186 protein-coding genes, 1 tRNA gene, 2 pseudogenes and 1 riboswitch (2 of these 190 cut by a window edge) are annotated in these 230,686 nt (G+C 70.3%); of the genes and pseudogenes, 105 read left to right on the forward strand and 84 right to left on the reverse strand.

Annotation, left to right across the window (positions count from 1 at the left end; all coding sequences use genetic code 11):
• Positions 1–578: the final stretch of a sensor histidine kinase gene (locus tag OG948_RS23705; RefSeq protein WP_406300326.1), read on the forward strand. The gene continues 892 nt to the left of window position 1, outside the view; only the last 578 of its 1,470 coding nucleotides appear in the window; the start codon falls outside the window, past its left edge; the stop codon is at positions 576–578.
• A 205-nt stretch (positions 579–783) separates the two neighbouring features.
• Here the strand turns inward: OG948_RS23705 and OG948_RS23710 are convergent, their stop codons facing one another.
• Complete coding sequence (locus OG948_RS23710; protein WP_020557388.1) at positions 784–1,038, reverse strand: WhiB family transcriptional regulator; 255 nt, start codon at positions 1,036–1,038, stop codon at positions 784–786.
• A 315-nt stretch (positions 1,039–1,353) separates the two neighbouring features.
• Positions 1,354–2,283 (reverse strand): diacylglycerol/lipid kinase family protein, encoded by a 930-nt coding sequence (locus tag OG948_RS23715; RefSeq protein ID WP_406298406.1) that lies wholly within the window; start codon positions 2,281–2,283, stop codon positions 1,354–1,356.
• A gap of 74 nt (positions 2,284–2,357) precedes the next feature.
• On the opposite strand from OG948_RS23715, the gene OG948_RS23720 reads away from it, so the two are divergent.
• A complete protein-coding gene (locus OG948_RS23720; RefSeq protein WP_406298407.1) occupies positions 2,358–2,792 on the forward strand; it encodes a hypothetical protein in 435 nt (144 codons plus the stop codon).
• Positions 2,793–3,067: 275 nt separating this feature from the next.
• Here OG948_RS23720 and OG948_RS23725 read toward each other — a convergent pair whose 3' ends face one another.
• The 3 genes from OG948_RS23725 to OG948_RS23735 all read right to left on the reverse strand — a co-directional run bounded on the left by OG948_RS23725 (position 3,068) and on the right by OG948_RS23735 (position 5,327).
• A complete protein-coding gene (locus OG948_RS23725) occupies positions 3,068–3,961 on the reverse strand; it encodes an RNA polymerase sigma factor SigF (RefSeq protein WP_406300327.1) in 894 nt (297 codons plus the stop codon).
• Between the two features lie 92 nt (positions 3,962–4,053).
• On the reverse strand, positions 4,054–4,497 hold the full coding sequence (locus OG948_RS23730; RefSeq protein ID WP_395866188.1) for an anti-sigma regulatory factor: 444 nt from the start codon (positions 4,495–4,497) through the stop codon (positions 4,054–4,056).
• Between the two features lie 263 nt (positions 4,498–4,760).
• The gene (locus OG948_RS23735; protein ID WP_395866186.1) at positions 4,761–5,327 is read right to left on the reverse strand and encodes a CGNR zinc finger domain-containing protein; all 567 of its coding nucleotides are present in this window, start codon (positions 5,325–5,327) and stop codon (positions 4,761–4,763) included.
• A gap of 373 nt (positions 5,328–5,700) precedes the next feature.
• Here OG948_RS23735 and OG948_RS23740 point away from each other — a divergent pair, with 373 nt between their 5' ends.
• The 3 genes from OG948_RS23740 (at position 5,701) to OG948_RS23750 (ending at position 9,635) form a co-directional block, all read left to right on the forward strand.
• Entirely contained in the window at positions 5,701–6,894 is a 1,194-nt protein-coding gene (locus tag OG948_RS23740; RefSeq protein ID WP_406298408.1) for an NADP-dependent malic enzyme, read from the forward strand.
• A 139-nt stretch (positions 6,895–7,033) separates the two neighbouring features.
• Complete coding sequence (locus OG948_RS23745; RefSeq protein ID WP_406298409.1) at positions 7,034–7,996, forward strand: zinc-binding dehydrogenase; 963 nt, start codon at positions 7,034–7,036, stop codon at positions 7,994–7,996.
• A 49-nt stretch (positions 7,997–8,045) separates the two neighbouring features.
• On the forward strand, positions 8,046–9,635 hold the full coding sequence (locus OG948_RS23750) for an ABC transporter substrate-binding protein (protein ID WP_406298410.1): 1,590 nt from the start codon (positions 8,046–8,048) through the stop codon (positions 9,633–9,635).
• A gap of 307 nt (positions 9,636–9,942) precedes the next feature.
• Here OG948_RS23750 and OG948_RS23755 read toward each other — a convergent pair whose 3' ends face one another.
• Both OG948_RS23755 and OG948_RS23760 read right to left on the reverse strand, forming a co-directional pair.
• Positions 9,943–10,746 carry a helix-turn-helix transcriptional regulator gene (locus OG948_RS23755; protein ID WP_406298411.1) on the reverse strand — a complete coding sequence of 268 codons (804 nt, stop codon included), beginning with the start codon at positions 10,744–10,746 and terminating at the stop codon, positions 9,943–9,945.
• Positions 10,743–11,609, reverse strand: a complete 867-nt coding sequence (locus OG948_RS23760; protein WP_406298412.1) for a DUF4097 family beta strand repeat-containing protein — start codon at positions 11,607–11,609, stop codon at positions 10,743–10,745. The genes OG948_RS23755 and OG948_RS23760 overlap by 4 nt, the downstream gene beginning before the upstream one ends.
• Before the next feature lie 217 nt (positions 11,610–11,826).
• On the opposite strand from OG948_RS23760, the gene OG948_RS23765 reads away from it, so the two are divergent.
• Positions 11,827–12,711, forward strand: coding sequence for a DUF4184 family protein (locus tag OG948_RS23765; protein ID WP_406298413.1), 885 nt, complete (start codon positions 11,827–11,829; stop codon positions 12,709–12,711).
• Positions 12,712–12,781: 70 nt separating this feature from the next.
• On the opposite strand, the gene OG948_RS23770 is transcribed toward OG948_RS23765, so the two are convergent.
• The 4 genes from OG948_RS23770 to OG948_RS23785 all read right to left on the reverse strand — a co-directional run bounded on the left by OG948_RS23770 (position 12,782) and on the right by OG948_RS23785 (position 18,953).
• On the reverse strand, positions 12,782–12,964 hold the full coding sequence (locus OG948_RS23770) for a DUF6104 family protein (RefSeq protein WP_020557400.1): 183 nt from the start codon (positions 12,962–12,964) through the stop codon (positions 12,782–12,784).
• 138 nt (positions 12,965–13,102) lie between these two features.
• The gene (locus OG948_RS23775; protein WP_406298414.1) at positions 13,103–16,933 is read right to left on the reverse strand and encodes a multifunctional oxoglutarate decarboxylase/oxoglutarate dehydrogenase thiamine pyrophosphate-binding subunit/dihydrolipoyllysine-residue succinyltransferase subunit; all 3,831 of its coding nucleotides are present in this window, start codon (positions 16,931–16,933) and stop codon (positions 13,103–13,105) included.
• Positions 16,934–17,172: 239 nt separating this feature from the next.
• The gene (locus OG948_RS23780; protein WP_406298415.1) at positions 17,173–18,294 is read right to left on the reverse strand and encodes an ATP-binding protein; all 1,122 of its coding nucleotides are present in this window, start codon (positions 18,292–18,294) and stop codon (positions 17,173–17,175) included.
• Positions 18,243–18,953, reverse strand: a complete 711-nt coding sequence (locus tag OG948_RS23785; protein ID WP_395866170.1) for a response regulator transcription factor — start codon at positions 18,951–18,953, stop codon at positions 18,243–18,245. The genes OG948_RS23780 and OG948_RS23785 overlap by 52 nt, the downstream gene beginning before the upstream one ends.
• A 307-nt stretch (positions 18,954–19,260) precedes the next feature.
• Between OG948_RS23785 and OG948_RS23790 the strand changes: the two genes are divergently transcribed.
• From OG948_RS23790 to OG948_RS23830, 9 genes are all read left to right on the forward strand, one after another.
• Positions 19,261–20,172, forward strand: coding sequence for a phosphatase PAP2 family protein (locus OG948_RS23790; protein WP_406298416.1), 912 nt, complete (start codon positions 19,261–19,263; stop codon positions 20,170–20,172).
• Between the two features lie 176 nt (positions 20,173–20,348).
• The gene (locus tag OG948_RS23795; RefSeq protein ID WP_406298417.1) at positions 20,349–21,857 is read left to right on the forward strand and encodes an MFS transporter; all 1,509 of its coding nucleotides are present in this window, start codon (positions 20,349–20,351) and stop codon (positions 21,855–21,857) included.
• Between the two features lie 382 nt (positions 21,858–22,239).
• A complete protein-coding gene (locus OG948_RS23800) occupies positions 22,240–23,031 on the forward strand; it encodes an enoyl-CoA hydratase/isomerase family protein (protein ID WP_406298418.1) in 792 nt (263 codons plus the stop codon).
• Positions 23,032–24,051: 1,020 nt separating this feature from the next.
• Complete coding sequence (locus OG948_RS23805) at positions 24,052–25,236, forward strand: PucR family transcriptional regulator (RefSeq protein ID WP_406298419.1); 1,185 nt, start codon at positions 24,052–24,054, stop codon at positions 25,234–25,236.
• A 215-nt stretch (positions 25,237–25,451) separates the two neighbouring features.
• Positions 25,452–26,264 carry an ABC transporter ATP-binding protein gene (locus OG948_RS23810; protein ID WP_406298420.1) on the forward strand — a complete coding sequence of 271 codons (813 nt, stop codon included), beginning with the start codon at positions 25,452–25,454 and terminating at the stop codon, positions 26,262–26,264.
• Entirely contained in the window at positions 26,261–27,130 is an 870-nt protein-coding gene (locus OG948_RS23815) for an ABC transporter ATP-binding protein (protein WP_406298421.1), read from the forward strand. Before OG948_RS23810 ends, OG948_RS23815 begins: the two co-directional genes overlap by 4 nt.
• Positions 27,127–28,017, forward strand: coding sequence for a branched-chain amino acid ABC transporter permease (locus OG948_RS23820; RefSeq protein WP_395866156.1), 891 nt, complete (start codon positions 27,127–27,129; stop codon positions 28,015–28,017). Before OG948_RS23815 ends, OG948_RS23820 begins: the two co-directional genes overlap by 4 nt.
• 37 nt (positions 28,018–28,054) lie before the next feature.
• Positions 28,055–29,221 carry a branched-chain amino acid ABC transporter permease gene (locus OG948_RS23825; protein WP_406300328.1) on the forward strand — a complete coding sequence of 389 codons (1,167 nt, stop codon included), beginning with the start codon at positions 28,055–28,057 and terminating at the stop codon, positions 29,219–29,221.
• Positions 29,222–29,225: 4 nt separating this feature from the next.
• Positions 29,226–30,488 carry an ABC transporter substrate-binding protein gene (locus OG948_RS23830; RefSeq protein ID WP_406298422.1) on the forward strand — a complete coding sequence of 421 codons (1,263 nt, stop codon included), beginning with the start codon at positions 29,226–29,228 and terminating at the stop codon, positions 30,486–30,488.
• A 53-nt stretch (positions 30,489–30,541) separates the two neighbouring features.
• On the opposite strand, the gene OG948_RS23835 is transcribed toward OG948_RS23830, so the two are convergent.
• The gene (locus OG948_RS23835) at positions 30,542–31,117 is read right to left on the reverse strand and encodes a hypothetical protein (RefSeq protein WP_406298423.1); all 576 of its coding nucleotides are present in this window, start codon (positions 31,115–31,117) and stop codon (positions 30,542–30,544) included.
• A gap of 140 nt (positions 31,118–31,257) precedes the next feature.
• On the opposite strand from OG948_RS23835, the gene OG948_RS23840 reads away from it, so the two are divergent.
• From OG948_RS23840 to OG948_RS23850, 3 genes are all read left to right on the forward strand, one after another.
• Positions 31,258–31,716, forward strand: a complete 459-nt coding sequence (locus OG948_RS23840; protein ID WP_395866150.1) for a MarR family winged helix-turn-helix transcriptional regulator — start codon at positions 31,258–31,260, stop codon at positions 31,714–31,716.
• A gap of 67 nt (positions 31,717–31,783) precedes the next feature.
• Positions 31,784–33,076, forward strand: coding sequence for an acyl-CoA dehydrogenase family protein (locus OG948_RS23845; protein WP_406298424.1), 1,293 nt, complete (start codon positions 31,784–31,786; stop codon positions 33,074–33,076).
• Positions 33,073–34,128 carry a phosphotransferase family protein gene (locus tag OG948_RS23850; protein WP_406298425.1) on the forward strand — a complete coding sequence of 352 codons (1,056 nt, stop codon included), beginning with the start codon at positions 33,073–33,075 and terminating at the stop codon, positions 34,126–34,128. The genes OG948_RS23845 and OG948_RS23850 overlap by 4 nt, the downstream gene beginning before the upstream one ends.
• 304 nt (positions 34,129–34,432) lie before the next feature.
• Here the strand turns inward: OG948_RS23850 and OG948_RS23855 are convergent, their stop codons facing one another.
• The 4 genes from OG948_RS23855 to OG948_RS23870 all read right to left on the reverse strand — a co-directional run bounded on the left by OG948_RS23855 (position 34,433) and on the right by OG948_RS23870 (position 39,139).
• On the reverse strand, positions 34,433–35,692 hold the full coding sequence (locus OG948_RS23855) for an ABC transporter substrate-binding protein (protein ID WP_406298426.1): 1,260 nt from the start codon (positions 35,690–35,692) through the stop codon (positions 34,433–34,435).
• Positions 35,689–37,074 (reverse strand): hypothetical protein, encoded by a 1,386-nt coding sequence (locus tag OG948_RS23860; RefSeq protein WP_406298427.1) that lies wholly within the window; start codon positions 37,072–37,074, stop codon positions 35,689–35,691. The genes OG948_RS23855 and OG948_RS23860 overlap by 4 nt, the downstream gene beginning before the upstream one ends.
• A 572-nt stretch (positions 37,075–37,646) precedes the next feature.
• Entirely contained in the window at positions 37,647–38,402 is a 756-nt protein-coding gene (locus OG948_RS23865) for an SDR family NAD(P)-dependent oxidoreductase (RefSeq protein ID WP_406298428.1), read from the reverse strand.
• Positions 38,399–39,139 carry an SDR family oxidoreductase gene (locus OG948_RS23870; RefSeq protein WP_406298429.1) on the reverse strand — a complete coding sequence of 247 codons (741 nt, stop codon included), beginning with the start codon at positions 39,137–39,139 and terminating at the stop codon, positions 38,399–38,401. The genes OG948_RS23865 and OG948_RS23870 overlap by 4 nt, the downstream gene beginning before the upstream one ends.
• A 404-nt stretch (positions 39,140–39,543) precedes the next feature.
• Between OG948_RS23870 and OG948_RS23875 the strand changes: the two genes are divergently transcribed.
• From OG948_RS23875 to OG948_RS23895, 5 genes are all read left to right on the forward strand, one after another.
• Entirely contained in the window at positions 39,544–41,307 is a 1,764-nt protein-coding gene (locus tag OG948_RS23875) for a hypothetical protein (protein ID WP_406298430.1), read from the forward strand.
• A gap of 167 nt (positions 41,308–41,474) precedes the next feature.
• Entirely contained in the window at positions 41,475–43,235 is a 1,761-nt protein-coding gene (locus OG948_RS23880; RefSeq protein ID WP_406298431.1) for a hypothetical protein, read from the forward strand.
• Positions 43,236–43,301: 66 nt separating this feature from the next.
• Positions 43,302–43,859: a putative glycolipid-binding domain-containing protein gene (locus OG948_RS23885; protein ID WP_406298432.1), complete on the forward strand. Its 558-nt coding sequence runs from the start codon at positions 43,302–43,304 to the stop codon at positions 43,857–43,859.
• A gap of 157 nt (positions 43,860–44,016) precedes the next feature.
• On the forward strand, positions 44,017–44,847 hold the full coding sequence (locus OG948_RS23890) for a sirohydrochlorin chelatase (protein ID WP_406298433.1): 831 nt from the start codon (positions 44,017–44,019) through the stop codon (positions 44,845–44,847).
• 310 nt (positions 44,848–45,157) lie between these two features.
• A complete protein-coding gene (locus OG948_RS23895) occupies positions 45,158–46,366 on the forward strand; it encodes a CapA family protein (protein ID WP_406298434.1) in 1,209 nt (402 codons plus the stop codon).
• A 46-nt stretch (positions 46,367–46,412) separates the two neighbouring features.
• Here the strand turns inward: OG948_RS23895 and OG948_RS23900 are convergent, their stop codons facing one another.
• Positions 46,413–47,051, reverse strand: a complete 639-nt coding sequence (locus tag OG948_RS23900; RefSeq protein WP_406298435.1) for a transcriptional regulator — start codon at positions 47,049–47,051, stop codon at positions 46,413–46,415.
• A 273-nt stretch (positions 47,052–47,324) separates the two neighbouring features.
• Here OG948_RS23900 and OG948_RS23905 point away from each other — a divergent pair, with 273 nt between their 5' ends.
• Entirely contained in the window at positions 47,325–47,969 is a 645-nt protein-coding gene (locus OG948_RS23905; RefSeq protein WP_395866125.1) for a Crp/Fnr family transcriptional regulator, read from the forward strand.
• Positions 47,970–48,078: 109 nt separating this feature from the next.
• Positions 48,079–48,777: a hypothetical protein gene (locus OG948_RS23910; protein WP_406298436.1), complete on the forward strand. Its 699-nt coding sequence runs from the start codon at positions 48,079–48,081 to the stop codon at positions 48,775–48,777.
• A gap of 222 nt (positions 48,778–48,999) precedes the next feature.
• Here OG948_RS23910 and OG948_RS23915 read toward each other — a convergent pair whose 3' ends face one another.
• Positions 49,000–49,677 carry a fasciclin domain-containing protein gene (locus OG948_RS23915; RefSeq protein WP_406298437.1) on the reverse strand — a complete coding sequence of 226 codons (678 nt, stop codon included), beginning with the start codon at positions 49,675–49,677 and terminating at the stop codon, positions 49,000–49,002.
• Between the two features lie 129 nt (positions 49,678–49,806).
• Positions 49,807–51,345, reverse strand: coding sequence for a molybdopterin-dependent oxidoreductase (locus tag OG948_RS23920; RefSeq protein ID WP_406298438.1), 1,539 nt, complete (start codon positions 51,343–51,345; stop codon positions 49,807–49,809).
• 577 nt (positions 51,346–51,922) lie between these two features.
• Here OG948_RS23920 and OG948_RS23925 point away from each other — a divergent pair.
• The 3 genes from OG948_RS23925 (at position 51,923) to OG948_RS23935 (ending at position 53,984) form a co-directional block, all read left to right on the forward strand.
• Entirely contained in the window at positions 51,923–52,507 is a 585-nt protein-coding gene (locus tag OG948_RS23925) for a sigma-70 family RNA polymerase sigma factor (protein WP_406298439.1), read from the forward strand.
• Complete coding sequence (locus OG948_RS23930; RefSeq protein WP_406298440.1) at positions 52,504–53,256, forward strand: anti-sigma factor domain-containing protein; 753 nt, start codon at positions 52,504–52,506, stop codon at positions 53,254–53,256. The genes OG948_RS23925 and OG948_RS23930 overlap by 4 nt, the downstream gene beginning before the upstream one ends.
• Before the next feature lie 194 nt (positions 53,257–53,450).
• On the forward strand, positions 53,451–53,984 hold the full coding sequence (locus OG948_RS23935) for a hypothetical protein (protein WP_406298441.1): 534 nt from the start codon (positions 53,451–53,453) through the stop codon (positions 53,982–53,984).
• A gap of 145 nt (positions 53,985–54,129) precedes the next feature.
• On the opposite strand, the gene recQ is transcribed toward OG948_RS23935, so the two are convergent.
• From recQ to OG948_RS23950, 3 genes are all read right to left on the reverse strand, one after another.
• Positions 54,130–56,217 (reverse strand): DNA helicase RecQ, encoded by a 2,088-nt coding sequence (gene recQ / locus OG948_RS23940; protein ID WP_406298442.1) that lies wholly within the window; start codon positions 56,215–56,217, stop codon positions 54,130–54,132.
• 188 nt (positions 56,218–56,405) lie between these two features.
• Positions 56,406–57,923, reverse strand: a complete 1,518-nt coding sequence (locus OG948_RS23945) for an aldehyde dehydrogenase (NADP(+)) (RefSeq protein ID WP_406298443.1) — start codon at positions 57,921–57,923, stop codon at positions 56,406–56,408.
• A 178-nt stretch (positions 57,924–58,101) separates the two neighbouring features.
• The gene (locus tag OG948_RS23950; protein WP_406298444.1) at positions 58,102–59,157 is read right to left on the reverse strand and encodes a LacI family DNA-binding transcriptional regulator; all 1,056 of its coding nucleotides are present in this window, start codon (positions 59,155–59,157) and stop codon (positions 58,102–58,104) included.
• Positions 59,158–59,325: 168 nt separating this feature from the next.
• On the opposite strand from OG948_RS23950, the gene OG948_RS23955 reads away from it, so the two are divergent.
• The 10 genes from OG948_RS23955 (at position 59,326) to OG948_RS24000 (ending at position 70,395) form a co-directional block, all read left to right on the forward strand.
• Positions 59,326–60,945, forward strand: coding sequence for an ABC transporter substrate-binding protein (locus OG948_RS23955; RefSeq protein ID WP_406298445.1), 1,620 nt, complete (start codon positions 59,326–59,328; stop codon positions 60,943–60,945).
• The gene (locus OG948_RS23960; protein ID WP_406298446.1) at positions 60,945–61,895 is read left to right on the forward strand and encodes an ABC transporter permease; all 951 of its coding nucleotides are present in this window, start codon (positions 60,945–60,947) and stop codon (positions 61,893–61,895) included. Before OG948_RS23955 ends, OG948_RS23960 begins: the two co-directional genes overlap by 1 nt.
• Entirely contained in the window at positions 61,892–62,851 is a 960-nt protein-coding gene (locus OG948_RS23965) for an ABC transporter permease (RefSeq protein WP_406298447.1), read from the forward strand. Before OG948_RS23960 ends, OG948_RS23965 begins: the two co-directional genes overlap by 4 nt.
• A 4-nt stretch (positions 62,852–62,855) precedes the next feature.
• Positions 62,856–63,821, forward strand: coding sequence for an ABC transporter ATP-binding protein (locus tag OG948_RS23970; protein WP_406298448.1), 966 nt, complete (start codon positions 62,856–62,858; stop codon positions 63,819–63,821).
• Entirely contained in the window at positions 63,818–64,663 is an 846-nt protein-coding gene (locus OG948_RS23975; RefSeq protein WP_406298449.1) for an ABC transporter ATP-binding protein, read from the forward strand. The genes OG948_RS23970 and OG948_RS23975 overlap by 4 nt, the downstream gene beginning before the upstream one ends.
• Positions 64,664–64,800: 137 nt before the next feature.
• On the forward strand, positions 64,801–66,279 hold the full coding sequence (locus OG948_RS23980) for an amidase (protein WP_406298450.1): 1,479 nt from the start codon (positions 64,801–64,803) through the stop codon (positions 66,277–66,279).
• 205 nt (positions 66,280–66,484) lie between these two features.
• A complete protein-coding gene (locus OG948_RS23985; RefSeq protein WP_406298451.1) occupies positions 66,485–68,143 on the forward strand; it encodes an amidohydrolase in 1,659 nt (552 codons plus the stop codon).
• Positions 68,140–69,420 carry a flavin monoamine oxidase family protein gene (locus OG948_RS23990; RefSeq protein ID WP_406298452.1) on the forward strand — a complete coding sequence of 427 codons (1,281 nt, stop codon included), beginning with the start codon at positions 68,140–68,142 and terminating at the stop codon, positions 69,418–69,420. The genes OG948_RS23985 and OG948_RS23990 overlap by 4 nt, the downstream gene beginning before the upstream one ends.
• An 89-nt stretch (positions 69,421–69,509) precedes the next feature.
• Positions 69,510–70,022 carry a MarR family winged helix-turn-helix transcriptional regulator gene (locus OG948_RS23995; protein WP_406298453.1) on the forward strand — a complete coding sequence of 171 codons (513 nt, stop codon included), beginning with the start codon at positions 69,510–69,512 and terminating at the stop codon, positions 70,020–70,022.
• Positions 70,023–70,056: 34 nt separating this feature from the next.
• Positions 70,057–70,395: an SWIM zinc finger domain-containing protein gene (locus tag OG948_RS24000; RefSeq protein ID WP_406298454.1), complete on the forward strand. Its 339-nt coding sequence runs from the start codon at positions 70,057–70,059 to the stop codon at positions 70,393–70,395.
• Between the two features lie 11 nt (positions 70,396–70,406).
• Here the strand turns inward: OG948_RS24000 and tnpA are convergent, their stop codons facing one another.
• The gene (gene tnpA / locus OG948_RS24005; protein ID WP_406298455.1) at positions 70,407–70,823 is read right to left on the reverse strand and encodes an IS200/IS605 family transposase; all 417 of its coding nucleotides are present in this window, start codon (positions 70,821–70,823) and stop codon (positions 70,407–70,409) included.
• A gap of 25 nt (positions 70,824–70,848) precedes the next feature.
• Between tnpA and OG948_RS24010 the strand changes: the two genes are divergently transcribed.
• Complete coding sequence (locus OG948_RS24010; RefSeq protein WP_406298456.1) at positions 70,849–72,081, forward strand: RNA-guided endonuclease InsQ/TnpB family protein; 1,233 nt, start codon at positions 70,849–70,851, stop codon at positions 72,079–72,081.
• A 10-nt stretch (positions 72,082–72,091) separates the two neighbouring features.
• Entirely contained in the window at positions 72,092–73,153 is a 1,062-nt protein-coding gene (locus tag OG948_RS24015; protein WP_406298457.1) for a hypothetical protein, read from the forward strand.
• 159 nt (positions 73,154–73,312) lie between these two features.
• Here OG948_RS24015 and OG948_RS24020 read toward each other — a convergent pair whose 3' ends face one another.
• Positions 73,313–73,789, reverse strand: a complete 477-nt coding sequence (locus OG948_RS24020; protein ID WP_406298458.1) for an ATP-binding protein — start codon at positions 73,787–73,789, stop codon at positions 73,313–73,315.
• A gap of 175 nt (positions 73,790–73,964) precedes the next feature.
• Here OG948_RS24020 and OG948_RS24025 point away from each other — a divergent pair, with 175 nt between their 5' ends.
• Positions 73,965–74,822, forward strand: a complete 858-nt coding sequence (locus tag OG948_RS24025) for a helix-turn-helix domain-containing protein (protein ID WP_406300329.1) — start codon at positions 73,965–73,967, stop codon at positions 74,820–74,822.
• Positions 74,819–75,022, forward strand: a complete 204-nt coding sequence (locus OG948_RS24030) for a DUF397 domain-containing protein (RefSeq protein ID WP_406298459.1) — start codon at positions 74,819–74,821, stop codon at positions 75,020–75,022. The genes OG948_RS24025 and OG948_RS24030 overlap by 4 nt, the downstream gene beginning before the upstream one ends.
• A 21-nt stretch (positions 75,023–75,043) precedes the next feature.
• Here OG948_RS24030 and OG948_RS24035 read toward each other — a convergent pair whose 3' ends face one another.
• The 7 genes from OG948_RS24035 to OG948_RS24065 form a co-directional block, all read right to left on the reverse strand.
• Positions 75,044–77,173 carry a DEAD/DEAH box helicase gene (locus OG948_RS24035; RefSeq protein ID WP_406298460.1) on the reverse strand — a complete coding sequence of 710 codons (2,130 nt, stop codon included), beginning with the start codon at positions 77,171–77,173 and terminating at the stop codon, positions 75,044–75,046.
• Entirely contained in the window at positions 77,170–78,510 is a 1,341-nt protein-coding gene (gene brxD, locus OG948_RS24040) for a BREX system ATP-binding protein BrxD (protein ID WP_406298461.1), read from the reverse strand. The genes OG948_RS24035 and brxD overlap by 4 nt, the downstream gene beginning before the upstream one ends.
• A complete protein-coding gene (gene pglZ / locus OG948_RS24045; protein ID WP_406298462.1) occupies positions 78,507–81,254 on the reverse strand; it encodes a BREX-2 system phosphatase PglZ in 2,748 nt (915 codons plus the stop codon). Before pglZ ends, brxD begins: the two co-directional genes overlap by 4 nt.
• Entirely contained in the window at positions 81,254–85,141 is a 3,888-nt protein-coding gene (locus OG948_RS24050; protein WP_406298463.1) for a PglY protein, read from the reverse strand. Before OG948_RS24050 ends, pglZ begins: the two co-directional genes overlap by 1 nt.
• Positions 85,141–88,854 carry a BREX-2 system adenine-specific DNA-methyltransferase PglX gene (gene pglX, locus OG948_RS24055; protein ID WP_406298464.1) on the reverse strand — a complete coding sequence of 1,238 codons (3,714 nt, stop codon included), beginning with the start codon at positions 88,852–88,854 and terminating at the stop codon, positions 85,141–85,143. Before pglX ends, OG948_RS24050 begins: the two co-directional genes overlap by 1 nt.
• 49 nt (positions 88,855–88,903) lie before the next feature.
• Complete coding sequence (gene pglW / locus OG948_RS24060; protein ID WP_406298465.1) at positions 88,904–93,361, reverse strand: BREX system serine/threonine kinase PglW; 4,458 nt, start codon at positions 93,359–93,361, stop codon at positions 88,904–88,906.
• Positions 93,362–93,489: 128 nt separating this feature from the next.
• Positions 93,490–93,561, reverse strand: a tRNA-Arg gene (locus OG948_RS24065).
• A gap of 132 nt (positions 93,562–93,693) precedes the next feature.
• Between OG948_RS24065 and OG948_RS24070 the strand changes: the two genes are divergently transcribed.
• The 25 genes from OG948_RS24070 to OG948_RS24190 all read left to right on the forward strand — a co-directional run bounded on the left by OG948_RS24070 (position 93,694) and on the right by OG948_RS24190 (position 120,175).
• Positions 93,694–94,182: a response regulator transcription factor gene (locus tag OG948_RS24070; protein ID WP_406298466.1), complete on the forward strand. Its 489-nt coding sequence runs from the start codon at positions 93,694–93,696 to the stop codon at positions 94,180–94,182.
• A gap of 52 nt (positions 94,183–94,234) precedes the next feature.
• Complete coding sequence (gene argS / locus OG948_RS24075) at positions 94,235–95,887, forward strand: arginine--tRNA ligase (RefSeq protein WP_406298467.1); 1,653 nt, start codon at positions 94,235–94,237, stop codon at positions 95,885–95,887.
• 140 nt (positions 95,888–96,027) lie between these two features.
• On the forward strand, positions 96,028–97,416 hold the full coding sequence (lysA, locus tag OG948_RS24080; protein WP_406298468.1) for a diaminopimelate decarboxylase: 1,389 nt from the start codon (positions 96,028–96,030) through the stop codon (positions 97,414–97,416).
• A gap of 422 nt (positions 97,417–97,838) precedes the next feature.
• Entirely contained in the window at positions 97,839–99,131 is a 1,293-nt protein-coding gene (locus tag OG948_RS24085) for a homoserine dehydrogenase (RefSeq protein ID WP_406298469.1), read from the forward strand.
• Positions 99,132–99,138: 7 nt separating this feature from the next.
• Positions 99,139–100,221, forward strand: a complete 1,083-nt coding sequence (thrC, locus tag OG948_RS24090; RefSeq protein ID WP_406298470.1) for a threonine synthase — start codon at positions 99,139–99,141, stop codon at positions 100,219–100,221.
• A gap of 366 nt (positions 100,222–100,587) precedes the next feature.
• Positions 100,588–101,502, forward strand: a complete 915-nt coding sequence (thrB, locus tag OG948_RS24095) for a homoserine kinase (RefSeq protein WP_406298471.1) — start codon at positions 100,588–100,590, stop codon at positions 101,500–101,502.
• A 573-nt stretch (positions 101,503–102,075) separates the two neighbouring features.
• Complete coding sequence (gene rho / locus OG948_RS24100; RefSeq protein ID WP_406298472.1) at positions 102,076–104,175, forward strand: transcription termination factor Rho; 2,100 nt, start codon at positions 102,076–102,078, stop codon at positions 104,173–104,175.
• Between the two features lie 217 nt (positions 104,176–104,392).
• The gene (gene rpmE, locus OG948_RS24105) at positions 104,393–104,617 is read left to right on the forward strand and encodes a 50S ribosomal protein L31 (RefSeq protein WP_355543038.1); all 225 of its coding nucleotides are present in this window, start codon (positions 104,393–104,395) and stop codon (positions 104,615–104,617) included.
• 155 nt (positions 104,618–104,772) lie between these two features.
• Positions 104,773–105,840: a peptide chain release factor 1 gene (gene prfA, locus OG948_RS24110; protein ID WP_406298473.1), complete on the forward strand. Its 1,068-nt coding sequence runs from the start codon at positions 104,773–104,775 to the stop codon at positions 105,838–105,840.
• A 10-nt stretch (positions 105,841–105,850) separates the two neighbouring features.
• Entirely contained in the window at positions 105,851–106,696 is an 846-nt protein-coding gene (gene prmC / locus OG948_RS24115; protein WP_406298474.1) for a peptide chain release factor N(5)-glutamine methyltransferase, read from the forward strand.
• 199 nt (positions 106,697–106,895) lie between these two features.
• The gene (locus OG948_RS24120; RefSeq protein ID WP_406298475.1) at positions 106,896–107,543 is read left to right on the forward strand and encodes an L-threonylcarbamoyladenylate synthase; all 648 of its coding nucleotides are present in this window, start codon (positions 106,896–106,898) and stop codon (positions 107,541–107,543) included.
• A complete protein-coding gene (locus OG948_RS24125; protein WP_395866000.1) occupies positions 107,540–108,190 on the forward strand; it encodes a low molecular weight phosphatase family protein in 651 nt (216 codons plus the stop codon). The genes OG948_RS24120 and OG948_RS24125 overlap by 4 nt, the downstream gene beginning before the upstream one ends.
• A 184-nt stretch (positions 108,191–108,374) precedes the next feature.
• A complete protein-coding gene (gene glyA / locus OG948_RS24130) occupies positions 108,375–109,658 on the forward strand; it encodes a serine hydroxymethyltransferase (RefSeq protein ID WP_406298476.1) in 1,284 nt (427 codons plus the stop codon).
• Positions 109,659–109,868: 210 nt separating this feature from the next.
• Positions 109,869–111,224: an MraY family glycosyltransferase gene (locus OG948_RS24135; RefSeq protein WP_406298477.1), complete on the forward strand. Its 1,356-nt coding sequence runs from the start codon at positions 109,869–109,871 to the stop codon at positions 111,222–111,224.
• Between the two features lie 234 nt (positions 111,225–111,458).
• Positions 111,459–111,824 carry a hypothetical protein gene (locus tag OG948_RS24140; protein ID WP_406298478.1) on the forward strand — a complete coding sequence of 122 codons (366 nt, stop codon included), beginning with the start codon at positions 111,459–111,461 and terminating at the stop codon, positions 111,822–111,824.
• Positions 111,825–111,957: 133 nt separating this feature from the next.
• Positions 111,958–112,140, forward strand: coding sequence for an AtpZ/AtpI family protein (locus tag OG948_RS24145; protein ID WP_395865992.1), 183 nt, complete (start codon positions 111,958–111,960; stop codon positions 112,138–112,140).
• A gap of 87 nt (positions 112,141–112,227) precedes the next feature.
• Positions 112,228–113,043 (forward strand): F0F1 ATP synthase subunit A, encoded by an 816-nt coding sequence (gene atpB, locus OG948_RS24150; protein WP_406298479.1) that lies wholly within the window; start codon positions 112,228–112,230, stop codon positions 113,041–113,043.
• A gap of 78 nt (positions 113,044–113,121) precedes the next feature.
• Positions 113,122–113,355, forward strand: coding sequence for an ATP synthase F0 subunit C (gene atpE / locus OG948_RS24155; RefSeq protein ID WP_201260819.1), 234 nt, complete (start codon positions 113,122–113,124; stop codon positions 113,353–113,355).
• Positions 113,356–113,387: 32 nt separating this feature from the next.
• Entirely contained in the window at positions 113,388–113,945 is a 558-nt protein-coding gene (locus tag OG948_RS24160; protein ID WP_395865986.1) for a F0F1 ATP synthase subunit B, read from the forward strand.
• Positions 113,945–114,760: a F0F1 ATP synthase subunit delta gene (locus tag OG948_RS24165; RefSeq protein WP_406298480.1), complete on the forward strand. Its 816-nt coding sequence runs from the start codon at positions 113,945–113,947 to the stop codon at positions 114,758–114,760. Before OG948_RS24160 ends, OG948_RS24165 begins: the two co-directional genes overlap by 1 nt.
• A 147-nt stretch (positions 114,761–114,907) precedes the next feature.
• Positions 114,908–116,551, forward strand: coding sequence for a F0F1 ATP synthase subunit alpha (gene atpA, locus OG948_RS24170; protein WP_406298481.1), 1,644 nt, complete (start codon positions 114,908–114,910; stop codon positions 116,549–116,551).
• A gap of 20 nt (positions 116,552–116,571) precedes the next feature.
• Positions 116,572–117,480, forward strand: a complete 909-nt coding sequence (locus OG948_RS24175; protein ID WP_406298482.1) for a F0F1 ATP synthase subunit gamma — start codon at positions 116,572–116,574, stop codon at positions 117,478–117,480.
• A 5-nt stretch (positions 117,481–117,485) separates the two neighbouring features.
• Positions 117,486–118,934, forward strand: coding sequence for a F0F1 ATP synthase subunit beta (gene atpD, locus OG948_RS24180; protein ID WP_406298483.1), 1,449 nt, complete (start codon positions 117,486–117,488; stop codon positions 118,932–118,934).
• Between the two features lie 206 nt (positions 118,935–119,140).
• Positions 119,141–119,515 carry a F0F1 ATP synthase subunit epsilon gene (locus OG948_RS24185; RefSeq protein WP_020549140.1) on the forward strand — a complete coding sequence of 125 codons (375 nt, stop codon included), beginning with the start codon at positions 119,141–119,143 and terminating at the stop codon, positions 119,513–119,515.
• Between the two features lie 84 nt (positions 119,516–119,599).
• Positions 119,600–120,175, forward strand: coding sequence for a DUF2550 domain-containing protein (locus OG948_RS24190; RefSeq protein WP_406298484.1), 576 nt, complete (start codon positions 119,600–119,602; stop codon positions 120,173–120,175).
• Positions 120,176–120,464: 289 nt separating this feature from the next.
• Here the strand turns inward: OG948_RS24190 and OG948_RS24195 are convergent, their stop codons facing one another.
• A complete protein-coding gene (locus OG948_RS24195; protein WP_395865974.1) occupies positions 120,465–121,037 on the reverse strand; it encodes a cob(I)yrinic acid a,c-diamide adenosyltransferase in 573 nt (190 codons plus the stop codon).
• Positions 121,038–121,151: 114 nt separating this feature from the next.
• On the opposite strand from OG948_RS24195, the gene murA reads away from it, so the two are divergent.
• From murA to OG948_RS24215, 4 genes are all read left to right on the forward strand, one after another.
• Complete coding sequence (gene murA, locus OG948_RS24200; protein ID WP_395865972.1) at positions 121,152–122,432, forward strand: UDP-N-acetylglucosamine 1-carboxyvinyltransferase; 1,281 nt, start codon at positions 121,152–121,154, stop codon at positions 122,430–122,432.
• 112 nt (positions 122,433–122,544) lie between these two features.
• Positions 122,545–123,393, forward strand: coding sequence for a 3-hydroxyacyl-CoA dehydrogenase family protein (locus OG948_RS24205; protein ID WP_395865970.1), 849 nt, complete (start codon positions 122,545–122,547; stop codon positions 123,391–123,393).
• Positions 123,394–123,683: 290 nt separating this feature from the next.
• Positions 123,684–123,989, forward strand: a complete 306-nt coding sequence (locus OG948_RS24210; RefSeq protein ID WP_406298485.1) for an STAS domain-containing protein — start codon at positions 123,684–123,686, stop codon at positions 123,987–123,989.
• A gap of 351 nt (positions 123,990–124,340) precedes the next feature.
• The gene (locus OG948_RS24215; protein ID WP_406300330.1) at positions 124,341–126,326 is read left to right on the forward strand and encodes a protein meaA; all 1,986 of its coding nucleotides are present in this window, start codon (positions 124,341–124,343) and stop codon (positions 126,324–126,326) included.
• A 370-nt stretch (positions 126,327–126,696) separates the two neighbouring features.
• Here the strand turns inward: OG948_RS24215 and OG948_RS24220 are convergent, their stop codons facing one another.
• Entirely contained in the window at positions 126,697–129,756 is a 3,060-nt protein-coding gene (locus OG948_RS24220) for a LamG-like jellyroll fold domain-containing protein (RefSeq protein WP_406298486.1), read from the reverse strand.
• A 515-nt stretch (positions 129,757–130,271) separates the two neighbouring features.
• On the opposite strand from OG948_RS24220, the gene OG948_RS24225 reads away from it, so the two are divergent.
• Complete coding sequence (locus tag OG948_RS24225) at positions 130,272–132,617, forward strand: hypothetical protein (protein ID WP_406298487.1); 2,346 nt, start codon at positions 130,272–130,274, stop codon at positions 132,615–132,617.
• A gap of 60 nt (positions 132,618–132,677) precedes the next feature.
• Here the strand turns inward: OG948_RS24225 and OG948_RS24230 are convergent, their stop codons facing one another.
• Positions 132,678–133,685 carry an LLM class flavin-dependent oxidoreductase gene (locus OG948_RS24230; protein ID WP_406298488.1) on the reverse strand — a complete coding sequence of 336 codons (1,008 nt, stop codon included), beginning with the start codon at positions 133,683–133,685 and terminating at the stop codon, positions 132,678–132,680.
• Between the two features lie 375 nt (positions 133,686–134,060).
• Here OG948_RS24230 and OG948_RS24235 point away from each other — a divergent pair, with 375 nt between their 5' ends.
• Both OG948_RS24235 and OG948_RS24240 read left to right on the forward strand, forming a co-directional pair.
• Complete coding sequence (locus tag OG948_RS24235; protein WP_406298489.1) at positions 134,061–135,836, forward strand: 3-hydroxyacyl-CoA dehydrogenase family protein; 1,776 nt, start codon at positions 134,061–134,063, stop codon at positions 135,834–135,836.
• Between the two features lie 178 nt (positions 135,837–136,014).
• Entirely contained in the window at positions 136,015–136,314 is a 300-nt protein-coding gene (locus OG948_RS24240; protein WP_406298490.1) for a hypothetical protein, read from the forward strand.
• On the opposite strand, the gene OG948_RS24245 is transcribed toward OG948_RS24240, so the two are convergent.
• The 4 genes and pseudogenes from OG948_RS24245 to OG948_RS24260 all read right to left on the reverse strand — a co-directional run bounded on the left by OG948_RS24245 (position 136,298) and on the right by OG948_RS24260 (position 140,538).
• Positions 136,298–136,750 carry a hypothetical protein gene (locus OG948_RS24245; protein WP_406298491.1) on the reverse strand — a complete coding sequence of 151 codons (453 nt, stop codon included), beginning with the start codon at positions 136,748–136,750 and terminating at the stop codon, positions 136,298–136,300. The genes OG948_RS24240 and OG948_RS24245 overlap by 17 nt on opposite strands.
• A gap of 123 nt (positions 136,751–136,873) precedes the next feature.
• Positions 136,874–138,352 (reverse strand): annotated as a pseudogene (locus tag OG948_RS24250) (aldehyde dehydrogenase family protein).
• Between the two features lie 8 nt (positions 138,353–138,360).
• Positions 138,361–139,902, reverse strand: coding sequence for a long-chain-fatty-acid--CoA ligase (locus OG948_RS24255; protein WP_406298492.1), 1,542 nt, complete (start codon positions 139,900–139,902; stop codon positions 138,361–138,363).
• Between the two features lie 243 nt (positions 139,903–140,145).
• Positions 140,146–140,538, reverse strand: coding sequence for an SCO5389 family protein (locus OG948_RS24260; RefSeq protein ID WP_406298493.1), 393 nt, complete (start codon positions 140,536–140,538; stop codon positions 140,146–140,148).
• A gap of 397 nt (positions 140,539–140,935) precedes the next feature.
• Here OG948_RS24260 and nucS point away from each other — a divergent pair, with 397 nt between their 5' ends.
• Entirely contained in the window at positions 140,936–141,595 is a 660-nt protein-coding gene (gene nucS / locus OG948_RS24265) for an endonuclease NucS (RefSeq protein WP_395865952.1), read from the forward strand.
• A gap of 159 nt (positions 141,596–141,754) precedes the next feature.
• Here the strand turns inward: nucS and OG948_RS24270 are convergent, their stop codons facing one another.
• The 12 genes from OG948_RS24270 to mce form a co-directional block, all read right to left on the reverse strand.
• Entirely contained in the window at positions 141,755–142,186 is a 432-nt protein-coding gene (locus OG948_RS24270) for a hypothetical protein (protein WP_406298494.1), read from the reverse strand.
• Positions 142,183–142,776: a GTP-binding protein gene (locus OG948_RS24275; protein WP_395866498.1), complete on the reverse strand. Its 594-nt coding sequence runs from the start codon at positions 142,774–142,776 to the stop codon at positions 142,183–142,185. The genes OG948_RS24270 and OG948_RS24275 overlap by 4 nt, the downstream gene beginning before the upstream one ends.
• A gap of 40 nt (positions 142,777–142,816) precedes the next feature.
• Complete coding sequence (locus OG948_RS24280; protein ID WP_395865948.1) at positions 142,817–143,221, reverse strand: DUF742 domain-containing protein; 405 nt, start codon at positions 143,219–143,221, stop codon at positions 142,817–142,819.
• Positions 143,211–143,666 carry a roadblock/LC7 domain-containing protein gene (locus OG948_RS24285; protein WP_395865946.1) on the reverse strand — a complete coding sequence of 152 codons (456 nt, stop codon included), beginning with the start codon at positions 143,664–143,666 and terminating at the stop codon, positions 143,211–143,213. Before OG948_RS24285 ends, OG948_RS24280 begins: the two co-directional genes overlap by 11 nt.
• Positions 143,663–145,642, reverse strand: a complete 1,980-nt coding sequence (locus tag OG948_RS24290; RefSeq protein WP_406298495.1) for an ATP-binding protein — start codon at positions 145,640–145,642, stop codon at positions 143,663–143,665. The genes OG948_RS24285 and OG948_RS24290 overlap by 4 nt, the downstream gene beginning before the upstream one ends.
• 219 nt (positions 145,643–145,861) lie before the next feature.
• Entirely contained in the window at positions 145,862–146,806 is a 945-nt protein-coding gene (locus OG948_RS24295) for an ABC transporter permease (protein WP_406298496.1), read from the reverse strand.
• A gap of 3 nt (positions 146,807–146,809) precedes the next feature.
• Positions 146,810–147,925: an ABC transporter ATP-binding protein gene (locus OG948_RS24300; protein ID WP_406298497.1), complete on the reverse strand. Its 1,116-nt coding sequence runs from the start codon at positions 147,923–147,925 to the stop codon at positions 146,810–146,812.
• 160 nt (positions 147,926–148,085) lie between these two features.
• A complete protein-coding gene (locus tag OG948_RS24305) occupies positions 148,086–149,552 on the reverse strand; it encodes an AI-2E family transporter (RefSeq protein WP_406298498.1) in 1,467 nt (488 codons plus the stop codon).
• 163 nt (positions 149,553–149,715) lie between these two features.
• On the reverse strand, positions 149,716–150,657 hold the full coding sequence (locus OG948_RS24310; protein WP_020555437.1) for a cellulose-binding protein: 942 nt from the start codon (positions 150,655–150,657) through the stop codon (positions 149,716–149,718).
• A 109-nt stretch (positions 150,658–150,766) separates the two neighbouring features.
• A complete protein-coding gene (locus OG948_RS24315; RefSeq protein ID WP_406298499.1) occupies positions 150,767–155,392 on the reverse strand; it encodes a hypothetical protein in 4,626 nt (1,541 codons plus the stop codon).
• Between the two features lie 139 nt (positions 155,393–155,531).
• The gene (gene ccrA, locus OG948_RS24320; RefSeq protein ID WP_406298500.1) at positions 155,532–156,869 is read right to left on the reverse strand and encodes a crotonyl-CoA carboxylase/reductase; all 1,338 of its coding nucleotides are present in this window, start codon (positions 156,867–156,869) and stop codon (positions 155,532–155,534) included.
• Between the two features lie 253 nt (positions 156,870–157,122).
• Complete coding sequence (mce, locus tag OG948_RS24325; RefSeq protein WP_395873469.1) at positions 157,123–157,563, reverse strand: methylmalonyl-CoA epimerase; 441 nt, start codon at positions 157,561–157,563, stop codon at positions 157,123–157,125.
• Positions 157,564–157,824: 261 nt separating this feature from the next.
• On the opposite strand from mce, the gene OG948_RS24330 reads away from it, so the two are divergent.
• Both OG948_RS24330 and meaB read left to right on the forward strand, forming a co-directional pair.
• Positions 157,825–159,012 (forward strand): acetyl-CoA C-acetyltransferase, encoded by a 1,188-nt coding sequence (locus tag OG948_RS24330; protein ID WP_406298501.1) that lies wholly within the window; start codon positions 157,825–157,827, stop codon positions 159,010–159,012.
• A 200-nt stretch (positions 159,013–159,212) separates the two neighbouring features.
• Complete coding sequence (meaB, locus tag OG948_RS24335; protein WP_406298502.1) at positions 159,213–160,163, forward strand: methylmalonyl Co-A mutase-associated GTPase MeaB; 951 nt, start codon at positions 159,213–159,215, stop codon at positions 160,161–160,163.
• Between the two features lie 284 nt (positions 160,164–160,447).
• Here meaB and OG948_RS24340 read toward each other — a convergent pair whose 3' ends face one another.
• The gene (locus tag OG948_RS24340) at positions 160,448–160,948 is read right to left on the reverse strand and encodes a MarR family winged helix-turn-helix transcriptional regulator (protein WP_406298503.1); all 501 of its coding nucleotides are present in this window, start codon (positions 160,946–160,948) and stop codon (positions 160,448–160,450) included.
• A gap of 172 nt (positions 160,949–161,120) precedes the next feature.
• Between OG948_RS24340 and OG948_RS24345 the strand changes: the two are divergent.
• The 4 genes and pseudogenes from OG948_RS24345 to OG948_RS24360 form a co-directional block, all read left to right on the forward strand.
• Positions 161,121–161,618: pseudogene (locus tag OG948_RS24345) on the forward strand (MarR family winged helix-turn-helix transcriptional regulator); the annotation flags it as partial.
• Between the two features lie 223 nt (positions 161,619–161,841).
• A complete protein-coding gene (locus OG948_RS24350; RefSeq protein ID WP_406298504.1) occupies positions 161,842–162,168 on the forward strand; it encodes a DUF3817 domain-containing protein in 327 nt (108 codons plus the stop codon).
• A gap of 86 nt (positions 162,169–162,254) precedes the next feature.
• Entirely contained in the window at positions 162,255–162,572 is a 318-nt protein-coding gene (locus OG948_RS24355) for a DUF3817 domain-containing protein (protein WP_406298505.1), read from the forward strand.
• A gap of 136 nt (positions 162,573–162,708) precedes the next feature.
• Entirely contained in the window at positions 162,709–164,433 is a 1,725-nt protein-coding gene (locus OG948_RS24360) for a methylmalonyl-CoA mutase (protein WP_406298506.1), read from the forward strand.
• A gap of 150 nt (positions 164,434–164,583) precedes the next feature.
• Here the strand turns inward: OG948_RS24360 and OG948_RS24365 are convergent, their stop codons facing one another.
• Entirely contained in the window at positions 164,584–165,225 is a 642-nt protein-coding gene (locus OG948_RS24365; protein ID WP_406298507.1) for a TetR/AcrR family transcriptional regulator, read from the reverse strand.
• Between the two features lie 292 nt (positions 165,226–165,517).
• Here OG948_RS24365 and OG948_RS24370 point away from each other — a divergent pair, with 292 nt between their 5' ends.
• The 3 genes from OG948_RS24370 (at position 165,518) to OG948_RS24380 (ending at position 169,410) form a co-directional block, all read left to right on the forward strand.
• Positions 165,518–166,471, forward strand: coding sequence for a tetratricopeptide repeat protein (locus OG948_RS24370; protein ID WP_406298508.1), 954 nt, complete (start codon positions 165,518–165,520; stop codon positions 166,469–166,471).
• 457 nt (positions 166,472–166,928) lie between these two features.
• A complete protein-coding gene (locus OG948_RS24375; RefSeq protein WP_406298509.1) occupies positions 166,929–167,564 on the forward strand; it encodes a DUF6230 family protein in 636 nt (211 codons plus the stop codon).
• Between the two features lie 76 nt (positions 167,565–167,640).
• Entirely contained in the window at positions 167,641–169,410 is a 1,770-nt protein-coding gene (locus tag OG948_RS24380) for a DUF6114 domain-containing protein (protein ID WP_406298510.1), read from the forward strand.
• Positions 169,411–169,474: 64 nt separating this feature from the next.
• Here OG948_RS24380 and glgB read toward each other — a convergent pair whose 3' ends face one another.
• Genes glgB through OG948_RS24400 form a run of 4 tightly spaced genes read right to left on the reverse strand, consistent with a single transcriptional unit; the run spans position 169,475 to position 177,239 of the window.
• A complete protein-coding gene (gene glgB / locus OG948_RS24385) occupies positions 169,475–171,754 on the reverse strand; it encodes a 1,4-alpha-glucan branching protein GlgB (RefSeq protein ID WP_406298511.1) in 2,280 nt (759 codons plus the stop codon).
• Positions 171,755–171,802: 48 nt separating this feature from the next.
• Positions 171,803–173,254 carry a maltokinase N-terminal cap-like domain-containing protein gene (locus OG948_RS24390; RefSeq protein WP_395873447.1) on the reverse strand — a complete coding sequence of 484 codons (1,452 nt, stop codon included), beginning with the start codon at positions 173,252–173,254 and terminating at the stop codon, positions 171,803–171,805.
• On the reverse strand, positions 173,251–174,945 hold the full coding sequence (treS, locus tag OG948_RS24395) for a maltose alpha-D-glucosyltransferase (protein WP_406298512.1): 1,695 nt from the start codon (positions 174,943–174,945) through the stop codon (positions 173,251–173,253). Before treS ends, OG948_RS24390 begins: the two co-directional genes overlap by 4 nt.
• Positions 174,942–177,239, reverse strand: coding sequence for a maltotransferase domain-containing protein (locus tag OG948_RS24400; RefSeq protein WP_406298513.1), 2,298 nt, complete (start codon positions 177,237–177,239; stop codon positions 174,942–174,944). The genes treS and OG948_RS24400 overlap by 4 nt, the downstream gene beginning before the upstream one ends.
• A 419-nt stretch (positions 177,240–177,658) precedes the next feature.
• Here OG948_RS24400 and glgP point away from each other — a divergent pair, with 419 nt between their 5' ends.
• Positions 177,659–180,271, forward strand: coding sequence for an alpha-glucan family phosphorylase (gene glgP, locus OG948_RS24405; RefSeq protein ID WP_406298514.1), 2,613 nt, complete (start codon positions 177,659–177,661; stop codon positions 180,269–180,271).
• An 84-nt stretch (positions 180,272–180,355) separates the two neighbouring features.
• Here glgP and OG948_RS24410 read toward each other — a convergent pair whose 3' ends face one another.
• Positions 180,356–182,677 (reverse strand): MMPL family transporter, encoded by a 2,322-nt coding sequence (locus OG948_RS24410; protein ID WP_406298515.1) that lies wholly within the window; start codon positions 182,675–182,677, stop codon positions 180,356–180,358.
• A gap of 262 nt (positions 182,678–182,939) precedes the next feature.
• Between OG948_RS24410 and OG948_RS24415 the strand changes: the two genes are divergently transcribed.
• The gene (locus OG948_RS24415) at positions 182,940–184,238 is read left to right on the forward strand and encodes a sensor histidine kinase (RefSeq protein ID WP_406298516.1); all 1,299 of its coding nucleotides are present in this window, start codon (positions 182,940–182,942) and stop codon (positions 184,236–184,238) included.
• Positions 184,195–184,875, forward strand: coding sequence for a response regulator (locus OG948_RS24420; RefSeq protein WP_406298517.1), 681 nt, complete (start codon positions 184,195–184,197; stop codon positions 184,873–184,875). The genes OG948_RS24415 and OG948_RS24420 overlap by 44 nt, the downstream gene beginning before the upstream one ends.
• 153 nt (positions 184,876–185,028) lie before the next feature.
• On the opposite strand, the gene OG948_RS24425 is transcribed toward OG948_RS24420, so the two are convergent.
• From OG948_RS24425 to OG948_RS24435, 3 genes are all read right to left on the reverse strand, one after another.
• Positions 185,029–185,802 carry an enoyl-CoA hydratase/isomerase family protein gene (locus tag OG948_RS24425; protein ID WP_402230667.1) on the reverse strand — a complete coding sequence of 258 codons (774 nt, stop codon included), beginning with the start codon at positions 185,800–185,802 and terminating at the stop codon, positions 185,029–185,031.
• 153 nt (positions 185,803–185,955) lie between these two features.
• Complete coding sequence (locus tag OG948_RS24430; RefSeq protein WP_406298518.1) at positions 185,956–187,173, reverse strand: Ig-like domain-containing protein; 1,218 nt, start codon at positions 187,171–187,173, stop codon at positions 185,956–185,958.
• Between the two features lie 253 nt (positions 187,174–187,426).
• Positions 187,427–187,879 carry an NAD(P)H-binding protein gene (locus OG948_RS24435; protein ID WP_406298519.1) on the reverse strand — a complete coding sequence of 151 codons (453 nt, stop codon included), beginning with the start codon at positions 187,877–187,879 and terminating at the stop codon, positions 187,427–187,429.
• A gap of 446 nt (positions 187,880–188,325) precedes the next feature.
• Between OG948_RS24435 and OG948_RS24440 the strand changes: the two genes are divergently transcribed.
• The 3 genes from OG948_RS24440 to OG948_RS24450 all read left to right on the forward strand — a co-directional run bounded on the left by OG948_RS24440 (position 188,326) and on the right by OG948_RS24450 (position 191,979).
• Complete coding sequence (locus tag OG948_RS24440) at positions 188,326–188,673, forward strand: hypothetical protein (protein WP_406298520.1); 348 nt, start codon at positions 188,326–188,328, stop codon at positions 188,671–188,673.
• 144 nt (positions 188,674–188,817) lie between these two features.
• Complete coding sequence (gene glgX / locus OG948_RS24445) at positions 188,818–191,064, forward strand: glycogen debranching protein GlgX (protein WP_406298521.1); 2,247 nt, start codon at positions 188,818–188,820, stop codon at positions 191,062–191,064.
• 135 nt (positions 191,065–191,199) lie between these two features.
• Positions 191,200–191,979, forward strand: a complete 780-nt coding sequence (locus tag OG948_RS24450) for a tyrosine-protein phosphatase (protein ID WP_406298522.1) — start codon at positions 191,200–191,202, stop codon at positions 191,977–191,979.
• Between the two features lie 78 nt (positions 191,980–192,057).
• Here OG948_RS24450 and OG948_RS24455 read toward each other — a convergent pair whose 3' ends face one another.
• The 7 genes from OG948_RS24455 to gcvT all read right to left on the reverse strand — a co-directional run bounded on the left by OG948_RS24455 (position 192,058) and on the right by gcvT (position 198,487).
• Entirely contained in the window at positions 192,058–193,251 is a 1,194-nt protein-coding gene (locus OG948_RS24455; RefSeq protein ID WP_406298523.1) for a hypothetical protein, read from the reverse strand.
• A 43-nt stretch (positions 193,252–193,294) separates the two neighbouring features.
• Positions 193,295–193,870 (reverse strand): Uma2 family endonuclease, encoded by a 576-nt coding sequence (locus OG948_RS24460; protein WP_406298524.1) that lies wholly within the window; start codon positions 193,868–193,870, stop codon positions 193,295–193,297.
• 80 nt (positions 193,871–193,950) lie between these two features.
• Complete coding sequence (locus OG948_RS24465) at positions 193,951–194,553, reverse strand: hypothetical protein (RefSeq protein ID WP_406298525.1); 603 nt, start codon at positions 194,551–194,553, stop codon at positions 193,951–193,953.
• A 419-nt stretch (positions 194,554–194,972) separates the two neighbouring features.
• On the reverse strand, positions 194,973–195,386 hold the full coding sequence (locus tag OG948_RS24470) for a hypothetical protein (protein WP_406298526.1): 414 nt from the start codon (positions 195,384–195,386) through the stop codon (positions 194,973–194,975).
• A gap of 240 nt (positions 195,387–195,626) precedes the next feature.
• Positions 195,627–196,931 (reverse strand): serine hydroxymethyltransferase, encoded by a 1,305-nt coding sequence (glyA, locus tag OG948_RS24475; protein WP_406298527.1) that lies wholly within the window; start codon positions 196,929–196,931, stop codon positions 195,627–195,629.
• Positions 196,928–197,302, reverse strand: a complete 375-nt coding sequence (gcvH, locus tag OG948_RS24480; protein WP_395873430.1) for a glycine cleavage system protein GcvH — start codon at positions 197,300–197,302, stop codon at positions 196,928–196,930. Before gcvH ends, glyA (OG948_RS24475) begins: the two co-directional genes overlap by 4 nt.
• An 84-nt stretch (positions 197,303–197,386) precedes the next feature.
• Positions 197,387–198,487, reverse strand: a complete 1,101-nt coding sequence (gene gcvT / locus OG948_RS24485; protein ID WP_406298528.1) for a glycine cleavage system aminomethyltransferase GcvT — start codon at positions 198,485–198,487, stop codon at positions 197,387–197,389.
• 292 nt (positions 198,488–198,779) lie between these two features.
• Positions 198,780–198,873, reverse strand: a riboswitch (glycine riboswitch).
• Between the two features lie 174 nt (positions 198,874–199,047).
• Between gcvT and OG948_RS24490 the strand changes: the two genes are divergently transcribed.
• The 12 genes from OG948_RS24490 (at position 199,048) to OG948_RS24545 (ending at position 213,444) form a co-directional block, all read left to right on the forward strand.
• Positions 199,048–199,779 carry an AAA family ATPase gene (locus tag OG948_RS24490; RefSeq protein WP_406298529.1) on the forward strand — a complete coding sequence of 244 codons (732 nt, stop codon included), beginning with the start codon at positions 199,048–199,050 and terminating at the stop codon, positions 199,777–199,779.
• A gap of 29 nt (positions 199,780–199,808) precedes the next feature.
• Positions 199,809–200,525, forward strand: a complete 717-nt coding sequence (locus tag OG948_RS24495; protein WP_406298530.1) for an enhanced serine sensitivity protein SseB — start codon at positions 199,809–199,811, stop codon at positions 200,523–200,525.
• Positions 200,526–200,604: 79 nt separating this feature from the next.
• Positions 200,605–201,333, forward strand: coding sequence for an enhanced serine sensitivity protein SseB C-terminal domain-containing protein (locus OG948_RS24500; RefSeq protein ID WP_406298531.1), 729 nt, complete (start codon positions 200,605–200,607; stop codon positions 201,331–201,333).
• 308 nt (positions 201,334–201,641) lie between these two features.
• A complete protein-coding gene (locus OG948_RS24505; RefSeq protein WP_395873425.1) occupies positions 201,642–202,637 on the forward strand; it encodes an ABC transporter permease in 996 nt (331 codons plus the stop codon).
• A 37-nt stretch (positions 202,638–202,674) separates the two neighbouring features.
• Positions 202,675–204,441, forward strand: coding sequence for an ABC transporter substrate-binding protein (locus OG948_RS24510; protein WP_406298532.1), 1,767 nt, complete (start codon positions 202,675–202,677; stop codon positions 204,439–204,441).
• A 102-nt stretch (positions 204,442–204,543) separates the two neighbouring features.
• Complete coding sequence (locus tag OG948_RS24515; protein WP_395873423.1) at positions 204,544–205,551, forward strand: ABC transporter permease; 1,008 nt, start codon at positions 204,544–204,546, stop codon at positions 205,549–205,551.
• Positions 205,551–206,651: an ABC transporter ATP-binding protein gene (locus tag OG948_RS24520; protein WP_406298533.1), complete on the forward strand. Its 1,101-nt coding sequence runs from the start codon at positions 205,551–205,553 to the stop codon at positions 206,649–206,651. The genes OG948_RS24515 and OG948_RS24520 overlap by 1 nt, the downstream gene beginning before the upstream one ends.
• A gap of 44 nt (positions 206,652–206,695) precedes the next feature.
• Positions 206,696–208,078, forward strand: coding sequence for an ABC transporter ATP-binding protein (locus OG948_RS24525; protein WP_406298534.1), 1,383 nt, complete (start codon positions 206,696–206,698; stop codon positions 208,076–208,078).
• 36 nt (positions 208,079–208,114) lie between these two features.
• Positions 208,115–208,789, forward strand: a complete 675-nt coding sequence (locus tag OG948_RS24530; protein ID WP_406298535.1) for a trimeric intracellular cation channel family protein — start codon at positions 208,115–208,117, stop codon at positions 208,787–208,789.
• A 503-nt stretch (positions 208,790–209,292) separates the two neighbouring features.
• Positions 209,293–210,480 (forward strand): cysteine desulfurase family protein, encoded by a 1,188-nt coding sequence (locus OG948_RS24535; RefSeq protein ID WP_406298536.1) that lies wholly within the window; start codon positions 209,293–209,295, stop codon positions 210,478–210,480.
• A gap of 229 nt (positions 210,481–210,709) precedes the next feature.
• Complete coding sequence (gene mnmA / locus OG948_RS24540; RefSeq protein ID WP_406298537.1) at positions 210,710–211,822, forward strand: tRNA 2-thiouridine(34) synthase MnmA; 1,113 nt, start codon at positions 210,710–210,712, stop codon at positions 211,820–211,822.
• An 821-nt stretch (positions 211,823–212,643) separates the two neighbouring features.
• Entirely contained in the window at positions 212,644–213,444 is an 801-nt protein-coding gene (locus tag OG948_RS24545) for a DUF6585 family protein (protein WP_406298538.1), read from the forward strand.
• 69 nt (positions 213,445–213,513) lie between these two features.
• Here OG948_RS24545 and OG948_RS24550 read toward each other — a convergent pair whose 3' ends face one another.
• Entirely contained in the window at positions 213,514–214,704 is a 1,191-nt protein-coding gene (locus OG948_RS24550) for an amidohydrolase family protein (protein WP_406298539.1), read from the reverse strand.
• A 219-nt stretch (positions 214,705–214,923) separates the two neighbouring features.
• A complete protein-coding gene (locus tag OG948_RS24555) occupies positions 214,924–215,148 on the reverse strand; it encodes a hypothetical protein (protein WP_406298540.1) in 225 nt (74 codons plus the stop codon).
• Positions 215,149–215,277: 129 nt separating this feature from the next.
• Here OG948_RS24555 and OG948_RS24560 point away from each other — a divergent pair, with 129 nt between their 5' ends.
• The 3 genes from OG948_RS24560 to OG948_RS24570 all read left to right on the forward strand — a co-directional run bounded on the left by OG948_RS24560 (position 215,278) and on the right by OG948_RS24570 (position 217,169).
• Positions 215,278–216,093: a Scr1 family TA system antitoxin-like transcriptional regulator gene (locus OG948_RS24560; RefSeq protein WP_406298541.1), complete on the forward strand. Its 816-nt coding sequence runs from the start codon at positions 215,278–215,280 to the stop codon at positions 216,091–216,093.
• Positions 216,094–216,097: 4 nt separating this feature from the next.
• Positions 216,098–216,292 (forward strand): DUF397 domain-containing protein, encoded by a 195-nt coding sequence (locus OG948_RS24565; RefSeq protein ID WP_406298542.1) that lies wholly within the window; start codon positions 216,098–216,100, stop codon positions 216,290–216,292.
• Positions 216,293–216,809: 517 nt separating this feature from the next.
• Positions 216,810–217,169 carry a VOC family protein gene (locus tag OG948_RS24570; RefSeq protein WP_406298543.1) on the forward strand — a complete coding sequence of 120 codons (360 nt, stop codon included), beginning with the start codon at positions 216,810–216,812 and terminating at the stop codon, positions 217,167–217,169.
• Between the two features lie 281 nt (positions 217,170–217,450).
• On the opposite strand, the gene OG948_RS24575 is transcribed toward OG948_RS24570, so the two are convergent.
• From OG948_RS24575 to ligA, 15 genes are all read right to left on the reverse strand, one after another.
• The gene (locus OG948_RS24575; protein ID WP_406298544.1) at positions 217,451–217,843 is read right to left on the reverse strand and encodes a hypothetical protein; all 393 of its coding nucleotides are present in this window, start codon (positions 217,841–217,843) and stop codon (positions 217,451–217,453) included.
• Positions 217,844–218,026: 183 nt separating this feature from the next.
• On the reverse strand, positions 218,027–218,206 hold the full coding sequence (locus OG948_RS24580) for a hypothetical protein (protein ID WP_406298545.1): 180 nt from the start codon (positions 218,204–218,206) through the stop codon (positions 218,027–218,029).
• Positions 218,207–218,236: 30 nt separating this feature from the next.
• Positions 218,237–218,437 carry a DUF397 domain-containing protein gene (locus OG948_RS24585; protein WP_406298546.1) on the reverse strand — a complete coding sequence of 67 codons (201 nt, stop codon included), beginning with the start codon at positions 218,435–218,437 and terminating at the stop codon, positions 218,237–218,239.
• 100 nt (positions 218,438–218,537) lie between these two features.
• Positions 218,538–218,828, reverse strand: a complete 291-nt coding sequence (locus OG948_RS24590) for a hypothetical protein (RefSeq protein ID WP_406298547.1) — start codon at positions 218,826–218,828, stop codon at positions 218,538–218,540.
• Positions 218,829–219,092: 264 nt separating this feature from the next.
• A complete protein-coding gene (locus OG948_RS24595) occupies positions 219,093–219,863 on the reverse strand; it encodes a GntR family transcriptional regulator (protein WP_406298548.1) in 771 nt (256 codons plus the stop codon).
• Positions 219,864–219,920: 57 nt separating this feature from the next.
• Positions 219,921–220,340, reverse strand: coding sequence for a TIGR03668 family PPOX class F420-dependent oxidoreductase (locus OG948_RS24600; protein WP_406298549.1), 420 nt, complete (start codon positions 220,338–220,340; stop codon positions 219,921–219,923).
• A 451-nt stretch (positions 220,341–220,791) separates the two neighbouring features.
• A complete protein-coding gene (locus tag OG948_RS24605; protein WP_406298550.1) occupies positions 220,792–221,067 on the reverse strand; it encodes a hypothetical protein in 276 nt (91 codons plus the stop codon).
• A gap of 626 nt (positions 221,068–221,693) precedes the next feature.
• Positions 221,694–222,191: a hypothetical protein gene (locus OG948_RS24610; protein ID WP_406298551.1), complete on the reverse strand. Its 498-nt coding sequence runs from the start codon at positions 222,189–222,191 to the stop codon at positions 221,694–221,696.
• Positions 222,188–222,442: a hypothetical protein gene (locus OG948_RS24615; RefSeq protein WP_406298552.1), complete on the reverse strand. Its 255-nt coding sequence runs from the start codon at positions 222,440–222,442 to the stop codon at positions 222,188–222,190. Before OG948_RS24615 ends, OG948_RS24610 begins: the two co-directional genes overlap by 4 nt.
• Positions 222,443–223,771: 1,329 nt before the next feature.
• Positions 223,772–225,451, reverse strand: a complete 1,680-nt coding sequence (locus OG948_RS24620; protein ID WP_406298553.1) for a recombinase family protein — start codon at positions 225,449–225,451, stop codon at positions 223,772–223,774.
• A 492-nt stretch (positions 225,452–225,943) separates the two neighbouring features.
• On the reverse strand, positions 225,944–226,654 hold the full coding sequence (locus tag OG948_RS24625; RefSeq protein ID WP_406298554.1) for a hypothetical protein: 711 nt from the start codon (positions 226,652–226,654) through the stop codon (positions 225,944–225,946).
• Positions 226,651–227,184, reverse strand: coding sequence for a SigE family RNA polymerase sigma factor (locus tag OG948_RS24630; protein ID WP_406298555.1), 534 nt, complete (start codon positions 227,182–227,184; stop codon positions 226,651–226,653). The genes OG948_RS24625 and OG948_RS24630 overlap by 4 nt, the downstream gene beginning before the upstream one ends.
• 141 nt (positions 227,185–227,325) lie before the next feature.
• Positions 227,326–227,937 carry a hypothetical protein gene (locus OG948_RS24635; protein WP_406298556.1) on the reverse strand — a complete coding sequence of 204 codons (612 nt, stop codon included), beginning with the start codon at positions 227,935–227,937 and terminating at the stop codon, positions 227,326–227,328.
• A gap of 216 nt (positions 227,938–228,153) precedes the next feature.
• On the reverse strand, positions 228,154–230,262 hold the full coding sequence (locus OG948_RS24640) for a putative bifunctional diguanylate cyclase/phosphodiesterase (RefSeq protein WP_406298557.1): 2,109 nt from the start codon (positions 230,260–230,262) through the stop codon (positions 228,154–228,156).
• 132 nt (positions 230,263–230,394) lie between these two features.
• Positions 230,395–230,686: the end of an NAD-dependent DNA ligase LigA gene (ligA, locus tag OG948_RS24645; RefSeq protein ID WP_406298558.1), read on the reverse strand. 1,970 nt of this gene lie beyond the right edge of the window; only the last 292 of its 2,262 coding nucleotides appear in the window; its start codon lies off the right edge, out of view; it ends in the stop codon at positions 230,395–230,397.

A 230,686-nucleotide genomic window follows, 5' to 3' on the forward strand; every position in this document is an offset into this window, starting at 1 on the left:
TCCAGACGGTGGCCGCGCTGCTGCGGCTCCAGGCCCGGCGGATGGACGCGCCGCAGGCCCGGGCCGCGCTGGAGGAGGCGGTCCGCCGGGTCGGCTCGATCGCGATCGTGCACGAGACGTTGTCCCAGACGCTGGACGAGCGGGTGGACTTCGACGAGATCGCCGACCGGGTGTTGTCCATGGTCACCGAGGTGGCCGCGTCCTCGGTGCGGGTCCGCACCGCCCGGCACGGCAACTTCGGCGAACTGATCGCGGAGACCGCGACGCCGCTGGCGATGGTGCTGACCGAGCTGTTGCAGAACGCCCTGGAGCACGCGTTCGAGGATCCCGGTTTCACCGACCGGTCCGGCACGCTGGAGGTGCACGCCGAACGCCGCGCGGAACGCCTGCTGATCACCGTCACCGACGACGGGATCGGCCTGCCGGCCGACTTCGATCCGCAGGTCTCCGGCAACCTGGGCCTGCAGATCGTGCGCACCCTGGTCGGCAGCGAACTCGCGGGCCGTTTCGACATGGTGCCCAATCCGGCCGGCGGCACGATCGTCACGCTGGACCTACAGATCCGCCAACGCCGCTGAGCTCCCCGGCGCCGAGTTCGCCGGCGCCGGCGAGGCACCGACGCCGCGGTCACCCACCGACAAGATCGCGCCGCGCCGAGGAACACCCGAACCCGGGAAAGCAGTTGCCCCGCCCTGGTCCGATCGGACCCTGGCGGGGCAACTGCGGGCAATGCTTTGGTGTTCCGGTGATTGAGTCTCCGGAGTGTTCAGCCTGTCGTACTGATCAGGCGGAGGCGCGTGCGCGGTTGCGGGCGGCGCGGCGCTTGAGAGCGCGACGCTCGTCCTCGCTCAGACCGCCCCACACACCCGCGTCCTGACCGGACTCGAGAGCCCAGCCCAGGCACTGCTCCATCACGGGGCAACGGCGGCAGACCGCCTTCGCCTCCTCGATCTGAAGCAGAGCGGGACCGGTGTTGCCGATCGGGAAGAACAGCTCCGGGTCTTCGTCACGGCAGGCAGCAACGTGGCGCCAGTCCATGCGGTCCAACTCCTCGTGGGTCAGCGGGGGCTTCCGGCCCCGCTGTGGCTTGTGAATGTGAACGCTTTCACGAACCCCCCGACAAGCAAGGGGCCGACGAAGTCGGTCCCCAGGTTTGGCAGTGGATTCGGGCGGTGAAGATGACCTTTCGGCCACGTCCCTGCCGCCTCGTAGAGCCTTACAAACCTCGGCCGCCGATACAACCCCCTTGGGCCAGGATTTTTTAAATCATCGGTGTCGACTAGGTCACACCACTACATCGAAGGGATTAACCCGGGGTGAGCGTTCGAGTGAAAGGTCAAAAGGCCCTTCCACTCACACAATCACACGCAGTGCACGGGGAACCCCCCGGAAGGTCACACTCCGATGTTCTCCCAGATGGTCCCCATCGACCTGAAGGGAAACAGGTTCTTCAGTCCGAAGAGTGAACGCATCGCAGTCGTGCAGGGACACGACGTGACGCCCATGTGGAGCATTACCCGTGGAGCCCAGCATCTGGGCCAGATGGCGCAATGTGGGCAGTGTTGACATCCGGGTGAGCGCGAAGAGGTCCAATCCGGTGTCATATGACGCTTGTGGACAAGGATTCAGCGGCCGGTCGCGCAAAAACGTCCACGGCACCGTGTTCTGCACTATCCCCAGGCAGATTCCCTCGATCGGGTCCCGGCCCGGCACCTCCAGCGTCAGCGGCCCGTGCTTGCGGGTGTCCCGCCCGCCGTAGAACCGGCGCAGCGCGGACCGTACGTACAGTCCGGGCGTCGCCCGCCGTCCGCCGGCCCGGCGCTTCTCCACCCGGCCTACCACCTCGGCGTCGAAACCCAGGCCCGCGCAGAACAGGAACCAGCGCTCGTCGGCCAGGCCCAGACCGATCTCCCGGCTGCGGCCGGCGCGCAGCGCCTCCAGCAGGAAACCGGTCGCCTCGACCGGATCGTTGGGCATGCCGAGCGAACGGGCGAAGACGTTGGTGCTGCCGCCCGGGACCACCGCGACCGCGGGCAACGAGGGGGCCGGCCCGGCCACGAGCAGGCCGTTGGCCACCTCGTTGACCGTGCCGTCGCCGCCCAGCGCGATCACCAGGTCCAGACCGTCGTCGGCCGCCTGCCGGGCCAGTTCCGCCGCGTGGCCCCGGTGCTCGGTGCTCACCACGTCGAGCTTGAGGTCGCCGGCGAGCGCGTGCGCCAGGACGTCCCTGGTTCGCTCACTGGTGGTCGTGGCCTTGGGGTTCACGACGAGAAGGGCGCGCATACCCTCCAGCGTATCTACCGGCGGGTAGGGCTCCCATGGGCCGGACGGGCGCACGCCCCGGTTACAGTCGTGTGGTGACCGAGAGCCCTTCCGCCCAGGACCAGTCGGACCCCGCCGGGGCCCTCCCCCTCACTTGGCGCATCTGCACCGCAGTGGTCGGCGTCGAGGCGTTCGCACTCCTCGGGTACTCCCTTTATCTGACCTTCCGGAGCGAGTTCGGCCATCCGACCAACGCGTCCGAGGGCGTCGCGATCGGCATCTACCTGCTGATCCTCGCCGCCGGGATAGTCGCCGCGTTCGTGGGCATGCTGCGCGGCCGACGCTGGAGCCGATCGCCGGCGATCACCGCCAACCTGATCGTGGTCGGCATGGGTTGGTATCTGATCAAGGCCGACCAACTGGTGATCGGCATCCTGACCATGATCGCGGGCGTGGTCACCATCGGCGCACTCGCGACACCCGGCATGTACCACGCGCTCGAAGCACGCCACCAGGCCCGCCGAGCCTGAACCCCCGCCGGCCCACCCCCCCCGGCGCGTCAGCGCCCCCGACCCACCCCCACCCCGGTGATCGACGCGCGAAGCGCGGAGAGCGGCGGAGCCGCAAGTGTGGACGGTGTGGCCCGGAGCGAAGCGGAGGGACACACCGTCCCGAGCGAGGCGCCGCTTTTTTCTCGGAGGAGCTTGCGGGGGAGAGAAAAAAGCGGTGCCTCGCGAGCCGGCGACGAAGTCGCCCAAATAACGGGTGCCTCGCGAGCCGGCGACGAAGTCGCCCAACAAAGCAACTACTCCTCGACGAGCAGGCGCTCGCGCAGCTGCGCGAGGGTGCGCGCGAGCAGCCGCGAGACGTGCATCTGCGAGATGCCGACCTCCTGCGCGATCTGGGACTGCGTCATGTTGCCGAAGAAGCGCAGCAGCAGGATCTTCTTCTCGCGCGGCGGCAACTGCTCCAGGAGCGGCTTGAGCGACTCGCGGTATTCGACGCCTTCGAGCGCGTCGTCCTCGGCGCCCAACGTGTCGGCGACGGCCGGGGAATCGTCGTCGGTGTCCGGTACGTCCAGGGACAGTGTGCTGTAGGCGTTGGCCGACTCGAGGCCCTCGAGCACCTCCTCCTCGGAGATCCCGAGTTGCACGGCGAGCTCGGCGACCGTGGGGGAGCGACCGTTGCGCTGGGAGAGCTCGGCGGTGGCCGAGGTCAGCGCGAGCCGCAGTTCCTGGAGCCGGCGCGGCACCCGCACCGCCCAGCCCTTGTCCCGGAAGTGCCGCTTGATCTCGCCGACGATGGTCGGGGTCGCGTACGTGGAGAACTCCACCCCGCGATCCGAGTCGAATCGGTCCACCGACTTGATCAGGCCGATGGTGGCCACCTGGATCAGGTCGTCCAACGGCTCGCCGCGATTGCGGAACCGGCGGGCGAGGTGCTCCACCAGCGGCAGATGCATCTCCACCAGCCGATCGCGCACCGCGGCCCGCGCGGGCGGATCCGATTCGAGCACCGCGAGTTGCGCGAACAGCCCGCGCGCGATCTCCCGGTCGTGGGCGTGGCGTTCGGAACCGGCGCGCCGCCGGTTCGGCACCGCCGGACCCGTGGATCCGGCGGATCCGGCAGGTCGAGCCGGTCCGTCCGGCCCCGCCGCCTCGACGCCACCGTCCATCGTCATGCTCGCGTCGCTCACCATGCCCTCACCCTCCCCTCGGCCGCGCCCGGCGGCCTCGTCGGGTGAGGCCGCGCTCGGCTGCGGTTCGTTGGCCGCGCCTTCAACACCACTGCTCACGTCTGCTCCGGCCCGCCACCGCGCTTCTTGTGCAGGCTGATGCTGACCACCTTGTCCTGGTCCACCGTCGCGTCCACCTCGCCGGCGAGTGCCGACAGGACGGTCCAGGCGAACGTGTCGCGCGCGGGTGTTCTGCCGTCGGTGGTCGGCGCGGACACGGTGACGTGCAGCGCGTCGCCCACCAGGTTGAACACGCAGGAGAGGACTCCGCCGGCCACCGCCTGGTCGAGCAGCATCGCGCACGCCTCGTCGACCGCGATGCGCAGATCCTCGATCTCGTCCAGAGTGAAGTCGAGCCGGGCCGCGAGGCCCGCCGTCGCGGTGCGCAGGACGGAGAGATAGGCACCTTCGGCAGGCAGTCGGACCTCGACGAAGTCCCGCTGTCCGGTGCCGGCTTCGTCCGCCGTGTGTGCGGATCGCTGGGACACCCTCACCTCCAAGGTGCTGCTGTGGGTGGCCGCCGCCGCGGGCGGTCACCACCGATGTCGGGGGAACCCCAGCGACGCTACCGCGCCGGCCGACAACTGTCGTCACCGATGCGGGAACGGGTGCGGGAACGACCGAGGCTGCTGTGTACACGACCGTACGTCACGATATGTGATTTGACGAGTACGTAGTGTACCGGAGTTTGGTAATTTCGCACCGCGAGATCACGCCGTCCATGTACATGTGCCACAGTCCGCGACTCGCCAACCCGCAAATGTCAGGTATGTCGGTCGGGCTCGGGCTCGCGGGCCCGGCGTCTGGCCCGATACAGCGCGACGTTCGTGCGCGAGGTGCAGCGGTCCGAGCAGTGCCTGCGGGAGCGGTTTGCGGACAGGTCCAGGAACACGTTCCGGCACGGGGGCGCCTGGCACACGCCCAGGCGGTCGATGCCGTGCGCGGTGAGCTGTACCGCCAGGCCCATGCCGGCTATCGCGGCGAAGCCCTCGGCCGCGCCCACCGCGTCGCCCGCCAGATGCAGGTGCCACGCGCTCGCGTCGTGGCCGGTCAGGCGCGGATGTACGGGGAACTCGGCGAGCAGGCCGTTGAGGGTGGCGACCGCGTCCGCCTCGCGTCCGGCGGCGGCGTCCACGAAGACCGCGCGCAGGCGGGTGCGGACCGAACGCAGCCGGGTCACGTCGGCGTCGGTCACCCGTGGCGGGATCCGCCGAACGGGTGCGATCAGCGCGAGCACGTCCTCAGGGGAGCGCAGCAGGTCCTCGCCGCGCGCCGGTTGTTCGGTGTTGACCAGGCGGACCGCGTGCTCGGCGTAGGAGGAGAGATCCAACGACTGCCCTTCGGTCGCGGTCGCCGCCTTCGCTCCGGGCGCGTGCTTTCCGCGCGCTGTCGCGCCCGAGGTTCGCACGGGTCGACGGGGTCGGATGTGGCGGCGGTTACTGTCAGCCTACTGCGCGTGGCGCTAGCGTCTTGGCCAGTTGCGAGAAGGGGTCTGACGCGCCATCACAAACAGGTGGTAATCGGTTCATCGCCCCGGCGCTCCGCCATTCGGGGGGTATGCCAAAATCGGCGTCACGGGTGACCCCCGTAACCTCAGCCGGATCATGTGCGCTGCACGAAGCGCCGATGTCGCTGAGGCATGCAGCCTGCGATCGCGCTCCGAGAGCTGCACTTCTACTGACAATGTCTACAAAGGGGTCACTGTGGCAGCGGAGATCATCCCCACGGACAGCACGGCGACGGACGAACTCGATCCGGTCTTCGCCCTGCACCGGGGCGGGAAAATGGAAGTTCGCTCGACCGTCCCGGTGCGCAATCGGGACGATCTGTCCCTCGCCTACACGCCCGGTGTGGCACGTGTGTGCACGGCCATCGCCGAGAACCCGGAACTCGTCCACGACTACACGTGGGTGTCCAACACGGTCGCCGTGGTCACCGACGGCACCGCGGTGCTCGGCCTGGGCGACATCGGTCCCGCCGCGTCCCTGCCGGTGATGGAGGGCAAGGCGATCCTGTTCAAGGAGTTCGCCGGCATCGACGCCGTGCCGCTCGCGCTCTCCTGCACCGACGTGGACGAGCTGGTGGACACCATCGCCCGGCTCGCGCCGTCCTTCGGCGGCATCAACCTGGAGGACATCAGCGCGCCGCGCTGCTTCGAGGTGGAGCGCCGGCTCCAGGAGCGGCTGGACATCCCGGTCTTCCACGACGACCAGCACGGCACGGCGATCGTCGCGCTGGCCGCGCTGCGCAACGCGGCCACGGTGACCGGGCGCCGGCTCTCCGACCTGCGCGCGGTCATCTCCGGCGCGGGTGCGGCGGGCATCGCGATCGCCAAGATCCTGATCGAGGCGGGCATCGGCGACCTGTGCGTGGTGGACAGCCGGGGCATCGTGCACGAGGGGCGGGACGACCTCACGCAGATCAAGCGGATGATCGCCGAGCTGACCAACAAGGCCAAGCTCAAGGGCGGCATCGAGGAGGCCATGCGCGGCGCCGACGTCTTCCTCGGGGTGTCCGCGGGCAAGGTGCCCGAGGAGGTCGTGGCGACCATGGCGCCGCAGGCGATCATCTTCGCGATGGCCAACCCGAACCCGGAGATCGACCCGGACCTGGCGCACAAGTACGCGGCCGTGGTGGCCACCGGGCGCAGCGACTACCCGAACCAGATCAACAACGTGCTCGCCTTCCCGGGCGTGTTCGCCGGCGCCCTGTCGGTGCGTGCCAAGCGCATCACCGAGGGGATGAAGGTGGCCGCCGCCGAGGCGCTGGCCGCGGTCGTCGCCGACGAGCTCTCGCCCGACAAGGTGATCCCGTCGCCGTTCGACGAGCGGGTGGCGCCGGCGGTGACCAAGGCCGTGGCCGAGGCCGCCCGGCAGGACGGCGTCGCGCGTATCTGAGCCGCGGTCCGTGGATCGGTGATCGTCCGACGGCTCCTCGCCGACCGTCCGACGACGCGATCGCATCCACGGCGACCCGTGGACGTGTGCGGTCCGCCCGACCGGGCGGACCGCACACGTCGTCAGTAGGGTGCCTCCCATGTTTGCCGTGAGCGCCGTGAGCATCGATGCCCAGGACCCCCTGTCCGGCCTCCGGCTCGGGGAGCACCCCGAGCCCGGCCACGACGGCGGGCTGCCGCCGGGGTGGACGACCGTGACCGTCAAGGCCGCGTCGCTCAACCACCACGACCTGTGGACCCTCAAGGGCGTGGGCATCACCGAGGACCGACTGCCGATGATCCTGGGCTGCGACGCGGCCGGGATCGACGAGGACGGCAACGAGGTCGTCGTGCACTCGGTGATCGGCGGCCCGGGCACCGACGAGCCCCGCTCCATCCTGACCGAGCGCTACCAGGGCACCTTCGCCGAGAAGGTCGCCGTACCGCGCTGGAACCTGCTGCCCAAGCCCGCCGAGCTGTCCTTCGAGCAGGCCTGCTGTCTGCCCACCGCCTGGCTGACCGCGTATCGGATGTTGTTCACCAACTCGGGCGTGCGCCCGGGCGGCACGGTGCTGGTCCAGGGCGCCGGCGGCGGTGTGTCCACGGCCCTCGTGGTGCTCGGCAAGGCGGCCGGCTACCGGATGTGGGTGACCGGCCGGGACGAGGCGAAGAACGCCCGGGCGATCGAACTCGGCGCCGACGCGGCCTTCGCGTCCGGTGCCCGGCTGCCCGAGCGGGTCGACGCGGTGATGGAGACCGTCGGCGCGGCGACCTGGTCGCACTCGGTCAAGAGCCTCAAGCCCGGCGGCACGATCGTGATCTCCGGCGCCACCTCGGGCGACCGGCCGGCGGCCGCGGAACTGACCCGGATCTTCTTCCAGGAGCTGCGCGTGGTCGGCTCCACGATGGGCGACCGGGACGAGTTGGCGGGCCTGCTCCGGCTGTGCGCGCACGGCGGGGTGCGACCGGTGATCGACACCGTGCTGCCGCTCACCGAGGCGCGCGAGGGGTTCCGGCGGTTGGCCCGGGGCGATCTGTTCGGCAAGATCGTCCTCACCCCTTGATCATCACGCCGGTCCGCACGTGCCCGGGTCGTCTCGGAAGGACCGCCGGATGCCGTTGTCCCGTCGCCGCGTACTAGCCCTCGGGGCCGGTACGGGGGTGGCCGCGGTGTCCGCCGGCCTGCTCGCCTCCTGTACCGGCCGGGAACTGCGTTCCGGGGGCACGCTCACGGTCGGCGTGGCCCGCCTGCCGGATGTGCTCAACCCCGTGTACGCGACGGCCGAGCCGGTGCGCTGGATCGCCGACCCCGTGGTCGAGGCGCTCTACACCTACCGGGACGACACCACGATCGGGCCGGTGCTCGCCGGGGCCGACCCGCAGATCGCGCCGGACGGGCTGAGCTGGACCATCCGGCTGCGGCCGGACGTGCGCTTCCACGGCGGGGACGCGTTCACCGCCGAACACGTGGTGGCCTGTCTGCGCCGGGTGGGCGATCCGGCGACGGCGGGCGACTGGGCGCCGTGGCTGGCGGGCCGGTTCGGCGCGATCGAGGCGCCGGACGTGCGGACGGTACGGATCGAGCTGCCGCGGCCGTTCGGCGCGCTGCGCGCCCTGCTGGCCTGCCTGCCGATCCCGCACCAGGCGACGCTGGGCGATCCGCGGGCGCTGGTGGGCACCGGGCCGTTCCGGCTCGCGGGTGCGGACGGGGCGGTGGTGGCGCTGCGGCGCGATCCGGACTACCGCGGCAAGGCGGTGCCGTTGGAGGGCATCGACTTCCGTGCCTCGGCCGACGCGGTGGCCGACCTGAAGGCGCGTCGGCTCGCGGTGTACCCGCGTCCGACACCGGACCAGGTGCGGCGATTGCGGCGGGCGGACGACACGTACGTGCAGACCGCGAGCGGGCCGGCCGACCTGGTGGTGCTGCCCAATCTGCGCCGGCCCCCGTTCGACAACGTCGCGGTGCGGCGGGCGCTGGCGTTCGGGATGGATCGCACCCGGGTGTCGCAGGAGGTGTACCGGGGCGACGCGGTGATCGGGCAGGGGCCGTTGGGGCCGGGCAACGAGGGGTGGGACCCGGAGTACACGCCGTACGGCCGCGGGGTGAGTCCGACCGCGTCCCCGAAGCCGAGTCCGAGTGCGACCGCCGGGCCGACCGTCGAGCCGGAGCGGGTCACCGCGATGTTCGGCGAGGCGCCGGTGCCGCCCGGGGTGCGGTTCACGCTGCTCGCGGTGGTCGGGGAGGCGGCGGAACTCCCGGACGTGGCACGGGTGCTGGCCGAGGGCTGGAACCGGGTCGGGTTCACCGTCACGGTCGAGCGGGTGGATCCGGCGACGTGGGTCGCGCGGCGGCGGGTCGGGGACTTCGATGTCGCGCTGGTCGATCTGCGCGGGTCCGCGTACGCGGTGGGGCGGACGGGGTTCGCGGTGTTGTCGGCGGCGGTGTCGACGAGTCCGGAGAGCACGGGGTATGTGAATCCCGAGTTGGATCGCTTGGTCGAGCAGGCCTGGGGGACGGCGGATACCGCTCGGCGGGCGACACTCACGCGGGTGGCGGGGGAGATCGTGGCGCGCGACGCGGTGGTGTTGCCGCCGGTGTATCCGAAGGTCGCGGTCGGGCGGAGTGGGCGGGTCGAGTCGGTGGACGCGCGGCAAATGGGGTTGGGGCGGGTGGGGTTGGCGACGCTCCATCGGCGTGGCTGAACTCGGTTGGGCGGGGCTGTTTGGCCTCATGCGTCGGCGGGGCTGTTTGGCCTCATGCGCCGGCCGGGCTGGTTCGCCTCAAGCGCCGGCGGGGCTGTTTGGCCTCAAGCGCCGGCGGGGCTGTTTGGCCTCAAACGCCGGCCGGGCTGATTGGCCTCAAACGCCGGCCAGGCTGGGTTGGCCTCAAACGCCGGCCAGGCTGGTTCGCCTCAAGCGCCGGCGGGGCTGGGTGGCCTCATGCCCCGGCCGGGCTGGGTGGCCCCAAGCGCCGGCCGGGCTGGGTGTCTTGCGTGAGGGCTCGGTGGGGTCAGGGTGGGGGGTCTTCGGTGAAGATTTGGCGGAGGTCGGTTATTGCGGTGATCACTACCGTGCGGGCTCGGTCGAATTGGTCGGGGGTGATGCCGGCTCGGTGGGCCAGGGGGGTCAGTTCGGTGCGGATGGTGTCGAGGATGGCTTCGAGGTCGAAGGTGTCCGTGCCGCGGGTGGGGCGGTCGGTTTCCTTGGACCAGGCGTCTTCGGCGCGGGCGCGGGCGGTGGTGGGTTCCGGGTCGGTGGCGCCGAAGCGGCGGCGTAGTTCGCGCTCCAGGTCGTGCAGGCCGGGCTTGCCGGCCAGGTCGACCAGGTTGTGCGCCAGGCCCTCGGCGAGATCGGCCATGCGCTGCGAGAAGATCGGCTCCCAGCCCTTGGGCTCGGTGCGTTCCTCGGTCGCGGCGCGGGGCGTCTTGCGGACCTCGCGGGCGGCCCGGCCCAGTTCCTCGCGCAGGTTCTGCGCCGACGTGCGCACCTCGTCCCGGATCTCCCGGGCCCGCTCGTAGACCGACTCCCGGATCTGCGCCTCCAGTTGGGCCAATTCCTCCTGGCGAGCCGCCAGTTCGTCCCGGCCGGCGGCGGTGATCCGGTAGACCTTCCGGCCGCCCTCCACGTCGTGCTCGACCAGGCCCTCCTGTTCGAGCTTGGCCAGGCGCGGGTAGACCGTGCCCGCCGAGGGGGCGTACAGGCCCAGGAAGCGGTCGTGCAGCAGCCGGATGACCTCGTAGCCGTGTCGGGGGCTCTCGTCGAGCAGCTTGAGCAGGTACAGCCGCAGGCGGCCGTGCCCGAAGACCGGGGTCATGCGATCACCTTTCCCTCCGGGGCGCGACGCAACAACGTCACAGGGCCCGATACCGAGTTGATCCGGAGCCGTCCCGAGCCCTCGCCGAGCTTGCCACTGACGTGGCTCGCGCCGAACCTGGCGCTCGTGGTCAGTTCGTCGAACACCGAGTCGACCGAGCCCGCCGCGCTGCGCACGTCCACGTGCATGTCGCCCTCGTGCGGCAGCCGTACCGTCAATTCGCCGGAGACGGTGCTCAGTTGCACGTGGCTGCGGCCGACCGCGTCCAGGTCGAGCGTCATCGGGCCGGAGACCGAGTTGGCCCGGACCCGGCCGCCGGTGCCCTCGATCACGGTGAGCGAACCGGCCACGGTCACCACCCCGAGGTCGCCGGCCATCGACTCGGCGTCCACCGACCCGGAGACGGTGTTGGCGTCGACCGTGCCGGTCAGACCGACCAGGGTCACGTCGCCGCCGATGCTGCGCACGGTGGTGTCGCCGTGCATGCCGGAGACGGTCGCGTGCGCGGAGACCACGCCGATCTCCACCGTGCAGTCCCACGGCACGGCCAGCGAGACCTCGGCGTGCCGGCGACCGAGCGCGCGCCCGTCCGCCATGAACGCCTTGAAGTCGGCCCGCCGCCGGGCGCTCTGGAACCAGTTCATCAGGTGCTTCCCGGTCAAGTCCGGGTAGGAGACGACCAGTTCGCCGCTCACCTCGTCGTGGGTCACCTGGAGCGGCGGCCCCTCGACGGCGTGCACCTCCAGGCGCGGCGGTCCGTCGGTGCCCACGACGTCGACCAGGCCGCCGATCGTGCGCACGCGGAGCACGCGCACGGGGTCGAGTGTGAGGTCCTGTGGTTCCTCGATCATCCATCGGGACATGGACCCTCCCCTTCGGGTCGGAGTGCCGAACGCGATATATCGCGAAGCTCTGTCATTCACGATATATCGCGTCTGCCGCACGTCAAGGGAACCATCGGGTCTGCTTTCCGCGTTTCTCGAAGCCGAGGGACTTCGCTCATCCGCGCGTCGTGCCCGTGGCGCGCGTGCGCGCGAGCGGGCGCGCCCGCCTACGGCATCCAGCACGGGGGCACCACGCATGCCATTCACGCTCAGCCACATCGCCGCGGTGCTGCCGCTCCAGGGCGCCACCCGTACCGGAACCACGGCCGGGGACGGGGCGGGCCGACACGGGCCGCTGATCGCCTCCGCGCTGGCCTTCGGGGCGATGGCACCGGACGTGATCCTGTTCGTGTCCCTGGACTTCCTGCCGATGCGCGCCGACCGGCAGGCCACCCACGAACTGTGGCCGGGCGTGCTGGGTCTGAACATCGCGCTCACCGCGCTGCTCGTACTCGCCTTCCACCTGCTCGCGAGACCGCTGCTGGTGCTGTGCCCGGATCGTGTCCGGGCGGCCCTGGAGGAGCCGCTCAGACCGCGCCTGCCGGGCCGGCTGTACGCCGCCGCGCGGGCCGGGCGGCCGTTCCTGCGGGAGACCCTCGCGGTCGGCGTGTGGTTCGTGGTCTCCGCGATCCTGGGCGGCCTCTCGCACATCGCGTGGGACGCCTGGACGCACCACGACGACCCGGGCGTCGCACACGTACTGCCCGAGCTGCGCCGGGAGTTCTTCGGCCTGCGGCCGGGCTACGTGCTGCTCCAGCACGTCAGCACGGTGGTCGGGCTGACCACGTGCGCGGTGTGGACGTGGCGCTGGGTGGGCCGGCTGCCGGCACGGCCGATCACGGGCCTGCGGATGCCCGTGGCCGGGCGCTGGGCGGTGCTCGGCGCGCTGGTGCTGGTCGGCGCGCTCGGCGCGGCCAAGGCGCTGCTGCCGTTCCCCGACGGGCGGGTGCCCGCCGTCGAGGTGCTCGGCTTCGGCGCGGCGACCGGCTTCGGCCGCGGCCTGGCGGTGGGGCTGGTGCTGTACGGCGCCGGCTGGGCCCTGTGGCACACCCGTACGCTCCGGCGCGCCGGCGACGCCTGACCGGGGACCCGGCGGATCGCGGCCCGGCCCGCCGACGCGCGGGCCGGGTTCGGCCCGCGCCGGGGTTCGGCTACTCGTCGTCCTCGTCGTCGTCCAGCCGGGCGAGCCAGGTCGCGAGCCGCTCGACGGGGGTCTCGAACTCGGGGTTCAGGTCCACGAACGTGCGCAACTGCTCGGCGAGCCACGCGAGGGACACCTCCTCCTCGCCGCGTCGCTTCTCCAGCTCCTCGATGCCACGGTCCGTGAAGTACATGCTCTCCGACTCCGATGTGTGTGTCCCGTGTGTGTCCGGTGGGTGTGCGGGTGCGCGGCACCCGCAGCACGCGACTCCGCCCCGGCGCGCATCGTACGCGGGCCGGGGCGGAGTCGGTGGATCAGCGAAAGCCGCGGATCAGCTCATCGCTTCCTCGACCAGACCCTGCTGCTCGGCCTCGTGCCGCTTGGCCGAACCGACCGCGGGCGACGAGGACGACGGACGCGCGATCCGACGCGGAGCCGGCAGGCCGTACTCGACCAGGTTGAGCGCGATGAACGGCCACGCGCCCTGGTTGGTCGGCTCCTCCTGGGCCCAGACCAGCTCCAGGTCCTTGCCGTAGCGGTCCAGACCGTACCGCTCCAGCTCGGCCTTGAGCTCGGCCACCGGCAGCGGGTAGAGCCGCTCCACCCGCACCAGCGCGACGTCGTCGCGACCGGCCTTGGCCCGGCCGGCGGCCAGGTCGTAGTGGAACTTGCCGGAGGACATGACCACGCGCTTGACCTTGCTCGGGTCCACCGTGGTGTCCCCGATCACCGGCTGGAACTGCCCGCCGGTGAACTCCTCGATCTTCGACGCGGCGGCCTTCAGCCGCAGCATCGACTTCGGGGTGAACACCACCAGCGGCTTGTGGTGCGGGTTGAGCGCCTGCCAGCGCAACAGGTGGAAGTAGTTGCTCGGCAGGGTCGGCGCGGCCACCGTCATGTTGTTCTGCGCGCACATCTGCAGGTAGCGCTCGATGCGCGCGGACGAGTGGTCCGGGCCCTGGCCCTCGTAGCCGTGCGGAAGCAGCAGGACCACACCGGAGTGCTGGTGCCACTTCTGCTCGGCGGAGGAGATGAACTCGTCCATGATCGACTGCGCGCCGTTGGCGAAGTCGCCGAACTGCGCCTCCCACAACACCAGCGACTGCGGCCGGGCCAGCGAGTAGCCGTACTCGAAGCCCATCGCGGCGAACTCGCTGAGCAGCGAGTCGTACACGGTGAACTTGGCCTGGTCGTCGGACAGGTGCGCGAGCGGCGTGTACTCGGCGCCGGACGTGCGGTCCACCAGGACCGAGTGCCGCTGGCCGAAGGTGCCGCGGCGGCTGTCCTGACCGGCCAGGCGCACCGGGCGCCCCTCCATCAGGAGCGAGCCGAACGCGAGCGTCTCGCCCATCGCCCAGTCGATCGTGCCGTCCTCGACCATCGCCGCGCGGCGCTGCAACTGCGGCTGCAGGCGCGGGTGCACGGCGAAGTCCTCGGGCAGCGAGACCTGCGACTCGACGATCCGCTTGACCGTCTCGTGCGGGATCCCGGTCGGGTCGATCCGCGGGAAGGCGATGTCCGCCGCGGGCGCGGCCGGGGTCGCCTGCGGAGCCTGCGGCGCGGTGGCCTGCCGGACCTCGGAGAAGACCTTCTCCAGTTGGTCCTGGTAGTCCTTGAGCGCCTGCTCCGCCTCCTCGACGGTGATGTCGCCACGACCGATGAGGGCCTCGGTGTAGAGCTTGCGCACCGAGCGCTTCTTGTCGATCAGGTCGTACATCAGCGGCTGCGTGAAGGACGGGTTGTCGGCCTCGTTGTGACCCCGGCGCCGGTAGCAGATGAGGTCGATCACGACGTCCTTGTGGAACGTCTGCCGGTACTCGAACGCGAGTTGCGCGATCCGCACGCACTGCTCGGGGTCGTCGCCGTTGACGTGGAAGATCGGCGCCTCGATCATCCGCGCGACGTCGGTCGCGTAGATGGACGAGCGGGACGAGGCCGGGGAGGCGGTGAAGCCCACCTGGTTGTTGATCACCACGTGGATCGTGCCGCCGGTGCGGTAACCGCGCAGCTGCGACATGTTCAGCGTCTCGGCGACCACGCCCTGGCCCGCGAACGCGGCGTCGCCGTGCAGCAGCAGGGGGAGCACCGGGAAGTCGGCGCCCTCCATGTCGATGATGTCCTGCTTGGCGCGCACGACGCCTTCCAGGACCGGGTCGACCGCCTCCAGGTGCGAGGGGTTCGCCACCAGGGAGACCTTGACCTGCGCGCCGTCCTCGGAGGAGAACGTGCCCTCGGCGCCGAGGTGGTACTTCACGTCGCCCGAGCCGTGCATCGACTTGGGGTCGATGTTGCCCTCGAACTCGCGGAAGACCTGCGCGTAGGACTTGCCGACGATGTTGGTCAGCACGTTCAGCCGGCCGCGGTGCGCCATACCGATCGCGACCTCGTCGAGACCGTCCTCGGCCGCGGCCGAGATGATCGCGTCGAGCAGCGGGATGGTGGTCTCGCCGCCCTCCAGCGAGAAGCGCTTCTGGCCGACGTACTTGGTGGCCAGGAAGGTCTCGAACGCCTCGGCCGCGTTCAGCCGGCGCAGGATGCGGAGCTGGTCCTCGCGGTCCGGCTTGGCGTGCGGAACCTCGACCCGCTCCTGGATCCAGCGGCGCTGGTCCGGGTCCTGGATGTGCATGTACTCGATGCCGACGGTGCGGCAGTAGGTGTCCCGCAGCACGCCGAGCACGTCGCGCAGGGTCATCAGCGCCTGGCCGGCGAAGCCGCCGACCGCGAACTCGCGCTCGAGGTCCCACAGCGTCAGCCCGTGCTCGACCACGTCGAGGTCCGGGTGCCGGCGCTGCTTGTACTCGAGCGGGTCGGTGTCGGCCATCAGGTGACCGCGGACCCGGTACGAGTGGATGAGCTCCTGCACACGTGCCGTCTTGTTGACGTCGTCCTCGTGCGTCGCGGAGATGTCCTGCACCCAGCGCACGGGTTCGTACGGGATGCGCAGCGAACGGAAGATCTCCTCGAAGAAGCAGTCTTCACCGAGCAGCAACTGGTTCATCCGGCGCAGGAACTCGCCCGACTGGGCGCCCTGGATGATGCGGTGGTCATACGTGCTGGTCAGCGTGAGTGTCTTGCTGACCGCGAGGCGGGACAGGGTGTCCGCGGACGCACCCGCGAACTCCGCCGGGTAGTCCATCGCACCCACGCCGACGATCGTGCCCTGACCGGGCATCAGCCGCGGAACCGAGTGCACGGTGCCGATGCCGCCCGGGTTGGTCAGCGAGATCGTCACCCCGGCGAAGTCGTCCACCGTGAGCTTGTTCGAGCGGGCTCGCCGGACGATGTCCTCGTACGCCTGCCAGAAGGCGAAGAAGTCCATCTCGTCGGCCTTCTTGATGGCCGCCACCACGAGCTGGCGGTCACCGTTGGCCTTGGTCAGGTCGATCGCCAGACCGAGGTTGACGTTCGCCGGCTTGACCAGGAACGGCTTGCCCTCGCGCTCCTCGTAGGAGTGGTTCATCGACGGCATCGACTTGGCCGCCTGGACGAGCGCGTAGCCGATGAGGTGGGTGAACGAGACCTTGCCACCGCGAGCGCGCTTGAGGTGGTTGTTGATCACGATCCGGTTGTCGATCAGCAGCTTGGCCGGCACGGCCCGCACGCTGGTCGCGGTGGGGATGGCGAGCGACGAGTCCATGTTGATCGCGACACGTGCCGCCGGGCCCTTGAGCTGGACGGCGTCCGGCTGCGCGGCGGGCTGCTTCTTCGCGGGCGCGGCGGCCGCCTTGGGGGCGGGTGCCTGCGCGGGCGTCGGTGCGGCGACCTTGGCGGGCGCGGCCTGGACCGGAGCCGGATCGGCGGCCGGGACGGGAGCGGGCGAAGGTGCCGCGTCCTGTACACCGCTCGTCATTATCGGGTGGCTCGGGGCCGGGGCCGGAGTCGTCGTCCCCGTCGCGGTCGACGACACTGCCGCCGTCACGGGGGGTTGCGCCGGGCTCGGCGCGGGGATGCTTCCAGAGTTGTTCGTGGTACCGCTCACTGGTGTGGGGCCGCTCGGGCTTGCCACGGTGGCTTGGCCGGCGGGCGTCGACGGCGTCGACGGCTCGCTGGGCTTGTAATCGGCGAAGAAGTCCCACCAAGCACGATCCACCGAGTTGGGATCTTGCAAATATTGCTGGTAAATCTCGTCGACGAGCCACTCGTTGGGGCCGAAGCTGGCCATCGGGTTGCTAGGGGACTGTGACGACACGGCGGCAACCGCCCTCTTCCGCTTCCTGGGGTGGTGGACAGCGGGAAACAAGGCTACGCCCTTTGACCAGTGTCGCGCAGGCCCCTCGGCCTCCGCGTCGCGTAGATCACAAACGGTTGACTGTTTAGTCGCGTTTGTTGCTTCCCGCCGTATTGGTGGTCACGGAACGTCATGTCGGGATCGTCCCGTGCAGTAAGTGTCCGATCACCCGATTACTTCGGGTCACCGGGCAGGAGCACTCGGATACGGCACCCATGGCTCGACTCGGCTACGGAAATATCACCCCCATGCAGGTCCACGGCCCAGCGGGCGATCGCGAGGCCCAGTCCGGTACCCCCGTCGGTGGACGAGCTCTCGCCGCCGCGGGTGAACCGTTCGAAGACCCGACCGCGCTCGCCGTACGGGATCCCGGGTCCCTCGTCCTGGACTTCCAGGCACAGGCTTCCGGGGCCCTCGTCGCGTCGTGCGTGCAGACTCACGGTGCCACCGAAGGGGCTGTGCCGGCAGGCATTGGCCACCAAATTGGTAACAACCTGATGCAGTCGCTCGGGGTCGGCGGTCGCGGTGAGATCGGTCGGTCGTACGTCGACCCGGAAGCGAACGTCGCTGCCCAGGGCCCCGGTCTCCTCGGTCAGCGCGGCCAGGAACGGCCCCACCGCGAACTCGCGCGCCTGGAGCGGCACGGCCCCCGAATCCAGCCGGGAAAGGTCGAGGAGTTGTGACACGAGTCGGCCCAGGCGCGCGGTCTGGGTGAGCGCGAGGCCCAGCGTGTCGGGATCGGGTTTCTGCACGCCGTCCACGAGATTCTCCAAAACCGCATGGAGCGCGGAGATGGGCGTGCGCAGTTCGTGCGAGACGTTGGCGACCAGTTCGCGCCGGTGCCGGTCCACCGCCTCCAGGTCGGCGGCCATGCGATTGAACGCGCCGGCGAGGGTGCCCACCTCGTCGCGCGAAGTGGCGCGCACCCGGCGGGAGTAGTCGCCGCGGGCCATTGCCTGAGCGGCGGCGGTCATCTCGCGCAGCGGCGAGGTCATCCCGTGCGCGAGCACCAAAGTCACCGCCAGGCACGCCAGCGAGGTGAACACGAGCATGTACCGGAACCGCACCTCGGCCCGCAGCCCCAGGATGATCAGCAGCGTCGAGACGAACACGGACGCGATCACGAGCACGCCGAGCTTGGCCTTGATCGAGCGCAGTCGATCCAGCGGCCGCAGGTTGCCGCGGCTCAGGCGCGGGCGCCGGGGCCGTGGGCGGGGCCGGGCGGGGCGCGAATCGGCGGGGTTCAGGACGGTGCCTCCAGCGCGTAGCCCACGCCGTGCACGGTCCGGATCCACTCGGCGCCGAGCTTGCGGCGCAGCGCCTTGACGTGGCTGTCCACGGTGCGTGTGCCGGACGCGTCCACCCAGTCCCACACCTCGGCGAGCAACTGCTCGCGGGAGAGCACCGCGCGCGGGCGCGAGGCGAGGCAGACCAGCAGGTCGAACTCGGTCGGGGTCAGGTGCACCTCGTCCACGCCGAGCCGGACCCGGCGCTGGGTGCGGTCGATCCGCAACCGGCCCAGGTTCAACGCGGCCTCGGGGGAGACCGCGCGGGCCGCCGCCTCGGCGCGCTCCATCCGGCGCAGCAGTACATGCACCCGGGCGACCAATTCGCGCATCGAGAACGGCTTGGTCATGTAGTCGTCGGCGCCCACCGCCAAGCCGACCAGCAGATCGGTCTCGTCGTCGCGCGCGGTCAGCATGATCACCGGCAGGCCCGGGTGCAGCGCCTGGAGTCGACGGCACACCTCCAGGCCGTCCAGTCCGGGCAGCATCACGTCGAGCACGACCAGGTCGGGCCGGGTGGTCGTGGCCGTGGTCAGCGCGGAGGGGCCGTCGGGTGCGGTGATCGCGCCGAAGCCCTCCGCCCGCAGCCGGGCGGCCACCGCGTCGGCGATCATGGGCTCGTCCTCGACCACGAGTACGAGCCGCTTTTCCCCCGTCGGGTCGGTCATACCCGCAGCCTACGTACCGTCGGCGGGCCGTGTGCGCGACTTGGTGAGGCTCCCTCGAACCGGGGAGGCCGCTACGACGTCCAGAGGAGAGAGGCAGGACCGGAGTACCCCGCGGGAGCCGGCCCCGATTGGTACTTCAGGGGGAGGATCGGTCTAACCTGATCCGTCTACCCTGGCTCAAGCGTTGCCGCCGAACACCGCACCCCTGATCCGGGGCGCGGGTGCGGGCAGTGGTCCACGACCCGGGTGGCGACGGCGCGGATCGAACGCGGCCGACCGACGACGGTAGACCGAGACAACCGACAGCATGGGGGATCTGGTGCGGCGCAACGTCACGGAGGGCCCCGCCCACGAGGTCGATCGGCGCGAACAGGCGCCGCCGGCCACGCAGGCGGCTTCGGTGACGGGGGTCGGCAAGTCCGACCGGGCGGCGGCCGACCCGGCTGTGCAGGCCGCGGAGGCCAAGGCCCGCCGGATGCGCACGCTCAAGGACGCGGCGCGCGAGCTGTTCCTGGTCGCGCTGCTGTTCGGCGTCTACAAGCTCGGGCGCGGCCTGGCGTCGGGCGAGACCACCACCGCGTTCTCCAACGCCAAGCAGTTGCTGACCATGCAGAAGGACCTGCGCCTGCCGGACGAGGCGGCGATCCAGGACTGGTTCATGCAGTCGCACGCGGCGGTGACGTTCTGCAACAAGTACTACGCCTACGTGCACTTCCCGGCGACCGTCGGATTCCTGCTGTGGTTGTGGATCCGCCATCGCGAGCACTACAAGTGGGTCCGCAACATACTGGCGATGATGACCGGCGCCGCGTTGATCATCCACATTCTGGTCCCGCTCGCGCCGCCGCGGAAGATGCCCGGCTTCACCGACACCGGCATGGACGCGGGCGACTCGCCGTACTCCGGCGCGGGCGCCAAGATCGCGAACCAGTTCGCCGCGATGCCGTCGTTGCACGTGGGCTGGGCCGTGGTGGTCGCGCTCGGGGTCGCGGCGGTGTGGAACGCGGCCGGCACCGGCCGCAAGGTGGCGAGTTGGGCGGTCTGGCTGCACCCCGCGATAACGCTGCTGGTGGTCGTGGTGACCGCGAACCACTACTGGATGGACGCGGTGGTGGCGGTGCTGTTGATGATCTTCGCGCTGGCCGTACTGCCCGGGCCGGATCGGGCCACGCAGCGCGGGTTGATCCGGCCGATCCCGGCGCCGCGGATAGCGCGCTAGGGGCGGTTCCCGGACCCCGGCGCCGCGGATGGCGGACCGGGGGCGGTTCCCCGGACAGGTCCCGGCCGCGAGGGCGTGGGCGGGCGCCGCCGGTCGTGGTCGAACCCGCGGGTCGCCGGTTGCGGCCGATCGAGTGGGTCCGAGTTCCCCGCCGTCGCGGTGGGCATGATGCTCAGATGCCCGTCACCTTCCCCTCCGGGGGCATTCGCGCCAAGACGCCGGCCGGCCGGTGGGTGCTGCTGGCCACCGTGCTCGGTTCCGGCATGGCGATGCTCGACTCGACCGTCGTCAACGTCGCGCTGCCCAGCATCGGGAGCTCCTTCGACGCCTCGCTCGCGGCGCTGCAATGGACGATCAACGCGTACACCCTCACGCTGGCCGGACTGATCCTGCTCGGTGGCGCGCTCGGGGACCGGTACGGGCGGCGCCGGGTGTTCGTGATCGGCGTGGCCTGGTTCGCGGCGGCCTCGCTGTTGTGCGGGATCGCGCCGAACGTGGAGATGCTGATCGCCGCCCGTGCGCTCCAGGGCATCGGCGGCGCGCTGCTGACGCCCGGTTCGCTGGCGATCATCCAGGCCACCTTCCACGCCGACGACCGGGCCCGTGCGGTGGGCACCTGGTCGGGCCTGGGCGGCGTGGCGAGCGCGATCGGGCCGTTCCTGGGCGGGTGGCTCGTGGACGCGGTCAGTTGGCGCTGGGTCTTCCTGATCAACCTGCCGCTCGCGGCCGTGACCATCGTGGTGGCGCTGCGTACCGTTCCGGAGACCTTCGACCCGCAACCCCGGGGCCGCTTCGACGTGACCGGCGCGGTGCTGGCCGCGCTGGCGCTCGCGGGGGTGACCTGGGCCCTGGTCCAGGCGGAGACCACTCCGGTGGCGGCGGCCTTCGCGGGCGCGGCCGGGGTCGCGACGGCCGTGGTGTTCGTCGCCGTGGAGAAGCGCACGCGCGAGCCGATGTTGCCGCTGGACATCTTCCGGGTCCGGCTGTTCACGTCGGTCAACATCGTGACGTTGTTCGTGTACGGCGCGCTGGGCGCGTTCCTGCTGCTGCTGGTGCTCGAACTCCAGACGGTGGCGGGGTACTCGGCGCAGCAGGCCGGCTTGTCGCTGCTGCCGGTGACCATGGTCATGCTGCTGCTCTCGGCCCGGTCGGGCGACCTGGCACGGCGGATCGGCCCGCGCCCGCAACTGACGCTGGGCCCGCTGGTGTGCGCGGGCGGCCTGCTGACGCTGCTGCGGATCGGCCCCGACGCGTACTACCCGACCGTCGTACTGCCCGGCGTGCTGATCTTCGGTCTGGGGCTCGCCGTGCTGGTCGCGCCACTGACGGCGACGGTGCTGGCGTCGGTGGACGTCAGTCGGGCGGGCATCGCGAGCGGCGTCAACAACGCGGCGGCCCGCGCGGCGGGCCTGCTCACGGTCGCCGGACTCCCGGCCCTGGTCGGCCTGTCCGGCGACGGATATCGGGACCCGGGCGTGGTGGACACGGGCTTCGACCGCGCCCTGTGGATCTGTGCGGGTCTGCTGGTGCTGGGCTCGGCGGTGGCCTGGTTCACCATCACGCCCGAATCGCTGGCCCCGACCGAGCCGGAGGCCGAGCGGGCCAAGCCGTGCGTGCGCATCGGCTGCGACATGGCCGGGCCGCCGCTGGATCCGGGGCACGAGGAGGTGGGGACGGGGCGGTAGGGACGTGCGGCGCCCGCGCGGTCGCGGTCGGGTGCGGCGGGTGGCGGATGACGCTTGGTGGATGGCGGACGTTGCGCGATCGGGTTCGGGACGAGGGGGCACGGTGCCGCCGACATTGACCGAGAGAGTTGCGGTGTCCCCAACCACGCCCGTGCCGGGGGCGGGACCGACCGGTGGGCGGGCGACATCGTCGTGGTCGAGCATGGTCGGGTGATCGCCGATGGCACGGCGACCCGGGGTTCGGGTCGGCGGGCGGGGCCCGGAGGTTCGGCCGGCCCGGACGGACGAGTCGGTTCGGGGCGCCGGGCGGGTGGGGGTCGGTGGCCCGTAGCGTGGCCGCGGATGTGCGTCGGTTGTGCGGCGGTGAGGAAAGGGCGGCGGGATGGATACCGGGGTCGATGGGCTTGTGGTCAAGGTCGAGGGCGAGGTGGCGACGCTGCGCATCGATCGCCCGCACGCCCGCGGCGCGTTGACCGCCGCGATGTGGGAGGCGCTGCCGGGGACGTTGGCGGCGCTGGAGGCCGACCCCGAGGTGAGCGTGCTGGTGCTGACCGGCACCGACGGGGTGTTCTCGGCGGGGGCCGACATCCGCGAACTGCGCGGGCACTACGCGACGGCCGAGGCGGCGGACGCCTATCACGCGCTGAACTCGGCCGCGGAGCAGGCGTTGGCGGCGTTCGCGAAGCCCACGATCGCGTATGTGCAGGGCCCGTGCGTGGGCGGCGGATGCCAGTTGGCGGCGGCCTGCGACCTGCGCTTCGCGGACACGACGGCGCGCTTCGGGGTGACGCCGGCCAAGCTCGGGATCGTCTACGACGCGGGCTCCACGGCACGGCTGGCCCGACTCGTGGGCGTTTCGACGGCCAAGTACCTGCTGTTCTCGGCCGAACTGATCGACGCGGCCCACGCGCTCCGGGTCGGGCTGGTGGACGACGTCTTCGACCCGACCGAGGCCGACGAGAAGGTCTACGGCTTCGCCCGCACGATCGCGTCCCGCTCCCAACTGACGATCCGGGCCGCCAAGGACCTCCTGGCGACGGACACCACGGACCCGACGCGGCTCGACGCGTGGCGCGACACGTGGGAGCGCGAATCCCGCGGCTCGGCCGACGTTCGGGAGGGCTTGGCCGCCTTCACGGAACGACGCGCTCCGCGCTTCGCTTGGCCCCGGTAGCCATGCTCGTGGCCGCGTGGCCCTGATGGGTCCACTGGGCTCGGGTTCGCTTGGCTGCGCTCGCGAGGCACTTGGCTTTGATGGTGTGCCCACCCGCCCACCCGTTGCGTTTGCGTTCGAGGGCTGCGGTTCTTTGGGCGACCGGTGGGCGCGGTCCGGCCCGGTGAGCATGTCCTGTGGCTCCGGGGTCGGGTGCAGCGTGCTGCGGTTTGGTGTGGGGTTGCCTTGGGTTGTGTACCCGCCCGCTCCACTCGTTGCGTTTGGTGCGGAGGTTGGGGTTTCAGGCGCGGTGGCGTGACCTGCTCCGGCCCCGCGGCCTCCGATGTGGCCGGCGGCGGTTACCGAGGCTTCAAGGGTGGCGTGGGGGCCGGGGTCGGTTCCTCGGCTCCGTGGATCCCCGGTGTGGTTGGGGATTTCGGGGCGGTGTCGGGCCTGGGTCGGCGTGGGCGTTTGAGGGTGGCCGAGGGGGCTGGGTCGGCTTTCCTGGCGGCGGTTGGGCTGCTCGCGGGTGGGTGGGTTGGCCGCGAGAACGAGGTGGGCTTTCCCTGGGTCGCCGAGTTCGGCTGCGGTTTGGCGCGTCAGCGCCCACGATGTGGGTGAGGCCTCGTGATCGACGTGCGGAGCGCGGAGAGCGGCGGAGCCGCAGGTTTGGGCTTTGTGGCCTGGAGCGAAGCGGAGGGACATGAAGCCCCGAGCGAGGGGCCGCCTTTTTTCTTGGAGGAGCTTGCGGGGGAGAGAAAAAAGGTGGTGCCTCGCGAGCCGGCGACGAAGTCGCCCGACAAGGGCGCTGCGGTTTGGCGCGTCAGCGCCCACGATGTGGGTGAGGCCTCGTGATCGACGTGCGGAGCGCGGAGAGCGGCGGAGCCGCAGGTTTGGGCTTTGTGGCCCGGAGCGAAGCGGAGGGACACGAAGCCCCGAGCGAGGGGCCGCCTTTTTTCTTGGAGGAGCTTGCGGGGGAGAGAAAAAAGGTGGTGCCTCGCGAGCCGGCGACGAAGTCGCCCAAATAGGGAGAGGGCCGAGTTGTCTGACAGATCTGCTCATACCGCGTTGTTGCGTCGGGCCGCTCGGGTGTTGCCGCAGCGGTTGCCGGAGTTGACGGATCGGCTCGTGGCGGAGCTACAGGTGCTCGAACCCGCCTATCTGGACGGCGGGGTGCCGCCGGACGAGCTTTGGCAGAGTGCGCACGAGGCGTTGCGGGTCGGGGTGGGCGCGCTCGCCGTGTGGCCGCGCGAGTTGGAGGGCAGCCAATGGGCGTCCGGGCGACTCGCGCGTCGGCGGGCCGAGCAAGGGGTGCCGCTGGACGCGCTGTTGCACGCCTATCGGCTCGGCGGCGTGCTGTTGTGGCAGACCCTGGTCGAGGTCGCCGCGGAGCAGGAGCCGGACGAGGTGCGGCTGTTGGTGCATGTGGCCACGGACGTGTGGAACTTCGTCGATCGGCACGCGAGCGCGATCGCCGACGCGTATCGGCGGGTCGAGACCGAGCTGACGAATCGTCATGACGAGCGTGTGCACGCCCTGTTGGACACCCTCCTGGACGGCCGGGCACCGGCGGCCGATCTCGCCGCCGCTGCCGCCGTGCTCGATCTGCCGGAGCGCGGTCGGTACGCCGTGGTCGCGCTGCGCCATCCGCTGCCCGGAACCGGGGTGCACGACACGCCTCGGCGGGTGGCGCCGAGCGGGATTCGGGTGGTCTGGCGGGCCCGCGCGGAGGGGGAGTTCGCGGTCGTCCTGCTCGGCACGGCGGGGTTGGACGAGATTGCGGAAACGTTCGGCCCGGCGGCCGGGTCCCGCGCCGGCATCAGCCCGATCGTCGACGGGCTCGCCGCGCTGGGCCGGGCCCGGCGGCTCGCCGAGATCGCGTTGCGCACCTGTACCGCCGACGGTGAGTGCGCCCGGTTGGACGAGCGGTTGCCCGCCGCGCTGGTCGCCTCGCAGCCCGACCTGGCGCACGACCTCGCGGCGCGCGTGCTCGGGCCGATCCTCGCGCTGGACCCGGTCGACCGCGATCTGTTGCTCGGCACGCTCGGCGCCTGGCTCGACTCCGGCGGCTCCGCGGTCCGCGCGGGCCGCAGGCTGTTCTGCCACCGCAACACCGTGCTCAATCGGCTGCGCCGGCTGGAACAGCTCACGGGCCGTGAACTCGGCCTGCCGCGCGACCTGGTGGAACTGGCCCTGGCTCTGGACGCGCACCGCCTGAGCACCTGAGCCGCCGACCCGACCCACGCTCCGGCGAAGGTGGGCCGAGCGGCGCACCTACTTTTGCCACCGACCCCGTACCCGCGCACCAAGCCCGTTCTGTGCCGCTGCACAGAAGCGTTGCCGTCGGGTTGGTCGGTTGCCCCGTTGTGCGGCCGGGATCTGGACTCCCATCGTGGCCCGTGCTGAGATCGCGGTCACTCCAACAGCGGGGGAGGGGTGCGATGGAATCGGGAGCGCTCCTCGTCGAGGGGCTCGAGGTCGTCTACGGACGGTCGGTGCGGGCCCTGCGCGGCGTATCGCTCGATGTGCCTGCGAGTGGCGTGGTGGCGGTACTCGGGGCGAACGGGGCCGGCAAGAGCACGTTGCTCCGGGCCGTCTCCGGGACGCTGGCCCTGCATCGGGGCGCGGTCGCCGCGGGCACCATCCGCTACGCCGGCGAACGGCTCGCGGGTCGTGATCCGGCCCTGATCGTGCGTGCCGGCGTGGTGCAAGTACCGGAGGGGCGACGGGTGTTCGCCAATCTCTCGGTGGACGAGAACCTCCAGGCCGGGGCGCTGAGCACCCGCGGCTCGGCGCTGATCCGGAGCAACCGCGAGCGGGTCTTCGACCTGTTCCCGGTGCTGGCCGAGCGGCGCGAGCAACGGGCCGGGCTGTTGTCCGGGGGCGAGCAGCAGATGTTGGCGATCGGGCGGGCGTTGATGGCCTCGCCGCGCCTGTTGCTGCTGGACGAGCCCTCGCTGGGTCTCGCGCCGCGGATGGTGGGTCGGATCGCGGGTGTGATTCGGGAGATCGCCGCGCAGGGCGTGGCGGTACTGCTCGTCGAGCAGAACGTCACGGTGGCCCTCGATCTCGCCGAGAAGGCCTATGTGCTCGACGTCGGCGAGGTCCGGCTGGCCGGCTCGTCCGCCGACCTCGCGCGCACCGACGAGGTGCGCCGGCTGTACCTCGGCGAGGAGGAGACGGCCGCCCCGGACGCCGCTTCCGCGCCCGCCCGCCCGACCCCGCGCAAGCCGCTTCGGAGGTGGGTGGGATGACCGCCGCCACGACCGTGACCGCCGACGGGCACGAATTCGACGTGCCCGAGTTGACCGTACGCGCGGTCACCGTGCGCTTCGCCGGCCTGGTCGCGCTGGACGCGGTCGGCTTCACCGTCACGCCGGGCACGATCCACGCGGTGATCGGCCCGAACGGCGCGGGCAAGTCGACCTGTTTCAACGTGCTTTCGGGGGTGTATCGGGCCGACCGCGGCACCGTGCACCTGGGTGGGCACGAGCTGACCAGGCTGCCGCCGCATCGGATCGCCGCGCTGGGCCTGGCCCGTACCTTCCAGAACATCGTGCTCACCCAGGGCACGGTCGCGGACAACCTGCTGCTCGGCCGGCACGTGTTGACCGACTCCGGGTTCGCGGCCACCGCGCTGCGGCTGCCCAGGGCCGTCCGCGAGCAGCGGCGGCACCGCGAACGTGCCCGCGAGATCGCCGAGTTCATGCACCTCGGCGCGGTCTTCGACATGCCGGTTGGGCTGTTGCCGTACGGCATGCGCAAACGGGTCGAGATGGCCCGCGCGTTGTGCATGGAGCCCAAGGTGCTGCTGCTGGACGAGCCGGTCGCGGGGATGAACGCCGAGGAGCGGGCCGAGACCGCCGACGCGATCGCCTCGATCCGTGAGTCGTTGGGCATCTCGATCGTGCTGGTGGAGCACGACATGGGCCTGGTGATGCGGATTGCCGACGAGGTGACCGTGCTGGACTTCGGCCGCCGGATCGCGAGCGGCGCGCCGGCCGACGTCCAGCGCGACCCGGCGGTGATCCGCGCCTACCTGGGGACCGGCGAGGAGGCCGACGACGAGGTCGCCGGCGGCGTCGCCGCGGATCCCACCGACCGGGAGGTCCCGACATGACCAAGCTCGCCGAGATCATCCTCAACGGCTTCGCCCTCGGGTCCGTGTACGCCCTGATCGCGCTCGGTTTCGTGGTCGTCTTCAAGGCGTCCGGGGTGATCAACTTCGCGCACGCGTCGCTGCTGCTGCTCGGCGGGTTCACCGTCGCCAAGCTGCACGAGGACCTCGGGTTCGCCCTCGCGCTGCTGGTCGCGGTGCTGGTGACGGCCGCGGTGGCCGGACTGGTCGAGGTGCTGTTCATCCGCGGCCTGGGGCGCACCGAGGTGCACACCCTGACCATCCTCACCATCGGCGTGGACATCCTGCTGACCACCGAACTCACCCGCCGGATCGGTTCCGACGTGCTGGGCACGGGTGATCCGTGGAAGGCCGGCGTGCGCGACTGGGGCGGCGTGCATGTCGCCGACGCCCGACTGGCGTGCATCGTGGTGGCGGTGGTGCTGATCGGCGCGTTCTTCGCCGCGTTCCGGTTCACCGCGTGGGGCCTGTCGATGCGCGCGGCCGCCGAGGACCGCGAGGCCGCCGCGCTGATGGGCATCCGGCTGGGCCGGGTGCAGCTCATCGCGTGGTGTGTTGCGGGCGCGCTGGCCGCGGTCGCGGCGGTGTTCCTGGCCGCGTTCCCCTCGGCCGGCCTGGACCGCTCCACCGGTCAGATCGCGCTCGCCGCGTTCCCGGCGGCGATCCTGGGCGGGATGGACTCGGCGGCCGGCGCGCTGGTGGGCAGCCTCGTGGTGGGCCTGACCGCCGCGCTGATGGCCGGCTACCAGAGCGACATGACCTGGCTCGGCGCCAATCTCGGCGACGTCGCCCCGTACGTCGTGATGCTGCTCGTGTTGATCTGGCGGCCGACCGGCCTGCTCGGCTCGAAGGAGCGTGCCCGTGTCTGACCGCCTGTCCCCGACGGTGCCCAGGCCCGCGGAGTCGATGCCGAGCCGGCACGCCTCGACCGCCCCCTCGGGACTGCGCCGGCTGGCCCGCCCCGGCGTCCTGGCGGCGGTGGTGCTGGTCCTGCTGGTGCTGCCGTTCTACGTGACCGCGTTCTGGTTGCAGACCGGCCTGTTCGCGATGGCCGCCGCGATCGGCGCGATCGGCCTGAACCTGCTGTCCGGCACCACCGGCCAACTCTCGCTCGGGCACGCGTTCTTCCTCGCGTGCGGTGCCTACGGCTACGTGTGGTTCGCGGGCGACTCGGGCAAGGTCGGCATCCAACAGCTCAGCGGGGTGGGGCTGCCGCCGCTGGTCGCGCTCGTGCTCGCGGTCCTGCTGACCGGCATCGTGGGCGGCCTGTTCAGCCCGATCTCCGGCCGGCTGCGCGGGATGTACCTCGGCGTGGCCACGCTGGCCCTGGTGTTCATCGGACACCACGTCATGCTCAACGCGAAGTCGGTGACCGGCGGGTTCAACGGACGCTCGGTCACTCCGATGGAGTTCGGCGGCTTCACGCTCACCGACGGCGACCCGGACGGCCTGGAGGTGCTCGGCATCCCGTTCGGACAGCTCGAGCGGCTCTGGTACTTCGCGTTGGTGCTGGTCCTGGTCGCCGCGTGGACCGCGCACAATCTGCTGCGCGGACGTCCGGGCCGGGCGCTGGGCGCGGTGCGCGACAGCGAGATCGCCGCCTCCGTCATGGGAGTTCCGGTGGCCCGCTACCGCTCGGCGGCGTTCGTGGTGTCGTCGATGTACGCGGGTCTGGCCGGCGCGCTGATCGCGATGATCTTCAACCGCGTCGTGCCGGACTACTTCGGGCTCGCGCTGTCCATCGACTATCTCGCGATGATCGTGATCGGCGGTCTCGGCTCGGTCAGCGGCGCCGTGGTGGGCGCGGTGTTCGTGACCATGCTGCCGCAGGTGCTGAGCAAGTACGCCGACACGCTTCCGCTGGTGGTGGCGCCGGGCAGCCCGGACTCCGGGGTGGGCCCCGGGGAGGCCGCGCGCTACCTGTACGGCGCGGCGATCGTGCTCGTCCTGCTGTTCGCGCCCGGCGGCCTGGTGGGCCTGCTGCGCGGCCGGCCCGGCGGCGGTCCCGCGGGCCGCCGCACCGCACGACTCGGACGTACCAAGGGCTCCATCCGTACCGGCTCGAAGGGGTAACACAGTGAGGCTCCGGAATGGCGTGCGCGTGGGGGCGGCGCTCGCGGCGCTCGTGCTGGCCGCGACGGCGTGCAGCACCAAGGGTGACGACGACAAGAAGGACAAGCAGTCCGGTGGTGTCAAGACCGGACCCGGGATCACCGACACCACCATCACGCTCGGCGCGCTGACCGACCTGTCCGGTCCGTACGCGCCGCTGGGCAAGAGCATCGTCAACGCGCAGCAGTTGTACGTGGACGAGATCAACGCGCAGGGCGGGATCTGCGGTCGCAAACTGGCCGTGACGGTGCGCGACCACAGCTACGACGTACAGAAGGCGGTGGCCGCCTACACCGAGATCAAGGGCGGCGTCGCGGGCTTCCCGCAGGTGATCGGCTCGGCCGTGGTCACCGCGTTGCAGGACAGTCTGAAACAGGATCAGATCCTCACCTTTCCGCAGGCGTGGGCCGCCACGCTGCTGAATCGGCGCGAGATCCAGATCGTCGGGACCACGTACGACATCGACATGATCAACGCGATGGACTTCCTGGGCCAGGCCGCCCAGCTCAAGTCCGGGGACAAGGTCGGGCACGTCTACTTCGAGGGCGAGTACGGCGAGAACGCGTTGGCGGGCGCGAAGTTCGCGGCCGGCAAGACCGGTGTGCAGATCGTCGAGCAGAAGATCAAGGCGACCGACACCGATCTCACCGCGCAGATCGCCGCGTTGCGCGGCGCCGGGGTCAAGGCGATTCTGATCAGCGCCGGGCCGACCCAGACCGCGACCCTGGTCGGCTTCGGCGCGGTGGCCGGTCTGCGGGTGCCGGTGCTCACCAGCGCGCCGGGCTTCCACCCCCAGGTGATGGCCAGCGCCGCGGCGGGGGCACTGGAGCAACTCCTGTACGTGGTCAGCGCGGCGCCGGCGATCGGGGCCGACACGCCGGCGGTGAAGAAGCTGGCCGCGGACTACAAGGCCAAGTACCCGGACGGGACGCTCGATCAGGGCGTGATCTCCGGATACAACGCGATGAAGATCTTCGGTGAGGACCTCAAGGCGGCGTGTGCCGACAAGGACCTCTCGCACGCCGGGATCATCGCGGCGCACCGCAAGCAGAAGCAGATGGACACCGGGCTCGGCGTCGCGCAGGACTTCTCCGACCCGGCCAAGCCGGCGAGCTACAAGTCGTACATCCTCAAGCCGAGCAAGGCCGCGCCGGGCAACCTGGTGGTGGCCAAGGACGCGTTCGAGGTGCCGGCCGCGCACGAGTACAAGCTGCCCGCGGCGGGATAGCGGCGCGGCAGGGCGGTGGTGGGGCTCGGGGCCGGCGCCTCGAGCCCCTCTCGCTAGGCCGGGCGGTACGCGGTGCCCGGTCGGAAGGTGAGGGTGATCCGGGCGCCCGGTCGAGCGGTGGCGTCGGCGGTCAGCGCGGCGCCGGTGAGGGTGTGCAGGCGGGCGGTGCCGGTGCCGGCGTGGGCGGCGACGCTCGGGCGGGCCCGGACCGCCGCGAGGGGGCCGTCGGGGCCGGTCATCCGGCTGGGCGGGCCGCCGGCGTGGCGCAGTTCGACCACGCCGGGGCCCAGGATCAGGTATTGCAGGTCGTGCCCGAGCACCCGACAGGCGACCACCGAGGCGGCCGGGGTGGCCTTGTGCGCGAGGTCGCAGCGGGCCCCGTGCAGTGCGGCGGTCTCGGCGATGGTGTCGGCCAGACAGTCGCTGATGCCCCGGTCCGGGCGGTCGGTCAACCGGGCCAGCAGATGTACGCCCAGCCGGCGCAGGAACCAGTCCATGCCGTGCCCGCACCCGCCCACGGGCTCGGTCAGCGCGGCGGCCACGACCACGGCGGCCTCGGGCGAGGTGAGCGCGAACGCGCGCGCCCCGGAATCGTTTCGCGGGTCGTCGACGACCACCTCGGCATGCACGATGATCAGTCTTGGGGACGAAGGCCCGGTCCGGACAGAGGTGCGGCGTCGATTGGCTCGAACGTGTGGCCGGCGGCCCGGTTCGACCGGCTTGTCGGGCGCGTGTTCGTGACCGGCGGCGCGGCCGTACGCTGGCGCCCATGACCGACGTGGAGAGCCGACGCAGGATCAACGAGGCGATCAGCTCGATCCGCAGACTGATGAGCAGCCGCCGACTGGACGCGTTGCACGTGGAGCGCTCCGGCGTGCCGTTGAGCCTGGTCGCGATCGGTGTGCTGCACCGCATCATCGACTTCGGGCCGATCCGGCCGACCGAGTTGGCCGAGCGCGCCGACATCCAACCGGCCGCGCTGAGCCGGCAGATCCGGATCCTGGAGGAGGGCGCCTACACGGTCCGGGTCACCGACCCCGACGACGGCCGGGTCGCGCTCCTGGAGGCCACCGAGCGCGGGCGGGAGGCGTACCGGATGTTCGTCGCCGCCAACGACACGATGCTGGCCCGGCAGTTGGCCGGCTGGACGGCCGAGGAACTCAACGATCTGGCCGATCGCATGCAGCGGTTGGTCGCGGACCTGCGCGGGCCGCTCGACGAGGAGTGAGGACACCTCGCCCACCTCGCCCGAGAAGATGATTGACCCTGTTAATTAACCGGGTTAACGTCCGATCATGGCATGGGACTTCAGCACCGACCCCGACGTCGCGGCCGAGCTCGACTGGATCCGCCGGCTGGTGGTCGAGGAGATCGAACCGCTCGACCTGGTCCGGGCCCGGATGAGCGCGGACAACTGGCGGGCGGTCACCGACCCGCTCAAGCAGGCGGTCAAGGACCGCGGCCTGTGGGCCGCGCACCTGGACCCGGCGCTCGGCGGCGGCGGTTTCGGCCAGGTCCGGCTGGCCCTGATGCACGAGATCCTCGGTCGTACGCCGTCCGCCCCGGCGATCTTCGGCAACCAGGCGCCGGACTCGGGCAACGGCGAACTGCTCGCGGTGGGCGCGACCGACGCGCAGAAGGAGCGCTGGTTGTGGCCGCTCCTGGCGGGCCGGCTGACCAGTTCGTTCTCGCTGACCGAGCCGCACACGGCCGGGTCAGATCCGACCGGGATCCGCACCCGGGCGGTGCGGGACGGGGACGAGTGGGTGCTGGACGGGCACAAGTGGTTCGCCTCCAACGCGCGCCGCGCGGACTTCGTGCTTGTCTTCGCGGTCACCGACCCCGAGGCCGAACCGCACCGCCGGGCGTCGATGTTCGTGGTCGAACGGGACACGCCCGGGATGCGGATCGTGCGCGACGTGCACACCATGCACCACCCCTACGACGGCGCCGAGACCGCACACCTGGGCGGTCACGCGGAGATTCGGTTCGAGGGCTGCCGGGTGCCGCACGCGCACCTGATCGGCGCTCCCGGCGACGCGTTCACGCTGGCCCAGAAGCGGCTCAACGCCGGCCGCATCCACCACACGATGCGCTGGATCGGGCAGTGCCGCCGAGCCTTCGACATGCTCTGCGAGCGGGCCCTGTCCCGCCGTTCGCACGGCCGACTGCTGGCCGAGCACCAGCTCGTGCAGCAGATGGTGACCGAGTCCACGATCGGGATCGAGGCGTTGCGGCTGATGACCCTCAAGGCCGCGTGGACGTGGGACCACCAGGGCCCCAAGGCGGCCCGGCAGGCGGTCTCCGAGGTCAAGTACTGGGGTGCGAAGGTGCTGCACGACGTGCTGGACCGGGCGATCCAGGTGCACGGCGCGCTGGGCTACTCGACCGACCTGCCGTTGGAGGAGATGTACCGCGTCGCGCGCAACTTCCGGTTGTCCGACGGCGCGGACGAGGTGCACGTCGCGCAGGTCGCCAAGCTCGCGCTGCGCGGCCACACCGCGGTGGAGGGCTGGCCGAGCGAGCACGTCCCGACCCGCCGCGCCGCCGCGGAGGAGCGCTACGCGACCTGGCTGGACCTGCCGTGACGGCGGTGGGTCCCGGGGCGCCCGGGACGCCGGACGTGCGGGCGCTGACCGCGTGGTCGGTGGCGTGCGGTGTGCTCGCGCCCGGGGTCGAGGTGCGGATCGAGCCGCTGGCGGGCGGGTCGTCCAATCCGACCTACCGGGTCCGGGGCGGCGACGCGGACCTGGTGCTGCGTACGCCGCCCGTGCGGGGCGGGTTGCCCACCGCGCACGACATGGACCGCGAGTACCGGTTCCAGAGCGCGCTGGCGGGCAGCGCGGTGCCGGTCGCGCCGATGGTGGCGTCGTGTGCGGACCCGTCGGTGATCGGGGTGCCGTTCTACCTGATGGGCCGGCTGGACGGGGTCGTGCACGCGCGGGCCGAGACCGTGCGTGATGTGCCCCCGGACGTCGCCGCGGCGGCGGGCCGGGCGCTGGCCCGGACCCTGGCCGCGCTGCACGCGGTGGATCCCCTCGCGGTGGGACTGGCCTCGTACGCGCGGCCCGAGCCGTACCCGGTACGCCAGTTGCGGCGCTGGCGGCGGCAGTGGGCGGCCTCCGGCGCGGATCCGGTGCCGGTGGTGGACCGGGTAATGAGCGTGCTGTCCGAGCGGTTGCCCGACGCGGGCGCGGAGCGGATCGTGCACGGCGACTACAACCTGGCGAACGTGATGTACGAACGGGACCGCCCGGATCGGGTGCTGGCGGTGCTCGACTGGGAAATGGCCGCGCTCGGGCCGCCGGCGGCGGATCTCGGTCAACTGCTCGCCTACTGGGGTCCGGCCGGCCGGTTGTTGTTCGCCGAACGCGGGGGGCATCTGCCGGACGCCAATCCCGGGTTGCCCTCGGCCGGCGAACTGGTCGCCGAGTACGCCGAGACCGCCCGGCGATTCGCCGGAAACGAGCTGAACATCCGTCATATCCCGTTCTGGGAAGCCTTCGCGGTGATCAAGCTGGCGATCGTCTGCGCGGGTGCGCTGCGTCGCGGGGCGAATCCGTCGGGTGTGCGTCGGGCGCGGATCGTGTCCCTGGTAACCGGTTTGGCAGACATTGCCCAGGACACGCTGAAGGAGTGAGGTTCCGCCTGGAACGAACCCCGAAAATCGGGACAAATACCTCGATGGTTGTGCGGGGAAAGGTAAAATTATCAAGAACTTCACCCCGGATACGCATGAGTAGCCGGTTGAGGGGCCAAGATTGCAGGTGTTCGCCAGGGAGCGTGGCGAACACCTTGAGACGAGGCGGGCCCGGCCGGGGCGGGCCCGCGTCGTCCCTTCCCGGCAGTGCCGGGGCGTGTACACACCGCCTCGAGCCGCCCACCCCACCACCGACCGACGGCCCGGTCGACACCTGTGCCGGGACGGCCGGTTCCGGCGCCGGTCAGTACGCGGTGGCCCGCACCCGATCGAGGTCGTCCAGGATCCGGCCGAGGTCCGCGGGCGTGGACACGTAGGCCAACACGGCCCGTTGGAACGCGCTGCGCATCGTGGTCGGCATCAGGTCGGACGCGTCGAAGCGGATCGAGGGCGCGCCGGCCAGCGCGGTGCCCAGTCGCCTGGTCACGTCGTCGCGGTAGGCGTTCGGCGACACGTTGGCGTCCGGGGACAGCGCGGTGCCGGACTGGACCCAGAGCTCCTGCGCTTGCGTACCGGTGAGGTAGTCGAGCAGTTGCCGCGCGGCCGGGGTCGCGTGGAACATCGCCGCGACGTCGCCCGCCACCTCGCGCGGGGAGGGGGTGTCGAAGCCGGGGAAGGCGAACACGTCGTACTCTCGCCCGGCCCCGGGCGGCGTCCGGGCCGCGTAGCCGCCGGACACGAACGAGGCCTGGTGGTCGAACACACAACCACCGCGCGCGTCGAGCAGCTCGGCCGACTTGTCGAAGCCGGTCAACAGGGCGTTGATCGGTCCGCCCAGGACGCTGCCCGGAGTGTTCAGCAACTCGCCCCAGCTCTGCCAGGCGGCCCGGATCTCCGGTGCCTGCCAGGAGAGTTGGCCGCGCGCCCAGGCGTCGTAGATGTCCGGGCCCGAGCGGGCCAGCACGAGATCCTCGATCCAGTCGGTGCCGGCCCAACCCGAGGTGGTGCTGGAGGCCAGCCCCATGCACCACGGGGTCGTCCCGGCGGCGCGCAACTTCGCGGTGGTGGCCTGGAGTTGCGCCCACGAGGTGGGCACCGGCTCGCCCGCGCGGGAGAGTTTGGTGGGATTGAACCAGATCGTGCTCTTGAGCGCGGCCTTGAGCACCACCGCCAACTGCCGACCGTTGACCCGACCCGGGGCCAACCACTCGGGCGCGTAGCCCGGCCGGATCCCGTCCAGCGGCGTCAGCTTGTTCATCTTGTCGTAGTGCAGGAGATCGCCCGGCGAACTGAGCACCGCGATCTCCGGCGGATCGCCCTCGTCGACCCGACCGGCCAGCACCGCCGCGACATCGCGGGTGCCCTTGAAGCGCACGTCGATGCCGGTTTTCCGCTCGAACGGCGCCACCACGTCCTCGAACGCCTGTTGTTCCGTGCCCTCCCAGGTGCCCAGCACGTGCACCACCCGGGGCGGATCGTCGGCCGCGCACGCCACCGGCGCCAGCGCCCCGGCGAGCAGCAGCAGGGCACCGAACACCGACCTGGGCCAGCCGGTTCGGGTCACCGCAGCCTCCCGTACTCGAAACGACGGACCAGCAGGCCCGCGAGGGTCAGGACGAGCGCGGCCGCGCACAGCACCGGGCCGCCCAGGGCGAGCCCGCCGTCGTCGGCGGCCTCCGCCAACGCCTCGTCGGCCGCCGCACGGCCGATGATCAGCGCGTCGGTCAACGCCGTGTCGGCGTCGTCGGCCGCGCCGGACACCCGGTCCGATGCCCGGCCCGTCAGCAGCGCGGTTCCGGGCCCGCCGTCCCGGGTGCCACCGGGCGGTGCCTGCGCCCGGGCCCGTTCCGCGGCGTCGCGCAGCGCGGTGAGCGCGGTCAACGTCCGAGCGCCCGCCGCGCGCAGCGCCTGCGAGTGGTCCTCGGCCAGGGCGGTGGCGATCAGACCGCCGAACCTGGGATCCGCGCCGGCTTTGACGCCGTCGATCTCGGCCGCCGACGGCAGCGGGTCGGCCAGATCCCGAAACGTCAGGCCCGCCTTCACGTCGGTCGCGCGCGGAACGCTGCCGGAGGCGATGTCCAGCGCCGCGGTGCCGACCACCTCGTGCACGGCGGTACGCGCCTGCCACAGCGCGGACTGCTCGGTGACCCGGCGTCCGGCACCCTCGGCGAGCCGGTCGTGCGTGGTCTGCGCGTGCAGCACGGTCCAGGCGATCAGCGCGGCCAACGCCGCCGCGCCGAGCAGCAGCGGCGGGCTGGTCCGGCGCCGGAAGCGGCGACGCACATAGGCGTGCGCGACCAGGACGAGCAGCAGCGCCACGAACGCGGTCGCGCCGAACGGGACCGCCACGTACGCGCCCACCCACCAGGTCGAGCGGGCCGCGCGGATGTCCGCCAGGTCCGCTTGGCGCTGCTCGTACAGACTGGTCACGATCGAGCGCCGCAGGTCGGATGCGTAGAACACGTTGGCCAGGGACAGCGGCCCGTCGCCGCCGGTCTGGGCCAGGCCGACCATGATCGTGTACTCGACCATGAGCGCGTTGACGCCGGTCAGCCGCGCCCGCGCGCTCGTATCGCTCCGGTGCAAATCCGTGGCCAGGGTGAGGAATTGGTTCGCCCGCTTGACCGCGTCCTGGTAGTCCTGCCCCGGCCCGGTCAACGAGAACGCGCCCGACACCAGGCTGGTCGCGGTCGCCCGATCGGCCTCGGTCAGCGCGGACGCGGCCTGGTCCAGGGCCAGTACGCCCGGGATGCGCCGGTCCTTGAGGTCCGCGGCGGTCGCCTCGGAGCGGTTCGCGATCAGCACGGACAGCGTGAACACGGGGACCAAGGCGAGGACCACGAGCAGCGCCAGCGCCACGAGGCGGCCCGGCGTGGACGAGGGCAGACGTGTTTTCGGGCGGTGCTTTCGGTGTGGCGCGGTCGGTGCCGGCGCGGTGCTGGACATGGAACGGGCGCCCCCTCGTTCCGCTCGGCGATCCGGACAGGCTAGACGTGTGATCGGCCGGTTACCACACGGTGTTCTCCCTTGTGGGGATAGGCGTGGTCGTGCTACGTACGGTCCGGTTTCGGCTGGTGTGCTGCGGTTGCGTGTTGGGTCGCTTTGGGTTGTGTACCCACCCGCTCCACCCGTTGCCTCCGGCGCGGAGGTTGGGGTTTCACAGGCGGCGGGGGAGCCTGCTCCGGCCCCGCGTCCTCCGGCGTGGCCGCCCGCCGTTGGCGACGGCGGCTGCGGACACGGGTTGGGCTTCCCTGGGCGGCCGTTGGCTCCGGTGACGCGTCGGGCCTTCCCCGGGCCGCCGGACCCGGCTGCGGCTTGGCGCGTCAGCGCCCACGACGCGGGCGAGACCTCGTGATCGACGCGCGAAGCGCGGAGAGCGGCGGAGCCGCACGTTCTGACTTCGTGCCCCGGAGCGAAGCGCAGGGACACGAAGTCACGAGCGAGGCGCCGCTTTTTCGCGGAGGAGCGAAGCGGGGGAGCGAAAAAGTGGTGCCTCGCGAGCCGGCGACGAAGTCGCCCTACAAGAAAGTATCCCGCCCCCCGTTGACGATCAGCGTCTGCCCCGTGACGTAGCGCGAGCCCGGGCCGCACAGGAAGACCGCGGGGGCGCCGATGTCGGTTTCCGGATCGCCGACTCGGCGCATCGGGACCTTGTCCGCTATCCGTGACTCCATGGTCGGGTCCGCCTCGAACGCGGACGCGAGCGCGGGCGTCACGGCCAGCGGCGCGAGGCCGTTGACCCGGACGCCGCTCGGACCCCATTCGCGGGCCAGCGCCTTGACGAAGCCGCGCTGCGCGCCCTTGACGCCCGCGTAGAAGGACAGGTTGGCGCTGCCGCGCATGCCGGCGGGCGAGGTGAGCAACAACAGCGCGCCGCGCGTCTCGCACAGCCGCGGGTAGGCCGCGTGGGCCACCGTGAAGGAACCGGTGAGCGAGACGTCGGCGTGCTCGCGCCACAGTTCGGGACGCGCCCGCTCGAAGTCCACCGGCTCGCTGGAGCGGCGCGAGGTCGCGTTGTGCACCACCGCGTGCAGTCCGCCGAACCGGGCCGCGCTCGCCTCGATCGCGGCACGCACCGATTCCGCCGACGTCACGTCGCACTCGGTCGCCCACCCGCTGCCGCCGCGCGCGGTGATCTCCTCGACCACCTCGGCCGCGGAAGCCAGTCGGCGCGCGGTTACCACGACGGTGGAACCGGACGCCGCCAGGGCCAGCGCGATCCCCTTGCCCAGGCCGGCTGCCGCACCCGTCACCAACGCCACGTGTTCGGTCACGGCGTCATCAGCGCTCCTCCGTCGACGATCAGGGTGGTCCCGGTCAGCCGCGCCGCCGCCGGGGCGAGCAGCAGCGACACCGCGTCCGCGACGTCCCGCGCGGTGCTCGGGCCGGGCAGTACCGCCTCGCCCCGGTCCACGTCGGTGCCGCGCAAGTGCTCCGCGCCGTAGGCAAACACGTCCGGGGTGACGATGTTGACGGTGATCCCGTCGACCGCCCAGCGCCGGGCCGCCGACTTGGCCAGCGCGCGCAGCGTCTCGGCGGCGGTGGCCGCGGGCACCAGGTCGGCGGCGCCCTCCAGGGCGATGGCGGGCACGACCAGGACGAACCGGCCCCGGCGCGGGGCAAGCAGTTCGTGGGCCACCTGAAGCACCGTCAGGCCGTGCCGGACCGGGTCCTCCGCGAGCCGGTGCCACTCGGCCTCGGTAAGCGTGGCCAGCGGCCGGGGCAACAAGGCGTCGGCCGGCAGCAGCGTGTACACGAGCACGTCCACCGCGTCGTGTCCGGCCGCGCGCAGGCCCGCCGCGACGGCGGTCCGGAACTCGTCCGGGTCTGCCGGCGCAGCGCGTACGGTGGCCGGCTCCGCCCCGCCGCGCGCCGCCGCGATCCGGGCGGCGGCCGGGCCGGGATCGCCCGGATCGCACAGGATCGGTTCGCAACCGTCCGCGGCGAGCCGGTGCGCGACCGCCTCGCCGAGATCGGCCGCTCCCACGACGAGGGCAACACGTTCCGCCACGAGACCTCCGAAGGTGGTGATCGACAGCGCGATGGAACCACGGAGTCGTCGAATTGACCATGCGTCAGATCCGACTCGCGGGTCGGCCGCCGGGGTCGGTCACCCGCAGCGCGCCCGCACCCGATCCCGGGCGCGGCGCCGGTCGAGGGGGCGGTTCTCCGGCGTGGTGGACACCATCGAGGCGTGCGCCGGCCACGCCATGTGCCCATGAGAATCCTCGACTTCGACATCCACCCGGGTGCCTGCGGGGCTGCCCGCGCCGACCGGGGCCGGTGCGCGACAGCGCGCGATCGAGGCCGGGCGGCGTGCACCAGCGCGCGCCGGGCGCGTGGGTGCACCTCGGCCGAGTGGTTGTCGGCCGGACCCCGTAGCGTCCAGGTGAAGACGCCACGGAGGGTGCACAAGTGTCGAAGACCGCCATCATCGCGCTGCTGGCCGAAATGAACGATGCCGACGGAATGATCTTCGCACGGATCCGGGACGAGATGCCGGCGGCGCTTCGCGACACCGAGGCGCTGCCGCCCTCGGTGGTGCACGCTGCGCTGCGGGCGGGTGACGACGCCGCGCTGTTCGCGATCGCCGGCAACCTGGGCCTGCCGCGCGGCGCGCTGCCCGAGTTGTACACCGGCCCGGCGCTGCCGACCCTGCGCGCGCTGCGCTCGCTCGCGCCCGGGAATCCGCGCGCCTACACCGAGGCCACCCGCGGGATCCGCGAATCGATGGCGCGGCACCTGGGCGGTTCGGCACCCGCGTGGGGCCGACTGCTCGCGTCGCTGCCCACCTTCGCGGGGCCGCTGAGCGCGGCGATCGAGGCGGCGGGCGCGGGCGAGGACGCACCCGGCCTGCGCGTACCGGTCGAACTGCGGGTGGAATTCCGCCACCTGCTGCTGCTCGCGCCGCCGGCATGCCTGGCCGAACTCCTGCCCGCGCTGCCTCAGTACCTCGTGCGCGACCTGCTTCGGTTCGGCGCCCGGGTGCCGGACGCCGTGCTCGCCGACGTGATCGCCCGGGCCACCCCCGCGCAGTGCCTGGCGCTGGCCCGCGCCCGGCGGACCCGGCCCGAGGTGGCCGGCGCGCTGCTCACCCTGGCGGACCCCGCGACGAACGCGGCGCTCTACCTCAACCCGCGTACCGGGCAGGCGATCCGGGCCCGGATCATGGCGTCCTCGACGCCGCTGCACCCGACTCTGGTGGAGCGGGTGTGCAACGACTGGGCGAGCACGATCCGTCTGCCCGCGCTGTGGTCGGGCGATCCGCTCCTGGTGCGCGCCGCGCTGCTCAACCGCGATGCGATGGCGATCACCCTGCCCGAGTGCCTGACCATCTGGCAGGACAAGGGCATCGAGGGGCTGCGCCGGCACCTGGGGAACCAGCCGCCGCGTGCGGACGGCACCCGGCCGCGGGTGTTCCGGAAGCCGCGCTATCGCTCGTTGCTGCTGATCGCCCTGCTGCGGCTGTACGAGTGCGCCGGAGTTCGCGCCGCGCTGGACCTGGTGGACGAACTGGAACTGGAGACCCGGTTGGCCGACCGTTGTCGGGATCTGCTGGCCTCACCCGGCGCGGACACCGAATTGCGCGCGTGGATAGCCAGGTCGATCGGCGACCCACCGCTGGTCCGTCGCCTGCGCCGGCACGTGCCCGCCTTCGAGTGGCCGATGCTGGAGACGAGCACCCCCGATTGGGCGCGGATCCTGCGCGCGCACCGCCGCAGCGCGTTCCCGCACCGGTCGTTGGCGCTGTTGGCCGAACAGGACGGCTGTCCGGACGAGTTGCGCCACGACGTCGAATTCGGCCCGCCCTCGGCGGACACGAGCCGGTGCGGGCCCTGGCCGGCCCCCGTCCAGTGGTGGGACCAGAGGTCACAGCGGCGCGGCGACGCCGAGTTCCGGATCGCGAGCGACCTGGCCGCCGGCCGATTGCCGATCGCCGCGGTCCTGAGCGATCAGCGGGCCACCGTGGGCGCGGAACTGCTCGGACTGCGCGAGACGATCCTTCCCGACACTCGAACGGCCTGCGAACTCCGGGACGGATTCCGCGAACTGATCGACAGTCAGGTGGAACCGGCGGATCGTGCGGCCTTCGCGGTGGTCGCCCTGCGCCTGCTCCCGCACTTCGAGGGAAGCCTGGCCGAACTGGTCGCCACCGCGGCCGGTGCCGCCCGCGGCTGACCCGCACGTCCGTCCCCGTACCGCTCGTGCCCCGGCGGACCAATACCGTTCGTCGCCCCGGGCAGGCCACCACCGTCGGCTCCGCCGGCGGGCCTCACCGTTCGTCCCCGTGTGTGCCACCACCCTTCGTCCCCGAGTGGGCCACGACTTCCGAGAGGGCATCCGACATGCACTATGCCTCCGCGTTCGCGCTGCTGGCCGCCCTGGACAACGCCGACGGCGAGGTGTTCGCCCGGGTCCGCGGGACCTACGCCCCGCACCTGGGCGAGGTGCGCGGGCTCCCGGCCGCGCTGATCACCTCGGTGATCCGCTACGACATCGGTGCCGACGTGATGCGGGCCGCGGCGCGCAACCCGAACATCCGGGTGACCACCGAGGTTCTCGCCGAGGCGCGACCCGCCGTCGCGGCACTGCGCTTTCTCCGGCACTGCGCCGCGCACGACGCCTTCTCCTACCTGCGGCCGACCACCGAGGTGACCACGCTCCTGGAGCGGCACCTGGGGGCCGACCCACGCGCGTGGTCACGGCTGTTGGCACTGCTGCCCGACTGCCAGGGCACCGTGGCCGAACTCGTCGAGACGGCCGGCGCCGGTGCGGGCGGCACCGAGGCGATCCCGACCCCGCCACGCACGGTGGCCACCGAATGGCGGCAACTGCTGTTGTCGGCCCGCCCCGAGTCGCTGACCGCGCTCGTGCCGCACCTGCGCCCGCGTACGGTGCTCGACCTCGTGCACTTCGGCGCCCTGTTGCCGGGGCCGATCGTCGCCGAGGTGGTGCGCCGCGCGACGCCGAAGCAGCGGCTCGCGCTGGCCGCCGCCGGATCGGTGCGCGCCGAGGCGCACGACGCGCTGATCGATCTGGGCGTCCCGGAGGTGAACGCGGCCATCTACAACAACCCCAGGGCGGGCGACCGCGAACGGAACCGGATCATGGCCGCCGCCGGCACCGTCCCGCTCGACCCGGACACCAGGACGCGGGCGCTGCGGTCGGACAACACCCGCTACCGGCGCCCCGGGGTGTGGTCCGGCGATCCGACGCTCGTGCGGGCCGCGCTGTTGCGGGTGCGGCAGGCGAACGTGAGCGTGGCCACGTGTATCCAGACGTGGGAGCAGGGCGGGACACAGGCGCTGCGCCCGCTGTTCCGCGACACCTTCGGGAACAGGAGTCAGCACGAGCCGTTCGTGGTGCCCGTGCATCGTGCGGTCCTGCTCGGCGCGTTGCTCGCCCTGTGGGATCGGCACGGTGTCGCGGCGGCGGCGAGTCTGGTCGAGGACCTGCCGCTGCGGGAGGGGCCGGCGGCGAAGCTGCGCGCGATGTTCGAGGCCGGCGAGGAGGGCCGTGCGCGGCTGCGGGCCGAGTACGAGCGCGGCCTCGCCCGGCGGTCGCCCCGGTCGGATCCCCCGCGGGTGCCGCAGGGCTTCCTGATCGGCGCGCCCTGGGATTTGCGGGCCGCCTGGTCGGCCCTGGAGGCCGCGCACGCCAAGGCGCCGCTGCCCGCCGCGACCGCGCGCTACCTGACCGCGCTTCCGGATTGTCCGGCCCCGATCGCCGAGGCCGCCGACGACGGCGAGGCGCTGCGCGAGCGGTGGCCGGTCGGCGGCGGATGGCGTCGGGTGTACCCGCACGACGCCATCTACACGAAGGCGGTGCGTCGGCTGCGTGTCGAGCTGACGAAGATTCCGGATCTGGCCGAGCGGGTGTTCACCGCCGGCACGCCCGCCGAGCGGGCGCTGGAGCTGTACGACCGGATCCAGCGCTACGCGCCCGAACCGGAGCTTGCCGCCGCGCAGCGCGCGCGGATGCCCGAGTACATCCGCGAATACCTGGGCGAGGGCCTGGAAGCCCGGGTGATCGCCGCGCGGATGGCCCCTTCGTTCGCCGGGACACTGCCCGAGTTGTTCGCCACCGCGGCTGCCGCGGCCGGCTGAACGGGGCCCGCGCCGAGGTCGGAAAAGCGTTGGTGCGGACGGCCGAATCGGGGTACCGATGCACACGTGACGGATGAGCGCGTACTGACGTGGCAGGTGACCGAGAGCGGCGGGCAGGAGACCTCGTGGGTCGAGTTGGGGGAGTCGTGGCTCTCCGCGCGGGGCGAGGCCCTGGGCACGACGCCGCGGTCGTACCGGCTCACCTACGAGCTGGAGACGGGGCAGGACTACGTGACCACCCGATTGCGGGTGGTCGCGCAGGGTGCGGGCGAGACCAGACGGCTGGACCTGCGGCGCACGGCCGAGGGCTGGACGGCGGACGGCGTGCCCCGGCCGGACCTGGCCGACGCGCTCGACTGCGACCTGGGCCTGTGTCCGCTCACCAACACGATGCCCATCCTGCGTCACGGGCTGCACGAGGAGGCCGGCCGGCACCGCTTCCTGATGGCCTTCGTGGCCGTGCCGGAGTTGGTGGTGGCACCGTCCTGGCAGACGTACACGCACCTGGGCGTGGAACCCGACGGGGCTCGGGTGCGCTACGAGTCCGGTGATTTCCGCAGCGATCTGCTCGTGGATCGGGAGGGATTGGTGGTGGACTATCCACAGTTGGCCACCCGAATCTGAGCGCGGCGGGCACCCGATCGACGGTGGATCGGCCGCCGCCGGAGCCGCGAAAATCCGGGCCGCCGGCGGCGCCGGCGGTGATCATGGCCGTAACAGTCCTGTTGCTCTTGTCGTCCTGCTGTGAAGGCTTTGGCCGGATTCCATAAAATTCGGTCCCATGAGCTCCTCCTCGGACGCAGCGTCCCCGCTGCCCGCCCGCACTCCAGGTCTGCCCACCCGGGTGCCGCAACCCCGTCAGGGCGGACGGCACCGTCGGCCCGATTCCCACGAACTCCCGGAGGCCGCCAAACCGTTGATTCTCGCCGTGCCCGGCCCGGCGAACCCCGACCTGCTCGCCCTGGTGAGCGAGGTCGCGTTGTTGGCCGGCGCGGATCTGCCCGGACTCGACATCCGGCCGGTGGTGATAGAGGAGGGCGGCACCGACCTCGCCGCCGTCCTGCGCGGCGCGCCGTCGGCGGTCGTCGTCCCGCTCCTGCTCGGTCCCGACGCCGAGGCCTCGGCTCGGACCGAGGCCGTTCTCGACACCGCGGAAGGCGAGTTCCTGCGCTGCGGCGTGCTCGGTCCGCACCCGCTGCTGGCCGAGGTGCTGCACGAGCGGTTGTCCGAAGCCGGCCTGGCCCGGGCCGACCGGGCCCGTCTGTTCAGCGTCGCCACCGCCGCCGAGGGGATCGTGCTGGTCACCGACGGTGGTCCGGAGGCGGTCGCCGCTGCGGAGGTGACCGGTGTGCTGCTCGCGGCCCGACTCGCGTTGCCGGTGATGACCGCCGACCTGGGCGACCCGAAGACGGTGTCGGTGGCCGCCGAGCGGCTGCGCGAGATGGGCGCGGCCTCGATAGCGCTCGCGCCGCACGTGCTCGGTCCCGATGTCGAGGCCGGTCGGATCGCCGAGGTCGCGGCCCAGGCCGGGTGTACGGCGGCCGAGCCGATCGGCGCGCACACCTCGGTCGCGAAGCTGGTCCTGCACAAGTACCTGGAGGCCTGCGGCTAGGGCCCATGCCGGGCGGCGCGGACCAAGCCGAGATCCCCGGGACAGGCCCCGATCCTGTCCCCACCCGGGATTCGGCCGCGCGCCCCGCGAGGCGGCGCATGGCTCCCCCCGTGCCATGCGCCGCCGATTCGGGTTGCCCCGGCCCGCCTCCGGATCCGGACGGGCGAGTGATCCGACGTGCGCCGCGGCTCCTCGACGTCCCGCATACGGCCGGGCGGATCAGGGGTTGGCCGGTCGCGAGCGGGCCGGCAGAGTTCCGCCAATCGGCGGCTCTTTCGCTGCGGCGCTCGCGTGGGGGGAATACGCGGCCATGGATACGTCACGCAAGAGATACGGCGCCGCGATCGCGCTGGTGGCACTCGGTCTGCTGGCAGGGCTGATCACCCTGGTCTGGGACTCGAGCCGGACCGGGAACGGCGCACGCAAGGACTCGGCCGCCTCGGTGCCCACCGCGCCCGCGCCCACGGCCGCGGCTCCGGGCAGGCAGCCGATGACCCTCACCCTGACCACCACGGGCGACGTGCTCGCCTACCCGACGATCATCGCCCAGTCCGAGCGGGACGCGGGCGGCTCCGGGAACGACTTCCACAAGATCTTCGCGGACGTGGTGCCGCTGGTGCAGCAGGCCGATCTGGCGCTGTGTCACATGGAGACCCCGTACGCCCCGCCCGAGGGGCCGTTCACCGGCTATCCGATCTTCGCCGCCCCGCCGCAGATCGCCCGCACGCTCGCGGACACCGGCTACGACGGCTGCTCGACCGCGTCCAATCACACCCTCGACGGCGGCTTCAAGGGCGTCCAGCGCACGCTGGACACGCTGGACGCGGCGGGGGTGCGGCACGCGGGCAGCGCGCGCAGCGAGCAGGAGGCCGCGCCGACCATCCTGGACGTCAAGGGAGTCAAGGTCGCGCACCTGTCCTGGACGTACGACACCAACGGGATCCCGCTGCCCGAGGGCAAGCCGTGGTCGGTCAACGTGATCGACAAGCAGCGGATGATCGCCCAGGCCCGGGCCGCTCGGGCCGCCGGTGCCGAGCTGGTCCTGCTGAGCGTGCACTGGGGGACCGAGTGGCAGCGCGAGCCGGACGAGCAACAGCGCACCCTGGCACGGGAGTTGACCGCCTCGACGAACAACGGCAGCAAGGACATCGACCTGATCATCGGCACGCACAACCACGTGCCGCAGGCCTACGAGAAGGTCAACGGCACGTGGGTGATCTACGGGATGGGCGACGAACTCGCCAACTTCCCGGACAAGCCGCGCGGCAACTACAGCTCGGCCGGGCTGTTCACGTTCTCCCGGGACGCGGCGGGCACGTGGAGCGTGACCGATGCGCGGTTCCGCCCGCTGTACTCGCACCCCGGGCCGCCGTTCCGGATCCTGGACGTGAACAAGGCGCTGGCCGACCCGGGCACGCCGGCGGACACCCGGGTGCTGCTGGAGGCCGCGCGCTCGAGCGTGGTGGAGGCGGTGCTCTCCGAGGGGGCGGCCGGGGCGGGGCTCACCGAGGCGAAGTAGCACGCACGGGCGCGGTGCGGTCGGCCGACCGGCCGCGCTCGTTGCGTCAGGACGTCGGGAGGGCGTCCCAGAAGGCCAGTTCGTAGCTCTGCATCAGGCGGGCGGCGGTCTTGGCGCCCTCCTGGTCGTCACCCGCGTCCAGTCCGGTCTGCAACAGGGTCAGCGCGGCGTCCTCGAAGCCCGGGGGCAGTTCCGCGAAGAAGGTGAAGAACGCGACCTGATCCTCGGTCAACTCGTGGTGGGTGCGCAGCGCCCGCGCGAACCGCTCGCAATATCCGCCCCAGAAGCCGAAGTTGGCCAACAACGCGAGGGCCACCTCGGCGCGTGAGCCGAACTGGGCGAGCCAGGCCAGGTGATGCGGGTAGCCCTGGGCAGCGGCGTTCGGCGCGTATCCGAGCAGATCGGCGGCGGTCAGGCCGACCGCCTCCGCGTACGGCATCAGCAGTTGCAGGGCTCGGCCCTCGCCGCCGGCCAGGGCCAGAAACAGCGGCGCGGCGTCCGGGAATCGGGCCGCGAGCAACGCGAACGAGCGCCGATCGCTGAGGATGATCCGATACTCCTCGCCGGCGATCCGGCGTAGTGCCTCGGCCTCGACCGGGCCGGCCTCGGCCCGGTCCACGAACCGGTTCGTGGATCCCGTGGTCAGGTCCTGTACGACCTGGGTGTAGAGCATCCGTGCGTCCATCGTGCCACCGTTCGACTCGTCGATTCCTGGTCGCCGGCCTCCGCCCGCGTGCGAGTCCTATCCCTCCCCGGGAACGGGCCGATCCACTCCCGCCCGATCGGTCCGGTGGGCCCGGATGGGTACACCCACCGAAGGGCCGACCACGCCACGCGGACGGCTCGGGAGCGGTCGGGCCGACCCCGATCCCGGCCTTGTCGGCGGGATCCGGGAACGCCTGACCAATCGGAATGCGCGTGGTTAAGCTCTGGCGGCACGGGCGACGGAGGAGCGGGTGTGGCCGAGGACGAGAGGGCACTGCCCAAGGAACTCCGGGACGTCCTGCGCGAGTCCGGCCGGCGGTTGGGCTACGACCGCGGCGACGCGCTGTTCATGGAGGGCGACCACCCGCGTCACGTGGTGCTGATCGAACACGGTCAGGTCAAGATCGAACGGGCGACCTCGGACGGTTCGGCGGTCACCATCGCGGTCCGCGGACCGGGCGAGCTGGTCGGTGAGCTCGCCTGCATCGACGGGCGGGGCCGGTCCGCGACCGTGGTCGCGCTGGGTCCGGTGGTGGCCGTCCTGGTGCCGCTGTCCCGGTTTCGCGAACTGCTCAACACGAATGCTCCGTTGGTGTACGCGGTGTTGATCCGCACGGTGTCCCGGATCCGCGAGTCGGACCGCTGGCGGGTCGAGTACGGCGCGCTGGCCACCGGCCGCCGGGTGGCCCGGGCGTTGGCGGATCGCACCCTGGGCAGCGCCGAGGGGCCGTACGTGATCCGTACCACGCAGCAGGAACTCGCCGACGCGATCGGCATCTCGCGCGAATCCGTGGTCCGGGCACTGCGCGTGTTGTACGAGTCCGGGCTGGTGCGGACCCGGCGCGGCAGCATCGTGGTGCCCGATCCGCCCGCGCTGCGCGAATGGGCCGACGGATAACGCGTTGTGTGTCATCTGACGCGTACAACCGGCCGCCGCCGGAGTACTCCTTGAGAGGCAGGTAGCGAGGCGCGCGAGCGCACGGCGCGGTAGGCGGTTGGGGGAATCCGTGGGAGCCAAGTCGCGATACATGTCGATCCTGGTGCTCGACGTCGAGCGATTCGGCCGGCGTTCGGACGTGACGCAGGAGTGGGTGCGCGGGCGGCTGTACGAACTGCTGCACTCCGCACTCGAATCGGCGGGCATCGCGTGGGACGCGTGCGTGGTCGAGGACCGCGGCGACGGCGCGATCCTGCTGATCCCGGCGAACGTGCCCAAGGAGGACCTGACCGATCTGTTCATCGACCGGTTGCACGCCGGGTTGCGCAACCACGACCGGCATGCCAGCGACGAGGCGCGGATCCGACTGCGGGTGTCCCTGCACGCGGGCGACGTGGTGCAGGACATCCGCGGCTGGTCGGGCAGTGCGATCAACACGGCCTGCCGACTGGTCAACGCCGACCCGCTGCGCGCGGTGCTGGCCGCCGCCGAGCGCGCGTGTCTGGCGCTGATCGTGTCCGGTTCCTGGCACGAGGCGGTGGTCGTCCCGGAGCGTGGCGGCCTGGAGAGCGCGACCTACGGGGAGGTGCACGTGCGAGCCAAGGAGGTCGACGAGACCGCGTGGGTGTACGTGCCCGGATATCAACGTCCACCCGCCACGGATACCGATCAACCGGTGAGCCCGCCCAAGACGCGGAAGACGACTGTCCGGCGCGGGGGGCTGGACAGAGGCTTCAGCTTCGACGGTGAGGTCAGCCGGCCTCGGTGACGTGGTGGGTGGAGACGCACTCGGGGCGCCGGGTCGTGTAGGCCGACCGATGGGGGCGGTTCCGACCGGTGCTCGGCGGCCGGTGCCCGCGGACCTGGGAGGGAGAGGCCCGGGGGCGCTCGGCACGCCGACGGGCGGTCGTGTCCCCACGCGCGGGGACACGACCGCCCGTCGGCCACCATTCGGCCGGGCCGGATGGGTCGGGCCGGCCCGACGGGCCGGTCAGGAGGCCGGCGGCATCAGTACGGTGTCGACGAGGTACACGGTCGCGTTGCCGGTCTGCACGTTGCCGCAGACCACCTTCGAGGTGCCGTTGACGGTGTACGTCTCACCCGAGCCCTTGGTGGTGAGCGACTGCTTCTCCAACGTCTCGAACGAGCCGTCGTCCAGCTTGGCGGGCGCGAGCCGCTGACCGACGACGTGGTAGGTCAGGATCTTGGTGAGCATCGCCTTGTCGGCCAGGACCTTGTCCAGGGTCTCCTTGGGGAGTTTGGCGAACGCGTCGTTGGTCGGCGCGAACACGGTGATGTTCTGCGCGGTGTTGAGGGTGTCCACGAGCCCGGCGGTCCGAACGGCGGTCACCAGGGTGGACAACACCGGGTTGTGCGACGCGGCGGTGGCGACCGGGTCCGTGGCCATGCCGGTGAAGCTGCCCGCGCCGGTGGCGGGTACCGCCGAACACGCGCTGCCGAACGGCGCCGAGGCCGGGTTCGTGCCGCCGGGGGCGCCGGCGGCCGACGAGGGGGAGCCGGCCGACGCGGGCGCCGCGGCCGGCGCGGAGGTCTCCGTCTTCTTGGCCGAGTCGTCCTTGTCGTCGCTGCCGCACGCGGCCAGCGGAATCGCGAGGGCGGCCACGGTCGCGACGGTGGCGATGGTGCGGGGGAGACGGATGGTGGTCATCAGGGGACTTCCTTCTTTGAGCCGTGAGCCGTGAGCCGTGAGCCGTGAGTCGTGAGGCATGGGGCTTGAGGCGTGGGGGTGAGGGTGAGGTGTTGGGCTTGAGTGCTGCGCTCCGAGTTCGGGCGACGGTCAGGCGACGGTGACCACCACCGAATGCCGGCCGGTGGCGCCGTCCGGCACCGTGCCGACCCGCTTGTCGGTCTGTACGGCGCCGCCGGCGTCGGTGGCGCGGACCTCGATCCGGTGTGAGCCCGCCGTGGTCGGCGTCCACTCCCACACCCACTGGCGCCAGGTGTCGACGCTCGGCACCTCGGCGAGCCGGGCGGGTTGCCACGGGCCGCCGTCCACGCCGACCTCGACGGCGGACACGCCCCGGTGTTGGGCCCACGCGATGCCCGCGACCGGCACCGGCGTGCCGATCCGAAGGCGGGCGAACGGCTTCGGGGTATCGATCCGCGACTGGGTCTTGATCGGCGCCTCCCGCGACCACGTGCGCTTGACCCAGTAGGCGTCGTACGCGGCGAACGTGGTCAGTTCGAGGTCGTCGAGCCACTTGCACGCGGACACGTATCCATACAGTCCGGGCACCACCATTCGGACCGGATAGCCGTGCTCGAACGGCAGCGGTTCGCCGTTCATGCCGACCGCGAGCAGCGCGTCCCGCCCGTCCATGGCGACCTCGACCGGCGTTCCGATGGTCATTCCGTCGGTGGAGCGGGAGACGAGTTGATCGGCGGGGCCGCCGCGCGAGGGCGGCCGTACGCCCGCTTCCCGCAGCAGGTCCGCGAGTCGTACGCCGATCCACCGGGCCGTGCCCGTGTATGGGCCGCCGACCTCGTTCGACACACAGGTCAGGGTGATGTCGCGCTCGATCAGCGGGCGCCGGAGCAGGTCGTCGTAGGAGAAGGTCAACGGCGTACGCACGCCCTTGCCGTGAATCCGCAGCGACCAGTTCTCGACGTTCACACGCGGCACCACGAGAGCGGTGTCCACCCGATAGAAGTCGGCGTTGGTGGTGGTGAACGAGGACATGCCGGGCAACCGCAGATCCGTGCCGGCCGACAGCGGCGGGGCCGGTTCGGCGGGCGTGGGCAGTCGAATCCGGTCGCGGAACGCGGCGATCGAGGCCCGCTTCCCGTTGCCGACCATCCGACCGGTGGTGCCGGCCACCGCGGAGCCCAGGGCCACCGCGCCGGCGGTGATCAGGAAGGCCCGACGGTCGAACGCGCGATCCTCCGCACGCACCCGGACCACCGGCCTGGTCAGCCACCACAACGCGGCCGCGCCGGCGACCCCGCCGAGCAGGGACGGCACGGTGTCCGCGAAACCGGCGCCGGCCCGGTGGTAGGCGGCGAACGCGCCGAGCAGCCCGAACCCGAACACGCCTGCCATCGCCGTGCGACGCAGCCGCAGCGACAACGGGCCGAGGCCGAGTGCGATCAGCGCGAGGATGACCAGAATCCCCAACCGGAGCATCAACTTGTCGTTGTTGCCGAATTCCCGGACGGCCCAGTCCTTGACCGCCGGGGGAGTACGGTCGATGACCGCTCCCCCGACGGCCGGAAGGGGGCTCGCCTCGGGCCGGACGAACGCGGCGCCGAGTTCGGCGACGGCCAGCGCCGCGCCGGCGGACAGCAGTCCGCTCAGCGCGCCCAGTCCGGTCCGCATCCATCGGCGAGTTCCGATTTCCTTCACGTCGGGCCATTCGCGACCGACGGTCGTGCGGATTGGTCGTTCACCCGAATCGGGTCGGGCCGATGCGATCGAGGGGCGTGGGTGCGCCGGGCCGTTTTCCGTGGTGCGGAAATCGACCGGCGTGGGCACCAATCCGTTCGACGTTCGGCATCGAATACGGGGCGGACGCCGGTGTGACGCGGTTCGATCGGAGCCGCATCCGGTGCCGGACGGACGCGTGGTTCGGGAGTGCTCGGGCAATCCCCCCACGAGTGACGTCCTCGGGGCGGCGCGAGCGGGAGTGGGACATGGGTGATCGGTATGGGCACCGCCGCCGGGGCGGCTGTGCGGCCGCGGACGGATCCGGCCTGGGGGCGGACGGCGGCACAGGCCGCGGCTGCGGCACCGGCGCCGGCGCCGGGCGCGGTGTCGGGAGGCATGGACTCGGGCCCCGCGGCTTTGGGACTCGCGGCTTCGGGGTGCGCGGGTTCGCGATGCGCGGCACCGGGCTGTGCGATTACGCGGCGCGTGGCGTCGTGACCCGTGGCGTCGGGATGTGTGGTGAGGACGGGTGAGGACCGTCGTGCACATCGCCTCGTCGGATGGTCGCGGGCCGACCCTGGAGGATCGGCTCGCGAGTGTGGCGCAGGGGGATCAGGAGGCCTTCGCGTCCGTGTACGACGCGGTGATCGGCGCGGTGCTCGGGGTCGCGCGCCGGGTGGTCCGCGATCCCGCGCAATCGGAGGAGGTGGCGCAGGAGGTGTTGCTCGACGTGTGGCGCACCGCCGCCCGCTTCCGGCCCGACAAGGGCAGCGCGATGGCCTGGATCCTGACCATGGCGCACCGCCGCGCGGTCGATCGGGTGCGCTCGGCCCAGGCGGCCACCGATCGAGAACAACGCACCGCGGTACGCGACCACACGCCCGAGTACGACCAGGTGACCGAGGAGGTCGAGGCCCGGCTCGAACGCGAGCAGGTGCGGCGTTGCCTGCGCACCCTGACCGAGTTGCAGCGGCAGTCGGTGACCCTGGCGTACTACCGAGGCTGTACCCATCGTGAGGTGGCCGGCCTCCTGGACGTGCCGTTGGGCACCATCAAGACCCGCCTGCGGGACGGCCTGATCCGCCTGCGCGACTGCCTGGGAGTGGGCACATGACCCCCGCCGACCTGCACACGATGACCGGGGCGTACGCCGTGCACGCCCTCGACGAGGACGAACAGCGGGAATTCGAGCAGCACTTGACCGTGTGCCCGGCCTGCGCGCAGGAGGTTCGGGGGTTCCGGGAGACCGCCGCGCGGCTGGCCGCGGCGGTTGCCGAGACGCCTGCCGCGGAGCTCAGGCGGCGGGTGCTGGACGGCATCGTGACCGTACGTCAACTGCCGCCCGAGGTGCCCGTGCGACTGCCGGTCGTGGGGACCGCGCCCCGTCGGGCCCGGCGCTTCACGGCCTTCGTGCTCGCCGCGTGCCTGGCCGCGCTCGGTGCGCTCGGCGGTGTCGCGGTCGACCAGTACCAGGACGCCCGCAGGGCCGAGCGCGCGGTGAGTTCGGAGCGCGAGCGCGGTGCGCGGATCGAGGCGGTGCTCGCCGCGCCGGACGCGGTCCAGGCGTCGGCGCCGGTGGCCGGGGGCGGTACGGCGCGGGTGATCGTCTCCCGCGCGCTCGACCGGACGGTGTTGCTGATGTCCGGCCTGCCGACGTTGCCGAACGCGCGGGTGTATCAGGGCTGGTACAACGACAACGGTCACATGCGTTCGATGGGGGTCATCCGGCCGGGTACGGCGCTGCTCGCGTCGGCGATCGACCGGGCGTCGGGGGTCGGGGTCACGGTGGAGCCGCCGGGCGGATCGGCGGAGCCGAGCGGGGAGCCGATCGTGCTGCTGGATTTCCCGGCCGGGCGGGCGTGACGGGGGGCCGGGTCGGGTTCGCCGAGGCGATCCGGCGAACCGATTCCGCGGGCCGTAGGCAGGACGTACGTGGGCCGTACGAGGGCCGCGGCCCGGCTGGGCGGCTGCGCGGCGGAGTTCGGCGAACACTGGGAGTGGTCGCGGGGGTGATCGGAACTTGATTTGTTCTCGGCCGTGTTCGAGGATTTCGAGGCATGGGACCTCTCAAGCCGGATATTGCCGAACTGATCTTTGGATTCATCACCTTTGTGCTGGTCTTCGCCATCCTCGCGAAGATCCTGCTGCCGCGCATCGCGGACACGATCGCCAAGCGGCACACGGCGCTCGAAGGCGGTTTCGACCGGGCGGCGGAACTCCAGCGGGAGAGCGAGGCGGCGCTCGCCGAATTGCGCGCGCAGATCGTCGAGACCCGTAAGGAGGCCGCGCTGGTCCGGCAGCAGGCTTCCGAGGAGGGGGCCCGGCTGATCGCCGAGGCGCGCGCCGAGGGGCAGCGGATCAAGGATGAGCTGGTCACCTCCGGCCACGAGCGGCTGGACGCGGACATCGCCCTGGCGAGTGCGTCGCTGCACGCGGAGCTGGGCCTGATCGGGACGGAGCTCGCGGGCAAGGTGCTCGGCGAGCCGGTCGGCACGCTGGTGGCCGACAGCGACGTGATCGAGCGCTTCCTGGCGGAGCTGGCCGAGTTGGACGCGGGGCAGGGCGGCGACGGTCCGGCGCACAAGGGCTGACCGAACATCGGCTTCGAGAGTGGCCGGCCCCGGGGATCGACTCCCGGGGCCGGCCACTCTCGCGTTCGGGGGACGGCCGGCCCCGGGCAGGGCCGGGGTTGCGCCCGCTACCGGCCGGCCCCACCGCCGGGCCCGCCCGGACCGGTCAGCCCCGGTAGTCCGGGTCCGGCTCGAACTCCGGGGAGTACTCCGGCTCCGGCTCGAAGTCCGGCTCGTAGTCGTTCTGGTAGTCGGGCTGGTAGTCCGGCAGCGGTTCGCGGATCAGCTCGGGCACCGGTTCACGGGTGAGTTCGGCGGCGGGTGCGGGCCTGGACGCGGCCGAGCGGGCGGACGCGGGCGCCGGTACGGGAGCGGTCGCCGGCGCGGGGCCGGCCGCCGTGGAGCCGGCCAGCGTGTCCAGGATCGGCTGACCGTACTTGGCGAGCTTGTTCTCGCCGATGCCGCTGATCGTGCCCAGCTCGGCCAGGGTGCTCGGCCGGGTCCCGGCGATCTCGCGCAGCGTCGCGTCGTGGAAGATCACGTACGCGGGCACGCCCTGCTCCTTCGCGGTGGCCGCCCGCCACGCGCGCAACTCCTCGAAGATCGGCGCGGCCTCCGCGGGCAGCTCGATCGGCGCGGCCTTGCCCTTGCCGCCCTTGGCCGCCTTGTCGGCCTTCGCCGCACGGGCGGGCCGCTCCGGCTCCCGGCGCAACATCACCTCGCGCCGCCGGCCGAGCACCTCCTCGCTCTCCTCGGTGAGCACGAGCGCGTTGTACGAGGGCTCGACGGCGATCAGCTTCATCGCGAGCAACTGCCGTACCACGCTCATCCATTCGGTCCGGCCCAGTTCGGTGCCGATGCCGAAGACGCGCAGCGTGTCGTGGTCGAACTGGATCACCTTGGCCGTCTTGGCGCCGAGCAGGATGTCCACGATCTGGCCCGCGCCGAACTTCTGCCCACGCCGCTCGTGCTTGAGCCGCCACACGGTCGACAACACCTTCTGCGCCGCGATCGTGCCGTCCCAGGACGCGGGCGGCGACAGGCACGTGTCGCAGTTGCCGCACGCGGTGCTCTGCTGGCCGAAGTAGGCGAGCAGGCGCACCCGTCGACACTCCACCGTCTCGCACAGCGCCAACATCGCGTCCAGGTGCGTGCCGAGCCGGCGGCGGTGGGCCAGGTCGCCCTCCGAGCCGTCGATCATCTTGCGCTGCTGCACCACGTCCTGGAGGCCGTAGGCCAGCCACGCGGTGGACGGCAGCCCGTCGCGACCGGCACGGCCGGTCTCCTGGTAGTAGCCCTCGACCGACTTGGGCAGGTCCAGGTGCGCGACGAAGCGCACGTCGGGCTTGTCGATGCCCATCCCGAAGGCGATGGTGGCGACCATCACCATGCCGTCCTCGCGCAGGAACCGGGACTGGTTGGCGGCGCGCACCCGCGAATCCAGGCCCGCGTGGTAAGGCAGCGCCTCGATGCCGTTGTCGACGAGGAACGCGGCGGTCTTCTCCACCGAGGCCCGGGACAGGCAGTACACGATGCCCGCGTCGCCGGCGTGCTCGGCGCGCAGCAGTTCGAGCAGTTGCTTCTGCGGCTTGTCCTTGTGCACGATCCGGTACTGGATGTTGGGCCGGTCGAAGCTGGCCACGAAGTGCCGGGCCTGTTGCAGGTTCAGCCGGGACGCGATCTCGGCGTGGGTGGCCTCGGTCGCGGTCGCGGTGAGCGCGACGCGGGGCACGTCCGGCCAACGCTCGTGGAGCTGGGAGAGGGTGAGGTAGTCGGGCCGGAAGTCGTGACCCCACTGCGCCACGCAGTGTGCCTCGTCGATCGCGAACAGCGAGACGGTGCCCCGGTCCAGCAGCCGCAGGGTGGCGTCGACCTTGAGCCGCTCCGGCGCGAGGTAGAGCAGGTCCAGCTCGCCGGCCAGGAACTCCGACTCGACCATGCGCCGCTCGTCCGGGTTCTGCGTCGAGTTGAGGAATCCGGCGCGCACGCCCAGTGCGGTGAGCGCGTCCACCTGGTCCTGCATGAGCGCGATCAGCGGCGAGATCACCACCCCGACGCCTTTTCGCACCAGGGCCGGGATCTGGTAGCAGAGCGACTTCCCGCCACCGGTCGGCATCAGGACGAGCGCGTCGCCGCCCTGGATCACGTGGTCGATGATCTCCTGCTGACTCCCGCGAAACGAGTCGTAACCGAAGACGCGATGCAGAACCTGCAGCGCTTCGCTGATCTGGGGACCGTCGTCGAGCGCTGTCATCCGAGCAGTCTAAGAGCTGTCGGTGACACCCGAGGCCCCTCTGTGGACAACGCCGTCCGCTCCGTGGACAACGCCGCCCGCCGCCCGCCGCCCGCCGCCCGCCGTGCGGACGACGCGGCCCATTGCCCACCCCATACGCAGCCCCGGTTGCCCGCCGGGCCTCTCCCGGGCCCGGCGGTGCCGCGAGTTCAGGGCTGGGTCACCCGCGGCACGCCCAGCGGGTTGGCGTCGCGCAGCTCCGGAGGCAGCAGGGCGTCGGGCCAGTCCTGGTAGGCGGTCGGCACCAACCAGCGCGCCGGCGCGCCACCGCCGACCGAGGTGTGTGCCGGCGCGGTGGTGGCGGGCCAGGGACCGCCGTGGTGCATCGCCCAGCACACCGCGACACCGGTGGGCCAGCCGTTGTGGATCAGCCGGCCGACGCGTGCACGCAGCGCGGCGCCGACCCGGGCGGCGAGCGGGTGGTCGGCCTCGACGGTGTGCACCGAGCCGGTGAGGCTGCCCGGGAGGCGGTCCAGCGCGGCGAGCAGGGCGTCCTCGTCGGCGTAGGTGACCACCAGGCCGGCCGGGCCGAAGGTCTCCTCGGTCAGTTCGGTCGCGTGCGCGAGGAACTCGGCGAGGTCGGCGTGCCAGACCACCGGCGCCACCGCCCAGGCACCCTCGACGGCGGTGCCTCGGGCCAGCTCTCGGCCCGCGCGCGCCGACGTGCCGCCCTCGTACGCGTCGCGGATCCGGGCGGACAACATCGGGCCGCCGGTCGCGGTGCGGGCCCGCGTGGCGATGGCGTCCAGGAGCTTGCCGTCCTCGGGCACGAACAGCAGCCCGGGGTTCGTGCAGAACTGTCCGGTGCCCAGGGTGAGCGAGCCGAGGTAGCCGGCGGCGAGGTCGTCGGCGCGTTCGGCCGCGGCTCCGGGCAGTACCACGACCGGGTTGACGCTGCCCAGTTCGCCGAAGAACGGGATCGGGTCGGGGCGGCCCGAGGCCAGGTCGAACAGGGCCCGGCCGCCCGCGAGCGAGCCGGTGAAACCGACGGCGGCGATCCCGGGGTGGGTGACCAGCGGGCCGCCCGCGGCGCGACCGGCGACCAGGCCGAGCAGGTCGGCGGACGCGCCGGCGGCGGTCAGCGCGGTACGCACCACGCGGGCGACCGCGAACGACGTGGCCGGGTGCGCTTCGTGGGCCTTGACCACCACGGGGCAGCCGGCCGCCCACGCGGACGCGGTGTCGCCGCCGGCGACGGAGAACGCGAACGGGAAGTTGCTCGCGGCGAACACCGCGACCACGCCGATCGGGTGGAGCATGCGACGTACGTCGGGCCGCCCGAGCGCCGGATCGGCCGGGCTGAGCACCGCGCCCACGTGCGTGCCGGCGCGCAGGAGGCCGGCGAACATCCGCAGTTGGCCGGAGGTGCGGCCGACCTCGCCGGTGAGCCGCGGCTCGCCCAGCGCGGTCTCCGCGTCCGCGACGGCGACCAGTTCGGCGCGCGCCGCGTCGAGCGCGTCGGCGACGGCCTCCAGCACCTCGGCCCGCTCGGCGCCGGAGCGTGCGGCCCACGCCGGCGCGGCCGCCCTCGCCGCGGCGACGGCATGCTCGACCTCGGCGCCGGTACTGGCGGGCAGCGGCTCACCGACCGGCGCCCCGGTGCGCGGGCTGTACCCCTGCACGGCTGTCGGCGCGGCGGTGGTGGGAGTCGGGGTCGACTCGATCACGGCGTTTCCTCCGGGTCGGACGAACGAAGGCCTGAGGGGTGGTCAGGCATGGTGCGGTCTCGGCGCCGCGCGGCCCTGCTCGGGCGACTCGGGCCGCGGCGATCCGGCGGAGCCCGCCGGGACGGCCGTCGAAGGTGGAACTCGGCGACGGGGCAACGGCTTTGCCGACCGCGTCCGGCTATCCATGATCCCCGCTTCGCCGTGACGTGTCCCGGATCTCGAGCCGGGTCGGGACGACTCGGCCGGTGGGGGTCGGGTCGCCGGATTCCAACGCCTTGATCAGCAACTCGACGCCCGCAGCCGCGATTTCGGTCGGTCGCAGACTGAGCGTGGTGATCGGCGGGTCGGTCTGGGCGGCGGTCGGATCGTCGCTGACGCAGACGATCAGCAGGTCCTGCGGGACGTTCAGGCCGCGGGCCCGGACGGTCTCCAGGATCAGCGGCGGACTCGCCTCGGTGAGTACGAAGAGCGCGTCGGGGCGGTCGGGTCGGGCCAGCATGTCGTCGATCGCGGCACGCGTGGCCTGGTTGCCCGGACGCCGGGTCCGCTCCACGAGGGGAGTGAACCCCCGTTCCGCGCACCACGCGTGATACACGGTCAGAGCCTGTTCGTAGAACAACGACGTGGAGTGTGCGGCCACCACGCCGATCCGCCGCCCGCCGCCCGCCGCCAGGTGATCCAGGACGCCGCGGACGGCGGCCTCGTGGTCGATGTCCACCCAGTGCGCGCCGGCCGTGCCCTCCATGCGGCGGTCCGAGAGGACCGGGATCCGGGCCGCCAGGAAGTCCTCGACCAAGGGGTCCTCGGCGAGGGGATCGGCCACCACCGCCGCGTCCAGCGGCAGGTCCGCCCACTCGTCCCGGGCCGTGTGGGTGGGCAGCAGGACCAGCGCGTACCCGTGGGCGAGCGCGGCCTGCGCGGTGGCGCTGGTGAGTTGGGCGAAGTAGGGCGACTCCATGTACGACCACGGTGTCTCCACGTACTCGCGCACCGCGTACCCGATCAGTCGGGCGTGCCCCGCGCGCAACAGGCGGGCGGTCGCGTTCGGCCGATAGCCCAGTCGGCGTGCGGTCTCCTGAGCGTGCAGCCGGACCGCGTCGGAGAGCCGGCCGGTGCCGTTCAGGGCGGCCGAGACGGTGGTCTTGGACAGCCCCGCCTCACGGGCCACGTCGACGAGGCGGACCCGGGGTACGGGCGCGGGACGCTTGCCGCCGCCGTGCGGTGGAGTGCTCATGACGCCACATGCTGCCGGCTGCCGAGCCCTGAGTCACGCTCCTGTTACAGCGCCATGACCTTCAGAAAACCGTTCCCGCAAACCCTTGTGCGGGAACGTTCCCGCATCAATACTCCACAGAACTCCAGCGCCCCGCTACCCCCTGGAAAGAGGTGGGTTCTCTTGCGCATGCTCCGATCCGTCGCAGCAGTCGCCGTCGCGGCCGCGGCCGTGGCCGGTTGTTCCGGTGGCAAGTCCGACAACGCGAATCCCGGTGGCGGCTTCCAGGTGAGTCCGGACACCCCCGCGGCCAAGGGCAACATCCCCTCGGTGTCCTGGTCGCTGTACGCCGAGCCGCAGACGCTCGACTACCTGTACGCCTGGGACTACCCGATCAACACCGTGCTCGCGAACGTCTGCGAGCAGTTCCTGCGGACCACTCCGGACATGAAGATCGAGCCCGGCCTGGCCACCTCGTACACCAACCCGGACCCGCTCACCTGGGTGTACAACCTGCGCGAGGGCGTCACCTTCCACGACGGCACGCCGATGACCTCCGCCGACGCGGTCGCCAGCCTCAAGCGGCACCTGGACCCCGAACTCGCGTCCGCCTGGGGCACCGCCTTCCGCAACGTCGCCTCGATCGACGCCACCGGCCCGCTCCAGGTCACGATCAAGCTGACCAAGCCGGACGCGCTGCTCAACTCGATGCTCGCGGCCTCGCCCGGCACGGTCGAGAGCGCCGCCTCGATCGAGAAGGCCGGCAAGGACTACGGCAACCCGCAGGGCGGGGTGAACTGCACCGGGCCGTTCGCGCTGGACAAGTGGACCCCGGGCGACTCGATCACGCTCAAGAAGAACCCGAAGTATTGGGACGCGAAGCTGGTCGCGAAGGCCGACGCGTTCAAGTTCGTCTTCATCCAGGACCCGTCCGCGCGCGTGAACGCGCTGGTCTCGGGCTCGGTCGACGGCGGCTACATGGTGCCCTCCAGTGCCTATGGGCGCCTGCGGAACACCCCCAACGGCAAGCTGTACTTCGGTCCCAACACCGGCAGTTACCTGCTCGCCGTCACCAACCTGCAGGGCACCATGGGTGACCTGAAGCTGCGTCAGGCGCTGTCCCTGGCGATCGACCGCACCGGCCTGATCAAGGCCGCGGCGGGCGGGGTCGCCAACGAGGCCAAGGGACTCACCCCGATCGGCGCGTGGGGCCTGGCCCCGGAGAAGGCGCCGACCTACTTCGCGACCCTCCCGCCGGTGAAGCAGGACCTCGCCGCGGCCAAGAAGCTCGTCGCGGACGCCGGGGGCGGCGCGGGCAAGAAGATCGTGCTCGCGACCAGCCCGCTCGCGCCGGAGATCACCGTCTCGGCCAACGCCATCCAGGCCGCGGGCAAGTCGATCGGGCTCGACATCGAGCTCAAGACCGTCACCCCGGACGCCTACACGGCGCTGTTCACCGACCCCGAGGCACGCAAGGGCATCGACCTGGTCGTCACCAGCGGCTACACGAACACGCCCGACCCGTTGGAGTTCTACGAGTCGATGGTCACCGGGGCGTTCGCCAACTACGGCAACTACTCCAACCCCGAGTACGACAAGGTCTACGAGCAGGCGGCCGGCACCGCCGACCCCGCGGCCCGCTCGGACCTGACCGCCAAACTCCAGGACATCGCGCTGCGCGACCTGACCGCGATCCCGCTCTTCGAGCCGCCGCACAACGTGTTCATGAACAAGCGAATCACGGGCGCCGCGCCCGGGATCGCGCAGCTGTACTGGCCGTGGGCCGCGACCGTCGGAGCCGCAGGCTGATGGCGCGTTACTTCCTGGGCCGTTTCCTCGGGTTGGCGATGGTGTTGCTGGTGACCTCGTTCCTGGTCTTCAGCGCGATCCACCTCGCCCCCGGGGATCCGGTGACCTTCCTGCTCAAGGGCCACCCGGCGACGCCGGAGGCCAAGGAAGCCGTGCGTCTCCAGTACCACCTGGACGACCCGTTCCTGTCGCAGTACGCGCAGTGGCTCGGCGACGTGTGCACCGGCGACTTCGGCCGTTCGGTGCAGTTCCGCCAGGACGTCGCCGACCTGATCTCCTCGCGCCTGCCCACGACCGCGTTCCTGATCGGCTACGCGGCGGTGTTGGTGATCGTCTCCGGCGTGCTGCTGGGCATCCTCGCCGCGCTGCGCCCCGGCTTCGTGGACAAGCTCGTGCTGATCGGCACCGGTGTCGCGACCGCGACCCCCGCGTTCGTCGCCGCGATCGGCCTGGTCTCGCTGTTCGCGGTCAAGCTCGGCTGGTTCCCCACCTTCGGTGGCGGCTCGGGCTTCGGTGGGCGCGTCGAGCACCTCACGCTGCCGGCCGTGGCGCTCGCGTTCACGCTCTCCGGACTGCTCGCCCGGGTGACCCGCTCCTCGATGCTCGACGAACTCTCGCGCGAGCACGTCGAGGTGGCCCGCGCGCGCGGCGTCGCCGAGTCCAAGGTGGTTCGGCGACACGTGCTGCGCAACGCGCTCGGCCCGATCGTCACGGTCGGCGGCACGATGCTCGCCGGCCTGCTGGTGACCACGTCGATCGTGGAGACGGCGTTCTCGGTCCCCGGGGTCGGCTCGCTCCTGGTGACCTCCGTGAACGTCAAGGACTTCCCCGTCGTGCAGGCCATCACGCTGCTCACGGTGGCCGCGTTCGTCCTGGTCAACCTGCTGGTGGACCTGTTGCAACCGCTCGTCGACCCCCGGGTCTCCCTGACCGGGCGAGGTGCCTCGTGACCAAGATTTCGATCGACAAGACCGGCGGGGACGGTGGCTCCGGCGGCAGCGGCGAGGCCGCGGTGAGCGGCACGGGCGATCGGCCCGGTCGAATCGGCAAGACCGGTGGCGTCGTTCGCCGGCCCGGCTTCGGTGCGTTGCGCGCGCTGCGCCAGGGCCCGCTGTTCGTCGGCGCCGTGGTCGTGCTGGCGCTGCTCGTCCTGGTCGCGGTGTTCGCGCCGCTGATCGCGCCGTACGACCCCAACGCCGTGGACCTGTCCGCGACGCTGGCCGGCTCGACGCCCGACCACCTGCTCGGCGCCGACCAGTCGGGCCGCGACATCCTGTCCCGGCTTATCCACGGCGCGCGCACCGGCCTGCTCGGTCCGCTGCTCGTGGTGGTGCTGTCCACCGCCCTGGGCATCGTGTTCGGCGTCGCCGCCGCGTGGCGCGGCGGCTGGATCGACGCGGTCCTGTCCCGCTCGATGGACATGATGTTCGCGTTCCCCGGCCTGCTGATCGCGATCCTGTTCGTGGCGGTCTTCGGCGGCGGGCTGACCGCGCCGGTGATCGCGATGAGCGTGGCGTACACGCCGTACGTCGGGCGTCTGGTGCGCTCGGTCGCCACGCAGGAGAAGGCCCGGCCGTACATCGAGTCCTATCGCGTCCAGGGTTGGTCCGGCTGGACCATCTGCGTCAAGCACCTGATCCCCAACATCGCGCCCACCGTGCTGGCCCAGTCGGCGATCAACTTCGGCTACGCGCTGATGGACCTCGCCGCGCTGTCCTACCTCGGCTTCGGCGTGCAACCCCCGGAGTCCGACTGGGGATCGATGATCAACGAGGGCCAATCGGCGCTGCTCCAGAACGTGCTGCTGCCGTCGTTCGCCCCGGGCGTGTGCATCGTCGTCGCGGTCGTCGCGTTCGGCATCGTCGGTGAAGGCATCGCCGACCGAGTCGCGAAGCGGGAGCGGTGATCCCATGGCATTCCTGGAAATCGACGACCTGACGGTGCGTCTGCCCGAGGGGCGGGCCGCGCGCCCGATCCTCGACGGCGTGTCGCTGCGGGTCGAAAAGGGCGAAAGCGTGGGCCTGGTCGGCGAGTCCGGCTCGGGCAAGTCGGTCGCGTGCCGGTCCGTACTCGGGCTGCTGCCCGCGAAGTCCCGGGTGAGCGGCGAGGTTCGGGTGGACGGGCGGAACGTGCTCGGCCTGAACAAGGCGAGCCTGCGCTCGTTGCGCTCGCGCGAGGTGGCGATGGTCTTCCAGGACCCGCGCGCGTCGGTCAACCCGATGCGCCGGGTCGGCGACTTCCTCACCGAGGGCATGCGCGCCGCCGGCACCGCGCCCACGATCGCCGCGGCGCGCGCGCTCGAACTCCTGGAGGCGGTCGGCATCCGCGACCCCGAGGGCGCGATGCGGCGCCACCCGCACCACTTCTCCGGTGGCATGCTCCAGCGGGTCGTGATCGCCGCGGCCCTCGCCGGTGAGCCGTCGCTGCTGCTCGCCGACGAGCCGACCACCGCGCTGGATGTGACCACCCAGGCCGAGGTGATCGGGATCCTGACCCGACTCCAGGCCGAGCGCGGCACGGGCATGCTGTTCGTGACCCACGACCTCGAACTGGCCGCCGCGGTCTGCGATCGGGTCTACGTCATGTACGCGGGCCGGATCGTCGAGACGCAGACCGCGGAGGGCCTGTTCGCGAAGCCGCGGCACCCGTACACCGCCGGCCTTCTCGCCTCGACGCCGCGGCTCGATCCGGACGCGGGACCACCCAAGCCCATTCCGGGCCGCCCGGTCTCGCTCGCCGAGGCCCCCACCGGCTGCGCGTTCGCCGCGCGCTGCGCGCATGTACAGCCGCGGTGCACGGCCGAGGCACCCGCGCTGACCCGGCACGACGACGCCTACGCGGCCTGCTTCCGCGCCGACGAGGGGATCCTGACGTGACGAACCGCTCCGCGGGCGCGGCCGACACCACGCTCGAAGTCACCGACCTGCGCAAGACGTTCGGCGACCACGCCGCCGTGGACGGGGTCTCGTTCACGCTCGCGCCGGGCGGCTCGCTCGGCATCGTCGGCGAATCCGGCTGCGGCAAGACCACGACCGCGCGCATGCTGGTCGGTCTGGCCACGCCCGACTCGGGCAGCATCCGGGTGGGCGGCCACGAGCGCGCCACGCGGACCGGCAATCGCGCCGAACGACTGGCCCGCGCGCGCGAGATCCAGATGGTCTTCCAGGACCCGTACCTGTCCCTGGATCCGAGGATCGCCGTCGGGGAGTGCGTCGACGAGGTGCTGCGACTGCACTTCGGCACGCTGACGAAGGATCAGCGGGCGGCCCGGGTGGCGGAGTTGCTGGACCAGGTCGGCCTGGGCGCGCGCGAGGCGACCGCGCTGCCCAAGGCGCTGTCCGGTGGTCAGCGCCAGCGAGTCGCGATCGCCCGCGCGCTCGCGGCCGAGCCGACGGTGCTCATCCTCGACGAGGCGGTCGCCGCGCTCGACGTGTCGATCCAGGCGCAGATCCTCGAACTCCTCGCCGGGATCCGGCGGGACGCGGGGGTGGGCTTCCTGTTCGTCAGCCACGACCTCGCGGTCGTCCGGCACATCACCGACGACGTGGTCGTCCTGCGGGCCGGCCGGATCGTCGAGGCCGGCGGCACCAATGAGGTGCTGACGAATCCTCGACACCCGTATACCCGGCTGCTGCTCGACTCCGTGCCGCGGGTCGGGTGGGACCCGGCCAAAATCGCGGCCGATCGCCGGGCGCTGGCCGCCGAGGGCGCGCGGTGAGCTCGGGCGATGGGCTCGGGGGCCTCGTTTGCCGGCCTCGTTTGCCGGCCTCGCGCAGTGACCTTGTGCGGTGACCTCGCGGTGACCTTTTGCAGTGACCTTGTGCAGGACGTGACCTGGAAGGACGTGACCCAGTCATGAGCAATGAGACCGATTTCGCCGCGGGGACCGAGCGCGCCCCGGTTGTGGTCGACGAGCTGGCCTACCTGCCCGCGACCGAGGCGCTGCGGCGCTTTCGGGACCGCTCGCTCTCGCCGGTCGAGTTGATGACCGCAGTGATCGAGCGGGCCGAGGCCGTCGAGCCGAGCGTGAACTGCCTCGCCGAGCGGACCTACGACGAAGCCATGGCCGGCGCGCGGGCGGCGGAGGCCCGCTACGCCGGCAAGGGCGACGCGCCACGACCGCTCGAAGGGCTCGCGGTCGCGACCAAGGAGGAACAGCCCATCGCGGGCCGGATCAGCTCCGATGGCTCGGTGGCGTTCGCGGCCGAGATCGCCGACGCCACGCACCCGGTGGTCGAGCGGGTGCTCGCGGCCGGCGGCATCGTGCACGCGCGCACCACGACTCCCGAGTTCAGTTGCGCGGCGTTCACCCGCTCGGAGCTGTGGGGCATCACCCGCAACCCGTGGAACCTGGCTTTCTCGCCGGGAGGTTCGTCCGGTGGCGCCGGCGCGGCGCTCGCGGCCGGCAGTACCACGCTCGCGACCGGTTCGGACATCGGCGGCTCGATCCGCATCCCCGCGTCGTTCACCGGCACGGTCGGGTTCAAGCCGCCGTACGGCCGGGTTCCGGCGATGCCGCCGTTCAACCTGGACACGTACTGCCATGACGGCCCAATGGCGCGTACCGTCGCCGACTGCGCGCTGCTGCAGAACGTGCTGGCCGGTCCCCACCCGCTCGACGGTGTGGCGCTCAGCCCCAAGTTGGTCCTGCCCACCGCGCCGGAGGGCATCGAGGGGCTGCGCGTGGCGCTCTCGATCACGCTGGGGGACTGGCTGATCGACCCCGAGGTCGAGGCGAACACGCGTGCCGTGGCGGACGCGTTGCGCGCGGCGGGCGCGATCGTCGAGGAGGTCCCGGTGAACATCACCCGGCGGGATGTGATGGACACCGCGATGATCCACTTCGGCGCGATCTTCGGGTCATGGGTGCGCGGGGTCGCCGAGGAGTACGGCGACCAACTGAACGCGTACACGCTCAGGTTCGCCGAGGAAACCGTCGCCGCCGCCGAGCGCGGCGGGCTGCTCGCGGGCCTGGAGCGCGAGGCCGCGATCCAGGCCGAGCTGGGGCAACTACTCGATCGGTACGACGTGTTGCTGTGCCCGACGGCCGGGATCCCCGCGTACCTGGCGGACGACGACTACACCTCGACCAAGGTCACGATCAACGGCGTCGAGCTGGAGCACTACCTGGAGGCGTCGCTCACGACGGTGTTCAACATCGCCAGCCGTTGTCCGGTGCTGAGCGTGCCGTCGGGCCACGCGTCGAGCGGGGTGCCGACGGGGGTGCAGGTCGTCGGGCGGTTCTACGACGACGCGACGGTGTTCCGGGTGGCGGCGGCGCTGGAGCGGGTGCGGCCGTGGGACTACGTGGGTGCGGGTATTCCGGCGCTCTGAGCCGGGTCGGCCCGGGGTCTTTCGGCGCGCTCGGGTTCGTTGGCGTGTTGGCGCCGGTCGGACTCGATGTACCGATCGGGCCCGGGCTGCTCGACGTGCTCCTTCTTCTTCCCTTCGCCGTTCGCGTCCTCTTCGCGTTCGGTCTTCGTCGCGTTCCGTCTTCTTCTCTTCACTCTTTTCGATGCAACTCGGTGCAAGGAGTTCCATGTCCACCCCTGCCGATGTCGTCTTCCGCGGTGGTTCGGTCCATACGATCGACGCCGCGCGTCGCCGGGCCACGGCGGTGGCCGTGCGCGACGGGCGGATCGTGGCCGTCGGGCACGACGCGGATGTGCGCGGGCTGATCGGTTCGCGCACCGACGTGATCGACCTGACCGGCCGCGCGCTCGTACCCGGTTTCCAGGACTCGCACGTACACCCCGCCCTCGCGGGCATGACGCTGATCCGCTGCGACCTCTCGGACGCGCGGGACGCCGACTCGACGTTCGCCCTGATCCGCGCGTACGCGGCCGCCCGGCCCGACGAGGAGTGGATCAGCGGCGGCGGTTGGAACATGGAGGCGTTCGCCGGCGGTACGCCCAGCCGGCAGCAACTGGACGCGATCGTGCCCGACCGCCCGGCGTTCCTGATCAACGCCGACGGCCACGGCGCGTGGGTGAACACCCGCGCGCTCGAACTCGCGGGTGTCGGACGGGATACCCCGGATCCGGCCGACGGGCGGATCGAGCGCGAACCGGACGGCACCCCGCAGGGCACCCTGCACGAGGGCGCGACCGCGCTGGTCGGCGACCTCGTCCCGGGCCTGGACGCGGCCGACGGCCTGCGCGCGCTGCTCGCGGGCCAGGCGCGGATGCACTCGGTCGGCGTGACGGCGTGGCAGGACGCGATGGTCGGTTCGGCGCATCCGGGCCTGGACCCGCTGGAGTCCTATCTGACCGCGGCCCGTTCGGGGCAGCTGACCGCGCGCGTCGTGGGCGCGCTGTGGTGGGAACGGGACCAGGGCGCCGAGCAGTTGGAGCGGCTGCTCGAACTCCGCGCGTCCTCGTCCGTCGGGCGGTTCGCGGCCACCAGCGTGAAGATCATGCAGGACGGGGTCGCGGAGAACTTCACGGCCGCGATGAACGACCCGTACTTCGACGGCTGCGGCTGCCACACCGGCAACAGCGGACTGAGCTTCGTGGACCCGGCGGCGCTGCGCGAACACGTGACGCTGCTCGACGCGCACGGCTTCCAGGTGCACGTGCACGCGGTCGGTGACCGGGCCGCGCGCGAGGCGCTGGACGGCTTCGCGCAGGCGCTCGCGGCGAATGGGCGGGCGGATCACCGGCATCACATCGCGCACCTCCAGGTGGTTCACCCCGACGACGTTCCGCGCTTCGCGGAGCTGGGCGTGACGGCCAACCTCCAGCCGCTGTGGGCCGCGCACGAGGCCCAGATGGACGAGCTGACCATCCCGTTCCTGGGTGACGAACGGGCGGCGTGGCAATACCCGTTCGGCGACCTGCTGCGCTCCGGCGCGACGCTCGCGGCGGGCAGCGACTGGCCGGTCAGCGCGCCGGACCCGATGTGGGGCATCCACACCGCGGTCAACCGGGTGCTGCCGGCCGTCGCGGAGCCGTCGGACACGATCTTCCTGCCCGAGCAGCGGATCGACCTCACGGCGGCGCTCGCGGCGTACACGGTGGGCACGGCGTACGTGAACCACCGCGACCACGACACCGGCACGATCGAGGTGGGCAAGCTCGCCGACCTGGTCGTCCTGGACCGCGACCCGTACGCGGGCCCGGCGGCGGAGATCGGTGACACGCGCGTGCTGGGGACGTATGTCGAGGGCGCGCCCGTGTACACGGGGGAGGGTCTGTGACCGCGGGGGAGGGGCCGCTGGCCGCGGCCTACGACGTGGCGGTGGTGGGCGCGGGCCTGGCCGGTCTGGTGGCGGCGCGGGAGCTCGCGTCGTCCGGGCTGCGCGTGGTGGTCCTGGAGGCGGGCGATCGGGTCGGCGGCCGGACGTGGTCGAAGGTCTTCCCCGGTACGGGAGTTCGGGTCGATCTCGGCGCGGAGTGGATCTCGGCGCAGTACCACCGGGCGCTGATGGCCGAGTACGAACGCTACGGCGTGGACCTGGTCCCGGCACGGGAGAGCGCGACGCGGCAGGTGTGGCTGCTGGACGGTGAGGCGTCCGAGGGCGCGATGCCGCTGGCCGGTCCGGACCTGGCCGCGTGCGAGCGGTTGGTCACGGAACTCACCGCACTGGCCGCGGAGTTGACGCCTGCGCAGGCGCCGGACGGGTTGGACGTGGCGTACGGCGAGCTGCTCGAGGGCCTGCCGGCGCGTGCGGTGGCGTACCTGTCGGTGCTCGGCGCCGCGTTGATGGGCGCGCGCCCCGAGGAGTACTCGGCGGTGGGCGTGATCGAGGACATCGTCGCGCTGGGCGGCGACCCGGCGGCGGCGTTCGGCGCCGAGGATCAGCGGGCGGCGGGCGGTGCGGACGCGCTGGCGGTGGCGATGGCGGCCTCGCTCGGCGCCGAACTGCGCTTCGGAGCGCGGGTGGTGGCGGTGCGTCAGGAGGGGCCGGGCGTGGTTCTCGGGCTGGCCGACGGCAGCGCCGTGACGGCCGCGGCGGCCGTGGTCGCGGCACCGCTCAACACGTGGGCGGCGATCGCCTTCGAGCCCGCGCTGCCGCCGGCGGTGGCGGCACTGGCCGAGCAGGGCCACGCAGGCCGCTCGGTGAAGGTGGCGGCCCGGGCGACCGGGATACCCGTCGACGCCAAGGCGGGCTGTTGGCCGCCCGGCATCCTCGCCGTGTACAACGCGGGGGAGGACGTCTGCGTCGTCTTCGGCCTCGCCGAGAGCTTCGACCCGACCGACCGGGCCTCGATCGAGACGGCGGTGCGGCAGCTGTACCCGGACGCCCGCATCCTGGAGGTGCTCGCCCACGACTGGTCCGCCGACCCACTGGCGCGGGGCACGTGGGTAGCCCCCCGCCCGGGCCAGTGGCCGCTCTTCGCGGCGGCGCGGGAGCCGTACGGGCGGGTGGTCCTGGCGGGCGGCGACATCGCCCGCACTTCCCAGGGCTACATGGACGGCGCGGTGCTCTCGGGCCACGACGCGGCGGAGGCGGTGCGGAACCTGCTCGCGTAGCGGGCACCCGACCGGGGCCGGTATCCGACCGGGGTGGGCGTCGTCTGCGGAGGAGACGATGTCCACCCCACCGCCATGTCAAGATACCCATGACAGAGATAGTCGACGCACAGATAATCACCTCGGATCCTGACCCCGAGGCCGATCCCGACGTCGAAAGGACCGACATGGCGCTGACCCCCGAAGACAGCCCCGGCTTCCTCCTGTGGCACACCACGCTGCGCTGGCAGCGCACGATGGCGGCCACCCTCGGCCCGCTCGACCTGACCCACCCTCAATTCGTGCTCCTGGCAAGCCTGTACTGGCTCGACACCCAGGGCGCCAAGCCCAACCAACTCACCCTGGCCGCCCACGCCGGCATGGACGTCAAGACCGTCTCCCCCGTCCTGCGCCGCCTGGAAGCCAAGGGCTACCTGACCCGAGCAACCGACCCGGCCGACACCAGGGCGAAGCTCCTCCACATCACCGCCCCCGGAACCGACTTGGCCGCCAAGGCCATGCAGGCGGTGGAAGCGGCGGACGCCACCTTCTTCGCGGACGTCCCCGACCGCGCGAACCTGCTCAAGGCGCTCCGCCGGCTGTCCGGCACACCCGGCGAGTAGAAGCGAGGCCGCCGGTCGGGCCGAAAGCGTTTTGATGGAGGCCCTGCCGATACTCACCGAGCAAAACCTCCTCGACGCCGCCGGATCGAAGTCGTTCGAGCACGGCGAGGCCCACCTCGACGCGGTCGCGAATCCGACCGAGAACGGCCCCGGCGTCATCACCGCCGTGGTGTACGGAAACGACACCTACGACGTCGTCCTCCACGATGTCGTCCTCGAATTCGGGCCGGACGATCTCGCCGGTGAATGCGATTGTCCGTACGGCGACCAGGGCTACTGGGTCTATTCGCAGTGCACCGGGCTTCAGTCCGGTGGTGAAGCGAATCTGAGAACTGCTCTGGCCTCAGATGTCGGCACGGATCCGCAGTGTTGACCTCGGCTGTGTCAGAGCGGCCGGTTCTGCTGCTCGATGTACTGCTTCACGATGCTGAGCGGCGCGCCGCCGACGGACCCGGCGAAGTAGGAGCCGGACCACAGGCGCTGCGCCCGCCAGTAGTGGCGGACGAGATCGGGGAACTCCTGGCGGAGCCTGCGCGAGGACACGCCCTTGAGGGAGTTCACCAGCTTGGACAGGGCGACCTTGGGCGGGAAGTTCACGAGCAGGTGGACGTGGTCGTTCTCGCCGTTGAACTCGACCAGTTCGCATTCGAAGTCGGCGCACACCGCGCGCATGATCTCTTCCATCCGCATGAGGTGCGCATCGTTGAAGACCCGATGCCGGTACTTCGTCACGAAAACCAAATGCGCGTGAAGGGCGAAAACACAGTGCCTACCAGTGCGGATGTTCTGTATGTCAGCCATAAACCAAGCGTAGTACGATCACGATGTGCAGCTTCGGTACGGCTTCCGCCTGTACCCGAGCGCCGGTCAGCGCACCGCGCTGGCGAGGGCGTTCGGGTGTGCGCGGGTGGTCTACAACGACGCCCTCAAGGCTCGGGAGACCGCCCGCTCCGAGGGGCTGCCGTTCCCGAAGACCGGCGACCTGTCGAAGCTGCTGATCACCGAGGCCAAGCGCACCCCGGAACGGGAATGGCTGGGCGAGGTGTCCGCTGTCCTCCTCCAACAGTCCCTCCGGGACCTGGACACCGCTTACCGGAACTTCCTCGACGGTCTGAAGGGCAAGCGCCCGCGCATGGGCGCGCCCCGGTACAAGTCGAAGAGGGACACCCGGCAGGCGGTGCGGTTCACGGCGAACGCCCGCTGGTCGATCACCCCGGGGCAGAAGCTGCGTCTGCCGAAGATCGGCGATGTGAAGGTCAAATGGTCCCGGAGACTGCCGTCCACCCCGTCCACGGTGACGGTGGTCAAGGACTCGTCGGGCCGGTACTTCGCAAGCTTCGTCGTCGACACCGACGACACGGAGATCCCGCCGGAGGCCACGGGAGCGATCGGGATCGACCTTGGGCTGACGCACTTCGCGGTCCTCTCCGACGGCCGGAAGATCGACAGCCCACGCTTCCTGCGCCGGGCGGAGAAGAAACTCAAACGGGAACAACAACGCCTGAGCCGCAAGGCCAAGGGCAGCAACAACCGGACCAAGGCCCGCCTCAAGGTCGCCCGCGCACACGCGCGGGTGGCCGACGCGCGGCGCGAGTTCCACCACCGGCTCTCCACGAAGCTGATCCGCGAGAACCAAGCGGTCGCCGTGGAGGACCTGGCGGTCAAGGGACTCGCCCGCACACGCCTGGCCAAGTCCATCCACGACGCCGGATGGTCCGCGTTCGTGATGATGCTGGAGTACAAGGCCGCCCGGTACGGGCGCACCTTCACCCGGATCGGCCGCTTCGAGCCCACATCCCAGGTGTGCTCACGGTGCGGCATGAAGGACGGCCCCAAGCCCCTTGACGTCCGTACGTGGACGTGCTCGGCGTGCGGGGCTGTCCTGGACCGGGACATCAACGCGGCGGTCAACATCGCCAAGGCCGCCGGACTGGCGGTATCAGCCTGTGGAGCGCAGGTAAGACCGGGAGCGATCCCGGCACCGCGCAGCGAAGCAGGAACCCACCCGAAGCCACCCACCACCCTGCGGTGGGAGCAGGCGGGAATCCCCGGCCCTTAGGCCGGGGAGGATGTCAATTCTGCAAGCACTGTGTCGCGCGGCGGTCGGCCTGGTCTTCCTCCGCGCAGCCAAGGCCGGTCCGGTCGGGGAACCCCAAGGCGCCGGGATGGACCTGCGCGCCTACCTCGCCTCGCTCGACCACGGCGAATTCGTCGACCTCCTCGATGAGGCGGCCGGCAGCGATCCGGATCTGCGCCGCCGCCTCAACCTGCGCGCCGCGCGTATCGACGGCGGCGCCAGCCAGACATCACGGCGATTCGCGCTCGCGAACCACGTTTGGCCGGAACTGGCGATCCAGGACTACACGCAGCCACTGGGGGACGCGGGCATCGCGTACTACGCCACGTGCCTGCGCGAAGCCGGGTCCGCTCCGAACCGAGACGGATGGTTGATTCAGCACCTACGGGAAGACCTGGCCGAGGCCCAGAAAGACACCGACGCATTCGTCGAAGCACTCACCCCCGACCTCACCCACGGCTACGCCTACCTCCGCATCGCCGACGCACTCACCGCCGCCGGCCGCGATGCCGAGGCCCTGACCTGGGTCGAACGCGGCTTCGCCGAACACCCGGAAGACTCCCGACTCGCCGACCACCTGACCGGGCAGTACACCGCCGCCGGCCGCCACTCCGACGCCCTGAAGATCCGGTGGGACCAGTTCCGACACCAACTCGGCGTCCCGTCGCACCGGCAACTCCTCAAAGTCGCAGAGGCGACCGGAGAAGCCGACCACTACCGAGACAGGGCCCTCCAAGCACTATGCGACGCGGCCGAACAACGGCGGACCCGCATCCAAGCGGCCCGAGCCCTGATCGACATCCTCCTCACCGAGGACCGCTTCGCCGAGGCCTGGCAGGCAGCCGAAACCCTCGGCGCCACCCGTGCCCAATGGCTCCACCTCGCCGACGCCTGCCGAACCACCCGCCCGGAAGACGCACTCACCATCTACCTGCGAGAAGCCACCGAACTCATCAAAACCACAACCAAACACGCCTACGCCCAAACCGCAGACCTCCCTGGCCCGCCCGCGACACCGCCCAAGCAGCCAACCGCGAGCCCCAATGGCAAGTGAATTCACCACCCTACGCACCACCCACCACCGCAAACGCAATCTCACAACCGAACTCGCCCACCGCGGCCTCATTTGAGGCCCTGCAACGTCTGAGCGAACTTCCCCCATTCGGCCCGATCGGATGACAGCCCGACCCTGCTCTGACCGCCGCCGAGCGGATCAGTACGAGGTGGGGTTCGCCAGTGCGGGCAGTTCGAGCTCCGCCCAGATGGTCTTGCCAGTGGGGTGCCTGCGTTCGACGCCTCGGCTGGTCGCAAGAGCGTCGACGAGGAGCAGACCTCGTCCCGATTCGGCGGTGTCCACGGGAAGGGTCGAGTAGAAGGTGGGCATCCCGTCATGCCGGTCCGAGACCTCGACGCGCAAAGTAGCCGGCCCCGGCCAAGCCGACTCGATCGCCAGGCGGAGTTCGAAGCCGTGATCGGATCCCCTCCCGTGGATCACGGCGTTCGCGGCGAGTTCGGCCACGAGCAGGGCAACCGTTCGGGACGCATCCGACTCCTGCGGCCGGCCCCACGCGGCGAGTTGTTCCATTGCGACGAGACGGGCGGCGCGGGCACCGAAGGTGGTCGAGGCGAACCGGCGAACGAAATCCGCAGTGGAGGGCGCGAGCCGGATGGGGGAGATTTCAGGCTTCATGGCACAGAGCGTTGCTCTGCGGACGTACCGTGACCAGGGGCGAAGTCGGTACGAAGCGTATGCGTACGGGCGGACGCGGTCGGTTGTCCGGGCTGTCGGCCGTGACCGATGACGCACGCGCGCATGTGAGGCGGTGGACGCTGTGGTGGGTGTCGGCGCGAATGATGAAGACGAAGTGGGACGGGAGCGAAGGCCCGAGCCGCCGGAGGATACGGATGGCGCTGCGGACTTCTTCCGGGCCATCGGCAAGCAGGTAAAACTGTTGCGCGAGCGGGCGGGGCTGACGCAGAAGGAGTTGGGCGACCGACTCGGGTATAGCGAGGAGCAGATCTCCTCGGTGGAGCGTGGACGGCGCACGCCCCAGCCGGAGTTCCTGGATTCGGCTGACGCCCTGTTGGGCGCAGATGGTCTGTTGACCGCAACGAAAGAGGACTTGGCGAAGGCCAAGGCGAAGACGCGGGTACGACACCCGGCTTGGTTCAGGGACTACGCGCGGCAGGAAGCGGATGCCGTCGAGCTGAACTACTTCAGCATGGTGACTGTGCCCGGTCTGCTCCAGACAGAGGAGTACGCGCGAGCGACGTTCACTGCCCGCCAACCTCTTCTCGACGAGAAGACCATCGAGGAGAGGGTTGCCGCCAGGCTGGCGCGCCAAGAGATCTTGACGCGTTGGCCTGCGCCCATGGTCAGCGCAGTACTCGATGAGTCTGTCCTGCGTCGGTCCATCGGTGGGAGGGACGTCCATCAAGGGCAGATCGAACGCCTGTTGCATCTGGGGCAATTGCGAAGTACGACGCTCCAAGTGCTGCCGATGGACTGTGAAGACCACGCCGGTATCGATGGCCCATTCACCTTGCTCACGCCGAAGGGCCGTCAGCAGGTGGCGTACGTGGAAGTTCAGAGTGTCAGCCGCTTGATCACAGATCCTGAAGAGGTCCGTATTCTGGCGGCACGTTACGGCAGCATTCGGGGACAAGCGCTCACGCCTCGCGAGTCCTTGGTGCGGATCGAGAAGATGTTGGGAGAGGAATGAGTATCGAAACTGCCCCGAATCGTACCGCGGAGCTGCGTTGGTGCAAGAGCAGCCACAGCGGTGGTGAGGGCGGCGAATGCGTCGAGTTCGCCGCCGCCCCGCAGGCCGCCCACGTCCGTGATTCGAAAGCCCCACACGGCCCCCGACTCACCTTCGCCCCCAACGCCTGGACCGGCTTCCTCGCCTCCACCGCCCGCTGACTCACACGCGCGGCGGCAGCCCTACAGGGACGTGAACCTGACCGATTCCCCCAGGGCCGCCGCCGCGCCGTCGAGGTCGGCCAAGCGAGCCGCGAGCGTCGCCTCCGCCAGCCGTTGTGGCAGCGCCGTGCTGAACTTGAGGCCGTTCAACGCGCGACTGTCCACGTGAGGTAGGCACAGGTGGTTCGTCACGTCCTTTGTTGCTGCCCGCCATTGTTCCGGCGTCAGATCTTCGCGAAGGCGCACATAGCCATCCGTCGAGCGTTGTAGCGGATCGGTCACGGACGCGAGGCTCGCCGCCAGGGTCGCGTTCGCCCTGGCCCCCGCCCAGGTCCACCAGCGCACGTCCGAGCCGGTCGACGCCCGCACGATCACCGTTCCGCCCGCGTGCACCAACTCGGTGCTCTCATCGCGCGCTTGGGTCAGTGCCGCCTGCGCACGGCGGGTCAGCAGTACGTCCGGATCGGTGCCCAACAGCACCTCACGTGCCGCGCGGGTCAGGTGGTACGAGGCGGTTCGGGAAAAGCCGACCCCACCCCACCGGGCCTTGCCGCCACCTTCCACCGGCTCGACAAAGCAACGACGCCGAGTCCAGTCGATGTACGTCACCTGCCAGCTCCGACCGGCCAACAACAAGCGGCGTGGCCCGGTGACCTCCTCGGTCAGCAGGGCCGGGTCGGTCTTGCCGATCTCGGTGCGTCCCGACAGGACGGTGAACTCGGGGGCCGCGGTGAACACCGCGGTCAGGTTCATGAAGTGCCGGTGGCCGAAGCGGCGCTCGGCTTCCGGGCCGATGAACAGCATTCCGCCGTCCTGGTCGAGATAGCCCTCCGCGACCAGGTGCCGGACGATGGGCTCGGCAGCCGGACCGAACGGGCCCAGCCCACCCCACCATTCCTGCCACAGCCGGTCACCGACCCGGTGTTCCTGCAAGCACAGCGCCAAGACTTGCTGCGCGACGATGTGCCTCGGCTCGGGTGGCGGCACGACCGGCTCGACCCAACCCCGCGACCAGAGCAGCAACAGGCCGGCAGCGCCCACGAGGCCGTCCCGATCGAGGGCAAGGAACAGGCAGTTGCGGGTGGAGCCGGGCCGGCGCCCGGTCCGGCCGAGCCGTTGCAGGAACGAGGCGACGGTGCCGGGTGCGTCGATTTGGATGACCCGATCCAAGTCGCCGACATCGATGCCGAGTTCGAGAGTGCTGGTGGAGACGATGACGCAGTCCCGAGCGTCGGCGAACGCCTCCTCTGCTCGACGCCGCTCGTCCACTGACAGGGAGGCGTGCGACAGGAACGTGGTCACACCCTTGGCCCGCAGACTCTCGCCGAGTTCCTCGACCTGCTTGCGCGACTCGCAGAAGACCAAACGCTTCTCGCCGTGATGCAGCCCGGCAATCACTGTCGCCGCGTTCGCGAGCGAGCCCACATAGTCGAGTTGGATGTCCCCCGCCGCGACTGGCACGGGTTCCGCACCGGGACGCAGGTGCGGCGCAACCACGCGCGCGGGTCGGTGCCCTGCACCGGAACCCTGCAACCAGGTGAGGAGGTCGTCAGGGTTGCCGACGGTGGCGGAGAGCCCGATCCGCTGCACCGGACGCCCGACCACCCGTTCCAAGCGCTCCAACACGGCCAACAGGTGCCACCCGCGGTCGTCTCCCGCGAAGGCGTGGACCTCGTCCACCACGATCGTGCGCAGACCCGCGAAGAACGCTCGATGGTCGACGTTGACGCTGACCAGCATCGCTTCCAGCGACTCCGGGGTGGTCAGCAGTACGTCCGGGCGCGCCGCGAGGATGCCCTTGCGTCGAGGCTGTGAGACGTCGCCGTGCCACAGGGCAGCCGTCCGACCGAGCCACGAGGTGTACGTCTCCAGGCGTGGCAGCAAGTTGTTGAGCAATGCCTTGAGCGGGCACACGTACAGCACGGACGTGCCGGTCCAGTTCTCCGCCGCCATCCGGGACAGCAGCGGGAACGCCGCCGCCTCGGTCTTGCCACCTGCCGTGGGCGCCAGCAGTACGGTGTCCGAACCGTCGAGCAGCGGAGCGATCGACTCCTCCTGCAAGGGGCGAAGACCCGTCCAGCCGAGGGTGTTGACGATGTGGTGGACCAGGCCCGGGTGCAGCCGGTCCAGCGGCTCGGGGGCGCCGGTCACTCCACCTCCAACTCGATCTCGTCGGCGCCGGCAGCCGCCGCGTTGCGCTCCACGTCGCTGAGTTCGGTCGCACTGATCGTCAGTGCGTAGTGCTTGCGCGGGTCGAAGTCGTCGAACTCGTCGACCCGGTCGAGCACATCGGCAACGAGCTTGCGCAAGAAAAGGCGTGGTGCGATGCTTGCCCTGCCGCCGAGCCGGCCGGCCATCGAGATGGCCAGCTCACTGACGTACGCGTCGTCCACGAGGTCGGCGATCCGTTGTGGATTTCGGGCCGCACCCGTGTACAGGTCCCGGACTGAGCGCCCGAGTTCGCCGAGCCTGTCGACGTCGAATCCGGTCAGCCGCAGCTGTACCGCACGTGGGGAGTCGAACCGCGGATCGGTGGAGAAGTCGGTCGCCAACCGCTGTGCGAGCGGAGGCAGCCGCTGTACCCCCTGCTGTCCGTCGAAGAACGCCGGCGTGCCGGTGATCACCAGAAACAGACCGGGAAATCGGCCCGCGTCGATCTCGTCGAGCAACTGCCGCAGGGCGTTGAGGCCCTTCTCGCGGACGTCACCACGGACGCGTTGCAGGGTCTCGATCTCGTCCAACACCACGAGCAGCCCGGGATGCCCACAGTCCTTCAGCACGGTCAGCAGGCCCTGAAGGAACCCGAGCGCGCCGAAGTGGTCGAGATCGCCGCGTACGCCCGCCAGCCGCTTCGCGGACGCCGCGACCGACTTCTGCCCGCCCAGCCACGCGATGACCGCCTCTGCTGTCGCGGCGTCACCGGCCAGGGTCGCCTGCCGATATCCGCGCAGCGCGGCCGAGAAGGCGGGTGTGGTCTGGGCGACGCCGCGAAGTCGCTCTTCGAGGAGTTCGCCGACGGCGGTCTCCAACGCGTCGGAGTCCTCGTCGAGTTCGGGCTGTGCTTCGCCGATTTCCTCTTCGAGGGTATAAAACCACGCGTCCACGACGGCCCGCAGCGCGCTTGCGGGCTCGGTCGACGTGGTCAGGCGCTCGGTGAGCCGCCGATAGACCGTCTCCAGCTTGTGCAACGGCGTTTCCGTCTCGGAGATCTGGATCTCCGTCGTTGCCATCCCCGCGCGTTTCGCCCGTTCGGCGAGCCAGCGGGCGAAGAACGTCTTGCCCGAGCCGTACTCACCGCGGATCGCGTGGAAGGCCGCGGCCCCCGAGCCGATGGTGCCGATTCGCTCATCGAGCGCTGGCGCGAACCGGTCCAGGCCGACCGCGAACAGGTCGAGCCCGGACTGCGGCACAGTGCCTCGACGCAGTGCGTCGATCACTTCGCGCCGCCGGGCGGGGCTCACCGACGGGAATGCGGCTCCGGTGCTCATTCGGTTGCTTTCGGTAGTTCGAACTGCTCACGCAGCGTGGTTCGGTTCAGCTGTACCCGGGTGCGGGCGTCGATCAGGCTGATCACGTCGTATCCCTCGACGTTCAACAACCGGGTCAGCATGGTGACGAAGCCTTCCGAACGGGTTTGCGCCCGGCCGCCTGAAGCGATGACGGCGGCGCCGACCGCCGCGAGGGACAGCGTGCCACCGGCCGCGTCCAAGGCGTCGATGACCGCGGCGACCACCTTGCGGTCGGGAGATTTGCGGACGTAGACCCGCTGAGACTCGTAGATCTTCGTGGCGACGACCTGCTTGCCCAGGGTCGCACCGGCCGAAGGCGTCGGCTCCGATGTGGGAACGGAAGTGGCCGAACCAGAAGTGGTTGTTGCAAGGGCGGGTTGGGCCTGCGCCTTCGGCTTGGTTGCCTTGGGAGGTGCAACGATGGCGGCTGCGGGTGCGGCGCCCGGTTCCTCCCACCAGGTCGGCTGGGTCGACTCGCGGGGCAGGACGGACCAACCGGCAGGAGCCAGTTCGGCGGTCGGCGCGAGCACCAGTACCGGGACCGTCAGCTCGGCGAGGGACGCGCCGCCGTGGTGACCCGCTTTACGAGGTGTGTAGCGGATGTCCTCGGACCACGCGGCGACGATGCCGCCGTCCGATACCCGTGGGCCGTTCAGCGCGACCTCACCCGGTGCGGCCGTTCCGGTACGCCACCGCGCGGACTCCACACCGGTGGCCGCAGTGGGACCGGCATCTCGCGGCGTGCGATCCAGGACGTGCCCGTGGTCGGAGACCAGGACGACCGGTCGGCCTTGCCCGCGGGCTGCGTTCAGCAGTTCGGGGAGGTACTTGATGCTGTCGACGGTCCAGTCGGCCACCGAACTCTGCTGCCCGTGATCGAGGCTCTCGTCGATCGTGTTGAGCACGACACCCACCACTTCCTCGGCAGCGATGGCGGCAACGAGTTGTGCATCGAGGCGGTGTCCGGCCGGGCCGGGGATGTCGCCCTTGTGGAACAACTGGGCTTCTTTGTGCTCCTGCTGTCGCCAGAACGACGAGAAGCCGTCCTTCTCTACGGACTGCCCACCGTTCATCGGGCGTCCGCACAGCAGGGCGGCTCGGCTGATGGTGGTGACCGACGGCATCATCGCAACGGCGGCGGTGCGTCGACCCGCTACCGGTGCCAGCTCGACCCAGCGGCCGGTCGTGGTCAGCTCTTCGCCGAGCTGCGCCGCGACCGCGCTGCTCATCCCGTCGAGGACCAGAATCAGCGGATACCGGCGTTTGGCCAGCGGGACGACGACCTTGCGCAGGACGTCCTCGATGAGCAGGGCACCGGCCGAACTCGTCGAACAGGCGTGCCGGGCCCACGGTGCCAGGACGGCTGCGAACTCCTCGTCGAGTCGGGCCCGACGGGCTCGGGCCGCGTCGTGCACGTTGCGATAGGCCTGATCGAGTATCGGATCGTCCGTCGCATCGCCCACCCAGAGTTGGGCCAAAGCACGGTCGACCCAGCCCCAGTCGGCGGCGTGCGCGTGCACGGCCTGTTCGACAGAGACCACGTTCGTCTCGGCCGTCGCGGTCCAGCGCGCGAGGCGTACGGCCATTTCGGCGAGTCGCACCCGCTCCGGGAAGAAGTGTGCGGCCAACTGGTGCTCGCAGAGGTCGTGCAGGGCGGCCTGGGCCGCCTCGTGGCCATCGACCAATCCCTGGGCCAGGCGATGCAGCCGGGCCCGAAAACCGGACGGCAGCAAGGGGTTCTTGGCCAAAGCGGGCAACAGGTGTGCGGAGGCGGCGAGTTCGTCCGCGCGATCGACCACGTTCAGGACTCGGGCTCGCGCAGACTCTCCCGCCCCGCCCGGTGCCGCCGCGTCGCCGATCCAGCGGGCGAGCACGCCCTCCACCGCGCGAGTGTAGGCACGCAGCTCGGATGTCCGCAGACCCACGCCACCGAACAGGCTGCCGAGAGCTACTGCGGTCTCGGCTGTCGCTTCCTTGTCGGACAGCACGGACGCGAGTACGCCCAACGCGGTCGCGTCCGAGCCGCGCCCGCTCTCCACGAGCCGAAGCAGCAACGGCGCCGCTTCGCCGGCCGCTTCGGCGAGCCACGCGGTGATACCGGCCCGCTCATCCGGAGCCAGGGCCGCGAACTGCTGGGGGCCCAGCTCGGTACGGGACCAGCCGAGCAACGCGTCCATGTCCACGGACCCGCCGTTGACGACCGACTCAAGGGACAGCCGTACCCCGACCAGTGCCCGCACCGCCGCGTCGAGAGTCAATACAGCGCCGCGCTGCGGCCAGTTGTCGGCCGGCTCCGCTTCGATCAGGGCGTCGAGCAGCCACTGCCACTGTTCCCGGTACATGCGCGGGTCCAGGTCGGTGGCGCCGAAACGCTGCTTGACGATGTCAGGCCTGTCGACGGTGATCGTGCGCGAGCCGACCATCTGGCCGAGCAGATCAAGGCCGACCTGTTCGTCACTCACGTCGGTGGTGACGACCAGGAGATCGGCGTCTTGGGCCTGGTGGGCCTGCCAGGCATCCGTGATGGCCAGGACCGAGCCTGCGTGCGCGACCCGGACGCCGCGGCGCTTGCCGTCACTCGTCGGGAGGCTGAACTCGGCGGGCTCGGCTGCCGGGTAGCGACCGTGCACGAGGAACAGGCGGCGGTCCTTGGCCTTGGACAGGTACGTTGCCAGCAGCCCGGCCACGATCCGCCGATTGAGGTCGGGGCCGCTGGTCGGCATCAGTTCCCACCTTCGGCCGAGGCCTCGCGAACCTGCCAGGTGATCTCGATCGCCACACCGGGATTGGCGAGCGCGAAGGCGCTGATCTCGTCCTGCACATCGGTCAGGACCTGGGCGAGCACGGCTTCCACCCGACTGGGCGGTGTGGCCACGCGATGGATCCGGCCGGGCTGAGTCGGGCCGGGGACGACTGGCGTGTCGTCCCCGGGGTTCTCCTCCTGGCCGGGTGTGCCGGATACCGTCGGGCTCCCGTGCCGGGTCAGGCTGATGTCGTCGGGGTCCGGGGTCGGGGCCGGGGGGTCGGGCACAGGGTCGGAGGCCGGACCGGGTACCGGTGTGACAGTGGCGAGTTTGCTCGCATCGGTGATCAGTTTCACGGCCGTGTCGTGGGATGCGACCAGGACCGGCGCCAGACGGGCGCTGTACTCGTCTTTCCGCGCGGCATCGGCGACCTGCGAAAGCAGCCGCTCGGCCCGGTCCGACAGACCGTCTCCGCGACCGGTCAGGCCACGCACGCCGTTGAGCAGCGTCCATTGGGTGGAGTCGAGTGCCTTCAGTACCTCGTGCGCCGAGGACATTGCCCTACCGAGTTCGACGTCGGTGCTGTTGTACGTCGCGGACGCCAACTCGCGGACCAGCGCGGTGGCGTCGTGCCGCTGCTGGAGCCGGGCAAGGAGGTCGGACGCGTCGCGTACCGACCGTTCGCGGTCGCTCGGTGCGTCACCGGATACTCCGAGTTGGGCACGGTGCTTGGCCAGGGAGTGCCGCAGACCGTTCACGTCGGCTTCCCACGCGGCTGCTTGTTCGCGTACCTCCAGTGCGAGCGCCTGGACGTTGCGCGCCCACGGGACCGGCTTGGTCTTGGCACCGAACAACGCGGCGGCACGGGTGTGCCCGGCTGCGAACTCTTCGTCGCCGGGCAGTTCCTGGGCCCGTAGAGCCCACCCGGGGCCGATCTGGTCCAACTCCGGTGCCGAGCGCGGCGAACCGTTGAACACCCAGGAGCGATCGGCGATCAGGGCGTAGGACGCGATGATCAGGTTGCCGACGATCTTGTCCAGGCCGGTCCAGCCCAGTTCGCCGATCCACCGCCTGATCTCCTCGACGGAGAAGTCTCCGGTGACCTGATTGGCGCCGGCCTGCTGCTCGATCCACCTACGCCAGTCGGCGCTGACGTTGAGCGGACCGTCGTGGACCTCGCCCAGCTTCAGCGCGTGCACGATCCGTTTGACCAGGACGAGGTCGGCGTTGTCCACCACGATCCGCCGAGTGCCGTCGTCCATGGCCCGGCCGATCCAGCTGTACACCTTCTTGAACTGGGCAGGGGTGACCACCTTGCGGTCGTCACGGGTATCGAAGTTCGGGTGGTTCGGGTACAGCTCGTGGAACATCCCGTCGGCGAACTTGAGCATTGCGAGCTTGAAGCCCGCACCGCCCAGCGGCTCGTCGGGGTTGTGCCCGGAGAAGAGGGAGTGGATGTGCCGACCTTCGGGGACCTCCGCGCCGAGATTGCCTTCCTCGGGCTTCGCGATCGCGTACGCCTGCTTGAGGACGGCGGTCAGCGCCAACGTGAGGGTCTCGCGCTGCGCCTCCAACTGGTGCTTCATCCGCACCTGGTCGTCGGCCGAGCGGTTCGGCGCGAAGTCCTTGATGCGGTCCCTGAGCAGCAGGTACTCGATCTTGAGGAGGCGACCGAGCTGCCCGGCGCGCTGTGGGGAGACGAAGGACGGCAACCACACGATCGTCGCGGCGTGCTTGCCGGCGCGCCGCAGGCCCTCGATGCGGTTGGCGTCCGCGCTCGGGTAGTTGTGCTCGTCGAAGGGATAGTCGATGACGAACCGGATCCGACCGTCGACCGACGGTTCGAACTGCTGGTCCGGCAACTCGGCCGGGTCCGCGACGTTCTCGAAGACGAACTCGGCGACGCGGCGGGTACCGCGCCAGACGATTTCCTTCTCGGTGACGAATTCACCGCGATCGGTCAGCTCCAGTTCGTTCCACAGGTGATTGCGGACCCACACCTTGCGTGTGCCGATTTTGTCCTGTTCGGCAACCGCCTCAAGCAGCGGCTCGACGTCCAGGTCTGACAGGTGCAGGGTGAAGACCGGGTCCTCAGTGCCCTCGCTGCGCAGCTCGCCCGGGAACTGCCCCTGCAACTCGCGCAGTCGAGCGATCACCATCTGCCCGGTCTGACCGGTGCGGGAGCGGATCTCACCGTGGTTCAGCGCGGCGAGGCGGGCGCCGGTGAGTCGGGTGAGGGCGGGGACCTGCGGGGCGAGATAGGCCAAAAGGAGGGTCTTGACGAAGCGGTCGTCCGCCTTGAACTTCGGGTCTTCCGCCGAGCCGTACTTGGTGAGGAGGTATTCGTGGACCTTGGCGTGGAAGCGGGTCGCCTCTTCGGCCTCGCGGCGGAGCTGGTCGGTGAACGCCTCCGCCATTCCTTCCGACAGCACGTCCCACAGGTCGCCGATCGGGATCAGCTGACCCAGCTTCATGTCGTCGCGGCGTCGGTGCAGCATCTCTTTGAGCAGCCGCAGACCGGTGCGCTCGCGCTGGAGTGCGCCGGAGAGGGCGACCAGGACGTTCAGGAGCGCGGGGGAGAAGGGGTACAGCGAGCGGAAGTCGTCCCAGTCGGCGTCGGTCGCGCCGGCCGAGTCGAGGAGGACATCGCGTACCGACTGGTTCGAACTTTCGACGCGAGCGAACGCGGCGAGGAGAGCGGCGGCTGCTTCGTCGTTCTTCGGCTTGAGGACACGTTCCTTCACGATCGCGGGGAGGTTGCGGTCCTCCAGCGGGATCGTGTCGATGCGCTCGGCCAGGTACTTGACCTGCTGTTCGAGGTTCTTCACGTCGGCGCCGACGACGTCGACGCCGATCAGCTTGGACAGGTCACGCTGCCGCGAGATGAACGACACGATCGGGAGGGCGCGTTGGCCGGTGCCGGACTCGATGAGCTTGACGAGCTTGTTGACCTCGTCGTTGACCATCTCGCGGTTGGACAGGTGGGCCTGGAGCCACAGGATCAGCTCGTCCAGGAAGAGGATCAGGCCGTCGTAGCCGAGCGACTTGGCATGCTCGGCGATGATCGACAGGCCGTCTTCCAGGGGGAGGAAGGCGTCCTTGTCGCCGAGTGCGCCGCGGGCGTAGGAGGACTGCGGGCCGGAGAGCAGTGCGGAAACCAAGGCATTGCGGAGGTGGTCGCCGGGGGGCGCGGCGAAGGCGCGGTCGAGATCGGCCGGGGTCCAGGCATCCAGCTTGTCAAGGTTGTCGAGGTCATCCGCATCGGCGGGGCCCGATGCATCCGCCGTTGCTGTTCCGGGACCGGTTGCGTCACCGAGCCACGCGATGAACTTGGTGTCGTCGGCGAAGGCGCGCCGCGTGCGCCGGGCATCCTCGAGCATGGCGTCGGCGCGATACACCGGGGGGACGGGCGCTTCGGGGTGGCGTGTTCGGATGGCGCCCACGTAGCCGCCGAGGATTGCCGAGTCCAGCGTGGACGACCCGACGAGGTGATACGGCACCATCAGGAACTTGCGGTCCCGCAGCCAGGTGTCGTTTTCCAGGATCGCCGGTTGCAGCCTCGGCTTGGAGCGGGCCGCCGGATGGTTGGACAGGATGGCGTGCAGCACGGTCATGAAGTGGCTCTTGCCGGAGCCGAACGAGCCGTGCAGGTAGGCGGCGTTCGCGGAGTTCGTGCGCACCGACTCGCGAACGATCGTCAGTGCCTTGCGGAACGACTTCTCCAACTGATCGGTTACGACGTACTCGTCCACGCGCTCGGCGATGTCGTTGAAGCCACCGGAGAGCTCGACCTTGAACGAGCCGGAGAGCACTGCCTCGGGCAGGTCCAGCACGTCCCGCAGATACTGCTCGCCGTCGTTGCTCATCAGTTCCCCCGGTGATTTCTGGCTGCTTTACGAACGTGCGCATCGGGCACAGGGCGCCACGTGGTGAGATCGGCAGTAGTCAGCTGGTGCATGGACATGAGGCTCTCCAAGGAGGCCTGGTACTCCTCCGCTGCATTGCCGCCCCATTCGTCGTCTTGGGCGCTATACCACTGCTTAATCCACGGCATCAACTCAGCGAGCCCGGCGAGTGGTGGGGTAAGTTTCACTCCGCCCCAGCTGAATTGCTCAACGCGGTCGTTGATGATGTTGAGCAAAGCTTGCGCCTGGTCGCGATGGTCCCAACCAGCCCAGCCAAGGAGAAGGGTCGGGTCGGAGTCGGGGCTCGCCCCAGGGTAGGAGATGAAACGCTCCCCGGGGACGTCGAGCTTGCCGCGGTTGGACCAGTATGAAGGAGCAGAAAAGTCGGATGAGCCGTACAGAGGAGGTACCGCAGAGCTGACAACTACACCTTCACGGTCTTCTTTTCGCTGCAATTCCCAAATATTCTCCCACTCGACTCGCTTGATTATCCCTGATTTGCTGTAGCGAAGGCTCGAAAGATACGGGACGTGTTCGTCTTCCAAGATTTCATGCAAGACCTGTTCGAGTGACAGATTCGGCCTTCCTAGATGAAACGCGTAGAGCTTGGCAGTGGACTTGATATCGGCGGCACTCTTGCCTGTAGAAATCCTGTCTGCAATTTGACTGATCGTGAGTGTGCGCGGTTGCTCAAATCCATCGCGCATTTGAAACCACAGATCGCGATCTTCACAACGATTGAGCAGCCAATTCTTTAGGGCCAATCGCTCCTTGTTCGCCCAGTCATCAGTGGTCCATCGACGTTTGTATTCAGGCACCTCAAAAAGGGCGATATCTTGGCGTGCAGTGATGGTTTCCAATCGTGCTTGGACAATTTCGCGGTACCATTTTGGCCAGCGCATCGGAATCTCAGTTACTGGCTGCGAACCATGGCGCTGGAACCATGAAGTTTCAATTTCGCCACTTTCCTGCCTTCTGGCGAGAGCGATCTCGAAAGCGCGCTCACCGAGACGCACTTCGGGTGCGGGGGATGTAGAAGGCAGGATCAAACGAGCACATTCGGAGTCAGATAGCAATCCGTAGCATCGGTAGACTTGCCAGTCCAACTCTTCCTGGAGCGAGATCATTTGCAGGTGAGTGGATTCTGATACAGAACGAGAGACATCCAGATCGTGTCGATTTGGCACTGATTCGCTGGCGAATAGTACAGATGGTTCGTTTGCGACCAGGCGTTGCGACAGATCGTCAAGGGTGCGACTGACTTCTACGGGAAGTGATTTGGGGATTGGAATTTCTTTTACACGCGTTGAGTTGAATGCATGGCGACTCTCCCAGAACTCGTCCTGAATTCCTCGTCCGATTCCACTTCCGCCCTTGATGTGGCACGTCTGACGGAGCCAAAACCCGACAGTCGACGAGTTGAGGATACCGAGAAGGCCTAGGTGCGTGTCTTCGCTTGTCCCATTAGGAAGTTTGATCGTAGGTGCTGTCTGTTTGAATACTTTGCCGCCTCGGTCGAGCACGAAGTTGTTATGAGTTGCCACTTCCGCATAGGAAATTCCGAGTGGGGCTAGGAAGCGCTCAGGATGCCAACGACTCCATTCGTACCAAGTGAGGCCAACTTCCTCGTGTGTTCCACCGAGTTCACGACGATCACGCAGCCGCTGGCGGTGAGTCCAGAGATGACGTGCGCTGGCAGGGTCCGTGATATCGGGAGTGAGGTCACTTGTGTATGGAAAGAGTGCTTCTACCTGCGGGATGAGATGCCAATCTCGGATGTTCGCGCCTTCTACCAGAGGGACGATGTGACGAGCGTCGACCCCTTTGCGTTCCCAGTCACCCGGTCGTGCAAGATATGAATCATCTGATCCTGTATGTGCAGTTCTTCCAATCAGACTGACCATGCTCGAAAGGCGTTTTCTTTTTTCGCCACCGAGGTTCGCCAGCATCATGTTTTCCAGCCCACCACCGAGAGACCACGGGTGAATGGACCATCGAGCACGACTCGTGACTGAAGCGGACACCCACGGGGAATCCATACGAGGCTTATTATAGGCGTCGAGTATTGCCAACCACACGAAACCTTGGGTCGGGTCTTCGGGTTGTGCAGGTTCTCCCTTAATTCCGAGGACTGCTTTGATTCCTTCGCCCTGGAAAGCAATACGGTTGCGGCCAGCCAGAATTATAGTTGGCGTACCATGACCGGGAATATATGCGCCAGATGTATCAATAATATGTGTCAAATCTACCTTTTGATGAAACCAGGAAACAAGTTTCTTTCCAAACTCGCGCTTCATGAAGGAGTTGGCGGTGATCTGCGCCGTATATCCTGCTGAGCGATTGGAGCCGTTGGCTCGAATCGCGAGTTCAAAAATTCGCTGGGCAAAAGGAACTGAAAGTGCATAAGTTCCTCCGCAAGTATCGTACGCTTTCCGGTATGCGCTGCTTTCGGCAGAATCCTTGACTTTGATATACGGAGGATTGCCGACTGTTACGTGATATGAACCGCGTCCAAGTAGATCAGATCGCTCGGCGAACTCGTAGACGTCTTCATGTCTGTAAAAAAAGACTTCGGTTCCCGAAAAATTTCCCTGCCTTCCAGATGCGCCGCGACCGTGGAGTAGAGAGTCGCCCACAGCGACGTGAATCGGGAATGACGGCATGAGATTTAGATGCCGTACGCCTGCGGCTTTCAGGGCAGCCATCAAGAGTCGGAATCGGGCAATAGCGGCGGCAAATGGATTCTTGTCGCAACCGTGTACAGAGTCAAGTGCTCGCCGGATAAGAGTCCAATCGTTCTCTCCTTGGGCTACTTTGCGCCACTCCGAAAGGAGTCTGTCGAACAGCCCGAGTAGAAAGTGGCCGGATCCGCAGGCTGGGTCGATTGTCCGCAGCCCAGGCGGAAGAGTACGCACCGTACCGTCCGCTTCGTGAACTTCCACAATCGGGGTAAGGCCAAACTCTTCCAGCGCCGGCTTGAATGCCAGATCAAGGATGAATTCTTCAACGAAAACCGGTGTCTGTAGTAGTGCGTAGGTTTTCTGGGCGTGATCGCTTAGATCTTGATATAGGTCACCCAAAAATCGTGTATCAAGTTCGGGGTCTTCAAAGCCATGAACGATCTCACCGTTCGCATTTACGGTCCGCCAGAATTTAAGCAGGATTTCTGCACCTTTGTATGAAGGGGCGAGCTCCCAAAGAGGGTTATGGTTGCGGTCGAACAGCCCCGCCACCGTTGAGTTAGTCCCCGCCAAATGCTCAAACGCCGACACCAGCCAGTCCCGGTCGTTCTTTTCCGGATGTTTCCGGAAGAACGCCTCGTGGTGCTCCTCCGCGTCGCGCAGCCGTTCACCGGGCCCTGCGATCCATGGGTCTGCGATGAGTCGGTTGTCCTCGCAGAACCGTACGAACACGCACGCCAGCACCCAAGCCACCGCCGCTTGCGTGATCCGCTCCTCCAGCCACGACCCATACGTAGCCGCCGTGCGCTCCGCATCCCTGGCCCCGGCGTACTCCGCCCGCAGCTTCTCGCGATACTCGTCCACCGACTCACACCGCGCCCGGAGATCGTCCTCCAGTGCCGTGACCTGCTTGCGCAGGTCCTTCAGCAGTAGGCCGTTCTGGTTCGTCTCGCCGCGCGCAGCCACCGTTGCTGTACCCCTCGTCGTCTTCATGTTCGTCAGCAGTCCCGCAAGGACAATTCTCCACCAACCCTGACAACCGTCAGGCCTCGGTGGCCCCCACCGCATTCCCGGCCAAGTGCCCCAGGAAGGGCCCCGTCACGATCGCCCGCTCCGCGTCCCCGCCCGTGATCTCGACGATCCGACCATCCAGGTGTGGAACCTCGTGCGGGCTGTGCGAAGGACACAGCAGCCACAACCCATGCGGCGTCGAGCCCGCCTGCCGCGCCGACCGTTGCAGCCCGACCAAAAGGTCGTGCCCGCCCGCCTCGTAGTAGTGGCCGATCAACCCGGCCGTGTGCACGAACAGCACCTCGCCTGTCCGCCGCTTGGCGAGGCCTGTGAGCTGCTCGTCGACCCGCGGCCACACGCGGCTCACATACGACCGCAGCCCATTGGGCAACGTGCCGCTCTGCGTGAAGCGCGCGTCCGCGCCCAGCACCTTCGACCACTCCGTGCCCTGCTCGCCCGCAAGGGCGCGGAACTCGGCGAGGAAGAGCTGTGCCAGGTTCACCGGCACCACCGGGAAGGCGTCGGCCAGAGCGCTCACCGTTCCCCGCAGATTCCGCACGTCCACGTTCAACGCCAGGAATCCGCCACGCTCGATCGAAGACGTGAGCTTGGCCGACAGCAAAGCCACCGGATCCCGCCCGGCCGCTGCTCCGAACGCAGACAGTCCCGAGACCCTGCTCATCGAGGACGACGACCAAGGCCCTCCATGCGGCCCCAGCGGCGACGGCGGCCGGAAGCGCTTTGTCGCGACGTCGTACTCCAGCGGGAAGCCGGCCTGGTTGAGCGCGTCCTCCACCTCCACATACGTCGGGCTCCCGATCGACAGCCCTGGGAAGCGTGAACGCAGCCGTGCCAACAATCCGTCGAGGCTGATCCCGATATCAGGCCGCACACCCGCCGCGGCCTGCGAGATCCGAAATGCCCGCGAAAGCTCCAACGAGCGCGGATACAGCTCAAGGCGCGGCGAAGCAGCAGCCGATGTCGATGCCGCCGCAGCCAGGCCCACCAATCGCGCCTCCGTCAGCGGATCAAGGCCGGCCGGAGCGGCGACGGCCCGCAGGTCACGCAACACCGCCGCGTGATCCGGCAGCGGCTCGGTGGCCGCGATCTCGTCGGCCTTGTTCCCGAGCGCGAGCGCGTACCCGGCCAATTCGTCCGACGTCGGGGCGTTCGAGCCGCCCAGTGACTCCAGCGCGATCAACACGCGCCCGCGTCGCCGCAACACCGCTATCCGCGGCTCGTGCTCCTCGTCGCGCCCGGTCAACAGCGTTTCGGCGGTCACCGCCGCGCGGACGATCGCGAGCGCCTCCGACATTCCGTGGTCCGCGCCGCTGTCGTCCGAACCGTTGCGCGCGCGTACTTCGACGGCGAGTTCGGTGGCGGTCATCACGCGGCCCGCATCGCGGACGATTTTCGTCAGGTGATCCCGCACATTGGCCAGCCACGGGGTGGCCGCCCACTCCTTGGCGACCGAGGTGTGGTGTTTGGACGCAGTGACCTGCGTGATGCCCAAGGCCACCGCAACGTCCTTCTGCGTCGGCCACTCCTCGAGCGCGGCGACCGCGTCCGTTGTATTGCCCGGAACAGGCAGCCCCAGCATGGTGGCGATGACCTGCGGAAGGCAGTTGTCCTTGCGCCCGGCCGGTGCCGGCACCAGTAGCCGCGCCAACTCCTCGACGGGGCGCAGATGTTCGGACGCCGTCGGCTCTTCCGCCTGCCCGTCGGCGACCGGATGAGGATCCGGCGACTTGCGAGTGGCCACCGGTACGGCCTTCTGCCGCAAAGCCGCCGTCCACTGGCGGTGCCTGCGCGTGAGTTCCTTCCGGATCACCGCGCCTGTCCCCCGCCGGGCCCGCCCGAACTTGTACAACGGCAGATCGAGCATCTCTTCGACCGTCGACGCGCCGAACTCGCCCGCCACCGCGACCGCGCGCGGCGACAGACCTGCGTGGTCGAGCGGCGTGTCCAGGCTCGCCGCCGCGGCGACCAGGTCGCGAGTCTCCTCCAAGGTCTGCCCGAGTACGCCCGCAGTCGCCGGAGTCGGTGCGGGCGCGGTGGCATCCGCAGCCGTAAAGACGGCCCGCCAGGCATCGCGCATCTGCCGGAGCGTCTCGAAGCGTCGGCTGGTGTGGCGATGCAACGCGCGTTCGAAGAAGGCAGTCAGCCCAGGCCGCAGTACCGGCTCGAAGAGTTCGACCGACAGGCGCGGGAGTTCGTCGGTCGCCGTACGCGGATCGGAGACCCCGTCGCCCCACACCGGCCGGTCGGCAGAAGCCATCTCGTGCAACACGACCGCCGCCGCGTACCGCTCCGCTTGATCGTCGAACGTCTGCCGGCGCACCTCGTCAAGAAACGGATCGAGATAGCCGCGTGTCCCGGCCTTGAGATCACGATCGGAGGCGTCCGCGAGCGAGAAGTCGAACAGCATCAACTGCGGATCGCCGTGTGGCGGTGTGGCGATCCCGAAGTTGTCCGGCTTGAGGTCGCGGTGGCGCATCCCCTTGCTCGCGAGGTCGCCGAGCGCGGTGAACATGTCCTCACCGAACGACGCCAAGTCCTGGTACGAGAGCCGCCCTTGCGCCCGCAACCGCTGCCCGAGCGATTCCTCTCCGGCGTACTCCAAGCGCAGCACCATGCGGCCGCCGATCGTGTACGCCGGCGCGAGCAACCGCACGATCCGACCGCCACCGGCCTGCTCCAGCGCGGCGGCCTCGGCGAGCAGGCGAGCGTCCTTGTCCGCGTCGAGCGCGACCTTGAGCACGCACTGCTCGATCACCGCCCGCCCACGCTCGTCCTCGCTCGTCCGCTCCACCAGAAGCGCCCGGGCCGTGGCGCCGGAACCGAGTACGCGTCGCACCGTCCAGTCGCCGTCCACCGGCTGACCCACACTCGCCTCGAGCGGGTCGGTCGCCACTGCGGCAGCCTGCTCGGCGTTCTCCTGCTGTACCTCGTCGAACAGGTCCAAGAACGTTTCGGCGTTTGCGAGGCGGTCTTCGAGCGTCGATCGAGTTGCGGCGTAGATCAGGTCGTCCAGCCCGGGCGCGATCGAATCGCTGACCGCGTACGGGTGCAACCCGCCTTCTTCCGCCAGCCGCCCGATGAGCGCGGTGCGAGTCTCGGCTGGCGCTACTCCGGTAAGGATGTGGTAGGCCACCGCTCCCAGTCCGAAGACATCCAGGTCGACCGGGTCGACGTACTGCTGGTCGACCTCCGGAGCCAGGTAGAGCTGTGCGGAATCCTCGATGTGCTCGCCGCCCAGTGGACTTTCCCCGAGCGAGCGCAGGGACGTCGTGTCGAAGTCGCGGGCGGCGGTCTGCCAGTCGATGATCCGCAGCACCGGGTCGGAACCGTCGGTCTTCGCCGTGACGTAGATCGAGCGCGCCGCGAGTGCCCGGTGGTAGAGCGAGCGGCGGTGGGCGTATCGCAGCGCCTCGGCCAGTTGGCGGACCATGTCCCGCCGTACCGCGTCCGACAACGAGTCGCCGTGCAGCGCAAGGTAGCTGTCCAAACGCAGATCGGCCGACCGGTGCCGGAACAGGATCGCGGGCCCACCCTGGTGCTCGCGGATGTCCACGGCCTGGGCGATTCCGCGGTGGCTGATGCCTTGCAACACCTGATACTCACGCTTCGCGGCGCGGTCGGTCGAGCGCCGCCGCTCCTGCGTCGCCTGCTGTTCGACCAGGTAGATGCGGACCCGCCCCTCTTCGTGGACCATGCCTTGGCGCTCGGCCAGGCGGTCCTCCCAGGTCGGGCCGGCGTCGAGCGGGCGAGGCGCGAGCTTCCAGTGGTCCCCGAAGTCGAGGTGGGCGGTGGACGCCCGGACACCGATCTTGCGCATCAGTTCCGGAAGCTTCAGGGAGAAGTCCGCGACGATCCTGCGATCCTCTTCCCGCTGCGGAGCGACACCGAGAAAGTCGTCCCACACGCCCGGCAGGCCCGTCCGGATCCCGTCGCGCCCGTAGACGTTCACGCTCTGCACGGCGTCGAGGTGGCTCTCCAACGTCGGAGCGGAGAGAAAGATCGCCGGGTTCACCCGCGGGATACGCAGGTTCAGGCGCAGGCTCCGCGCGGCCCACTCCAGTTGGCCCTTGAGTTCCTTCGACTTCAAGTCGGTGAGGTGCAACGGGTTGCGGAGGGTGCGGACGCTGTTGTCCGCGTCCCGGAAGCTCCAGTTTTCGCCGCGGTTGGTGAGCCGGCCCGGGTGGCCCTTCAACTCGACCAGAAACAGCCCGCGCGGGACCGCGATGAACAGGTCGCACTCGTTGATCCGGCCCGACTGCGCGGTGAACGAGAAGGTCGCCCAAGCGCGATGCGGTTCGGTGGGCGGCATCCGATCCTTGACGTGGTCGAGCCCGTCCTGCTCCCACGGAAAGGGCGAGGGACGGGTTTGATGCCACCGCTGCACCCTCGGAGGACCAGGCCTGGGCGCCCCCGAGCCGCCTGCTGCCGCCACTGCCGACCACCACACCTTCCACCGCGGATCCCACACGCCGCACGTCGTGTCGACCGCACCGGGAAAGGCTATGACGTGGAGCGGGCGTCCGACAGAACGGTTAGGCCACCAAGAACTCAAAAAGCCGCTCAACGCAGTGCGTCGAGCGGCTTCGAGTCTCTGTGTGCCCCTGGCAGGATTCGAACCTGCGCACACGGCTCCGGAGGCCGTTGCTCTATCCCCTGAGCTACAGGGGCTCGGGTGACGTGAACATTACCAGCTCTGGGGAGTGGGTTGCGAAGGGGTTGGGGGGAGGGGGCGGGGGAGGTGCGGGATGAGATGTGCGGATCGGGCCCCGAGGTGGGTGTGGGGGGCCTAACCTCACTGGCGTGGGCGGGATTGGTGGTGAGGCGGCGCGGGTGCTTGTCGTGGATGACGACGAGGTGATTCGGCAGCTGATCGCGGTCAATCTGCGGCTGGAGGGGTTTGTGGTGAGCACTGCTCGGGATGGTGAGGAGTGCTTGCGGCTCGTGCATGAGGTGCGGCCGGATCTGGTCACGCTCGATGTGGTGATGCCGCATCTGGACGGGATCGGGACGGCGGCTCGGTTGCGGGCGGATCCTCGGACCAGTGGGTTGAAGATCCTGATGATCAGTGCCTGTGCTCAGGACGAGGACTTCTCGCGGGCTCGGGCGGTGGGGGTGGACGGGTATTTGACGAAGCCGTTTCATCCCGAGCAGCTCATTCGGTTGGTGCGGGCGTTGTCGCCGGAAACGGAAACAGGAGCCGCGGCAGGAGTGGAAGCGGGAGCGACACCGGGAGCCGCGGCAGGAGTGGAAGCCGAGCCCGAGCCGGCTTCGGAAGTGTCACCCGAATGACCGACGCCGCCCGCCGGGCGGGTTGGTCGGCGGGTCGCCTACCCTTGTCCCCGTGACCCCCGCAGAGCTTTCGCAGTCAGTGTTGTCCGCGGTTCGTGCCGCCGTCGAGGCGGGCGAGCTCGCCGTTGCCGTGCCCGAGAGCACGACGGTGGAGCGACCCAAGAACCGCGAGCACGGGGACTACGCGACGAACATCGCGTTGCAGCTCGCGAAGCCGGCCAAGCGGCCGCCGCGGGAGATCGCCCAGCTGCTGGCCGCGCGGATCGCGCAGGCGACCGGTGTGGCCAAGGTCGACATCGCCGGCCCCGGGTTCCTGAACATCACGCTCGACACGGCCACCCAGGGCGAGTTGGCCCGCAGCATCGTCGAGGCCGGCGCCGCGTACGGCAGCAACAACGCGTTCGACGGGCTCAAGATCAACCTGGAGTTCGTCTCGGCGAACCCGACCGGGCCGATCCACATCGGTGGGGTGCGCTGGGCCGCCGTCGGCGACTCGCTCGGGCGGATCCTGCGCGCGTCCGGCGCCGACGTCACCACCGAGTACTACATCAACGACGCCGGCGTGCAGATCGACAAGTTCGGCAAGTCGCTGATGGCGGCGGCGAACGAGCGCCCCGTGCCCGAGGACGGCTACGTCGGCGCGTACATCAACGACATCGCCGCCGACATCGTCGCCGAGCGTCCCGACGTGTTGAGCCTGGCCGAGGCCGAGCAGGAGAAGGTCTTCCGGGCCACCGGGCTCAAGCTGATGGTCGCCGAGATCCAGCGCTCGATGGAGAACTTCGGCGCGCACTTCGACGTGTGGTTCTCCGAGACCACGCTGCACGCGTCCGGCGCGGTGGAGAAGGCGATCGAGCGGCTGCGCGAGCAGGGCCACGTCTACGACGACAACGGCGCGATCTGGCTGCGCACCACGGACTACGGGGACGACAAGGACCGGGTCCTGATCAAGTCGGACGGCGAGAAGACCTACTTCGCCTCCGACGCCGCGTACTACCTGAACAAGCGCGACCGGGGCAACGAGGTCGCCGTCTACATGCTCGGCGCCGACCACCACGGGTACGTCGGGCGGCTCAAGGCGATCGCGGCCTGCGCGGGCGACGACCCCGAGCACAACATCGAGATCATCGTCGGCCAGTTCGTGAAGATGATGCGCGCCGGCGAAGAGGTCCGGATGTCCAAGCGCGCGGGCAACATCATCACCATCGACGACGTCGTCGAGTGGATCGGTGTCGACGCCGCGCGCTACTCGCTGGCCCGCTCGTCCACCGACTCCACGATCACCCTCGACATCGACATCCTCACGTCGCACAAGAACGAGAACCCGGTGTTCTACGTTCAGTACGCGCACGCGCGGATGTCCTCGGTCGAGCGCAAGGCGGCCGAACGCGGGATCGTCAAGGGCGAGTTCACGCCGGAGCTGTTGTCCACCGAGTGGGAGTCCGACCTGCTCGGCATGCTCGGCGAGTTCCCGCGGGTGGTCGCCAAGGCCGGCGAGATGCGCGAGCCGCACCATGTCGCGCGTTACCTGGAGCAGTTGGCCGGCACGTACCACCGCTTCTACGACCACTGTCAGATCCTGCCCAAGGGCGAGGAAGAGGTCACCGACCTGACGTACGCCCGAATGTGGCTGGCCGAAGCCGCGAAAACCGTGGTGGCCAACGGCCTCGCCCTGCTCGGGGTGTCCGCCCCCGAGCGCATGTGACGGATCGTCACAACGCAGGCGACAGGCCGAAGGCCGGGCGGATGCCCGGCCTTCGGCGTTTCCCGGCCCGCCGCCGGCCGCCGCACCCGCCCCGCAGAAGACCCACACCGACGCCCACACCCCCCGGGGAGCACCACGACATGAGCCGTTCCGCCCACCCCGCCGGTCCCCGCCACGCGGACGTCCTGCCCGACGGCGCGCCGCCGATCGCGCCCGAGGACCTGACCCTGCTCGACCCGAAGATCTGGCCCACGAACGCCGAGCGCGGCGCCGACGGCGTGGTCACCATCGGCGGCCTGGACGTGCGCGAGCTCGCCCGCGAGTTCGGCACTCCCGCGTACATCCTCGACGAGGCGGACTTCCGGGCCCGCTGCCGTGCCTGGCGCGAGGCGTTCGAGGGCGCGGACGTGTTCTACGCGGGCAAGGCCTTTCTGTGTCGCGCGCTGGTGCGCTGGATCGCCGAGGAGGGCCTGAACCTGGACGTGTGCACCGCGGGCGAACTGGCCGTCGCGCTGTCCGCGGGCATGGACCCGGCCCGGATCGCCTTCCACGGCAACAACAAGTCGAGCGCCGAACTGGAACGCGCCCTGGAGGTCGGCGTCGGCCGGATCGTGGTCGACTCGTTCGAGGAGATCAGCCGGCTGGCGTTCCTGGCCGACCGGCGCGGCGTCACCCAGAAGGTCCTGGTCCGGATCACCGTCGGCGTCGAGGCGCACACCCACGAATTCATCGCGACCGCGCACGAGGACCAGAAGTTCGGCTTCTCGCTGGCCGACGGCCGGGCCGCCGAGGCGGTCCGCCGGATCCGCAAGCTCGACTCGCTCGAACTGATCGGCCTGCACTCGCACATCGGCTCGCAGATCTTCGACACCGCCGGGTTCGAGGTCGCCGCGCGCCGCGTGGTCGGCCTGCTGGTCGCGGTCCGGGACGAGCACGGCGTCGAACTCCCCGAGATCGACCTCGGCGGCGGCCTGGGCATCGCCTACACCTCCGCCGACGACCCGCAGTCGCCCGCGATCATCGCCGCCTCGCTGCTGGACATCGTGCGCCGCGAGTGCGCCGCCGCCGGGCTGGCCGCGCCCCGGCTGTCGGTCGAACCCGGCCGCGCGATCGCCGGGCCCGGCACGTTCACGCTCTACGAGGTGGGCACGATCAAGCCACTGGAGGGCCTGCGCACCTACGTCAGCGTGGACGGCGGCATGTCGGACAACATCCGCACCGCGCTCTACGACGCCGAGTACACCGTGACGCTCGTCTCACGCGAGAGCGACGCGGCGCCGATGCTCTCGCGCGTGGTGGGCCGACACTGCGAGTCGGGCGACATCATCGTCAAGGACGCGTACCTGCCCGCCGACCTGGCCCCCGGCGACCTGCTCGCGGTACCCGCCACCGGTGCCTATTGCCGCTCGATGGCGAGCAACTACAACCACGTGACCCGCCCGCCGGTGATCGCGGTCCACGACGGCAGCGCGCGCGTGATCGTGCGGCGCGAGACCGAAGAGGACCTGCTCCGCCTCGACATCGGCTGAACGACCACATCCGGGCCCGCCGTACGAGAGCATCACGGCACGAAAAAACGCACACGCACACGAACACGAACACCGGAACCGAACCCCGGGGGCAAGACTCCGGCGCACGACCCCCGCCGAAGCGAGAACACCGGAGCAATACCCCGCCGGAGCGAGAACACCGGAACAAGAGCACCGGCACAAAAGAACAAGGAACACCGGAACAAGAACGACGGAACGATCGGGGGTCGCCACGCGGCGGCCCCCGGGCTCGGGAGAAAATCCCGTGGCCGCCATGCGAGGCCGCAAGAATTGTCGTCTCGGATCCTGGACCAGCCCTGGTTCGGAGAATGATCCGAGCGACACTTGTCGGCACTGCCCGACTCCGGAAATCCCCCGGACGGCAGACTCGGACAACCTTTGTCTTCGAGAAGTGAGGTCGGATGATGCGTACGCAGCCGCTGAAGGTGGCGCTGCTCGGTTGTGGTGTGGTCGGCTCCGAAGTGGCCCGCATCATGACGACGCACGCGACCGACCTCGCCGCCCGAATCGGGGCCCCGATCGAGCTGGCCGGCGTGGCGGTACGCCGGGCCGGGCGCGAGCGCGCGGGCATCGACCCCGAGCTGGTCACCACGGACGCCGTGGAACTGGTCAAACGCGACGACATCGACGTCGTGGTCGAGGTGATCGGCGGCATCGAGCCCGCCCGCGGCCTGATCCTGTCCGCGATGGAGCACGGCGCCTCGGTGGTCTCCGCCAACAAGGCGCTGCTCGCCGAAGACGGCTCGACGTTGCACGCCGCCGCCGCGAAACACGGTGTGGACCTCTACTACGAGGCCGCCGTGGCCGGCGCGATTCCGCTCCTGCGTCCGCTGCGCGAGTCGCTCGCCGGGGACAAGGTGGAGCGGGTCCTGGGCATCGTCAACGGCACCACCAACTTCATCCTGGACCGGATGGACTCGACCGGCGCGGGCTTCGCCGAGGCGCTCGACGAGGCCACCGCGCTCGGGTACGCCGAGGCCGACCCCACCGCCGACATCGAGGGCTTCGACGCCGCCGCCAAGGCCGCGATCCTGGCCGGTCTGGCCTTCCACACCCGGGTGACCGCCGCCGACGTCTACCGCGAGGGCATCACCGAGGTCAGCGCCGCCGACGTGGCCAGTGCCAAGGCGATGGACTGCGTGGTCAAGCTGCTGGCGATCTGCGAGCGCGGCGCCGACGGGCAGAGCGTCAGTGCCCGCGTGCACCCGGCGATGATCCCGCGTTCGCACCCGCTCGCGTCGGTGCGCGAGGCGTACAACGCGGTCTTCGTCGAGTCCGAGGCGGCCGGACAGCTGATGTTCTACGGCCCCGGGGCCGGTGGCGCGCCGACCGCGAGCGCGGTGCTCGGCGACCTGGTCGCGGTCTGCCGCAACAAGCTCTCCGGCGCGACCGGGCCCGGCGAGTCGGCGTACGCCCGACTGACCCCGCAGCCGGTGGGCATCGCCCGTACCCGCTACCACCTGAGCCTGGACGTCTCCGACCGAGCCGGTGTGCTGGCCCAGGTGGCCGCGGTGTTCGCCCAGCACGACGTGTCCATCGACACGGTCCGTCAACAGGGCCGGGACGGGGATGCCACACTCGTGATCGTCACCCATACCGCCACCGACGCCGCGCTCGCGGCGACCGTCGCCGATCTGCGCGGTATGGACATCGTCCGTGACATCGCCGGCATCATGCGGGTCGAAGGGGAGTAGAGGGACCGTGAGCGCGCTCAAGGAAGGCGTCCGCACCACTCAGTGGCGCGGGGTCATCGAGGAATACCGCGACCGTCTGCCGGTCTCGGCGAACACACCCGTGGTCACCCTGCGTGAGGGTGGTACGCCGCTGGTCCCGGCCCAGGTGCTCTCCGAGCGCACCGGATGTGAGGTTCACCTCAAGGTCGAGGGCGCCAACCCGACCGGGTCCTTCAAGGACCGCGGCATGACGATGGCGATCTCCAAGGCCAAGGAAGAGGGCGCGCGGGCGGTCATCTGCGCGTCCACCGGCAACACCTCGGCCTCGGCCGCCGCGTACGCGGTGCGCGCCGGGATGGTCTGCGCCGTGCTGGTGCCGCAGGGCAAGATCGCGCTGGGCAAGATGGGCCAGGCCCTCGTGCACGGGGCGCGCATCCTCCAGGTCGACGGCAACTTCGACGACTGCCTCACGCTCGCCCGCGATCTGGCCGAAAAGTACCCGGTCGCGCTGGTGAACTCGGTCAACCCGGTGCGCATCGAGGGCCAGAAGACGGCCGCCTTCGAGATCGTGGACATGCTCGGCGACGCGCCCGACATCCACGTGCTCCCGGTCGGCAACGCGGGCAACATCACCGCGTACTGGAAGGGCTACAACGAGTACGCGGCCGACGGCCTGGCCGCCCGCCGCCCGCGCATGTGGGGCTACCAGGCGGCCGGTTCGGCGCCGCTGGTCAACGGCGCGCCGGTGCTCTCGCCGCAGACGATCGCCACCGCGATCCGGATCGGCAACCCCGCGTCGTGGGACTTCGCGATCGCCGCGCGGGACGATTCCGGCGGTCACATCGAATCGGTGACCGATCGTCAGATCCTGTCGGCGTACCGTCTGCTGGCCGCCCGGGAGGGCGTCTTCGTGGAGCCGGCGTCCGCCGCGAGTGTGGCCGGATTGCTCCAGGCGGCCGAACAGGGGCGGGTCGATCCGGGCCAGCGGATCGTCTGCACGGTCACCGGCAACGGCCTCAAGGACCCGGACTGGGCCGTGGCCGGCGCGCCCAAGCCGGTCGTCGTGCCGATCGACGCGTCCGCGGCGGCTGCCCAACTCGGCCTGGGCTGACCCGTTCGGCCGCCATCGATCGATGCACCGGTGGAACGTCGCCCATTCGCCACATTCACCGGTGTGAAAATCGTTTCGGAATCGAATCCGGGCGGTCGACGGGCACTCGTCGACCGCCCCCGGTCCTTTTCGATCCCATTTCCGGTACCAATCCCACGACGCGGTGGTTACGGTGTCCCGCGAGGGAACGCACCTTCGGTAGGCTGATCACCGGACGCGGCCTTGCACTCGTTCCGCGGCGCATGCCGCCCGGGTCTCGCGTCTGTTCCTGCCGTTCCGCAGCACCCGCGATTTCCCGAACGCGCCACCGGTTCGGATCGTCCCGCGAAGGTGCCCGGAACTCCACGAGGAGGAGTATCCACGCGTATGGCCGGCCCCGCATTCCGTGCCGCCCCCGTCCGGGTTCGCATCCCGGCCACGAGCGCCAACCTGGGTCCCGGGTTCGACGCGTTCGGACTCGCGCTCGGACTGTACGACGACGTCGCCGTCCGGGTCGCGGACGAGGGCTTGTCGATCGACATCGCAGGTGAGGGCGCCGACGACCTGTCCCGTGACGAGAACCACCTGGTCGTGCGCGCGGCCTACGCCGCGTTCGAGGCGATGGGCGGTCGACCTCCCGGGTTGGACGTCGTATGCGCCAACCGGATCCCGCACGGACGCGGTCTGGGCTCGTCGGCCGCGGCGATCTGCGCGGGTGTGATCGCCGCCCGGGCGCTGACCATAGGCGGCGCCGAACGGCTCGACGACGAGGCCACACTCGCCCTGGCGACCGAGTTGGAAGGCCACCCGGACAACGTCGCGGCGTGTCTGCTCGGCGGCTTCACCATCGCCTGGACCGACGAGGACGGCCCCCGGGCGGTGCGATCGACCCCCGACCGGGGTATATCTCCAGTCGTGTTCGTACCCGCCTCCCCGCTGTCCACCGAGGTCGCGCGCGGTCTGCTGCCGGCCAAGGTGACGCATCGCGACGCCGCGGCGAACGCGGGACGCGCCGGCCTGCTGGTCACCGCGCTGACCTCGCGTCCGGACCTGCTGTTCGCCGCGACCGAGGACCGGCTGCACCAGACCTACCGGGCGCCCGCGATGCCCGCGAGCGCCGAATTGATCGACAAGCTGCGCGCACAGGGGATGGCCGCGGTCGTCTCCGGCGCGGGGCCGACCGTGCTCGCCCTGGTCACACACGACCGGGTCGACGAGGCGATCGGTATGGCCGGGCCCGATTGGGTGGTTCGGCAATTGGGAGTGGACGGGGCCGGAGCAAGCGTCATGCCACTGGCGTGACCTGCGTACTCGCTGTTCGTTGGCAGTACGCCCGGTAGGCGGGAGACGGACCCGACGGCACACCCGGCGCGGCCGGGCGAACGGTCCGAGCGGTGGTGGATCCGTTCACTCCACTGCACTACCGCAGGAAAAATGGGCTGCGCCGGGGGAGCGATGGGGTGGGGGAATGTCTCTTGGGTCCGGTAGTGTTAGCGTCATCACCGCACCAGATCCCCCACCCGCATAGGTTGGGCGCGTTCGGTGCTCTGTGGCCACGATCCTTTGGGAGTTCCCCCTCCTGCCTGTCCTTCGTGACGAACGTGGCTCCCCGATACAGACCGGCGGAACCACCGCGCCGCGTCGAGCTCATCCCGGGGACCCGAGGGCCGTTCCTTCACAGGAAATCGAGCCCCTACAGGAATACGAGCCCCCACAGGCATACATGAGCCCGATCCTCGCAGTACTGGGCACATTTTCGATGATTCCCGCCATCCGGCGGACCACCGCACCGGACCGCACTGGAAGCGGGACGGACAGCACAACCGGTCGCCGAGCCCCCTCAAGGCCGACGCCCGCTCCAGGGAAGGACCCTTCGTGAGCGACACCACCGAACTCATGGACGCAACGCCGCAGGCCGCGTCCGCCTCGGGTGACGCGGCTGCCACCGCGGACGCCCCCGCTCCCGCCACGCGGCGCCGCCGCTCGACGGGCACCGGCCTCAACGGCATGGTGCTGGCGGAGCTGCAGCAGGTCGCCACCGGTCTCGGCATCAGCGGCACCGGCCGCATGCGCAAGAGCCAGCTGATCGAGGCCATCCAGGCGAAGCAGGGTGGTTCGGACGCCGCTCCCGCTGCAGCCACGAAGCCGGCCCGGGCCACCAAGGCGAAGGCCGCCGCCGCAGCCGCAGCCGCGGACAACGGCGCGGCACCGGCCGAGGCCGCCGCCGCGGCGCCCGCCGAGGCGCCCGTCGCGGAGGCGCCCACCAGGGCCCGCCGCGCCGCGCGGACGCGGGTCGCGGTCGAGGCCCCGCAGATCGAGATTCCGGAGCAGGCCGCCGCCGAGGCGCCTGCCAACGGGCGCACCCGGCGTGAGCAGGAGCCGGCGGCCGAGGCCACCGAGGCCCCGACCCGCCGTCGTGGCGAGCGCACCGAGCGCACCGGCGACGAGCAGGGCGAGCAGCGCGAGGGTGGCGAGCGTGAGGGCCGCCGCGAGCGTCGCGAGCGCGGCCAGAACCGGCGCGACCGCGGCGACCGCGGCAACAACGAGCGCGGCGGCGAGCGGACCGAGCGCGCCGAGCGCCCGGAGCGCGGCGAGCGGGCCGAGCGTGGCGACCGCGGTAACGAGCGCGGGGAGCGCGGCGGCGACCGCGCCGAGCGGGCCGACCGCGGCGGCGAGCGCGGCAAGCAGCAGCAACAGCAGCAGCAGGACAACGACCCGATGGGTCCGGACGACGACTTCGAGGGCGGCGGCCGTCGGCGTCGTGGCCGTTACCGCGACCGCAACCGTCGCCGCGGCGGCCGCGAGGGCTTCGAGACCAACGAGCCCGTGCTGGCCGACGACGACGTCCTGGTCCCCGTCGCGGGCATCCTGGACATCCTCGACAACTACGCCTTCGTGCGGACCTCGGGCTACCTGCCCGGCTCCAACGACGTGTACGTCTCGCTCGCCCAGGTCCGCAAGAACGGCCTGCGCAAGGGTGACGCGATCGTCGGCGCGGTGCGTCAGCCGCGCGACGGCGAGCGTCGGGAGAAGTTCAACGCCCTCGTGCGCCTGGACACGGTCAACGGCATGGAGCCGGAACAGGCGCGGCAGCGCTCCGACTTCAACAAGCTGACCCCGCTGTACCCGCAGGACCGGCTCCGTCTGGAGACCGACTCCGGCGCGCTGACCACGCGGATCATCGACCTCGTGTCGCCGATCGGCAAGGGCCAGCGCGGTCTGATCGTCGCGCCGCCCAAGGCGGGCAAGACGATGGTGCTCCAGGCGATCGCCAACGCGATCACCGTGAACAACCCCGAGTGCCACCTGATGGTCGTGCTCGTGGACGAGCGCCCCGAAGAGGTCACCGACATGCAGCGCTCGGTCAAGGGCGAGGTCATCTCCTCGACCTTCGACCGGCCCGCCGAGGACCACACGATCGTCGCCGAGCTGGCCATCGAGCGGGCCAAGCGCCTGGTCGAACTGGGCCACGACGTGGTCGTGCTGCTCGACTCGATCACCCGCCTGGGCCGCGCGTACAACCTCGCGGCGCCCGCCTCCGGCCGCATTCTGTCCGGTGGTGTCGACTCGACCGCGCTGTACCCGCCGAAGAAGTTCTTCGGCGCGGCGCGCAACATCGAGAACGGCGGCTCGCTGACCATCCTGGCCACCGCGCTGGTCGAGACCGGCTCGCGGATGGACGAGGTGATCTTCGAGGAGTTCAAGGGCACCGGCAACATGGAGCTCAAGCTCGACCGCAAGCTCGCCGACAAGCGGATCTTCCCGGCGGTGGACGTGGACGCGTCCAGCACCCGCAAGGAAGAGATCCTGATGGCCTCGGACGAGCTCGCGGTCGTCTGGAAGCTGCGCCGGGTGCTGCACGCGCTCGACCAGCAGCAGGCCATCGAGCTGCTTCTGGACAAGATGAAGAAGACCAAGAGCAACGGCGAGTTCCTGATGCAGATTCAGAAGACGACGCCGATGCCGAACGACTAGTCGTAAAGACCAGTCGTAGGACGCACCACTTTCAGACGCAAGATCAGACACAGCGTCGGCCAGGAGGGAATGTCACGACCCCGGTCGTGGTTGGGCGGTACAGACCCTGATTTGGGTCCGGTCGCCCCCTCCTGGCAGACTGCTCTGTCGGCCCCGGTTCACGTGACGCCCACTCGGGCGTACGACCCGGCGCCCTCCCGAACCCAAGGAGACTCCTGTGAAGCCCGACATCCACCCCGAGTACGTGGAAACCACCGTCACCTGTGGCTGTGGCTCGACGTTCACCACGCACAGCACCGCGACCAGCGGCCAGATCCGCGTCGAGGTCTGTTCGCAGTGTCACCCGTTCTACACGGGCAAGCAGAAGATCCTCGACACGGGTGGTCGTGTGGCGCGCTTCGAGAAGCGCTTCGGCAAGCAGCCGGTGGCCGGCAACAAGTAGCGACCCCGCGGCGCCGGAGGAGCGGTGGGCCTTGTCCAAGGTCCGTCCCGCCCCTCCGGCGCCGTTCGTTTGTCCGCCCGTCCGGGCGTCCCGCCGATCCCGCCACCGCGTCACGATCCCGCCGAGTTCGCGGCCATACCCCAGAGGAGCCCCCAGTGTTCGAGGCGATGGACGACCTGCTCGCCGAGCACGCCGACCTGGAGCGACAGCTCGCCGATCCGGCCGTGCACACGGACCAGACGCGCGCGCGCAACCTCGGGCGGCGCTACGCCGAACTGGGGCCGATCGTGGACGCCTATCGGCAGTGGTCCGGTGCCGCCGCCGACGTCGAGGCCGCACACGAACTGGTCGCCGAGGACCCGGACTTCGCCGCCGAGGCGGAGGAGGCCGAGCAGCGCCGCGAGGAGTGCGCGGAGAAGCTGCGCCGGCTGCTGGTGCCGCGCGACCCGGCCGACGACAAGGACGTGATCCTCGAGGTCAAGGCGGGCGAGGGCGGCGAGGAGTCGGCCCTGTTCGCGGGCGACCTGCTGCGGATGTACCTGCGCTACGCCGAGCGGGCCGGCTGGAAGACCGAGATCCTCGAATCCAACGAGTCCGATCTCGGCGGCTACAAGGACGTCCAGGTGGCGGTGAAGACCAAGGGCAACCCCGCGCCCGGCGAGGGCGTCTACGCCCGGCTCAAGTTCGAGGGCGGCGTACACCGCGTCCAGCGCGTGCCCGCCACCGAGTCGCAGGGCCGCATCCACACCTCCGCAGCCGGCGTCCTGGTGCTGCCCGAGGCGGAGGACGTCGAGGTCGAGATCAACGCCAACGACCTGCGCATCGACGTGTACCGCTCGTCCGGGCCCGGCGGCCAGTCGGTCAACACCACCGACTCCGCGGTGCGCATCACGCACCTGCCCACCGGCATCGTGGTCTCCTGCCAGAACGAGAAGAGCCAGCTCCAGAACAAGGAGTCGGCGATGCGCATCCTGCGCGCCAGGATGCTCGCCGCGGCCCAGGAGGAGGCCGACAAGGAGGCCTCCGACGTACGCCGCAGCCAGGTCCGCACGGTGGACCGCTCCGAGCGCATCCGGACGTACAACTTCGCGGAAAACCGGATTTCGGACCACCGCGTGGGCTACAAGGCGTACAACCTGGACCAGGTGCTCGACGGCGATCTCGATCCGGTCATCCAGGCGTGTGTGGACGCCGACATGGCCGCCCGGCTCGCCCACCAATAACGGAGACGAGATGAACCTGCTGCTCGCCGAGGTGGCCCAGGCCACCCTGCGACTGGCCGACGCGGGCGTTCCCTCTCCGCGCTTCGATGCCGAGGAACTCGCGGCGTTCGTGCACGGCGTCAAGCGGGGCGCCCTGCACACCGTCGCCGACGGCGACTTCGACGCGCGGTTCTGGGAGGCCATCGCGCGCCGGGAGGCCCGTGAGCCGTTGCAGCACATCACCGGGCGGGCCTTCTTCCGCTACCTCGAACTCCAGGTGGGTCCCGGCGTGTTCGTGCCCCGGCCGGAGACCGAGGTGGTGGTCGGCTGGGCGATAGACGCGCTGCGCGCGATGGACGTCGCCGAACCGCTCGTGGTCGACCTGTGCACCGGCTCCGGCGCGATCGCGCTCGCGGTCGCCCAGGAGGTGCCCCGCTCGGTCGTGCACGCGGTCGAGCTGGACCCGGACGCGTACCGCTACGCCGCGCGCAACGCGAGCGGCTCGCGGGTGATCCTGCACCGGGGCGACGCGCTCGCCGCGCTGCCGGAGCTGGACGGCACGGTCGACCTGGTGATCAGCAATCCGCCCTACGTTCCGCTGGACGAGCGGGACGAGATGGCCCCCGAGGCGCGCGACCACGACCCCGAACTGGCCCTGTTCTCCGGGCCGGACGGGTTGGACTTCATCCGGATCCTGTCCAAGACCGCCTACCGGCTGCTGCGCCCGGGCGGTCTGGTGGTGGTCGAGCACGCGGACACCCAGGGCGGCGCGGTGCCGTGGATCTTCAACGAGGAGGCCGGCTGGGTGGACGCGGCCGACCACCGCGACCTGACCAATCGCCCGCGCTTCACCACCGCACGCAAGGAAGGCGCGTGAATCGCGCGCCCCGCACGTCCGCGCGGCCGGCCTCGCCCGTGCCGCCCACACCCTTTGTGGCACCCGCACCACCCACGGCACCCGCAGCACCCGCGGCACCCGCACGTTCGGCACCACACGCGGCACCCGCGGCACCCGCACGCTCGGCTTCGCCCGCACGGCCCGCTTCGCCCGTTCCGCTTCAGGAGGTAAGTGCCCGATGAGCCGACGCTACGACTGCTCCGACGCGATGGACCGTGGGCTCGGGCTGCGTGAGGCGACCGGGGCGATCAAGCGCGGCGACCTGGTCGTGCTGCCCACGGACACCCTGTACGGCATCGGCGCGGACGCGTTCACCCCGCACGCCGTGCACGCGTTGCTGGACGCCAAGGGCCGGGGCCGCAACATGCCCTCGCCCGTGCTGGTGGGCTCGCCGAACACGCTGCACGGCCTGGTCACCGGCTTCCCCGAGGTGGGCTGGGAACTGGTCGACGCGTTCTGGCCGGGCGCGCTCACCATCGTCGCCTTCCACCAGCCGTCGCTGATGTGGGACCTGGGCGATACGCGCGGCACGGTCGCGGTGCGGATGCCGCTGCACCCGGTCGCGATCGAACTGCTCACCGAGACCGGGCCGATGGCGGTCAGCAGCGCGAACCGGTCCGGCAATCCGGCGGCGACCACGGTCGACGAGGCCGAGGCCCAACTCGGCGAATCGGTGTCGGTGTACCTGGACGGCGGCACCTGCCCCTCGACCGCGCCGTCCTCGATCATCGACCTGACCGCCGGCCGCCCCCGGCTGCTGCGTGAGGGTGCCCTGTCGTTGGACACGTTGCGCGAGGTCGTACCCGACCTGGAGGGCGTGAATTGACCCCGCCACCTCCCGTGGGGCACTCCTACGGGCCGTACGGGTCCGCGCCCGACTCGTTTCGGATCCTGTTCGTGTGTACGGGGAGCATCTGCCGCTCGCCGATCGCCGAACGGCTCGCGCGGCTGGGACTGGAGCGCCGGCTCGCCGCCGACGACGCGGTCCGCCTCAGCGTGCAGAGCGCCGGGACCTGGGGGCACGAGGGCGCGCCGATGGAGCCGCACGCGGCCGAGGTGCTGCTCGAATACGGCGCCGACCCGGGCGACTTCCACGGCCGCGAACTGCTGGACGAGCACGTCGCCGAGGCGGACCTGGTGCTCACCGCGACGCTCGACCACCGCGCGCACGTGGTGTCCATGGGGCATGCCTCCGGCCTGCGCACGTTCACGCTCAAGGAGTTCACCCGACTGGTCGCGGTGCTGGAGCGCGCGCCCTATCCCGAGCGCGATCTGGTCCAGCGCGGCCGCTCGTTGGTCCGGGCCGCCGCGGCGCTGCGTGGGCGGCTGGCCGCGCCCGATCCCGAGTGGGACGAGGTGGCCGACCCGTACGGCGCGCCGCTGAGCGTGTTCCGGGCCTGTGCCTCCGACATCGGCTCGGCCCTGGACCCGGTGCTCACCGCGCTCACCGGGCACCCCGCGCACAGCCACTGACGACATCTCGGCGCGCGGGTCGCGCGCACCCGCGCGGCGCGGCCGGCGATCGGCCCGAATCGGCGCGAATCCACCCGTCGGGCAAGCAGCCCGAATCGGCCCGAATCCGCCCCTCGAGAGCCTGTCCGTGTCCCGACCCCCGGCATATGGTGGAGAGGTCCCTGCGGCCTTGAGGAGCAGTGCCATGGGCACTCCCGACTCCACGTCAACTCCCTTCTGGGGACCGGACTTCGCCGCCCTGTGCGAGGCGGACCCGGAGATCGCCGAGGTGCTTTTGGGCGAGTTGGCCCGGCAACGCGGCGGTCTGCAGTTGATCGCCGGCGAGAACTTCACCTCCTCGGCGGTGCTGGCCGCGCTCGGCAGCACGCTCGCCAACAAATACGCCGAGGGTTATCCCGGACGGCGCTACTACGGCGGGTGCGCCGAGGTGGACCGCGCCGAGGAGCTCGCGGTGCGCCGGGCCCGGGCCCTGTTCGGCGCCGAGCACGCCAACGTGCAGCCGCACTCGGGCACCGCCGCGAATCTGGCGGCCTATGCGGCGGTCCTGGCGCCGGGCGACACGATCCTGGCCATGTCGCTGCCGCACGGTGGCCACCTCACCCACGGCTCCCGGGTGAATTTCTCCGGCCGCTGGTTCCACGCGGTCGCCTACGGGGTGCGCGAGAGCGACGAGCGGATCGACTACGACCAGGTCCGGGACCTGGCCCGGGCGCATCGGCCCCGGCTGATCGTGTGCGGCGCCACCGCGTATCCACGGCTTGTCGATTTCGCGGCATTTCGCCGAATCGCCGACGAGGTGGGCGCCTACCTGATGGTGGACGCGGCGCACTTCATCGGTCTGGTCGCGGGTGACGCGGTGCCCTCGCCGATCCCGTTCGCGGACATCGTCACGTGCACCACGCACAAGGTGCTGCGCGGTCCGCGCGGCGGGCTGATCCTGTGCCGTGAGGAACTCGCCGACCGGATCGACCGCGCGGTGTTCCCGTTCAGCCAGGGCGGGCCGCACATGCACTCGGTGGCGGCCAAGGCGGTCGCGCTGGGCGAGGCGGCCGGGGCGGCGTACCGGGTGTACGCGCGCCGCGTGGTGGCCAACGCGCAGGCGTTGGCGCAGGGTTTGCAGGCCGAGGGCATGCGGGCGGTCTCCGGGGGCACCGACACCCACCTGGCGCTGCTGGATCTGCGGGGGATCGGGGTCAGCGGCAGCGACGCGGAACGCCGCTGCGAACGCGCGGGCATCACGCTGAACAAGAACGCGATCCCGTTCGATCCGGTGAAGCCGATGATCGCCTCCGGGATCCGGGTCGGCACGGCCGCGGTGACCACGCAGGGGATGACCGAGACGGACATGAAGGAGATCGCCCTGCTGATCGGTCGGGCGGCGCGTGAGGACGACGAGAGCGTGCTGCGCGAGGTGCGTGCGGCGGTCGGCGACCTCGTGGCGACCCATCCGGCCTACCCGCGCCGCTGAGTCGCCCACCGGGCAATCCCGGCCCGGGGTGGCTGGGACCAGGGAGACTGTGGTTACGTGTGGGGCGACGGGCCGGTGGTGGCACCACCGAGCACAGTGCGATCGTCCCTCGCCGGTGAAGGTTCGGCGATTCTCCCGGGGAGCGGCGGCACGTCTAGTCTGAAGCCCGTGCTGCCGCTGGGATGTGCCGAAGCCGGGGACGGTTGAGTCTTGCGCGAATACCTGCTCACGCTGTTCGTCGCCGCCGCGGTGACCTACCTGCTGACGGGCGCGGTCCGCCGGTTCGCCATCGCCGCCGGCGCGATGCCCGAGATCCGCGCGCGCGACGTGCACAAGGAGCCGACCCCGCGCCTGGGCGGGTTGGCGATGTTCGGCGGTTTGTGCGCGGGTCTGCTGGTCGCCCGGCATCTGCCGGTGCTGGAGGACGTGTTCACCGCCTCGACCGACGTACAGGCGTTGTTGTCCGGCTGCGCGCTGATCTCGGTGCTCGGGGTGATCGACGACAAATGGGGCGTCGACGCGATCATCAAGCTGCTCGGTCAGGCGCTCGCCGCGGGCGTGATGGTCTGGCAGGGCATCGTGATCCTGTGGCTGCCCATCCCCGGCTACGGCACGGTGAGCCTGACGCCGACCCAGGGCACGTTGCTGACCATCGGGATAGTGGTCATCACGATCAACGCGGTGAACTTCGTGGACGGCCTGGACGGCCTCGCGGCGGGCATGGTGTGCATCGCCGCGCTGGCCTTCTTCGGCTACTCGTACCGGCTGTGGTTCGGATACGGCGTCTCGGGCGCCGCCGCACCGACGCTGTTCACCGCGCTGCTGATCGGGATGTGCGTGGGTTTTCTGCCGCACAACCTGCACCCTGCGCGGATCTTCATGGGCGACTCCGGCTCGATGCTGATCGGCCTGATGCTGGCCGCCGCCGCGGTCACCGTGACCGGCCGGATCGACCCGGACGCGATCGCGGCGCAGAGCGACGGCTCGATGTCCTTCACCACGCACAAGCTGGTGCCCGTCTACATTCCGCTGGTGCTGCCGTTCGCGGTGCTGGTGGTGCCGCTGATGGACCTGGTGATGGCGGTCGGCCGGCGCGGTTGGGCGGGGCGCTCGCCGTTCGCGGCGGACAAGGGCCACCTGCACCACCGGCTCCTGGAGATCGGCCACTCGCACAGCCGCGCGGTGCTGATCATGTACTTCTGGTCCGGCCTGATCGCGTCGTTCACGGTGCTGATCTCGGTCCGCCCGGAGCGGCGTCCGATCGTGTACGTGGGTCTGGGTCTGATCGCCATCGGCCTGGTGTTCCTGATGTTGCCGAGGTTCAAGCCGCACGTGCCGACCGAGCTGTACAACGTGGTCCCGCCGCGCTATCGGCGGATGCGCCGGCGGCGGCGCGGCGCGAACGTTCCGGTCGATCGGATGGTTCCCGGCGAATCAGACGGCGTACGGCTGAACGGAGCATCCGCCACAGGCGCCACAGGCTCCACACGTCATCCGCAAAACCCCACCCCACCAGCGCATTTGCCTGCGGGCAGGGGTGCGCGAAAGGGTGGTGGAAGGCTGTGAGCTTGTACACACGAACGGGTAAAGCTCTGCTCAAATAGTTTGTGATAGCGTTCACGAACCAGGATCAACGGCCGATGAACCCCCAGCAACGAGGGTTCTGATCCCCCACGGCCATTCCCGAGCGTTGCGTCGTCCCGAGCGTGTGCTCGGGCGACAGATCCGCCTCTGCCCCCCACTGATGCCGGAGTCACCGACATGCAGGCCAATGACGTCCGCCTTCTCCGAGGTTCGGTCGTGTGCACGACCGGGGCCGGGGTAATCGCGGCCATCGCGGCCTTCTTCGCGGCCGGTGGCAAAGGATTGCTCGGCGCGGTGCTCGCCACTGTCGTCGTCCTGGTCTTCTTCGCGATCGGCCAGTTGGCGATCGGGCGTATCTCGCGCAACAACCCCCTCATGATGATGAACATGGCGCTCTTCACGTACATCGTGCAGATCCTGCTGTTGGGGTTGGTTTTGTTCCTGTTCAAGGACACCAAGGCGTTCGACACGAAGGTGTTCGGACTCACCATCCTCGGGGCCACGCTGGTCTGGGTCGCCTCGCAGGTGTGGATCTTCACCCGACTGAAGATCGCCTACGTCGAACCGGACGGAGAGCGATGACATACGACCGACGCCGGACACGAGCGACACGGGGTTCGCGGGCCGGGTATGTAGACGCGACGCCGGTACTGCTAATGTCCGGGGCGTCATGAGCGAGAGAGGCCCCCGTCCACCGGACCGAGAGAATCGGGCGATGGACGGTGCCGCATGGTCGAGTGTCGGTTATCTGCTGAGCGGGATGCTCGTCTACGGCGGAATCGGCTGGCTGATCGACCGGTGGACCGGCCACTCCGCACTGTTCCTGCCGATCGGCCTGGTCGTCGGAATCGCTCTGGCCCTTGTTCTTGTCTTTGTCCGCCACGGCAGGTCCTCCTGACCGGGCCCTGTTGCGTGCCGCTCCGTGGCCCCTCGCCACGCCGACACATCGAGGTAGCCGAAAACATGCTTCACGACGAAGGAGTCGGTGGTGACTGCTGACGTCCAGACGCTCGCCAGCGAGAGCGGATGTCACCTGTTCTCCGGGTGCGGCTTCCCCTCGCCCGGGCTGAACGTCTTCGAGTTCAAGCCGATCTTCTCCATCGGGGCCTTCGACTTCACGAAGCCGATGTTGCTCGCGCTCATCTCGATGCTGCTGGTGATCGGCTTCTTCTGGAGTGCGTTCGCCAAGCCCAAGATGGTGCCGCGCGGCGCGCAGAACGTCGGCGAGTTGGGCTACCTGTTCGTTCGCGACAACATCTCGCGGGAGACGATGGGCAAGAAGGGCGACCCCTACGTCCCCTTCCTGTTCTCGATCTTCTTCTTCGTGTGGGTCATGAACGTGATGGCGATCATCCCGTTCGCCCAGTTCCCCGCGACCTCACGCATCGCCTTCCCGGCATCGATCGTCGGCGTCGTGTACGTGACCTACCTGGTCCTGGGCATCAAGAACCAGGGCTTCGTCGGTTACTTCAAGAACATGATGTTCCCGCCCGGTCTGCCGAAGGCGATCTACTTCCTCCTCGCGCCGATCGAACTGCTCCAGGGTCTGATCACCCGGCCGTTCACCATGGCGGTCCGACTGTTCGCGAACATGTTCGCCGGACACATGCTGATCGTCACCTTCAGCGTCGGCGCCTGGTACCTGCTCGGCTTCCACATCGGGGCGCTCTTCTCGGCGACCTCGTTCATCGTGGTCGTCATTCTGACCGCGTTCGAGCTGATGATCCAGGCGCTGCAGGCGTACATCATCACGCTGCTCGCGGCCTCCTACATCTCCAGCTCGCTCGAATCCGAGCACTGAGAGACCCCGCAGACCTTCCCTCTCCTCGACCGTCGTCCGGTGGATCGTCCATCGGCCTCGAAAAAAGGATCAGTTCCCATGATGAACCTCGCCGCCGAAGGCGTTTCGGGCAGCCTCGGTTCCATCGGTTACGGCCTCGCCGCCATCGGCCCCGGTATCGGTATCGGCATCATCTTCGGTAACGGTGTCCAGGCCATGGCCCGTCAGCCCGAGGCTGCCGGTCTGGTCCGCCAGAACATGCTGCTGGGCTTCGCCCTCGCCGAGGCGCTCGCGCTCATCGGCGTCGTCATGCCGTTCGTCTACGGCACCTGATTCATCCGCTACGGACGGAAGGTCCTCACACCGTGATTTTCCTCGCCAACAGCGAAGAGAAGATGAACCCTCTTCTCCCGCCGCTCGACGAGATCATCATCGGTGGCGTGGCGTTCCTCATCGTCTTCGGCTTCCTGTGGAAGATGCTCCTTCCCAAGATCGCGAAGACGCTGGCGGACCGTACGGACGCCATCGAGGGCGGTCTCAAGCGCGCCGAAGAGGCGCAGGCCGAGGCCCAGGCCGAGCTGGAGCGTTACCGCGACCAGCTCGCCGAAGCCCGTCGTGAGGCCGGTCGCCTCACGGAGGACGCCCGCGAGCAGGGTGCGGTCGCCATCGCCGAGATGCGCGCCGAAGGTCAGCGGATCAAGGACGAGATCGTCACCGCCGGCCACACCCAGATCGAGGCCGACCGCAACCAGGCCCAGAACGCGCTTCGTCAGGACGTCGGCCGGCTGGCCGTCGACCTCGCGTCGCGCATTGTCGGGGAGTCGCTCGAGGACGAGGCGCGTCAGCGTCGGGTCGTCGACCGCTTCCTCGTGGAGCTGGAGACCAAGGCCGCCGCGGCGGCGACCTCGGAGAAGGTGCGCTGATGCAGGGCGCCAGCAGGGAATCCCTCGCCGCGGCTCGTGAGCGCCTGGACGCGCTCGCGACCGCGACCGGTACCGACATGGTCCAGTTGGCCCAGGAGCTCGACTCCGTGGTCATCCTGCTCGACCGGACGGTGTCGCTGCGTCGTGTCCTCACCGACTCGACGCGCTCCGGGGAGGCCCGCGCGGCCTTCCTGACGCAGCTCCTGTCCGGCCAGATCTCCGGTACCACGGCGGATCTGCTCGGCGGACTCGTCCGCACGCGCTGGTCGCGGCCGACCGACCTGGTCGACGCGATCGCCGAACTCTCGGTGTCCGCCGAGCTGATCGCCGCCGAGCGCGACGGGAAGCTCGACGAGCTCGAGGACGAGTTGTTCCGCTTCGGCCGGATCGTGGTGGGCGAGCGCGAGCTGCGCTCCGCCCTGACCGACCCGGGCGTCGCGAACGAGCGCAAGGCGGAACTGGTTTCGGGTCTGCTGGAGGGACGGGCCCAGCCCGTCACCCGGCGACTGATCACCAGGCTCGTCGCACATCCCCGTAGCCGTAACCTTGAACACGGGCTCGAGTCGTACGCGCGCCTCGCCGCCGATCGCCGGCGTCGCATGGTCGCGTTGGTCACGGTCGCACTGCCTCTCACCGAGGAGCAGCGCACCCGCTTGGCCGCGGCGCTGGGCCGGATGTACGGCCGCGAGGTCCACCTGAACGTGGAAATCGATGCCGACGTCATCGGCGGGGTCCGCGTGGAGATCGGTGACGACGTCATCGACGGCACCGTGACCACACGTCTCGAAGAAGCGGGCCGACGGCTCGCCGGCTGAGAGACACCGGACGACAGGGCGTCGCCGTCCGCCCGGGGAAAACCCCCGGATCGGCACAGCGACTCCCACAGCAGCACCGCGGTTCCGTACGACAAGCGACGGACAGCGGACCGTTAACCCCACCACCTAGGAGAGCAGGGACACCAGATGGCGGAGCTCACGATCCGGCCGGAGGAGATCCGGGACGCGCTGGAGCGCTTCGTCGCCTCGTACGAGCCGGAGACGGCCGCGCGCGAAGAGGTCGGTACCGTCACCGAGGCGTACGACGGCATCGCCAAGGTCGAGGGCCTGCCCTCGGTCATGACGAACGAGCTGCTCAAGTTCGAGGACGGCACCCTCGGTCTGGCGCAGAACCTCGACGTCCGCGAGATCGGTGTCGTCATCCTCGGTGACTTCAGCGGTATCGAAGAGGGCCAGAAGGTCCGTCGTACGGGCGAGGTTCTGTCGGTTCCGATCGGTGACGGCTACCTGGGTCGCGTCGTCGACCCGCTGGGCCAGCCGATCGACGGCCAGGGCGAGATCGCGGCCGAGGGTCGTCGCGCGCTGGAGCTTCAGGCTCCCGGCGTGATGATGCGCAAGTCGGTGCACGAGCCGATGCAGACCGGCATCAAGGCGATCGACGCGATGACCCCGATCGGCCGTGGCCAGCGTCAGCTGATCATCGGCGACCGGCAGACCGGCAAGACCGCGGTCTGCCTGGACACGATCATCAACCAGCGCGACAACTGGCGCTCGGGCGACCCGAAGAAGCAGGTTCGCTGCATCTACGTCGCGATCGGCCAGAAGGGCACGACCATCGCGTCCGTGCGCCGCTCGCTCGAAGAGGCCGGCGCGCTGGAGTACACGACGATCGTCGCCGCCCCGGCGTCCGACCCGGCCGGCTTCAAGTACCTGGCCCCGTACACCGGTTCGGCCATCGGCCAGCACTGGATGTACCAGGGCAAGCACGTCCTGATCGTGTTCGACGACCTGTCGAAGCAGGCCGAGGCGTACCGCGCCGTGTCCCTGCTGCTGCGTCGTCCGCCGGGGCGCGAGGCGTACCCCGGTGACGTCTTCTACTTGCACTCGCGTCTGCTCGAGCGTTGCGCGAAGTTGTCGGACGAGCTCGGCGGCGGCTCGATGACGGGTCTCCCGATCATCGAGACCAAGGCGAACGACGTGTCGGCGTACATTCCGACCAACGTCATCTCGATCACCGACGGCCAGTGCTTCCTGGAGTCCGACCTGTTCCTGCAGGGCGTGCGCCCCGCGGTCAACGTCGGTATCTCGGTCTCGCGAGTCGGTGGCTCCGCGCAGATCAAGGCGATGAAGAGTGTCGCCGGTCGACTTCGCGTCGACCTGGCCCAGTACCGTGAGCTGGCGGCGTTCGCGTCCTTCGGTTCCGACCTGGACGCCACCTCCAAGGCCTCGCTGCAGCGTGGTGCGCGTATGGTCGAGCTGCTCAAGCAGGGTCAGTTCGAGCCGTTCGCGATCGAGCTCCAGGTCGTCTCGATCTGGGCCGGCACCACCGGCAAGCTGGACGACGTGCCGGTGCAGGACATCCGCCGCTTCGAGAAGGAGCTGCACGAGTACGTGCAGCACAAGCACGCGGCCCTGCTGACCGGGATCGTCGAGACCGGCAAGCTGGAAGACGACACCGTGATGGCGCTCACCGACGCGGTGGAAGCCTTCAAGCAGACGTTCACCAAGTTCGACGGCGAGCCGTTGATCCAGGACGTGACGCCTGCCGGGCTGACGAAGGAAGACGTCGGCCAGGAGAAGATCACCCGTCACGTGGCCAAGTCCGAGTAAAGAACGGAGAACCCTGACCAATGGGAGCCCAACTTCGGGTCTACCGGCGTCGGATCCGTTCCGTGTCGGCGACCAAGAAGATCACGCGCGCCCAAGAGCTCATCGCGGCGTCGCGGATCGTGAAGGCGCAGCAGCGCGTCACGGCCTCCAAGCCGTACGCCGACGAGCTGACGCGCGCCGTTTCCGCGGTCGCCACCTTCTCCAACACGCAGCACCCGTTGACCACCTCGGTGGAGCGGCCCACTCGGGCCGCGGTGCTGCTGGTAACCAGTGACCGCGGATTCGCGGGCGGCTACAACTCGAATGCCATCAAGGCCGCCGAGCAGCTCACCAAGCTGCTCGAGGACGAGGGCAAGACGGTCAGCCGCTACGTGATCGGGTCCAAGGGCATCGGGTTTTACCAGTTCCGCGACGTGGACCTGGCCGGGCAGTGGAAGGGATTCTCCGACCGCCCCGAGTACTCCGACGCCAAGAAGGTGGCAGGTGAGCTGATCGACGCGTTCGTGACGCCCACCGACGAGGGCGGTGTCGACGAGATTCACCTCGTCAGCACCGAGTTCGTCTCCATGCTCACGCAGAGCCCGGTCGCGGTACGGGTGCTCCCGTTGGCGGTCGAGGAGACGGACGAGCCGCCGGCCGGCGGCCCCTTCCCGCTCTACGACTTCGAGCCCTCGGCCGAGGGTGTTCTCGACGCGCTGCTGCCGCGGTACGTCGAAAGCCGCATCTTCAACGCCCTGCTGCAGTCCGCCGCTTCCGAGCACGCGGCCCGCCGGCGGGCGATGAAGTCGGCGACCGAGAACGCCGAAGACCTCATCCGGACCCTCTCTCGTCTGGCGAACAACGCCCGCCAGTCCGAGATCACCCAGGAAATCAGCGAGATCGTCGGTGGCGCCAACGCCTTGGCCGACGCGACCGCGGGGAGTGATTAGACATCATGACTGCCACTGTTGAGACGGCCGCTGCCACGGGCCGCGTCGCCCGCGTCATCGGCCCGGTCGTCGACGTGGAGTTCCCCGTCGACGCGATGCCGGAGATGTACAACGCGCTGCACGTCGACCTGGACCTCACGGGCCAGGGCGAGGGGGAGGGCAAGACCACGCTCACCCTCGAGGTCGAACAGCACCTTGCCGACGGCATCGTGCGCGCGGTCTCGATGCAGCCCACCGACGGCCTCGTCCGCGGCGCCATCGTCACGAACACCGGCGCGCAGATCTCCGTCCCCGTGGGCGACGTCACCAAGGGCCACGTGTTCAACGCCCTCGGTGAGGTCCTCGACGTGGACCGGGCGACCTTCGAGGTCAACGAGCGCTGGCCGATCCACCGCAAGGCGCCTGCCTTCGACCAGCTCGACTCGAAGACCGAGATGTTCGAGACCGGCATCAAGGTCATCGACCTGCTCACCCCGTACGTCAAGGGTGGCAAGATCGGCCTCTTCGGTGGTGCGGGCGTCGGCAAGACGGTCCTCATCCAGGAGATGATCGTCCGTGTCGCCCGTCTGCACGAGGGTGTGTCGGTGTTCGCCGGCGTCGGCGAGCGTACTCGTGAGGGCAACGACCTGATCGAGGAGATGAAGGAAGCGGGCGTCTACGACCAGACGGCGCTCGTCTTCGGCCAGATGGACGAGCCCCCGGGCACCCGTCTGCGGGTGGCACTGTCGGCCCTGACCATGGCGGAGTACTTCCGCGATGTGCAGGAGCAGGACGTGCTGCTGTTCATCGACAACATCTTCCGGTTCACCCAGGCCGGTTCCGAGGTGTCGACGCTGCTCGGCCGGATGCCCTCCGCGGTGGGTTACCAGCCGACGCTCGCCGACGAGATGGGCACCCTCCAGGAGCGCATCACCTCGACGCGTGGTCACTCGATCACCTCGATGCAGGCGATCTACGTCCCCGCGGACGACCTCACCGACCCGGCCCCGGCGACCACGTTCGCGCACCTCGACGCGCTGACCGTGCTCTCCCGGCCGATCTCCGAGCTGGGCATCTACCCGGCCGTGGACCCGCTGGACTCGACGTCCCGGATCCTGGACCCGCGCTACGTCGCGCAGGACCACTACGACTGCGCGATGCGGGTCAAGAACATCCTGCAGAAGTACAAGGACCTCAAGGACATCATCGCGATTCTGGGTATGGACGAGCTGTCCGAAGAGGACAAGCTCACCGTGCACCGCGCGCGGCGTATCGAGCGGTTCCTGTCGCAGAACACCCACGTGGCGAAGCAGTTCACCGGGCTCGACGGCTCGGACGTTTCGCTGGCCGAGACCGTCGAGGCGTTCAACGCGATCGCCGACGGCAAGTACGACCACGCTCCCGAGCAGGCGTTCTTCATGCTCGGTGGGCTGGACGACCTCGAGAAGAAGATCGCCGAGCTCAACAAGGGCTGACGATCGCCTGATCGACGAGGGGCGGTCCCGAACGGGTCCGCCCCTCGTGTCGGTTCCCGGCAGGGCCGTCCGGCCCTTCCGGAAACCCGCCGGCGTTTGAGCCGGTTGGAGCCAGGCCCGTCCGGGCCACTATCCTTGAACACCACCCGTCCCGTGAGGGCGGAGGCGAAGACCCGCGTGTCTTCGACCCGACATGAGGAGCCACGTTGGCTGAGCTGCACGTCGAGCTGGTCGCGGCCGACCGCAAGGTGTGGTCCGGCGAGGCCACCATCGTCATCGCACGCACCGCGGACGGCGACATCGGCATCCAGGCCGGTCACCAGCCGGTTCTCGGAGTGCTCGAATCAGGCCCGGTGACGATCCGTCAGGCCGACGGTTCGGTCGTCATCGCGGCGGTCCACGGCGGGTTCATCTCGTTCGCGGACAACAATCTCTCGCTGCTCGCCGAGATCACCGAGCTGGCCGACGAGATCGATGTCGCCCGCGCGGAGCGGGCGCTCGAGCGCGCCGGCGCGGCGCAGGACTCCAGCGCCGAGCGGCGCGCGGAGACGCGGCTGCTCGCCGCCCAGCGGCGGGACTAGCCAGAAGCCAGTCGCAGCACCAGAGCCCGGACCGACACACGGCCGGGACCACTGCTCAACGCGCGAACGAGGAGGTCGATCCGGATGGTCCTCGTCGTGCTGAGCGTGATTCTGGGCGTTGTCGTCGTATTGGTGGTCGGCGTCGCGGCGTTCGCGCTGCGTCGCCGGCTGATCCAGCGACCCGGCGGCACCTTCGACTGTTCGCTGCGCATGCGGCCACCGGTATCGCGATCCGGCGAGGCCGGTTCGACCTCCGCGGCGTCACCCGGGCACCAGGCCCCGGGGGGCGCCGCGTCGTCGTCCCCGGAGCCGGTCGGGAGCGGTGCCGAGGAGGATCCGGCGGCGCCGTCGGCCGATCCCGACCACGGCAAGGGCTGGGTCTTCGGGATCGCCCGGTACAGCGGCGACCGGATCGAGTGGTTCCGCGTGTTCAGCTACGCGCCCCGCCCGCGCCGGGTGTTGCAGCGCGGCGGGATCAACGTGATCGGCCGCCGGGAACCGGCCGGCCAGGAAGAACTGGCGCTGCTGGCCGGCGCGGTGATCCTGGTCTGCGAACACGACGGCGCGCGGATCGAACTCGCGCTGAGCGAGGACGCGTTGACCGGTTTCCTGGCCTGGCTGGAAGCGGCGCCGCCGGGGCAACGGGTCAACGTCGCCTAGCGGCGGGCGCTCCGCTCCCGACAGCGGGGCTTCGCTCCCGGCCGTCGCGCGTCAGCGGTTGGCGCCGGGTACCCACAGCACGTCACCCACCTCGGGGTTCGCGTGCCGCGCCAGGATGCTGTGCCTGTTCCGGGGGCGACCCCCGGGCCCCACGCCGGGGTGTGTTCGCGTCAGCGGTTGGCGCCGGGTACCCACAGCACATCGCCCACCTCGCGGTTCGCGTGCCGCGCCAGGACGCTGTGCCTGTTCCGGGGGCGACCCCCGGGCCCCACGCCGGGGTGTGTTCGCGTCAGCGGTTGGCGCCCGGTACCCACAGCACATCGCCCACCTCGCGGTTCGCGTGCCGCGCCAGGATGAACAGCAGGTCGGACAGGCGGTTGAGGTACTTCACCGTCAGCGGGTTCATCGAGTCGCCGTGTGCCTCCAGGGCGGCCCACGTGGTGCGCTCGGCGCGGCGGGCGACGGTACGGGCCTGGTGCAGCAGCGCGGCGCCGGGCGTGCCGCCGTTGAGGATGAAGCTGCGCAGCTTCTCCAGGTTCTCGTTGTACTCGTCGCAGGCCGTCTCCAGCGCGTCGATGTAGCTCTGCTCCACGCGCAGCGGCGGGTACTTCGGGTCCTCGACGACCGGGGTGGACAGATCGGCGCCCAGGTCGAACAGGTCGTTCTGGACGCGGGTCAGCAGCGCGACGACGTCCTCGTCCAGGTTGCCGAGGGACAGCGCGACGCCGATCACCGCGTTGGTCTCGTCCACGTCGGCGTACGCCGCGAGCCGAGGGTCGGTCTTGGACGTGCGCGACATGTCGCCCAACGCGGTGGTGCCGTCGTCGCCGGTGCGGGTGTAGATCCGGGTGAGGTTGACCATGACCGAACCCTAGTGCCGGTCCGCCGCGGATCGTCCGAAAGGGCTTCCCGGAGCGCGCTTCGTCCGTGCTTGGCGCGGTCCGTGGAGGGGTCCGGGAATCAGTACGATTCTCCGATGGACAGGTTCCGGGTGACAGGTGGTCAGCGACTCTTCGGCGAGGTGCGGATCACGGGCGCGAAGAACAGCGCGCTCAAATTGATGGCTGCCGCGTTGCTCGCGGAGGGCACCACGGTGCTCGAGGAGGCGCCCCGGATCCTCGACGTGGAGATCATGAGCGAGCTGCTCAGGCGGCTGGGCTGTGAGGTCGAGGGGGAGACCACCGGGACGGTGCGGATCGACGTACCGGCCGCGCCGCGCTTCGAGGCGGACTACGACCTGGTGCGCAGCATGCGCGCGTCGATCTGTGTGCTCGGGCCGCTGCTCGCGCGCTGCGGCGAGGTGCACGTGGCCTATCCGGGCGGGGACGCGATCGGCTCGCGCGGCCTGGACATGCACATCGAGGGGCTGGTCAAGCTCGGCGCGACCGTGGAGAACTCGCACGGTGTGCTGATCGCCAAGGCGCCGAACGGGTTGAAGGGCACCACGGTCTGGCTGGACTTCCCGAGCGTGGGCGCGACCGAGAACATCCTGATGGCCGCGGTGCTCGCACAGGGCCGGACGGTGATCGACAACGCGGCGCGCGAGCCGGAGATCGTGGACATCTGCGCGATGCTCACCGAGATGGGCGCGCGGATCGAGGGCGCGGGTTCCTCGACGATCGAGATCGAGGGTGTCGAGGGCCTCAAGCCGGTACGCCACCGCACCGTGCCGGACCGGATCGTGGCGTGCACGTTCGCGGTCGCCGCGGCGATGACGCTCGGCGACGTGACGGTGCGCAACGCGCATCCCGAGCACCTGGAGATCGCGCTCGACAAGCTGACCCTGGCCGGCGCCGAGGTGTCGCACGTACGGGACGGCTTCCGGGTGGTGATGGACCGGCGACCCAAGGCCGTGGACGTGGTCACGTTGCCGTATCCCGGGTTCGCGACCGACATGCAGCCGTTCTTCGCCGCGATGAACTCGATCGCGGAGGGCTCGGCGATGATCACCGAGAACCTCTTCGAGGCGCGGTTCGTCTTCCTGCAGGAACTGCTGCGGCTGGGCGCCTCGATTCGCACCGACGGGCACCACGCGATCGTGCGCGGGGTCGAACAGCTCTCCGGCGCACCGGTGTTGACCGCGGACATCCGGGCCGGGGCGGGTCTGGTGCTGGCCGGTCTGGTGGCCGACGGGGACACCACGGTGAGCGGGGTGCACCACATCGATCGCGGTTACACCGGGCTGGAGGTGCAGCTCCAGTCGCTGGGCGCGAAGATCGTCCGGGAGCCGGAGCCGGAGAGTACCTCGCGTTTCTGACGGGCCGTCAGGTAGGGGTCCGTCGGCGGCGGCGACCGCTGCGGCTACGCTCCCGGGCGAAGGACGTTCGTGCGGACGTCGGCTCGGGATCGTGTACTGGAGAGGTAGCGCAGTGACCAACAAGATCGCCGTCATCGGGGCCGGGCTCATGGGGTCGGGCATCGCCCAGGTCGCCGCCCAGGCCGGCTACGACGTCGTGCTGCGCGATGTCACCGACGCCGCCGTGGAGCGTGGGCTGAGCGGGATCGCGGCCTCGTACGAGAAGTTCACCGCCAAGGGGCGGATGACCGCCGAGGACGCCTCGGCGGCGCTCGCCCGGATCACCACCACCACCGACCTCGACGCCGTCGCCGACGCGGACGTCGTGGTCGAGGCGGTGTTCGAGAAGGTCGAGGTCAAGCAGGACGTCTTCCGCGACCTGGACCGGATCTGCAAGCCCGGCGCGGTGCTCGCGAGCAACACCTCGGCGATCCCGATCACCGAGATCGCCGCCGTCACCGCTCGGCCGGAGTCGGTCGTGGGCATGCACTTCTTCTCGCCGGTGCCGTTGATGAGCCTGTGCGAGCTGGTCCGCGGGTTCAAGACCTCGGACGCGACGCTGGCCACCGCCCGCGAACTGGCCGAGGCGATGGGCAAGACCTGCATCGTGGTCAACCGCGACGTGGCCGGCTTCGTGACCACCCGGCTGATCACCGCGCTCACCGTCGAGGCGGTGAAGCTGTACGAGGCGGGCGTGGCCACCGCCGAGGACATCGACATCGCCTGCAAGCTCGGCTTCGGCCACGCGATGGGGCCGCTGGCCACCGCCGACCTCACCGGCGTGGACATCATGCGCAACGCGACGAGCAACATCTACGCCGAGAGCAAGGACGAGAAGTTCGCGCCGCCGGAGTTGCTCAACCGCATGGTCGCGGCGGGCGACCTGGGTCGCAAGACCGGCAAGGGTTTCTACGACTACTGAGTCGGTTCGGTGGCGCCGCCGATACGGGTTGCCCGGCGGGCGCTCGACGGCCGCTCCAGGGCTCGAATCCGGGCCCTGGGCCGGGTTCGATTCCGGACTCGGCCCCGGGCCCGATCACCGGGGCCCGGGGCGGCCGTTGGCTCGATGGCGGGTGCGCAGTCGGCGCATCATCTGATGATTCGTCACCTGTATGAGTGAAGTCCGATGTGATGAGTGAGGATTATCGGGTTTTGGGTGTTCTTCTGGGAAGTCGAACCGTCATCGAACGGACGGACCCCCAGGAGGAGACGATGCGCGTTTGGGGCGACCCGCGCGAGTTGCACTTGGAAGGCGCGCTCGACGTGCGGGCCACCGCCGATGTCCGGTTGGCGCTGCACGAGGCGCTGGACAACGGTGAAGGCGACCTGATTCTCAACCTCACCCGAATGCCCGCCCTGGACACCACCGGCCTGGGCCTGATCGTCGGCGCGCATCGACGCGCGGGCCGGCGCGAGCGCCGGCTGGTTCTGATCGGCGTCAACCCGGACGTGCACCGGGTGCTGGTGCTGACCCGATTGCACCGCATCCTCACGCTCCGCCAACCGGCAGCCGCCTGACCTGGGCGAATCGGTCGTCCGACGCGACACAGTGTCAGGCCGGGCGGACGACGACTTGCGTGCTGTGGTCGAACACACCCTGTCCGGGAGGGTTACCCGTCAGTACACTCCGTGGTAAGCAGGGCCGCACCAGGCGCGGTGACAGCGGACCAGCGGGATAGCCCAGGCCGGTAGTCGCCGAACCCCGGTCGGTCCGGAACCCTCCGGAGGTATTCCGTGGCGAGCCAGACGCCCTCAGCTCAGCCCTCGCAGCCGGCCGCGCCCTCTTCGGCGGCCCCACCCTCCCCTTCGGCCGAGCGAGCCGTTTCGGCCGAGCAGGCCGCACCGATCACGCGCGACCGTCCCTGGGTGATGCGCACGTACGCCGGCCACTCCTCGGCCACCGCGTCCAACGCGCTGTACCGGCGCAATCTCGCCAAGGGCCAGACCGGCCTGTCGGTGGCCTTCGACCTGCCGACCCAGACCGGCTACGACCCCGACCACGAACTCTCGCGCGGCGAGGTGGGCAAGGTCGGCGTACCGATCTCGCACATCGGCGACATGCGGCAACTCCTCGACGGGATCCCCGTCGAGGAGATGAACACCTCGATGACGATCAACGCGACCGCGCTGTGGATGCTCGCGCTCTACCAGGTCGTCGCCGAGGAGCAGGGCGCGGACATCGCCAAGCTCACCGGCACCACGCAGAACGACATCATCAAGGAATACCTGTCGCGCGGGACCTACGTCTTCCCGCCCGGGCCCTCACTGAAGCTGATCACCGACACCGTGGCGTACACGGTCTCGCACATTCCCAAGTGGAACCCGACCAACATCTGCAGCTACCACCTCCAGGAGGCGGGCGCGACCCCGGTGCAGGAGATCGCGTACGCGATGTGCACCGCGATCGCCGTGCTCGACGCGGTCCGCGACTCGGGCCAGGTGCCGGCGGACCGGATGGGCGACGTGGTCCAGCGGATCTCCTTCTTCGTCAACGCCGGCGTGCGGTTCGTCGAGGAGATGTGCAAGATGCGGGCGTTCGTCCAGCTCTGGGACGAGCTGACGCTGGAGCGCTACGGCGTACAGGACGCCAAGCAGCGCCGGTTCCGCTACGGCGTGCAGGTCAACTCGCTCGGCCTGACCGAGGCGCAGCCGGAGAACAACGTCCAGCGCATCGTGCTGGAGATGCTGGCCGTGACGCTGTCCAAGGACGCCCGCGCGAGGGCGGTGCAACTGCCGGCCTGGAACGAGGCGTTGGGGCTGCCGCGGCCGTGGGACCAGCAGTGGTCGTTGCGGATCCAGCAGGTCTTGGCGTACGAGTCGGACCTGCTCGAATACGGCGACATCTTCAACGGTTCGCATGTGATCGAGGCCAAGGTCGCCGACCTGGTGGCGGGCGCGCGCGCGGAGATCGACCGGGTCCAGGCGATGGGCGGCGCGGTCGCGGCGATCGAGTCGGGCTACATGAAGTCGCAACTGGTCGGCTCGCACGCGGCCCGGCGGGCCCGGATCGAGGCGGGCGAGGAGGTGGTGGTCGGGGTCAACCGGTTCGAGACCACCGAGGAGAACCCGCTCACCGCGGACCTGGACGCGGCGATCATGAGCGCCGACCCGGACGCCGAGCGCTCGGCGATCGAGAAGGTCGCGGCGTGGCGCGCGGCGCGCGACCCGGAGGCGGTGGACGCGGCGATGGCCCGGCTGCGCGAGGACGCGCGGTCGTGGAAGGCCGCGGCGGCGGTCAACCTGATGCCGGCCACCCTGGCGTGCGTCCGGGCGGGGGTGACCACGGGCGAGTGGTCGCAGGCGCTGCGCGAGGAGTTCGGCGAGTACCGGGCGCCGACCGGGGTCTCCGGCGTGGTCGGCGTGCAGGACGGCGCGGGGTTGGCCGAGGTGCGGGGCGCCGTGCGGCGGGCCGGGGAGGAACTGGGCGGCCGGCTGCGGCTGTTGGTCGGCAAGCCGGGGCTGGACGGGCACTCGAACGGGGCCGAGCAGATCGCGGTGCGGGCGCGCGATGTCGGGTTCGAGGTGGTCTACCAGGGGATTCGGCTGACTCCGGCGCAGATCGTCGCGGCGGCGGTGGAGGAGGACGTGCACTGTGTGGGGCTGTCCATCCTGTCCGGGTCGCACCTGGAGCTGATTCCGGACGTGCTCTCGCGTATGCGCTCCGCGGGGATCGGGGATGTGCCGGTGATCGTGGGCGGGATCATTCCTTCCGCCGACGCGGTCACGCTGCGCTCGCAAGGGGTGGCGGCGGTGTTCACGCCGAAGGACTTCGGGATCACGGACATCATGGGGCGGATCGTGGAGGTGATCCGCGAGGCGAACGGCCTGGCGACGGTGCCTTCGGTTTCGGTGTGAGGTTGCCCGGCTTGCGGCCGTGGCTTGTCCTCAAACGCCGGACGGGCTGGGGTTGGTTCGGGTTCCGGGGGAGCGGCGGTTGGTGGGTGCTCGGTTTTTCCGGTGTCCTCAAACGCCGGACGGGCTGGAGTGGGTGCCGGACAGGCTGAGTGGGGTTGGTTCGGTTCCGGGGGAGCGGTGGTTGGTGGGTGCTCGGGTCTCGGGTGTCCTCAAACGCCGGACGGGCTGGAGTTGGTGCCGGTCGGGCTGGGAGTGGTGCCGGACGGGCCGGGGTTTGTGCCGGGCGCGCTGGGATTGGTGTCGGGCGGGCCGGAGTTGGGCTGGGAGTGGTGCCGGACGGGCCGTGGGTGGCCCGTCCGGCACGGTGGTTTCAGGGGATGGGGCGGGTCATGTCGGTGGATATTTCGGTGCTGGTCAGGGGGCGGTTGTAGATGCGGACGTCGTCGATGAGGCCGGTGAAGTATTCGCCCCAGACGGTGTTGCCGCCGATGCGGAGCGCGCCGCCGGCGTCGACGATCGGGCCGGTGTGCGCGGTGGCTCGGACCTGGACGCCGTTGACGTACAGGCGCAGCGTGGCGCCGTCGTAGGTGGCCGCGACGTGTGCCCAGGTGCCGGCGGCCAGGGGCGCGGTGCCGTCGGCGTAGGTGTCGTTGTTGGTGCCGGTGGTGTTGATGGACGTGTTGGGCGCGTCGGTGCCGTTCGCGTACAGCGCGTAGGACAGGCCGCCGCCGCGTTCCTTGAGCAGGATGGTGCGCCAGTTCGTGATCGCCGAGGGTTTGACCCAGGCCTCCAGGGTCATTCCCGTGGTGAGTGTGAGCCGGGCGCTGTGCGGCACCGTCACCATCGACGAAGTGCCGTTGAAGGAGAGCGCGTTGCCGGAATGGCCGGGGACCCAGGTGCCGCCCGTGACGGTGCCGTTGTTGCCCTGGCCGGCGTCGTCCGTGACGATCGTGCCGCCGGTCGCGTTGAAGCCGTACTGGGCCATCAGCCCGGGCGTCGGCCCGTCGATCTCGCGATAGGTGGCGGTCAACGTGACCGGCGTCGTGGGCGCGGTGATGTTGTGTGCGGCGGCGCCGCCGTCCGACCAGGACACGAACTCGTAGTTCTTGCCGTTCAGGACCTGGGTCGAGGGTGCGGCGATCGAGGACGTGCCGCCGACGATCACCGTGCTGGTGAAGGGCGCCGGGCGCTGCGAGGAGAACAGGCCCAGGGTCAGGCCCGGTGGGTCGGACGCGAGCGTGATGTTCACGGTCTTCGGGTCCAGCCGCACGCTGGTGGTCCCGGTCAGGCCGCCGGAGTCGGTCGCGGTCAGCCGCAGTTCGAGCCAGGACGGGTACTCGTGGTCGACCGCCGTGAAGCTGCCCGAGGCGCCGCCCTGCCCGGTGATCTGGTGTTCGTGGCAGGTGCTGGGCGTCGTGCAGTGGTGCATGATGATCTGCCAGTTCAGACCGCTGCCGGGGATGGTGCCGTCCTGGGGGTCGGTCGCGTGTCCGCTGAACGCGATCGGGTCGCCCACCTTCCAGGTCAGTGACCCGGCCGGGGTGTCGATCACCGGGGTCGGCGGCGCGTTGCCCGCCGAGATGGTGATCGGTGCGGAGACGCCGGTCAGGCCCACCGGGTCGGTGACCCGCAGTCTGGCGGTGTACGTGCCGGACGCGGTGTAGGTGTACGAGGGGTTCGCCGCGGTCGAGTCGTCGAACGCTCCGTCGCCGTCCAGGTCCCACGCGTACGTGAGGGTCTCGCCCGGGTCCGGGTCGGTCGACGCGGAGCCGGTGAACGCCACGGTCAGCGGGGTCGTGCCAGTGGTCGGGGTCGCCGAGGCGACCGCGTTCGGCGCGCTGCCGGTGTAGCGGACCCGGTGGATCGCGCCGTCCTCGAAGCCGACGTAGTACACGTCGCCCTCGGGGCCGGTGGTGAGCTGGACCGGGTTCGCGTTGGTCACGAACGCCTGGCGGGTGGCCGGGTCCGGGAGTCCGTCGGGGCCGGCCAGCATGCTCCACACGCAGCGCCGACTGTGGTCGGCGAAGAACATCGCGCCCCGGTACGCCGCCGGGTAACGCTGCCCCGAGTAGAAGGTCACACCGGAGATCGCCGAGCCGCTGCCGGTCGGACAACCGTCACCCGGGGCCACCACGGCGCCGTGCTGGTAGGCGTAGTAGGGCGTCTTCACCGCCGACGGACCCTCGGCGTAGAGGTTGGCGCACAGGTTCAGGCCGATCGACTCGTAGCCGCCCTGGCGGGACGAGCCCTCGTAGCAGGGCCAGCCGAAGTTGGCCACGGCGGCGCTCGACGGGGTGAGTCGGTCGATCTCCTCCCACGTGCTCCAACCGACGTCGCCCACCCACAGTTCGTCGGTGCCCGGCCGGAAGCCGAAGCGGAACGGGTTGCGCAGGCCGGCCGCCACGAGTCGGCGGGCGTTGGCGTCGGCGTTGCCCGCGAGCGGGTTGCCGGGCGCGCCGGCGCCGGTGGCCGGGTCGATCCGGATGATGCTGCCGTTGAGCGCGAACGGGTCGCCCGACGTACGGAAGTCCTGCGCGCGCAGGGCGCCGCCCTCGGCGGTGGGCGCGGTCGGCACGGTGCCCACCGGACTGGTGCCGTCGGCGCACGGGTTCGCCGGGATCGGGTCCTTGCCCGGGATCGGGCCACTGGCCGTGGTCTGGCCGTAGTCCGCCCAGTCGAAGCTGGCACCGTCGCCGGCGGAGGCGTACAGGTAGCCGTCCGGGCCGAAGCCCAGACTGCCGGTGGCGTGCGACGGGAACTGCTGGCACCAGCCCTCGACCAGCACCTGTTCGGGGCCCGCCGTATCGCCCGTCGCGGTCAGCTTGGCGATCCGGCCGGTGACCAGACAGCCCTTGGCCTGGGCGCCGGGCGGGTCCGGGCAACCGTCGTCCAGGGCGCCGGCGGTGCCCCAGTAGGGCGCCGAGCCGCCGGGGCGCGCGTCGTGCGTGTACATCACGTACACCGACGGATCGGTCGGGAAGTTCGGGGCCAGGGCCAAGCCGAGCAGCCCTCGGTCCCAGAAGTTGTGCACCTTGGCCCGCAGGTCGGTGAACACCGTGGGCGTGGGGTCGGTGATCGAGTCGAACACCTTGACGACGCCGGTTTTCTCGGCGACGAAGACCCGACCGTCCTTGGCGAAGGCCACATCGACGGGTTGGGTCAGGCCGGTCAGTACCGCGTCGTCGGAGAACTTCGGCGGTACCGCCGCCGCCTGCGCGGACGCGGCGCGTGCGGTGGACGCCGAGCCGAACAACTCGGGACCGGGTGGGCGGGACGAGGTGTCCGAGACACCCGCGGACGAGGCCGGCGACGCGCCGGCCGAGGGTATGGACAAGGCTAAGGAGGCGAGCAGTGCGACGGCGCACGCGAGCCGGGTCTCGCGCCGACTCACCCGCCGTCCCACGCGTCGCGTACGTATGGAACCGGACATGTGAGTCCCCCTGATCCCCCTGTGCGCCGGACCGATCTGGCGCCCCTTGTGCACCATAGGGCGACTCGACGGGCATGCACCGACTTTTCGCCAAGCCCGCCGCGGTGGGCGCGTGGGCCGCTCGGTGGGTGCTCGCCGGCGCTTCGGCGCGCTCGTACCGGCCGTTCGGGGGGCCTGCGAGGTAGGGGCAGCTCGGCGCGATCGTCCCCGTGACCACTCGGGGGGCGCGCGCGTTGTTGTGAAGAGGGAGCGAAGGTCGGCCCGGACCCGGTCCACTCGACGGCGGGAGGTGGCAAGGTGGGACGCGGTACGGAGGGGACACGCGCAGCCCATGCTCGGTCGCCCCGCCGCTCGACGCGTCGGTGCTCAACGATCTTGTCACGAACCCGGCACCGAGTATCGGTGTGCCGGCCGCGCCCGGCACACTGATCACCGGTTTCCGCCCCCCGGGGCCGGACTTGTCCCCGGCCGCACCGGTGCGTCGAGAAACCACGACGGGGAGCACAGGGAGTGGCATGAACGGCGGCGGCAGGGAACGGCCGGAAGAGGACGGGGAAAAGCGCTTCGAGGACGACCCGCTCGAATTCCCCGCCGACGCCTCGGCACGCTCCGCGGCCGATTCGGGAAGCGGGTCGGCGAGCGGCTCCTGGGGCGACGACGCGTATCTGGACGAATTGTTCGGGCCGCGCCCGGGTGCGGCCGAGGAGCGTGACGCGCGGGCGGCCGAGCCGCCCGGGTTCGCGTCCGGCTCGGCGCGCGCGTCCGCGTCCGCGCCGCGCATCGGTGGCGCCGAGCCGATCCGGCTCGACGACGACCGGTCGGGCCCGGTCCCGGGAGTCGACCGGGGCGGCGCCGACGAACCGGGGTCGGGCGCGCTGCAACTGATCGCGGGCGACCTGCTGTTGACCTTCGGCGGACCGGACGGCACCGACGCGAGCGCGATGCCCGCCGGAGCCCGGCCGCCGCTGACCTCCAGGCTGCCCGGTTCGGTGCCCACGAACGACCTGCCGCCGCTGGGCCGCGACGTGGAGATCGCCGAGCTCACCGGCCTGTTGCAGCGCGGGACGTCGGTGCGGATCGGCGGGTCCTCGTCGAGCGGTCGCACCACCGTGCTGCGGCACCTGGCCGCGCTCGACCCGGCGGAGGCGCCGGACGGGGTGGTCCTGCTCGACGGGCGCCGCCGCGGTCTGGACGACCTGCTGCAGCAGTTGCACGACGCGTGCTTCACCGGACCCGCGTACCGGCCGACCCGGCGGCAACTGGGCATCATCCTGGCCGGTGTGGCCGCGCTCGTGGTCGTGGACGATCTGGAGCTGGGCCAGGAGGACGTGCTCGAACTGCTGCGGATCGCCCCGGAATGCGCTTTCCTGGTGGCCGGTCCGGAAGTGGCGGATCCGATCGCGCGCCGGGACTCGCCGCTGCACGAGATCACCTTGGGCGGGCTCCCGCAGGAGGCGTGTTTCGACCTGCTGCGGCGGATCGCCGGGCGGGAACTCGACGACGAGGAACTCGCCTGGGCCTCCGCGCTGTGGTTCCAGGTGGGCGGCCATCCGGGCCGGTTCATGCAGGCCGGCGCGCTGCTGGGGCGGCGCGAGCGCGGGCGGTCCGGCTACGGGCTGCTCGACGACGGCACGGCGGACAGCTCGGGCGAGTTGCCCTCGCCCGGCGAGCCGAGGCAGTTCGTACCGCGCCTGGTGCCGCTGGTGTCCGCGTCGGCGCAACAGGTGCTGCGGCTGGCCTCCGCCTTGGACGGCGAACTGCCGGACCCGGTACACCTGCCGGCCCTGACCGGCGCGGTGGACGCGGTGGGCGCGGCCGACGAGCTGGTCGCGGCCGGGCTCGCGGTGCGCGAGTTCGGCCGGTATCGGCTCACCGGCGGCACCGCCGAGGTGATCGCCACGATCGTGCGCGGGCCGTCCTCCTGGGCCGTCGCGGCGATACAGCACTTCACCTGGTGGGTCTCGCACCCCTCGGTCACTCCCGTGGAGATCGCCCGCGAGGCGGACACGATCCTGGCCTGCCTGCGCGAGTCGGAGCGGCTGGGCAAGGCCGGATCGGCGCGCGCGCTGGCCCGGTCGGCGGCGCCCGCGTTCGGCGCCTCGGCACGCTGGGACACGTGGGGCGAGGTGCTCGACCTGGGTCTGGCCTCGGCGCGCGAGGCGGGCGCCTCGGCGGCGTCCGATCACGCGTGGTTCCGGCACGAGCTGGCCGTCCTGGCGCTGTGCACCGGCGACACCCGGGGGGCGCGCGAGGAGGCGGTCGCGGCCACCCGGATGCGCGACGTCGGCTCGGACAAGCGCGGACTCGCGGCGGACCGCCGGGTGCTGGCGCTGGCGGGTGGCGACCGGGTCGCGGTCGCGGCGGCGGGCGCGGACGGTACGGGCGGCGCGGCGCGCGGCGGGATCGGTCGTCGCGGCGTGCTGATGACGGCGGGCGCGGCGGCGGTCCTGGTGCTGACCCTGGCCGCCGTGGTCGCGATGGGCTCGGATTCGCCGGACAGGATCGACCACCGCAATCCGGTCGGCTCGACCGGCTCGGCGGCCTTCGACCCGAACACGCCCAACCGGGGCCCGGAGGCGGATCCCAAGGCCGACCGGGACAAGCCGGCGTCCCCGACCGGCAGCCGCAAGCCGGGCTCCGGCAGCGCGACCTCGACGATCACCACGACGACCCGCGAGTCGCCGCCCGCGACCACCGCCCCGGCGAACACGGTGCGCTCGTCCAGCCCGGCCAACTCGGCGTCCCAGGGCAACAGTTCGCCCCCGACCACGACGTCGGCGCCCCCACCGGCCTCGACCACACCACCCCAGCCGAGCACATCCGCCCCGGCCCAGCCCCCGGCGGCCGGCGAAGGCACGTGAGGTCGACGAACGCGGCCTCGGCGCCGGATCCCGGGCGCCGGGGCCCGGCGCCCGGCGGCATCACCGCAGCGCCGGCAGTACTTCCTTCCCCAGCCGCTTCACGTTCTCCAATGTCGTCGATGCCGCGCCCCCGCCCTCGGTGAACAGCAGGAAACGGGTGATGCCCGTGCGTTCCGCGGTGTGGGAGAGGCGGCGGACGCAGTCGGTCGGGGAGCCGACCGGGTGGATGCGGCACAGGAAGTCGGTGTATTCCGCCGGGTCGCGCATGCGGCGTTGCCGGTCGTCCACCGTCACGTGCGCCGACAGGCCCCGGCGCAGCCACCTCGGCATCGCGCCGCGCAGGGTCTCGGTGGCCTCGCGGCGGGTGTCCGCGACGTAGGCGACGCTCGCGGCGGCGTGCTCGACCGCCTTGGGGTCGCGGCCGCACGCGGACGCGGCGCACTCATAGGTGCGGACCATCGCGGCCTTCTCCTCGTCGTCGGCGTGCATGCCCAGGAGCATCGGCAGGCCGTGGCGGGCGGCGAGCGAGGCGCTCGCGGGCGAGGTGCAGGCGACGATCACCGGCGGGTGTGGGTAGGTGCGCGGGCGCGGTACCACCGGCACCTTGCGGAACGCGAAGTGTTCGCCCTCCGCGCCCACCCTCGGGTGGGTGAGCCAGCGCATCAGCAGGTCCAGTGACTCCGGGAAGGCCTCGTCGTACCGCCGCAGGCCGGTGCCGAAGACCTCCAGGTCCACCCACGGGCCACCGCGCCCGACACCGAGCGTGAAACGCCCCCCGGAGAGCTGGTCCAGCAGGGCGGCCTGCTCACCGAGAGCGACCGGGTGCTGGTCGGAAAGCACACTGATCGCCGTACCCACCCCGATTCGATGGGTACGCCCCAGTAGCATGGAGGCGAACGTGACCGCCGACGGGCACAACCCGTACGGCACGAAATGGTGTTCGGCGATCCACGCCTCGTCGAACCCGGCCTCCTCCGCGGCGATTCCCGCGTCCATGGCAGCGGTGAGCACGCCACCGTGATCGCCCGCGTCGAACTGTGCCGCCAGCAGGAAGATGCCCAACTTCATCGCGTCCTCCTCGTCGTGACCCCGTCGGCCCGGCCGGGCGGGACCGGCGGTGGGCGGAGCGGGACGTGGGGACAGGGCGCCCACAGACAAGACAACGCTTGAAGGCCTTCGGAGGTAATCCTTCACCTGTGATGGTTTTCCACCCGGCCGGGCGGTTATCGGACAGGCGGCGCCATCGTGTGGTCGGCGACGGGAACGCTTGATCACCCACCCGAACACATATTCGGGACGGATCGAGGCGAACGGCACATCCCGCCGGTCTGTGCCTGTCCGACAGGGGCTGCCATACTCCTGAAACCCCGCGGTACTACTTCGCAGTAACCAAGGCGTACTCCCGGTAGGGAGACGCCATTTCAGCAGCGAGGAGCACAGCAGATGACCCGTGACATCAGCACGGTCGGCGTGGTCGGCCTGGGCACCATGGGCGCCGGCATCGTCGAGGTCCTGGCCCGGGCGGGACTCACCGTCGTGGCCGTGGACGTCTCCGACGAGGCCATCGCGCGTGGCCGGGCCCGGATCGCCGAGTCGACCGCCCGCGCCGCGGCGCGCGGGAAGCTGACCGAGGACCAGCAGCGAGACATCTTCGATCGCATCACCCTCGGCACCGACCTGAACTCGGTCGCCGCGGCGGATCTCGTCCTGGAGGCGATACCCGAGCAGCTCGAGCAGAAGCAGGAGCTTTTCGCCCGGCTCGACAAGATCTGCGGCCCGGACACCATCCTGGCCACCAACACCTCCTCGCTGTCGGTCACCGAGCTCTCGGTGTCCACCACACGTTCCTCGCGCGTCGTGGGGCTGCACTTCTTCAACCCCGCGCCGGTGATGAAGCTGGTCGAGGTCGTCCGCACGGTGGTCACCGAACCCGAGGTGCTCGCCGACGTGGTCGCGCTCGCCGAGCGGCTGGGCAAGTCGCCGGTGGTCGCCGGCGACCGGGCCGGCTTCATCGCCAACGGGCTGCTGTTCGCGTACCTCAACCACGCGGCGTCGATGTACGAGCAGAAGTACGCCACGCGTGAGGACATCGACGCGGCGATGCGCTTCGGCTGCGGTCTGCCGATGGGCCCGCTCGCGGTGCTCGACCTGGTCGGGATCGACACCGCGTACGAGATCCTGGAGCAGATGTATCGCCAGTCGCGCGATCGCCTGCACGCGCCCGCGCCGATCCTCAAGCAGATGCGTACCGCGGGCCTGCTCGGGCGCAAGAGCGGTCGCGGCTTCTACACCTACGAGCAGGCCGGCTCGCCGGTCGTGGTGGCCGAGGCCGGCGAGACCGGCGCGGTCGCCGGCACGCCGCGCGACGTGCGCGCGGTGGGCGTGGTGGGCACCGGGACGATGGCCACCGGCATCGTCGAGGTGTTCGCCAAGTCCGGCTACGACGTGGTCTACGTCGCGCGCAGCGAGGAGAAGGTCGAGCGCGTGCGCACGGCGCTGATCCGCTCGCTGGACAAGCAGATCCAGCGCGGCCGGCTGACCGAGGAGGCCAAGGCCGACGCGCTGGCCCGGGTGACCGGCTCGACCCGGCTCGACGACCTCGCCTTCGCGGACCTGGTCGTGGAGGCGGTGGTCGAGGAACTGTCGGTCAAGCAGGCCCTGTTCGAGAACTTCGACGAGATCTGCAAGCCCGGCGCGATCCTCGCGACCACCACCTCCTCGCTGCCGGTGATCGACTGCGCGGTGGCCACCTCGCGCCCCGGCGACGTGGTCGGCATGCACTTCTTCAACCCCGCGCCGGTGATGAAGCTGGTCGAGGTGGTGCGTACGGTCGCCACCACGGACGACGTGGTGGCCACCGTCCACGAGGTCTGTCGCCGCACGAGGAAGCACGCGGTGGACTGCGGCGACCGGGCCGGCTTCATCGTCAACGCGCTGCTGTTCCCGTACCTGAACGACGCGGCGCGCATGCTCCAGGCCAACTACGCCACGGCCGAGGACATCGACACCGCGATCAAGCTGGGCGCGGGCTACCCGATGGGTCCGTTCGAACTGCTCGACGTGGTCGGGCTGGACGTCTCGCTGGCGATCCAGAGGGTGCTGTTCGCCGAGTTCCGCGAGCCCGGCTGGTCGCCGGTGCCGCTGCTGGAGCACCTGGTGACCGCGGGCTACCTCGGCCGCAAGACCGGGCGCGGTTTCCGGGACTACGCGAAGCGGTAGCGCGGGCCGGAGCGATGCGGGCCGAAGCGTTACGGGCAGAAGCGTCACGGGCCGAAGAGTTGTGGGCCGAAGAGTTGTGGGCCGGGGCGATGCCGCCGGACCGGTCGCGGTCGGACGGGAGTAAGTAGTACGAGAGGGGTACGGGTGCACGCGCCGCGTGCACCCGTACCCTTTTTGTGTGCCGCGTCGTAACAAGCCCACCAGCCGCTCCCGGTCCGCCGACCGGGACGAACCCCGCGACCCCAGCCTCGGCTTCGAGGAGCGCGAGTCGGGGATGGACGGGGATTGGCTGGTGCGACCGATCAGCGGTCAGGCCGCGACCAAGACCTACCGTTGCCCCGGATGCGACCACGAGATCGCGCCGGGCGTGCCGCACCTGGTCGCGTGGTCCGCGGACGGCCGGGTCGAGGAGCGCCGGCACTGGCATCGCCCGTGCTGGAACAGCCGCGGGCACCGGCGGATCACCCGGCGACGGTAGAGGCCCCGTCCCGACCCGTGGCCATCCGTCGACCGGCCGGGCGCCGGGGGCGGGTCGCCAGCGTCGCCGCGAGCAGCAGCGCCAGGGCCGGCAGGGTCACCGCGAGCACGATCGGGAAGATCAGCGCGACCGCCGAGCTCGCCACATGCAGACCGGCCGCGCCGATCAGGCCGACCCGGGAGGACGATCCGGTGTGCAGCCGATCCCGCAGGTTGTTCACCGCCCAGACCGACCAGATCACGATCACCAGGCCGAGCAGCACGAAGAAGGCGGCCCCGAGGGCGCCGGCCGCGGTCCCCTTGCTCGCGTACCGGTCCGACAGCGCGTTCATGAGCACGATCGGCGCGACCACGCCACAGCCGACGACCGCGGCCACCGCCTCGAAGGTCAATGTCACGACCGCCGCGTACGTCACGATCCCCCGGGTCACCGTCATAAGCCGCGATCGTGCCCGCTGGGCGCGGGTTTGTCGAGAGTCCGTTCGAGTCCGGTGGGGGCGCCGGCCGGGCGTGAGGCGTCGACCCGGCGCCGGTCCCGGGCGCCGGGTCGGTGGGTCCGCTCAGCCGCGTCGCCCGAAGCGCAGCGAGACGTAGCGGTCGAGCAGCCTCATGGTGCCCTGGGTGCGGGCGAACGACGTGGGTTCCAGCGGCGTCCTGAACAGGCGCCGGGTGATCGCCTGCGGGCGGGCGAACTCGCGCAGCCCGTCCGCGCCGTGGACGCGTCCGAAACCGCTCTCGCCGACCCCGCCGAACGGCAGCGCCGGGATGCCCGCGAAGGCGATCACCGCGTCCACCGACACCATCCCGGTGCGCAGTCGCCGGGCGATCCGCATGCCCAGCCGCCCGGTCCGGGCGAACACCGACGCGCCCAGACCGTAGCCGGTGCCGTTGGCCAGGCGGACCGCCTCGTCCAGGTCCTCGACGGTGCGTACCGAGATCACCGGGCCGAACGTCTCCTCGCAGGCCGCGCCGCTGTCGTCCGGCGCGTCCACGAGCACGACCGGGTCGATGTACGGCGGCCGGATCGCGCCGACCCCACCCACCACCGCCGTCGCGCCGCCGGCGATCGCCTCGTCGAGATGCCGGCGTACCACCTCGACCTGGGCCGGCATGGTCATCGGGCCGTACGCCGCGCCCGGTTCGTCGGCCGGGACCAGGTCGGCGATCCCGGCCCGGAGCCGGTTCAGGAACTCGGTCTTGATCGAGCGCTCGACGAAGACCCGTTCGATGCCCACGCAGGTCTGCCCGGCGTTGGACAGCGCGCCCCACAAGGTGGCCTCGGCGGCCTGTCCGAGGTCGGCGCCCGCGCCGACGATCAGCGCGTCCTTGCCGCCGCACTCCATCAGTACGGGCGTCAGGGTCCGCGCGCACGCGGCCATCACCTCGCGCCCGGTGGCGGCCGAGCCGGTGAAGGCCGGCTTGTCCACGCCGGCCGCGCACAGCGCGGCGCCGGTGGAGCCGTCGCCGGCGATCACCTCGAACACCCCCGACATCGCGTCCGGGTTGGCCCGGGCGAACGCGTCGGCCAGGAACACGCCCACGCCCGGGGTGTACTCGCTCGGCTTGAACAGCACCGCGTTGCCCGCCGCCGGCGCGTACGCGATCGAGCCCAGCGGGGTGAACACCGGGTGGTTCCACGGGCCGATCACGCCGACCAGGCCGAACGGCCGGTACTCCACGTACGCCGCGTGGTTGACCATCGCCAGGCCGCTCGGTACGCGGCGGCGGCGCAGCACGGGGGCCGCGTGTGCCGAGGCTCAGTTGATGTGCTCCAGGCCCAGGAGCAGTTACAGGAACGCGTCGTCCTGCGGTTTGCCGTTCTCGTCGTGCACCAGCGACCCCAACGCGTGCCGGGTGCACACGAGTTCGGCCGCCCACGCGCGCATCCGGCGGCGCCGCTCGACGGGCGCGAGCCCGGCCCACCAGGCGCCGCCGACCCGGGCTCGGGCCACCGCCTCGCGCACGTGCTCGGCGTCGTGGATCGGGTAGCGGGCCAACTCCTTGCCGGTGGCCGGGTCGAGCGAAGCGAAGGTCTGCATGGTCGGGTTCACGCCCGGTTCGTCCTCTCTCGCAGCACGGACTTGCGCACCTTGCCGGCCGCGGTCAGCGGCAGCGCGTCGACGAACTCGACGCTCCTGGGCGCCTTGTAGCCGGCGATCAAGGTCTTGACGTGGGCGCGGACCTGCTCGGCGGTCAGCTCGCGATCCGGGTGCAGGACCACGACGGCGTGTACCCGCTCGCCCCAGGTTGGATCGGGCAGGCCGATCACCGCGCAGCCGGCGATGTCGGGGTGCGCGTTGACCGCGTTCTCCACCTCGGCGCTGTACACGTTCTCCGCGCCGGTGACGATCATGTCCTTGAGCCGGTCGACCACGGTGACGTAGCCGTCGGTGTCCATGAACCCCAGGTCGCCGGTGTGCATCCAGCCGTCGCGCAGCGCCTGTGCGCTCTCGTCGGGCCGGTTCCAGTAGCCGAGCATCACGTGGTCCCCGCGCGAGACGATCTCGCCGACGTCGCCGCGCGCCGCCTCGCGCCCGTCGGAGCCCAGGATCCGTACCTCGGCGTGGTGGCACGGCCGACCCGCCGAGCGCAGCCGTATCGGGTCCGCGTCCAGGTGGTCCTGCGGCATCAACAGCGTCGCCAGCGGCGAGAGTTCGGTCTGACCGTAGGCCTGGACCAGGGCGGTGCCGGGCAGCGCCTTGAGCACTCGCTCCAGCAGCGCGGCGGTGATCGGCGACGCACCGTAGGTGAGCAGCCGCAGCGAGGACACGTCGTACTCGGCGAACCTCGGGTGTTCCAGCACCATTTGCAGCATCGTCGGGGCCAGGAAGACCTCGGTGATCCGCTCCCGTCGGATGGTCGCGGCGACCTGCTCGGGCTCGAAGAACGGCAGTACCACCTGGGGGATCCCGACGATCGAGGTCATCAGCGACACCCCGAACCCGGCGATGTGGAACAGCGGCGCGGCGTGCAGCACGCGCGCGTCCGGCACGATCCGGAAGGCGGCGGTGGCGACCAGGCCGCCCATCGCGGACGCGAGCAGGTTGTCGTGGGAGAGCATCACGCCCTTGGGGAATCCGGTGGTCCCGCCGGTGTAGAAGACCCCGGCGAGGTCGTCGCCGCCGCGGTTCGCGTCCGGGATCGGCTCGGCCGCCGCCAGCAACTCCTCGTAGTCGTGCGTCCCGGGCCCGGTCGGCGCGGTGCCCATGTGCACGACCTCGCGCACGCTCGACGAGGCGGCGCGCAACGCGGGCACGAGGGGGGCGAAGGTGTCGTCGACGAACAGTACGCAGGTCTGCGAGTCGTCCAGGGAGAAGGCGATCTCGGCCGCGCTCCAGCGGATGTTCACCGGGTTCAGCACGCCGCCGGCCCACGGGATCGCGCTCAGACACTCGAGGTAGCGGGACGAGTTCAGGGCCAGGATCGCGACCCGGTCGTCGGCACCGACGCCCAGACCGCGCAGCGCGCCGGCGACCTTGGCGACGCGCTCGCGCAGTTCGTGGAACGTGGTGCCCGTGCCGCCGTCGATCACGGCCTTGCGCTCCGGGGTCTGCTGGGCCCATCGGTGCAATGGCTGGGTGATGCCCATGGACTGCTCCTCGCGTGGGAGGGGAGGGAGGGGTGCGTGGGTGCGGGCGGTGCGGCGTGACGCGCATGTGGGCGGCATGACGCGGCGGTGCGGTGCGATTTGCGCGGGGCGCGGGCGAGCGGGTGCGCGGGTATCCGCGGGCCGGATCGGGGGTCCGGGGCGCGTGCGCGGGGGAGCCGGGTACGCGGAGGCGCGGGCACGCCGTCAGGCCCGCCCGCGCCGCCGAAGGCTTCCGAAGCGCTGTCAGCAGTCGCGCAGCGTCGGCGACTGGTTGAGCAGTTGGCCCCGGATCGAGGTGAACTTGGCGTACCGGTCCGCGTCCAGGCCCTCGACCGGGAAGACCGCGACCCGGTGGCAGTTCTGGAACGCGAGCTTGACCCCGAAATGCCGTTCCATCGAGCCGCGAATCGCGTCCGAGGCCAGCGCGCGAAGCAGTTGCCCGCGCTCGGTCTCGGTGGCGGGCGGCACCTGGTTGTCGGCGAACGGACCGCCATCCACCCGGAGTTGCGTCGCCAACGAGGAAACGAGATGCCAGGCATAGGGCAGCGAGGTGCGCACGCAGTCGACAAACTCGGCCTCGTCCACGTCACCGCGTTCGGCCTGTTCCAACAACTTCGGAGGCACATCGAGCGACATCGGTGCTCCTTCCGGCCGGGACGTACGCAAGTTCGCCCGGCGGTACGGGTCGTGTCCGGTACGTAGCAGGTGGCGCCCATGCTCCGATCACGACACGCCCCGAACGCCCATCCGCGCGGCCCGCACCGTCTCCTGACTCACCGTAGGACATCGGGCACACGTTGCTCCATAGCGAACGGTCGGTGAACACGACCACGGAACGCGCGACCGCCCGGCCGTACCTCCGGCCCGGTCCGGGGCCGTACCCGGCGGTTCGTACGGGCGGATCCGCGAGCCGAAGGCGGGCTTCGGTCCCGGCCGGACGGCACCGGGCGCCGCCATGACGTGCGTCACACGGGTCGAGGCGCCGGTAAGGGGATGGCCGAGGCAGGGGTCGCGAAGGCGGTAGCGTCGGGGCATGCGTCTCGTCATCGCCCATTGCTCCGTGGACTACGTCGGGCGACTCACCGCCCACCTGCCGTCCGCCCCCAGGCTCATCCTCGTCAAGCGGGACGGGAGCGTGTCCATCCACGCCGACGACCGCGCGTACAAGCCGCTGAACTGGATGAGTCCGCCGTGCACCCTCAAGGAGGGCGACGGCGTGTGGACGGTGATCAACAAGGCCGGCGAGAAGCTGATCATCACGATCGAGGAAGTACTGCACGACACGTCGCACGAACTGGGCGTGGACCCCGGCCTGGTCAAGGACGGCGTCGAGGCCCACCTCCAGGAGCTGCTGGCCGATCGGCTCGACGCGCTGGGCGCCGGCTGGACCCTGATCCGCCGCGAGTACCCCACCCCGATCGGCCCGGTCGACATCCTGTGCCGAGACGCGGACGGCACCACCGTCGCGGTCGAGATCAAGCGCCGAGGCGAGATCGACGGCGTCGAACAACTCACCCGCTACCTCGAACTGCTCAACCGCGACACCCTGATCGCCCCGGTCAAGGGCGTCTTCGCCGCTCAGGAGATCAAGCCCCAGGCCCGCGTGCTCGCGGTCGACCGGGGCATCACCTGCGTCACCTTGGACTACAACGCCCTACGCGGCACCGAGGACGACAAACTGAAGCTGTTCTGACCGGTTCGGCGCCGGGACCGATCCTCGGCACCCGGGGACCGGTCCCGGCGCCGAACTTCCGCCGGGGTGGAACCGCGCGCGGGCGGCTCGACTCGGGTGTCGGAGCGGACCCTGCCCCGCCCCGATCGCGGATGGGCGGTGGCCGCGGGGCGTCCCGGGTCATGGGCGGGCGGCTCGTTGCCGGCGCAGATCCCGTCGGGTGCCCAGTTGTTCGCGGGCTTCGGACAGGGCGGTGCGCAGGACCGCCGCCCGGTCCACACCCGGGCGGAGCAGGGTGCGGGTGAGCAGGCCGGCGAGGACTCCCGGGGTGAGGATGCCGACCAGGGGCCGGTCCGGGTTGCCGCGTGGGCGGCGGGCGCCGGTTTCGATCGCCTCGGCCGGCACCCGGTGGAAGTGGAAGACCACCTCCAGGTGGGAGAACGCGTCCAGGCCGGCGAGCGCTTCCGGGCCGAACCGCCCGGCGTCCAGGCGGATCACCGAGGACACGTTCCCCCAGTGGTCGTCCACGAGTTCCACCCGCGGGCCGGACACGTGGCCGATCGCACGCACGGTGACGTCGCCCACGGGTTCCAGGACGCCGTCCGTCCTCACGGCGTGAGGTCCAGCGCGTGCACGACCAATTCGGCCAGGGCGTCCACCGCGCTTTCCCGCACCCGCGCGTCGCATTCGGTCATCGGCGTGCGCGGGCTGATCGACAGCGCGTCGCGCAGGTCCTCCTCCGGATAGCGCGGCGCGTCGTCGAACAGGTTGACCGCGACCACGAACGGGATGCCCGAACGCTCGAAGTAGTCCACCGCCGGGAAGCTGTCCTCCAGGCGCCGGGTGTCCACCAGGACGATCGCGCCCACCGCGCCGCGCACCAGGTCGTCCCACATGAACCAGAACCGGTTCTGCCCCGGGGTGCCGAACAGGTAGAGCACCAGGTCGCTTTCCAGGGTGATCCGGCCGAAGTCCATCGCGACCGTGGTGGTGCGCTTCTCCGGCAGGCCGGACAGGTCGTCGACGTCCTCGCTGAGCACCGTCATGACCGATTCGGTGGTCAGCGGCGGGATCTCCGAGACGGCCGCGACCAGCGTGGTCTTGCCGACCCCGAAGCCGCCCGCGACGACGATCTTCGTCGAGGTGATCGGCGGTCCCTCGCCGATCCGTCGACCACCGGCGCCGGCCGCGGGCAGCGGGATGGCCGGGACCTCGTCGCCGAGCCCGCCGGTCCCACCCAGATCAAATTTTGCGTAGTCCACCGAGCACCCTCTCCAGCAGCGCGCGATCGGGGCGGCCGGCCTCGTGCTCGGCCTGGTACACGCTGATTCGGCCCTGCGAGGCCAGGTCGCTGATCAGGACCCGGACCACGCCGAGCGGCATGTGCAGGATCGCGGCCACCTCGGCCACCGAGCGCACCCCTCGGCACAGGTGCACGATCCTGGCGACCTCGGGCATGTCGCCCGTGCCGTCCTGCGGACAGTCCAGGGTGGTGACCAGCGTCTCCACCAGCAGTACGTGGCCGTAACGGGTACGGCCTCGGGTCAGCGTGTACGGGCGTACCCGCGAGGTGCGACCGCCCGGTTCGGGTCTGGTCGGATATCCCCGCTCGGTGTCGTAGTCGGAAAAACCGCCGTCAGGAGCCAACGCGACCACCTCCACGGTCCTGGTGCATCTGTGCGCGCAGGGCCGGCGTCAGGACGTGGCCGGCGCGCCGTACGAACGAGGTCATCTGATAGGCGATCACGCCGAGGTCGGCGGACCCGCCCGCGTGCACGCCCAGACAGGAGCCGTCGCTGATCGACATCGCCACGACGTAGCCCTCGGCCATCGTGACGATCTCCTGGCGGACCGCGCCCATGTCGAGCACGCGCGAGGTGCCCTCGGCCAGGGCCACCAGGCCGCTGACGATCGCGCCGAGCTGTTCCTCGGCGTCCTCCGCCGCGGCGGCCGCGTCCGGGCCGCGCGCGCTGGCCAGCATCAGGCCGTCGGAGGAGACCAGGACGACCTCGCGGACCCCCGGGACATCCCCGGCGAGGCCGGCCACCAGCCAGTCGACATCGCGTGCCGTGGTGCCATTCGACCCGGTCACCGGTCTCCACCTCCTGTCTCCTCCCGCGCGTCCGGCGGGAAGGTGGGTTCTTCGTCGGACGACCCGACCGGATCGGTCGCGTCGCCCTCCCGGCGGGCCGCCTCCAGACCTTCCTGAAAGCCTGTCAGTTGCCTGCGCAGTTCGGCGGCGGAGAGCGTACCGGTGTCCCGGGACGCCTCCGCGGGGGGCACGATGCGCATCGCACCGCTGTTGTCGCCCGCCACGAGGCGCTTGGGCAGCCCGCGCCGGGTCCGGCCGACCGAGGAGACGGCGGGCCCCGTTCCGTCCCCGCTCGCGGCCGCCTGCGGCTTCGCGGGCGCGGCCGACCGCGCCTGCGGTTTGGCGGCCGCGGTACGGCGGGCGGGCGGCGCGACCCGCGGCACGTCCCGGGCATTCGCGGCGGCGGAAGCGGTCGAGGCAGCCGACGTGGTCGAGGCAGTCGACGCGGCCGGCGTGGTCGAACCGTTCGAAGCGGCGGAAGGGTTCGAGGCATCCGAGCCGCGCGAGCCGTTCGCAGCGGCCTTCGGGGGTGTGCCGGTCGGCGGCGCCTCGGCGCCGTCCTCGTCCATCACCGCCTCGACCGCCGGGAACAGCGCACCCGGCGCGACCAGTTTCGCCGCCGCCTCGTCCGGCCCCGGCTCGGGGTTGGCCGCCGGCGTGCGCTTGGGCAGCCCCTTCGGTGTCCGGGCCGGCGGCGCGGCGTCCTCGCGCGGCACCACCGGACCGCGCGACGCGGGCGTGACCCGGGTCGCCGCGGCCTCGATCGCGACGGCGGGCGCGGGGCTCGCGCCGACCGGTCGGGCCGCCGGCAGCGCCAGTCGGGCCGCGCCCGGCGGGATCGCCCGCGCGCCGGGGGCCACGCCCGGGATGGCCATCCGGTCCCGCTCGCGCTCCTGCTCCCGGTCGCGCTCGGCGGAGAACTCGGCGGGGGAGGGGCCCTGCCCGTGGAAGGCCGCGGCGGGGATCACCACGACCGCGCTCAGGCCGCCCTGCGGGCGCGGGCGCAGTTGCACCCTGATCCCGTGTCGGCGGGCCAGCCGGCCGACCACGAACACGCCCAGGCCGCCGCCACTGGCGGCCTCCTCCTCGGCGCTGTCCTTCTCGATCTGCGAGTTCAACTCGGTGAGCCGGTCCGCCGGTACGCCGATCCCGTTGTCGTCCACCGACAACACGACCTCGCCGTTCTCCAGCGTCCAACCGCCGATCTCCACCCGGGACTCGGGGGCCGAGTACGCGGCGGCGTTCTCCAGGAGTTCGGCGAGCAGGTGGCCGACGTCGTCGGCGGTGCGCCCGAGCACGTCGGCGCGCGGTACGTGGCCGACGTCGATCCGCTCGTAGCGCTCGATCTCGGAGACGCCGGCGCGGACCACGTCGAGCAGCGGGATGGGTGGGCGCCGGCCGCGCCGTTCGTCCGCGTCCGCGAGCACGAGCAGGTTCTCGCTGTTGCGGCGCATCCGGGTGGCGAGGTGGTCGAGTCGGAACAGGTCCTGGAGCCGCTGGGGCTCGTCCTCGCCGTGTTCGAGCTTCTCGATCAGGTCCAACTGCCGTTCGACCAGGGTCAGTGTGCGCATCGACAGGTTCACGAACACGTCGTGCACCCGGCCGCGCATCAGGGTCTCCTCGTCGGCGAGCGCCGCGCGGCCGCGCAACAGCTCGTCGTGTTCGGCTTCCAGCCGGGCGCGTTCGGCCTCCAGCCGGGCGCTCTCCGCGGCTTGACGCACGGTCAGCTCACGGAGTCGGGCGATCCGCCGCTCGGAGACCCGATGGCGCAACCACGCGGCGATCGAGGACAGCGCGACGGCGGTGGTGAGCAGCGTGCCCGCGAGCACCGACTCCCACACCGTCTCGGAGTTGCCCAGCAGGACGACGGCGGTGGCGATCCCCGCCAACGCGAAGACGGCCGCCGCGGAACCGAGCCCGGCCGCCAGTCCGCCCCCGGAGCGCCGGCTCTGGTGAACGGGAGCGGGAACGCGCACAGATGCCGCGTCCGCTGCGTTGGGTGTTCCTGGATCCCCCTGCCCATACATGGGACGTGAGCATATCGTCGGACTATCTCTGGATGTATCTTCCGTGCTTGCGCGAGTCGCCCCGAAAACGGCCGAAAGGCCCCGCCCGACGACTGTCGAGCGAGACCTTTTCGGTATGCGGACCAACATTTTTGACGAATGGTCAGGCGAACCGCCGGACCGGACGGGTCACACGTCGCGCGAACGCATCCGTACCCCGCCCGCGATCAGCGCGAGCGCCGCGTACGCCGCGATCAGCAACAGCGAGGGCCACGGACCCGGACCGCCGTTGTCGCCACCACCGCCGATCAGCTTGCCCAGCGCGAACATCGGCGAGTACTCCATGACCTTCTCGCCGACCGAATGCGGCAGGAACGGGCCGATGATCATCGGCAGCAGGATGGCGCCCATCAACGCGGTGATCGCGCCCGCCGAGTGCCGCAGCAGCACGCCCAGGCCCAGCCCGAACAGACCGATCACGGCCAGGTAGAGCGAACCGCCGACGACACTGCGGAACAGGTCCACCTCGGCGGTGGAGTCACCGATCCGCGAGGTGAGCATCGCCTTGCCGAGCACGGCGGTCACGCCCATCGTGATCACGCCGACCACGAACATCAGGCCGGCGAAGACCACACCCTTGGCCACCAGCACCTGGAGCCGGCGCGGGTACGCGGTCAGCGTGGTGCGGATCATGCCGGTCGTGTACTCGGCGGAGATGGTCAGCACACCCAGCGTCGCGGCGGCGAGTTGCGCGACGATCACGCCGATCAGCGCGATGCTCACGTAGTCGTCGTCGGCGTCCGGACTGACCGTGCCGGCGAGCAGCACACCCAGGCCGAGGATGAGCAGCACCATCACGACCAGCGTCCACATGGTCGAGCGGACCGTGCGGATCTTGGTCCACTCGGACAGCAGCACCCGGCCGAAGCCCGCGTTGCCGCCGCCCACCTGACCGCCGACCTGCGACTGCCCGACCGGCGGGTAGGGCGCCTGGTGCCCGGGCGCCGGGAACTGCTGTTGCGCCTGCTGCCCCGGCGGCGGGAACTGCTGGGTCTGCTGCGGCGCGGCCATCTGCGCCTGCGGCATCACGTGCGGTTGGCCCTGCGGCATGGGGGGCGGAGTGTTCTGCGCCATCGCTCAGCCCTCGCTTCCGTTGGACTGCGGCTTGGACAGGGACGGGGCACCGGCGGGCGGCGCCCCGGCGGGGGCTCCCCACGGTGCGCCGGGCGCACCCTGCTGCTGTGGATAACCGGCCGGGCCGGCGAACTGCGGAGCGCCCTGCTGTGGATAACCGGGCGGCGGTGCCATCCCGGGCGGACCCCATCCGGGCGGCGGACCGCCCGGCAGCCCGGCGCGGTACTCCACGCTGTGCTGGGTCATCCGCATGTAGACCTCTTCGAGCGAGTCGAAGCGCGGCGACAACTCGTGCAGCGCGATGCCGTGCTCGGCGGCGAGGTCACCGATCACCGTCGGGGGCAGCTCGTGCACGCGGAACGAACCGGGCACCGCCTGGTCGGGGGTGATCGTCGCCCCCTTGCCCTGGAGCAGCGGCTTGAGCCGGTCCACCTGCGGCGAGCGCACCACGGTGAAGGACTGCGAGTTGGTCTCGATGAAGTCGCGCATCGAGGTGTCGGCGATCATCCGCCCCTGGCCGATCACGATCAGGTGGTCGGCGGTCACCTCCATCTCGCTCATCAGGTGGCTGGAGACGAACACGGTGCGACCCTCGGAAGCGAGCTGCTTCATCAGGTTCCGGATCCACAGGATGCCCTCGGGGTCGAGCCCGTTGACCGGCTCGTCGAACATCAGGATGCCGGGATCGCCCAGCAGCGCCGAGGCGATGCCCAGCCGCTGGCCCATGCCGAGCGAGAAGCCGCCCGCGCGCTTCTTGGCGACCTGCGTCAGGCCGACCATCCCCAAGACCTCGTCCACCCGGCGATTGGGGATGCCGTTGCTCTGCGCGAGGCACAGCAGGTGGTTGTACGCGGTACGGCCGCCGTGCATCGCCTTGGCGTCCAGCAGCGCGCCCATCTCCCGCAGCGGGGCCTGGACGTGGTCGTACGGGCGGCCGTTGACCGTGACGTTGCCGCCGGTCGGCGCGTCCAGCCCGAGGATCATCCGCATGGTGGTCGATTTGCCGGCACCGTTGGGGCCGAGGAAGCCGGTCACCGAGCCCGGACGCACCTGGAAGGAAAGCTGATCCACCGCCAGCTTGTTTCCGTAGCGTTTGGTGAGCCCTCTCGCTTCGATCATCTGTTGCCGCACTCCCAGGATGGTTTCGGTGCATGAGTCTGTGAAGGGTTCGAGCTTAGGCCGAATCGCCGCCGAGCACGGCCGCCGCGCGTCGGGCCCGCGCTGGGTCACGAGTTCGAGGGAAGTCCCGCAGCGTCATCCTCGAGGATGATTGACAAGCTCACGCTTGATCCTGTCGAGGTGTGACCACTTCGCGAAGTATGAGCAGTACGGCGGCCGCGATCGGAATCGCGAGCAATGCCCCGGTCACCCCGAGCAGCGCGCCGCCGACCAGCGCCGCTATCACCGTGATCGCCGGCGGTACGTTCACCGCGCGGTTCATCACCCGCGGATAGATCAGGTAGTTCTCGAACTGCTGATAGGCCAGGAAGAAGATCACGCAGGTGAGCGCCTTGCCGGGGGAGTCGAAGAAGACCACGATCGACACCACCGCGGCGCCGATGGTGGCGCCGATCATCGGGATCAGGTCGGTGAACGCGATCACCAGGGCCAGCGGCAGCGCGTAGTCGTTGCCCAGGACCATCAGGAAGACGAACGAGGACAGACCCGCGCAACTGGCCACGATCAGGGCGCCGTTCACATAGCCGCCGATGCCCGACAGGATCTCGTCGCCGAGCAGCCGCACCCGCGGTCGGCGCGACTTCGGGAACAGGTTGTACAGGTGCTCCTTGATGCTGGGCAGCGCGCCCAGGAAGTACAGCGTCAACACGATCACGGTGAGCGTGTCGAACACCGAGGTCAGCACCATCTTGCCGAAGCCCCAGAGCCCGCCCGCCACGTTCTCCGCGGTCTTGGCGTTGGCCGCCCAGTCCTTGGCCCGGGTGACGATGTCGTACTTCTCGTCGAGCTTGCGGAATCTCTCGTTGTTGCGCAGCTCGGTGAGGCTGTCGGGGATCGAGTTGATCAGGTTCGAGGTCTGCTCGACCAGGGGCTGGGCGATCGCGGTGGCGAAGCCCGCGGCCACGATCACGAAGCCGAACGCCACCGCGCACACCGCCCAGCGCCGGGGCAGGCCGCGACGCTCCAGCCGTTCGACGAACGGGTTCAGGCCCGCGGCCAGGAAGAACGAGATCAGGATGATGATCAGGACGTGCTGGATGCCCATCACGGCTTGGGCCAGGAACCACGCGGTGATCAGCCCGAGTCCGCCGATGAAGCCGATGTAGAACGGCGACGACCGATGCAGCGGCCGGCCCGGATCGCCGAATCGCGAGCCGATCCCGGTCCACGGCTCGACCGGGGTCGAGCCCGAACCCGAGCCCGAGGCCGATGTCGAAGCGGACGCCGGGTCCTTGGCGTCGGCCGGGACCGGTACGGAGGTCCCGGCGTCGTCGCCGGCCGGTGCCGCCGGGCCCGGCCCGCCGTCGGCCGAGCCGGGCTGCGCCGACGCGACCTGGGCGGGCACCCGCGCGGGCGCCGGTTCGTCGGCCGAAGTCGTGGGCGCGGTCCCGGGCTTGCCCGGATCGGCCGGAGCCGCCGCGTCCGCACCGGCCGCGGGCGGCGCGTCGGGAGCGGCCCCGTCCGCCCCCGCGCCCGGATCCGGGGCGGTGCCGCCGGCGGGCGCCCCCGATCTGCGCCGCGGCCAGATGTTGCCCAGTCGACCCATGCCCCGTTGCCCCTCGTCCACCAGTTCGGATCCGCCGACTCGGCGTGGCGCGCGATCGGCGCGCGCCCCGAGATGGCGTCATGAAAATGCGGCCGGGCGGCGGGCGGGTCCTCGTGGAACCCGTCCGCCGCCCGGCCGCCGAAAACGGCCGCTACGGCCCGTACCGATGCCCCCCGAGGGAGGATCAGCGGCTCTGCTGCGCCGGCACACCCGGCATCTTGTCGTCGTCGTCATCGATGCTCACACCCGCGGCGGCGACGGCCGCGCCGGTGAGGGTCGCCAGCATCTCGCGCACGTTGGTGAGCTGCGCGTTGATGCTGTCCCGACGGTGGGTCAGCGCGGCCAGTTCGCGCTCGGACTCCGAGCGGATCCGGTCGGCCTTGGCACGCGCGTCGGCGACGATGTCGTCGGCCTGGCGCTGCGCCGTCTCGATCGTCTGCCGCGAACGACGCTCGGCGTCGGTGCGCAGCTTCTCCGCCTCCAGGCGCAGTTGCTCGGCCCGGTGCTCGACCTCGGACAGGCGCTTCTCGGCCTTGGCCTGACGGGCCGCCAGGTCGCGCTCGGACTGCTCGCGGCGCTTGGCCAGGTTGGTCTCGAAGTCCGCGGCGGCCTGGGCGGCCTTGGCCCGGGTCTCCTCGAAGAGGGCCTCGGCCTCCTCGCGCTTGGCCGACGCGTCCTTGGCCGCCTCGCCACGAAGCTGCGCGGCGTCGCTCTTGGCCTTGTCGAGGATCCGCGAACCCTCGTCCTCGGCCTTGGCCTTGCGCTCCTTGCCGTACTGCTCGGCGTCGGAACGCACCTGCTGCGCGGCGGCCTCGGCCAACTCGCGGTGCTGATCGGCGGCGCGGCGGGCTTCCTCGCGCAGGTCCTTGGCCTCTTCCTCGGCCAGGCGGAGGATCTTCTCCACCCGGGCGCCGAGACCGGCGTAGGAGGGTTCGGCGTCGGCGAGTTGGGCCTGCGCGTTCTGGCTTTCGAGGTGCAGTTCCTCGATCCGCTTCTCCAGCGCCGAGATCCTCGCGAGCGCGCTGTCACGGTCCGACACGAGCTTCGTGATGCGGTCGTCAACCTGCGAACGCTCGTACCCACGGCGGACGATGTCGAAGCCGTGCGGAGAGTTAGTGTCGCTCATGGGGTTCCTGTCGTATGACGGGTGCGGTGAATGAGGTGACGGGTGGAATCCTGGCACGAATCGGGCGGAGCATCGACCTGACCGGGGGATAAGAACCGGCCGGCATCGCTCAATCGGATGACGACGAACCGGCACCCTTCGCCGCGGGGCCCTTGCCCGACGAGGAGTTGCCCTTGCCGGAGGCGAGGCCCGCGGGAGCGGCGAGCGCGTCCAGCACGCCCTGCACACGCGACATCTCGGCGGTGATGTCCTTGCGTCTGCGGTTCAACTCGTCGAGTTTGCGCTGTCCGTCGGCGCGATGACGGTCGGCGTCCTTGCGCGCCTCGGTGCGCAGTCGCTCCGCCTCCTTCCGCGCCTCGTCGAGAACCTTCTCGGCATCCGCGGCGGTCTTGCGACGAACCGCCTGCGCCTCCCGCTGGGCGGCGGCCACCTGTTCGGCCACCTTCGCCCGCAGGTCGTCCGCGCCCTTCTGGGCGTCGGCGAGACGCTGTTCCGCTTCCGAGAGCAACGCCTCGGCCTTCTTCACCGCGGCAATCCGTACCCTATCCGCCTCGGAACCGGCCTTGTCACGAATCCGCTCGGCTTCCTCCGCCGCGACCACCTTCATCTTCTCGGCGTCCACGCGGGCCTCGCTCACCTGTTCCTCCGCGGCGGCGACCAGGTCGTCGACCCGCTTGCCGGCCTGCTTCAGGCCCTCCGCGGCCTGCCGGCGGGCACGTTCGACGACCTGCTCGGCCTCCTTGTCGGAGCGCTCGCGGGTGGTGGTGGTGTCCCGGCGGGTCTCGCTGATCATCGCGTCCGAGTCCCCGCGCGCCTTCTCTATCACCGCGGTCGCCTCGGCACGCAGGCGTTCGTCCTCGGCCTCGGCCTCGGCGATCAGGCGGTTCGCCGCCTCGTTCGCCTCGTTGACGCGCTGCTCGGCCTTGCGCTCGGCCGCGCCGACGATCTCGGTGGCCCGGCCCTTGGCCCGGATCAGCAGATCCTCGGCCTCGTTGGCGGCCCGGTCCAGCTCCGCGCGGGCCTGCTCGCGCAGCGCGGTCGCGGCCTCCTCGGCCTCGCGCAGCTCCTTGTTCGCCGCTTCCCGTCCGGCCGTTCGGGTCTTCTCGGCCTCCCGGTCGGAGTCGGACTTCATCCGCTCGGCGTGCTTGCGCGCCGCGGTGACCGTGGCGTCCGCCTCCGCGCGGGCGCGCACCAGCGTGGTCTCGGCGTCGTCGCGGGCCTTGGTCAGGTCGCGTTCGGCGAGCGCGGTGAGCCGGTCCGACTCCTCGCGGGCGGCGTCCTCGATGCCCACCACCGCGGCGCGCACCGCCTCCGCCTCGGCCTGGGCCTCGGCCACCGCGCGCGCGGCGTCCTCCTTGGCCAGCCGGGCCTGCGTGGTGGCACTCTCCAGCAGATCGGTGCCGCGCGCCTCGGCCTTCTCCAGCAACTCGCGCGCCCGCGCCTTGGTGCGATCGCGCAGCTCGGCCGCCTCGTCGCGGGCCTCCTCCAGCGCCTGCGCGCCCTGGGTGCGCAGCCGGGTCGCCTCGGCCTCGGCCTCCTCGCGCATCCGGGCGGAGTCGGTGTCGGCCTGCTCCAACTGGGTCAGCGCCGCGGTCTCCGCCTCGCTGCGCATGCGCTCGGACTCCGCCGTCGCCTCCGCCAGCGCGCCGGCCGCCTCCTCGCGCAGCGTGCCCGCGTCCTGATTCGCCGAGGCCAGCGTCGCGGTCGCCTCGGTGTGCAGGCGCTGCGCCTCGGTACGCGCGGCGTCCAGCGCCTCGGCGGCCTCGGTGCGCAGTGTGCGGGCCGCGGTCTCGGCCTCGGTGCGGAGCTGTTCCGCATCGCGTTCGGCCCGCTCCAGCAGCGCCCGGGCGGCGGTCTGCGCCTCGGACCGGGCCCGGTCCGCGTCGGTCTCGCCCTGCGTCCGGGTCGCGTCCGCGTCGGACCTGGCCGCGGCCAGTGCGGCGGTCGCCTCCTGGCGCAGCGTGCGGGCCTCGCCGTCGGCCTGCTCGAGGATGCCGAGCGCGGTCTCCTCGCCCTCGGCGCGCACCCGCGCGGCATCCGACTCGGCCTTGTCCAGCGCGGCGCGCACGGTGGCGGCGGTCTCGGTGCGCAGCGTGCGCGCGGCCTCCTCCGCCTCGGTGCGCATGCGCTCGGCCTCGGCGTGCGCCTGCTCCAGCACGGAGCGCGCGGTCTCGGTGGTCTCCTCGCGCAGCGTCCGGGCGGTCGTCTCGGCCTCGGTGCGCATGCGCTCGGCCTCCGCGTCGGCCTGCTCCAGCACGGAGCGCGCGGTATTGGTGGTCTTCTCGCGCAGCGCCTGTGCGGCGGTTTCGGCCTCGGTGCGCATCCGGGTCGCGTCCGCGTCCGCGTCGGCCACCAGCGTGCGGGCCTGTTCGGTGCTCTCCTCGCGCAGTGTGCGGGCCGCGTTCTCCGCCGCCTCGCGAACCGCCAGCGCGGTGGCCTCGGTCACCTCGCGCAGCGTGCGCGACTCGGTCTCCGCCTCCTCGCGCATCGAGGCCGCGTCCCGGCGGGCGGCCGAGCGCATGCCGTCCGCCTCCTCGCGGGAGTCGGTGAGGACCTTCTCGGCCTCCTCGCGGGCCTTGCCGATCAGTTCGTCGGCCTTGACCGCGGCGGACTGGGTGCGCGCGCCGGCATCGGCGCGGGCCTGCTCCATGGTGGCCTGGGCGTCCGCCCGGGCCCGGTCCAGCGCGGCCTCCGCGTCGGTGGCGGACTGCTCGGCGCGGGCCCGCAGTTCCTCGGTGCGGGTGCGCAGTTCGGCGGTCTGGCGCTCGGCCTCCGCGCGCATCGCCTCGGCGCGCGCCACCGCCTGATCGCGAAGCTCGGTCGCGGCCCGCTCGGCCGAGCGGATCAGCTCCTCGGCCGCGCGGGACGCGTCGGCGCCGGCCTTCTGTGCCTCGGCGCGGGCCTTGGCCACCAGTTCCTCGGCCTCGGCGTGCGCGCGGCCGGCGTTCTCCGCCGCCTCGGTGCATACCCGCTCGGCCTCGGCGCGGGCCGCCTCGACCCGTTCCGCCGCCTGCGCGCTCGATTCCTCGCGCAATTGCTCGGCGGCTGCCGCGGCCTCGGCGCGCAGGTTCTGCGCCTCGTCCTGGGCGCGCTGCAACTCCTCGACGGCCTCGGCCTGTTGGCGCTGGGTCAGCTCGCGCAGACGGTGCGTGTCGGCAACCGCCTTCTCGCGCAGCTTGCCGGTGTCGGCGCGGGCCGCCTCCAGCAGTTCCTCGGCGCTCTCGGCGGCCTTGGCACGCAACTGCTCCGCGTACTCGCGGGCCTCGTTCGCGAGTCGATCGCTCGACTCGCGGGTGCGCGTCTCCACCGCCTCGGCGTCGGCCTGCGCGCGGGCGCGCAACTCGTCCGCCTCGGTGCGGGCCTCGCCCTGTACCCGCTCCGCCTCGGACCGGGACTTGGCCATCAGGTCGTCCGCGGCGCGGGCGGCGGTCTCCAGGCGCTCGGCGGCGCCGGCCTCGGCGTTGGTGAGCAACTGCTGCGCCTCGCCGCGCAGTCGGTCCACCTCCTGCCGGCGGCGTTCGATCTCCGCGCGCGCCCCGGCCTCCAACTCGTCGACCCGGGCCAGGGTTTCCTCGCGGGCGGTGTCCAACTCGGCGCGGGTGTCCGTGCGCAGCGCCTCGGCCTCGGCGCGCGCCTCGTCGCGCAGCCGGTCGGCCTCGGCGAGTGCCTCGGCACGCAGCCGCTCGGCGGCGGCACGGGCCTCGGCGGTGAGCTTGTCCGCCTCGGCGCGGGCCTTGCCCACGTGCGCCTCGGCCTCGCCGGCGGCCTTGCCGAGCTTCTCGCTCGCCTCGGCCTCGGCACCTTGGAGCAGGCGCTGCGCCTCGGCCTGGCGGCGGTCCGCCTCGCCGGCCGCCTCGGCGCGCAGGCGCTCGATCTCCAGCTGGGCGGATTCGAGCAGTTTCGCGGTGTTCTCGGAGGCGCCCTGGGCCCGGGCGCCGGCCTCGCCGGTGACCCGCTCGGCCTCGGAGCGTGCTTCGCCGATGATCCGGGCGGCCTCGACCCGGGCGTCGCCGACCAGGCTCTCCGCGCGGGTACGGGTCTCGGTGCGCAACTGGTCGGACTGGTCCACGGCCGCGCTCGCCCGGGCCTTGGCCTCGGCGATCACCCGGTCCGCGTCGCCCTGCGCGCGGGAGAGCAGGGATTCGACCTCGGCGCGGGTGCTCTCACTGGTGCCGGCGGCCTGCTCGCGCGCGGCGGCGGCGATCCGCTCGGCCTCGGCGCGGGCGTTGTCCACGAGTTGGCGCGAGCGCTCCTCGGCCTGCGCGCGCAACTGCTCGGCCCACGCGACGTTCTCGTTGACCCGGGCCTCGGTGGCCTGGCGGGCCTGGGTCAGTTCCTCGTCCAGGCGCCGGCGGCGCTCCATCACCTCGGCCTGCCAGTCGGCCTCCAGCCGGGCGGAGCGCGCGGCGGCCTCCTGGAGCAGGCGCTGCGTGGTCGCGCGCGACTCCTGCAATTCGCGCTCGGCGTCCGCGCGGACCTGGTCGGCCTGCAACTGGGCGTTGCGCAGCATCTGCTCGGCCTGGCCGCCGATGCTGTCGAATCGGGGCGTGGCGAGTTGACGGCGAAGGTCATGCAGCTTCGCGCGGAGAACCTCGACCTGATAGCCGAGGTCCTCCGCGTGTGCGACGGTGTCGTCGCGCTCCTTCTTCAGCCGCTTGATCTCGTCGTCGAGTACTTCGAGGTGCTCGTCGACTTGGTAGCGGTCGTAGCCCCGCACTGTGGGGTCCCACTCCATCCCCTGGCCGCGTACGTTTCAGTACTGCATATCGGCCGTTTCCGACCGGTTGGTGACGACGCGACCCCGTATGTACATCCGGAACCGCCCGTACCGCATTGACTACCAGGGAGAATGGTCTCAGATCCAGGGACCGCCGTCAGACGTTACGAAAGCGGTTGATGGCGTCGATATGCCGCGATCGCATCTCGGCGTCCCGAACCCCCAGGCCCTCCTCCGGTGCGAGACACAGTACGCCCACCTTGCCCTGGTGCAGGTTCCGGTGGACGTCCCGGGCCGCCTGGCCGGTCTCTTCCAGAGCGTAGGTGCGCGACAACGTCGGGTGAATCTTACCCTTGGCCACCAGACGGTTCGCCTCCCACGCCTCCCGATAGTTGGCGAAGTGCGAGCCGACGATGCGCTTCAGGCTCATCCACAGATAACGGTTGTCGTACTCGTGCATGTAACCCGACGTCGACGCGCAGGTCACGATGGTGCCGCCCTTGCGGGTGACGTACACGGACGCGCCGAAGGTCTCCCGGCCCGGGTGCTCGAAGACGATGTCCACGTCCTCGCCGCCGGTGAGTTCGCGGATGCGCTTGCCGAACCGGTTCCACTCGCGCGGGTCCTGGGTGCGCTCGTCCTTCCAGAACCGGAAGTCCTCGGCCCGGCGGTCGATCACCAGCTCGGCGCCCATGTCCCGGCACAGTTGCGCCTTGTCCTCGGAGGACACCACGCAGATCGGCGTCGCGCCGCCGGCCAGGGCGAACTGGGTCGCGTACGAGCCCAGGCCCCCGGAGGCGCCCCAGATCAGCACGTTGTCGCCCTGCTTCATGCCCGCGCCGTTGCGCGAGACGAGCTGGCGGTACGCCGTCGAGTTGACCAGGCCCGGCGAGGCGGCCTCTTCCCACGACAGGTGTGCCGGCTTGGGCATCAACTGGTTGCTCTTGACCAGCGCGATGTGCGCGAGACCGCCGAAGTTGGTCTCGAAGCCCCAGATGCGCTGCTCGGGGTCGAGCATGGTGTCCGCGTGCCCGTCCGCGCTCTCCAGCTCGACCGACAGGCAGTGCGCGACCACCTCGTCGCCGGGCTTCCAGGCGTTCACGCCCGCGCCGGTGCGCAGCACGACGCCCGCGAGGTCGGAGCCGACCACGTGGTAAGGCAGGTCGTGCCGCTTGGTCAGCTCCGAGTTGCGGCCGTACTTCTCCAGGAAGCGGAAGGTGGAGATCGGCTCGAAGAGCGAGGTCCACACGGTGTTGTAGTTGATCGCACTGGCCATCACGGCGACGAGGGCTTCGCCGGGGCCGAGTTCGGGCAGCGGCACGTCTTCGACGTGCAGCGACTGACGCGGATCCTTGTCCCGCGATTCCATGCCCTCGAACATCGTCTCCTCGTCCTTGTGGACGGTGACGGCGCGGTACGAGTCGGGAAGCGGGAGCGCTGCGTACGCCTCCTTGGGGGTGTCCCCCGCGAGGATGGCGTCGAGGATCTCCTTCATCGTCGGCCTCCATGGGTCGGCGGTTGAAGCATGAGACAACATGAGGGATTGCTGAACTTCGCTGAACTTACCCGCTGGTAACGTTAGGCGGTCGGCACAAACCCGACAAGAGGCGGAGTCGCAGGAACTCCGCCACTCGTTTGACGATGTGTCGGTTCACGAGAGGTCGCAAGTGGTCGGGCGGGTGCCCGGGAAGGCGGCGGGGCCGGGCGCGGATGGCGCGGGCCGGGCGCTGGTGCGGTGACGTGGGCGGTCAGTGCTCCGCGGCGGGGTTCGCGGCCGAGGTCACCAGCTCGGTGAGCACACCGTGACAGTCCTTGGGGTGCAGGAAGGTGATGCGCGAACCCATGGAACCACGGCGCGGCTCGTCGTACAGCACCCGGACGCCCTTGTCCTTGATCGCGGCCGCGTCGGCGTCCACGTCGGCGGTGCCGAAGGCGATGTGGTGCACGCCCTCGCCGTTCTTGGCGAGCCACTTCGCGACGGTGGAGTCCTCGCGGATGGGCTCCAGGAGCTGGAGGTAGGACGCGCCGCCGTCCGAGGTCTCGTTGATCTTGAGCATCGCCTCGCGGACGCCCTGCTCCTCGTTGACCTCGGTGTGGAACACCTCGAAGCCGTAGGTCGCCCGGTAGAACGCCACCGTCTCGTCGAGGTTGTGGCAGGCGATGCCGATGTGGTCGATACGTGTGAGCACCATGGCCTCCAAAGGCCTCTGGGAAGTACCCGGGTTACCTGCGGGTAGATACCCGGTCCGTCGAAACGAGACTATGGGTGAGAGCACACCCGGTATGGGTGGCCCGAGATGGTGGGTTCCGTCACATCGGAGCCCCCTGCCGTGGTCGCGGCCCTTGCGGGTAGGTTCCGGAACAACCTCACGTCCGTCGCGGGGATGCCGCACGTCGCCCAGGCCGCCTGGCGATGGCACCCCGACCATCAAGTTGTGGAGGCCACCCTCATGGCCGGTTCTGTCATCGTCGCCGGGGCCCGCACCCCCATGGGCCGTCTGCTCGGATCCCTCAAGGGCTTCTCCGGCACCGACCTCGGCGCCATCGCGATCAAGTCCGCGCTCGAGCGCGCGGGCATCACCGGGGACCAGGTCCAGTACGTGATCATGGGCCAGGTGCTCCAGGCCGGCGCCGGGCAGATGCCCGCCCGGCAGGCATCGGTGAAGGCCGGCATCCCGATGAACGTGCCCTCGCTCACGATCAACAAGGTCTGTCTCTCCGGCCTGGACGCGATCGCGCTGGCCGACCAGCTGATCCGCGCCGGCGAGTTCGACATCGTGGTCGCGGGCGGCATGGAGTCGATGACCAACGCCCCGCACCTGCTGCCGAAATCCCGTGAGGGCTTCAAGTACGGCGCGATCGAGATGCTCGACGCGATGGCCTACGACGGCCTGACCGACGCGTTCGAGAACATCCCGATGGGCGAGTCGACCGAGCACCACAACGGCAAGCTCGACATCTCCCGCCGGGAACAGGACGAGGTGGCCGCGCTGTCGCACCAGCGGGCCGCCGCCGCCGCGAAGAACGGGGTCTTCGACGCCGAGATCGTGCCGGTGCAGATCCCGCAGCGGCGCGGCGAGCCGGTCGTGTTCGCCACCGACGAGGGGGTCCGCCCGGACACCACCGCGGAGTCGCTGGGCAAGCTGCGGCCGGCGTTCACCAAGGACGGCACCATCACCGCGGGGTCGGCCTCGCAGATCTCCGACGGCGCCGCCGCCGTCGTGGTGATGAGCAAGGCCAAGGCCCGGGAGCTGGGTCTGGAGTGGCTGGCCGAGATCGGCGCGCACGGCAACGTCGCGGGCCCGGACAACTCGCTGCAGTCGCAGCCCTCGAACGCGATCAAGCACGCGCTGGGCAAGCAGGGCCTGACCGTCGACGACCTGGACCTGATCGAGATCAACGAGGCGTTCGCCGCGGTGGCCGTGCAGTCGATGCGCGACCTCGGGGTGGGCACCGACAAGGTCAACGTCAACGGCGGCGCGATCGCGCTGGGCCACCCGATCGGGATGTCCGGCGCCCGCGTGGTGCTGCATCTGGCGCTGGAGCTCAAGCGACGCGGCGGCGGCACCGGCGCGGCGGCGCTGTGCGGCGGTGGCGGCCAGGGCGACGCGCTGATCCTGACGGTCCCGGGCAACTGAGCCCACCGGTCGCCGTGCCGCGCGCGGGCGCGGGCGCGGGCGGGGGCCGAGGCGACGCGGGCGACCGGGCGGTTCACGATGCCCTACCCACCTGAAACGATCTCGGAGTCGCGTGGCCCACACCCCGGTGTGCGGCCGCGTCGACTCCGGGGTCGTTTCGGCATATCCGAGCAGGGAAGCGGTGGCGCATGAGGTCGGGGATGGATGTCGCGACGTTGGTGGCCCAGGCCCGGGAGGGTCGGCCCCGGGCGGTCGCCCGGTTGATCTCGCTGGTCGAGGACGCGTCGCCGAAGCTGCGCGAGGTGATGGCCGCGCTCGCGCCCTTGGCCGGCAACGCGTACGTGATCGGGCTGACCGGATCGCCCGGCGTGGGCAAGTCGACGTCCACCACCGCGCTGGTGAGCGCCTACCGCAGGTTGGGCCGGCGGGTCGGGGTGCTCGCGGTGGACCCGTCCTCGCCGTTCTCCGGCGGCGCGCTGCTGGGCGACCGGGTGCGGATGCAGGACCACGCGACCGACCCCGGGGTGTACATCCGCTCGATGGCCTCGCGCGGGCATCTGGGCGGGCTGTCCTGGTCCACCCCGCAGGCGCTGCGCGTGCTGGACGCGGCGGGCTGTGACGTGGTGATCGTGGAGACCGTCGGCGTGGGTCAGTCGGAGGTGGAGATCGCCTCGATGGCGGACAGCACGGTGGTGCTGCTCGCGCCCGGGATGGGGGACGGGATCCAGGCGGCCAAGGCCGGGATCCTGGAGATCGGCGACCTGTACGTGGTCAACAAGGCGGACCGGGACGGCGCGGCGACCACGGCGCGCGAACTCGGGCACATGTTGTCGCTGGGCGAGGCGCGCGGGCCGGGGGACTGGCGTCCGCCGATCGTCAAGACGGTGGCCTCGCGCGGCGAGGGCGTGGACGAGGTGGTCGAGGCGCTGGAGAAGCACCGCGCCTGGATGGAGGCCGGTGGCGAGCTGACCCGGCGCCGACGGCGCCGGGTGGCGGACGAGGTCGAGGCGATCGCGGTCACCACGCTGCGGTCGCGGATCGGCGATCTGCGCGATGGCCTTCGGCTCGACGCGCTGGCCGCGCGGGTGCTCTCCGGGGATCTGGATCCGTATGCGGCCGCGGACGAGTTGATCGCGGGGCTGGGGGCCTGAGGCCGACCTCGGCTTGTCGTGGTGTGGGCCGACCTCGGCTTGTCGTCCTCAAACGCCGGACGGGCTGATGGGTCGGCCCCGATCGTGGGGTCGGCCCGGCTCGGAGCGTCGTCCTCAAACGCCGGACGGGCTGGATTTGGTGCCGTTTCGGGTTCGGGCTCGGCCTTGGTGTCGAACGGGCGGCTTCGGCTCAGCGCCTCGAACGCCGGATGGGCCGGATGTGGCGCCGCTGTCGACTCGGGCTCGGCTCGGTGTCCTCGAACGCCGACGGGCCGGGTCCCGGCTCAGGGTTGCTTCAGGGATGGGCAGGCCGTGGTGCGGGCGGCCGGGCGGAGTTTTTCGGCCACCGCGCCGAACGCCTCGCCGACGATCCGCTTCTGGTCGGCGGTCATCACGTCCATCAGGTGCTCGCGGACGCTCTCCACATGGGTGGGCGCCGCGGCCTCGAGCACGCGCCAACCCTGGTCGGTGAGGACCGCGAAGGCGCCGCGCCGGTCGGTCGGACAATTGCGGCGCGCGACCAGGCCGGCGTTCTCCATCCGGGTCATCTGGTGCGAGAGCCGGCTCTTGGACTGCTGGGTCGCCTCGGCGAGATCGCTCAGCCGTACCTCCCGGTCCGGGTGCTCGGAGAGCCGGACCAGGATCTGGTAGTCGTGCAGGGACAACCCGTGCTCGCGCTGGAGCTCGCGCTCCAGTCGCGGCGGCAGCATGTTGATCACGGCGATGATCTGGCGCCACACGCACTGGTCTTCATCGCTCAGCCACCTGGGCTCGGCTTCGGTCATGTAACGAGAATACCGAAGATAGTTGAAACTTGAATGACCTGTTGGTTGTGCGCGGGTCCGCGGCGCGCCGCACGGGCGGGTGTGCGAGCCGCGCCCGCGCATACGCGCGGGGGTATGCGCAAGACGTGAGACAGCCACGTGACCGATGGGTAACCTCCACTACGCTCGGCCCGTGCCGAAGCCACTGAATCTCCCCTTCGATCCGATCACGCGTGCCGACGAGCACTGGCGAGAGCGCTGGGGGGAGTGCCCGCCGATGGTCGCGATCACCTCGATCATGCGCGCCCAGCAGATCCTGCTCGCGGGCGCCGACGCGGTGCTCAAGCCGTACGGGCTGACCTTCGCCCGCTACGAGGCACTGGTACTGCTCACCTTCAGCCGGACCGGCTCGCTGCCGCTGTCCCGGATCGGCGAGCGGCTGATGGTCCATCCCACGAGTGTGACCAACACGATCGACCGCCTGGAGCAGGCCGAGCTGGTCGCCCGCCGGCCCAACCCGCGCGACGGGCGGGGGGTGCTCGCGGTGATCACCGACAAGGGCCGCGACGTCACCGAGCGGGCCACCCGGGACCTGACCGCGCGCGAGTTCGGGCTCGGCGCGTACACCCCCGAGCAGTGCGCCCAGATCTTCGACCTGCTGCGGGTGCTGCGGGTGGACGCGGGCGACTTCCGTGTCGAGGAGACGCCGGCCGGGACCGAGGCGGCATCGGCGCAGGAGCGGCAGGCGCAGGCGCCGGCCGGTTCGGTGCGCGACACGGCGGGCGCGTAGCGGGCACATATCGGTGGGGAGGGGGCGGATTCGGGGACCCCGGTGCCGGCGACGTAAGCTGCATGCGCCATTGTGAAAAGCGGTCGACGAGGTCGTCGATGCCGCCGTTACCGAAGGTGCCGCCGTGAAGCCTGTCGTATTGACCCGTTACCGGGTGATGGCCTGGATCACCGGGTGCATGCTCCTGGTCCTGTGCCTGTGCATGGTCCTGAAGTACGGGTTCGACACGGGCGAGAAGGCGACGCTGTACGTCAGCCAGGCCCACGGCTTGTTGTTCATGATCTACCTCGTCGTCACCTTCGACCTCAGCAGCAAGATGAAGTGGAAGTTCGAGCGCATGCTGCTGATGATGGTCGCCGGCACGATCCCGCTCGCGTCGTTCTACGCCGAGCGCAAGGCCGTCGAGGCGGTCCGCGAGCGCGAGCCCGCCACTGCCGCCGCCACCGCCTGAGCCGTTCGCCCCGTCCGAGGCCGGCCCGGCATGTGTCGGTCGGCTCGGGTCAGCCCGTTTCGAACCCGCTTCCCCCGAGGATCCCCATGCTTTCCACCGCTGTCGGCCGCTTCAAGGTGATCTCCATCGCCGAGGGCACGTCGTTCCTGCTCCTGCTCGTCTTCGGTTCGCTGCTGAGCCGGATCTCGGACATCAACCTGGTCATGCCGCTGGGCCTGCTGCACGCGGTCATGTTCATCCTGTACCTGCTGGCCATGATGGATGTGCGGACCAAGCTGTCGTGGGACAACAAGACCACGCTGCTCGCGTTCATCGCGGCGATCCCGCCGTTCGGCCCGTTCGTCTTCGACTACAAGATGAAGCACAAGCTGGTCGAGCCGACCGCCGCGCCCGCCACCGCCTGAGCGGTCGCCGCCACCGGGCCGCGTGCCCGGCTTCGAGTGCTTCCCGAGCCCCCGACGTCCCGTCGGGGGCTTTGGCGTTTTCGGGGTCGTGGACATTTACTAGGACGTCCTAGTAATTTTCTCGTGCCGCGCGGGAATGGGTCCTACGACGACGGCAGCGGACAGGAGCCACGTGAACACCGAGGACATCGAAGCGGGTCGGCGGCGCTGGCAGGACCGGTACGACAAGGTCCGCAACGACGGGATGCGCCGCACCACGCTCTCCGAACTCGAGGTAGAGCCGGTCTACGGACCGCCGGCCGATCAGCCCTACGAGGGCTTCGAACGGATCGGCTGGCCGGGCGAATTTCCCTACACCCGCGGTCTGTACCCGACCGGCTATCGCGGGCGGGCCTGGACCATCCGGCAGTTCGCCGGCTTCGGCAACGCCGAACAGACCAACGAGCGCTACCGGATGATCCTGGCGAACGGCGGCGGTGGGCTCTCGGTCGCGTTCGACATGCCGACCCTGATGGGCCGCGACAGCGACGACGAGCGTTCACTCGGCGAGGTCGGGCACTGCGGCGTCGCGGTGGACTCGGCGGCCGACATGGACGTGCTCTTCCGCGACATCCCGCTCGGCGACGTGACCACGTCGATGACCATCTCGGGCCCGGCGGTGCCGGCGTTCTGCATGTACCTGGTGGCGGCCGAGCGTCAGGGCGTGGACATCGGCACGCTCAACGGCACGCTGCAGACCGACATCTTCAAGGAGTACATCGCGCAGAAGGAGTGGCTGTTCGCTCCCGAGCCGCACCTGCGGCTGATCGGCGACCTGATGGAGTACTGCGCCGCCGAGATCCCGGCGTACAAGCCGCTCTCGGTGTCCGGCTACCACATCCGCGAGGCCGGGGCGACGGCCGCGCAGGAGCTCGCGTACACGCTGGCCAACGGCTTCGGCTACGTCGAGCTGGGGTTGTCGCGCGGCATGGACGTGGACGTGTTCGCGCCGGGCCTGTCGTTCTTCTTCGACGCGCACGTGGACTTCTTCGAGGAGATTGCCAAGTTCCGTGCGGCGCGCCGGATCTGGGCGCGGTGGATGCGCGACGTGTACGGCGCCAAGACCGCGAAGGCGCAATGGCTGCGCTTCCACACCCAGACGGCCGGCGTCTCACTGACCGCGCAGCAGCCGTACAACAACGTGGTGCGCACCGCGGTCGAGGCGCTCGCGGCGGTGCTCGGCGGCACCAACTCGCTGCACACCAACGCGCTGGACGAGACGCTCGCGCTGCCCAGCGAGCAGGCCGCGGAGATCGCGCTGCGCACCCAGCAGGTGCTGATGGAGGAGACCGGGGTCGCGGCGGTGGCCGACCCGCTCGGCGGGTCGTGGTACGTCGAGGCGCTCACGGATCGGCTGGAGGCGGAGGCGGAGGCGACGTTCGCGCGGATCCGCGAGCTGGGCGAGACGTCGCCGCACCCGATCGGGCCGATGACGTCGGGCATCCTGCGCGGCATCGAGGACGGGTGGTTCACCGGGGAGATCGCCGAGTCCGCGTTCCGCTACCAGCGGGCGGTGGAGAAGGGCGACAAGCGGGTGGTCGGGGTCAACTGCCACGAGGGCTCGGTGACGGGTGACCTGGAGATCATGCGGGTCAGCCACGAGGTGGAGCGGGATCAGGTCTCGGCGCTGGGGTTGCGGCGGGGCGCGCGGGATCAGGCGGCGGTGGACGCGGCTCTGGCCGAGATGCGGGTTGCCGCGCGAGGGTCGGTGAATCTGGTGCCGCCGATGTTGGCGGCGACTCGGGTGGAGGCGACGCTCGGGGAGATCTGTGATGTTCTTCGGGAGGAGTGGGGGACGTACACGGAGCCGGCGCGGTTCTGATTTTGGTGGGCTCGCCTTCGGCCTCGCTTTGGCCTCAAACGCCGGCCGGGCTGATTGGCCTCATGCGCCGGCCGGGCTGGATTGGGTTCGGCTCGCGTCGGGCGTTGGGTTGGCTGGGGTGGCCTCAAACGCCGGCCGGGCTGATTGGCCTCAAACGCCGGCCGGGCTGATCGGCTCGGGGCTGGTGGGTAGGAGGCCGGAGACCACGAAGGTGGTGAAGCGTTGGACCCAGGCGTCGGAGGCGGGTTCGGCGCTTACCAGGACGTGTTGGACCACCGTGCCGGCGATGACGTCGAAGATCAGGTCCACGTCTATGTCGCCCGGGGCGGAGATCTCGCCTCGGGCCTTGGCTCGGGCTCGGCCCTCGACGACGAGGCGTTTTTGCGGGTCGACGACCTCTTCGCGGATGCGCCGCCGCAGAGCCGGGTCGCTGGTGGAGTCGGCGACCAGGCCCATCAGCGCGGTGCGCATCTCCGGGCGGCCCAGGAGCGCGGCGAAGCGGCGGACCACGTCCTCGATGTCCGCGCGCAGGTCCGGGCCCTGGTCCGGCAGGTCGAGGGTGTCGAGCATCTCGGCGACCGCGGCGATGGCCAGATCGTGCTTGGAGTGCCAGCGGCGGTACAGCGTGGTCTTGGCCACACCCGCGCGCGCGGCGACGTCGCCCATGGTCAGGCCCGCCCATCCGCCGTCGGCCAGCAGCGCTCGCGCCGCGTCCAGGATCGCGTCGTCCGCGGTGGCGCTGCGTGGGCGTCCTTTGCGCTGTAGGGGCTCTCCCGCCGATTCGTCGTACACGGGCGGTCATGTTACCGGCTGGTACCGTGCGGGGCGGTGGCACAACTCACATCCGCCATTCCCGATCCCACGGTCGCATTCCCCCCGGTGCTCCCCTTACGCTACGAGCCGTAGCGAATCGCGGTGCCTGGATGGGGATTCGAGCACACGATCGCGACTGACGACCTGTCAAGGGTCGTCGTCCGTCCCGGGGCCCGCATCCTGCGGGGACCGGGACGCGACGAGACTTCGAACGTGCGCCGGTGGGTCGCCCCGTGCATCGTTCGGCTTGCTCTCGGGGGAAGATGTCTACATGCAGCCACGGAACATGTCCATGCGCGGAGTAGTCGACCTCGGCGCGGTCAAGGCCGCCGCCGACAACGCCGCCAAGCGTGCGGCCGCGCCGGCCGGGAAGCCCGCCGCCGCGTCCGGTGCCCAACGGGTCGTCATCGACGTCACCGAGGCCACCTTCGAGACCGATGTGCTCGCGCTCTCCCAACAGGCCCCCGTCGTGATCGACTTCTGGGCCGAGTGGTGCCAGCCGTGCAAACAGCTGAGCCCGCTGCTGGAGCGCCTGGCCGAGGAGTACGCCGGCCGCTTCGTGCTCGCCAAGATCGATGTGGACGCGAATCCGCGTCTGGCCCAGGAGTTCGGCATCCAGGGCATTCCCGCCGTGATGGCGGTCGTGGGTGGTCAGCTCGCGCCGCTGTTCCAGGGCGTGGTGCCCGAGGCGCAGGCGCGGCAGGTGCTGGACCAACTCGTCCAGCTCGGGGAGGAGCGGTTCGGCCTGACCGGTATCGCGGTCGACGGTGAGCCCGCCGCGGCCCCCGTCGAGGACGAGGAGGAGCCGGCCGGGGATCCGCTGCTCGCGGCGGCGGACGAGGCGCTGGAACTCGGTGATCTGGACGGCGCGGCACAGGCGTTCCGCAACGTGCTCTCCGACCACCCCGCGCACGCCGAGGCCAAGCTCGGCCTGATCAACACCGAACTCCTGCGGCGTACCCAGGAGGTGGACGCGGAGAAGGCCCGCGCGGACGCCGCCGAGCGCCCGGACGACGTCGCGGCGCAGACGCTCGCGGCCGACCTGGACATCCTGGACGGCCGGGCGGACGAGGCCTTCGCGCGGCTCGTGGAGACCGTGCGGCGGACCTCGGGCGAGGAGCGCAACACCGCGCGACTGCACCTGCTCGACCTGTTCGAGATCGTCGGCGCGGACGACCCGAGGGTGCCCAAGGCGCGGATGGCCCTTGCGGGCGTGCTCTTCTGATCCTGCGTCAGGCGCTCGTTCTGTCGATGAAGCCCCGGTCGTTCTCGTGGTCGAGAGCGATCGGGGCTTCGTCTTTACCCATCTTTGACTCGGGGTGATTTCCCTAGCCCTGCGTGGCATTTGGTGATCTCCGCGTGATCCGTTAACGGACTTTTACCGTGAAATCGGATCACTCGACGTCGGTGTCGATACCGCGCTGTGATCCGGTGGTGGGTGCCGTTCGAAGGTCCGCGTTACTCGCCGGTAACGAACCTCTTGTGTGCCGACCCGGTCGTGAAAGATGATCGGGCCGCTCGATCCGTGTCCCATTCGCCCCGGCAGCCGGTCGGTGGCTCGGACGCGGACCTCCCCATCCAGGCCGTGCCGGTCCGTCCCAGGACAGGCAGGCCCTCCCTCCATGCCCCGCCACGTGCGGCCCTGGTCCGCATGAGGAGGGGACTCTGTCCCGAGGAGGACCATGGACAAGAAGGTTCAGGCGGGTAGCGGCAAGACCCGCTGGAAGCGATTCGGCATCGTGCTCGTCCCGGTCGCGGCGATGACCGTCGGTATGTTCGCGGGGGTCGCGAACGGCGCCATTCCGGTCGACATCGCGGTGTCCGGGGGAAGCTTCAAGGTCAGCGCCGCGGAGCTGCAGGCGAACGAGTTCTCCCAGTACGGCAACTTCGTCAAGAGCCCGGGTGGTCAGAAGCCGGTGGCCGTGGCCGCGATCGGCGACGCCAAGATCACCAAGCTGTGTCAGTCGGTCGAGGTCCCGGGCATCGGTGTGGTCCTGCGCATCGAGGCGGGTGGCGAAGGTTCGCCGGCGACCGCGAAGAACATGACGCTCGCGATGGACGCGCTCGACGGTGACGCCGAGTTCGAGAACATCGACATCGGTGTCGACGCTTCCCGGATGGCCAAGGGCACCCCGGAATCGCCGTGGGCCAAGGGGCCGGCGGCGATCGGCAACGGTGCGCCGGGCATGTTCGGCCAGCAGGCGACCAAGGCCACGTTCACCAACGTCAAGCAGTCGGCCTGGCTGGTCACGGCGACCAACTTCAAGCTCAACGGCCTGCACCTGAAGGTCGGCGGCAAGGACAAGGTCTGCTTCTGATGTGTCGTCGGCCGCGAGCGGGTCTCCCACTCGCGGCCGGTCCGCCATACCGGAGCAACACCTCAGGGAGTGATTCGTGACCGCAGCACAGCCGCAGCCCAACGCGCTCGTGCGCCGGTGGCGGGCGTTCGGGAGGTGGCGGCGCGTTCGGCCGTTCTGGGCCGGGCTGTTCACCATGCTGGCCGCCGGACCCATCCTGTGGGCGCCGTACGCGTCGCTCAAGGCCGGCGACGTGACCGTCCAGCTCAAGCAACACAGCGGCATCTCGGCGCTGTTCATCGGCGTGATCCTGATCATGCTCGGCATCGCCACCTGGCTCAATCCGAAGGTGCGGATCTACCTCGGCGTCTTCACCATCATCGTGTCGCTGGTGTCCTTCATCGTGGCCACCTTCGGCGGCTTCGGGCTGGGCATGTTGTTCGGTCTGATCGGCGGGATGCTCGCGGTGTCGTGGGCGTACGTCGAACCGCCGAGCGACGCGGAGGAGGCCGAGTCCTCGGCCGACGACGACCGGGACGGCGACGACGGACGGCCCGGGCCGGACGGGGACGACCACGACGACACCCTCGTCGAGGACGGCTTCCCGGCCCAGGCGCTCACCGGGAAGGCCCCCGATGCCTCGGGGGAAGCACCCACCGGGTCGGTGACGACCGGCCGGCCCGGTGAACCCTCCAGGGCGATGACCTCGCCCCGCGTCGCGCTGACCGCGATCGTCACCGCGATGGTCGGTGTGGTGGGCGTGGTGGGCATCGCCCACGCGTCCCCCAGCGATCCGCTGCCGGACAACCCGTACGCGGACGGGCCGTGCGTACCCGCGAGTGCCACGGCCTCCACGAGTGCGTCGAGTTCGACGTCGGCATCGGCATCGCCGGCCAAGTCGAGCGCGGCGCCGAGTGCCGGCGCCGGCAAGTCGTCGAGCACGGCACCCGCCGGCAAGGCGGCTCAGCCGATGGCGGCGCAGGGTACGGCGGGCGAAGGCACGCCCGTCGTACCGACGCCGGCGCAGAGCACGGCGGCGCCGACGAGCAAGGCGCCGGAGTTCAAGCTGCCCGAGTTGAAACTGCCGGAACTCAAGCTGCCCGAGCTGAACCTGCCCGGGTTGCCCGGACTCGGACTACCCGGAATCAAGCTGCCGTCCGCGGCGTCGTCCGCTCCGGCTGCTCCGGCTGCTCCGGCTGCTCCGGCTGCTCCGGCTGCTCCGGAGGTCCCGGCGGCCCCGGTCGCGCCGGTCGGCTCGGCGTCGAGCACACCGACGGCATCCGCGAAGCCGTCGGCCAAGTCCTCGGCGAAGCCCTCGACGACGTCGGCCAAGCCGTCGGCCACGTCGTCCTCGGCCGTGCCCAAGGACGGCAAGTCGCCCTTCCCGTGCCCGGTGCAGGGACCCGTGAACGCCAAGAGCGGCGGCGGGCTCCCGCCGGTCGCGGAGGATCCGCTGGTCCTGAAGTCCAGCCTGCTGGCCATGGCCGGGCTGAACTACGAGGGCGTGGTCAAGGTGAAGACGCACACCGGGACCGAGGAGAACGCGCTCAAGTTCACCGTGTCCAAGGGCATCGACATCTGGAACATGTCGATGACGGTGAAGGAGGAGGGCGGCAAGGACATCGTCATCTCGTCCGACGAGGGCAGCAAGTCCTGGATGGACGCGGACATCCCGACGACGATGTACGTGAAGTACCTCAAGGGCAACATCTTCGGGATCATCCCGATCACGTTCACGCCCGAGAGCCCGCCGCCGATCAACATCCCGATCGTGTTCTTCACGAACGTGGAGAGCTCGATGTACGCCCAGTTGGGCGGCAGGCTGCACATCCCCGGCTACGGCATCAACAAGGCCGGGATCAAGTAGTCCGCCGGCCGGCGTGCCACGCGACGCGCCCCGGAACCCACGTGGTCCCGGGGCGCGTCGAGTGTTATTCGGGCACGAACCACACCGTGGCCAGCGGGGGCAGCGTCATCGTCGCCGAGGCCGGGCGGCCCTGCCACTCCGCCTCCTCGGCCGTGATCTCGCCCTGGTTCCCGACGTTGGCGCCGCCGTAGCCGCCGGCGTCGGTGTTGAGCACCTCGCGCCAGCGGCCCACGTGCGGCAGACCCACCCGGAAGCCCTCGCGGACCACCGGGGAGAAGTTGCACACGCAGACCAACTGCTCACCGGCCGCGCCGATGCGGATGAAGGACAGCACGTTGGACGCCGCGTCGCCGCCGTCGATCCAGGAGAAGCCCTCCGGCCGGGTGTCCTGGGTCCACAGCGCGGACCTGCCCCGGTACACCGTGTTCAGGTCGCGGACCAGCCGCTGGACGCCCTGGTGTTCGGCGTGGTCGAGCAGCCACCAGTCCAGACCCCGCGCCTCGGACCACTCCGCGCCGTGGCCGAACTCCGAGCCCATGAACAACAACTGCTTGCCCGGATGGGCCCACATGAAGGCGAGATAGGCGCGCACGTTGGCCATCTGTTGCCAGCGGTCGCCCGGCATCTTGTCCACCAGCGAGCGCTTGCCGTGCACGACCTCGTCGTGGCTGATCGGCAGGATGTAGTTCTCGCTCCAGGCGTACATCAGCGAGAAGGTGATCTCGTTGTGGTGGTACCGGCGGTGGATCGGCTCCTTCTGGATGTACTCCAGCGAGTCGTGCATCCACCCCATGTTCCACTTGAAGCCGAAGCCGAGCCCGCCGCCGTCGGTGGGGCGGGTCACCCCGTCCCACGCGGTGGACTCCTCGGCGATGGTCAACACCCCCGGCACCCGCCGGTACAGCGTCGCGTTCATCTCCTGGAGGAAGGCCACCGCGTCCAGGTTCTCCCGGCCGCCGTGCTGGTTCGGCGCCCACTGGCCGTGCTCGCGCGAGTAGTCCAGGTAGAGCATCGAGGCGACCGCGTCCACCCGCAGGCCGTCGATGTGGAACTCCTCGCACCAGTAGACCGCGTTGGCGACCAGGAAGTTGCGCACCTCGTGCCGGCCGTAGTCGAAGACCAGCGTGCCCCAGTCCGGATGTTCGCCCCGGCGCGGATCCGGGTGCTCGTACAGCGGCGTGCCGTCGAACCGGGCCAGCGCCCACGCGTCCTTGGGAAAGTGCGCCGGCACCCAGTCCACCAGCACGCCGATGCCCGCGCGGTGCAGCGCGTCGACGAGGTGGCGGAACTCGTCGGGGCTGCCGAAGCGCGACGTGGGCGCGTAGTACGAGGACACCTGGTAGCCCCACGACGGCCCGTACGGGTGTTCGGCCACCGGGAGCAGCTCGACGTGGGTGAAGCCCATCTCGGTGACGTAGGTGGGCAACTGCTCGGCGAGTTCGAGGTAGCTCAGGCCCGGCCGCCACGAGCCCAGGTGGATCTCGTACACGCTCATCGCCGAGGTGTGGTGGGTGACCTCGGCGCGCTTTTCCAACCACTCCTTGTCCGCCCAGGAGTAGGTGGAGGTGTGCACGACCGACGCGGTGGAGGGCGGCAGTTCGGTGGCGAAGGCCAGCGGGTCGGCCTTTTGCCGGGACACCCCGTCGCGGCCGAGGATCTCGTACTTGTACTTGGTGCCGTCGCCGACGTCGGGAACGAACAGCTCCCAGACCCCGGACGAGCCGAGCGAGCGCATCGGGTGCGCGATGCCGTCCCAGTAGTTGAAGTCGCCGACCACCCGCACACCGCGCGCGTTCGGCGCCCAGACCGCGAAGGAGGTGCCGGCGACCGGCCCGTTCGGGGTCTCGAAGGAGCGCACGTGCGCGCCGAGCACCTCCCACAGCCGCTCGTGCCGACCCTCGGAGATCAGGTGCAGGTCGAACTCGCCCAGGGTGGGCAGGAACCGGTACGGATCGTCGGTGTGCAGCTCGGTGCCCTCGTAGCGGACCTCGAGCCGGTAGTCGGGCACCGTCGAGCCGGGCAGCAGGCCGGTGAACAGGCCCTCGGCCTCGTGGGTCAGCTCGACCCGGTGCTCGCCGGTGACCACGATCACCTCACGGGCCCACGGCCGCAGCACCCGCACCACCACGCCGTCGACGCCGGGTACCTCCGGGTGCGGGCCGAGCAGCCCGTGCGGATCGTGATGGCCGCCGTCCACGAGACGGCGCAATTCGTCGGCGGCCAGCGGCGGCACCACCGGGGTGCCGGCCGGGCGGGTGCGGCTGCGCGTGCTCCGACGCGGAGCGGGACGGCCGGCGACCCCGCCGCCCTCGGATGACGCGGTGCTGTGCGGACGGGCCGTCACGGATGGGACCTCCTGAGACGTGGGTGCTGAAACGGAATCGTCAGGTCGTCAGTGCGGCTGCGGTGCGCGTTCGGCCAGCCGCCGGATCGCCGACATCGGCACCGGCAGCCACGAGGGTCGGTTGCCCGACTCGTACATGACCTCGTACACGGCCTTGTCGGTCTCGAAGGCCCGCAACAACACGGGCTCGGAGTGCGGGTCGAACGAACCCGCGTCGGCGTACCCCGCACAGAAGGCTTCCCGGTTGCGGGTCGCCCATTCCTCCGCGCGGCGCACCAGGTGCGGTGCGGGCGCCCCGCGACCCCAGAACCCGCCGCCGCCGGCGAGCAGGTGTCGGGCCGCGTAGTCGAACGAGCGCAACATCGCCGCGATGTCGCGCAGCGGCGAGTGCAGCGAGCGTCGTTCGCTCAGCGGCCGGGCGGGCTCGCCCTCGAAGTCGAGCAGCACCCACCGGGTGGCGGTGCGCATCACCTGACCGAGGTGGAAGTCGCCGTGGATGCGCTGCAACGGGACCGGATGCCCGTCCCGACCCAGCGTCTCCAGGTCCTGGTACGCCTCGCGCAGCCGGTCGGTGAACGGCGCCAACTCCGGCACCGCCTCGGCCGCCGCGTGCAGTCGGCGCTCCATGTCCTGCGCGATCGCGGCCAACTCCGCCTCGCCCGCCACCGAAGTGGGCAGCGAGCGGGCCAGGTCGGCGTGCACCTCGGCGGTGGCCGCGCCGAGTCGGAAGGACTCGCCGGCGAAGTCGCCGCCGGTCTCGTGCGCGTGCGGACCGGCGCCGCGCACCTCCTGGCCGGCGTACAGGTCGCGGACCGAGGTCTTGGCCAGCTCCCAGCCGTCGGTGCCGGTGCGCAGGTACTCCTGGAGCAGGCCGAGCGTGGTCGGCTCGGCGTCGGTGTCCGGGAACGGCATGTCGAACCAGGCGATCGGCGCCGGGATCCGCCGCGAGCCCGCGCCCGCCAGCGCGAGCGAGACCTCCAGGTCCGGATTGACGCCGGGCACCACGCGCCGGAACAGCTTGAGGATCACGTCGTCGCCGAAGATGATCGACGTGTTCGACTGCTCGGCGCCGATCACCAGGCCGACGTGCTCGGGGTCGGGGGCCTGCGCGCCGGGCCGGTGGAAGGCCAGGGAGCCGACGGTGTCCGCGGCGACGAACCGTTCCGGCAACCACCGGGTCAGCTCGGCGTCGTGCACCGCGTCGTAGAGGCTGCTGCCGTTGGGCAATCGGCCGATGGCCGCGTGCGCGAGCCGGTCCGGCAGGGTGCCCCGAACCCCGAGCAGGAGTTGATAGTGCTCGGGCGTGGCACCGTGCTCGACCCGCAGCAGCACGTGGTGCAGCGCGGGATCGCCGGAGACCACTTCGAGACTGTGGACCACGCCGACCCCACGAAGAGGTCGGCCCTTGCCGGCGAACCATCTCTGCTGCGGCAGCCAGTCGCGCAGCACGGCGATCACGGCGGAGGCAGTCGGATCGTGGGGTCGGGTGGAATCCGTCACAGCGTCATTTCTCCACGGGTGAGGCGGAACCAATAGAAACCGTGCCCCGCGAGGGTGAGCAGATACGGCAGCTCGCCGATCGCGGGGAACGTCACCCCCCCGAGCAACTCGACCGGTTCGTACGTCTCGAACTGCCGCAGGTCCAGCTCGGTGGGCTGGGCGAAGCGCGAGAAGTTGTGAACACACAGCACGATGTCGTCCTCGTATTCGCGAAGGAACGCCAGCACGCTGGGATTGGACGAGGTCAGCTCGTTGTACACACCGAGCCCGAAGGCCGGGTTCTGCTTGCGCACCTCGATCATCCGGCGGGTCCAGTGCAGCAGCGAGGAGGCGTTGGACATCTGCGCCTCGACGTTGGTGACCTGGTAGCCGTAGACCGGGTCCATGATGTTCGGCAGGTACAGCCGACCCGGGTCGCACGTGGAGAAGCCCGCGTTGCGATCCGGCGTCCACTGCATCGGCGTGCGCACACCGTCGCGGTCGCCGAGCCAGATGTTGTCCCCCATGCCGATCTCGTCGCCGTAGTACAGGACGGGCGAGCCCGGCAGCGACAGCAGCAGCGCCGTGAACAGCTCGATCTGGTTGCGGTCGTTGTCCAGCAACGGCGCGAGCCGACGGCGGATGCCCACGTTGGCCCGCATCCGCGGGTCCTTCGCGTACTCCTTGTACATGTAGTCGCGTTCTTCGTCCGTGACCATTTCGAGGGTGAGCTCGTCGTGGTTGCGCAGGAAGATGCCCCACTGGCAGTTGTCCGGGATGGACGGGGTGCCGGCCAGGATCTCCGAGACCGGGTAGCGCGATTCGCGGCGGACCGCCATGAAGATGCGCGGCATCACCGGGAAGTGGAACGCCATGTGGCACTCGTCGCCGTCGCCGAAGTAGTCCACCACGTCCTCGGGCCACTGGTTGGCCTCGGCCAGGAGCACGGTGTCCGGGTACTTGTCGTCGATCTCCTTGCGCACCCGCTTGAGGAACTCGTGGGTCGCGGGCAGGTTCTCGCAGTTGGTGCCCTCCCGCGCGAACAGGTACGGCACCGCGTCCAGCCGGAACCCGTCGATGCCCAGGTCCAGCCAGAACCGCAGCCCGGCCAGCATCTCCTCCTGCACGCGCGGGTTCTCGTAGTTGAGGTCCGGCTGGTGGCTGAAGAAGCGATGGAAGAAGTACTGCTTGCGCACCGGGTCGTAGGTCCAGTTGGAGGACTCGGTGTCGACGAAGATGATCCGGGCATCGCCGTACGCCTTGTCGTCGTCGGCCCACATGTAGTAGTCGCCGTACGGCCCGTCCGGGTTGTTCCGCGACTCCTGGAACCACATGTGTTGATCGCTCGTGTGGTTCATCACGAAGTCGATCACCACCCGCATGCCGCGTTTGTGCGCCGAGTCGACGAACTCGACGAAGTCGGCGAGGTCGCCGAACTCGGGCAGCACCGCGGTGTAGTCGGCCACGTCGTAGCCGCCGTCGCGCAGCGGCGACGCGAAGAACGGGGGCAACCACAGGCAGTCGACACCGAGCCACTGGAGATAGTCCAGCTTCTGGGTCAGGCCCTTCAGGTCGCCCACCCCGTCCCCGTTGCTGTCCTGGAAGGACCGCACGAGGACCTCGTAGAAGACGGCTCGCTTGAACCACAGGGGATCGCGATCCCGCGACGGGGTGTCGTCGAAGGTGTCGCGGACGGGTTCGTTGACGATCACGGGCTGTTCCTCCGGACCGAGAAGAGATGCGCGGGCTCGTGCGCCGGATCCAGCCGCACGTAGTTGTGCCGACCCCAGCGATAACCGGCTCCGGTGAACTCGTCCTGCACCGCGAAGGTGTCCTGCCAGTCCGACCCGAGAGCGGGCAGGTCCAGGGCGACGGTGGCCTCGTGCGTGTGGTGCGGATCCAGGTTCACCACCACCAGGACCAGGTCGTCGACATCACCCACACGGGTTCGCTTGGAGAAGGCCATGACCGCATCGTCGTCCACGTGATGGAAGGTCAGGTTTCGCAGACGTTGCAGACTCGGGTGGCGTCGGCGCATCCGGTTCAGCGTGGTGATGTACGGCGCCAGCGAGCGTCCCTCGCGCTCGGCCCCGGCCCAGTCGCGCGGGCGGAGCTGGTACTTCTCCGAGTCGTGGTACTCCTCGCTGCCCGCCTTGACCGCGCGGTGCTCGAACAGCTCGAAGCCCGAGTAGACGCCCCACGTCGGGGACAGCGTGGCGGCGAGCAGGGCCCGGATCCTGAACGCGGCGGGCCCGCCGTACTGAAGGTAGGCGTGCAGGATGTCCGGGGTGTTCACGAAGAAGTTCGGCCGCATGTAGGAGGACGCCTCGCCGGTGGTCAACTCGGTGAGGTACTCCTGAAGTTCGTCCTTGCCGTTGCGCCAGGTGAAGTACGTGTACGACTGCTGGAAGCCGACCTTGGCCAGCGTGCGCATCATCGCCGGTCGGGTGAACGCCTCGGCCAGGAAGATCACGTCCGGGTCGGTCGCGTTGATCGTGGCGATCACCTGCTCCCAGAACATCACCGGCTTGGTGTGCGGGTTGTCCACCCGGAAGATCCGCACGCCGTGCGCCATCCAGTGCCGCAACACCCGCAACGTCTCGGCGACCAGACCCTCGAAGTCGGCGTCGAAGTCGATCGGGTAGATGTCCTGGTACTTCTTCGGCGGGTTCTCCGCGTAGGCGATGGTGCCGTCGGCCCGGTGCCGGAACCACTCCGGGTGCTTCTCCACCCACGGGTGGTCGGGGGAGACCTGGAGCGCGAAGTCGAGCGCCACCTCCATCCGCAACTCGCGGGCCCGGGCCACGAACGCGTCGAAGTCCTCGATCGTGCCCAGGTCGGGGTGGATCGCGTCGTGCCCGCCCTCGGGCGAGCCGATCGCCCACGGTGACCCGGGATCGTGCTCGCCGGCCTCGAGCGTGTTGTTGGGCCCCTTGCGGAACGCCCGGCCGATCGGGTGAATCGGCGGCAGGTAGACCACGTCGAAGCCCATCGCGGCGATCCGCGGCAGGCGTTCCATCGCGGTCCGGAAGGTGCCGCCGCGCGGCGGGTGGTTGCCGGCGGGGTCCACCACCGCGCCCTCGGAACGCGGGAAGAACTCGTACCAGGACCCGTACAACGCGCGCTCGCGCTCGACCCGCAGCGGATGGCGTGCCGAGCTGGTGAGCAACTCCCGCAGCGGATGCCTGGCCAGCACCTCGTCCAGCACACTCGACCGTGCCGCGGCGAGTCGTTCGGTGGGGCTGCGCGCCTCGTCCCGGACCGCGTCCACCGCGGCCAGCACGACCGCCCGCAGGCCGTCCTTCTTGGGCACGCCGGCGGCGGCCCGCTCCAGCAACTGCGCGCCCTCCTCCAGCACCAGGTCGACCTCCAGGCCGGCCGGGATCTTGATGCCGGCCGCGTGCCGCCAGGAGGCGATCGGGTCGCCCCACGCCTCGACCGCGTAGGACCACAGGCCCTCGGAGGTCGGCGTGACGCTCGCGTGCACCCGGTCGGTCCCGGGCGCGCCCGGAAGCATCGGGGTGAGCGCGCCGGCCCGGCCGCGCGGGTCGCGCAGCACCACGCCCGCGGCCACCGCGTCGTGGCCCTCGCGAAAGACCGTGGCGGCCACGGGGAACGTCTCGCCCGGGATCGCCCGGGCCGGCCGGGTGCCGCCGTCGACGGCCGGCTCGACGTCCAGGATCGGGATGCGCCCGATCCGCGGCGTCACCGGTTTGGCCGATCTCCCGGCGCGCGCGGGTGACTTGGCCGCGGCGGGCGGCGCGTCGGGTTGCGCGGCAAGGGGCCGCGCCGGCTCGGGCCGCACGGTGCTCGCCTTCGTCGCGCTCGCCTCGGGTGCCGGCTTCGTCGTCGCACCGGGCGCCGGCCGGGTGGCCGACGCCGGTTCGGGCCGCGCGGCCCTCGACTTCCCGGCGGTCGTCTTCCGTGCCGCGGCCTTGTCGGCCGCGACCTGCCCCGCCCGGGGTGCGCGGGCGCCCCCGGGGTCCTTCTCAGCCGAACTGGTCATGCCGAACTCCTGTACCCACGGACGGGCATCCCGTGCGCGTCGCGCGCGATACACCCGTACGGAAACCCACTCGATACCCCGATTGCCGGACCCGGGAGTGGCGGAAAACCGACCCGGCGGCGACCGGTGGGATCGCTCGGGTCCACCTCTCACCGCTGCGCGGCGGCCATTGCTCGTGACGCGACCACCAGGCGGGGACCGGGTGGGGCCCGGCCCCCGATCGTGGACGGTGGATGTCTGGTGTGTCCGCGATACGGCGGGACGGAAGGACCCGGCTGTTCAACGATCGTCAAGTCGCTCGGGGCACGGTCCATATGGTGTAAAAACGCCCCCAGACCCATCCGCAAGATCTTGCCGGCTTTGCAAGCGCACTGCATCCACTGTCGCAAGTTCTGCCGCCTTCCGGCTAGGGTCGCAGCGTGAGAGCAATCCGCAGATTCACCGTGCGTACGGTTCTGCCCGCTCCGCTGGAGCCACTGGGTGAACTGGCGATGAACCTCCGCTGGTCCTGGCACGCGGAGACCCGCGACCTGTTCGAGTCGATCGATCCGGACACCTGGGCCTCGGTCGGCCGAGACCCCGTCCGCCTGCTCGGCACCGTGCCGAACGACAAACTCGGCGCCCTCGCCGACGACCGCCGCTTCCTCGCCCGACTGCGGGTGGCGGCCGAAGACCTGCACGAATACCTGACCGGACCTCGTTGGTACCAAACCCTGTCGGAGGCCGCTCCCGGCCCCGACGCGCCACCGGCGGCGATCGCGTACTTCTCGCCGGAGTACGGCATCACCGCGGCACTTCCGCAGTACAGCGGCGGTTTGGGCATCCTCGCGGGCGACCATCTGAAGGCCGCGAGCGACCTGGGTGTCCCGATCGTCGGAGTCGGCCTGATGTACCGCCACGGGTACTTCCGGCAGTCGTTGTCCCGGGACGGGTGGCAGCAGGAGCGCTATCCCCTCCTGGACCCCAACGAGTTGCCACTGACGCTCCTTCGGGGTGCCGACGGTGCACCCGCACGGGTGGTCATCGGACTCCCGACGGGTGAGTTGCACGCGCGGATCTGGAAGGCCCAGGTCGGTCGGGTGCCACTGCTGCTGTTGGACTCGGACATCGAGGAGAACGAACCCGCCGAACGCGAGGTGACCGACCGGCTGTACGGCGGCACGAGCGAACACCGCTTGCATCAGGAGATGCTGCTCGGCATCGGCGGGGTGCGGGCTTTGCGGGCATTTTGCGAGATCACCGGTCATCCGGCGCCCGAGGTCTTCCACACCAACGAGGGCCACGCCGGCTTCCTGGGCATCGAGCGCATCCGCGAGTTCACCCAGACCGAGGGGCTGGACTTCGACGCGGCCCTCGAAGCCGCCCGCGCGGGCACGGTGTTCACCACGCACACCCCCGTGCCGGCCGGGATCGACCGGTTCGGGCGCGATCAGATCCAGCGGCATTTCGGCGGCGGCCTCGCTTGTCCGGGGGTTCCGGTGGACCGGGTCCTCGCGCTCGGCGCGGAGACCTACCCGGACGGCGATCCGGGCGTGTTCAACATGGCCGTGATGGGCCTGCGGCTCGCCCAACGGGCCAATGGCGTGAGCAAGCTGCACGGACGGGTCAGCCGGGGCATGTTCGACGGCCTGTGGCCGGGCTTCGACACCACCGAGGTACCGATTACCTCGATCACGAACGGCGTACACGCGCCCACGTGGGTGGACGCCGACGTGCTGGACCTGGCCGGCCGCGAGGCGGGCGTCGAACTCACCGAGGATCCCTCGGCGTGGGCGGCCATCGATCGGCTCTCGGCAGGCTCGTTGTGGGACCTGCGCCGGGCGCTGCGCGCGAAGCTGGTCGCCGAGGCGCGGCTGCGGCTGCGCGCGTCCTGGAAGCAACGCGGCGCGGGCGACGCGGAATTGGGCTGGATCGAGGGTGTGCTCGATCCGGACGTGCTGACCATCGGGTTCGCCCGCCGGGTGCCGTCCTACAAGCGGCTCACCCTGATGCTGCGGGATCCGGCCAGGTTGCGCGGGATGTTGCTGCACCCCGAGCGGCCGGTGCAGATCGTCATCGCGGGCAAGTCGCACCCGGCCGACGAGGGCGGCAAACGACTGATCCAGGAACTGGTGAGGTTCGCCGACCGCGAGGACGTGCGGCACCGGATCGTCTTCCTGCCGGACTACGACATCGCGATGGCCCAACACCTGTACCCCGGGTGCGACGTGTGGCTGAACAACCCGCTGCGCCCGCTGGAGGCGTGTGGCACCTCGGGGATGAAGGCCGCGCTGAACGGCTGCCTGAACCTGTCCATCCTGGACGGGTGGTGGGACGAGTGGTACGACGGTTCGAACGGTTGGGCGATTCCGACCGCCGACGGGATCACCGACGTGGACCGCCGGGACGACCTCGAGGCCGGGGCCCTGTACGACCTGATCGAGAACTCGGTCGCGGCCAGGTTCTACGACCGGGGGCCCGAGGGCCTGCCCACCCGGTGGCTGGAAATGGTCCGGCACACGCTGGCCACGCTCGGCCCCAAGGTGCTCGCGGACCGGATGGTCAAGGACTACGTCGACGTGCTGTACGCGCCGGCGGCGTTGTCCGGCCGGGCGATCACCGGCGCGGCCGCGCGCGAGTTGGCGGAGTGGAAGGCGCACGTGCGGCGGTCCTGGGCGGGCGTCCGGGTCGATCACGTGGAGTCGGGCGGGATAGGGGACGCCCCCGAGGTCGGCAACACGCTGAACCTGCGGGTCTTCGTCTCCCTGGGCGAACTCGCGCCCGCCGACGTCGAGGTCCAGGTCGTGCACGGCCGGGTCGACGACGCGGACCGGATCGTGGAGAGCACGGTGGCGCCGCTCAAGGCGGGGCACCGGGACGAGCACGGTCGCCGGTTCTACGAGGGCTCGTTGGCCCTGGATCGGACCGGTCCGTTCGGCTACACCGTCCGGGTGATGCCGACCCACCCGCTGCTCGCGGGTCCGGCCGAACTGGGCCTGATCGCGGCGCCGCCGGAGAGTGAGGGCTTCGCGGAGGGCATCGCGCTGCGCTGACCGCACCAGCTCGACCGTTCGGGCCCCGCCGTCCTTGTCGACGGCGGGGCCCGAACGTGCCTTCTCCGCGGTGGTCTCGCTCGGTCAGCCGTGCGGCTGGTCCGGGCGGTACGGCGAGTGGGGCTGCCGGTGTTGTCCCTGGTACGGGTGTCCCCGGTAGGGCTGATGGGGCTGTTCCTGATGGGGCTGAGCCTGGTAGGGCTGCCCGCCCTGGTACGGCGCGGGTCCGTAGCCGCCGGCCATCTGCGGCTCGGTCACGAGCGTGCGGTCCGGGTCCGGCCGGCCGTACGCGTCCTGCGCGTCGGTGCCGCCGCCGTGCCCTTTGGCCTTGCCGCTCCGGCGCGGCCACCACAGGCCCCGACCCAGGATCGCGGCGATCGCGGGCACCAGCACGATCGAGAGCAACATCGAGGAGAGCAGGATGCCCACCGCGGTGGCGAAGCCGATCTCCGCGGTCGCGGGGCTGGCCGCCAGGCTGGCGAAGGAGCCGGCCAGCACGAGACCGGCCGTGGCGATCGCGGGCGCGGTGTGCTTGACCGCTTCGGCCACCGCCTTGCGGGCCGGGACGGGCTTGTCCATCTCCTCTCGCAGCCGGTCGCTCATCAGGATGTTGTAGTCGGTGCCCAGCGCGACCACGAACAGGAACAGCACCAGCGGCAGCGTGAAGGACACGCCGGGTCGGTCGAGCATGTGCTGGAAGACCAGCGTTCCGGCGCCGAGGGTGGCCACGAAGCCGAGGCCGACCGCGAGCATCAGCACGAGCGGCGCGAGCAGCGAGCGCAGCAACAGGAACAGGATCAGCGCGATCAGGATCGCGGCGACCGGGAAGACCAGCTTGAGGTCCTTGTCCACCGCGTCCGAGACGTCGGCGAAGATGGCCGCCGTTCCGGTGATGTGCGCCTCGGCGCCGTCCGGGGTGTGCTTCGAGATGGTGCCCCGGACCGGGCCGGTGATCAGCTCACGCGCCTTCTGGGTGTCGGCCTTCGCGGCCAGGAACACGTCGATCCGAGCGGCCGAACCGTCCGGGTTGAGCACCGGTTTGGCGACCTGGCCCACGCCCTCGACCTTGCCCAGCGCACCGGTCAGCCCGGTGAGCGAGCGCTCGTCGAGCTTGCCGCCGCCCTTGGTCTGCACATAGACCGTGTGCGGGTCGGACACGCCCGCCGGAAGCGAGCGGGAGATCTCGTCGGCGGTCCTGGTCGCGTTGGTGGTGGGCTGACCCTCCTGGTCGTAGCTCATCTTGACGCCGACCGCACCGGCGCCGAGCACGCCGAGCAGGACCAGGCTGCCGGCCAGGTAGCGCACCGGACGCGCGCTGACCTTCTCGCCCAGACGGGCGGCGAAGCCCGCCGGACGCTCCTTCTTCCACGCCCGGGCCGGCCAGAACATCCCGCGACCGCACACCGCGAGCAGCGCGGGCATCAGGGTCAGGCTGCCCAGCAGGCACACCAGGACCGAGACCGCGATGGCCGGGCCGAGCACCTTGAACTGCCCGAAGCTTGCGATGCCCAGGGTCGCGAACGCGGCCACGATGGTCAGTGCCGCGCAGGTGATCGCGTTGCCCACCTTGCCGGCGGTGATCGCGGCGGCCTCGCGCTTGTCCTGATCGGGGTTGGCGCGCAGTTGCTCGCGGAAGCGGAACATCAGGAACAGGAAGTAGTCGATGCCGATGCCCAGGAGCACGACGGTGATCAGGGACGGCACGGACGGGTCGAGCTTGATGTCCAGGAGCTTCGCGCTGCCGGCCACCGCGCCGGTCGCCACGCCGCCGATGAACGTCACCGCGAGCAGCGGCAATATCGCGGCCAGGACACTGCGGAAGACCAATACGTTCAGCAGGACGATAAGGCCCATCGTCAGAATTCCGACGAGCGCCTGGGTGTCCTCTTCCTCGTCCAGGTTGTCGACCGTGTTCGCGATACCACCGGTGAATCCGACCCGGAATCCGGCGGCCTCGTAATCGGTCTTCGCCAGATCACGGGCATCCCGGTAGACGTCCTGGAGACCGACGTCGTTCATATTGCCGTCCAGCGACAACGAGACCAATTGGAAAGTCCCGTCCGGGGCGACCACACCCACGGCGTAGCTCGGCGTCTGCGAGAAGTCCTCGGCGAACTGCTCGGGCTTCGCCTTGATCGGCTTCCTGGCCAGCGCGGCCGTGGTGTCGGCGATCTTCCTCTGGTCCTGCGGGCCGATCCTGGCGCCGTCGGCACGGGCGACCAGCACGGTCACCGCGTTCGGGTCGGGCTTCTCGTCGAATTTCTTCTCGGCGATTTGAATGGCCGCCGCCGAATCGTATTTCTTCGGCAGGAAGTCACCGGTCGAGGAATCGGTGACGCTGTTCATCAACGGTGTTCCGACGGCGGTCAGGGCGAGACCGAAAACCGCCCAGACGATGATGGTCATCCATCGATGACGTGTGGCGAACGCGGTTGTTCTACGGATCATTTTCCTTCTCCGCCGTCGGATCGAAACGCGGGAGCTCGATGCGGGAACTCCGGATTGGCTCAATGTCATCACGCGCACTCCCCTTCGGACATCGACCGGTGGAAGGGGAATGGACCGGGACCTCGGTCCGGGAGTACCGCACAACCAGGACTCGGGTCCGGGGGTGCGGATCGTCTGCGATGAGGTTCAGGAACGGGGTCGAAGAGGATGGAATGGGTGCATGAACCTCGTCGTCGCGCCGGGCGCCTCGGCGTCGGCGAGCAGGCCGGATCCGGAGGCGCCCGACCCCGGGCCGCCGACGGGCCTGCTGCGGCTGGTCCGGCGCCGGGTCCGGGCCTTCCCGTGGACCCGGAACGACCTGCTGATCGCGCTCGCGTGTGTGGCGGCCGACGTCGCCGCGTACCTCACGTCCGGCCACCGCGCCGGCCCGCACATGTCGGTGCTCGCCGTGCTGCTGCTCGCGGCCGGCGGTGTGCTGATGATCGTGCGACGCCGGCATCCGGTGCCGGTACTGGTCGCGGTGATCGCTCTGCAACCGGTGCCGGTGTGGGCCGCCGATCCGGCGACGCACAACTTCGGCCTGGCGCTCGCGGTCGGGCTGTACTCGGTGGCCCGGTTCCGTTCGTACCGTGTCGCCGGTATCGCCGGCACCGCGGTGCTCGTCGCCCAGGTGACGCGCGACGTCCTGATCGGCTGGTCGGTGCCGTTCGCGATGCTCCCCAACCTGATGACGATCTGCCTGCTGATCGCGGTCGGCGTCGGAGTGCGCAGCCGGCAGGACCAGGTGGCGCTGAACCGGCGGCTGTTGGCGGATCGCGCGGTGTCCGACGAGCGCCGGCGGATCGCGCGCGAGCTGCACGACATCGTCGCGCACCACATCACCACGATGTACCTGATGTCCGGCGGCGCGCGCGCCACCCTCGATCGCGATCCGGAGACCGCCAAGGCCGCGCTGGTGACGCTGGAGTCGTCCGGTCGCACCGCGATGCGCGAGATGCGCCAACTGCTCGGCGTGCTGCGCGGCACCGACGTCGTCGAGGAGGCGCCCTCGGCACCGCAGCCGGGGATCGCGGAGATCGACCGGTTGATCACCGACTCGTGCGCGGCCGGTTTGCCCACCGAGTACGAGGTGCTCGGCGAGCCGCGGTCGCTGCCGCCGGCCACCGGGCTCACGCTGTATCGGATCGTGCAGGAGGCGCTCACGAACGCGCGCAAACACGCCGGGAACGCGCGCGCCTTCGTCCGGTTGGAGTACCGATCGGATCGGGTCCTGGTGGAGATCTGCGACGACGGCGACGACGGCGACGGCGATGGGTCGGCGATGGTGGGCGGCGGGTACGGTCTCCTGGGTATGCGCGAGCGCGTCGCGGTGCACGGTGGGACGCCGGCGGCGGGCAGGCGCCCGGAAGGCGGCTACCGTGTGACGGCGCTGGTGCCGCTGCCGCCGGCGGAGCCTGGAGAGGACTGGAACCGAGATGAGCCTGGACGCACCCCCGATCACCGTGCTGCTGGCGGATGATCAGCCGCTCGTGCGTCGGGGTCTGGCCCTGATTCTGCGCTCGGACCCCGGCATCGAGGTGATCGGCGAGGTCGGCGACGGCGCGCAGGCCGTCGAGGCCGCACACCGGCTGCACCCGAACGTGATCCTGATGGACATCCGGATGCCCGTGCTCGACGGCGTCAAGGCCACCGCGCGGCTGTCCGAGGAACTGCCCGAGTGCCGGGTGCTCGCGCTGAGCACGTTCGACATGGACGAGTACGTGGTCGGCGCGCTGCGCGCGGGCGCGATCGGCTTCCTGCCCAAGGACGTGTCGCCCGAGGACCTGATCGCGGCGGTCTACACCGTGCACCTGGGCGAGGCCGCGGTCGCGCCGCGACTGCTCACCCGGCTGATCGAGTCCTTCGTCAAGGCCCCGTCGGCCCCGCAGCCCTCGGCGACCGCCCTGCGCGACCTGACCCCGCGCGAGGTGGAGGTGCTGCGGCTGATCGCGGCCGGCCTGGACAACGCCGAGATCGCCGCGTCGATGAGCATCGGCGTCCAGACGGTCAAGAACCACGCCACGGGCCTGTTCGCCAAACTCGGCGTCCGCGACCGCGCCCAGGCCGTCGTCTTCGCCTACGAATCCGGCGTGGTCCAGGCGGGCCGGACGCCGTAACGCCGAGGTCGCCCGTAACGCCGAGCCCGCCCGTAACGCCGAGCCGGCCCCGGAGGCCGCTCGGCGATCCGGGCCGCCGCGGCCGCGGAGCCGGTGGCGCCGGGGATGGCGGCACCGGCTCCGCGGGCGGGGTCGGTTCGAGGCGCGGGGTGGTCAGCGGCCGGTGAACTCGGGCTTTTCCTTGGCGATGAAGGCGCGCATGCCGGTGTCGCGGTCCTCGGTGGCGAACAGCGCGGTGAACTGGAGTCGTTCGAGTTCCAGGCCGGTGTCCAGGTCGACGTCGAGGCCGCGGTCGATCGCCTCCTTCGCCGCGCGCAGCGCGTAGGCCGGGCCGTTCGCGAATCGGGCCGCCCACTTCACCGCCTCGGCGTACACGTCCTCGGCCGGGACCACCCGGTCCACCAGGCCGATCGCGAGTGCCTCGTCGGCGGCGACGAAGCGGCCGGTGAAGATCAGGTCCTTGGCCTTGGCGGGGCCGATCAGCCGGGGCAGCCGCTGGGTGCCGCCCGCGCCCGGGATGATGCCGAGGGTGATCTCCGGCTGGCCCAGCTTCGCGGTGTCGGCGCATACCCGTACGTCCGCGCACAGCGCGAGTTCGCAGCCGCCGCCGAGCGCGAAGCCGGTGATCGCGGCGACCACCGGCTTGGGGATCTCGGCGACCGCGGTGAACGAGGACTGGAGCGCGGCGCCCCGGTCGGCCATGTCGACGTAGGACATGTCGGCCATCTCCTTGATGTCCGCGCCCGCCGCGAACACCTTCTCACCGCCGTACAGCACGACCGCGCGCACGTCGGCCCGCTCGCCCGCCTCCTGCGCCGCCGCCCGCAGCTCCTCCTGGAGTTGCCGGTTCAGCGCGTTCATCGGCGGCCGGCTCAGCCGGATCGTGCCGACGCCGTCGGCCACTTCCAGGTTCACGAATTCGCCCATGACGCTCTCCTTCGGTCAGCCCTGATGGGTTCGACCCGACCTTAGGCGCCGGCACCGGGCGAGGCCGCGAGCGGGGCCGCCACCGCGTGGGTCGCGGCCCCGGGTCGGCGCGTCGAGGTCGGCGCTCGGGCGTCGTGGTCGTCGGAGCGGCCGTCAGTGCGTCGGCGTCGTGGTCGCCGGTGCGCCGCTGCCCGGAGTCGCGCCCGCGACCCACTTGTCCCACGGCACGTTCCAGTCGCCGAAGCCGTTGTCCGGGTCCACCACGCGCTCGTCGGAGCCGGAGATGTCCACCACGTCGCCCGGGATCACCCGGTCGTACAGCCACTTGGCGTTCTCCTTGGTCATCGAGACGCAGCCGTGGCTGGTGTTCTCGCTGCCGAAGACGCTCGGGTCGGCCCAGTAGTTGCCGTGCACGAAGGTGCCCGATGTGGTGATCCGCATCGCGAACGGCACGTCGTCGATGTCGTACTCGCTGCCCAGACCCACGGTCTGCGAGTTCATCCGGGTCTTCTCGAACTTCTCGGTGATCGCCATCTTCCCGTTCCACGTGCTGTACTTCGGCGACTTGCCGGCCGTGATCGGGATGGTCTTGATCAACTGGTCGTTCTCGTACACCTTCATCGTGTGCGCCTTCACGTCCACCATCGCGATCCGCTTGGTGGCGGCCACCTTGAAGCTGTAGCTCTTGAACTGGTTGGCGATCGCGCCGTTGCCGACGTCGACCCCGCGCAGGTTCAGGTTGACCTTCACGTTCGTGCCGGGCGCCCAGTAGTCCCTGGGCCGGTAGTCCACCCGGGTGTCGTCGAACCAGTGCCAGGCGCCCTCGACCTTGGGCTCGACGTCGACGGACAGCGCCTTCTCCACGGCGGCCCTGTTCCGGACCGGGTAGTCGAAGGTCAGCGACACCGGGAAGCCGACGCCGACGGTGGCGCCGTCCTCGGGGCTGAACCTCGCGGTGACCTTCTTGTCGGCGGACACCGTGTTGAACGTCGCGCGCGCGGTGGTGGGCGTGTTGTCGGCGTTGGTGGCGGTCGCGTCGACCGTGTACTTGCCGCCGAGGGTGAAGGCGACCTTGGGCTTCCAGGTCTTGCCGTCCGGGTCGAGCGTGCCGTCGACCGGCTCGTTCCGCGCGTTGACGACCTTGACCTCGCCGAGCTTGCCCCCGTTGACCGCGATCGTGATCGGGGCCTGCGGGTCGATCGCGGTCGCGCCGTCGGCCGGGGTCAGCGTGATCGCCGCCGGATCGGCGCCCTTCTTCTGGTCGCCCTTGGCGGTCGCGGTGTTCCCGCCGTCGGTCTTCTTGCCGCCGTCACCGCCGTCGTCGGAGCAGCCCGACACGAGCAGGAGCGCGCCGAGTATCAGTGCGGGCACCACGCGCCATCGGGCCCCGGACCGCCTCGACGAGAGCGGCTTCGATCCTGCTGACATGTACGGGTAGTCCCTTCATCCGGGGCCGAGCCGCGGCCCGGCCGGAGCCGAGAGCCACATCCCACAACCCATTCGACGAATCGAACATCCACCGCGGTTCCGAATTCCCGGTCATGAACGGGCAAATGCGGTGATCAAGGCCATCCTCCCGGACGATCGGCGGTGCTCTCGCGTCGCCCGCCCGCGCGGACGTCCCTCACCGGGCCCGACGATCGGCCTCGACCAACTCGCGGACCAGCGCCGGATCCGGGTATCCGGGCCCGTCGGCGTCGCCGGCGGGCAACCTACGGATGATCAATTCGTACCCCCGCGCGAGGGAACGGGTCGGAGGTTGGGGCAGGACCGTGACGATCCGCTGGAGATCCGTACCCTCGGCAGCCTCCAGCAACCACTCCCACGTGTCACCCGGCGAGCCGGCCCCGTTCGCGCCGCGATCCAGGTGCAGCACGGTGTGCGCGCCCTCCAGCACGGCGCCCAGTCGCAGCGGGTCGGACAGGTCGCCGACCGAGACGCGCAGGCCGGCCGCGCGCAGCGCGCCGACCGCGCCCGGATCCCGGACGGTGACCCGCACCTCGGCCCCCGAGGCGGCGAGTTCGAACGCGACGGCGCGACCGAGGGGTTGGTCGGCTCCGGTGACGACGACAGGCATGCCGGCAACCTAACTCAAACCCGGTATTCGTGAAGCTCGCGTGAAGACGGGAGTGCGCGCCCCCCGATGGGGTCCCACGCGATGACTTGAGGCGCTCGTCCGCGCTCGGCCGGTAGGGAACTGCGGTGTGGTCACTCACGGTTCATCGACAAAGCCATGAAATTCAGCCACAATGGCCGAAATTCTACGCCGAATCGGTGGAAATCCTGTTTGGATCGCAACCCTCCGTACAGGCGCTCGTTGGGGTTTCGGGGCTCCCATGTCACTCTCCCGAGCGAAGCCGGGCCGGATGACTGGATTTGTTGTCACTGTTTGCGACAGCTTGGTCACACGAAGTCGTCTCGGGGGTCGGATCGTTCGCCCTCCCCGACGGCCCGTGCACCACCTGATGCCGTACCTGATGACGCCCGGGCCCCGCCCGGATCCGCGATACACGGAGGATCCACATGAACCGCAAGCTCGGCACCCTCGCCGTAGCGCCCCTCGCCGCCGGTCTGCTCTTCCTGGGCGCGGGTGCCGCCAGTGCCGACGGCGGCAACGGCACCGTCGGCGACAACGGCTCGAACGCGTCGACCACGACCTCCACCACCACCAACAGTGGCAGCGGGAACGTGCTCGGCGGTGTCGACGGCAACTACAACGCCACGCAGCAGAGCGCGACCGGCGCGGGCGCCTCGAACCAGAACAACACCGCGGGCGTGAACGGCAACTCGGGCGTCGTGGTGATCGACCAGGACAACGCCAACATCGCCGAGACCTCGACCGCGATCCACCACTGGCACCCCTGGTTCTGAGCGGACCCGATCGGCCGCACCGACCCGGCCGATCGTTGCCCGCCGCGGCGGCATCCCTCGGGGGATGCCGCCGCGGCGGCTTACACGCATGGGCGCGCGGGCGTGTAGGCGTGGGGGCACGGCGGGAACATCCTGGGGAGCGGGATGGGGAGGCGGGCCGTGACGCTCGAGTGGGAATCGACGGACCCCGGGGTCGACGCGCGTGGCGCGCTCGGCGGCTTCGCCACGGCCAACGGCCACGTGCCGCCGCCCTGGCCGGGCCGCCGGTTGCCGATGGGCGCGCGCTTCGACGGTACGGGCACCAACTTCGCGCTGTGGGCGGGCGACGCCGACGCGGTCGAGCTGTGCCTGTTCGAGGACGGCCCGGACGGGACGGCGCGCGAGACCCGGCTGCCGCTGCGCGAGCAGACCTTCCGGGTGTGGCACGGCTACGTGCCCGGCGTGCGGCCCGGCCAGCGCTACGGCTACCGCGTACACGGACGCTGGGAGCCCGGCCGCGGCGCCCGGTGGAATCCGGCCAAGTTGCTCCTGGACCCGTACGCGCGGGCCGTGGACGGCGACTTCGTGCTGCACGACGCGGTGTTCGGGCACGTGCGCGGCCGGGACGACACGGTGCGCGACGATCGCGACTCGGCCGCGTACGTACCCAAGTCGGTGGTCGTCGCGGACGACGCCGACTGGTCACAGGACCGCCGGCCGAAGATCCCGTGGGCCGAGAGCGTCATCTACGAACTGCACGTCAAGGGCTTCACCGCGCGCCACCCGCGGGTCCCGGACCACCTGCGCGGCACCTACGCGGGCCTGGCCCATCCGGCCGCGATCGACCACCTGGTCCGGCTCGGGGTGACCGCCGTCGAGTTGTTGCCGGTGCATCAGTTCGTGTCCGAGGAACACCTGTTGCGCGGCGGGCGGACCAACCACTGGGGCTACAACACGGTGGGCTTCTTCGCGCCGCACGCCGGCTACAGTTCGGCGGGCGGGCGCGGTGGCCAGGTGCACGAGTTCCGGGACATGGTGCACGCGCTGCACGCGGCCGGGCTCGAGGTGATCCTGGACGTGGTCTACAACCACACCGGCGAGGGCGGCCCGGCCGGGCCCACGCTGTGCTTTCGCGGCATCGACAACGCCGGTTACTACCGGATGGCCGACGGCGGCCGGCACTACACCGACTACACCGGCTGCGGGAACACGCTCAACGTGGTCCAGCCGCACGTGCTCCAGTTGATCACCGACTCGTTGCGCTACTGGGTGACCGAGATGGGCGTGGACGGCTTCCGGTTCGACCTGGCCGCGGCCCTCGCCCGCTCGCCGCACGACGTGGACCGGCTGTCCTCGTTCCTGACCGTGATCTCCCAGGACCCGGTGTTGTCCCGGGTGAAGCTGATCGCCGAGCCGTGGGACCTGGGCGCGGGCGGCTACCAGGTGGGCGCGTTCCCGCCGCTGTGGACCGAGTGGAACGACCAGTATCGGGACGCGGTCCGGGACTTCTGGCGAGGCGCCCGCCCGGACGTGCGCGGACTGGCGTACCGGCTGTCCGGCTCGTCCGACCTGTACCAGCGCGACGGCCGCAACCCGTACGCCTCGATCAACTTCGTCACCGCGCACGACGGCTTCACGATGCGCGACCTGGTCACCTACGAGCGCAAGCGCAACGAGGCGAACGGCGAGGACAACCGCGACGGCACCGACAACAACCGGTCCTGGAACCACGGCTACGAGGGCGAGACGTCGGACTCGAACGTGGTGTCGCTGCGCAAGCGGCAGATCCGCAATCTGATGACCACCCTGCTGCTGTCCACCGGCGTCCCGATGATCACCTCGGGCGACGAGATGGGCCGCACCCAGGCGGGCAACAACAACGCCTACTGCCAGGACAACGAGATGTCCTGGCTGGACTGGTCGGCGCTGGACTCGCCGGAGTGGCGCCCGCTGCTCGACCTGACCGCCCGGCTGATCCGCCTGCGGCGCGCGCATCCGGTGTTGTGCCGGCGAGCCTTCTACTCGGGCCGCCCGGTCGCCCCGGACGGGCTGCGCGATCTCGCCTGGTTCACCCCGGGCGGGCGGGAGATGACCCGCAAGGACTGGTTCGCGCCGACCGCGACGCTGGGCATGTACCTGTCCGGCCTGGACATCGACCGCCGGGGGCCGCGCGGCGAACGCATCGTGGACGACAGCTTCCTGTTCATCCTGCACGCGTCCTCGCAGCCGATGCGGTTCACGCTGCCGGACGAGCCGTGGGCGCACAGCTACGAGGTGGTCCTGGACACGGCGCTGGAGGGCGACCCGATGGCGCGGTACAGCGAGCCGGTCGCGGGTGGCAGCGGACTGCGACTGGCGGGGCGGTCGGCCATGCTGTTGCGGGTCGAACACGCGGTGTGGGCACCCACCTAGGGCGTGGGCGTGGGCGTGGGCACGGGTCCCGGGTGAACCCGCCGTACGCTCACGTAGGGTGGTGGTACTCACTCGGCAGCCGCCCGTCCGGTATCTGCTCGCCCGGCATCTCCTCGAAGCGAAGGACCGCGCACCATGACGTCCCCGACGCCGATCCTGGTCACCGCCCCGAACTTCCGTGACGCGGGTGGGCATGCCACCGCGGACGGCCGCAAGGTGCGCACTGGGCTCGTGTACCGCTCGGACGGCCTCGGCGAGGTGGACGCCGCGGACGCCGCGACGCTGCTGCGGCTGGGCATCGGCCTGGTGATCGACCTGCGTTCGGACACCGAGCGCGACCGCGAGCCGGATCGGGTGCCGCAGGGCGCGGAGCTGTTGATCGCGGACGTGATGGGGCGGCAGAACGACGAGCTGTTCGGCGAGGTGTTCGCCGACCCGGATCGCGCGGGCGAACTGCTCGGCGGCACCGCCGGGCGCGAGCTGATGTGCGAGGTGTACCGACGGTTCGTGACCACCGAGGGCGCCCGGGCCGCCTACCGCGAGGTGTTCGCGCGGATGGCGGCCGTCGACGCGCCGACGGTGTTCCACTGCTCGCAGGGCAAGGACCGCACCGGGTGGACCTCGGCGGTGCTGCTCACCCTGCTCGGGGTACCCCGGGCGACCGTGCTCGAGGACTACCTGGCCAGCACCGAGCACCTCAAGGACAAGAACGGCGAGATCCTGCGGCACATCGCCGAGCGCGGCTTCGACCCCGCGCATCTCAAGCCGGTCTTCGACGTGCACGAGGACTACCTGAACACGGCGTTCTCGACGGCGGAGGAGCTGTACGGGTCGGTCGAGGGCTATGTGCGGGACGGGCTGGGGGTGACCGACGCGCAGGTCGCGCGGTTGCGTGAGCGGTTGTCGACGGACTGAGGTCTTCGACGGACCGGGCATCCGCCGGCGCGTCCGGGGGTGGGCCGGATCGGTCGCCACCCCCGGCGGCGGGTGCGGTCAGCCGCGCGGCGGGCCCCACGGCGGCGGCGGTGGCTGGTGGTATCCGGGCTGCTGCCGCCAGGCCGGGTGTTGTTGCGAGTGGGGCCCCTGTGGCGGGGTGGGCGGGAACGGCCCCTGTTGGAAGAGGCCCTGCGGCTGCGGAGCCTGCTGCCACGGGTTGGCCTGGCTCGGGAACGGCGGCATCGGCGGCATGATCGGATCGGGCCTGCGGGTGGGGTGCGGTCCGCCTCGGAAGGTGACGCCGTAGCGGCTGCGAACCCGGCGGATCTCCCACAACGACATGACGGTGATGGTGACCGGGCCGCCGAGCGTGCCGACCAGCCGCACGCCGACCGGCAGCGCGCCCTTGCCGCCGTCGTCGCCGAGGTCGATCAGCGCGCCACACCACGACAGCCAGGGCGCGATCACCGCGGGCAGTAGCGGGTGCCCGTCCACGGCGCGGAACAGGTGTTGCGGGATCGCGCGGACGGCGAGGATCCAAAAGCGCAGCACCCACAGCGACACGGCCAGGCCGAGCGCCGTGATGAAGAACGAGGCCACGCCGGCGCCGGCGTTGACCCCCTTGGAGCCGTACGCCAGCGCGCTCAGGCCGCCGAGCGTGGCCACCGAGACGAGCACGAACAGCCCGAGCGAACGCAGCGGCAACATCAGGCTCTTGCGCGTCTCGGTGCGCACGTCCGAGCGGGTCAGGGCGACGATGATGGCCACCGCGATCGGGCACGCGATGATCGCGACGAACACGGACGCGACGAAGCTGGTCATCAGGCCCTGGGCGGCGTCCTCGCCGCCGCCGTAGGTGGCCGCGATCCACACCAGCACGCCCAGACCGAGCCAGGACCGGGTCACGCGCACCCGCTCCAGGGTCACGTCGCGCCCGATCAGCCGGTAGTCGGGTACGAAGTAGCGCTCGGCGACCCGCTTGGGCAGCGGAATCCAGCCGAAGGCGAACATCGGCTTCCGGTCTACTCCGGGGGATCCGGGCGGGTGGAAGGACTGCGTCACAAGTGCGCCTTTCTCGACGACGCGCCCCCGTACAGGCGCCGACACGCCCCGATGGTAGGGGGTGTCGTCGTCGCCCAGAGCCCGCACCACGGCCCGCAACGCATCCACGATCGGCCCGCTTTCCCTCACCGAACCGCCCGCCGGCACCATGATCAGGCCGAACACCACACCCTCGCCGAGGAGTTGCACACCGATCCCGTCGCACCGGGGATGACGCCCGAATGTGGGTGCCTCAGCGGAGCCGGCGCAGTTCGTCGGGGCGGACGGTCACCGGGAACGGCGCGGGAGGCGTCGCCGCGTGTGCGCCCTCGACCCGGGTCACCGACGCGTACGTGCCATTGCGCAGTTCGAAGCCCTCCAGCACGGAGTCGTTCGGTTCCAGGACCCAGTAGAACTCGATCCCCCACGACGCGTACTTCTTGAGCTTGTCCACCCCGTCTCGCCCCGCCTGTCCCGGCGAGACGATCTCGACCGCGAGCAACACGTGCTCCGGGTCGAGCCAGATGTCGTCCTCCCCGGACTCCTCACCCGCCCGGGCGGCGGCCCCGTCGATCACCACGACGTCCGGTTGGGTGAAGTCGTTGTCGTGTCGCACGTTGATGTTCTCGTACACGACGCAGTCGACTCGGGCATCGAGCGCGGCGGCCTCGAGCAGCATGGCCAAGCGTCGGGACACCATTTGGTGCCGGCGCGAGGGAGCCGGGGACATCATGAGCGCACCGTCCAGCAATTCGACACGCCAACCGTCGGCGTGGATCTCCAGAACGTCTTCGGGCGTCCACACGCGATCGAATGCGGGAAGGCTCACGGCTCTCCTTCGATGGACCGGACAAGTCTGATTCTACGGGGCGGATACGTCCGGATTCGGCGGGTCGCGGGGGTGGCTCGTTATTTCCTCGACCAGTCCTTTTGCGGGAGTTCGGCGCGGCCCTGGGGGGTTTCGGGGTTGGCGCGCAGGAGGATGGCGGTGGGGGTGACGTCCTTGGGGAGGTCGAACCAGAGGTCTTCGACCAGGGTGTCGGAGGCGCCGAGGGTGAACTCGCGGAGTTGGCGCTTGATCTCCATCGATTCGAGGTCCATGGCCAGTTGGGTGCCGTCGGGCAGGACCAGGCGCTGCTCCAGGTTGGCGATCCGTACCGTGGCCAGCGAGTTGTTGGCGATGGAGACCTTGACCCGGCACAACCGACCCTGGGCGAAGTGTTCGGCGTGGGTGCCGGTGATCCACTCGATGCCGCAGCTGAGCCCCTGTGCGGTGAGCGTGGCCGGACCGCTGAGCACGGCCGGCGCCTTGACCGGTATCTCCCCCTCGCGCATCGTCATCTTCAGCGGCTTGTCCTGCTCCGGCCAGTACAACGCCGCCACGCCCGCGGCTGCCGCCGCGCCGAGCAACAGCCCGAGTACGAAGCCGATCGAGATCCACTGCCGGATCCGCCGCCGCACCCAGAGGTGCTCGATCACCTCGCCGCGTAACTCGCCGACCTTGCGTCCCACCACACCCATCCGTCGCCCCCATCACCAGACCGGAGCCCGCATCGTATGGGCGTGCTCGGGGGCGTGACGAGGGTGGTGGTGGGTCGGGTGTGATCGGTCGGGGTTGCGGCGGGGCGGGTGGTGCGGGGGCGAGTGGGGCGAGCGGGGTGGTGAACCGGATCCCGCATCGTGGGGGGGTGCTCGGGGGCGTGACGAGGGTGGTGGTGGGTCGGGTGTGATCGGTCGGGGTTGCGGCGGGGCGGGTGGTGCGGGGGCGAGTGGGGCGAGCGGGGTGGTGAACCGGATCCCGCATCGTGGGGGGGGTGCTCGGGGGCGGGACGAGGGCGAGTGGGGTGGGGGTCGGGTTTTTCGGTCGGGGCGGTGGGGTGGAGCCCGCGTCGTGGCGCCGTGTTCGGGGGCTTGCCGAGGGTGGTGGTGGGTCACGTGTGATCGATCAGGGTCGCGGCGGCGCGGGTGATGGCGGAGTCGAGTGGGGCGAGCGGGGTGGGGATCGGGTTCTCGGTCGGGGCGATGTACCAGACCAGCGGGCCGCTCTCACCGCGCGCGGGCGGGAAGGTGACCCAGGCGCCCCGGCCGTGCCGGCTCGGGCCGCGCTGGTCGCGCAGGCGCGTGCGGGCCGGGGAGGTGACCGGGACCAGGAAGCCCATCTTGGCGCAGCGCCGGTCGTGGATCACCGGGCCGACCCGAACTCCCGCCGCGCGCAACTGCTTCACCGCCTCGCGCCCCAGCCGCGCGTCGACCTCGATCACGTCGAAGGTCTGGCCGGCGGCGACCAGGCGTGGAGCGTACGGGTTGCCGGTCGGGTCGGACGAGTCGTTCGGCGAGTCGTTCATGGGACTGCACCTTCATCGGGTCGTGGCGGACCCCCGCGGTTCCATCCCAACGCGTCGAACCCGATCACGCGGGCCACACTCACGAGTTGATGCGGTTCCGTCACCTGTTCGGCCTACCCGAGGCGGGAACCGCGCACCCGGACGCGAGAAGCGGGCGGGTGAACGGCCGCGGGGCCGGCAGGGGGTCGCCCTGCCGGCCCCGCGGCCGTGCTCGTGAACCTGACGCCGTGAGGTCGTGGGTCAGAGGTTCGGGTACAGCGGGTGCTTCTTCGCCAGGGCCGTGACGCGCGTGGCCAGGGCCGCCTTGCGGGCGTCGTCGAAGCCGGGGAGGAGGGCCTCGGCGATGATGTCGGAGACCTCCTCGAAGTCCGCCTTGTCGAAGCCGCGGGTGGCCAGCGCCGGCGTGCCGATCCGCAGACCGGAGGTGACCATCGCCGGGCGCGGGTCGAACGGGACCGCGTTGCGGTTGACCGTGATGCCGATCTCGTGCAGCCGGTCCTCGCCCTGCTGACCGTTGAGCTCCGAGTCGCGCAGGTCGACCAGGACCAGGTGCACGTCGGTGCCGCCGGTGAGCACGGTGATGCCCGCGTCGGTGACGTCCTTGCGGGTGAGCCGCTCGGCGAGGATGGCCGAGCCCTCCAGGGTGCGCCGCTGGCGGTCCTTGAAGTCGTCGGACGCGGCGACCTTGAAGGCCACCGCCTTGGCCGCGATCACGTGCTCCAGGGGGCCGCCCTGCTGGCCCGGGAAGACCGCCGAGTTGATCTTCTTGGCGTACTCCGCCTTGGACAGGATGACGCCGCCGCGCGGGCCGCCCAGGGTCTTGTGCGTCGTGGTGGTGACCACGTCCGCGTACGGCACGGGGCTGGGGTGCAGACCCGCGGCGACCAGGCCCGCGAAGTGCGCCATGTCCACCATGAGGTAGGCACCGACCTCGTCGGCGATCCGGCGGAACTCGGCGAAGTCGAGCTGCCGCGGGTAGGCCGACCAGCCCGCGATGATCATCTTCGGCCGGTGCTCCTTGGCCAGGCGCTCGACCTCCTCCATGTCGACCCGGTGGGCCTTCTCGTCGACGTGGTAGGCGACCACGTTGTAGAGCTTGCCGGAGAAGTTGATCCGCATGCCGTGGGTGAGGTGGCCGCCGTGGGCCAGGTCCAGGCCCAGGATCGTGTCGCCGGGGGTGAGCAGCGCGAACATCGCGGCGGCGTTCGCGGACGCGCCGGAGTGCGGCTGCACGTTGGCGGCCTCGGCGCCGAAGAGCTCCTTGACCCGGTCGATGGCGAGCTGCTCGACGACGTCGACGTGCTCGCAGCCGCCGTAGTAGCGCCGGCCGGGGTAGCCCTCGGCGTACTTGTTGGTCAGGACGGAACCCTGCGCCTCCAGCACCGCCACGGGGGCGAAGTTCTCGGAGGCGATCATCTCCAGGGTGTTCTGCTGGCGGTGCAGCTCGTCGGTGACGGCGGCGGCGACCTGCGGGTCCACCTCGCTCAGCGGACGGTCCAGGATCGTCACGGTTGTCAGCTCCTCGATCGGGTCGATCTCGATCATTCGCCGCAGAACGCGGCGTATTCGTCGGCCGACAGCAGGCCCTCGGCCTCGCCGTCGATGCGCACCTTGAACAGCCAGCCCGTCCCGAAGGGGTCGGAGTTCACGAGGGCGGGGTCCTCGGCGACCGCGTCGTTGATCTCGACGACCTCGCCGGAGACCGGCGCGTACATGTCGCTGACCGACTTCGTGGACTCCAACTCGCCACACGGCTCACCGGCGACGACCGCTTGGCCGACCTCGGGAAGCTGGACGAACACCACGTCGCCGAGCGCGTCGGCCGCGTGCTGGGTGATGCCGACGAGGGCGGGGGAGGCCGCCTCGTCGAGCCACTCGTGTTCCTTGCTGTAGCGCAGGTGCTGGGGTGCGTGCACGGGTCCATTCTCCATTCGAATGCGGAGGGTCTGTCCCTCAGGTGTTTTTGTGACGGTTTGTGTCGGTCGGCCGGTCGGCCGACCTCAGCCCCGCTTGTAGAACGGCAGTGCGACCACCTCGACCGGCTCGGCCTTGCCGCGGATGTCCACGGCCAGGCGCGTGCCCGGTTCGGCCCGGTCCGTGCCCACGTACGCCATCGCGATCGGCACGCCGAGCGTGGGCGAGGGTGCGCCGGAGGTGACCTCGCCGACCTTCTCGCCGGTCTCCGCGTCCACCACCGGGTAGCCCGCGCGCGGGACCCGCTTGCCCGGCGAGGTGAGCCCGACCAGCGTGCGGCGCACGTCCTCCTGCGCGGCGGCCAGCGCGTCGCGCCCGACGAAGTCCTCGGGCTTGTCCAGTCGGACCACCCGGCCCAGGTTGGCCTCGTACGGCGTGGTGTCCCGGGTCAACTCGTGGCCGTACAGCGGCATGCCCGCCTCCAGGCGCAGCGTGTCGCGGCAGGACAGGCCGGCCGGCACCAGGCCGTGCGGCTTGCCGGCGGTCAGCAGGGACTCCCACAGCGCGACCGCGTCGCCGGGCGCGGCGAACAGTTCGAAGCCGTCCTCGCCGGTGTAGCCGGTGCGCGCGAGCAGGACGGGCACGCCGGCGACCTCGGTGCGCAGGATCGCGTAGTACTTGAGCGCGGGCAGGTCGGCGTCGGTGAGCGAGCCGACGATCGCGGTCGACGCGGGGCCCTGCACGGCGAGCAGCGTGTACTCCTCGGACGCGTCGCGCACGGTGGCGTCGAACTTCTCCGAGCGGTACGCCAGGCTGCCCGCGACCACGTCGGCGTTGGACGCGTTGGCCACCACCACGAAGTGCTCGTCGCCCAGCCGGTAGACGATCAGGTCGTCGACGATGCCGCCCTCTTCGGTGCAGATCATCGTGTACCGGGCGCGGTCGATCCCGATCTTCGACACGAAACCGACCAGGGCGTGGTCGAGCGCGCGGGCGGCGTCCGGACCGGTGACCTCGATCTCGCCCATGTGGGTGAGGTCGAACAGGCCGGCCGTGGTGCGCACCGCGGTGTGCTCGTCGCGCTCGCTCCCGTACCGGAGCGGCATCCGCCAACCGGCGAAGTCGGTCATCGTGGCCCCGAGCGCGTCGTGCACGGCGTCGAGCGGGGTCCGGCGGTCGGTGGTCATGCGAAGGCTCCTTCGAGGGGGCGCCGGCGGGAACACGCCAAGGGCGCGGGCCGGTCGCGGGCATGGCGAACGGCCGCGCGCTCGGCCGGCGCGGAAGGTGACGGGTACTGCGGCGAATACGACAACAAAGGGGGCTCCCTGCCACGGCTTTCAGCCCTTTTCGACCAGAGTCGGTCGAAAAGTGGGGTGCCCTCCCCTTCTGTCATCGGAACCTGAGAGCTTCATCGCGTCGAACTCGCGATTTGCACCGTGGGTGAACCACACCTGCGGTGTGGTTGCTTTCCAGAAGTGCCTGACCCATGCGGTATCGGTGCCTGAGAGATTCCGGGGAGGAGTTGCTCCTTCGGCGCCCCGCTCGTGGGCGGGGACTCTTCCGCGTGGGGTCGACGGCCGTTATGAGGTTGTGCCCGGCATGCTAGCGCGTGACGTCAATCCCCCGCCGGGACCGGGACCCCGCCGGGACCGGGCCCCGCGGAGTCCGAGGGATCACCGGGACGCGCGCGCACCCATGGGTGCGACACCATGCGCAGGGCATGACGGTTGTGACAAGGGGAGGACTCGTGGAGACGGACTCGGCGGGGGCGCATACCGGCGCCGCGACGGGCGGCGTGTTGATCCCCCGGTCCGTGCACGACCTCCGGGAGGAGCGCGATCGGGCGGGGGAGGGGATCGGCGACCGGGTCGTGGACGTCCTGGCGTATCCGGCCTCGTGCGTGCTCGTGGTCACCGGCCTGCCGGGAGCCGGCAAGAGCACGCTGCTCGCGCGCGTGGTCACGCCCGGGGCCGGGGTCGCCGTCCTGGACGCCGATCTGGTCCGGGCCCGCTGGGCGGTACGGGCGGGGCGGATCCCCTACCGGGTCTACCGGCCGCTGGTGCGGCTCTCCCACTACGGCGAGGTGGCCCGGGCGCTGCGCGGCCCCGGCGCGGTGGTCGTGCACGACAGCGGCCGCAACCCGATCCTGCGTCGGGTACTGGTGCTCGCGGCCCGTCGGCGCGGCAGCTCCGCGCACGCGCTGCTCCTGGACGTGACCGCCCAGCAGGCGCTTTCCGGCCAACGCGAACGCGGGCGCGGGGTGTCCACACCGGTGTTCGCCCGGCACCACCGCGAATGGCGCGAGTTGCTCGCCCGGCTGTCGCCGTGGCTGGACGCGGGACCCACCCTGGCGTCGGCTCCGGGCGGCTTCACCTCGTGCGTGCTGCTCGACCGACCGGCCGCCGGGCACCTGGGCCGGATCGTTTTCGCAGACCCCGTACCGGGACAGTCCCGGCGACCGCAATCGGGCGAGAAGTAAACTGCGGCGGACACCAGAGGAGCACCACCATGCCGTTCCCGGCCAATCCCGTGGAGAGCGCGCTCGTCGCGGCGATGCGCGATCCGTCCCGGGCCGAGGCCCTCTTCGAGGCTTTGGCCGAGGCGGAGGTATGGGTGCCGCTGCCCGAGGGCGGCAACCCGGCCGACAGCGAACTGACCCTGCCCACCACCGAGATCGACGGCCGGCCGTACGTCCCGGTGTTCTCCTCGGAGGAGGAGTTCCGGCGGATCGCCGGACCGATGGCGTGCACCGTCGCGCCGATGCGCGAGTTCGCCCGCGGCATGCCGCCGCACGTGGGCATCGCGGTCAACCCCGGCGGCGAGGTGGGCATCCCGATCCCGCCGCCCGGCGTGCTGGAGTTGGCCCGACCGGCCGGCTCGGGCCCGCGCGGCGCGCGCGTGCGGCTGTACGAGCCGGACCAGGAGCCGATGGACTTCCTGATCGCGGCCGCCGCCGAGTTCACCCACGTGCCGGTCGTGCTCAGTGCCCGCCGCGGCCTGGGCGTCATCGAGAACGACCCGCCGTGCCTGTTCATCGGCGTCGAGTTGGACCGCTGGCAGGAGGAGGACCGACTGGCCGCGGTCGGCGCCCTGGAGCGCGCGCTCGGCCGGGCCCCGTGTCCGTGGCCGGTGAACGTGGTGCTCCTGGACGTGGCGCAGGATCCTGTGGGGGACTGGATGCTGGAGCGGACCCAGCCGTTCTACCTGCGCGTCGACCAGCGCTGAGCCCGCGTCGGACAGCGCGACATCGGTACATCGGAGCATCGGTACATCGGTACATCGGTTCGGATTCGGGGAGGACGTCGTGAACCAGGTCGAGCAGGCCCTCAGCCAGGTGGCACCCGGGCGTTACGACGCCTACGAGCGGTTGCTCCAAGCGCTCACCGGCGCCCACGTGTGGATGTTGTTGTGGCAGGGGCAACCGGGCAGCCCGGACGCGCAGTACGGGAACATGGACGTGGCCGGGTGGCGCTACGCCCCGGCGTTCACGTCCGAGGAACAACTGCGTCTCAGTGGCTGGGACCGCTCGTTCGAGGTCTGTCCGGTCACCGAGATCGCGTCCTCGCTGTACACCGACCGCTGGGGCCTGTGGCTGAATCCGCACGCCCAGGGCGGTGGCGTCGGCGTGCCCTATCTCGACCTGCGACGCATCGTCGGCGGCCTGGACCGGTTGATGGCCGGACCGCTGGAGGTCGGCGAACCCACTTTGTGGGACCCGGCGTTCTACGCGCTGCTGGGCGGCCAACTGTTCCAGACCCAGGTGGTGCGAGCCGCCCACCGGGCCTGGGTGCGGCCCGCGGTGGGACCCGAACGCCTCGTGATCGGCCTGCGCCTGACGGACAATCAGCCCGCCACGATGCAGCGGATGCGGGACGCGATGGCCCGCGCCTCGGCCGCGGCGCCGGCCGGACTCACCTTGTCCTCGGTCGCGTTGGACGACCCGTTCGATCCGGTCGCCGAGTGGATGCGCGACCACACGCGCCCCTTCATCGGCATCGACATGCTCGACGAGGCCGCCCGCGACACGCGGTGATCGACGATCGGCACACAGTGGCGATCGCGGGCAACAGGCACTGATGCCCCCAAAAAACTGACGTCACGTCATCAACCGCTGCCTTGTTGTGATTTCGTGACCGATCTACGCGGATCAACCAGTGAATCGTGTCGACGTAATCACGGTTCAGTAAAGGTATTCCGCGACCCCTGTTGGTGACCCGCGTCACGGAGGAGTCTCACCCGGACGACAGATCCCGAAGATCATCGGGATCGCAATGCCGGGTATGGCGACGGGATCGGCGATCCCGAGCCGCCGTCGCATCCGTGAGCGGGGAGGGTCGATCCATGACGGCACCGATCGAGACCACCGGTGTGGCCCGAGAGGCGCACCCCGAAGCGATCGCCGAATCCTCCGGCGTACGCATCGAGGGTCGTTCCCTGGGTCAGATCGCGTGGGCCCGATTCCGTCGCGACAAGGTCGCGATGGCCGGTGGCGTGGTGATCGTCTTCATGGTACTCGTAGCGATCTTCGCGCCCTTGATCACCTCGGTCATCGGCGGGGATCCCACCGAGTACCACGACGACCTGCTCGACCCGGTGCTGAACATCCCCAACGGCAGCTTCGGCGGCGCCAGTTGGGACCACCCACTGGGACTGGAACCGGTCAACGGCCGGGACATCTTCTCGCGCATCGTCTACGGCGCCCGGATCTCGATGCTGGTGGCCTTCCTGGCCACGCTCCTGTCCGTGGTGATCGGCGTCGTACTGGGCACCGCCGCGGGCTACTTCGGCGGCTGGGTCGACGCGCTGATCAGCCGCGCCATGGACGTCTTCCTGGCCTTCCCACTGCTCCTGTTCGCGATCGCGATCGGCAGCAGCCTCCAGGGCGAGGCGTTCGGCCTCAAGGGCGACACGCTCCGGGTCACCGTCCTGATCTTCGTGATCGGGTTCTTCAGCTGGCCCTACATCGCCCGCATCGTGCGCGGCCAGACGTTGTCGCTGCGCGAACGCGAGTTCGTCGAGGCGGCGCGCAGCCTCGGGGCCACCGACCGGCACATCATCTTCAAGGAACTGATGCCGAACCTGGTCGGCCCGATCCTGGTGTACGCCACGCTGCTCATTCCCACGAACATCCTGTTCGAGGCCGCCCTTTCTTTCCTCGGGGTCGGCGTACAGGAACCCACCGCCTCGTGGGGCGGCATGCTCGCGCGCGCCGTCCCGCGGTACGAGGACGCCCCGATGTTCATGGTCGTCCCCGGAGTCACGATCTTCATCACCGTGCTCGCGTTCAACCTGCTCGGCGACGGGCTTCGAGACGCCCTGGACCCACGCAGCCGCTGAATATCCGGCAAGTCCCCACGAGGAGGCACGACCAGCGATGAAACACCCGGTAACTCGCAGGCGCAGGGCCCAGGCGCTGATCGGCATCGTTGCGGTCACCGCGTTGGCCGCAACCGCGTGTGGCGGTGGTGGCGGCGGCTCGAAGAAGAAGTACTCGCCGAGCAACAAGGCCATCACCGAGGTCGTCAACCAGTCGACCAAGAAGGGCGGCACGCTCAAGCTGGTCAGCTCGGACAAGTTCGACTCGCTCGACCCGGGCGACATGTACTACGCCTCGGCCTGGAACTTCTCCCGGCTGATGGCCCGTCCGTTGCTGACCTTCAAGCCCGCCCCGGGCAACGCGAGCTACGAGTTCGCGCCGGACCTGGCCACCGAGGTGGGCAAGACCGACGACGGCGGCAAGACCTGGACGTACCACCTGCGCAAGGGCGTCAAGTACGAGGACGGCACCGAGGTCAAGGCCGCGGACGTCAAGTACGCGGTGGAGCGGACCTTCGACAAGGAGATCCTGCCCAACGGCCCGGCGTACTTCACCCAGTACCTGGACCCGGACGGCACCTACAAGGGCCCGTACAAGGACTCCGCGGACAAGCAGGGCCTGAGCGCGATCGAGACGCCGGACGACTACACCATCATCTTCAAGATGAAGGAGCCGTTCGCGGACTTCAACTACCTCGCCGCGCTCCCGCAGACCGCGCCGGTACCGCGCGCCAAGGACACCGGCAAGGAGTACGTCAAGCACCCCCTCGCCTCCGGCGCGTACATGGTCGACGGCCAGTACGAGCCCGGCAAGGCGGTCAACCTGGTCCGCAACCCGAACTGGGACCCGAGCACCGACCCGCTGCGCAAGGCGCTGCCGGACCGGATCGAGCTCCTGGAGAAGCAGGACGCGAACGACGTCGACAACCGCCTGTTCGCCAACACGGCGCAACTGGACGTGGTCGGCACCGGTGTCCAGGCCGCCGCGCAGAACAAGATCCTCACCGACCAGAAGCTGGCCGGGAACTCGGATGACGCGGTCTCCGGCGCGCTCGCCTACCTGGCGATCAGCTCGAAGACCCCGCCGTTCGACAACGTGCACTGCCGGCGCGCCGTGCAGTACGCGGTGAACAAGTCGCAGATGCAGCGCGCGGTCGGCGGCGAGGTCGGCGCGGACATCGCGACCAACCTGATGCCGCCGACGCTGGCCGGCTCCAAGGTCGCCGACATGTACCCCAACGGCGCCAAGCACACCGGTGACGTGGCCAAGGCCAAGGACGAGCTCAAGCAGTGCGGCAAGCCGGACGGCTTCAGCACCGTGCTCACCGCGCGCAGCAACCGGCCCAAGGAGGTCGCGGGCGCCACGTCGGTGCAGAACGCGCTCGCCAAGGTCGGCATCAAGATCGAGATCCGCCAGTACCCCTCGGGTGACTACTTCACCCAGTTCGCCGGTGTGCCCAAGTGGGTGGCGGACAACAAGGTCGGCATCATGTTCATGCAGTGGGGTCCAGACTTCCCCACCCAGTTCGGCTTCTTCCAGCAGATCGTGGACGGCCGGGCGATCAAGCCCGCCGGTGGCACGAACCTGTCCGAGCTGAACGACCCGGCGGTCAACGGTCTGATCGACCAGGCCACGCGGACGATCGACCCGAACGCGAGCGCGGCCATCTGGCAGCAACTGGACCAGAAGGTCATGGAGGCGGCGGTGATGGTCCCGTTCGCCTGGACCAAGTCGCTGCTCTACCGCCCGCCGAACGTGACCAACCTGGTCGTCACCCCCGCGTACTCCGGGATGTACGACTACCTCAACATCGGTATCCAGTAAGCCTGCGACGAGGTCAGTAGCCCGAAGGAGAGGTGAAGGCCCGTCAGTTCCGGTGCGGGGAGTGGTGATCCCGCTCCCCGCGCCGGACCGGGTCGCCGGCTCATGATTTTCTATCTGCTCAGGCGGCTGGCGGGAGCGGTGGTGCTCCTGTTGATCGTCACCATGGCGGTCTTCGCCATCTTCTTCCTGATACCGCGTCTGGGAGGCGCCACAAGCGACCAACTCGCCGCGCGGTATGTCGGCAAGTCGCCCAGCCCGGAAGCGATTTCGCAGGTCAAGCACAGCCTCGGGCTGGATAAGTCGGTGCCCGAACAATACGGCAGGTTCGTCAAGGGCATGATCGCCGGCAAGGACTACGACACCGGTGTCCGCAAGGTGCACTGCGCGCCGCCGTGCCTGGGCTTCTCCTTCCGCAACAACCTTGAGGTGTGGCCACGCCTACAGGACCGGATCCCGGTCACCCTGTCGCTGGCCGCCGGCGCCGCGGTGATCTGGTTGGTCGTCGGCGTGTCCATCGGCGTGGTCTCGGCGCTCAAACGCGGAACCCTGTGGGACCGCTTCTCGATGGGCTTCGCGCTCGCGGGCGTGTCGCTGCCACCGTTCTTCACCGGCCTGGTGGCGCTGGCGTTGTTCAGTTATCAATGGCCCATCTTCAAGGGCGTGCACTACGTGCCGTTCTTCGACAATCCGGGAAGCTGGGCCTGGAACCTGGTCCTGCCCTGGCTGACCCTGGCGTTCCTGTACGCGGCCCTGTACGCCCGGCTCACCCGGGCCGGCATGCTCGAGACGATGAGCGAGGACTACATCCGCACCGCGAGAGCCAAGGGCCTGCGGGAGCGGGACGTCATCGTCAAACACGGGCTGCGCGCGGCGCTCACGCCGATCCTGACCATCTTCGGCATGGACGTCGGCCTGCTGCTCGGTGGTGCGATCCTGACCGAACAGGTCTATTCGCTGGACGGCATCGGCAAGTTCGCCGTCGAGGCGATCACGCAACAGGATCTGCCCGAAGTGCTCGGCGTGACCATGATCGCCGCCATCTTCGTGATCCTGGCCAATCTCGTCGTGGACCTGCTCTACGCGGTCGTCGATCCCCGGGTGAGGACCTGATGCCCCGTCTGCTACCGCGCCGCAAGCGGGACTCCGCGGCCGAAACAGCCAAGCTCGCCCCGGCCGGACCACCGCCGGCCCCCGAAAACTTCCTCGAAGTGCGCGGCCTGACCGTGCACTTCCCCACCGACGACGGCCTGGTACGCAGCGTCGACGGCGTCGACTTCGCGCTCCAGCGCGGGCGCACGCTGGGCATCGTCGGCGAATCCGGCTCCGGCAAGAGCGTCACGTCGCTGGCGATCATGGGCCTGCACGGCAACACCAGCGCCCGGATCGGCGGCGAGATCTGGCTGGACGGCCAGGAGTTGGTGCGCTCCACCGCCGAGCAGGTGCGCCTGATGCGCGGTCGCCGGATGGCGATGATCTTCCAGGACCCGATGTCCTCGATGCACCCGTACTACACGGTGGGCCACCAGATCATCGAGGCCTACCAGGTGCACAACGAGGTGACCGGCAAGCAGGCCCGCGCCCACGCGGTGGAACTGCTCGGCCGGGTGGGCATCCCGCGTCCGGACCGGCGGGTGGACGACTATCCGCACCAGTTCTCCGGCGGCATGCGCCAGCGCGCGATGATCGCGATGGCGCTGAGCTGCGACCCGGAGCTGCTGATCGCGGACGAGCCGACCACCGCGCTGGACGTCACCGTGCAGGCCCAGATTCTGGACCTGATCCGGGACCTGCAGCGGGAGTTCGACTCCGCCGTGGTGATGATCACGCACGACCTGGGCGTGGTCGCCGAACTCGCCGACGACGTGTTGGTGATGTACGCGGGTCGGGCGGTCGAGCACGGGCCCTCGCGGACCCTGTTCGAGCAGCCCCGACACCCTTATACCTGGGGCCTGTTGGGCTCGCTGACCCGGCTCGACCGGGAGCGTCAGGCACGGCTGATGCCGATCAAGGGCAGCCCGCCGAGCCTGATCTCGCTGCCCTCGGGCTGTGCGTTCCGCACCCGCTGCCCGTACGCGGACCACAACGACGGGCGGGAGAAGACCGAGGTCCCGCAGCTCGTGGAGATCGAGCCGGGCCACCGCACCGCGTGTCACCTGGACCTCGGGGAGCGCGAGCGGATCTGGACCGAGGACATCAGGCCGCGCCTGTGAGCGGGACGGCGAACGCGAAACCGGATGGGCACGTGGCCGGCCACATGGGTGGGACAGGGAACGGGAACGCTGAAGTGACCGAGGGCGCCCGAGCGGGAGACGACGTGGAAGCTGCGCAGGCCGCCGAGGCGGGAGGCGCGTCCCCGGACGCGCGGGAGCGGGATGTGTTGGTGCGCGTGCGCGGGCTGCGCAAGCACTTCCCGATCCGATCCGGGATGACCCGACGCCGGGCCGGCACGGTCAAGGCGGTGGACGGGCTCGACTTCGACATCCGCGAGGGCGAGACCCTCGGCCTGGTCGGCGAGTCGGGCTGCGGGAAGTCGACCACCGGGCGGATGGTGATGCGGCTGCTCGAACCCTCCGAGGGCACCATCGAGTTCGGCGGACGCGACCTCACCAATCTTTCGCGTGGGCAACTGCGGCCGCTGCGGCGCGACTTCCAGATGATCTTCCAGGATCCGCAGTCCTCGCTGAACCCCCGGCACACCGTCGGCACCATCGTGGGACTGCCGTTCCGGTTGCAGAAGGTCACCCCCGAGGGTGGGATCAAGAAGGCCGTGCAGGAGTTGTTGGAGCTGGTCGGGCTCAGCCCCGAGCACTACAACCGCTATCCGCACGAGTTCTCCGGCGGCCAGCGGCAACGGATCGGCATCGCCCGCGCGCTGGCGCTGCGGCCCAAGCTGGTGGTCGCCGACGAACCGGTCTCCGCGCTGGACGTGTCGATCCAGGCGCAGGTGGTCAACCTGCTGGACGACCTGCAGAACGAGTTCGGCCTGACCTATCTGATCATCGCGCACGACCTGTCGGTGGTGCGGCACACCAGCGACCGGGTCGCGGTGATGTACCTCGGCAAGATCGTCGAGATCGCCGACCGCGAGGACCTGTACAGCTCGCCCAAGCACCCGTACACGGTCGCGCTGATGTCGGCCGTACCGGTCCCGGACCCGGCCCGGCGGGAGACCCGCGAGCGCATTCTGCTCAAGGGTGACGTGCCCAGCCCGATGGACCCGCCGCCGGCCTGCCGGTTCCACACCCGGTGCTGGAAGGTGCAGGACATCTGCAAGACCCGGGAGCCACCATTGGCCGAGGTGGCCGGGCGGCACCAGGTGGCCTGCCACTTCCCGGAGAACATGCCGACGGGGGAGGGCGCGGGCGAGGCGGTGGAGTTGGTGAAGCCGGCGGCGACCGAGCCCGTCGTGTCGGTTCCGGCGGCGCGTGAGCCGGTGGAGGTCGCCGCTTCGGAGGCGGCTGCTTCGGAGGCGGAGGACGCGGGGTCCGGGGCGGCGGAGGTCGCTGCTTCGGAGGCGGGGTCGGAGGAGGGTTCCGACGGGGCTTCCGAGGCGGCTCCCGGCGCGGCTCCGAAGCCGGCTCCCAAGGCGGCGGAGAAGCCCGATGGGAAGGACACACCGCCCACACCGGCCCCATGAGTATCGGCTCGTCTCGGGCGGTGTAGAACATCCGGTATGTCGCCTGAGGTGCCGCCCGAGATCTTCCACCACACGCTCCAACAGGTCCTGGACCTGATCGGCATCTTCGTGTTCGCGGCGGCCGGCGCGCTGATGGCCGTCCGGAAGAACTTCGATGTCATCGGGATCGTCCTGCTCGCCGAGGTCACCGCCCTCGGCGGCGGGGTGATCCGGGACGTGATCATCGGCGCGGTGCCCCCGGCGGCGTTCACGGACCTGGGCGCCTTCTCCACTCCGCTGCTCGCCGCCGGGCTGGTCTTCTTCCTGCATCCGCAGGTCGAGCGGATCATGTCCGCGATCGACGTGCTGGACGCGGCCGGGCTCGGACTGTTCTGCGTCACCGGCACCGCGAAGGCGTACGCGTACGGGCTGAATCCGATCCCGGCGGCGGCGCTCGGGGTGACCACTGCCGTCGGTGGCGGCGCGATGCGCGACGTACTGGCCCGAGAAGTGCCCACGCTGCTGCGCTGGGACAAGGAGATCTACACCTTCCCGGCGCTGCTGGGCGCGGGGATCACCGCCGCGCTGATCGAGTTCGATCTGTTCGGGCCGGTCACCGCCACGGCGGCGGTGGCCTTCGCGTTCCTGCTCCGGGTACTCGCGCTCCGGCGCGGCTGGCGGGCGCCGCGCGCGTGGCACCGGAACTCGGGCACCAGCGGCGAGGAGAGCTGAGCCCACGGCGGTCGGCGCGGCGGGGTCCGCCCGGGTGTGTCCGCTCGGTTGAGCCGGCCGGTTGTGCTCGCCGGGGTGCGTACGCCGGGCTGCGTAGCTGTGCTCGCAGGGCTGCGTAACGCCGGGCTGTGCTCGCAGGGTCGCGTACACCCGGTCGTTTCCCCGTCTCCGAGACCGGGACGGCTTCGCCGGCCGGTCCCGGAGGCTCGGCCGGCAGGCGGAAGGCCACCACGCATAAGAGTGGACCGTGCCCAACCGGCCCCGGCACGCGTTGCACCAGGATGTGTGGGAGATCCAGCAGCCGTTGACCTACGACCACCGGCCGAGACAACCAGACCCGAAGGAGGGGAGCCGGCGTCGGCGACTCGTCGCGTACCTCCGCGCCGCACGGCCGACCTGGCGCCTGTGGCTCGGCCGATTCCTGCCAGGAGGGCCGCGCTACGGACGGGTGTACGGCCGCCCGCGCCGGCGCCCACGCGTACCCGACTAAGCTGCACAGTGCGATGGCCTACTTCGATCACGCGGCGACCACCCCGATGCGCCTTTCGGCAATCCGGGCGATGACCGTACAGCTTGCCCACCTCGGGAATCCGTCCTCGTTGCACGCGTCCGGGCGGCGCGCGCGCCGCACGGTGGAGGAATCCCGCGAGTCGCTGGCCCATGCGCTGGGAGCGCGCCCGAGCGAGATCGTCTTCACGGCGGGCGGCACCGAGGCCGACAACCTCGCGATCAAGGGGATCTACTGGTCCCGGATCGCGGCGGACCCGGCGCGGCGGCGGATACTGGTCAGCCCGGTGGAGCACCATGCCGTGCTCGACCCGGTGCTGTGGCTGGAGTCGGCCGGCGGCGCGGTGGTCGAGTGGCTGGACGTGGACGCCGACGGGCGGGTACAGCCGGAGACGCTGCGGGCGGCGATAGAGCGCGATCCGGCGTCGGTGGCCCTGGTGTCGGTGATGTGGGCCAACAACGAGGTCGGCACGGTCGAGCCGATCGCCGAGCTGGTCGAGATCGCGCACGAGTTCGGCATCCCGTTCCACTCCGACGCGGTCCAGGCGGTCGGCCAGATCCCGGTCGACTTCGCGAAGACCGGGCTGGACGCGATGACGGTCACCGGACACAAGTTCGGCGGCCCGGGCAACTGCGGCGCGCTCGTGCTCGGGCGCGGCATCACGCCGGTACCGGTACTGCACGGCGGCGGCCAGGAGCGCGATGTGCGCTCGGGCACGCTGGACACCGCTTCGATCGCCGCGCTCGCGGTGGCGGCCGAGGAGTCGGTGCGCGAACAGGCCCAGTACGCACGGCGGGTGGGTGCGCTGCGGGACGAACTGGTGCGCCGGATCGTCGCGGCGGTGCCGGACGCGCAGCTCAACGGCGATCGGCGACTGGACCCGGCGCATCGGCTGCCCGGCAACGCGCACTTCTCCTTCCCGGGCTGCGAGGGCGACTCGTTGTTGCTGCTGCTCGACGCGCGCGGGATCGAGTGCTCGACCGGTTCGGCCTGTTCGGCGGGCGTCGCGCAGCCGAGCCACGTGCTGCTCGCGATGGGCGCGGACAGCGCCCGGGCGCGCGGATCGCTGCGCTTCAGCCTGGGGCACACCACCACCGAGGCCGAGGTCGCGGAGCTGGCCGAGGCGATCCTGCCGGTGGTCACCCGAGCCCGCTCGGCGGGGTCGGTGACGTCGCGGCGCTAGGGCCGCGAGGGGGTTGGGGTTCGGGTCGGGTTCGGGGTGTCTTCGGGTTGGGTTCGGGTTGGGTTCGGGTTGGGTTCGAGTTGGCTTTGGGCTCGGGCTCGGGCTCGGGTCGGGTTCGGCTCGGGTTCGGGTTGGCTTCGGCTTCGGGCTCGGGTCGGCTTCGGCTCGGGTTCGGCTTCGGGTAATCCCCTCGGGGGTCGGCGGGGTGACCACGTACTCTTGAGGCGCTATGTCTGATCACACGCTTCCCCCTGCCAACGGCCGCCGCCTTCGGGTGCTCGCCGCCATGTCCGGCGGGGTCGACTCCGCCGTTGCCGCCGCGCGAGCGGTCGAGGCCGGACACGACGTGGTCGGTGTCCACCTCGCGCTCTCGGCGAAACCCGCGACGCTGCGCGAGGGCGCCCGAGGCTGTTGCACGATCGAGGACTCGCGGGACGCGCGGCGGGCCGCGGACGTGATCGGCATCCCGTTCTATGTGTGGGACATGGCCGAGCGCTTCCGCGAGGACGTCATGGACGACTTCGTCGCCGAGTACAAGGCCGGCCGTACGCCCAACCCGTGCCTGCGCTGCAACGAGAAGATCAAGTTCGCGGCGCTGCTGGACAAGGCGCTCGGACTCGGCTTCGACGCGGTCTGCACCGGGCACTACGCGCAGATCGTCGAGCACCCGGACGGCTCGCGCGAGCTGCACCGCTCGGTCGACATGGGCAAGGACCAGTCGTACGTGCTGGGTGTGCTGGACACCGAGCAGCTCGCCCACGCGATGTTCCCGCTCGGCGGCGACACGAAGGGCGACGTACGTCTGGAGGCCGAGCGGCGGGACCTCGCGGTCGCGCAGAAGCCGGACAGCCACGACATCTGCTTCATCGCCGACGGCGACACGCAGGGCTTCCTGGCCAAGCACCTGGGCACCGAGCGCGGCGACATCGTGGACGCGAGCGGCACCAAGCTCGGCGAGCACGACGGCGCGTACGGATACACCATCGGCCAGCGCAAGGGCCTGCGGATCGGGCACCCGGCGGCGGACGGCAAGCCGCGGTACGTGCTGGACATCTCACCGGTGAACAACACCGTCACGGTCGGCCCGATCGAGGCGCTGGACGTGGACCGCCTGGTGGGCATCCGCCCGAGGTGGTGCGGTCCGGCCCCGGTCGGCGAGGTGGCCTGCACGGCCCAGGTCCGAGCACACGGCGAGGAGACGCCGGCGATCGCGGAAGCGGTCGGCGACGAGATCCGCGTGCGGTTGGCCGAGCCGATCCGAGGCATCGCCCCGGGGCAGGCGGTGGTGCTGTACGACGGCACGCGGGTGATCGGGTCGGCGACGATCGACGGGACGGCGTAGAGGCTGGGTCGCGGGGGTGGCGGGGTGGGGGCTGGGTCGCGGGGGGTGCGGGGCGGGGTGGCCAGAGTCGTGTCCCGCGGCGGTGCTGCTTGTTGGGCGACTTCGTCGCCGGCTCGCGAGGGACCACTTTTTTCTCTCCCCCGCTTCGCTCCTCCGAGAAAAAAGCGGCCCCTCGCTCGTGACTTCGTGTCCCTCCGCTTCGCTCCGGGCCACGAAGTCAAATTCTGCGGCTCCGCCGCTCTCCGCGCTTCGCGCGTCGATCACGAGGTCTCGCCGGGGTCGTGGGCGCTGACGCGCCGGGGCGCGACCGGGTTCGGCGACCCGGGAAGGCCCGACTCGTTCCCGCAGCCAGTCCACCAAGCTGCGGGCGGCCACACCGGGGGCCGCGGGGCCGGAGCAGGCTCCCTCGGTGCCTGTGAACCCCCAACCTCCGCACCGGAGGCAACGGGTGGAGCGGGTGGGCACACATCCAAGCCGACCCAATCGCGACCGCCACGCCACGCGTCGAAGTCGGCCCCCGGGCCGGGGGTCGTACCCGGAGGCCGACAGGTGCCCGCACAACGCTGCCCGCACCGCCTTCGACGCCGTGCGGGCGGTCGATGTGGCACCGACGATGCCGGCCGCACCACCGCGGCGGGACCGCCGAAAGTTGGCGACGGTCCATCCGAAAGTTGACGACCCCGTCGGGCACGTTGAGGAGATCGACGCGTCGCGTCGGTTCGCTCTTCCTGGGCGAGTTCCGCCGTCCCTAGAGTGGCACTTCGCCGTCTGGCCTTGGGGGGCTCGTGTCGGATCGTGGTCCTACCTCTGTTCCGCCCGCCATGCGCAGAGTCGCGCTGGACTTCGAACTCGGACCGCGCCGTGGGCTGGTGTGGACCGAGCCCAAGAGCTTCCCGTGGATCGTGGTCGTGCTGCCGGCGCTGGTCGGGCTGGTGGTGCTCTGGCTGGGGATCTCGTTCGCCGTGGAGGATCAGCGAACCGAAGGCGCCTGGTACTACTCGCTGCCGCTGCTCATTCTGGGGGCCGCCATATTCGGTGCGGCCGGGTACTTCCTCTTCCTCGCACTCATGAGACGGCAGGCACAGGTCTGGGTGGGCCACTACGAGCACGGCATCGTCCGGGAGGTTGCCGGGCGGGTGCCGGAGCCATACACCTGGGACGAGATCGACGGCATCCGGCGGCGCAGCGCGAAAGTGACGACCGGGATCACCAGCGCCACCATCCACGAACTCTGGGTGTCTCCGCGTGAGGGCGACGAGATCGAAGTGAACGACGTGTACAAGGGGGCCGCCCGGTTCGCCGACGAGCTGGACAAGGCATTCACGCGGGTACGGCTGCCGCAGGACAGGGACCGGCTCAAGGCGGGCGAACGGGTCGACTTCTTCGGGGCCCATCTCGATCCCGCCGGCGTCGGGTGTCTCGATCAGCGGCTCGACTGGCGCGAGGTCGACCGGGTCACGGTGAAACAGGGTTGGCTGGAGATCCATCGGCGCGGCGACAGGAAGCCGTGGGCCAGGCTCCCTGCGGAGGCGGTCCTGAATCTGTCGGTCTTCGTGGCCCTGGCGACGAGGATGCGCCAGGAGGCGTCCGGGAATCGGTCGCGGTCAGGCGATCCGGTCTGATCCGGCGAAGGTCGGCGCTCCGGCGGCGGTTCCGGAGAAATGAAGGCAACGAACCGAAAAGGGAACGGCCTAGGCGAGATTCGCCCAGGTGCCGCCGACCATGACCGCCGTGACGGCGGTGAGCGCGTCGATGCGGTCGAGGGGGTCGCCGTCGCACAGCAGGAGGTCGGCATCGTGGCCGGCGCGGAGCCGGCCCTTGCGTCCGCCGAGGCCGACCGCGTCGGCGGCGACGGAGGTGGCCGAGGCGAGCGCGTCGGCCGTCGAGACGCCCCCGATGACCAGATCGGCGATCGCCTGCGGCAGGCTCCCGTGCGGCTTGGCGGCGGTGATCCCCGAGTCGGCTCCGGAGACGATGCGGACCCCGGCCCGGTGGGCGCGGGCCATGTGGGCGAGTCGGACCTCGCGGGTCGCTCCGATGCGCTCCAGCAACTCCCGCACCGACGGCGGCGCAAGCGCGTCCGGGTCGGTACCGAGCGTGGGACACACGGCGATTCGCCGCGCCGCGAGTCGGTGCAGCAGGTCGTCGGAGATCTCCACGCCCCGATCGGTCAGGCATGTGCAGTGCTCGATGCCGTCGGCGTGCGCGGCGAGGGCCTGTTCGACGGCGGGCAGGTTGTGTGCGTGTACGGTCACCGGCAGCCCGGCGGCGTGCGCCTCGTCCACGATCAGACGCAGTTCCGGCAAGGTGAATTGACAGTGCATTACGTCGGTACCCGGGGTCATCGTGCCGCCACTGCCCATGACCTTGACCACGTCCACACCGCGCTCGGCCCGCTCCCGAACGGCCGCGCGCAGTTGATCGGCCCCGACCACCTCGCTGCCGAAGCGCCAACAGTGCCCCTTGGCACTGGTGATCGGCGGACCGGCGGCCAGGATGGTCGGCGTGGGCAGACCGTCCGCCGCCCGATCGCGCCGGTGCAGCACCGACCAGTCGCGGTCGCCCAGATCGCGCACCACGGTCACCCCGACGGCCAGTTCGCGCCGTAGCGAGTCGGTGATCACGGCGTCGAGTTCGTCGGGGGAGTAGTTCGGCAGCCGGTCGAGCGCGCCGTCCCGACTGTCCCCGCCGAGGTGGCTGTGCAGGTCGAACAGGCCGGGGAGCACGGTCGCCGTTGGGTGTTCGATCAGGCGCCAGCCGTCCGGGATCGGGGATGCGCCGGACTCCAGCCCGATGATGCGACCGTCCTCCACGAAGACGGACACCGGTCCGGGAAGCGCTCGTTCGCCGTCGAAGGCGCGTGCGGCTCGGATCACCAACATGTCGTTCCCGTCCCTTCGGGTCGGTCCCTGGGACATCACCCTAGTCGCGAAATACCCGGAAAGCCCGGACTATCGACGGCGAATGGGGGCCGGGCCCGACGTCTGCGGCCCGACCCCCTGCCGCGCACCGGGCGCCCGTCGGCGGCCGGCCTGCGCGGTGGCCGCCGCACCGGTCCCATGGCCGGTCGGCGGGTCGTGCGCCCTGCGGCGACGGGTCGTTCACCGCATCGGGCAGTCCGGCGAGCACGTACACGGCGGATTCGTGCTCGGCCACGGGTCACGCGAGGAACGCTTGTGGAGTTGGGGCGGTACGACGACCCGCGTGCCGTCCGGCCCCACCCAGTACACGGCGATCACGATGCCGCTGCCGGGCGGTTCCGGGTATGGATCGCCGTCCGTGGAGGCGAGTTGTGATGCGGCGGACGCCCGGCGGGGGTGGCTCATGTCGATGCGCCTTTCGTTGGCATGCGGACTCATTGCTGCTGTTTGTACGCCAAGCGTGACGGTGGGCATTTACGATCGGCAGGGGCCGGGGATTGACTTCGTTCGCTTTCAACGCTTTATGGGGGCAATGTGTCCGCCGCCACCGAACTGGACCCCTCGGCGTCCGTACTCACGTTCTATGCGACCGAGTTCAGGCGCGAGCGCGAGAAGATCGGGATGACGCAGCGCGCGATGGCCAAACGAGCCTGGATGGCACCATCGCTGCTCAACAAGATCGAGTCGGCCAAACGGTTGCCGACGGAGGACCTCTCGAAGCTGGCCGACCAACTCTTCGGAACGGGCGACCGGTTCCAGCGGCTGTGGCCGTTGGTCATCCGGTACGCGTACCCGGCGTGGTTCAGGCCGTTCGTCGAGCTGGAGGAGGCCGCGTCGATCATTCGGTCGTTCCAGGTGCAGGTTGTGCCCGGGCTGCTTCAGACGGAGCGGTATGCACGCGCGGTGCTGGCAGCGAGGCGCCCGGATGCGAACGCACTGGAAGAGCAGGTCACGGCTCGGATGCGGCGGCAACGCATCTTTGAGCGCGCTGATCCTCCCGAGTTTCGTGCCGTCCTGGATGAGAACCTGCTGCGCCGCCGCTGGGGTAGTTCCGAAATCATGCGCGAACAGTTCGAACGAATCATCGAGATCGCACAGCAGCCTCGATTCGTGATCCAGGTAATTCCCTACGAAGCTGGAGGCCACGCCGGGGTTGGCGGGCCGTTCACAGCGCTTACGCTGGACGAAGGACCAGACGTGGTCTATGTGGACGGATTCCTGCAGGGGCAGATCCTGGCAGCTCCGACTGAGGTGAAGGCAGCTCAGCGGGCATACGATCTGTTGACTGCCGAGGCTCATTCGACCACAAGGTCAAGAGACCTGATCGTCTCCGCGCTGAAGGAATTGTGAGCCCATGATCACTAACGCGACCTTGTCCCAGCAGTGGCGCAAGAGCACCTACAGCAGCGACAACGGCGGCGACTGCGTCGAGGTCGCCGGTGGCCTCGCGGCAGTCCCCGTCCGCGACAGCAAGGCGCCCGCCCTCGGCCACCTCACCATCGCGCACGCCTCCTGGTCGGCCCTGCTGGACCGTGTACGCAGGTCCTGACGAACCAACGCAACCGAGCCCCAGGCCCGGCGCCTTCAGGCGCGGCCGGCCTGGGGCTCGGTTGCGTTGTCGTTCGGCGCGCTGCTGTGGGTGTGGCCCCGAGCAGCGGTCAGTCGGCGGATCCGGCCATCCCGGATACCCCAGGGCAATGGTGGCCGGAGGGTCGAACGCACGGACGTCGTCCGGCCCCGTAGGGGACGTGCGTCCCGGCGCGGAGCGGCTGCTGGACCGTGGCTGCGGAGCGGACAGGCAACCCGGCGCGGAGCGGCGGGCAAGGCAGCCGGCCTCAGGGCCCGGCCGGCCGCTCCGCGTTCGGGCGGAGCGACCCACCGTACGGTCGTTATTACCCGGCCACCCCGCCCGCGATCGTGCGTCTCTCGGTCGGTCTTGTCACGGCCGCTTGGCGCCGGTGCCGAGAAATTGTCGAGCCGAGTTGCTCGCGAAATTGTCGAGCCGAATCGCTCGCTTTGGTGTTCGGTGGGGGTGTTCGGTTCCTTCCTCGGCCTTGGGAGATCGCGTGGGTTCCACCATCCGGCACATCACCTTCGACTGTGCTCCGCCGTACGAGCCCTATGAACTCGCGCGGTTCTGGGGGCAGGTACTCGATCTTCCGGTGGACGCGGACGACTCGCCCGGTGACGACGAGGTCGGTCTGGACACGCCCGCAGGACAGGTGACGCTGTTGTTCGTGCGGGTGCCGGAGGCGAAGACGCTGAAGAACCGGGTGCACCTCGACCTGGAGCCCGGGCGTTCGCGCGAGGAGGAGGTCGAGCGGGTGCTCGCGCTCGGTGGCGTGATCGTCGACGACCGGCGCAAGCCGAACGGCCGGGGCTGGGTGGTCTTCGCGGACCCGAACACGTCGAACTACCAGTTCTGAGCGTATACCCCCTGGTCAGGGACGCGAAAGAGCCCCGCCCGGCACGGTGGCCAGACGGGGCAAGGGGGCGAGCTAGACAGCGAGGGTGATCGGCGGGAGCGGGTTACGTTCGGGCAGGTGGCGCGCGGCGGGCTGTTCGAGCGGCGGGAAAGCCGGGGCGTGCTCGGCGCATGCCCACAGAGTCCGCCCGGACGCACCGCGCCCGGACTCGATCACTTGTACCGGGACAAGGTCGGTCGCGCTCTCACAGCGGCAGCAGTGGCGGTAGGACGGGGCGAGTATCACCCGAACACCCCCGCCGCGCGTGCTGCGACGGTCCAGTCACGGGCGGGTCGTACGGTTGCTTCGGCGAGTTCGGCGTGTCGTGCTTCCGCTTGTCCCCGTTGTTCGGCCGCTTCTGCTTCGGCGCACTGCCGGCGCCACTCAGCGAGTTCGTCCGGCGTCATGAGATAAGGCCGGACGACGGTCGCCGAGTCCTGCATGGGCGGGTCGTCGTCGGCGGGGGTGGGCGGTACGAAGTCGCGCCACTGTGGGCGGGTCTGGGGCTTCGGGCTGGTGGGATGGCCCGGTCGGGGGTGCTTCCGATCGGCGGATCGGGCGTGCTTTCCGGCCGACTTCGGCGGGGTGAGCAGTCGGCGCAGCCATCCGAAAATGGCAGCGATAAAGTGGGTCACGTCGTCAGCTCCTTCAAAGCTGTCGGCCGATCCCGGGACCGTTGCTGCGGTCGCCGGGGCTTCTTCATTTGTGGGTTACGACCTGGTCGTCATCAAGCTCGGCGAACAGGTCGAAGCTCGGGAGTAGCGAGAAAGCGAAAACCCCGCCCCCGAACGGGAGCGGGGCCGTTGCGCTTGACCCTGTCAGGTGGGTCGGCGTAGTTCCCGGAGCGCTCGCGTAGCCCCGCTGTAGCGCGGTGCCTCGATCATCGGGTGCCGTTGCCGAAGCGTGCCGGTCACCTTCGCGCAGACGAAGCAGAACAGCGCGGTGGGCCATTCCGGGTCCGGCATGGTCTCGGCACCGCACACGGGGCATGTGGTCACGCGGGCGCTCCTTTCGCTGCCCGGCGCGTGTTACGCCGTCAGGTCGAACTCTCCCGCCTTGGCGCCCTCGATGAACGCGTTCCACTCGGCGGGGGTGTACTCCTGAACGCTACCCGTGACGCTGTGCCGGACGGCGACGACGCCGTTCACGTTGGTGGCCACCTCTACGCAGCGGGGATTGTTGTTGTTGTAGTCGCAGCGGCTTGACGTGCGGTACTCGTACTTGGGCATGTGTTCGCCTCCTGTGTAGTCCCGTGGTGCGTTGCCTTGCCGGTTGTGCAGTCCCCGCCCGGTGTTCATCCCCGAGCATCGGGCGGGGCGAATGTGGGGGTCAGTGCGGCGGCTTGGCCCGGTACAGCTTGGAGCCTTTCAGCATGTACGGCATGCCGCCCGGCGGAAGCACCATGACCACTTGGTCGTTGTCGAGTCCGGGCGAGTCCTCGGCTCGTTCGACCCGTCCGGCGGGGTAGGCGTCGTGGCTCATGCCGGGGCGCGGGGCGACCCAATCGCCAACGGCGTACCGCAGTGGCAACGGGCGTTCGCGTGGCGGCAATTCCCGCGCCACGATGATCGGGTCCGCGATCCCGTCCGGACCGACGACGAAGCCCGCTTCACGGCTCACGACGACCGCCCCGCGCCGAGGGATGGCCGCCGCGAAGCCAACCGGGGATACCGAGCACGAACGCGGCGGATGATCCACTCCCGCATCGCGTACCGATCCGGGCTTAACGTCCGCAGTGCGCCGGTCGGATGCGTCGACTTCTTCATGCCACTCCCTTCCCGGACAGATCAACTTGCATATCCAAGTCATCCCCACCGTAGGCTTCGTGACTTGGATATGCAAGATGATGCGCCGAGTCTGGGGTCGGAGCCTCAAGATCAACTTTCAGGGGACGTCGATCACGTATCGGAAGACGTGACGGTCGCACGGGACTCGCGAGTCCAGGACTTCCACGACCTCACCGGAGGCGACGTGCGCGCTCCGGAACACTCGTGCGAGCGGTACGCCTGGCGGAATCGCGAGTTCTTCCGTTTCCTTCGGAGTCGGCATCCGGATGACCAGGTCTTCGACGAACTGAACGATCCGTTGTTTGATCGGTCCTTCGGGGTCTTCGATCAACCGACTGACGCCGCCGCGAATCCGCGAAGATTCCGCAACAGGGGTATCGGCGAATCGATCGGCAGGGTAGTAGCCGTCCACGTTTTGCATTGGCTCGCCGTTCACGAAGAATCGGCGGCGACGGAGGATAACGGGAGTGCCCGTCTCGACTCCCAGACGCTCGGCAATTTCCGCCGGTGCCGGGATGATCTCCACGGCAAGGATTTCCTGTTTCGCCCGGAGTCCCTGCGCAATAGCCTCGGCGTTATAATTTGCGACTCCCGTGTCTCGACGGTGCCGGAAGTTGGTGCCGGTCGTGAGAAACTGAACGTTCGGGCGTGGGCGAACGAAAACGCCTTTGCCCTGGTTGCTGATCAGGAGTCCATCGGCTTTGAGCAACGCGAGCGATTTGCGCACCGTGGCGCGGGTTGTGCCGTACCGATCCTTGAGGTCGTTCTCGGAAGGCAACCGCGCACCGGGAGCAAGTTCACCGGACAGGATCGATGCGCGCAGGTCATCGGCAATCCTTCGGAACAGCGGGGCATCCCGATCGGGCATCACAACGTCACCTCCACTTGGCTATGCAAGCAAGGCTATGCCATCTCACCGGTGGCCTCACTCGGCGAAGGCCCAACCCGTCAGGCTGTGAATCGTGATCGCGACTACGGGACCCTCCGGTGTGTGCTCTCGGTACTGCGGATATTTCTCCCTCAGCAAGGCAACGGGTGCGGCGCGGCGTGGGTCGTTCTCCCAAATCTCGGCGTGTCCGTCGGCGCGGACCCACCAGAGTTCAGACCAATCGTCGGCGTATCGATCGACCAGGATTGATACTCGACTATTCTCCTGGATATTACGCAGTCGCCGTAGATTGGATGAAACCTTCGGTTTGTGATCGACGGCGAAATACAACATTCCTCCTTCGAATGCGAATGTGATGGGAACCATATGCGGCTCGCCAGTACCCGACACAGTGGCCAAACGGGCTACGCGGGATTCACGGAAGCGCGTGCATGCTTCATCAGGATTCAGCCTCATACCGTGACGGTACATTGGCATCGATGGGCCGACAACAATCACGAACAGTAAACACAGAAGGGCCCCGGAGTGCGCTCCCGTAATTGGGGGCGTACTCCGGGGCCCTGTCTGTGTCACGGGTCCTTCCGTCTCGCGGTTCGGTGCCTGGTCGAACGGCGTGACGTTGCAGCCCGGTGGGGTTACCAGAGAACTAGTCCCAGATGTCCGAATCCGTCGTCTCTCGGTCCGGCGGGACAAGGCCGGTGCGTACGCTCGGCGAGAGACCCAACTCGCTTACGTATCAGGCAAGTTGTGCGGCGATCATGGTCGGTGGGGCGGATCCGAAACCAATAGTTGATACTCGCAACGGTTGTATGGCCCCACACAAACGGTCCAATGAGCCGCGCTGGTTTCTTCTCTCCCTGCCGCCGAATCAGGCCGGAGGGAGGGGGTCCCCGCCTGGGCTGCGCGCTCAACTCAGCCCGGACTCGCGCTCAGAGCGACGCTCGGCAGCGAAGCCGCCCGGCTGACGACGTGCCGTCTCGCCGTTGTGGCAGCGCACACACAGCGGACGCAGACGCTCGGGCGCGTCGGGATCGGTCACGCCCTGGTCGACCAGGACACGGCGACTGAGCGGGAAGTGGTCGGCAACCACGGCAGGCGCGGCGCACAGCACACACCACGGGTTCGCGTACAGGTATGCGCGGCGGATGCGACGCCAACGGGCCGAGTCGTACCGAGGTGACACCTCATCACGTAGTCGGTTCGCCTGCCGTCTGTGCTTCGCGCACTGCCCGCCCGAGGTCAGCTCGGGACACCCGGGGATCGGGCAAGGGGGGCGGGGCTTGCGGGGCATGGGGGGTCCTTTCCCGGGCCCGGGGGACAGTGGTGAATCCCCCGGGCCCGTTGCCGTCAGGTGGCGCCCGTACGGGCCTTACGTGCCTTCACGGCGGCCGAGTAGCACGGCACACAGAACGACCGCCGGTAGCCGGGCATGTCCGGGCGGGCTACGCCACGCGAGACCAGCTCGCGCCGAGTCAACGGCCAGTGAGCCGAGACGTCCGCCCCCTGCCCACAGACCGAACAGAACGGGCTCACATGCCTACTCGGATCCCGAAGCATCCGCCCCCCTCCGCGGAGCGATGACCGGCGGATCGATCGGCACCCCGCCCGGCCCGAGCGGCGTCACGTCGATCAAGGCCAGGCCGTCATCGACCGAACGCTGTCGACGGATACCGCGCGGCATCGGAGCCCCGCCGTTCACGACCGGCAAGGAATCGGGGGTGTCACTCCACACGGGGCGACCCAATGCGTCCCGGGGGAAGTACGGATAGTCCCCGTTCGGGCCGGGGTCCAACGCGTCAACGGCCATGGCTAGTCCGTGCCCTTCACGTAGGCGTCGCGCTCGGCGGTGAGTTCCTTGTCGTACTCGCCCCCGATCTCAGTTGCCTTCGCATCCGCCAATTTCACAATGTCTTGGAGTAGGGACGACTCGTACCAGCGTTGTTCCGGAATAGTGTTCACCTCGCCCAATACCGTCTGAGCAGCCTGCGCGGCATCCAGAACGTGCCGGCGCTTCTCACGCCCGGCGCGGTATTCGGCATAGGCAATGAACCAGGGTTCGGCGCTGATCAGTTCCTTGAACCGCTCATGCGCGGCTTTCCCATCTTGGATCACCGCGTCGGCGCGCTCCCGATACGTCTTGAGGTAGTCACGGCTGTACTGCTTACGACGCTCGGCCTGCCGCTCGGTTTCCGCCACTCGCGCGGCCTCTAGCGCTGCATGAGCTTCGGCAAGCGGAGTCGAGTACCTCTCGGCTTGTGCTTGCAGCTTGGCCAGCTTCTCGGCGGCCTTCTCAACCTCGGAACTCATGCGGTCACTCCCTCGTTTCCAGCGGCGGACACGTCACGGCCGCTCTGCGCGGCGATCTTCTTGTCGTTCAGGTAATACCCGAGCGACATCCGGAGAGTGGGGCTCAATCGGCCCGCACCGTCCGGATTGCTGACACTCAACTCGGCGAGACGTTCCATTTCCGCGCTGTACTTCCAAAGCCCGGCGCGAAGTCGAAGCTTCGTCGCCTGCCGATCCGGATTCTCCGAGTAATGCTCGGCCTTCATAATCATTCATCCACTCCATGTGTGCGCATGAAAAAACCCCCGAAAGGACTTTCAGGGGAAGACTGGATTACTGCTACTCGATCGCCTACGCGGCGGAAACCATCCCGTGCTCACGCCCCGGCAGGACAACCCGGAACCCCCACGGGCCACGCGCCCCCATCGGACCGAAGCGACCGTCACGGCCGAGAACACCCCGGGCCAACACCAGGAAAGCCCGATCCCCGATCACCGCATCCGGGCACGCAAGCCGGAACGCTGCCAACAAGTCACGGCGCGACGCGAAACCCCCCGCCGACTGACGGCACAGCGAAAGCCACCTCTCCGGCGACATAGCCGACTCGCGCCGAAACAACGGATCACCCGAGACGATCTCTTTGAGATCCCGGACCACGGGGCCGGACAGGTACCGCAGACCCTTGGCCAGCGACCCCCAGGAAACCGGGCGGAGTTCCTCGGTCCTGACTGGCCGACCGTCGCGGGATAGAGGAACGTTCGGCAGGCCGTACACCTCGGGTCCTGCGTGCTCCAATTCCCGTAGGTAGTCGGCGAACACCGGACGCCATAGGGCCGGGTCCAACGGCGCGTGGGGCGGTTCCGACCGAACCCAACAGCGCGATACGGGGCACCACAACGCCGGGGGGCGTATGCCGTGTGCGACGGATCGCAACACTTCCGATATCACGGGAACATCGGACACTGTGATTCTCACTTCTGGTCACCTTTCAATCACTGTACCCCCGCCGTCTTGCAAGACAGGAGCAGACAACTCGCAAGCCCTGTGCAAGAAACACACAACTAAAAAGAGCTATGACCATTACTGATGCAACATCAGCAAGTCACATGGCTCTACTTGAGACCTGGCACTTAACAGACCCCCGTCACCGCGTCACTTCGTCATCCGTCCGGCCCTGCCCCCCGGGTGGGGTCGGCAGGGGCTCTTGTCCCCCGGGATTGTGGGGCGCTGCGATGTCCTGCGATACGGGTCGAATCGTTCAATCCGGACTTGTGATCCGCGTCGCACCCGATCGCAGGTCGAGAAAGGGGCTCATTACCTGTAGTGGTCAGTGGTCGTCCGCAAAAGGTCCCGAACCACTCGATCCGGACTTGTGATCCCCGTCTCACCTTCGTTCACGGCGGGGTGGGGGTGACGTGGTGATGTTCGAAGGGCCTGCCTGGGGATGTATTAGAAAGTTCTTAAGGCATCCCAGGGACACCCCTTTGAACATCACCACGTCACTCCGTGCCCCGTCCGGCCACACGCGCCCGTCTGCGGGCATGACAAAGCCCCGGGGTCCAAGTGGATCCGCCGGGGCTTCCGGTGCCTCACAGGGGCCGCTACGCGGCTACAGGCTCCATCAGGCGCAGCCGTACGCGCCCGATGGTGGGCACGTCCGGGCGTTCGGGGTTCGAGTAGTCCTCGACAACGGCCATCAACTCCTCTATCGCCGGGTCCAGGTCGCCGCGCACGGTGAACTCGACTCGGGACTCGTCAAGCTTGCGCCACCCGCCACGCGTACCCCGCTTGACCGTGAGCCGGGCGCCGGCCTCCACGAGCATGGCGCGCCTGCCCGCCATGTCGGCGCCGGCCCACTCGTCGGCGAACGTACGCCCGGTGCCCACGACTTCCCGCACGGGTTCGACCTTGGGGCGGGCTTCCAGTTCCGCTAGGCGGGTGTCGAGAGCGTCCGCGCGCTGCTGCCACGCCGCACGTCCGGCGTTCGACTTCTGCCGTCCCTTCTCCTCCTGGTGTGTCTCGAACTCGGCGAGTGTCGCGGCGATCTCCGGGGCGGGGTCGTATCCGGGCACGACGCGCACGGTGTGTATCTCGATCCCGCCGACCATGCGCAGGAACTCGCGCTCTGCGTAGGCGTCCGCCCAATCGGCGCGAACGTTCGCCGGAAGGTCACAACTTGCCCCGCGCGCATGGGCGTTGCACTTGTAATGCCCGTTCACCGCATTGCCTTTGCGGGTCGGGTTCGACTGGTACATGCGTGCCTCGCACGTGTGGCAGTGGATAACCCGCAGCAACAGCGCACCCGTGTCCTTGCGTTCGCTGCTGTCGATGGCACGTTCGGCAAACAGCTCGCCGATTCGGTCGAACTCGGCGCGGGTCAGGATCGGGTCGGCGGTCGCCATTACCGGGGCGCCCTGGGCGTTGCGTACCGGGTTGTCCTTGTGCATTTTCCAGCCGAGCAGTGTCGGGGATGTCAACAGTCGCTTGATGGTCGTTGGGTTCCACATGAACCGTTCGCGGCTGACTCCCTTCTCGCCCTTGGCTCCGCCGGGCTTGCCGCCCGTGGCGCGTTGCTTCTTCAGTGACCAGTGATCGCGCGGTGTGGCGACCTGGTCGGTGTTGAGCCCGAGGGCAATGGCACTCGCGGTCTTGCCGGAGATCAGTTCGCGAATGATGCGCTCAATCACCTCAACGGCATCGGGGTCGGGGATCAGGGTTTGGCCGGAACCGCCGAACTCGGCGGGCATGGGGGCGGGCATGTACCCGTACGGGGGGCGTGCGCCGCGCCACCGAAGCGGCATGGTGCGCATGGCGGCTTGCGCGCCGGTCACGCGTTCCTTGATCGCCCAAGCTTCCATCTCGGCCGCGAACGCGAACTGATTGAGCATCATTCGCGTGACGGGGTCCATCGGGTTGCGGAAATCGAACGTCTGCAAGCCCCCGCCGACCCCGTGCGCGAACACGAGCATCTTGCGGTGTTCAATGGCCCACTTCGCGAGGTCGTGCATGTCCTGCTGGGATCGAACGGCGCGGTCGAAGCGCCACCACACGATCGCGTCGTACGCGTCCGGGCGGGTGAGCCAGTCGCCCAATTCGGGCCGGTCGAACGGGGTGGTCTTGGACGCGCTCACGTCCAGGTCGAGGGCTTCCCCGACGAATTCGATGTTTAGCGCGCCGGCGGCCTGGTCGTTCGCGTCACGCTGTCGGGTGGGTGAGGTGGTCTCATCGGTCAGTACGGAAAGGCGGATGGCACTGATGCCCCGCAACGTAAACGTCTCCACACCTGGTGTGGGGTTCAGTGCTTGCCCGCCCCTGTGCGACGGAACGGCGTGTGTGTCGGTAGCGGTCAGCGTTGGCCCGTCCCCCTGTGACGAAAGGTTCTCTCGGGGATATGAAGGGATCGGTGATGACTCGCCGCTGGTCGAAGGATTGCGCTGCATACCCTCTGTAGGGATCAACGATCGCCCGGAATGCTCTGCGGAGCCCACATTCCCTAGGGGGAGCGAGGGTTTCCCCGTGGCGCTGACCTGCACAGATGCCGACATGAAACAGGGCCTCCAGAACACCTAGACAAGCGTGTTCGGAGACCCGGCCGGGAACGAGTTCTGCATCGAGGCGAGCGAGGCGGACCGAGCCGCGGTGCTGGAACACGAGCGGGCGGCGGCGGCCGAAGCGCAGTGAGGCGGCCCGCGATGCTTTTTCGGGTCGACCCCCGCCGACCAACCTGACGAACCACCCGGCTGCGCCGCCCACTTCCGGGCGACGCAGCCCCGTCACAGGTTGACGGTCGGTTCGGTCGAGGACGTGTGGGTGAGGAATGTGCCGTCGGCGGTGTAGACGTCGGCGCCGTCGGGCGTCTCGGGCGTGGTCGTCGGGAAGCGGGTCTCGGCCGTGGGTACTTCGAGGTAGTACGCGAACCAGCCGGGCTTTCCGGAGAGGGTGAGGGTTCGGGCTTCGAGGGTGCGACCGTTCACGGTCACGAACACTCGGCCCACCGGGGCGGCGCCTCGATAGGCACCGGTGTACAGAGTCGAGTCGGGGCCTCGGAAGACCCGCAGATCGGCGTCGTCGGGGTGGGACCTCGGATCCAGGACCGCCTCTCCGTACTGATTGCCGGTGGGTGCGGCATTCGACACGAAGTGGTAGCCGTCCGAGGTGAGCCACGTGCTGTGCCGGAAGCCGGTGTCGACGCGCTGGTCGGGGGCGACCACGAGTGGCTGCACGGTGGGTGGCGGGAGCGGTCGGCGGGTCTGTTCCGGCGCGACGGCCGACCGGTGTGCGGACGGCGAGGAGTCGAGTACGCCGCCCAGGCCCAGGCCCAGCACGCCGAGCGCGGCCACCGTCGCGGCCAGGCCGGCGGCCCGACGCCGGGTGCGCAGTGCTCGGCCGCGGCGCATCGTCGACTCGATCGGTGCGGCGCCGACCGCGGCCCGGGCGGCGGATTCGCCGAGCATCGCGCGCAGTACGTCGTGGTCCTCGTTCACCGGGCTTCTTCCTTCGTCAGCGCGTCCGTGTTCCGGAGGCCGTGCAACGCGCCGTCCTGGCGCAGCTTCGCCAGCCCCCGGGAAACCTGGCTTTTTGCCGTGCCCAGTCCGACCCCGAGGGCCGCGGCGACCTCCGCCTGCGACATGTCCTCGAAATAGCTCAGCACCACCGCGGCGCGTTGCCGGGCGGGCAGGCGGGCGAGAGCCGTCAGCAACACGTCGCGGTCGGCGAGCCGCCCGGTTCGGTCCGAGGTGGCAACGTCCGGTACACGGGCGGTGATCCACTCCCGGACGCGGCGTCGTCGATGCCGGTCCGTGTGCACGTTGACCATGATCTGCCGTACATAGCCGTCGATGTTCTCGCTGTGCCGGACACGCTCCCATTTCGCGTAGACCCTGGCCAACGTGCTCTGGGCGAGGTCCTCCGCGTCGTGGTGATTGCCGCCGGTGAGGAGAAACGCGGTGCGCAGCAGGTGCGACCAGCGGCTGCTCATGAAGTCCCGGAACTCCGCGTCCTTCGTGGTGTTCAAGCGAATCCTCAACTGGATGGCCCGGCTGCGCCGGAGATCGGACGGCGTGCCGGTGGTGCGAGGCGAGCGCTCGCCTCGCACCACCGGCAGGTCATCGTGCGAACCCCCGTGCGTTCGGTCGAGGGGTCCGGTCGAGCGTTGCTACAGACTCGCGAGCACGGTGCCGTCCGCCGCGTAGACCTTGACGGGAGCGGTGAACGGGGGGTCGAGCTTCGACTGCGGGAGGGGCACCACGGGGCCCTCGACGTAGAACGCGGACCAGCCCGGGGAGCCCGCGAGGGTCAGCAGCTTCGCCTCCAGCGTCCGCCCCGCGACCTCCACGGTCACCCGGGCGACCACGCCGTTGCCTCGGTAGGCACCGGTGTACAGATTGGACCCCCGTCCCTCGTACGCGCGGATGTCGACGGTGCCGACCGGGAAGTCCCTGAAGAGGACGGCCTCGCCGAACTGTGCGCCATGCTGGGCCGCGTTCTGGACGAAGTGATAGCCCTCCGTGGTGAGCCACGTGGAGTTGCCGCCGCCGACGTCGATCCGCTCCTCGGGGTCGACCACGCGCGCCGGCGAGGACGCGACGGGAGCGGCGGGTGCGGCGGGCGCGGCGGCGACTCGGGTCGGCTGCGGACCGGTCGGATCGGCCGGGTTGTCGTCGCCGGACGCGAACGCCACGCCGCCCAGGGCGACCACGGCCGCCGCGCCGAGAGCGGCGACGAGTATGCGGGTGCGGCTTCGCCGCGTGGTCGAGGTCATCGTCATCAGAAGGCTCCGATTGTCGTGCCGAGCAGGTGACTTGGGCCGGATCGTCGACCCGGCCACCCCTCCTGACGGGACGATTCCGGAAATCGTTGCTCGGCCGAGGACGGATCTTTTTCGCGCCCCCGGTCGCGCCGACGCGTGCCGATGTGCCGACGCACCGACGCGCGGCAACCGGAGGACCGGCGAGGCGCCGGACCTCCGCCCGCGCCGAAGGACTCAGCTCACGTCGGCCCGGCGGTGGTGGTGGATCTCGGTCGGCGCCGCGGGTGTGGCGTGCGCGCCCGCACCGTGGCGCAGCAGCCACGCGGTGGCCTCGTCGCTCGGCAGCGCCTTGGACATCAACCAGCCCTGGGCCGCGTCGCAGCCCAGTTCGCGCAGGCGCTGGTAGGTGGCCTCGTCCTCGACGCCCTCGGCGACCACGCGCAAACCCAGCGAGTGGGCGAGTTGCACGATCGAGCAGACGATCGCGGCGTCCTCCTCGTTCATGGTCAGGCGGGCCACGAACGACCGGTCGATCTTGATCTCGCTCACCGGGATGTGCCGCAGGTGCACGAGCGAGGAGTAGCCGGTGCCGAAGTCGTCCAGAGACAGCCGCACGCCCAACCGGCGCAGCGCGTCCAGCGATTCGGCGGCCCGCTGCGGTTCCTCCAGGAGCACCCGTTCGGTGATCTCCAACTGCAACGCGCCCGCCGACACCCCGTGTTCATGCAGGCCGGCCGCCACCGAGTCGGCGAACGAGGGCACATGGATGTCGCGCGCGGAGATGTTCACCGCGACCGGGACGTCGATGCCCTCCGCGTGCCAGCGCGCCACCTGGTCCAGTGCGACGTCCACCACGTAGCGGGTGAGTCGGGGCATCAGCCCGGTCTGTTCGGCCAGTAGTACGAACTCCTCGGGCGAGACCTGACCCCGGGTCGGATGCCGCCAGCGCACCAGCGCCTCGCAGCCGTCCACCCGACCGTCGGCCAGCCGAATCTTCGGCTGGTAGTGCAACTCGACCTCGTGGTTGTCCAGGGCCCGCCGCAGATCGCCGAGCAGCAGCAGCTTGTCCCGGGTGTTCACGTCGCGCGAGTCGTCGTACAACTCCACGCCGCTGCGCGAGCGCTTGGCCAAGTACATCGCCACGTCGGCGAATTGCAGCAGTCCCAGCACGTCGGAGGCGTGATCCGGGAAGATCGCGACCCCGACGCTGGCCTCGACGTCCAGCGTCAACTCGTCCAGGTCGAACGGCTCGCCGAGGCGGTCGACGATGCGATGGGCGAGCCCGAGGACCACCTCCTGCGCGGTCTGCCGATCCGCGCCCATGTCCAATCCCGGGAGCAGCAGGGCGAATTCGTCGCCGCCGAGGCGGGCCACCGTGTCCCCGGGGCGGACCAGCGTCTCCAGGCGCGCGCCGACCTGCTGCAACAGCCGGTCGCCGGCGACGTGTCCGAGCGTGTCGTTGACCTCGTGGAAGCGGTGCAGGTCGAGCAGCAACAGGGCGACCCGGCCGCCTCGGCCGCCGGCCCGGCCCAGCGCCTCCTCGCCGCGCTCCAGTAACAACCGCCGGTTCGGCAGGCCGGTGAGCGCGTCGTGCCGTGACTCCTGCTCACGGTCGAAACGCACCATCGTGCTGCGGTAGAGGGTGTGCAGCGGGACCACGAACAGCGGCAGCAGCCAGGGCTGTTCCGCGGCCACGACGGCGATCAGCGGGGACAGGCCGATCAGCGCTCCGTGCGAGACCACCCGTTGCCGCAACTCGGCGCGCACGAGCGTGAACACACTCGTCCCGCGCCAACTCGCCCGGGCCAGCCATCCGGACATCTGCGACACGGCCGCCATCGCGAGCCCGGCCAGCGCGACCACGGGGAAGTCCACCACGCTCAGCCCGCGTGCCTCGTCCGGACCCGGCTCGATGCCGAACAGCCCGAGCACCACGTCGGCGGCGATGAAGGCGAGTACGTAGTGGCCCATGGTGTAGCCGACCCGCCACCACGAATCGCCTCTGAGCAGGCCGGAGACCAGGACCGGAACGGCCTGCCACAGCGCGGCGACCTGCCACCCGTGCACGAGCAGCAGGCCGAACGTGATGGCGATCGACGGCATGGCGCCGGGGATGTACAACCCCCGGCGCGTGAGCGCCGTGTACACGCCGTCGATCGACACCAACGCGAGCATGATCCACACGCCGGGTGTCAGCGGGACCGGACAATGACCGTCTGCCAGGGCGATCGTGGGTGGTACGACGAGTGCGAACACGCCGACCAGTGCGACCAACCCGGTGTGGATGAAGAACGCGCGTGGTCGCGCCAGTCGCGACAGGTCCGTCCTGCCGATCCGACCCATGCGCCTGCTCCCTGCGGCCTCGTCGGGCGGCATCCCGGGCGCCGGGACGGGTACGCCTGTGGGGCACCGAGCCCGCCGGGTGGGCAAGCTCCCGCCCAGGGTAGGTCGTTCCGGCATCGCTAGGGAGGGTTATCAGCCGGCACGCTCGGCCACCCACGCACGGGCCGCTTCGGGCCCGTCGGCCAGGAGCACCGCGAAGCCCTCGTCGTCGAGGATCGGCAGCCCCAGTTGCACGGCCTTGTCGTATTTGGAGCCGGGATTGTCGCCGACAACCACGAAGTCGGTCTTCTTCGAGACCGAACCCGTCACCTTGGCGCCGAGCTGTTCCAGGGCCTCCTTGGAGCTGTCCCGGGTGAATCCGACAAGCGTTCCGGTGACGACCGTCACAATTCCGTCGAGCGGGCCGGGAGCCTTCTCCTCGTCC

The sequence above is a fragment of the Embleya sp. NBC_00888 genome (assembly GCF_045207655.1).
Lineage (GTDB): Bacteria > Actinomycetota > Actinomycetes > Streptomycetales > Streptomycetaceae > Embleya.

Bases quoted from the DNA above. Each gene is read 5' to 3' on its own strand.
- OG948_RS23710 (WP_020557388.1), bottom strand. From the start codon at position 1,038: ATGGACTGGCGCCACGTTGCTGCCTGCCGTGACGAAGACCCGGAGCTG.
- OG948_RS23715 (WP_406298406.1), bottom strand. From the start codon at position 2,283: ATGCGCGCCCTTCTCGTCGTGAACCCCAAGGCCACGACCACCAGTGAG.
- OG948_RS23725 (WP_406300327.1), bottom strand. From the start codon at position 3,961: ATGGTGAGCGACGCGAGCATGACGATGGACGGTGGCGTCGAGGCGGCG.
- OG948_RS23745 (WP_406298409.1), top strand. From the start codon at position 7,034: ATGTTTGCCGTGAGCGCCGTGAGCATCGATGCCCAGGACCCCCTGTCC.
- OG948_RS23750 (WP_406298410.1), top strand. From the start codon at position 8,046: ATGCCGTTGTCCCGTCGCCGCGTACTAGCCCTCGGGGCCGGTACGGGG.
- OG948_RS23755 (WP_406298411.1), bottom strand. From the start codon at position 10,746: ATGACCCCGGTCTTCGGGCACGGCCGCCTGCGGCTGTACCTGCTCAAG.
- OG948_RS23760 (WP_406298412.1), bottom strand. From the start codon at position 11,609: ATGTCCCGATGGATGATCGAGGAACCACAGGACCTCACACTCGACCCC.
- OG948_RS23765 (WP_406298413.1), top strand. From the start codon at position 11,827: ATGCCATTCACGCTCAGCCACATCGCCGCGGTGCTGCCGCTCCAGGGC.
- OG948_RS23770 (WP_020557400.1), bottom strand. From the start codon at position 12,964: ATGTACTTCACGGACCGTGGCATCGAGGAGCTGGAGAAGCGACGCGGC.
- OG948_RS23775 (WP_406298414.1), bottom strand. From the start codon at position 16,933: ATGGCCAGCTTCGGCCCCAACGAGTGGCTCGTCGACGAGATTTACCAG.
- OG948_RS23785 (WP_395866170.1), bottom strand. From the start codon at position 18,953: ATGACCGACCCGACGGGGGAAAAGCGGCTCGTACTCGTGGTCGAGGAC.
- OG948_RS23790 (WP_406298416.1), top strand. From the start codon at position 19,261: ATGGGGGATCTGGTGCGGCGCAACGTCACGGAGGGCCCCGCCCACGAG.
- OG948_RS23795 (WP_406298417.1), top strand. From the start codon at position 20,349: ATGCCCGTCACCTTCCCCTCCGGGGGCATTCGCGCCAAGACGCCGGCC.
- OG948_RS23800 (WP_406298418.1), top strand. From the start codon at position 22,240: ATGGATACCGGGGTCGATGGGCTTGTGGTCAAGGTCGAGGGCGAGGTG.
- OG948_RS23810 (WP_406298420.1), top strand. From the start codon at position 25,452: ATGGAATCGGGAGCGCTCCTCGTCGAGGGGCTCGAGGTCGTCTACGGA.
- OG948_RS23815 (WP_406298421.1), top strand. From the start codon at position 26,261: ATGACCGCCGCCACGACCGTGACCGCCGACGGGCACGAATTCGACGTG.
- OG948_RS23820 (WP_395866156.1), top strand. From the start codon at position 27,127: ATGACCAAGCTCGCCGAGATCATCCTCAACGGCTTCGCCCTCGGGTCC.
- OG948_RS23825 (WP_406300328.1), top strand. From the start codon at position 28,055: ATGCCGAGCCGGCACGCCTCGACCGCCCCCTCGGGACTGCGCCGGCTG.
- OG948_RS23840 (WP_395866150.1), top strand. From the start codon at position 31,258: ATGACCGACGTGGAGAGCCGACGCAGGATCAACGAGGCGATCAGCTCG.
- OG948_RS23845 (WP_406298424.1), top strand. From the start codon at position 31,784: ATGGCATGGGACTTCAGCACCGACCCCGACGTCGCGGCCGAGCTCGAC.
- OG948_RS23860 (WP_406298427.1), bottom strand. From the start codon at position 37,074: ATGTCCAGCACCGCGCCGGCACCGACCGCGCCACACCGAAAGCACCGC.
- OG948_RS23880 (WP_406298431.1), top strand. From the start codon at position 41,475: ATGCACTATGCCTCCGCGTTCGCGCTGCTGGCCGCCCTGGACAACGCC.
- OG948_RS23890 (WP_406298433.1), top strand. From the start codon at position 44,017: ATGAGCTCCTCCTCGGACGCAGCGTCCCCGCTGCCCGCCCGCACTCCA.
- OG948_RS23895 (WP_406298434.1), top strand. From the start codon at position 45,158: ATGGATACGTCACGCAAGAGATACGGCGCCGCGATCGCGCTGGTGGCA.
- OG948_RS23900 (WP_406298435.1), bottom strand. From the start codon at position 47,051: ATGGACGCACGGATGCTCTACACCCAGGTCGTACAGGACCTGACCACG.
- OG948_RS23915 (WP_406298437.1), bottom strand. From the start codon at position 49,677: ATGACCACCATCCGTCTCCCCCGCACCATCGCCACCGTCGCGACCGTG.
- OG948_RS23920 (WP_406298438.1), bottom strand. From the start codon at position 51,345: ATGCGGACCGGACTGGGCGCGCTGAGCGGACTGCTGTCCGCCGGCGCG.
- OG948_RS23930 (WP_406298440.1), top strand. From the start codon at position 52,504: ATGACCCCCGCCGACCTGCACACGATGACCGGGGCGTACGCCGTGCAC.
- OG948_RS23935 (WP_406298441.1), top strand. From the start codon at position 53,451: ATGGGACCTCTCAAGCCGGATATTGCCGAACTGATCTTTGGATTCATC.
- recQ (WP_406298442.1), bottom strand. From the start codon at position 56,217: ATGACAGCGCTCGACGACGGTCCCCAGATCAGCGAAGCGCTGCAGGTT.
- OG948_RS23950 (WP_406298444.1), bottom strand. From the start codon at position 59,157: ATGAGCACTCCACCGCACGGCGGCGGCAAGCGTCCCGCGCCCGTACCC.
- OG948_RS23955 (WP_406298445.1), top strand. From the start codon at position 59,326: ATGCTCCGATCCGTCGCAGCAGTCGCCGTCGCGGCCGCGGCCGTGGCC.
- OG948_RS23960 (WP_406298446.1), top strand. From the start codon at position 60,945: ATGGCGCGTTACTTCCTGGGCCGTTTCCTCGGGTTGGCGATGGTGTTG.
- OG948_RS23970 (WP_406298448.1), top strand. From the start codon at position 62,856: ATGGCATTCCTGGAAATCGACGACCTGACGGTGCGTCTGCCCGAGGGG.
- OG948_RS23980 (WP_406298450.1), top strand. From the start codon at position 64,801: ATGAGCAATGAGACCGATTTCGCCGCGGGGACCGAGCGCGCCCCGGTT.
- OG948_RS23985 (WP_406298451.1), top strand. From the start codon at position 66,485: ATGTCCACCCCTGCCGATGTCGTCTTCCGCGGTGGTTCGGTCCATACG.
- OG948_RS23995 (WP_406298453.1), top strand. From the start codon at position 69,510: ATGACAGAGATAGTCGACGCACAGATAATCACCTCGGATCCTGACCCC.
- OG948_RS24000 (WP_406298454.1), top strand. From the start codon at position 70,057: ATGGAGGCCCTGCCGATACTCACCGAGCAAAACCTCCTCGACGCCGCC.
- tnpA (WP_406298455.1), bottom strand. From the start codon at position 70,823: ATGGCTGACATACAGAACATCCGCACTGGTAGGCACTGTGTTTTCGCC.
- OG948_RS24015 (WP_406298457.1), top strand. From the start codon at position 72,092: ATGTCAATTCTGCAAGCACTGTGTCGCGCGGCGGTCGGCCTGGTCTTC.
- OG948_RS24020 (WP_406298458.1), bottom strand. From the start codon at position 73,789: ATGAAGCCTGAAATCTCCCCCATCCGGCTCGCGCCCTCCACTGCGGAT.
- OG948_RS24030 (WP_406298459.1), top strand. From the start codon at position 74,819: ATGAGTATCGAAACTGCCCCGAATCGTACCGCGGAGCTGCGTTGGTGC.
- brxD (WP_406298461.1), bottom strand. From the start codon at position 78,510: ATGAGCACCGGAGCCGCATTCCCGTCGGTGAGCCCCGCCCGGCGGCGC.
- pglZ (WP_406298462.1), bottom strand. From the start codon at position 81,254: ATGCCGACCAGCGGCCCCGACCTCAATCGGCGGATCGTGGCCGGGCTG.
- OG948_RS24050 (WP_406298463.1), bottom strand. From the start codon at position 85,141: ATGAGCAACGACGGCGAGCAGTATCTGCGGGACGTGCTGGACCTGCCC.
- pglX (WP_406298464.1), bottom strand. From the start codon at position 88,854: ATGAAGACGACGAGGGGTACAGCAACGGTGGCTGCGCGCGGCGAGACG.
- lysA (WP_406298468.1), top strand. From the start codon at position 96,028: ATGAGCCGTTCCGCCCACCCCGCCGGTCCCCGCCACGCGGACGTCCTG.
- OG948_RS24085 (WP_406298469.1), top strand. From the start codon at position 97,839: ATGATGCGTACGCAGCCGCTGAAGGTGGCGCTGCTCGGTTGTGGTGTG.
- thrB (WP_406298471.1), top strand. From the start codon at position 100,588: ATGGCCGGCCCCGCATTCCGTGCCGCCCCCGTCCGGGTTCGCATCCCG.
- prmC (WP_406298474.1), top strand. From the start codon at position 105,851: ATGAACCTGCTGCTCGCCGAGGTGGCCCAGGCCACCCTGCGACTGGCC.
- OG948_RS24120 (WP_406298475.1), top strand. From the start codon at position 106,896: ATGAGCCGACGCTACGACTGCTCCGACGCGATGGACCGTGGGCTCGGG.
- glyA (WP_406298476.1), top strand. From the start codon at position 108,375: ATGGGCACTCCCGACTCCACGTCAACTCCCTTCTGGGGACCGGACTTC.
- OG948_RS24145 (WP_395865992.1), top strand. From the start codon at position 111,958: ATGGACGGTGCCGCATGGTCGAGTGTCGGTTATCTGCTGAGCGGGATG.
- atpE (WP_201260819.1), top strand. From the start codon at position 113,122: ATGATGAACCTCGCCGCCGAAGGCGTTTCGGGCAGCCTCGGTTCCATC.
- OG948_RS24165 (WP_406298480.1), top strand. From the start codon at position 113,945: ATGCAGGGCGCCAGCAGGGAATCCCTCGCCGCGGCTCGTGAGCGCCTG.
- atpA (WP_406298481.1), top strand. From the start codon at position 114,908: ATGGCGGAGCTCACGATCCGGCCGGAGGAGATCCGGGACGCGCTGGAG.
- OG948_RS24175 (WP_406298482.1), top strand. From the start codon at position 116,572: ATGGGAGCCCAACTTCGGGTCTACCGGCGTCGGATCCGTTCCGTGTCG.
- atpD (WP_406298483.1), top strand. From the start codon at position 117,486: ATGACTGCCACTGTTGAGACGGCCGCTGCCACGGGCCGCGTCGCCCGC.
- OG948_RS24190 (WP_406298484.1), top strand. From the start codon at position 119,600: ATGGTCCTCGTCGTGCTGAGCGTGATTCTGGGCGTTGTCGTCGTATTG.
- OG948_RS24195 (WP_395865974.1), bottom strand. From the start codon at position 121,037: ATGGTCAACCTCACCCGGATCTACACCCGCACCGGCGACGACGGCACC.
- murA (WP_395865972.1), top strand. From the start codon at position 121,152: ATGGACAGGTTCCGGGTGACAGGTGGTCAGCGACTCTTCGGCGAGGTG.
- OG948_RS24210 (WP_406298485.1), top strand. From the start codon at position 123,684: ATGCGCGTTTGGGGCGACCCGCGCGAGTTGCACTTGGAAGGCGCGCTC.
- OG948_RS24215 (WP_406300330.1), top strand. From the start codon at position 124,341: ATGCGCACGTACGCCGGCCACTCCTCGGCCACCGCGTCCAACGCGCTG.
- OG948_RS24220 (WP_406298486.1), bottom strand. From the start codon at position 129,756: ATGTCCGGTTCCATACGTACGCGACGCGTGGGACGGCGGGTGAGTCGG.
- OG948_RS24225 (WP_406298487.1), top strand. From the start codon at position 130,272: ATGAACGGCGGCGGCAGGGAACGGCCGGAAGAGGACGGGGAAAAGCGC.
- OG948_RS24230 (WP_406298488.1), bottom strand. From the start codon at position 133,685: ATGAAGTTGGGCATCTTCCTGCTGGCGGCACAGTTCGACGCGGGCGAT.
- OG948_RS24235 (WP_406298489.1), top strand. From the start codon at position 134,061: ATGACCCGTGACATCAGCACGGTCGGCGTGGTCGGCCTGGGCACCATG.
- OG948_RS24245 (WP_406298491.1), bottom strand. From the start codon at position 136,750: ATGACGGTGACCCGGGGGATCGTGACGTACGCGGCGGTCGTGACATTG.
- OG948_RS24255 (WP_406298492.1), bottom strand. From the start codon at position 139,902: ATGGGCATCACCCAGCCATTGCACCGATGGGCCCAGCAGACCCCGGAG.
- OG948_RS24260 (WP_406298493.1), bottom strand. From the start codon at position 140,538: ATGTCGCTCGATGTGCCTCCGAAGTTGTTGGAACAGGCCGAACGCGGT.
- nucS (WP_395865952.1), top strand. From the start codon at position 140,936: ATGCGTCTCGTCATCGCCCATTGCTCCGTGGACTACGTCGGGCGACTC.
- OG948_RS24295 (WP_406298496.1), bottom strand. From the start codon at position 146,806: ATGGCGCAGAACACTCCGCCCCCCATGCCGCAGGGCCAACCGCACGTG.
- OG948_RS24300 (WP_406298497.1), bottom strand. From the start codon at position 147,925: ATGATCGAAGCGAGAGGGCTCACCAAACGCTACGGAAACAAGCTGGCG.
- OG948_RS24310 (WP_020555437.1), bottom strand. From the start codon at position 150,657: ATGAGCGACACTAACTCTCCGCACGGCTTCGACATCGTCCGCCGTGGG.
- OG948_RS24315 (WP_406298499.1), bottom strand. From the start codon at position 155,392: ATGGAGTGGGACCCCACAGTGCGGGGCTACGACCGCTACCAAGTCGAC.
- ccrA (WP_406298500.1), bottom strand. From the start codon at position 156,869: ATGAAGGAGATCCTCGACGCCATCCTCGCGGGGGACACCCCCAAGGAG.
- OG948_RS24330 (WP_406298501.1), top strand. From the start codon at position 157,825: ATGGCCGGTTCTGTCATCGTCGCCGGGGCCCGCACCCCCATGGGCCGT.
- meaB (WP_406298502.1), top strand. From the start codon at position 159,213: ATGGATGTCGCGACGTTGGTGGCCCAGGCCCGGGAGGGTCGGCCCCGG.
- OG948_RS24340 (WP_406298503.1), bottom strand. From the start codon at position 160,948: ATGACCGAAGCCGAGCCCAGGTGGCTGAGCGATGAAGACCAGTGCGTG.
- OG948_RS24355 (WP_406298505.1), top strand. From the start codon at position 162,255: ATGCTTTCCACCGCTGTCGGCCGCTTCAAGGTGATCTCCATCGCCGAG.
- OG948_RS24360 (WP_406298506.1), top strand. From the start codon at position 162,709: ATGGGTCCTACGACGACGGCAGCGGACAGGAGCCACGTGAACACCGAG.
- OG948_RS24370 (WP_406298508.1), top strand. From the start codon at position 165,518: ATGCAGCCACGGAACATGTCCATGCGCGGAGTAGTCGACCTCGGCGCG.
- OG948_RS24375 (WP_406298509.1), top strand. From the start codon at position 166,929: ATGGACAAGAAGGTTCAGGCGGGTAGCGGCAAGACCCGCTGGAAGCGA.
- OG948_RS24400 (WP_406298513.1), bottom strand. From the start codon at position 177,239: ATGACCAGTTCGGCTGAGAAGGACCCCGGGGGCGCCCGCGCACCCCGG.
- OG948_RS24410 (WP_406298515.1), bottom strand. From the start codon at position 182,677: ATGACCATCATCGTCTGGGCGGTTTTCGGTCTCGCCCTGACCGCCGTC.
- OG948_RS24415 (WP_406298516.1), top strand. From the start codon at position 182,940: ATGAACCTCGTCGTCGCGCCGGGCGCCTCGGCGTCGGCGAGCAGGCCG.
- OG948_RS24420 (WP_406298517.1), top strand. From the start codon at position 184,195: ATGAGCCTGGACGCACCCCCGATCACCGTGCTGCTGGCGGATGATCAG.
- OG948_RS24425 (WP_402230667.1), bottom strand. From the start codon at position 185,802: ATGGGCGAATTCGTGAACCTGGAAGTGGCCGACGGCGTCGGCACGATC.
- OG948_RS24435 (WP_406298519.1), bottom strand. From the start codon at position 187,879: ATGCCTGTCGTCGTCACCGGAGCCGACCAACCCCTCGGTCGCGCCGTC.
- OG948_RS24440 (WP_406298520.1), top strand. From the start codon at position 188,326: ATGAACCGCAAGCTCGGCACCCTCGCCGTAGCGCCCCTCGCCGCCGGT.
- glgX (WP_406298521.1), top strand. From the start codon at position 188,818: ATGGGGAGGCGGGCCGTGACGCTCGAGTGGGAATCGACGGACCCCGGG.
- OG948_RS24450 (WP_406298522.1), top strand. From the start codon at position 191,200: ATGACGTCCCCGACGCCGATCCTGGTCACCGCCCCGAACTTCCGTGAC.
- OG948_RS24470 (WP_406298526.1), bottom strand. From the start codon at position 195,386: ATGAACGACTCGCCGAACGACTCGTCCGACCCGACCGGCAACCCGTAC.
- glyA (WP_406298527.1), bottom strand. From the start codon at position 196,931: ATGATCGAGATCGACCCGATCGAGGAGCTGACAACCGTGACGATCCTG.
- gcvT (WP_406298528.1), bottom strand. From the start codon at position 198,487: ATGACCACCGACCGCCGGACCCCGCTCGACGCCGTGCACGACGCGCTC.
- OG948_RS24495 (WP_406298530.1), top strand. From the start codon at position 199,809: ATGCCGTTCCCGGCCAATCCCGTGGAGAGCGCGCTCGTCGCGGCGATG.
- OG948_RS24505 (WP_395873425.1), top strand. From the start codon at position 201,642: ATGACGGCACCGATCGAGACCACCGGTGTGGCCCGAGAGGCGCACCCC.
- OG948_RS24510 (WP_406298532.1), top strand. From the start codon at position 202,675: ATGAAACACCCGGTAACTCGCAGGCGCAGGGCCCAGGCGCTGATCGGC.
- OG948_RS24515 (WP_395873423.1), top strand. From the start codon at position 204,544: ATGATTTTCTATCTGCTCAGGCGGCTGGCGGGAGCGGTGGTGCTCCTG.
- OG948_RS24520 (WP_406298533.1), top strand. From the start codon at position 205,551: ATGCCCCGTCTGCTACCGCGCCGCAAGCGGGACTCCGCGGCCGAAACA.
- OG948_RS24525 (WP_406298534.1), top strand. From the start codon at position 206,696: ATGGGTGGGACAGGGAACGGGAACGCTGAAGTGACCGAGGGCGCCCGA.
- OG948_RS24530 (WP_406298535.1), top strand. From the start codon at position 208,115: ATGTCGCCTGAGGTGCCGCCCGAGATCTTCCACCACACGCTCCAACAG.
- OG948_RS24535 (WP_406298536.1), top strand. From the start codon at position 209,293: ATGGCCTACTTCGATCACGCGGCGACCACCCCGATGCGCCTTTCGGCA.
- mnmA (WP_406298537.1), top strand. From the start codon at position 210,710: ATGTCTGATCACACGCTTCCCCCTGCCAACGGCCGCCGCCTTCGGGTG.
- OG948_RS24545 (WP_406298538.1), top strand. From the start codon at position 212,644: ATGCGCAGAGTCGCGCTGGACTTCGAACTCGGACCGCGCCGTGGGCTG.
- OG948_RS24550 (WP_406298539.1), bottom strand. From the start codon at position 214,704: ATGTTGGTGATCCGAGCCGCACGCGCCTTCGACGGCGAACGAGCGCTT.
- OG948_RS24555 (WP_406298540.1), bottom strand. From the start codon at position 215,148: ATGAGCCACCCCCGCCGGGCGTCCGCCGCATCACAACTCGCCTCCACG.
- OG948_RS24565 (WP_406298542.1), top strand. From the start codon at position 216,098: ATGATCACTAACGCGACCTTGTCCCAGCAGTGGCGCAAGAGCACCTAC.
- OG948_RS24585 (WP_406298546.1), bottom strand. From the start codon at position 218,437: ATGCCCAAGTACGAGTACCGCACGTCAAGCCGCTGCGACTACAACAAC.
- OG948_RS24595 (WP_406298548.1), bottom strand. From the start codon at position 219,863: ATGCCCGATCGGGATGCCCCGCTGTTCCGAAGGATTGCCGATGACCTG.
- OG948_RS24600 (WP_406298549.1), bottom strand. From the start codon at position 220,340: ATGAGGCTGAATCCTGATGAAGCATGCACGCGCTTCCGTGAATCCCGC.
- OG948_RS24610 (WP_406298551.1), bottom strand. From the start codon at position 222,191: ATGAGTTCCGAGGTTGAGAAGGCCGCCGAGAAGCTGGCCAAGCTGCAA.
- OG948_RS24615 (WP_406298552.1), bottom strand. From the start codon at position 222,442: ATGATTATGAAGGCCGAGCATTACTCGGAGAATCCGGATCGGCAGGCG.
- OG948_RS24635 (WP_406298556.1), bottom strand. From the start codon at position 227,937: ATGACGATGACCTCGACCACGCGGCGAAGCCGCACCCGCATACTCGTC.
- OG948_RS24640 (WP_406298557.1), bottom strand. From the start codon at position 230,262: ATGGGTCGGATCGGCAGGACGGACCTGTCGCGACTGGCGCGACCACGC.